211 protein-coding genes, 3 tRNA genes, 1 pseudogene and 1 riboswitch (2 of these 216 cut by a window edge) are annotated in these 230,686 nt (G+C 58.8%); of the genes and pseudogenes, 156 read left to right on the top strand and 59 right to left on the bottom strand.

Annotation, left to right across the window (positions count from 1 at the left end; genetic code table 11):
- Nucleotides 1-269: the 3' end of a class II fructose-bisphosphatase gene (glpX, locus tag FW756_RS01560; protein ID WP_446428422.1), read on the top strand. The gene continues 715 nt to the left of window position 1, outside the view; 269 of the gene's 984 nt are visible here — the last part of the coding sequence; the start codon falls outside the window, past its left edge; the stop codon is at nt 267-269.
- Nucleotides 270-784: 515 nt separating this feature from the next.
- On the opposite strand, the gene FW756_RS01555 is transcribed toward glpX, so the two are convergent.
- Both FW756_RS01555 and FW756_RS01550 read right to left on the bottom strand, forming a co-directional pair.
- A complete protein-coding gene (locus FW756_RS01555) occupies nt 785-2,083 on the bottom strand; it encodes a DNA recombination protein RmuC (RefSeq protein ID WP_446428421.1) in 1,299 nt (432 codons plus the stop codon).
- Nucleotides 2,084-2,196: 113 nt separating this feature from the next.
- On the bottom strand, nt 2,197-2,781 hold the full coding sequence (locus FW756_RS01550) for a 3'-5' exonuclease (protein ID WP_446428420.1): 585 nt from the start codon (nt 2,779-2,781) through the stop codon (nt 2,197-2,199).
- Nucleotides 2,782-2,840: 59 nt separating this feature from the next.
- Between FW756_RS01550 and FW756_RS01545 the strand changes: the two genes are divergently transcribed.
- From FW756_RS01545 to FW756_RS01530, 4 genes are all read left to right on the top strand, one after another.
- Nucleotides 2,841-3,659: a Cof-type HAD-IIB family hydrolase gene (locus FW756_RS01545; protein ID WP_446428419.1), complete on the top strand. Its 819-nt coding sequence runs from the start codon at nt 2,841-2,843 to the stop codon at nt 3,657-3,659.
- A gap of 11 nt (nt 3,660-3,670) precedes the next feature.
- Nucleotides 3,671-4,744: a redox-regulated ATPase YchF gene (gene ychF / locus FW756_RS01540; RefSeq protein ID WP_446428418.1), complete on the top strand. Its 1,074-nt coding sequence runs from the start codon at nt 3,671-3,673 to the stop codon at nt 4,742-4,744.
- Nucleotides 4,737-5,114, top strand: a complete 378-nt coding sequence (locus FW756_RS01535; RefSeq protein WP_446428417.1) for a zinc ribbon domain-containing protein YjdM — start codon at nt 4,737-4,739, stop codon at nt 5,112-5,114. Before ychF ends, FW756_RS01535 begins: the two co-directional genes overlap by 8 nt.
- A gap of 479 nt (nt 5,115-5,593) precedes the next feature.
- Complete coding sequence (locus FW756_RS01530; RefSeq protein WP_446428416.1) at nt 5,594-5,995, top strand: HU family DNA-binding protein; 402 nt, start codon at nt 5,594-5,596, stop codon at nt 5,993-5,995.
- Nucleotides 5,996-6,006: 11 nt separating this feature from the next.
- Here FW756_RS01530 and FW756_RS01525 read toward each other — a convergent pair whose 3' ends face one another.
- A complete protein-coding gene (locus tag FW756_RS01525; RefSeq protein ID WP_446428415.1) occupies nt 6,007-6,627 on the bottom strand; it encodes a hypothetical protein in 621 nt (206 codons plus the stop codon).
- Between the two features lie 165 nt (nt 6,628-6,792).
- Between FW756_RS01525 and FW756_RS01520 the strand changes: the two genes are divergently transcribed.
- The 3 genes from FW756_RS01520 to FW756_RS01510 all read left to right on the top strand — a co-directional run bounded on the left by FW756_RS01520 (nt 6,793) and on the right by FW756_RS01510 (nt 22,533).
- Complete coding sequence (locus FW756_RS01520; RefSeq protein ID WP_446428414.1) at nt 6,793-21,525, top strand: SdrD B-like domain-containing protein; 14,733 nt, start codon at nt 6,793-6,795, stop codon at nt 21,523-21,525.
- A 352-nt stretch (nt 21,526-21,877) separates the two neighbouring features.
- On the top strand, nt 21,878-22,300 hold the full coding sequence (locus FW756_RS01515) for a VOC family protein (RefSeq protein WP_446428413.1): 423 nt from the start codon (nt 21,878-21,880) through the stop codon (nt 22,298-22,300).
- 2 nt (nt 22,301-22,302) lie between these two features.
- Complete coding sequence (locus FW756_RS01510; RefSeq protein WP_446428412.1) at nt 22,303-22,533, top strand: DUF4287 domain-containing protein; 231 nt, start codon at nt 22,303-22,305, stop codon at nt 22,531-22,533.
- A gap of 123 nt (nt 22,534-22,656) precedes the next feature.
- Here FW756_RS01510 and FW756_RS01505 read toward each other — a convergent pair whose 3' ends face one another.
- The 5 genes from FW756_RS01505 to fepB are packed head-to-tail and all read right to left on the bottom strand — an operon-like array spanning nt 22,657 to nt 27,481.
- Nucleotides 22,657-23,502, bottom strand: coding sequence for a siderophore-interacting protein (locus tag FW756_RS01505; RefSeq protein WP_446428411.1), 846 nt, complete (start codon nt 23,500-23,502; stop codon nt 22,657-22,659).
- Nucleotides 23,503-23,544: 42 nt separating this feature from the next.
- The gene (locus FW756_RS01500; RefSeq protein ID WP_446428410.1) at nt 23,545-24,381 is read right to left on the bottom strand and encodes an ABC transporter ATP-binding protein; all 837 of its coding nucleotides are present in this window, start codon (nt 24,379-24,381) and stop codon (nt 23,545-23,547) included.
- Between the two features lie 15 nt (nt 24,382-24,396).
- On the bottom strand, nt 24,397-25,443 hold the full coding sequence (locus FW756_RS01495; protein WP_446428409.1) for a FecCD family ABC transporter permease: 1,047 nt from the start codon (nt 25,441-25,443) through the stop codon (nt 24,397-24,399).
- Nucleotides 25,440-26,480 (bottom strand): FecCD family ABC transporter permease, encoded by a 1,041-nt coding sequence (locus FW756_RS01490; RefSeq protein ID WP_446428408.1) that lies wholly within the window; start codon nt 26,478-26,480, stop codon nt 25,440-25,442. Before FW756_RS01490 ends, FW756_RS01495 begins: the two co-directional genes overlap by 4 nt.
- 2 nt (nt 26,481-26,482) lie before the next feature.
- Complete coding sequence (gene fepB, locus FW756_RS01485; protein WP_446428407.1) at nt 26,483-27,481, bottom strand: Fe2+-enterobactin ABC transporter substrate-binding protein; 999 nt, start codon at nt 27,479-27,481, stop codon at nt 26,483-26,485.
- 115 nt (nt 27,482-27,596) lie between these two features.
- Here fepB and FW756_RS01480 point away from each other — a divergent pair, with 115 nt between their 5' ends.
- The 16 genes from FW756_RS01480 (at nt 27,597) to FW756_RS01405 (ending at nt 46,209) form a co-directional block, all read left to right on the top strand.
- A complete protein-coding gene (locus FW756_RS01480; protein ID WP_446428406.1) occupies nt 27,597-29,096 on the top strand; it encodes a helix-turn-helix domain-containing protein in 1,500 nt (499 codons plus the stop codon).
- 76 nt (nt 29,097-29,172) lie between these two features.
- Nucleotides 29,173-30,318 carry an ABC transporter substrate-binding protein gene (locus tag FW756_RS01475; protein ID WP_446428405.1) on the top strand — a complete coding sequence of 382 codons (1,146 nt, stop codon included), beginning with the start codon at nt 29,173-29,175 and terminating at the stop codon, nt 30,316-30,318.
- Nucleotides 30,299-31,432, top strand: a complete 1,134-nt coding sequence (locus tag FW756_RS01470; RefSeq protein ID WP_446428404.1) for a FecCD family ABC transporter permease — start codon at nt 30,299-30,301, stop codon at nt 31,430-31,432. The genes FW756_RS01475 and FW756_RS01470 overlap by 20 nt, the downstream gene beginning before the upstream one ends.
- On the top strand, nt 31,425-32,234 hold the full coding sequence (locus FW756_RS01465; RefSeq protein WP_446428403.1) for an ABC transporter ATP-binding protein: 810 nt from the start codon (nt 31,425-31,427) through the stop codon (nt 32,232-32,234). The genes FW756_RS01470 and FW756_RS01465 overlap by 8 nt, the downstream gene beginning before the upstream one ends.
- Entirely contained in the window at nt 32,231-32,875 is a 645-nt protein-coding gene (locus tag FW756_RS01460; RefSeq protein ID WP_446428402.1) for a hypothetical protein, read from the top strand. The genes FW756_RS01465 and FW756_RS01460 overlap by 4 nt, the downstream gene beginning before the upstream one ends.
- Nucleotides 32,876-32,889: 14 nt before the next feature.
- Nucleotides 32,890-34,107: a hypothetical protein gene (locus tag FW756_RS01455; protein WP_446428401.1), complete on the top strand. Its 1,218-nt coding sequence runs from the start codon at nt 32,890-32,892 to the stop codon at nt 34,105-34,107.
- Between the two features lie 271 nt (nt 34,108-34,378).
- On the top strand, nt 34,379-35,215 hold the full coding sequence (locus FW756_RS01450; protein WP_446428400.1) for an alpha/beta fold hydrolase: 837 nt from the start codon (nt 34,379-34,381) through the stop codon (nt 35,213-35,215).
- Nucleotides 35,216-35,329: 114 nt separating this feature from the next.
- Nucleotides 35,330-36,085, top strand: a complete 756-nt coding sequence (locus FW756_RS01445) for a GTP pyrophosphokinase (RefSeq protein WP_446428399.1) — start codon at nt 35,330-35,332, stop codon at nt 36,083-36,085.
- A 5-nt stretch (nt 36,086-36,090) separates the two neighbouring features.
- Entirely contained in the window at nt 36,091-36,948 is an 858-nt protein-coding gene (locus FW756_RS01440) for an aminoglycoside phosphotransferase family protein (RefSeq protein WP_446428398.1), read from the top strand.
- Between the two features lie 9 nt (nt 36,949-36,957).
- Complete coding sequence (locus FW756_RS01435; RefSeq protein WP_446428397.1) at nt 36,958-38,013, top strand: hypothetical protein; 1,056 nt, start codon at nt 36,958-36,960, stop codon at nt 38,011-38,013.
- 400 nt (nt 38,014-38,413) lie between these two features.
- The gene (locus tag FW756_RS01430; RefSeq protein ID WP_446428396.1) at nt 38,414-40,021 is read left to right on the top strand and encodes a peptide ABC transporter substrate-binding protein; all 1,608 of its coding nucleotides are present in this window, start codon (nt 38,414-38,416) and stop codon (nt 40,019-40,021) included.
- A 182-nt stretch (nt 40,022-40,203) separates the two neighbouring features.
- Complete coding sequence (locus FW756_RS01425; protein WP_446428395.1) at nt 40,204-41,130, top strand: ABC transporter permease; 927 nt, start codon at nt 40,204-40,206, stop codon at nt 41,128-41,130.
- Nucleotides 41,123-42,076 (top strand): ABC transporter permease, encoded by a 954-nt coding sequence (locus FW756_RS01420; protein WP_446428394.1) that lies wholly within the window; start codon nt 41,123-41,125, stop codon nt 42,074-42,076. The genes FW756_RS01425 and FW756_RS01420 overlap by 8 nt, the downstream gene beginning before the upstream one ends.
- Nucleotides 42,073-43,791: a dipeptide ABC transporter ATP-binding protein gene (locus FW756_RS01415; RefSeq protein WP_446428393.1), complete on the top strand. Its 1,719-nt coding sequence runs from the start codon at nt 42,073-42,075 to the stop codon at nt 43,789-43,791. Before FW756_RS01420 ends, FW756_RS01415 begins: the two co-directional genes overlap by 4 nt.
- Before the next feature lie 237 nt (nt 43,792-44,028).
- Nucleotides 44,029-45,933, top strand: a complete 1,905-nt coding sequence (gene typA / locus FW756_RS01410; protein ID WP_446428392.1) for a translational GTPase TypA — start codon at nt 44,029-44,031, stop codon at nt 45,931-45,933.
- Nucleotides 45,934-46,132: 199 nt separating this feature from the next.
- Nucleotides 46,133-46,209: transfer RNA gene (locus tag FW756_RS01405), tRNA-Pro, on the top strand.
- A 172-nt stretch (nt 46,210-46,381) separates the two neighbouring features.
- Here FW756_RS01405 and FW756_RS01400 read toward each other — a convergent pair.
- The gene (locus tag FW756_RS01400) at nt 46,382-46,711 is read right to left on the bottom strand and encodes a hypothetical protein (RefSeq protein ID WP_446428391.1); all 330 of its coding nucleotides are present in this window, start codon (nt 46,709-46,711) and stop codon (nt 46,382-46,384) included.
- Between the two features lie 307 nt (nt 46,712-47,018).
- Between FW756_RS01400 and FW756_RS01395 the strand changes: the two genes are divergently transcribed.
- Together FW756_RS01395 and FW756_RS01390 are read left to right on the top strand one after the other, a co-directional pair.
- The gene (locus FW756_RS01395; protein ID WP_446428390.1) at nt 47,019-47,405 is read left to right on the top strand and encodes a hypothetical protein; all 387 of its coding nucleotides are present in this window, start codon (nt 47,019-47,021) and stop codon (nt 47,403-47,405) included.
- The gene (locus FW756_RS01390; RefSeq protein ID WP_446428389.1) at nt 47,384-47,887 is read left to right on the top strand and encodes a hypothetical protein; all 504 of its coding nucleotides are present in this window, start codon (nt 47,384-47,386) and stop codon (nt 47,885-47,887) included. Before FW756_RS01395 ends, FW756_RS01390 begins: the two co-directional genes overlap by 22 nt.
- 175 nt (nt 47,888-48,062) lie before the next feature.
- Here the strand turns inward: FW756_RS01390 and FW756_RS01385 are convergent, their stop codons facing one another.
- Both FW756_RS01385 and FW756_RS01380 read right to left on the bottom strand, forming a co-directional pair.
- Nucleotides 48,063-48,353, bottom strand: a complete 291-nt coding sequence (locus FW756_RS01385; RefSeq protein ID WP_446428388.1) for a hypothetical protein — start codon at nt 48,351-48,353, stop codon at nt 48,063-48,065.
- 1,009 nt (nt 48,354-49,362) lie between these two features.
- Nucleotides 49,363-49,548: a hypothetical protein gene (locus tag FW756_RS01380; RefSeq protein ID WP_446428387.1), complete on the bottom strand. Its 186-nt coding sequence runs from the start codon at nt 49,546-49,548 to the stop codon at nt 49,363-49,365.
- Nucleotides 49,549-49,617: 69 nt separating this feature from the next.
- Between FW756_RS01380 and FW756_RS01375 the strand changes: the two genes are divergently transcribed.
- The gene (locus FW756_RS01375) at nt 49,618-49,956 is read left to right on the top strand and encodes a hypothetical protein (RefSeq protein ID WP_446428386.1); all 339 of its coding nucleotides are present in this window, start codon (nt 49,618-49,620) and stop codon (nt 49,954-49,956) included.
- A gap of 414 nt (nt 49,957-50,370) precedes the next feature.
- Here the strand turns inward: FW756_RS01375 and FW756_RS01370 are convergent, their stop codons facing one another.
- Nucleotides 50,371-50,850 carry a hypothetical protein gene (locus FW756_RS01370; RefSeq protein WP_446428385.1) on the bottom strand — a complete coding sequence of 160 codons (480 nt, stop codon included), beginning with the start codon at nt 50,848-50,850 and terminating at the stop codon, nt 50,371-50,373.
- A 292-nt stretch (nt 50,851-51,142) separates the two neighbouring features.
- Between FW756_RS01370 and FW756_RS01365 the strand changes: the two genes are divergently transcribed.
- Together FW756_RS01365 and FW756_RS01360 are read left to right on the top strand one after the other, a co-directional pair.
- A complete protein-coding gene (locus FW756_RS01365; RefSeq protein WP_446428384.1) occupies nt 51,143-51,655 on the top strand; it encodes a hypothetical protein in 513 nt (170 codons plus the stop codon).
- 21 nt (nt 51,656-51,676) lie between these two features.
- Nucleotides 51,677-51,886 carry a hypothetical protein gene (locus FW756_RS01360; protein ID WP_446428383.1) on the top strand — a complete coding sequence of 70 codons (210 nt, stop codon included), beginning with the start codon at nt 51,677-51,679 and terminating at the stop codon, nt 51,884-51,886.
- Between the two features lie 325 nt (nt 51,887-52,211).
- On the opposite strand, the gene FW756_RS01355 is transcribed toward FW756_RS01360, so the two are convergent.
- The 3 genes from FW756_RS01355 to FW756_RS01345 all read right to left on the bottom strand — a co-directional run bounded on the left by FW756_RS01355 (nt 52,212) and on the right by FW756_RS01345 (nt 55,051).
- Entirely contained in the window at nt 52,212-52,784 is a 573-nt protein-coding gene (locus FW756_RS01355; RefSeq protein ID WP_446428334.1) for a hypothetical protein, read from the bottom strand.
- Nucleotides 52,785-53,091: 307 nt separating this feature from the next.
- On the bottom strand, nt 53,092-53,304 hold the full coding sequence (locus FW756_RS01350; RefSeq protein ID WP_446428382.1) for an XRE family transcriptional regulator: 213 nt from the start codon (nt 53,302-53,304) through the stop codon (nt 53,092-53,094).
- A 310-nt stretch (nt 53,305-53,614) separates the two neighbouring features.
- On the bottom strand, nt 53,615-55,051 hold the full coding sequence (locus tag FW756_RS01345) for a 2-isopropylmalate synthase (protein WP_446428381.1): 1,437 nt from the start codon (nt 55,049-55,051) through the stop codon (nt 53,615-53,617).
- 189 nt (nt 55,052-55,240) lie between these two features.
- Here FW756_RS01345 and FW756_RS01340 point away from each other — a divergent pair, with 189 nt between their 5' ends.
- Both FW756_RS01340 and FW756_RS01335 read left to right on the top strand, forming a co-directional pair.
- On the top strand, nt 55,241-55,993 hold the full coding sequence (locus FW756_RS01340; protein ID WP_446428380.1) for a FadR/GntR family transcriptional regulator: 753 nt from the start codon (nt 55,241-55,243) through the stop codon (nt 55,991-55,993).
- Between the two features lie 420 nt (nt 55,994-56,413).
- Nucleotides 56,414-56,542: a hypothetical protein gene (locus FW756_RS01335; protein ID WP_446428379.1), complete on the top strand. Its 129-nt coding sequence runs from the start codon at nt 56,414-56,416 to the stop codon at nt 56,540-56,542.
- 533 nt (nt 56,543-57,075) lie between these two features.
- Here the strand turns inward: FW756_RS01335 and FW756_RS01330 are convergent.
- From FW756_RS01330 to FW756_RS01315, 4 genes are read right to left on the bottom strand one after another with little or no spacing between them, the layout of a single operon-like run.
- On the bottom strand, nt 57,076-58,581 hold the full coding sequence (locus tag FW756_RS01330; RefSeq protein ID WP_446428378.1) for an ABC transporter ATP-binding protein: 1,506 nt from the start codon (nt 58,579-58,581) through the stop codon (nt 57,076-57,078).
- The gene (locus FW756_RS01325; protein ID WP_446428377.1) at nt 58,578-59,408 is read right to left on the bottom strand and encodes an ABC transporter permease; all 831 of its coding nucleotides are present in this window, start codon (nt 59,406-59,408) and stop codon (nt 58,578-58,580) included. The genes FW756_RS01330 and FW756_RS01325 overlap by 4 nt, the downstream gene beginning before the upstream one ends.
- The gene (locus FW756_RS01320; RefSeq protein ID WP_446428376.1) at nt 59,405-60,376 is read right to left on the bottom strand and encodes an ABC transporter permease; all 972 of its coding nucleotides are present in this window, start codon (nt 60,374-60,376) and stop codon (nt 59,405-59,407) included. The genes FW756_RS01325 and FW756_RS01320 overlap by 4 nt, the downstream gene beginning before the upstream one ends.
- Before the next feature lies 1 nt (nt 60,377).
- Complete coding sequence (locus FW756_RS01315; RefSeq protein WP_446428375.1) at nt 60,378-62,039, bottom strand: ABC transporter substrate-binding protein; 1,662 nt, start codon at nt 62,037-62,039, stop codon at nt 60,378-60,380.
- A gap of 113 nt (nt 62,040-62,152) precedes the next feature.
- Between FW756_RS01315 and FW756_RS01310 the strand changes: the two genes are divergently transcribed.
- Both FW756_RS01310 and FW756_RS01305 read left to right on the top strand, forming a co-directional pair.
- Nucleotides 62,153-62,728, top strand: a complete 576-nt coding sequence (locus FW756_RS01310; protein WP_446428374.1) for a TetR/AcrR family transcriptional regulator — start codon at nt 62,153-62,155, stop codon at nt 62,726-62,728.
- Between the two features lie 62 nt (nt 62,729-62,790).
- Entirely contained in the window at nt 62,791-63,576 is a 786-nt protein-coding gene (locus tag FW756_RS01305) for an aspartate dehydrogenase domain-containing protein (protein ID WP_446428373.1), read from the top strand.
- Between the two features lie 42 nt (nt 63,577-63,618).
- Here FW756_RS01305 and FW756_RS01300 read toward each other — a convergent pair whose 3' ends face one another.
- The 4 genes from FW756_RS01300 to FW756_RS01285 form a co-directional block, all read right to left on the bottom strand.
- Entirely contained in the window at nt 63,619-64,929 is a 1,311-nt protein-coding gene (locus FW756_RS01300) for a DUF4192 family protein (RefSeq protein WP_446428372.1), read from the bottom strand.
- 122 nt (nt 64,930-65,051) lie between these two features.
- The gene (sufU, locus tag FW756_RS01295) at nt 65,052-65,525 is read right to left on the bottom strand and encodes a Fe-S cluster assembly sulfur transfer protein SufU (protein WP_446428371.1); all 474 of its coding nucleotides are present in this window, start codon (nt 65,523-65,525) and stop codon (nt 65,052-65,054) included.
- Nucleotides 65,522-66,838, bottom strand: a complete 1,317-nt coding sequence (locus FW756_RS01290) for an aminotransferase class V-fold PLP-dependent enzyme (RefSeq protein WP_446428370.1) — start codon at nt 66,836-66,838, stop codon at nt 65,522-65,524. Before FW756_RS01290 ends, sufU begins: the two co-directional genes overlap by 4 nt.
- A gap of 53 nt (nt 66,839-66,891) precedes the next feature.
- The gene (locus FW756_RS01285; RefSeq protein ID WP_446428369.1) at nt 66,892-68,172 is read right to left on the bottom strand and encodes an MFS transporter; all 1,281 of its coding nucleotides are present in this window, start codon (nt 68,170-68,172) and stop codon (nt 66,892-66,894) included.
- A gap of 33 nt (nt 68,173-68,205) precedes the next feature.
- On the opposite strand from FW756_RS01285, the gene rsmI reads away from it, so the two are divergent.
- The 7 genes from rsmI to FW756_RS01250 all read left to right on the top strand — a co-directional run bounded on the left by rsmI (nt 68,206) and on the right by FW756_RS01250 (nt 75,659).
- A complete protein-coding gene (gene rsmI / locus FW756_RS01280) occupies nt 68,206-69,048 on the top strand; it encodes a 16S rRNA (cytidine(1402)-2'-O)-methyltransferase (protein ID WP_446428368.1) in 843 nt (280 codons plus the stop codon).
- A gap of 33 nt (nt 69,049-69,081) precedes the next feature.
- Nucleotides 69,082-69,597, top strand: coding sequence for a hypothetical protein (locus FW756_RS01275; RefSeq protein ID WP_446428367.1), 516 nt, complete (start codon nt 69,082-69,084; stop codon nt 69,595-69,597).
- A gap of 92 nt (nt 69,598-69,689) precedes the next feature.
- Nucleotides 69,690-70,715 (top strand): FKBP-type peptidyl-prolyl cis-trans isomerase, encoded by a 1,026-nt coding sequence (locus FW756_RS01270; protein ID WP_446428366.1) that lies wholly within the window; start codon nt 69,690-69,692, stop codon nt 70,713-70,715.
- Nucleotides 70,716-70,779: 64 nt separating this feature from the next.
- Nucleotides 70,780-71,868: a 1-deoxy-D-xylulose-5-phosphate reductoisomerase gene (gene dxr / locus FW756_RS01265; RefSeq protein WP_446428365.1), complete on the top strand. Its 1,089-nt coding sequence runs from the start codon at nt 70,780-70,782 to the stop codon at nt 71,866-71,868.
- Between the two features lie 78 nt (nt 71,869-71,946).
- On the top strand, nt 71,947-73,320 hold the full coding sequence (locus tag FW756_RS01260; protein WP_446428729.1) for a M50 family metallopeptidase: 1,374 nt from the start codon (nt 71,947-71,949) through the stop codon (nt 73,318-73,320).
- A 57-nt stretch (nt 73,321-73,377) separates the two neighbouring features.
- Entirely contained in the window at nt 73,378-74,508 is a 1,131-nt protein-coding gene (gene ispG / locus FW756_RS01255) for a flavodoxin-dependent (E)-4-hydroxy-3-methylbut-2-enyl-diphosphate synthase (protein WP_446428728.1), read from the top strand.
- A 101-nt stretch (nt 74,509-74,609) separates the two neighbouring features.
- A complete protein-coding gene (locus FW756_RS01250) occupies nt 74,610-75,659 on the top strand; it encodes an LOG family protein (RefSeq protein ID WP_446428364.1) in 1,050 nt (349 codons plus the stop codon).
- A 66-nt stretch (nt 75,660-75,725) separates the two neighbouring features.
- Here FW756_RS01250 and FW756_RS01245 read toward each other — a convergent pair whose 3' ends face one another.
- Entirely contained in the window at nt 75,726-78,092 is a 2,367-nt protein-coding gene (locus FW756_RS01245) for an ATP-binding cassette domain-containing protein (RefSeq protein ID WP_446428363.1), read from the bottom strand.
- A gap of 99 nt (nt 78,093-78,191) precedes the next feature.
- Between FW756_RS01245 and FW756_RS01240 the strand changes: the two genes are divergently transcribed.
- Nucleotides 78,192-79,094 (top strand): CPBP family glutamic-type intramembrane protease, encoded by a 903-nt coding sequence (locus FW756_RS01240; protein WP_446428727.1) that lies wholly within the window; start codon nt 78,192-78,194, stop codon nt 79,092-79,094.
- Between the two features lie 89 nt (nt 79,095-79,183).
- Here FW756_RS01240 and aroQ read toward each other — a convergent pair whose 3' ends face one another.
- A complete protein-coding gene (gene aroQ / locus FW756_RS01235; RefSeq protein WP_446428362.1) occupies nt 79,184-79,624 on the bottom strand; it encodes a type II 3-dehydroquinate dehydratase in 441 nt (146 codons plus the stop codon).
- Nucleotides 79,625-79,710: 86 nt separating this feature from the next.
- Between aroQ and trmB the strand changes: the two genes are divergently transcribed.
- Nucleotides 79,711-80,457, top strand: coding sequence for a tRNA (guanosine(46)-N7)-methyltransferase TrmB (gene trmB / locus FW756_RS01230; RefSeq protein ID WP_446428726.1), 747 nt, complete (start codon nt 79,711-79,713; stop codon nt 80,455-80,457).
- Between the two features lie 196 nt (nt 80,458-80,653).
- A complete protein-coding gene (locus tag FW756_RS01225; protein ID WP_446428361.1) occupies nt 80,654-82,015 on the top strand; it encodes an MFS transporter in 1,362 nt (453 codons plus the stop codon).
- Between the two features lie 223 nt (nt 82,016-82,238).
- On the opposite strand, the gene trxA is transcribed toward FW756_RS01225, so the two are convergent.
- Together trxA and FW756_RS01215 are read right to left on the bottom strand one after the other, a co-directional pair.
- The gene (gene trxA, locus FW756_RS01220) at nt 82,239-82,622 is read right to left on the bottom strand and encodes a thioredoxin (protein WP_446428360.1); all 384 of its coding nucleotides are present in this window, start codon (nt 82,620-82,622) and stop codon (nt 82,239-82,241) included.
- A gap of 78 nt (nt 82,623-82,700) precedes the next feature.
- On the bottom strand, nt 82,701-82,886 hold the full coding sequence (locus FW756_RS01215; RefSeq protein ID WP_446428359.1) for a hypothetical protein: 186 nt from the start codon (nt 82,884-82,886) through the stop codon (nt 82,701-82,703).
- Nucleotides 82,887-83,058: 172 nt separating this feature from the next.
- Between FW756_RS01215 and FW756_RS01210 the strand changes: the two genes are divergently transcribed.
- Nucleotides 83,059-83,131, top strand: a tRNA-Arg gene (locus FW756_RS01210).
- Between the two features lie 148 nt (nt 83,132-83,279).
- On the opposite strand, the gene FW756_RS01205 is transcribed toward FW756_RS01210, so the two are convergent.
- From FW756_RS01205 to FW756_RS01195, 3 genes are all read right to left on the bottom strand, one after another.
- Nucleotides 83,280-84,590 carry a tyrosine-type recombinase/integrase gene (locus tag FW756_RS01205; protein ID WP_446428358.1) on the bottom strand — a complete coding sequence of 437 codons (1,311 nt, stop codon included), beginning with the start codon at nt 84,588-84,590 and terminating at the stop codon, nt 83,280-83,282.
- Entirely contained in the window at nt 84,590-84,970 is a 381-nt protein-coding gene (locus FW756_RS01200) for a hypothetical protein (RefSeq protein WP_446428357.1), read from the bottom strand. The genes FW756_RS01205 and FW756_RS01200 overlap by 1 nt, the downstream gene beginning before the upstream one ends.
- Before the next feature lie 83 nt (nt 84,971-85,053).
- Nucleotides 85,054-85,527 (bottom strand): hypothetical protein, encoded by a 474-nt coding sequence (locus FW756_RS01195; protein ID WP_446428356.1) that lies wholly within the window; start codon nt 85,525-85,527, stop codon nt 85,054-85,056.
- A 164-nt stretch (nt 85,528-85,691) separates the two neighbouring features.
- Between FW756_RS01195 and FW756_RS01190 the strand changes: the two genes are divergently transcribed.
- The 12 genes from FW756_RS01190 to FW756_RS01135 all read left to right on the top strand — a co-directional run bounded on the left by FW756_RS01190 (nt 85,692) and on the right by FW756_RS01135 (nt 92,036).
- Complete coding sequence (locus FW756_RS01190; protein ID WP_446428355.1) at nt 85,692-85,937, top strand: helix-turn-helix domain-containing protein; 246 nt, start codon at nt 85,692-85,694, stop codon at nt 85,935-85,937.
- Nucleotides 85,937-86,242 (top strand): hypothetical protein, encoded by a 306-nt coding sequence (locus FW756_RS01185; RefSeq protein WP_446428354.1) that lies wholly within the window; start codon nt 85,937-85,939, stop codon nt 86,240-86,242. Before FW756_RS01190 ends, FW756_RS01185 begins: the two co-directional genes overlap by 1 nt.
- Nucleotides 86,243-86,253: 11 nt before the next feature.
- Nucleotides 86,254-87,009: a Rha family transcriptional regulator gene (locus FW756_RS01180; protein WP_446428353.1), complete on the top strand. Its 756-nt coding sequence runs from the start codon at nt 86,254-86,256 to the stop codon at nt 87,007-87,009.
- Nucleotides 87,010-87,563: 554 nt separating this feature from the next.
- The gene (locus tag FW756_RS01175; protein WP_446428352.1) at nt 87,564-87,851 is read left to right on the top strand and encodes a hypothetical protein; all 288 of its coding nucleotides are present in this window, start codon (nt 87,564-87,566) and stop codon (nt 87,849-87,851) included.
- Between the two features lie 212 nt (nt 87,852-88,063).
- Nucleotides 88,064-88,219, top strand: coding sequence for a hypothetical protein (locus tag FW756_RS01170; protein ID WP_446428351.1), 156 nt, complete (start codon nt 88,064-88,066; stop codon nt 88,217-88,219).
- Nucleotides 88,200-88,616: a hypothetical protein gene (locus tag FW756_RS01165; protein WP_446428350.1), complete on the top strand. Its 417-nt coding sequence runs from the start codon at nt 88,200-88,202 to the stop codon at nt 88,614-88,616. Before FW756_RS01170 ends, FW756_RS01165 begins: the two co-directional genes overlap by 20 nt.
- A gap of 310 nt (nt 88,617-88,926) precedes the next feature.
- On the top strand, nt 88,927-89,484 hold the full coding sequence (locus FW756_RS01160) for an SAM-dependent methyltransferase (protein ID WP_446428349.1): 558 nt from the start codon (nt 88,927-88,929) through the stop codon (nt 89,482-89,484).
- Entirely contained in the window at nt 89,435-90,208 is a 774-nt protein-coding gene (locus FW756_RS01155; protein ID WP_446428348.1) for a hypothetical protein, read from the top strand. Before FW756_RS01160 ends, FW756_RS01155 begins: the two co-directional genes overlap by 50 nt.
- A complete protein-coding gene (locus FW756_RS01150) occupies nt 90,208-90,558 on the top strand; it encodes a hypothetical protein (RefSeq protein WP_446428347.1) in 351 nt (116 codons plus the stop codon). The genes FW756_RS01155 and FW756_RS01150 overlap by 1 nt, the downstream gene beginning before the upstream one ends.
- Before the next feature lie 56 nt (nt 90,559-90,614).
- On the top strand, nt 90,615-90,986 hold the full coding sequence (locus tag FW756_RS01145) for a hypothetical protein (protein ID WP_446428346.1): 372 nt from the start codon (nt 90,615-90,617) through the stop codon (nt 90,984-90,986).
- Complete coding sequence (locus tag FW756_RS01140; RefSeq protein WP_446428345.1) at nt 90,983-91,471, top strand: single-stranded DNA-binding protein; 489 nt, start codon at nt 90,983-90,985, stop codon at nt 91,469-91,471. Before FW756_RS01145 ends, FW756_RS01140 begins: the two co-directional genes overlap by 4 nt.
- A 133-nt stretch (nt 91,472-91,604) precedes the next feature.
- Nucleotides 91,605-92,036: an Hsp20/alpha crystallin family protein gene (locus FW756_RS01135; protein ID WP_188022728.1), complete on the top strand. Its 432-nt coding sequence runs from the start codon at nt 91,605-91,607 to the stop codon at nt 92,034-92,036.
- Nucleotides 92,037-92,216: 180 nt separating this feature from the next.
- Here FW756_RS01135 and FW756_RS01130 read toward each other — a convergent pair whose 3' ends face one another.
- Nucleotides 92,217-92,759 (bottom strand): hypothetical protein, encoded by a 543-nt coding sequence (locus tag FW756_RS01130; protein ID WP_446428344.1) that lies wholly within the window; start codon nt 92,757-92,759, stop codon nt 92,217-92,219.
- A 205-nt stretch (nt 92,760-92,964) separates the two neighbouring features.
- Between FW756_RS01130 and FW756_RS01125 the strand changes: the two genes are divergently transcribed.
- The 6 genes from FW756_RS01125 to FW756_RS01100 all read left to right on the top strand — a co-directional run bounded on the left by FW756_RS01125 (nt 92,965) and on the right by FW756_RS01100 (nt 95,171).
- Nucleotides 92,965-93,300, top strand: a complete 336-nt coding sequence (locus tag FW756_RS01125; protein WP_446428343.1) for a hypothetical protein — start codon at nt 92,965-92,967, stop codon at nt 93,298-93,300.
- Entirely contained in the window at nt 93,297-93,680 is a 384-nt protein-coding gene (locus FW756_RS01120; RefSeq protein ID WP_446428342.1) for a hypothetical protein, read from the top strand. The genes FW756_RS01125 and FW756_RS01120 overlap by 4 nt, the downstream gene beginning before the upstream one ends.
- 124 nt (nt 93,681-93,804) lie before the next feature.
- The gene (locus tag FW756_RS01115) at nt 93,805-94,065 is read left to right on the top strand and encodes a hypothetical protein (RefSeq protein WP_446428341.1); all 261 of its coding nucleotides are present in this window, start codon (nt 93,805-93,807) and stop codon (nt 94,063-94,065) included.
- Between the two features lie 69 nt (nt 94,066-94,134).
- Entirely contained in the window at nt 94,135-94,359 is a 225-nt protein-coding gene (locus FW756_RS01110; protein ID WP_446428340.1) for a hypothetical protein, read from the top strand.
- Nucleotides 94,356-94,694, top strand: coding sequence for a hypothetical protein (locus tag FW756_RS01105; RefSeq protein ID WP_446428339.1), 339 nt, complete (start codon nt 94,356-94,358; stop codon nt 94,692-94,694). The genes FW756_RS01110 and FW756_RS01105 overlap by 4 nt, the downstream gene beginning before the upstream one ends.
- 138 nt (nt 94,695-94,832) lie before the next feature.
- Nucleotides 94,833-95,171 carry a hypothetical protein gene (locus FW756_RS01100; protein WP_446428338.1) on the top strand — a complete coding sequence of 113 codons (339 nt, stop codon included), beginning with the start codon at nt 94,833-94,835 and terminating at the stop codon, nt 95,169-95,171.
- A gap of 409 nt (nt 95,172-95,580) precedes the next feature.
- On the opposite strand, the gene FW756_RS01095 is transcribed toward FW756_RS01100, so the two are convergent.
- Nucleotides 95,581-95,781 carry a hypothetical protein gene (locus FW756_RS01095; RefSeq protein ID WP_446428337.1) on the bottom strand — a complete coding sequence of 67 codons (201 nt, stop codon included), beginning with the start codon at nt 95,779-95,781 and terminating at the stop codon, nt 95,581-95,583.
- Nucleotides 95,782-95,813: 32 nt separating this feature from the next.
- Nucleotides 95,814-95,978 carry a hypothetical protein gene (locus FW756_RS01090; RefSeq protein WP_446428336.1) on the bottom strand — a complete coding sequence of 55 codons (165 nt, stop codon included), beginning with the start codon at nt 95,976-95,978 and terminating at the stop codon, nt 95,814-95,816.
- A 62-nt stretch (nt 95,979-96,040) separates the two neighbouring features.
- On the opposite strand from FW756_RS01090, the gene FW756_RS01085 reads away from it, so the two are divergent.
- On the top strand, nt 96,041-96,715 hold the full coding sequence (locus tag FW756_RS01085) for a DUF7341 domain-containing protein (RefSeq protein ID WP_446428335.1): 675 nt from the start codon (nt 96,041-96,043) through the stop codon (nt 96,713-96,715).
- A gap of 286 nt (nt 96,716-97,001) precedes the next feature.
- Here the strand turns inward: FW756_RS01085 and FW756_RS01080 are convergent, their stop codons facing one another.
- On the bottom strand, nt 97,002-97,574 hold the full coding sequence (locus tag FW756_RS01080) for a hypothetical protein (RefSeq protein ID WP_446428334.1): 573 nt from the start codon (nt 97,572-97,574) through the stop codon (nt 97,002-97,004).
- 290 nt (nt 97,575-97,864) lie between these two features.
- Here FW756_RS01080 and FW756_RS01075 point away from each other — a divergent pair, with 290 nt between their 5' ends.
- A complete protein-coding gene (locus FW756_RS01075) occupies nt 97,865-98,302 on the top strand; it encodes a hypothetical protein (RefSeq protein ID WP_446428333.1) in 438 nt (145 codons plus the stop codon).
- Nucleotides 98,303-98,458: 156 nt separating this feature from the next.
- On the opposite strand, the gene FW756_RS01070 is transcribed toward FW756_RS01075, so the two are convergent.
- The gene (locus FW756_RS01070) at nt 98,459-98,677 is read right to left on the bottom strand and encodes a hypothetical protein (RefSeq protein WP_446428332.1); all 219 of its coding nucleotides are present in this window, start codon (nt 98,675-98,677) and stop codon (nt 98,459-98,461) included.
- Nucleotides 98,678-99,234: 557 nt separating this feature from the next.
- On the opposite strand from FW756_RS01070, the gene FW756_RS01065 reads away from it, so the two are divergent.
- The gene (locus FW756_RS01065; protein WP_188022691.1) at nt 99,235-99,438 is read left to right on the top strand and encodes a cold-shock protein; all 204 of its coding nucleotides are present in this window, start codon (nt 99,235-99,237) and stop codon (nt 99,436-99,438) included.
- 163 nt (nt 99,439-99,601) lie between these two features.
- Complete coding sequence (locus tag FW756_RS01060; RefSeq protein ID WP_446428725.1) at nt 99,602-100,723, top strand: fatty acid desaturase family protein; 1,122 nt, start codon at nt 99,602-99,604, stop codon at nt 100,721-100,723.
- A gap of 372 nt (nt 100,724-101,095) precedes the next feature.
- Here FW756_RS01060 and FW756_RS01055 read toward each other — a convergent pair whose 3' ends face one another.
- On the bottom strand, nt 101,096-101,359 hold the full coding sequence (locus FW756_RS01055) for a GlsB/YeaQ/YmgE family stress response membrane protein (RefSeq protein ID WP_188022690.1): 264 nt from the start codon (nt 101,357-101,359) through the stop codon (nt 101,096-101,098).
- Nucleotides 101,360-102,810: 1,451 nt separating this feature from the next.
- On the opposite strand from FW756_RS01055, the gene FW756_RS01050 reads away from it, so the two are divergent.
- The 3 genes from FW756_RS01050 to FW756_RS01040 all read left to right on the top strand — a co-directional run bounded on the left by FW756_RS01050 (nt 102,811) and on the right by FW756_RS01040 (nt 107,102).
- Nucleotides 102,811-104,136 (top strand): cryptochrome/photolyase family protein, encoded by a 1,326-nt coding sequence (locus FW756_RS01050; protein ID WP_446428331.1) that lies wholly within the window; start codon nt 102,811-102,813, stop codon nt 104,134-104,136.
- A gap of 131 nt (nt 104,137-104,267) precedes the next feature.
- Entirely contained in the window at nt 104,268-106,154 is a 1,887-nt protein-coding gene (locus tag FW756_RS01045; RefSeq protein WP_446428330.1) for an AMP-dependent synthetase/ligase, read from the top strand.
- A 39-nt stretch (nt 106,155-106,193) separates the two neighbouring features.
- Nucleotides 106,194-107,102, top strand: a complete 909-nt coding sequence (locus tag FW756_RS01040) for a DUF1295 domain-containing protein (protein ID WP_446428329.1) — start codon at nt 106,194-106,196, stop codon at nt 107,100-107,102.
- Between the two features lie 170 nt (nt 107,103-107,272).
- Here the strand turns inward: FW756_RS01040 and FW756_RS01035 are convergent, their stop codons facing one another.
- Nucleotides 107,273-107,470, bottom strand: coding sequence for a hypothetical protein (locus FW756_RS01035; RefSeq protein ID WP_446428328.1), 198 nt, complete (start codon nt 107,468-107,470; stop codon nt 107,273-107,275).
- A gap of 1,296 nt (nt 107,471-108,766) precedes the next feature.
- On the opposite strand from FW756_RS01035, the gene FW756_RS01030 reads away from it, so the two are divergent.
- On the top strand, nt 108,767-110,125 hold the full coding sequence (locus FW756_RS01030; protein ID WP_446428327.1) for a hypothetical protein: 1,359 nt from the start codon (nt 108,767-108,769) through the stop codon (nt 110,123-110,125).
- Entirely contained in the window at nt 110,122-110,994 is an 873-nt protein-coding gene (locus tag FW756_RS01025; protein WP_446428326.1) for a GlcNAc-transferase family protein, read from the top strand. Before FW756_RS01030 ends, FW756_RS01025 begins: the two co-directional genes overlap by 4 nt.
- Before the next feature lie 554 nt (nt 110,995-111,548).
- On the opposite strand, the gene FW756_RS01020 is transcribed toward FW756_RS01025, so the two are convergent.
- Nucleotides 111,549-112,871 carry a M20 family metallopeptidase gene (locus FW756_RS01020; RefSeq protein WP_446428325.1) on the bottom strand — a complete coding sequence of 441 codons (1,323 nt, stop codon included), beginning with the start codon at nt 112,869-112,871 and terminating at the stop codon, nt 111,549-111,551.
- Between the two features lie 38 nt (nt 112,872-112,909).
- The gene (locus FW756_RS01015; RefSeq protein ID WP_446428324.1) at nt 112,910-114,325 is read right to left on the bottom strand and encodes a purine-cytosine permease family protein; all 1,416 of its coding nucleotides are present in this window, start codon (nt 114,323-114,325) and stop codon (nt 112,910-112,912) included.
- A gap of 514 nt (nt 114,326-114,839) precedes the next feature.
- Between FW756_RS01015 and FW756_RS01010 the strand changes: the two genes are divergently transcribed.
- From FW756_RS01010 to FW756_RS00985, 6 genes are all read left to right on the top strand, one after another.
- A complete protein-coding gene (locus tag FW756_RS01010; RefSeq protein WP_446428323.1) occupies nt 114,840-116,162 on the top strand; it encodes a quaternary amine ABC transporter ATP-binding protein in 1,323 nt (440 codons plus the stop codon).
- On the top strand, nt 116,159-117,076 hold the full coding sequence (locus FW756_RS01005) for an ABC transporter permease (RefSeq protein WP_446428322.1): 918 nt from the start codon (nt 116,159-116,161) through the stop codon (nt 117,074-117,076). The genes FW756_RS01010 and FW756_RS01005 overlap by 4 nt, the downstream gene beginning before the upstream one ends.
- 73 nt (nt 117,077-117,149) lie before the next feature.
- Nucleotides 117,150-118,055, top strand: coding sequence for a glycine betaine ABC transporter substrate-binding protein (locus FW756_RS01000; RefSeq protein WP_446428321.1), 906 nt, complete (start codon nt 117,150-117,152; stop codon nt 118,053-118,055).
- A 202-nt stretch (nt 118,056-118,257) separates the two neighbouring features.
- Nucleotides 118,258-118,539, top strand: coding sequence for a hypothetical protein (locus tag FW756_RS00995; RefSeq protein WP_446428320.1), 282 nt, complete (start codon nt 118,258-118,260; stop codon nt 118,537-118,539).
- Between the two features lie 32 nt (nt 118,540-118,571).
- Entirely contained in the window at nt 118,572-119,357 is a 786-nt protein-coding gene (locus FW756_RS00990) for a hypothetical protein (protein WP_446428319.1), read from the top strand.
- A 347-nt stretch (nt 119,358-119,704) separates the two neighbouring features.
- Nucleotides 119,705-120,109: a hypothetical protein gene (locus tag FW756_RS00985; RefSeq protein ID WP_446428318.1), complete on the top strand. Its 405-nt coding sequence runs from the start codon at nt 119,705-119,707 to the stop codon at nt 120,107-120,109.
- Between the two features lie 12 nt (nt 120,110-120,121).
- Here the strand turns inward: FW756_RS00985 and soxR are convergent, their stop codons facing one another.
- Nucleotides 120,122-120,577, bottom strand: a complete 456-nt coding sequence (soxR, locus tag FW756_RS00980) for a redox-sensitive transcriptional activator SoxR (protein WP_446428317.1) — start codon at nt 120,575-120,577, stop codon at nt 120,122-120,124.
- A gap of 103 nt (nt 120,578-120,680) precedes the next feature.
- Between soxR and fdxA the strand changes: the two genes are divergently transcribed.
- The 10 genes from fdxA (at nt 120,681) to FW756_RS00930 (ending at nt 128,361) form a co-directional block, all read left to right on the top strand.
- Nucleotides 120,681-121,001, top strand: a complete 321-nt coding sequence (gene fdxA, locus FW756_RS00975; protein WP_446428316.1) for a ferredoxin — start codon at nt 120,681-120,683, stop codon at nt 120,999-121,001.
- Between the two features lie 12 nt (nt 121,002-121,013).
- Nucleotides 121,014-122,390: an FAD-dependent oxidoreductase gene (locus FW756_RS00970; protein ID WP_446428315.1), complete on the top strand. Its 1,377-nt coding sequence runs from the start codon at nt 121,014-121,016 to the stop codon at nt 122,388-122,390.
- The gene (locus tag FW756_RS00965) at nt 122,387-122,890 is read left to right on the top strand and encodes a flavin reductase family protein (protein WP_446428314.1); all 504 of its coding nucleotides are present in this window, start codon (nt 122,387-122,389) and stop codon (nt 122,888-122,890) included. Before FW756_RS00970 ends, FW756_RS00965 begins: the two co-directional genes overlap by 4 nt.
- A 38-nt stretch (nt 122,891-122,928) precedes the next feature.
- Nucleotides 122,929-123,531 carry a superoxide dismutase gene (locus FW756_RS00960; RefSeq protein ID WP_446428313.1) on the top strand — a complete coding sequence of 201 codons (603 nt, stop codon included), beginning with the start codon at nt 122,929-122,931 and terminating at the stop codon, nt 123,529-123,531.
- A 195-nt stretch (nt 123,532-123,726) separates the two neighbouring features.
- A complete protein-coding gene (locus FW756_RS00955; protein WP_446428312.1) occupies nt 123,727-124,668 on the top strand; it encodes a DUF1214 domain-containing protein in 942 nt (313 codons plus the stop codon).
- 127 nt (nt 124,669-124,795) lie between these two features.
- Complete coding sequence (locus tag FW756_RS00950; RefSeq protein ID WP_446428311.1) at nt 124,796-125,326, top strand: RNA polymerase sigma factor; 531 nt, start codon at nt 124,796-124,798, stop codon at nt 125,324-125,326.
- Nucleotides 125,323-126,312, top strand: coding sequence for a hypothetical protein (locus FW756_RS00945; RefSeq protein WP_446428310.1), 990 nt, complete (start codon nt 125,323-125,325; stop codon nt 126,310-126,312). Before FW756_RS00950 ends, FW756_RS00945 begins: the two co-directional genes overlap by 4 nt.
- Nucleotides 126,313-126,349: 37 nt before the next feature.
- A complete protein-coding gene (locus FW756_RS00940) occupies nt 126,350-126,787 on the top strand; it encodes a peptidase inhibitor family I36 protein (RefSeq protein WP_446428309.1) in 438 nt (145 codons plus the stop codon).
- Nucleotides 126,788-126,979: 192 nt separating this feature from the next.
- Nucleotides 126,980-127,978 (top strand): hypothetical protein, encoded by a 999-nt coding sequence (locus tag FW756_RS00935; RefSeq protein WP_446428308.1) that lies wholly within the window; start codon nt 126,980-126,982, stop codon nt 127,976-127,978.
- Nucleotides 127,975-128,361: a GntR family transcriptional regulator gene (locus FW756_RS00930; RefSeq protein ID WP_446428307.1), complete on the top strand. Its 387-nt coding sequence runs from the start codon at nt 127,975-127,977 to the stop codon at nt 128,359-128,361. Before FW756_RS00935 ends, FW756_RS00930 begins: the two co-directional genes overlap by 4 nt.
- Nucleotides 128,362-128,364: 3 nt before the next feature.
- Here FW756_RS00930 and FW756_RS00925 read toward each other — a convergent pair.
- Nucleotides 128,365-129,465: pseudogene (locus FW756_RS00925) on the bottom strand (fatty acid desaturase family protein).
- Between the two features lie 263 nt (nt 129,466-129,728).
- Between FW756_RS00925 and FW756_RS00920 the strand changes: the two are divergent.
- The 3 genes from FW756_RS00920 to FW756_RS00910 all read left to right on the top strand — a co-directional run bounded on the left by FW756_RS00920 (nt 129,729) and on the right by FW756_RS00910 (nt 135,050).
- Nucleotides 129,729-131,534 carry an HSP90 family protein gene (locus tag FW756_RS00920; protein ID WP_446428306.1) on the top strand — a complete coding sequence of 602 codons (1,806 nt, stop codon included), beginning with the start codon at nt 129,729-129,731 and terminating at the stop codon, nt 131,532-131,534.
- Complete coding sequence (locus FW756_RS00915) at nt 131,534-133,177, top strand: YbjN domain-containing protein (RefSeq protein ID WP_446428305.1); 1,644 nt, start codon at nt 131,534-131,536, stop codon at nt 133,175-133,177. The genes FW756_RS00920 and FW756_RS00915 overlap by 1 nt, the downstream gene beginning before the upstream one ends.
- 493 nt (nt 133,178-133,670) lie before the next feature.
- A complete protein-coding gene (locus FW756_RS00910; RefSeq protein WP_446428304.1) occupies nt 133,671-135,050 on the top strand; it encodes an NAD(P)-binding domain-containing protein in 1,380 nt (459 codons plus the stop codon).
- Nucleotides 135,051-135,124: 74 nt separating this feature from the next.
- On the opposite strand, the gene FW756_RS00905 is transcribed toward FW756_RS00910, so the two are convergent.
- Together FW756_RS00905 and FW756_RS00900 are read right to left on the bottom strand one after the other, a co-directional pair.
- The gene (locus FW756_RS00905) at nt 135,125-137,290 is read right to left on the bottom strand and encodes a BspA family leucine-rich repeat surface protein (protein WP_446428303.1); all 2,166 of its coding nucleotides are present in this window, start codon (nt 137,288-137,290) and stop codon (nt 135,125-135,127) included.
- Between the two features lie 417 nt (nt 137,291-137,707).
- Nucleotides 137,708-138,181, bottom strand: a complete 474-nt coding sequence (locus FW756_RS00900; RefSeq protein ID WP_446428302.1) for a DUF3817 domain-containing protein — start codon at nt 138,179-138,181, stop codon at nt 137,708-137,710.
- A gap of 95 nt (nt 138,182-138,276) precedes the next feature.
- Between FW756_RS00900 and argS the strand changes: the two genes are divergently transcribed.
- The 8 genes from argS (at nt 138,277) to FW756_RS00860 (ending at nt 149,454) form a co-directional block, all read left to right on the top strand.
- Complete coding sequence (gene argS, locus FW756_RS00895) at nt 138,277-139,938, top strand: arginine--tRNA ligase (RefSeq protein ID WP_446428301.1); 1,662 nt, start codon at nt 138,277-138,279, stop codon at nt 139,936-139,938.
- Entirely contained in the window at nt 139,935-140,702 is a 768-nt protein-coding gene (locus tag FW756_RS00890) for an LmeA family phospholipid-binding protein (RefSeq protein WP_446428300.1), read from the top strand. Before argS ends, FW756_RS00890 begins: the two co-directional genes overlap by 4 nt.
- 222 nt (nt 140,703-140,924) lie before the next feature.
- On the top strand, nt 140,925-142,370 hold the full coding sequence (locus FW756_RS00885) for a diaminopimelate decarboxylase family protein (protein ID WP_446428299.1): 1,446 nt from the start codon (nt 140,925-140,927) through the stop codon (nt 142,368-142,370).
- A gap of 30 nt (nt 142,371-142,400) precedes the next feature.
- Nucleotides 142,401-143,711, top strand: coding sequence for a homoserine dehydrogenase (locus FW756_RS00880; RefSeq protein WP_446428298.1), 1,311 nt, complete (start codon nt 142,401-142,403; stop codon nt 143,709-143,711).
- Nucleotides 143,708-144,679, top strand: a complete 972-nt coding sequence (gene thrB / locus FW756_RS00875; RefSeq protein WP_446428297.1) for a homoserine kinase — start codon at nt 143,708-143,710, stop codon at nt 144,677-144,679. The genes FW756_RS00880 and thrB overlap by 4 nt, the downstream gene beginning before the upstream one ends.
- A gap of 132 nt (nt 144,680-144,811) precedes the next feature.
- A complete protein-coding gene (locus FW756_RS00870; RefSeq protein WP_446428296.1) occupies nt 144,812-146,878 on the top strand; it encodes a hypothetical protein in 2,067 nt (688 codons plus the stop codon).
- Nucleotides 146,879-146,927: 49 nt separating this feature from the next.
- Nucleotides 146,928-147,995, top strand: coding sequence for a peptide chain release factor 1 (gene prfA, locus FW756_RS00865; protein WP_446428295.1), 1,068 nt, complete (start codon nt 146,928-146,930; stop codon nt 147,993-147,995).
- 70 nt (nt 147,996-148,065) lie between these two features.
- Entirely contained in the window at nt 148,066-149,454 is a 1,389-nt protein-coding gene (locus FW756_RS00860) for an MFS transporter (RefSeq protein WP_446428294.1), read from the top strand.
- On the opposite strand, the gene FW756_RS00855 is transcribed toward FW756_RS00860, so the two are convergent.
- On the bottom strand, nt 149,451-149,903 hold the full coding sequence (locus FW756_RS00855) for a MarR family winged helix-turn-helix transcriptional regulator (RefSeq protein ID WP_446428293.1): 453 nt from the start codon (nt 149,901-149,903) through the stop codon (nt 149,451-149,453). The genes FW756_RS00860 and FW756_RS00855 overlap by 4 nt on opposite strands.
- 101 nt (nt 149,904-150,004) lie before the next feature.
- Between FW756_RS00855 and FW756_RS00850 the strand changes: the two genes are divergently transcribed.
- The gene (locus FW756_RS00850; RefSeq protein WP_446428292.1) at nt 150,005-151,420 is read left to right on the top strand and encodes an MFS transporter; all 1,416 of its coding nucleotides are present in this window, start codon (nt 150,005-150,007) and stop codon (nt 151,418-151,420) included.
- Between the two features lie 70 nt (nt 151,421-151,490).
- Here the strand turns inward: FW756_RS00850 and epsC are convergent, their stop codons facing one another.
- Entirely contained in the window at nt 151,491-152,060 is a 570-nt protein-coding gene (gene epsC, locus FW756_RS00845) for a serine O-acetyltransferase EpsC (protein ID WP_446428291.1), read from the bottom strand.
- Between the two features lie 127 nt (nt 152,061-152,187).
- A complete protein-coding gene (cysK, locus tag FW756_RS00840) occupies nt 152,188-153,123 on the bottom strand; it encodes a cysteine synthase A (protein WP_446428290.1) in 936 nt (311 codons plus the stop codon).
- Between the two features lie 134 nt (nt 153,124-153,257).
- On the opposite strand from cysK, the gene prmC reads away from it, so the two are divergent.
- The 14 genes from prmC to FW756_RS00770 all read left to right on the top strand — a co-directional run bounded on the left by prmC (nt 153,258) and on the right by FW756_RS00770 (nt 165,516).
- Nucleotides 153,258-154,163, top strand: coding sequence for a peptide chain release factor N(5)-glutamine methyltransferase (prmC, locus tag FW756_RS00835; protein WP_446428289.1), 906 nt, complete (start codon nt 153,258-153,260; stop codon nt 154,161-154,163).
- 83 nt (nt 154,164-154,246) lie between these two features.
- Nucleotides 154,247-155,044, top strand: a complete 798-nt coding sequence (locus tag FW756_RS00830; RefSeq protein ID WP_446428288.1) for an L-threonylcarbamoyladenylate synthase — start codon at nt 154,247-154,249, stop codon at nt 155,042-155,044.
- Between the two features lies 1 nt (nt 155,045).
- Nucleotides 155,046-156,260, top strand: a complete 1,215-nt coding sequence (locus FW756_RS00825) for an MraY family glycosyltransferase (RefSeq protein ID WP_446428287.1) — start codon at nt 155,046-155,048, stop codon at nt 156,258-156,260.
- A complete protein-coding gene (locus FW756_RS00820; protein ID WP_446428286.1) occupies nt 156,257-156,736 on the top strand; it encodes a 3-oxoacyl-ACP reductase in 480 nt (159 codons plus the stop codon). The genes FW756_RS00825 and FW756_RS00820 overlap by 4 nt, the downstream gene beginning before the upstream one ends.
- Before the next feature lie 191 nt (nt 156,737-156,927).
- Nucleotides 156,928-157,752, top strand: a complete 825-nt coding sequence (gene atpB, locus FW756_RS00815; protein ID WP_446428285.1) for a F0F1 ATP synthase subunit A — start codon at nt 156,928-156,930, stop codon at nt 157,750-157,752.
- 53 nt (nt 157,753-157,805) lie between these two features.
- Complete coding sequence (atpE, locus tag FW756_RS00810; RefSeq protein WP_025133963.1) at nt 157,806-158,030, top strand: ATP synthase F0 subunit C; 225 nt, start codon at nt 157,806-157,808, stop codon at nt 158,028-158,030.
- A gap of 37 nt (nt 158,031-158,067) precedes the next feature.
- Nucleotides 158,068-158,616 carry a F0F1 ATP synthase subunit B gene (locus tag FW756_RS00805; RefSeq protein ID WP_446428284.1) on the top strand — a complete coding sequence of 183 codons (549 nt, stop codon included), beginning with the start codon at nt 158,068-158,070 and terminating at the stop codon, nt 158,614-158,616.
- Complete coding sequence (gene atpH / locus FW756_RS00800; protein WP_446428283.1) at nt 158,616-159,392, top strand: ATP synthase F1 subunit delta; 777 nt, start codon at nt 158,616-158,618, stop codon at nt 159,390-159,392. Before FW756_RS00805 ends, atpH begins: the two co-directional genes overlap by 1 nt.
- Nucleotides 159,393-159,447: 55 nt before the next feature.
- Nucleotides 159,448-161,073 (top strand): F0F1 ATP synthase subunit alpha, encoded by a 1,626-nt coding sequence (gene atpA, locus FW756_RS00795; RefSeq protein ID WP_446428282.1) that lies wholly within the window; start codon nt 159,448-159,450, stop codon nt 161,071-161,073.
- 78 nt (nt 161,074-161,151) lie between these two features.
- The gene (locus tag FW756_RS00790; protein ID WP_446428281.1) at nt 161,152-162,039 is read left to right on the top strand and encodes a F0F1 ATP synthase subunit gamma; all 888 of its coding nucleotides are present in this window, start codon (nt 161,152-161,154) and stop codon (nt 162,037-162,039) included.
- Between the two features lie 24 nt (nt 162,040-162,063).
- Nucleotides 162,064-163,521 (top strand): F0F1 ATP synthase subunit beta, encoded by a 1,458-nt coding sequence (gene atpD, locus FW756_RS00785; protein ID WP_446428280.1) that lies wholly within the window; start codon nt 162,064-162,066, stop codon nt 163,519-163,521.
- A 3-nt stretch (nt 163,522-163,524) separates the two neighbouring features.
- A complete protein-coding gene (locus tag FW756_RS00780) occupies nt 163,525-163,785 on the top strand; it encodes a F0F1 ATP synthase subunit epsilon (RefSeq protein ID WP_188022648.1) in 261 nt (86 codons plus the stop codon).
- A 68-nt stretch (nt 163,786-163,853) separates the two neighbouring features.
- Nucleotides 163,854-164,627 (top strand): YaaA family protein, encoded by a 774-nt coding sequence (locus FW756_RS00775; RefSeq protein WP_446428279.1) that lies wholly within the window; start codon nt 163,854-163,856, stop codon nt 164,625-164,627.
- Between the two features lie 22 nt (nt 164,628-164,649).
- On the top strand, nt 164,650-165,516 hold the full coding sequence (locus FW756_RS00770) for a PP2C family protein-serine/threonine phosphatase (protein ID WP_446428278.1): 867 nt from the start codon (nt 164,650-164,652) through the stop codon (nt 165,514-165,516).
- 94 nt (nt 165,517-165,610) lie between these two features.
- Here the strand turns inward: FW756_RS00770 and FW756_RS00765 are convergent, their stop codons facing one another.
- A complete protein-coding gene (locus FW756_RS00765; RefSeq protein ID WP_446428277.1) occupies nt 165,611-166,951 on the bottom strand; it encodes an aminotransferase class III-fold pyridoxal phosphate-dependent enzyme in 1,341 nt (446 codons plus the stop codon).
- Between the two features lie 110 nt (nt 166,952-167,061).
- On the opposite strand from FW756_RS00765, the gene metG reads away from it, so the two are divergent.
- The 7 genes from metG to FW756_RS00730 all read left to right on the top strand — a co-directional run bounded on the left by metG (nt 167,062) and on the right by FW756_RS00730 (nt 174,239).
- Nucleotides 167,062-168,648, top strand: coding sequence for a methionine--tRNA ligase (metG, locus tag FW756_RS00760; protein WP_446428276.1), 1,587 nt, complete (start codon nt 167,062-167,064; stop codon nt 168,646-168,648).
- Nucleotides 168,645-169,514 (top strand): TatD family hydrolase, encoded by an 870-nt coding sequence (locus tag FW756_RS00755; RefSeq protein WP_446428275.1) that lies wholly within the window; start codon nt 168,645-168,647, stop codon nt 169,512-169,514. The genes metG and FW756_RS00755 overlap by 4 nt, the downstream gene beginning before the upstream one ends.
- Nucleotides 169,507-170,388 (top strand): 16S rRNA (adenine(1518)-N(6)/adenine(1519)-N(6))-dimethyltransferase RsmA, encoded by an 882-nt coding sequence (rsmA, locus tag FW756_RS00750; protein WP_446428274.1) that lies wholly within the window; start codon nt 169,507-169,509, stop codon nt 170,386-170,388. The genes FW756_RS00755 and rsmA overlap by 8 nt, the downstream gene beginning before the upstream one ends.
- 30 nt (nt 170,389-170,418) lie before the next feature.
- On the top strand, nt 170,419-171,348 hold the full coding sequence (locus tag FW756_RS00745; protein ID WP_446428273.1) for a 4-(cytidine 5'-diphospho)-2-C-methyl-D-erythritol kinase: 930 nt from the start codon (nt 170,419-170,421) through the stop codon (nt 171,346-171,348).
- A gap of 78 nt (nt 171,349-171,426) precedes the next feature.
- Nucleotides 171,427-172,095 carry a DsbA family oxidoreductase gene (locus FW756_RS00740; protein ID WP_446428272.1) on the top strand — a complete coding sequence of 223 codons (669 nt, stop codon included), beginning with the start codon at nt 171,427-171,429 and terminating at the stop codon, nt 172,093-172,095.
- Between the two features lie 33 nt (nt 172,096-172,128).
- Nucleotides 172,129-172,308, top strand: a complete 180-nt coding sequence (locus tag FW756_RS00735) for a hypothetical protein (protein ID WP_446428271.1) — start codon at nt 172,129-172,131, stop codon at nt 172,306-172,308.
- A gap of 86 nt (nt 172,309-172,394) precedes the next feature.
- Nucleotides 172,395-174,239 (top strand): ABC-F family ATP-binding cassette domain-containing protein, encoded by a 1,845-nt coding sequence (locus tag FW756_RS00730; RefSeq protein ID WP_446428270.1) that lies wholly within the window; start codon nt 172,395-172,397, stop codon nt 174,237-174,239.
- 156 nt (nt 174,240-174,395) lie between these two features.
- Here FW756_RS00730 and FW756_RS00725 read toward each other — a convergent pair whose 3' ends face one another.
- From FW756_RS00725 to FW756_RS00715, 3 genes are all read right to left on the bottom strand, one after another.
- Complete coding sequence (locus FW756_RS00725) at nt 174,396-176,465, bottom strand: collagen-binding domain-containing protein (RefSeq protein ID WP_446428269.1); 2,070 nt, start codon at nt 176,463-176,465, stop codon at nt 174,396-174,398.
- Nucleotides 176,466-176,744: 279 nt separating this feature from the next.
- A complete protein-coding gene (locus tag FW756_RS00720; protein WP_446428268.1) occupies nt 176,745-178,244 on the bottom strand; it encodes an amino acid permease in 1,500 nt (499 codons plus the stop codon).
- Between the two features lie 77 nt (nt 178,245-178,321).
- Nucleotides 178,322-179,836 carry an aminotransferase class I/II-fold pyridoxal phosphate-dependent enzyme gene (locus FW756_RS00715; protein ID WP_446428267.1) on the bottom strand — a complete coding sequence of 505 codons (1,515 nt, stop codon included), beginning with the start codon at nt 179,834-179,836 and terminating at the stop codon, nt 178,322-178,324.
- Nucleotides 179,837-179,926: 90 nt separating this feature from the next.
- Between FW756_RS00715 and FW756_RS00710 the strand changes: the two genes are divergently transcribed.
- Nucleotides 179,927-180,889: a LysR family transcriptional regulator gene (locus FW756_RS00710; RefSeq protein ID WP_446428724.1), complete on the top strand. Its 963-nt coding sequence runs from the start codon at nt 179,927-179,929 to the stop codon at nt 180,887-180,889.
- Between the two features lie 110 nt (nt 180,890-180,999).
- Entirely contained in the window at nt 181,000-182,667 is a 1,668-nt protein-coding gene (locus FW756_RS00705) for an amidase (protein WP_446428266.1), read from the top strand.
- Between the two features lie 112 nt (nt 182,668-182,779).
- Here FW756_RS00705 and FW756_RS00700 read toward each other — a convergent pair whose 3' ends face one another.
- The gene (locus FW756_RS00700; protein ID WP_446428265.1) at nt 182,780-183,316 is read right to left on the bottom strand and encodes a MarR family winged helix-turn-helix transcriptional regulator; all 537 of its coding nucleotides are present in this window, start codon (nt 183,314-183,316) and stop codon (nt 182,780-182,782) included.
- Nucleotides 183,317-183,393: 77 nt separating this feature from the next.
- Here FW756_RS00700 and FW756_RS00695 point away from each other — a divergent pair.
- The 8 genes from FW756_RS00695 (at nt 183,394) to mfd (ending at nt 192,535) form a co-directional block, all read left to right on the top strand.
- Nucleotides 183,394-183,465: transfer RNA gene (locus FW756_RS00695), tRNA-Gln, on the top strand.
- Nucleotides 183,466-183,566: 101 nt separating this feature from the next.
- The gene (gene glmU, locus FW756_RS00690; RefSeq protein ID WP_446428264.1) at nt 183,567-185,009 is read left to right on the top strand and encodes a bifunctional UDP-N-acetylglucosamine diphosphorylase/glucosamine-1-phosphate N-acetyltransferase GlmU; all 1,443 of its coding nucleotides are present in this window, start codon (nt 183,567-183,569) and stop codon (nt 185,007-185,009) included.
- Between the two features lie 5 nt (nt 185,010-185,014).
- Nucleotides 185,015-185,992, top strand: a complete 978-nt coding sequence (locus FW756_RS00685) for a ribose-phosphate diphosphokinase (protein WP_446428263.1) — start codon at nt 185,015-185,017, stop codon at nt 185,990-185,992.
- A 127-nt stretch (nt 185,993-186,119) separates the two neighbouring features.
- A complete protein-coding gene (locus tag FW756_RS00680) occupies nt 186,120-186,575 on the top strand; it encodes a MarR family winged helix-turn-helix transcriptional regulator (protein ID WP_446428262.1) in 456 nt (151 codons plus the stop codon).
- Between the two features lie 72 nt (nt 186,576-186,647).
- Nucleotides 186,648-187,442, top strand: a complete 795-nt coding sequence (locus tag FW756_RS00675; RefSeq protein ID WP_446428261.1) for an SDR family oxidoreductase — start codon at nt 186,648-186,650, stop codon at nt 187,440-187,442.
- A 158-nt stretch (nt 187,443-187,600) separates the two neighbouring features.
- Nucleotides 187,601-188,173 (top strand): 50S ribosomal protein L25/general stress protein Ctc, encoded by a 573-nt coding sequence (locus tag FW756_RS00670; protein ID WP_446428260.1) that lies wholly within the window; start codon nt 187,601-187,603, stop codon nt 188,171-188,173.
- A 100-nt stretch (nt 188,174-188,273) separates the two neighbouring features.
- The gene (gene pth / locus FW756_RS00665) at nt 188,274-188,903 is read left to right on the top strand and encodes an aminoacyl-tRNA hydrolase (protein WP_446428259.1); all 630 of its coding nucleotides are present in this window, start codon (nt 188,274-188,276) and stop codon (nt 188,901-188,903) included.
- Nucleotides 188,900-192,535 (top strand): transcription-repair coupling factor, encoded by a 3,636-nt coding sequence (mfd, locus tag FW756_RS00660; protein WP_446428258.1) that lies wholly within the window; start codon nt 188,900-188,902, stop codon nt 192,533-192,535. The genes pth and mfd overlap by 4 nt, the downstream gene beginning before the upstream one ends.
- A gap of 102 nt (nt 192,536-192,637) precedes the next feature.
- Here the strand turns inward: mfd and FW756_RS00655 are convergent, their stop codons facing one another.
- Nucleotides 192,638-193,156 (bottom strand): hypothetical protein, encoded by a 519-nt coding sequence (locus tag FW756_RS00655; protein WP_446428257.1) that lies wholly within the window; start codon nt 193,154-193,156, stop codon nt 192,638-192,640.
- 134 nt (nt 193,157-193,290) lie between these two features.
- Here FW756_RS00655 and FW756_RS00650 point away from each other — a divergent pair, with 134 nt between their 5' ends.
- Nucleotides 193,291-193,986, top strand: coding sequence for a MazG nucleotide pyrophosphohydrolase domain-containing protein (locus FW756_RS00650; RefSeq protein ID WP_446428256.1), 696 nt, complete (start codon nt 193,291-193,293; stop codon nt 193,984-193,986).
- Nucleotides 193,987-193,991: 5 nt separating this feature from the next.
- On the opposite strand, the gene FW756_RS00645 is transcribed toward FW756_RS00650, so the two are convergent.
- Nucleotides 193,992-194,843, bottom strand: coding sequence for a response regulator transcription factor (locus FW756_RS00645; RefSeq protein WP_446428255.1), 852 nt, complete (start codon nt 194,841-194,843; stop codon nt 193,992-193,994).
- 105 nt (nt 194,844-194,948) lie between these two features.
- Here FW756_RS00645 and hisS point away from each other — a divergent pair, with 105 nt between their 5' ends.
- From hisS to FW756_RS00615, 6 genes are all read left to right on the top strand, one after another.
- Nucleotides 194,949-196,259, top strand: coding sequence for a histidine--tRNA ligase (gene hisS / locus FW756_RS00640; RefSeq protein ID WP_446428254.1), 1,311 nt, complete (start codon nt 194,949-194,951; stop codon nt 196,257-196,259).
- Between the two features lie 179 nt (nt 196,260-196,438).
- Entirely contained in the window at nt 196,439-197,719 is a 1,281-nt protein-coding gene (gene eno / locus FW756_RS00635) for a phosphopyruvate hydratase (RefSeq protein WP_446428253.1), read from the top strand.
- Between the two features lie 25 nt (nt 197,720-197,744).
- Nucleotides 197,745-198,239 (top strand): FtsB family cell division protein, encoded by a 495-nt coding sequence (locus FW756_RS00630; protein ID WP_446428252.1) that lies wholly within the window; start codon nt 197,745-197,747, stop codon nt 198,237-198,239.
- Between the two features lie 91 nt (nt 198,240-198,330).
- Entirely contained in the window at nt 198,331-198,813 is a 483-nt protein-coding gene (locus FW756_RS00625; RefSeq protein WP_188033281.1) for a DUF501 domain-containing protein, read from the top strand.
- A 228-nt stretch (nt 198,814-199,041) separates the two neighbouring features.
- Nucleotides 199,042-200,385 carry an NAD(P)/FAD-dependent oxidoreductase gene (locus FW756_RS00620; protein WP_446428251.1) on the top strand — a complete coding sequence of 448 codons (1,344 nt, stop codon included), beginning with the start codon at nt 199,042-199,044 and terminating at the stop codon, nt 200,383-200,385.
- A gap of 10 nt (nt 200,386-200,395) precedes the next feature.
- On the top strand, nt 200,396-201,397 hold the full coding sequence (locus FW756_RS00615; protein ID WP_446428250.1) for a glycerophosphodiester phosphodiesterase family protein: 1,002 nt from the start codon (nt 200,396-200,398) through the stop codon (nt 201,395-201,397).
- Here FW756_RS00615 and FW756_RS00610 read toward each other — a convergent pair.
- Complete coding sequence (locus FW756_RS00610) at nt 201,387-202,391, bottom strand: asparaginase (RefSeq protein WP_446428249.1); 1,005 nt, start codon at nt 202,389-202,391, stop codon at nt 201,387-201,389. The two genes, FW756_RS00615 and FW756_RS00610, sit on opposite strands and share 11 nt — an antisense overlap.
- 95 nt (nt 202,392-202,486) lie before the next feature.
- Between FW756_RS00610 and FW756_RS00605 the strand changes: the two genes are divergently transcribed.
- The 11 genes from FW756_RS00605 to FW756_RS00555 all read left to right on the top strand — a co-directional run bounded on the left by FW756_RS00605 (nt 202,487) and on the right by FW756_RS00555 (nt 216,415).
- Nucleotides 202,487-205,057 carry an ATP-dependent helicase gene (locus tag FW756_RS00605; RefSeq protein ID WP_446428248.1) on the top strand — a complete coding sequence of 857 codons (2,571 nt, stop codon included), beginning with the start codon at nt 202,487-202,489 and terminating at the stop codon, nt 205,055-205,057.
- Between the two features lie 121 nt (nt 205,058-205,178).
- Nucleotides 205,179-206,345, top strand: a complete 1,167-nt coding sequence (gene sucC / locus FW756_RS00600) for an ADP-forming succinate--CoA ligase subunit beta (RefSeq protein WP_446428247.1) — start codon at nt 205,179-205,181, stop codon at nt 206,343-206,345.
- A gap of 33 nt (nt 206,346-206,378) precedes the next feature.
- A complete protein-coding gene (sucD, locus tag FW756_RS00595) occupies nt 206,379-207,287 on the top strand; it encodes a succinate--CoA ligase subunit alpha (RefSeq protein ID WP_446428246.1) in 909 nt (302 codons plus the stop codon).
- A 109-nt stretch (nt 207,288-207,396) separates the two neighbouring features.
- The gene (locus tag FW756_RS00590) at nt 207,397-209,409 is read left to right on the top strand and encodes a cell division protein PerM (protein WP_446428245.1); all 2,013 of its coding nucleotides are present in this window, start codon (nt 207,397-207,399) and stop codon (nt 209,407-209,409) included.
- Nucleotides 209,410-209,416: 7 nt separating this feature from the next.
- Nucleotides 209,417-209,526: riboswitch (TPP riboswitch) on the top strand.
- Nucleotides 209,523-210,614 carry a thiamine ABC transporter substrate-binding protein gene (locus FW756_RS00585; RefSeq protein ID WP_446428244.1) on the top strand — a complete coding sequence of 364 codons (1,092 nt, stop codon included), beginning with the start codon at nt 209,523-209,525 and terminating at the stop codon, nt 210,612-210,614. It overlaps the preceding riboswitch by 4 nt.
- A complete protein-coding gene (locus tag FW756_RS00580; protein WP_446428243.1) occupies nt 210,611-212,308 on the top strand; it encodes an ABC transporter permease in 1,698 nt (565 codons plus the stop codon). Before FW756_RS00585 ends, FW756_RS00580 begins: the two co-directional genes overlap by 4 nt.
- Nucleotides 212,305-212,997, top strand: a complete 693-nt coding sequence (locus tag FW756_RS00575) for an ABC transporter ATP-binding protein (protein ID WP_446428242.1) — start codon at nt 212,305-212,307, stop codon at nt 212,995-212,997. The genes FW756_RS00580 and FW756_RS00575 overlap by 4 nt, the downstream gene beginning before the upstream one ends.
- Entirely contained in the window at nt 212,997-213,569 is a 573-nt protein-coding gene (locus FW756_RS00570; RefSeq protein ID WP_446428241.1) for a hypothetical protein, read from the top strand. The genes FW756_RS00575 and FW756_RS00570 overlap by 1 nt, the downstream gene beginning before the upstream one ends.
- A gap of 53 nt (nt 213,570-213,622) precedes the next feature.
- A complete protein-coding gene (gene purN / locus FW756_RS00565; RefSeq protein WP_446428240.1) occupies nt 213,623-214,219 on the top strand; it encodes a phosphoribosylglycinamide formyltransferase in 597 nt (198 codons plus the stop codon).
- Between the two features lie 28 nt (nt 214,220-214,247).
- Nucleotides 214,248-215,927 (top strand): bifunctional phosphoribosylaminoimidazolecarboxamide formyltransferase/IMP cyclohydrolase, encoded by a 1,680-nt coding sequence (purH, locus tag FW756_RS00560; protein ID WP_446428239.1) that lies wholly within the window; start codon nt 214,248-214,250, stop codon nt 215,925-215,927.
- 137 nt (nt 215,928-216,064) lie between these two features.
- Complete coding sequence (locus FW756_RS00555) at nt 216,065-216,415, top strand: hypothetical protein (protein ID WP_446428238.1); 351 nt, start codon at nt 216,065-216,067, stop codon at nt 216,413-216,415.
- A gap of 108 nt (nt 216,416-216,523) precedes the next feature.
- On the opposite strand, the gene FW756_RS00550 is transcribed toward FW756_RS00555, so the two are convergent.
- Together FW756_RS00550 and FW756_RS00545 are read right to left on the bottom strand one after the other, a co-directional pair.
- Nucleotides 216,524-216,916 carry an META domain-containing protein gene (locus FW756_RS00550; RefSeq protein WP_446428237.1) on the bottom strand — a complete coding sequence of 131 codons (393 nt, stop codon included), beginning with the start codon at nt 216,914-216,916 and terminating at the stop codon, nt 216,524-216,526.
- A 79-nt stretch (nt 216,917-216,995) separates the two neighbouring features.
- Complete coding sequence (locus tag FW756_RS00545; protein WP_446428236.1) at nt 216,996-218,027, bottom strand: agmatine deiminase family protein; 1,032 nt, start codon at nt 218,025-218,027, stop codon at nt 216,996-216,998.
- 203 nt (nt 218,028-218,230) lie between these two features.
- Here FW756_RS00545 and FW756_RS00540 point away from each other — a divergent pair, with 203 nt between their 5' ends.
- From FW756_RS00540 to FW756_RS00530, 3 genes are all read left to right on the top strand, one after another.
- Nucleotides 218,231-218,587: a cupin domain-containing protein gene (locus tag FW756_RS00540; protein ID WP_446428235.1), complete on the top strand. Its 357-nt coding sequence runs from the start codon at nt 218,231-218,233 to the stop codon at nt 218,585-218,587.
- A 233-nt stretch (nt 218,588-218,820) separates the two neighbouring features.
- Complete coding sequence (locus tag FW756_RS00535) at nt 218,821-220,323, top strand: APC family permease (protein ID WP_446428234.1); 1,503 nt, start codon at nt 218,821-218,823, stop codon at nt 220,321-220,323.
- An 82-nt stretch (nt 220,324-220,405) separates the two neighbouring features.
- Nucleotides 220,406-221,185 (top strand): gamma-glutamyl-gamma-aminobutyrate hydrolase family protein, encoded by a 780-nt coding sequence (locus FW756_RS00530; RefSeq protein ID WP_446428233.1) that lies wholly within the window; start codon nt 220,406-220,408, stop codon nt 221,183-221,185.
- Here FW756_RS00530 and FW756_RS00525 read toward each other — a convergent pair.
- Nucleotides 221,182-222,948 carry a helix-turn-helix domain-containing protein gene (locus tag FW756_RS00525; protein WP_446428232.1) on the bottom strand — a complete coding sequence of 589 codons (1,767 nt, stop codon included), beginning with the start codon at nt 222,946-222,948 and terminating at the stop codon, nt 221,182-221,184. The two genes, FW756_RS00530 and FW756_RS00525, sit on opposite strands and share 4 nt — an antisense overlap.
- Before the next feature lie 147 nt (nt 222,949-223,095).
- Between FW756_RS00525 and FW756_RS00520 the strand changes: the two genes are divergently transcribed.
- Genes FW756_RS00520 through FW756_RS00510 form a run of 3 tightly spaced genes read left to right on the top strand, consistent with a single transcriptional unit; the run spans nt 223,096 to nt 226,743 of the window.
- On the top strand, nt 223,096-224,235 hold the full coding sequence (locus tag FW756_RS00520) for an alcohol dehydrogenase catalytic domain-containing protein (RefSeq protein WP_446428231.1): 1,140 nt from the start codon (nt 223,096-223,098) through the stop codon (nt 224,233-224,235).
- Nucleotides 224,236-224,281: 46 nt separating this feature from the next.
- The gene (locus FW756_RS00515) at nt 224,282-225,766 is read left to right on the top strand and encodes a flavin-containing monooxygenase (RefSeq protein ID WP_446428230.1); all 1,485 of its coding nucleotides are present in this window, start codon (nt 224,282-224,284) and stop codon (nt 225,764-225,766) included.
- Nucleotides 225,766-226,743, top strand: coding sequence for an alpha/beta hydrolase (locus tag FW756_RS00510; RefSeq protein ID WP_446428229.1), 978 nt, complete (start codon nt 225,766-225,768; stop codon nt 226,741-226,743). Before FW756_RS00515 ends, FW756_RS00510 begins: the two co-directional genes overlap by 1 nt.
- An 82-nt stretch (nt 226,744-226,825) precedes the next feature.
- Here FW756_RS00510 and FW756_RS00505 read toward each other — a convergent pair whose 3' ends face one another.
- Complete coding sequence (locus FW756_RS00505; RefSeq protein WP_446428228.1) at nt 226,826-227,293, bottom strand: flavodoxin domain-containing protein; 468 nt, start codon at nt 227,291-227,293, stop codon at nt 226,826-226,828.
- A gap of 41 nt (nt 227,294-227,334) precedes the next feature.
- On the bottom strand, nt 227,335-228,597 hold the full coding sequence (locus FW756_RS00500; RefSeq protein WP_446428227.1) for an FAD-dependent oxidoreductase: 1,263 nt from the start codon (nt 228,595-228,597) through the stop codon (nt 227,335-227,337).
- A 215-nt stretch (nt 228,598-228,812) separates the two neighbouring features.
- Between FW756_RS00500 and FW756_RS00495 the strand changes: the two genes are divergently transcribed.
- Entirely contained in the window at nt 228,813-230,036 is a 1,224-nt protein-coding gene (locus tag FW756_RS00495) for a cytochrome P450 (RefSeq protein WP_446428226.1), read from the top strand.
- A gap of 43 nt (nt 230,037-230,079) precedes the next feature.
- Nucleotides 230,080-230,686: the 5' end (the start) of a glutamine synthetase family protein gene (locus FW756_RS00490; RefSeq protein WP_446428225.1), read on the top strand. It continues 830 nt past the right edge of the window; the window shows 607 of its 1,437 coding nt (coding positions 1-607); it begins with the start codon at nt 230,080-230,082; its stop codon lies off the right edge, out of view.

Here is a 230,686-nt window from a genome sequence, read left to right as displayed (position 1 = left end):
TGATCCAGGGTCGCCTCGCTCCGAAGGACGAGGAAGAGCGCCAGGCAGCTATTGCTGCAGGTCACGATCTCGATCGCGTGCTTGAGGCAAACGACCTCGTCGCAAGCGACAACTGCTACTTCGTCGCAACCGGCATCACCAACGCTGAGTTCATCGGTGGCGTAAAGCGTGTTGGCCCGTTCGTTCGTGCGGAGAGCATTGTGATGCGCGCGCACTCGGGCACCATCCGCCACATCACCAGCGACATGGATCCCACCCGCTGGGATTAATCACTCGCGGGCGCGTTAGCGTCCCCTTCCTTGGTTTTGCGGGCGCGTTAGCGTCCGTCGCCCTGGTGCTTGCGGGTTCATCCCCTTGAAAACTAGGGTTTGTGGGTTTGGCTTGGGCTTGGGCTAACCCCTCGAAAACCAGGGTTTCCGCCGAGAAGGCCCCTTTCATGCGCATGAAAGGGGCCTTCTCGCATGAAAGCACCAGTTTCGGCGGGGTTGCCCTGCGAGACACACGCAAGCTCGCTCCCGCGTACGACAGCTTGGCTCACGTGGTCGCCACATTCCCTCAAGTTGTGTGGCATTGGTGCGGCCGCTGGCCGCGCCCTCTTTACAAGAAAGCGGCGCAGTATGCGCCACATTTCTCTATCTCTTGAGTAGCCAGTGGGTCGTTGAGCCGCGCCCCAGCGTGCCCGAGCCAGGTGCGCGCTTGCGCTCTGGCTCGGGCATGAGCGCGCGTTGGGCCGAGGTTGGGAGCCTCAGTTTGAGGTGAGGTGAGGGTCGCAATCCCGCCAGCACTACGAGTCTGCGTTGACCTCAACGTCGAGGTCAACGCGCAGTTCGGGGGCGACGAGCGGGCGCACCGCGTCCTCGAGCTGGGCTGGCTCGGTGCCAATCTTGTCGCCATTGAGTGCACCGATCTTGCGTGCAGTGGGGAAGACCTGGCGTTCGAGTGAGCCAACGTAGGCGTTGTAGTCTTGCACCCCGCGTGAGAGCGTTCGGCCCAACTTGTCGAGATGGGTTGCAGTGCGGCCAAGGCGGGTGTGCAGTTCGCGGCTGAGGTCGAAGAGTGTGCGCGCCTCTGCGGTGAGTGACTCCTGACGCCAGCTGTGCGCGACCGACTTGAGAATCGCCCAGAGGCTGACAGGCGAGGCAAGCGCAACCCGTCGTTCGAAGGCGAACTCCAGCAACATGGGATCAGTGTCAAGTGCGCTTGAGAGCAGTGATTCGCTCGGGACAAACGCGATGACAAACTCAGGGGAGTCTGGCAACGCGGCTGCATAGTCACGCGCGCTCAGCGCGATGATGTGTTCACGGAGCGCCTTCGAATGCTTTGCGAGCAGCGCAGTGCGACGAGCCTCGGCAGCTGCGTCGTCTGTGATGCCAGACACCGAGATCTGCTGCGCTTCAAGGTACGCGTCGAATGGCACCTTCGAATCGATCGCGATCGCCTTGCCGCCAGGCAAGTGCACGACCATGTCTGGGCGAAGCTCACCGCGCTCGGTGGGAAGCCGGTGCTGCACATCAAAGTCAACGCGTTCAAGCATGCCAGCTGCTTCAATGATGCGGCGAAGCTGCGTCTCGCCCCACACGCCTCGGGTGTTGTTCGAACGAAGCGCTGCAGCAAGGGTCTCAGCCGTGCCGCGCAGTTTCTCTTCTGCCCGTGCGGCCTGACGCAGCTGCTCTGCGAGCTCACCGTGCTGTTCTGCACGTTGCTGCTCCATGGTTGTCACCGTCGACTCAAGTTTGCCGACGGATTCACGTAGGGGAGCGAGCTGCTGCAAGACACGCTGCTCCTCCTGATCGAGGATGGCGCGACGACGAGCGTCTTCTTGCATATCGCGCACTCGTTCTTCAAGGCTCACCACGCGCGTCTCTGCTGCGGCAAGTTCTTCGCGCAGTATGCGGGTGCCGGCTTCAGCCTCCAATCGTGCCTGCTGCACAGCAACCGCGGTGTCACGCTCGATGGAATCATGCTGCGCCGCAAGGGCCGCTGCAGCGGATCGCCCGCGCAGCACAGAACCCACGACGAACCCAGCGCCGCCGCCAATGGCAAGGGCGAGGAAGACGAGCAGCGTGATGGTGAGACCTGTCATGCAAGCATGTTCCCATGAGCCACCGACATTTCAAGATTGAGGCTCGCATGCAGAGGTGATCCGCGCCCAGAAAAGACGCCGACGACCGTGCAAACGGCGCGATGCCGAGCCAACTACAGCTTGAGCGGAATCGCCTTCAAAGGCGTCAGCCGGAGCCCGACCTTTTTTGCAAGCGCTGCAACATCGGTGACCTCGTGGCGCACCGCGGCATCGGAAATGATTGCGGCGCAGGCCTCCGCGTCAGCGAGCGCCTCGTGGTGGGCGAACTCTGCAAACCCAGCAGCCGCAGCAGCAAGCGGAAGGCGATGCGAGGGAATGTCGTAGGTGCGGCGCGAGACCTGCACGCTGCAGAGGTATTTCAAACGCGGAGTCGGAGTGACGGTCTCAGCACACGCACTCTTGATCACTCCCATGTCGAAGCTCGCATTGTGCGCGACGACGACGTCGTCCCCGATAAACTCACGCAACTCCTCGAGCTGTTCTGCCCAACCGCGTGCCTCGGCAACCATCGCCGGGGTGATGCCGTGAATCTTGATATTGAACGGCAAAAACTCCCCGTGCGCCGCAGGCGGAGCAATCAGCCAGCTCGCCCGATCAACGACCTTGCCGTCTCGAACACGCACCATTCCGACGGCACACGCCGACGAAGGGTGGCTATTTGCAGTCTCAAAATCGATCGCTGTGAAATCTACGGGCACGCGAAAAGTCTGGCACAGCCCCCTGACATTTGGAATCGTGCCCCCGCTAGGCTGGAGCCGTGACCACACTGCCGAAGCTCATTGCCACCGACCTCGATCACACGCTCCTCAACAGTGAGGGCCATGTCTCGCAACGCACGCGCGAGGCGCTTGATGCGGCCCGAGATGCGGGAATTACGGTTGTTCCGGTGACCGCACGGCAGCCGATCGGTCTTGTCGACATTGCACGCGAAGCAGGATTTGAAGAGTGGGCACTGTGCTCCAACGGCGCATTCGGCATTCACCTGCAGACTCGCGAGTTGCTCTTCGCGAATGAGATTCCCGCTGAGACCGTGGCTGAAATCGTGAAGGAGATCCGCGCCCGTGTGCCGTCGGTCGCACTCGCGGTCGTGCGCGATGCTGGCGAAGGATTCATCGCGCAGCCAGAGTATGCCGCGCTCGCTGACTTCAGCGACCACAAGCGAAAGCCGGCAGAGATGGAAACTGGCAGCATCGCGACCATCACGAGTGCGCCTGCGTTGAAGCTTGTGCTTCGGGACGCGCAACTTGCCGTCGATGAGATCTTCGATGAGATCGCGGATCTCGACCTGCCGAACTGCGAACTCACGCTCTCAGGCGCCCCGTTCGTTGATGTGATGGCCGCAGGAATTACCAAGGCAGCAGGCCTTGCTCAGCTGTGTGCGCACTTGGGAATCGGGCAGCACGAGGTGTACGCATTCGGTGACGAACTCAACGATGCCGAGATGATCGCCTGGGCTGGTCACGGCGTCGCGATGGGCAACGCGATCGATGCTGTGAAGGCTGTCGCAGACGAAATCACGCGCACGAACGACGAAGACGGACTCGCACAGGTCGTAGAACGGCTGCTCGCCAGGTAGAATCGTTTCTCGTGGCTCTTACAATCGGCATCGTGGGACTTCCCAATGTGGGCAAGTCGACCCTGTTCAACGCTCTTACGCACAACGACGCACTCGCTGCGAACTATCCGTTCGCGACGATCGAACCGAACGTAGGTGTTGTGAACCTGCCGGATCCGCGCCTCGACAAGCTCGCAGAGATCTTCGGCAGTGAGCGGATCCTCCCCGCTCCCGTCAGCTTCGTTGACATCGCAGGTATCGTCCGCGGTGCGAGTGAGGGCGAAGGCCTTGGCAACCAGTTCCTCGCGAACATTCGTGAGGCAGACGCCATTGCGCAGGTCGTACGCGGCTTCTCTGACCCCGACGTCGTGCACGTCGATGGCTCAGTCAACCCCGCAAGCGACATGGAGACGATCAACACTGAGCTGATCATCGCCGATATGCAGACCGTTGATAAGGCCCTCCTGCGTCTTGAGAAGGAACTCAAGAACAAGAAGGTCGAAGCTTCAGTCGTTGAGACCGCAAAGGCCGCGCAGGCTGCGCTGAACGACGGCAAGCTGCTGTCGCAGACCGATATTGATCTCGCTGAGATCCGCGAGCTTGGTCTGCTCACCGCAAAGCCCTTCCTCTACGTATTCAACGTTGATGAGGGCGTGCTGCAGGACCAGGCAAAGCTCGATGAGCTTGCTGCGCTGGTGGCTCCTGCGAAGGCAATCTTCCTCGACGCAAAGATCGAGAGCGAGCTCATGGAGCTCGACCCCGAGGACGCAGCCGAGCTGCTCGCCTCGACCGGCCAGACCGAGAGCGGCCTTGACCAGCTCGCACGCGTTGGCTTCGATACGCTCGGCCTCCAGACCTACCTCACCGCAGGTCCCAAGGAGGCACGCGCATGGACCGTCCCCAAGGGCGCAACCGCACCTCAGGCAGCTGGCGTGATCCACGGCGACTTCGAAAAGGGCTTCATTAAGGGCGAGATCATCTCGTTCGAAGACCTCGTTGAGACCGGCTCGATCGCCGAGGCGCGTGCCAAGGGCAAGGCTCGCATGGAGGGCAAGGACTACATCATGCAGGACGGCGATGTCTGCGAGTGGCGCTTTAATGTCTGACACTTTGCCTCCGTGCCCGGAATGCTCTGAGCCGTACGCGTACGAGCAGGGAGCGTTGCTTGTCTGCCCGATGTGCGGGCACGAATGGTCTGCTGCAGGCGGTGACGCTGACGAGTCTGACGCTGCAAATGGATCTGCAGGCGACGAGATTCGCGACGCTGTTGGCAATGTGCTCTCAGACGGCGACACCGTGACGCTCGTGAAGACCGTTAAGGTCTCAGGTGGCGGCGGTGGCACCATCAAGGTCGGCACCAAGGTGACGGGCATCCGCCTGAATCCAGGCGGTGCGGGCGGACACGACATCGACGCGCGCGTGCCAGGCTTCGGCAACATGCAGCTCAAGTCGAGCGTTGTGAAGCGCGCAAACTAGGTCGCCCCGCGGCGGTGCTGTTTTGGCCTCGGCCTGCACCCAGTACCGCGAAACAGACTGCTTCCTGCGAAAAGCCCGCTTTCATGCGCATGAAAGGGGGCTTTTCGCAGGTTTGGGCCCTTCTCGAGCGCCTGCACCCGCACTGGCGTCAACCCAAAGCAGATCACGCCCACAAGAACCGCCCACAAGAGCCACCCCGATATCCGCTCCACCCCGACACCCGCTCCAACACGCACAATCCGACCCTCGCCAACCACTTTCGCCAGAAATCATCGAATATGCAAAGAATTTGCTCAGATGAATGAAATTTTCTCGTTTCTCAGCTAGCGTGATTGGACTGCAGCGCGCGGGAAATACCGTGCGGTGCACCCGGAGTAGTGCTGAATGAAGTTTCTCTGGTGGCATTCCTGGTGACCGCAATCAACGAGTCCGGTCTGGCCAGCGATGTCCCGGTGAATCACGATGGAGTGCGGAACGAAATGACCAAGAGCGAAGGCGAAGGTTCGCGAGTGAATCGCAGTGAATTTCTGCGTGATGTTGCTCGTCGTGCCGACACGGACGTGCGTCTCACCACTGAAGTGGTGAACGCGGCACTTGCAGAAATTCTTGAGGTCGTCAGCCGTGGCGACCATCTCACCATCACCGGGTTTGGCAAGTTCTACCCGCAGCAACATAAGGGCCACCGTGTCCAGCAGGTGTCTGAAAGTGGCAAGCTCGCGAGTAATGGAGCAGTCGCTCACGTAGATGACTACACGGTGTTGAAATTCTCGGCTACGCGCACGGTGAACCGAAGCCTCGCCGCCGAGTCTCCCGCGTCACAGGGACGCGGATCAACCAACGACTCGCGCCACAAGCCGAGTTTCGCCGCACGCCGAAAGTGAAGACCTGAGAATCAGCGCACGTTGAAGGTTTGCCGTCCCACCTCGGTGAGCCCCGAGTCCGTGACGATGAGTTCAACGTCTGCTTCGGCATCTGCGAGCGTGTAGGCGACAGCGTTCGAAACTGTCTCACCGACAGGAATGGGGTCGGTCTGCCCACCCATGAGCGCTTCATCTGGCGATACTGCGAGCCCGAGCTCAGTCGGGTATTCAGCTCCCGTCTGCTGTACCGCACGGAAGTGCGTGAGCCACGCACCGAGCGGATCACTTGCCGTGCTGTCGATTCCGCCAGCCCCAGCCCCAGCCCCCGTGCCATCGCCAGACTCGGCCCCGGTCGCAACACCGATGTTGGTCGTCTCGTACCAGATCGCGAGAACTGGTCCGACGCCATGTTCGTTGCCCGTTTCGCCGAGGGGAATCACGCGGGATTCGGTAATAGCGATTCTGGTGGACCCAGAGATAAACGTGTTGTCGCCGAATGTTGCGGGCACTTTCTCGCGGGGCACTTCAGCCTCGGCGACAGTTGATTCGCCGTCTCGCGACGCGGCAGAAGAGTCAGCACAGCCAGTGAGCGCGAGGGATGTAGCGCTCAACCCAATGATGATCGCGGTCAAGAGACGTCGCTGAATTCGCACATGTACTCCGCTCGATTGGACACTCAGGCCACCCAAACGTTACCGGACTGAATGCATTTTCACTCATATACGAGAAAGTTTGCACCCAAACATTCGTTACGCTTGTTGTGTAACCAGAATGATGTGCGAGCCACCATGCTCGTGCACTGAAAGATGGGGTGTTTGGTGAAGCTGGGGCAGATCCTGACGGGTGTTCTCGCGAGCTTGTTGGTCGCATCGTTAGTGTTCACCGACGTCGCAACTTCGGCAAACGCGGCGGCGGCGCTCTCACCGCAGCAAGATCCAGCTACCCCCTCGATCACCCTCAACGGTACCGTGACCGAGGGCGACCCTGGTGCGCTCACGTCGAAATCGATCATTCTTGCCTCGGGTAACGAGGTGAAGGTGAATTACCGCCTCGTTCCGAACTATTCGGCTGGGCAGGCGAGTGGTGTGCGCGTGACACTGTTCATGCCGTCCCTTGAGCACGTCAATGGTGAGTACAAGGTGGTTGCCCGCGATGCGGCACCGACCCCGCTCGGCGTGCAGGGGCGAGTCAGCTCAGGCGGCGAGTGGAACATCATCTCTGACACCACGGTCAAAGGTGGCCCGCTCGTCTTGGAATACGACGGTGACCTGCGTGGCGGTGCAAACCCCGCATTCGACATCTTCCTGACGACCTACAACGACGGCTCGAACGGTGTGTACGGTGGCATTCCCGAGGGAACGCCGTTCGAAATCAACGGCTTCGTCTCGTACGAGATGTTTGATCGAGTCGAGGGAAGCACCTGGGAGTCGCCAGGTCAGTTGGACGATGAGTCCCGAGTCTCGGTCATTTCCTCTGACCTGAAGTGGGAAACTTCGGTCACGCCATACGCCTACGGGAATGGTGATACGTCGGTTCCGATGTGGGACCGCTACCAGTACTTCGATTACGTCTACACGGTCGATAACGTCTCGACGAACCCTGCCTCCTTCATCGAGGGTTATTCTGCGACCTTCGATATCGATACGACCGACAACATCAACGGCATCATCCCGTTCGATATCAACAGATTCGCGTATACCGACGACGGCAAGACCGTTCCGAACGACGACCCAGACAAGACCGAGGGCCAGTTCATCGGTGTGCCTGGTGAGGGCGGCGTGCTCATCTACGACATCACCGACTGGGATGGCGAGAGCGAGCTGACGGAGGAGATCCCCTACACGTATTCCGGTGCTGGCATGATCGTCATCAACCGTGAACACGGGGCGAGTAAGCAGGCAGTGAACCCTGGCGAGAGTCGGAAGTTCATGGTCTCATTGCCAATGAGTCGACAGGGATTCCCCAACCTCCCGACGAACTTCAAACTCACCGCGATCACGAACGTGCTTTTCGCGAAGACTGCGAACTGGACCAAGACGCACACCGCGGTACGCGAAGTCGATATTCCGAAGTATGGCCTGACGTTTACACACAAGCCCGAGCTCGCAACGGTTGAAGAAGGACAGCGCACCTACACCGAGATCTCGGCAATTAAGAGCACGTCGAATGCGCCGATCTTTGACACGAGCCTGAAGTACACAGTTGACAAGGGATTTGAAGCCGACAGTGTCGTCTATGAATTCCCTGCCGAGCTCGCTGACAAGCTGCGTGACGCGACGATCACCTACACGCACACGCTGAAGAACGGTGAAGAGAAGACTGTGTCGCTCACCGGCACCCTGAGCGATGCTGGCGAGGGCGCGGATCGTGCCAAGCTCACCTTCGACGTCGCGAAGCTGCACGCGCTCGACTGGAATCGCGAACTCTCATTCTCAGTGCTGAGTGGTCGTCTGAACCCGGGGAAGACACTGCCGGTGACGATCCGCGTCTATGGCACCGCGCCGACGGCTGGCACGATTACTGACCCAGCAGTTGTGACGTACAACGAGCGTTACGCGAGCAACGACGACTACGCCGCAGACACCGAATACACCGATGTGCCGCGAACGGTCACCCAGGACGCAGCATTCACTGTGGTGAAGCCAAAGCCGCAGGAAGTGCTGAAGCCTGTCGTCGATGTGCTTGGTGTCTACGGCAATGCGCGCACGAAGAACACGACGCAGGTGCCGTATGAGGCGCCGTTCCAGGCTGAGTATCAGCTCTCGACAGGTGGGGTTCCCGCTGCATCATTCGAGTACTCGATGGACCTCAGCGCGCCTACGGTGGCTCCCGGATCCGCGACGCCAACGCGGATCGCACTGACTGACGCGCTGCTGGGATCCGCCACCGACATCGAACTCACGTTTGTCGATGCGACAGGGAAGCAGGTCACGACGACAGACACGACCGTGGTGCTCAGTGACCTTGCACTCACCGACATTGCGAAGATTACGATCTCTGGCACCCAGCTCACGCTGACATCAGCGGAGACCATCGCCGTCGTTGATTACGATTCCGCGCTCGCGATGGGTGGATCACAGACGCTTCAGGCGTCATTTACTGGTACGCAGGTTCCGCCTGATACCGCGACACGCAAGGCGTCGAAGACGCACGTAGTGACGGTTCCTGACACGAAGACCCAGGTGAAGATCGAGGGCCTCAACCAGGTCACCAAGCCTGCAGGTGCAGGAAACTCGTACGATCAGTGGGTTGATCGCCAGTGGTACTGCTCGACGAGCGGATGCGGATCAAAGACCGACTACACCCTCGACCAGGGGTACAAGTCGCTAGGCGGGTTCGCGGCGACGATAACGCGCCCAACGACCGCGGCGACAAACAACGATCAGACCACGGTCATCAGTACCAAGCTTCCTGCTGAGCAGTTCGACATGTACTACTTGAAGGTTCGGAGCGATTTGCAACCGTACCTGCGTTCGGTAGATATCTATCGTGATGTCGATGGCGTCGAGAAGCTGTGGAAGACCGTCGATGCTGCCGACTGGGTCGCAAATACGACCGAGGGTAATTTCTGGCGGATCGCCACAGCTGATCCCGCTGCAACAGACCTGTACGAGACGTTTGCGTCGGTCGATGCCGAAGGGCACACCTATTACAAGGACGCATTTGCGGCCGATGTCGTGCCAGACCAGCCTGTGAGCCGGGTGGCTCTGACACTTGATTTCTCGCGCGCGGACGCGAATGCGCTTCCTGAACTCAAGGGCACAACCAGCCGCGTTGTTGAGTTCATGGGTCGCTTCACCACCACAACAACGGAGGCGAAGAAGCCAACCACTGTGACTGCCGCTGACACGTTTGGCAAGCAGGGGACGACGCTGCGCACCCACGTCGCGAACCCGGTGTACTCGATTGTGCACCACCCATTCGCGCAGACAAGCACGGGAGCGCAAGACTCCACGTCGACCGCGCGCAAGACCGTCACGATGGGCACCGAAGCGAGCTATCTCGCGAGCGTCTGGAACGTCAACAATGCGTCCTGGTACGTCTACAACGGACATGGCCCCGATGTGTATTCGCCAGTCGCGACGGAGTTTGACGAATGGCTGTATCACTACGATCCGCCTTCGTTCCACGACAAGCTGACGTACCAGTTCACGTACCCGGCGACTCCGAAGGCAGACAAAGAATACAATTTTGCGGCGACCAAGGTCGTGCTCCCCAAGACGGACCTCCTCAAGTACCTCACCGAGCTCCGGGTGACGTTCGACACCAAACAGACAGCGACGCTCAAAGTCGACGCTGAACTGCGCGCGCAAATTATCGCGCAGTCTCAGCTTGAACTCATCTATGACAACTCGCAGCCTGCAGGTATTCACCGTGTTGACGACTCGACGTTTGCGATTTCTGCTGGCACCGCCAAGGCATACCCCACGACCTTCGAGGCAAGCTTTGCTGAGATTGACGGTTTCGGCGACAGAACTGCTGAGCTTCAGGGTGTGACCGGGGATACCCTCGGCAAGAATCTCGCCGAGATTGACGTGAAGCTTTCTGGCGTTGTCAACGGCAACAAGGATCTTGTCGGCACGACCACGCTGTACCGTGAGTCGAACGGCACTGCTCGGACGAAGATGCACGAGACGAAGGCGACACTTGTCGGGGCGACACCAACACTTGGTGGCACGACCGACATGAATTTCGATGCGATGTCTGCATATGACTACGAGATCGATGGTGTGACCCCGACGACAAGCATGGTGCGTTCGGGCATGACGAACTCTGCGCAGGCTGACATCACGAGTTTTACGATGAATGTGGTGCCCGACACGTCGTTCCGTTCGCAGAAGCTCGAGATCCCCGCATCGGTATTCGATGCAGACTGGCGCACGACGGGCGTGAAGGTGACGCAGCCAGGTGGCAAGCCTATTGAGGTCCCTCTCGACCGGTTCATTTTGAATACTGAGACGGATCGTTACGAGCTTGACCTCGTTGCACTTTTCTCAGCAGATGGAGATGAGCCTGCGCCGCTTTCTCGTGCGACTCAGCAAGTGAGCTTTGGTGGCAAGTCGACGCTGACGCAGCTCGCGATCAGCAATTTCAGCATCAGTTTTGCTGCGGCTACTGATGCGACTGGCGACCCTGTCACTCGCATGTGGGGTGCCTTTGCACGTGAGAGCGATCCCACACTGCCAGCACGCATGATCGACGGTAGCTATGCCTTTGTTACCGGTGTCTGGGTTGATGAGACTGAGAGCGGTCACGGCTGGGATTCCAAGCCGTCGTTCCGCAACGAGGGGACGAAGGTTGCGACTTCCTCGCTGCTTTACAGCTCATTCCGTGTACACGCGAGCGACATGGTGAGTGCGCAACGCTTTACGGCAAACGCTGGCGGTGGCAACTCCGGTATGACTCCGTCGCTCACAAAATCAAACGGCAACGCTCCGACGATCTCGCATCGCCTCACGCAGATGCAGCTCCTCGGCATGCACCTGAACGACGACCTGTCGAAGGCATCGGGATCCGCCTCATACCTCTTTGACGCCGATACGAGCGGCCCGATCGCAGCGAACAATATGGTCGTGGGTGACACCGCGAAGGTGCTGTACGAGTTGCGCAATGCGGCGACGCCTGGCGGACCCTACCTCCCGATCGCTGATCCAGCGGCGCACTTTACGGCTCCGGCTGGCATCGACATTGCGCAGGTCACCGTTGTACAGCCAGGCAAGTCGGCAGCGCTAGACGCGGTCATTGCTGAAGCTGGCCGCACGGCGGTTGCTCCCACCGATGCGCAGTTCAGCGTCGGCGGCAAGAACCAGAAGAAGCTCACCGATGTGGTGTTTACCGACACCACTTTGCAGGCTCAGGAATCAGTATTCGTGCTCGTGGAGTACGTTGCGGTGAACGACTATGGCACAGCGCTTGGGCTGACGCAGGGCAAAACCGTGTATCCGTACGCATACAGCCGCCCGGGGTATCAGCATCACCTGCAGAATTATGTGGTCTCAGGGGTGAGCGGCAACGGCATTACCGGGTACGACTCTGTCACCGGCGACTATGACGTCGACAAGACCGCTGAGCATCTGGCGCGTGTGTATGGCACCACCACCTATGCGAACCCATCCGGACCGACAGTCACGAGCAAGTTCACTGAGGAGAGCCTGTCTGGCACCGGTATGACGCTCACGCTGTCTCAGATCAGCAACAAGATCGTGCACAGCAACACCAACGCAACGCTCGACATTACGCTCGACACGAATGCTCGTGGCTTCACGCTCACTGAGCTTCCGACGCCGTCCTACCCGGCAGGGTTTGTCGGTGAGTTTGCTGCACCGAAGGTGCTGATCCGCGTCAATGGCCAGTGGGTGAAGTACGACGCGAAGGTGCACTCGCTTGCTGGCGTGAACGAGCTTCGCGTTGACTACGGTCTCCTTCCCGGTCGTGACACCGCGGGGGCCGAACTGACACTTCCTGACTTCACGATTACCGGTACTGGGCACTGGCAAGCAACTGGTGGTGCCGGCACGAAGAGCTCGGTCATCGCGACGCAGGCGGTGCTCACCCTGACGCATCACGACGGCGCGCAAGACGAGAACCCTGCCGTTGCGTCTTACACCGTGACTGCGAAAGACCAGAAGACCATTTACAAGGCGATTCCGGTCGTCGAGCTGAACCTCCAGTCCTTTGAAACTGCGAGTGAAGCTGCGACGGAATACAGCGACGTGACGGCTGCGCAGACAGGTAAAACCTCGTACCTGCCAGGTGACGCCGTGCACATGAAGCTCACGGCTCGCAACGCGGACGCGGCTGCGGCAACCAACACCGGCTATGGCAAGGCTCCGCTGCTTGAGCCGGTCATGTACGACAAGGTTCCGGAGTACCTCACGACAGATCTGGAAGCATTCGTCTCAGGCGGTGTCCTGGACACTTCCGCAGCGATCGCTGCAGGCAAACTCACCATCAACCGGTACGACCGAACGGGAAAGCTCGTCGCAAACGCTGCGCTCCCGAAGGTCACGGTTGAATCGGTGAAGGGTCTCGACGTCGGTGGCTCACAGCAATTTGCGAACGACCGTCAGAACGACACGTTTGGACTGCTCTCGTCAGCGGAGCCGCTCAAGACCGCAACGAACCCGGCACAGAAGATCGAGTTCCAGTTGTTCACTTACGAGTTCCCCACTGAACTCGGCCGTGGTGAGCGGATCGAGATCATGTATGCGGGCAAGATCCGCACCGACGATCTCCCGACCGCTACCTACAAGGACGGTCATGCGGTGTTCGCACCGCTCATGGGGTGGTACTCGGGCAACAACCCTGTTGCAAGCAACATGCACCAGACGAACATGGACATGGCGGCGCTCCTGCACGACGCTGGCATCTCGGGTGCGCGCGGTACGGAGATGACCGCGACCGAGTTTCTCGCAACCTCGTTCGCGTGGCAACCTGGCAGTAACACCGAACGCCGTCACCCGTCTGGCAGCAGCGGAACGCTCGACACCTACTACGATTCCTCAGCGAACAGCTCAATGAGTCATAAAGCCTTCATGCAGGAACGTGTTGATACTCAATACACGAACCCGCTCTTTGAACTCTCGAGTGGGGGCGAAGTTGACGACAACTTCGCCTATGTCGGCGCCGCGCGTGTGAATGACGGCAGCGTGCGCCACTCAGAACGAGTGCTGTGGACGCAAGACAACATGCAGCTCAACCGTGCATGGCTCTATGGGGCGAGCGAGATGCTGCCAGATACGCAGCGTCAAGCAAGCGGCGTCGATGCAGCAAACTTCTATGAGTACGACGGTTCGCTTCGTGCTCCAGACAACGGACTAAGCCCGTACGCGGTTGACGATTACAGCTATGCGGTTGAACTGCATGAAGAGCTCACCGTGCGACTCCACGCAGTAAACCTTGGCGATCGCAGCATTGACAGTGGCATCGAGTATCTTGAGGTGCTTCCCAATGGCATCTCGCCTTACGACGGACACGGCAATCTGCTCGGCGTGCATGCCTTCGATGGCACCGGTGCAGCTATTGCTGATGACCGCGTATCGGTCGAGGTCGTGCAGAGTCCGCGCCGGGACCACGGGTATCGTGCCCCTGCCCAGCAGCAGGAAGCGGGGTCGTACGCCGAAGCTGAGCTGGACGATGCCGTGCCATATGTGATCCGCGTGCAGGTCTCCGGAGAACTCGGTGGAATGTTCAATTCGAGTGCGTCGACGTTGCGTTCGAAGTACCAGTATGTCGACGTTCGTGTGCGCGTCGCCGAAGAGTCAGCACATCTCGTGAACGACACGTTTGTGTGGTACGACGAGCTCACCGTGACAACGATCGCTGATGAACCGTACCTTGAGATCTTCGACAACTCATACGGCGCATTCCATCGCGCCCCACATGTCTGGAACCCATACAAGTTCCCGAACGACGGCATGCAGCAAGGCTTCGATGTGCTTGATCTGAGCTACGCCTACAGCTCGTTTACCTCTTACTTCGCGCTTGAACCGTGGGGCATGTACATCAGCGGTATCAACTCCCAGGGCACCACAACAGAGATCGCTGGCAAGCCTGCCATCGTCAACGGCGATCGCCTTGCGATGCGAGCTCCGACCCTGCGCGTCTGGAACGACATCGAGAAGGACTCATACACGAGCGCCTTTGACCATTCACTGCAGAACTTCACTGCTGAACTGTATGAAGAGTTCACGGTGCACTCAACTGTTGAGAACCAACAGGTTGAGACGCAGGACGCATACTTCACCAGCGGCTATACCGAAGACCGTTGGAAGCACCAGCCGCAGACGACGGGCGGCGCCCGCGGTACCTGGTTTGACCCAACCGTGACGGTCTCGCTCCCATATGGCATTGTGCCTGTGCTCAGCGATGGTGAACCAGCTCGCTACTCTGGCAAGGTCACTGACCAGCAGACGGTGAAGTTCACCGCAGCGATCAACGACGTCACGTACAAGTCCTCCACGCAGATCGTCGACGTCACCGAATTCTTGAATGTGAAGGTCGAGCGCATCACGAGTGAGCAGGGGGAGCGGTTCGTTCTCCATTTCACTGCGAAGGCTTCTGACGAAGCGCAGGCCGCACTTCATGCGGTGAAGTTCGGCCAGTCACTCACGGTGTCGCCGCGTGTGCGCGTCATCGATACACCAGTTTCCCCGGCTACTGCGGCCGGTGCGGACGTTACTGACGCGACCAAATACCAACAGATCATCACGCTTGCGAACAGTGAGCGTCCATCATTCAAGGCGGTCGTTGTCAGTGCGAAGCCAACGGGCTCGGTGCCAACTGGTGCGCCAGCTGACCGCGAGCGGCGTGACTCGACGAGCGAGTGGCTGCATACTCCGACGAACAACAAATCGAACAACCTCGGTGTGATTCGAATCACCGAGCGACTGATCTCTGGGACGAAATCGTTCCTCCAGAATGACAAGATTTCGCTCCACTCGGGCGGCGAATGGAGCGTCGATGCATCGTCACTCATGCCCAACGAGGTACCCGCTTCAGAGGTAAATAGCGGCGCGTACGGCGGCACTCGGATGGTACTGCGTCGTCCGACCATTGTGAACCAGACGAAGACGGGTCTCACCGTTGACGGTCAGTTCGCTGAAACCCAGCTCGTCGATGCAGCAGGTGATTTCTGGCTTTCACAAGAGGTCACAAACCGCGCCGCCAAGAACGAGAACCCGTACGAAACAATTACCGGCGCGGGCGACATTCACAACTCTCGTCTGGTCTTCAGCGCCTACGTTACGGCGTTCGCCGAGCGGATCGGTGACCCGATGCTGGTGGTCGACGGCACGGCACTCGCACCTGCGGAATATACCAAGCTTGGCTACACCGTGAAGCTCCTGACGAGCGATGAGCGTGCCACTGCTGGTGCCAACGATCGTCAGCTCATCCAGTGGTTGGTAACGACACCTGCTGGAGCGAACGGAACCAGAGGCAAGCTTGCAACGGGTGAGACGATCACGCTTCGCCACAAGTTGCGACTTGTGGATGGGTTCGAAGACACCACGCCGAACGAAGAGCCAACCTGGCATGGTGAGGCCCTGAAGATCGACACGTATGTGTCACTCATTACGGACGATACCTCGCTTGTTCGTGGGGAGCAGCGCCCAGGTGACTTCATTGTGCAAGACGCGTCAGCGATGTACTACGAAACGCGGGTGTCCGAGGCAGAAGGTCTTGTCGATTACGACAACGACGGAAAGCTTGTGACGACCTTCGCGCACAATCCAGCGAGCATTGAGATCATCAAGCCTCGTGGTGAGGTACGCGTCAACACGACCCGTCCACGTCTCGAATACTCGAACGGCCGTACGGGCGACCCATACTTCAACTCGTCTGACACGATTGAGTACCTGGTGAGCCACGCAAAGAACACCGGCTCCGGTTTGAAGGAAATGGTGTTTGAGCACACGCTGCCAACCGACGAATCCAACGATCCGACGAACTCGGTCAGTACTGAACGGGTGAACAACACTCTGTTGTACGTGACGACCGGTGTTTGGGAGTTGCCGCAGACGACGCTTGACCTCCTCGCAGCTGCAGGGAAGTCTGTCGACGACGTCTTCGAAGCGGAAGCCATGATGTCAAACGACATCGCAGAAGCTGGCTACGAAGCAGGAAACTGGAAGTCGCTCGGTACGAGCTCGATTCTCACGAATACCGAGTTCAAGGTTCCAGCAGGAGAACGACTCGGAAAGAAGAAGATCCGCGTCATCGTGCGGTCGCTCGACCCGGACTTCCTCGTGCCAAAGGGCACGCGTCTCGCCGTGGATGCGGATCCCGACACCGACGGTGTCCAGGAGGTCATCGAAACCGATCCTGAGAACCACAACATCACGGAGTTCCCAACGAGCGTGACAGACAACGCGATGCGGATCGGTCTGCGCGCTGCCTCGGAGCGCAAAGCGACGGTCTTCATCTATGACACCGTGCAGATGTGGGGAAACTACGTCGCAAATGCGCGCTTGCAGCTCGACAACAGTGAGGCACGCGCCTACCTCACGCCCTCGCGTCCGGTCGTCAACGTGTTCCACGACGCAACCTACTACCGTTCAGATTCGACGAAGCCGATCGAACAGCGGTATGGCTGGTCGGAAAATACCGCGATTAAGCCTGATGTCTCCCCACACCTGAAGTTCCGTGGTGAGATTGTGAACGCAGACGAGTCGATGTGGGATCCCGACACTGAATCGAATACCTACTCTGAAGACACCCTCATTAATCCGACGGTCTCGTTCGAGCTGCCCTCGGTGATGACCGTGGGGGATGACTTCACGTACGTTCCAAACGAGCAGGTGAACGCCTCACATCCGCTGAGTGATGAGCATCGCACGCGATACTCGCTCACTGACGACGATGCATATCTCTGGACGTGGAAGCTCGTGCACGCTGACGGCACAGAAGCAAACGCTGACTCGCACCTCAAGCACACGAAGATCCACACCGGTTCCTGGCCAGGCATGGATCGCAACGTCGTCACCGTGTGGTTTGACGGCACGATTTTCCCCGGCGATAAGGTCGTCATCGATTTCATCGGCAAGATCGATGCCTACACTCCGGGTGCGGCATCAGATGACCTGAAGTCAAAGGTCTACGTGACGAATAGCACCGGCCTCGTGCAACCGTTGAACTCTGCGCAAAACAGCGGAAATCGCCTGGGGTATATGACCGACCGGTATGACCTTGACGAGAACAAGCTCTTCAACGAGCGTCTCGTCTTCGCTGAGCGATCGCTGTTTGAGTACGAGACGTACGACAACTTTGGGAAACGTAAGGTTTCGTACTCAGATCTCAACCGTGCAGGAACGGTCTGGCCGCAAAGCACTCCGGTTCGTGAGGGCGGTACCTTCACGTATGAACTCGCGATGGACAATACGAAAGAACCGGGCGGATACACCGCGTATCCGTACCCCATCATGTACGACGTGCTTCCGTTCGCGGGAGATACCTCGATCATGAACGCTGCGACGCCACGAGAGTCGATGGGCTCTTCGGTGCTTGATCTCGACAGCATCGAATTGCGTCGCGAGGGTGAAGACGGCGGGGTCTACCCGAAGAAGGACTACACCGTTTTTGTTGGTCCCTTCACGATGCAAGGCGGTACGGTCGTCTCTGCGCCGATGCTTGACAGCACGCTCGTCGGCACCGAGGCCTTCTACGATTCACTCGGTGTACCAGGGACTGCCGCTGCCGTGCGTGACGCTCACTTTGTCACGCTTGCGCAGTTCAAGGCAGCTGTCGCGGCTGACCCAGAGCTGCTCGGCGAAGCTCAGACGTTGCTCACCCTGTTTAACAACAAGGACGCGTCGTTGCCCGGTCAAAGCAAGCTCAAGCTGCGCTACGACATGAGCTCGCCGCTCAATGCTCCTGCGTACATCGAAACCTGGCAGCCAGAAGCGAAGCCTGCCGACGTTGGACAGTGGAACTCTTTTGTTGGCACGCAGCGAAAGAACGGCTTCAAGCCGCAAGAATCCAACAAAGCGGGCACCTATGTCACCGAGCGCAAGTCTTCGGTGTCGATTGGTAACTACGTCTGGCATGACGCAAATTACAATGCGCAGCAAGACGAAGGCACCATCATCACTGATGAAAACGGCCGCGAACTCTTGCAGCCGTCACGGGACATTGACTTCGACGGCACCATCGACGATCCCGGCATCAATGGGGTGAAGGTGACGCTACTCACCCCACACGGTCGTTATGTCGACTACGCGGGCAATGCGGTTGCTAAGCATGGCGGAGCGTGGACAGTCATTGATGACGAGACAGGCAAGGTCATCACTGACGATCTTGGCCAGACAACCTCGTCAACGGGCCCACTCGTGACAACGACCCGTTCCGATATTCACGGCAACGCCGGCTACTACGTGTTCTCGAACATTGCGCCGGGTACGTACCGTGTGATGTTCGAATTCCCACAAGCGTACGACCGCTTCTCAGTCACCACGCTGAAGCTCCTTTCTGGCGCTCAAGTAGACGTGTACGAACCCGGTGTTCCTGCACAGATTCCCGCAGCTGGATCACCCGACGCCCTCGTCGCAATCACGTCGGCAGAGGAAATCACGGTCTCGACCGGTGACAAGATTCGCATGGGCTTCGATCTCGGAGTCGGCCAGCTCATCGACCTCGGTGGTGTTGTCTGGAACGACGAAAATCGAAACGGACTTCGGGACGCTGGTGAACCAGGATTGGCTGGCTACCACGTCGCGCTGAAGGACGGTAAGGGCAAGCCGGTGCTCGACGCACGTGGCAAGGCGCTCGAGACTGTCTCGGCCGCCGATGGCAGCTACCTCTTCACTGTCCTCCCGCGCAGCGGAGATTACACCGTCCAGGTGACTCATCCAGGCGGCACGTATGACGTCGAGATGCCGGTGACCCCGATTCTGTTGTCGCACGACCCGCTTGCACAGGTTGATGACAACGATGGGTACCTCCGAAAGACTGATGCAGGCGCGCGTCAGGTGGTGACGAACAAGTTCGGTTTGAACCTTCAGCACCTGTTCGAACGTGACTTCGCCGCGGTGCGCGCGATCAACGTCGGTTTCACCGAGCGGCAAGATACCGCCGTCATCGGCAACCGGGTATGGAACGATCTCAACCGCGACGGTATTCAGGATGCTGATGAACCAGGCCTTGCAGGTCAACGACTCGAACTCGAGCAGTATGTTCGTGTCAATGACGCGTGGGTGAAGCAGGACGACTTCAGCCGAACCACAACTTCGGGTGCAGATGGCTACTACTACTTCGTCGACGTTCCTGCGTTCAGCGGTGAAGACAACGATCCGATCGAGTACCGATACCAGGTTGTTGTTCCTGAGCTCGTGTCTGGCTTCACCTTCTCACCGGCGCTTGCAGGTGACGATCGCGAGGCCGACTCGAACTTCTTCATGAACGGCACCATGCACGAAGGCGAAGTCGGTGAACACCTCATTTCCCTCGTCGATATGACTGGCGGATCAGCGCTCGCCGTTGATGACAGCTCGGTGGATCTGGGCCTCATGACGCACGACACCGGCACCATCGCTGGCGAAGTGTTCATCGATGCTGACGCCGACGGAACGAAGACCGGCGATGACCGCGCATCCGAGCGCTACACCGCCACCCTGCAGGTGAGTACTGACGGTCAGAACTGGCGTGATCTTGCATCGCAGAGCGGTATCAATGCATACCGGTTTACGGGGCTGGCGATCCACGATGAAGCCGCTGGAGTGCTCAACCAGTACCGTGTCGTGATGACAGAGATCCCGCTGTGGCTGCAGCTCACCGAGCAGAATGTTGGCACCGGTAAGGGCGCCGAAGCGATCGACAGCGACTTCGCTGAGACTGCGCGTGAGGGGCGTGCCACGGTGACGGCAGTTTCCGACGTGTATGTGCTTGGTGAGGTGGCCGACGGTCACCTGCTGCCAGTCGACACGCGACATGCGCTCAACCACGAAAACGTTGACCTGGGTCTCATTGAACCTGCGGTCACTATTGGTGGTCGTGCATGGGACGACGCAAATGCGAACGGTCTGCAGGATGAGGGCGAAGCTGATCAGGGCGGCAACACTGTCACGCTGTGGGAGCGGATCGACGGTGAGTGGACGCCGGCAATCGACCGCACCGGTGTGCAAAATGTGACCGTTGGAAAGGACGGCCGCTACAGCTTCACGGTGAGTCCCACCGTGTATGACGAAGCCGATCCGCGATTCTTGCAGCCGCGCGAGTATCGGGTCAGCACCGAGCGCCTTGGGTACCAGGAATGGTCACCGATCCATGTTGGCGACGACCGCACGCTTGACAGCGATATTGCGTTCGACGAGGACGTGGAGGGTCCGTTGCACCGCGGCTACACCGAGGTGTTCAGCATCGTCGATGCGCAGGCAGGCCAGATTGTGGCGAACTCCGTTCGCGACGATCTCGCGATGGACCTCGGAATCGTCACGAACACGCACCTTTCCACCATTGGTGGCATTGTGTGGAACGACGCAAACGAAGACGGGATCAAGCAGGCAAACGAGCCTGGAATCGCGGATCGCGAGCTCACGCTCTGGGAACGCATCGATGATGAGTGGGTGATCGTCGAAGACAAGCTCGGACACGCAACCCAGCTGAGTGCCGACGACGGCTCATACGAGTTCGTTGTGGCTCCCACCGAGTATGAGGAAACACGTGCAGGGTACTTGCTGCCTCGTGAGTACCGGGTCACCACAACGGTTCCGCAATTGCACAAGCTCAGCGGTGGAACAGTGATCGATGGGGAACCGACGGTGAACGCGAGCCTTGCAGGTGAGAAGGTCGTCTCGCTGACTGCTCAGATTGTTGTAGTTGACGAGGATGGCAAGATCATCGTGCGTGAGGTCCGGGATGATCACACGCTCGACTTCCCGTTCACGCCCGTACCCGTCGTCACGCCGCCAACTGGGCCACTTGGTGGCCTGGTGAACACCGGCAGCGGACCGGTCGTGCTGTGGGCGGCTGCAGCGGCGATGCTGCTCATCGGGGGTGGCGCTCTGGTGCTGCTCACGAGGCGGAAGCAGCGGCGGCCGCGGCACGCAGCACGGTAGGGTGTGGCGCGTCTGGCCGAGCGCCCCTAACCAGGCCTGATCTGGCTTGGCCTGGCTTGACCTGACCTGGCTTGACCTGGCCTGGCCTGGCCTGAACCCCTCGAAAGGGGCCGTTTCTCCCGAAGCGGCCCCTTTCTTGCGCATGTAACGCAGGTTTTCGCAGACAAGGCCCAATCTCGCGCTGGTGCCAATGCTTTGGCGACTAGTTGACTCCTGAGAACCGTCGACCAACCAACCGCCCACCACCCGACCAGGCAACCAGGCCACAAAAGCTGTGTGTCGTTCAGCAGGTTGCTGCATACTGTTTCCACACGGCTCAGCGCAGCCACAACACTACGTCGAAGGAGACGTCATGGCGCACTCAATTGCAACCTATATTTCGCTCGATGGTGTGACCGGTGAGGCAATGCAGCACTGGCACGACGTCTTTGGCGGCGAGCTCAACATTCTTCGCTACGGCGATATGCAGCTTGAGGGCATGCCCTTCGAGCCACCAGCAGACGCTGTTGCGCACGCGACACTCACCATGCCAGGAGGGGTGATCGCAGGCGGTGACTCAATGGACCCCGGGACTGAGTACCCAGTACGCGGCACCGCATATTCAATGCTGTATACGACAGACACGCCAGATGAGGCTCGCTCATTCATTGCGGCGTTGCTCGAGGGAGGCGGCGAAGCTGGCATGCCGTTTGAGAAGGCCCCGTGGGGCGGCTGGTTCGGTCAGGTCTTCGACCGCTACGGCGTCATGTGGTCGTTCTCATGCGATGAGGCATAACCGTGGCAGCGAACGACACCGCCGCGGCGCAAAAGGGACCGAAGTCGTATTTCCCGTCTATTGAAGCGAAGTACGGGAAGCCAATGTCTGAGTGGTTTGCGTTTCTCGTTCCCCACACGGGCGAGAAACACATGGAACAGGTCGCTGCGCTGAAGGCCCAGGGCATGGGGCACGGACACGCAAATGCTGTCGTCCACGTATTTCGTGCAGAGCACGGTGGTGCTGGCGAGTGACGAAATGAGTGTGGCTGGGTATCTATACCCAGCCACACTCACCGACCGTCGTGAGTGCAGTCGGTCGTTCTCGCCGACGGTCGATCTTGCAGGTTGCCGCACTCAACGACGGCAGTCGACCAATTAGATCGCGAGAGCGAGATCGTCGAGGTCGCCGACGCTGCCTCCTGCCGCGAGGGTTTCCTCGTAGGCGGCAAGGCGGTATTCATCGATCTGAGTATTTGTCGTGCCACGCTTCCAGTAGCCAAAGACTGCGACGTCACTCTTTGCGAGGCCACGGTCCTTTCTGAAGTGTGACCGGATGGCCTTCATTTCATCTCGTTCGCCCGCGGCCCAGACCGCGACTGGTTCGGCTTCAGAAATGCTGCCAAAGTGAGCGGTGAATCCGTTCCCTGGGGCGACTCGGGTGAGCGTGATTCCAGGCACCTGAGGGAGCTCGGCAAACGCCACTTCATCGTCTGTAGCGACCCAACCCTGGCCTCGCAGCGGTATGGCGTTCTCCTCGTCTTGCTTCGCAGCAAGAATCGCGTACAAGGCGGGAAGCGAGGTTGCGTCGGCAAAGATCGCGAGTTCGCTCCCTGGCGCATCTGGGAAGACGAAGTGGGGGCGTGGGCCACCAAATTCAACGGTGTCGCCGACGTTGAGGCTGTCGAGCCACCGCATCATCGGGCTTGCGCTGCCATGACGCACAACATCAACGTCAACCGTGCCGTCCGCGGTGTTGAACGAGCGGACCGTGTACACCCTGGTTTCTGAGTCGAAGCGTTCGTCGAAGTAGAAACGGAGGGCAGCATTCGGTCGCTGCCAGAGCGGTTCAGCATCGAAGTTTGGCACTGCAAGCACGACACGTGCCAGCTGCGGGCTAACGTTGATGATTGCTCGGACCGTCGCGGTGTCGAGCTGCAGTCCGCGGTTGTGATCGTCTGACTGGATAGCTGATGACTTCTGCAGTGGTGCGGTGGGTTTCATTGCATGCTCCTGATATGTGGGGTGTGAAATACGTGAGGGTGGTCAGCAGGCTGCGCCGCTGACCGCACCCGTTGTGACCGCGTGAGAACGTCGATCACGGGGAATGACGAGTGGTCTGCCGGTCTCGGGATCGGGAATTACTCGGGCTTCAAGGTCAAAGACCTCGCGCAGGAGTTCCGGCGTAATGGTGTCCTCCGGCGACCCAGTTGCGACGATCCGCCCATCGCGCATGGCGATCACGTGTGTGGCATACCGTGCGGCGAGATTGAGATCGTGAAGTACAGCGACGAGCGTGCGCCCGCCAGCGTGCAGTTGCGAACAGAGGTCCAACACGTCGAGCTGGTGTGCAATATCGAGGTAGGTCGTTGGCTCGTCAAGCAGGAGTACCGGGGTGTCCTGGGCAAGCGCCATGGCGATCCATGCCCGCTGCTTTTGCCCGCCACTGAGCTCGTCGACGAGTCGATGGGCGTATTCGAGCATGTTGACCTCTGCCAGCGCGGCGGTGACAGCTTCCTCATCGGAAACACTCCACTGGCGAAGCAGCGTTTGGTGTGGGTTTCGTCCACGGGCGACCAGGTCGCCAACGGTGAGCCCAGCCGGGGTCGTTGGCGACTGGGTGAGCATCCCGATACGACGAGCAAGTTCTTTTGGGCGTACAGACGCAATATCTTCACCGTGCAATGACACCTGGCCCTGAAAGGGGCGGATCATTCGGGCGAGAGACCTCAGCAGCGTCGACTTCCCACACCCATTGGAACCGATGATGACCGTGAAACTCTGGTCGGGAATTGTAACGTCAAGGTCAACAATGATGGGTTGGCCAGCGTAGCCGAGCGAGAGTGAGTCGGCAGCGAGCGCGACGGAATCGAGAGCATTCATAAGCGTGTTTCTGGGTTAGATGCGGCGGGCGAGTAGCCAGAGCAGGTAGAGGCCACCGAGCACGCTGGTGACCAGACCGACCGGTGTGCGCATGCCGAGGTTGAGGTTCTGCGTGAGAAGATCCGCTGCGACAAGCAACAGCGAACCGATCAGCGCCGAGAGGCCGATGAAGACGCCGGGTGCGTTGACCAATCTGCGTGCGATCTGCCCCGCAGCGAACGCAATAAATGCGATTGGTCCGGCCGCCGCGGTCGCCAGTGCAGCAGCGATGACCGCGATGAGCATGGCAATGAAGCGCGTTCGTTCGACACGCAGGCCGAGTCCTGCTGCGGCGTCATCGCCCATCTCAATGAGCGTGAGTCCGCGGGCGCACACGCTGAGCAGCGGGAGGCATGCACACACGGCGAGCACCGTGACGATGGCGTGCGGCCAGCCGCGTCCGATGAGTGAACCGGCACCCCAGAGCTGCGCGAGGGTTGCGTCGCTGATGTCAGCGCGGGCAATGAGGAGTGACGAGATGGCGCTGACAACGGCGCCAACACCGATTCCGACGAGCACGAGTCTGTAGCCGCCGGTGACGCCGTTACGCCGAGACAGGAAGTAGACGATGAGGGCGGTCACAATTCCACCGAGTACCGATGCGACTGCGGTCGCGAGTAGACCCCCGCGGAGTACGACAATCTGGAAGACCGCTGCGGTAGCTGCGCCAGCGGTGAAGCCGATGATGTCGGGTGAGCCGAGCGCGTTTTTCGAGATGGACTGGAATGTCGCTCCGCTCATACCCAGCAGCGCACCGACCGCCGCCGCGGTGATCACTCGTGGAAGCCGGCGGCCAAAAACGGAACGCGTGAGCGAGGGCTTTGCCTCACCAGAGAAGAGTGTCGCAAGTTCACCAGCAGAGAGCGGCTTGGTGCCGATGATGAGCGTCGCCGCAATGAGCGCGAAGAGTATGGCGAGTGCGAAAGCACCCACACAGACCGTGCGCGGGTGCATGCGAATGGAATATCCATTGCGACGGAAGAACGACCCGGTGATGGGGATCATTGCGGTGTTCGCGGTCACAGTGCTGACACCTTTCGAGAACGAACGAGCGCGATGAATACCGGGCCGCCAAACAGCGCGGCGGCGATTCCGGTCTGTAGCTCGGCGGGGGAGACGAGCCAGCGACCGAGTGTGTCGGCGACGACGAGGAGTGTCGCCCCGACGAGGGTCGCGAGCGGGAGCAGTAGGCGGTGCTCATTCCCCGTCGCGAATCGAGCAATGTGGGCTGCTCCGAGGCCGATGAATCCGATGGGCCCGGCTGCTGCGGTAGCTGCGCCAGCGAGAATGACCACTGCGATGGCTGCTGCGATCCGCGTCACTGCAACCCGAGTGCCGAGGGACGCTGCCACATCATCGCCAAGCGCGATGGCATTGAGTGGAGCGGCGAGCAACATCGTGCACGCAATTGCGACAACGATGAACGGCAGCACGGTAGCGAGGACGTCAAAGCCGCGACCTTGGAGGGATCCGACCGCCCAGAACCGGAAAGCATTGAATGCTGCTTCGTCGCTGAGTATGACGACCTGGGTGAGCGAACCGATCACGATGCTGACTGCCGTTCCGGCAAGTGCAATGCGAACCGGGGTCGCGGCGCTTCCGCGTGCGGATCCGAGGGCGTACACAACGACGGCTGCGAGGGCGGCGCCAAGGAATGCGAACCACAGATACCCCGAGGGAGCGGTCACGCCGAAGACACTGATCGCGATGACGACAGTGAGTGACGCCCCCGCGTTAATGCCGAGCACACCTGGGTCAGCAAGGGGATTTCGCGTGACTGACTGCATGAGTACACCCGCGAGACCGAGCGCGGCACCGACGACGACACCCATGAGGATCCGTGGCAGACGCGACTGCACGACGATGAGGTGCTCGTTGCTGTTCGGATCATACGAGACGAGAGCTGACAGCACGGTGTTGGCAGGGAGTGGGTGCGACCCCACACCAATGCCGACGATCGCGGCAACGACGAGCAGCGCGAGCGTGAGAGCGAACACGGCCGAAGCCCGTCGGGCAGTGAATGTCTGCCCGACGGGAGCGGTCGCGGTTGAAGGCTTCATTCCTACTTCGCGAAGGTGTCGACGACGAGTTCGACGGTCTGCTTTGCGCTGTAGTAGTCGAGACGGAATGACTGCGAGCCGAGGCTGAAGACACGATCCTGTGCGACAGCCGGCTGGTTTGCGAGCAACGGTTCGCCAGTGAAGTCAGCGACGGGGTCGCCGCCACCCATAGCAACCAAGAAGATGGTCTGCGCCTGCTCGAGGCCGGCTGCCATGTTTTCGCTCGAGAATACGTCAACATCTCGGCCATCCTGGCCAGCAGATGCGAACTTCTCATTCGCCCGTTCGTATGTGAATCCCAGTGAAGAGAGGAGCTGTGCCTGGGGGCTTTCTGGCATGAACGTCCAGGCGCCCTCTGCGCCCATGTACACGAGCGCAGTCGCCGGCTGTTCGGGGAGCTTGATCTTTGCTGCCTCACCAGCGACCCAGCTGTCATACTCAGCCAGTCGCTTGGTCGCATTTGCCTCAAGACCGGTGATCTCACCGAGCTCGGTCGTGAGGTCCTGCCAGGTGACGCCACTGTAGTCGAGCAGCACGGTGGGGGCGATCTCTGAGAGCTGTTCGTAGGCATCGCTTGTGGCGTCGCCACCGTTTGCCGATCCAATGATGAGATCTGGTTCGAACTGATCGATCGCGTCGATGTCGAGCGTGAGGTTTGCGTAGGCGACCTCGACACCGCGCTCATCAGCGACATCTGCCCACTGGGTGAAGAAGCCCTTGTCATCAGTGAGTGGTGTGACCGTTGCAGCGCCCGTCGCAACGAGCGGTGCGTCAATCGCGAGGAGGCTACCCGTGAGCGACGGCGAGGTCGACACGATGCGCAGCGGAGCTTCGTCAATGGTCGTGCTTCCCGCAGCGTGCTCGATCGTTCGCGGCCATTCACCGCTCGCAGCACCCGCAGAAGACGCCGTGTCGGAAGTATCAGTCGGGGCGCCCGAACAACCAGCGAGGAGCAGTACGGCTCCCATCGCAGCGAGAATAGTGGGCAGTCTTCTGGCCATGCGGAGTGCAGCCTTTCAGGGAAATAACAGTTCGTAATTGTGCGCGGTTGTGTGGCCCGCGATACCATCAAAGTTAGCCTTACCTAACCTAGATCTGTTGATAGGAAACGACATCGTGTTACCCGCCCCGCAGGGAGATTCCGTTCGAATACGTGAATCAGTTCTTTTTGCCGTGCTGGCTGGAAGCGCGCGATTCCGCACGACTGCTGGGGAAGTTGTCGTTGAAACCGGGCAAGGAATCTGGATAGCTGCTGGTGAACTCCTTGCCATCTGGGTCGAAGATGGCGACGTTGTGCTGCCAGTTCCTGCCACCGGGGTTGGGGTGGTGTCTGGCGCCAGAGTTGCCGTGGAGGACCGCTTGCTTCCAGACCTTGCGCAAGCGTTTGGCGGATCCCTTGGCTACCTTGATGGCGCGCCGTTCCCGGTGGAGGTGCACGGCCTCGGTGGCCCGGCCGTGCCAGAGCTTGTGTGGCCCGCATCGAGGGACCTGCGAGCGTGTGCTGAGGTGCTTGCGCAGCAGCCCGAGATGGATGTTGCGCAGTGGCTTGAGCGATCCGCGCTCGGATGGAGCCAGCGAACAGTGCAGCGAAACTTCCTCGCCGAGACCGGGCTGACGCTCACTGGGTGGTTGCGGCGCTGTCGGGTAGTGAGTGCCGCCAAGCTCATCGCGCAGGGACGGTCTCTTGAGTGGGTTGCGCACAAGGTGGGGTATCAGAGCCTGGGTGGATTCATTCGCGCGTTCAGTCGTGAGGTTGGCGTGACGCCTGGCCAGTGGCGCGAGCGGATCCAGATTGGCGAAGGTGACGCTTTTGAAGCGCGAATCGTGATTCCGCGCGATGTGTACGTGAACTCGAGCGGGACGTGGGTACGGGCAAATGGTGCGCACGTTGCGGTGTGGGCGGCAGTGGGTGGATCGCGGCTGGTGCTGCGCGATCGTGTCGTGGATATGGCGGAGGGTGAGGCTATTGTCATCCCGGCTGGGACGCCAAATTCCTTGGAAATTCCAGCTGGGTCAGTCCTGCTTCCTATTGGCTTTTTGTCTGGCGCGGAGGGTGGGGTTGGAGCGCCGCTGTGCCCAGCTCATCTCGGTGCGATTACCGATGTGCGGTTGCTGTCGATGATGCTTGCCGCATACACCGCCATCGGTGCGGTCGGTCAAGATTCGGGTGCCGGATTTCAAGAAGTGCTCACCCGTGCAACTTATGCCGAGGTGTCGGCGGGAGATGCAGTGCTTGCGAAATTTGCAAGCATGAGTGCGCGCTCGCCGCATCTCTCGAATGCGGAATTGTCGCGCCAGTTGGGGATGGATGAGCGCATGCTGCAGCGCGCAATGAACCAGCGTGCTGGAGTCTCGCTCGCGGTGTTGCGTCGCCTGCTTCGCATGACGGGCGCTCGTCACATGCTTGGGTCGGGAGCGAAGCCATCTGAGGTGTCGCGTGAGGTGGGGTATGCGCACCTGCCAGCTTTCACGCGCGCGTTTCGAGCAGTGCATGGCGCCCCGCCTGCGGAGCTTCATGTGCAAGACCTGCGATTCGCGCGAGCTGCGTGGGGGCAGCGAACGCTAGAGCGGCCGGTTGTTGGTGTTGGTGGTTATGGTGCGCTGCATGCTAGCTAATCTGATGTTAGTTAGGCAAACCTAAGTTAGATCAGATATGGTTGCGACGTTCCCATTTCGCCACTGAAAGGCCCGAATGTCCTCCCTGCCCAGAACCCACTCGTTCTCTGCCAAGCTCCGCCGCACTGGAATTGGCGCGCTCGCTACCGTGAGTGCCGTCACGCTGTTGCTCACTGGCTGCACCTCAGAATCTGCGAGTGAGGCGAAGCCGAAGTCTGATGCGAGCAGCATCGTGATTACCGACCAGCGAGGGGAAACCGTCGAGCTGCCTACGAACGTCGAAAAGGTGGCATTCACCGTCATGCCAGCGCCGTCGATTTTCGCAGCTGTGGACCGGTCATACGATCGCATCGTTGGTATTAATGAGTCGACACTGCAGGCGAACAAGGGTGGCATGTTCGCAACAATGTTCCCCGAGTCGTCGACAACAACAACGGTTGCTGGCGCAGATTTCGTGCCGAACGTCGAGACGCTGCTTACGCTTGAGCCTGATGTTGTTGTGCAGTGGGGCGACCGTGGCGACGATGTCATTGCCCCGATTGAAAATGCAGGTATCCCGGTCGTTGGCTTGAAGTACGGCACGCAGGAAGACCTCGAGGCCTGGCTCACGCTGTTCTCGGAAATCGCAGGCAAGCCTGAGCGCGGCGAAGAACTCGTTGCTTGGCAGCATGAGCAGATCGCTGAGATGCAGAAGCAGGTTGCCGCACAGAAGACTGAACGCCCGCGCGCGATCATGCTGTCTGCCGCTGCAGACAGCTACTCCGCGACCACCGGCAGCGGTTACGACGGTTTCCAGTTTGACCTCGTCGGCGCAGACCTGGTTTCGCAGGACTTTGTCTCAGACACTGGCCAGGTAAGCCCTGAGCAGATCCTCGAGTGGAACCCCGAGGTGATCTTCCTCAGCGCATTCGATGAGTCGACCCCTGAGCAGATCATGTCGGACTCTCGCCTCGCATCTGTCCAGGCGGTCAAGGATGGCCGCGTGTACAAGACCCCGCTTGGCGGGTACCGCTGGCAGGTGCCCGGCTCGGAGTCGCCGCTGATGTGGGAGTGGATGTTCCACCTGCTCTACCCTGAGGCAGGAAACGTTGATCTCCGCGAAGACACCATCGACGCGTTCGATGACCTCTTTGCGTACGACCTCTCTGAGGACGAGCTCGACGGCGTTCTGCGCTTCGAAGACAACGTGTCTGGCGCAAACTATGACCAGTTCCGCCGCTAACTCTGTAGGTGTGACGGGTGGTGCCGATTCGATCGGCGCCACCGCTGTCGCGGCCAGCGGATCCGCTGCGACACCAACGCAGACTGCCCGCCGCGCGATCCGACCAGGCACCGTCATTACAGCACTGACGGTGCTCCTCGTCGCTTCGGTACTCATTTCGCTCTCGGTTGGCCGATTTGCGGTTCCTGTGACTGACACCGCGCAGATTCTGCTCGGTAGCTTCCTCCCAATCGACCAGACCTGGACTGACCAGCAGGGAACCGTCGTCCTCGACGTGCGTTTGCCACGCGTGTTGCTGGGTGCGCTCGTTGGCGCTGGCCTCGCCCTCAGTGGCGCTGCGATGCAGGCGGTGTTCCGTAACCCGCTCGCGAGCGCGCAGGTACTTGGGGTTTCCTCAGGCGCTTCACTCGGCGGAGTGCTCATGATTCTCGCTGGCTTGGGCGGGGCATTCCTCGTTGGTGGTGCATTTGCCGGAGGCCTCCTGGCACTCGTGCTCGTGTTGCTGATCGCTCGCGTGACACCCGGGTCGCCACTGTTGATGGTGATTCTTGCTGGCACTGTCATTGGCGCGATGTTTAATGCGTTTGTGTCGATGCTCACATACGTGGCTGACCCGAACGGTGAGCTGCCGTCGATTGTGTTTTGGCTCATGGGGTCGCTCGCGACGGCGAGCTACGCGAAGCTCCTCCTCGCTGCCTTCCCGATTGTGATCGCAGGTGCGGTGATTGTTGCGTTGCGCTGGCGCGTGAATCTGCTCTCGATGGGCGATGAGGACGCAAAGGCGCTAGGCGCGGATCCAGCTCGCACTCGCATGGCGCTGCTCATCGCGGTTGCGCTCATCACCGCGGGTGCTGTGGCGGTGACGGGCGTGATTGGTTGGGTCGGCCTCGTGGTGCCGCACCTCGTCCGCATGCTGATTGGCGTTGACAACCGATATGTGCTGCCAGCGAGTGCGCTGCTCGGCGCGAGCTACCTCGTGCTGATCGACACGCTTTCGCGCACGATTACTACGGCCGAGATTCCGATCGGCATTCTCACGGCCATCATTGGGGCTCCGTTCTTCGTGGGCCTCCTGATCAAAAATGGAAAGCGAATGTGGGGCGGAAATGATTAGGGCAACCGGGCTCGGACACAAGTACGGGCGCGCTGCAGACTGGACGTTCCGTGACGTCAACGTCACCATCCCAGCCGGTGAAATCCTTGCGGTGCTCGGCCCGAACGCACGCGGCAAGACAACGCTCGTTTCCACACTCGCTGGGTTGCGGATCCCAGCCTCAGGCGAGGTCGAGCGCGTGGGGCATGTCGGCTTTGTGCCGCAGAGCCATGCCAGTGCATTCGCATTCCCGGTGCGTGAGGTGGCGCTCATGGGGCGCGCCCGCCATGTGCGCGCAATGTCGATGCCGGGTAAGCGGGACCGGGAAATTGCAGATGCAGCGCTTGAGCGTATTGGTATCTCGCACCTCGCGGATCGCAGCTACCCACGCCTGAGCGGCGGCGAACGGCAGCTCGTGTTGATCGCACGTGCGCTTGCGTCGGAGTGCAACAGCATGGTGCTTGACGAGCCCGCGTCTGCGCTTGATCTGCGCAATCAGGCGCGCGTGCTTCGCGTGCTCCGCTCGCTTGCTGATGAGGGCATGGCCATTGTTATGACCACACACCATCCCGATCATGCGTTCCACATTGCTGAGCGCTCGCTTCTCATCGTTGGCCCTGACGACGTTCGAGTCGGGCCGACAGGCGAGCTACTCACCGAGGAGCTGCTTTCTGAGCTCTATGGGCTCGGCATGCAGACCACCGACGTGACTACGCCCAGCGCGCTGCGGCGTCTCATCGTTCCAGATTTCGGCCCGGCGGTGCCAGCTGCCTGGTCTGATGCGGCTCGATCCGCGCACACAGAAGACGGAGTGCGAGTGTGATTATTCGTGCAGTCATGCAAGAGACCCCTGAACTTGCCGCCGCGGCGTCGGCGGTGACCGGGGAAACGCAGCCGGTCTTGCTCGATGTCTACCGACTGCCAGAGACAGATCTCAGCCAGGTCACAGGAATGATGATCTCGGGTGACGCAGACCAGGTGTTTCTTGCCGAACAGCAGCCCCTGCTCGACGCCTTTGTTGCTGGCGGTGGGCGCGTGCTCGTGAATGGTCACGTCCAGCGACCATTCTTGAGCGGGCTGGCCCCGTGGCGCAAACTTGCCTTTTCGGGACCTCGTGATCTGCGTCTCACCAGACTGCACGATCACCCGGTGTGGGCGGGCGCTGACCCCGACCTCTTCCTCTTCAGCACTGGAGAATCTGGACCACAGACGCTTGAACGACTCCGCGAGATCGGTGTGGCCGGTTTCTACGGACGCGGGTATCCGGCCTGGCTGCCAGACGAGGCAACCGTGATCCACGGCCTCGGTGATCTGCTTGCCCCCATCGATTATGAATACCCGCTGGGCAACGGCCGCGTGCTCGTGCACTGCGGCAACGATCTCACCCACTTCATTTCGGCGGATCGCGGCACAGCTCACATGGGTGCGCAGCTTGCCGCATGGCTCCGCGCTGAAGACGAGTAGAAAGCAGACACAGCATGACCCGGCGTATCGCCTTTGTCCACTGCGGATCGCACGCACAGCTCGCAACGATCGCCGATCCTGCGCTCGGTATCTACAACCTCGTTCCGGTACACATTCGAGATCTGGCGTTCGAGCTTCGTGACGAGCTGTTGCAGGCCCGAAAGCTCAAGGCGGGAACAAGCGCCCTCGCGGCGTTGGCTGAGGTTGACGCGATTCTTGTGAGCGACCGCTTGCGGCATGACCTGTTGCGTGTAGTCGGCCCTGAGCTCCTCTCGCGGTTCGGCGCTGGGGTGCCAGGCGTCGTGCTCGGTGAGAACCGGGTCGACACGTGGTTCCCGCAGTTTGTCGAACACGAGCGCCCGACCATATTTTGGTGGTGGCGGACTGGGGAGCCACACTGCAAACGTCGTGTTGCGCTCGACCATCCTGCGCAGCGCTACTTCTCAGATCGATCAGTGATCTGGCATTCACATGGCGTTCTTGAGTTGCCACATGATGCCACGAGCCTCGTCGATCTCGACCACGCAGACGGCAATCTTGATGGCTCGATCCTTGCGGTGTGGGAACCTGCCGAAGGTGCGCGCGTGCTGGTGAGCACTATGGACCCGGTGTATCACCACGGCTCAGGCTTTATGCCAGGTGCGACGCAGCTGCTGTACCGCTCGTTGGCATGGCTGGCAGCTGAAGCAGAGAGTGATGCAGCACCGAGTGACGCTGACCGCAGTGTCACCTTCTGGGAAAACGGCGTTGCGCACTCCTTCACGTTTGCCGATTGCATGCGTTACCACGGGCCAGAGTTCCCAGGCGGCGTCGCGCACGCGTTTGCTGCGCTTGGACGCGCAATTCCCGCGCTTGAAGCTCGCCTCGAATCCGGTCGCGTGGATCGGCGGGAGCTGCGGATCCGTACCCCGTTCGGCGGCCCCGGAGCACGTGACGCATTCGAGCTCATGACGCGCGCGGTGACGGGGGAGCGGTATGAGATTGTGCCGGAACTCGCACGCCCAGAACGCGGAACAACGTTGCAACGATACGTGTTTGAGTTCAGCGTTGGCGACGTCACCGTCACAAGCGTGATTCGAGATCGCGACATCGTCGTGCCTGAGTTCATCGAACTCACTGCCCGACCAGGCAAGGGCGAGGCAGAACTCGCGCGACTCGAAGTCTTGAAACGTGAGATGCGCGACAGGATTCTGGGAGGTCTACCTGAAGAGGTATACGACCTCGAAGCGTAGCGCGATGCCAGCTCGCTGACAGATGTCGTATGCTTATCTGCGGGTGGGGCCGTTTCGGCTCCGGGTCATGGCTGGGGAGCCACGACCTTTTGCGAAGGTGAATCCTATGTTGCGTCTTGTACGCGTGCGTTGCGCGAGAATCTCGCGCTGATGCAGAGTTATCCGTAGGTTCACCTTCGCAGCTGATGCCCATGCCGTTGCTTGGCTGATTGTTGAAAAATCGAGATGTCCAGCATTTATCTTTTTCAGGATCACCGGGTAGCGTGGAACGGTGATCGAGAAGCTCTCAGGCCCCATTCGTTCCACCCTCATCTCTGGCGATCAGGACTCCTCGTCTGCCACTGACTCGCCGGGTGGACAGCGCCATCGCATCGTCTTCCTGCACGGGCTCTTCGGCCGCGGCAAGAACTTCACGAAGGTCGCACAGGCACTTGCTCCGCAGGCAGACAGCCTGCTTATTGACCTGCCGAATCACGGCGCTTCCGGCTGGACCGAGCACTTCGTCTTCGAAGAGATGGCCGACCTCGTCGCTGCGCATATCCTCGAGACCTTCCCTGGTGAGGGGCCAGTCGATCTCATTGGCCATTCGATGGGCGGCAAGGTGGCGATGGTGCTTGCGCTTCGCCACCCGGAACTCATTCGACGCCTGGTCATCATCGATATTTCGCCGGTTGGGCGGGGCGCGGATCGCGGCAACTTCCGCCACCTCTTTGATTCGCTCCTGAAGATCGACCTCGCAACGCTGCCTGACCGCCGTCACGCAGAACAGATGCTTGAAGAATCGATCGAGTCTGCCTCGGTGCGCTCATTCCTGCTGCAGAACCTCAAGCGCACGGATGACGGCTTTGCGTGGCAGCCCAATCTTGAGCTGTTGAGTCGTGAACTGCCGACCATTATGGACTTCCCAGATATGTCGGGGCGCCAGTTCCGTGGTCCCGTGCTGTGGATGCGTGGTGAGAAGTCCAGCTACGTCACCGATGAAGATCTGCCCGCGATGCGCGAGTTCTTCCCGCGTGTGCTGCGCGTGACGGTTCGCGACGCGGGCCACTGGGTGCATTCTGAGCAGCCAGACGCGGTGATTGCTTCGCTCACCCGCTTCTTGCTGTGAGAGAGCTGCCCAACTACGCGGTCTGACACTCTGCGTATGGATGTTCTTTTCGCTCGCAGCTAATTCTTCGTAACTTCACGTTGCGATGTCAGGGCTCGGTTGTAGCCTGACAACATGAACGAACACGCGCCCAACGACGGTAACGGAAAGCTCGCGCTTTCCTCCGACCTGGTCGGTGACGAGATTTCGATCTCGCCGAGTGAGCTGCGAAATCTTGGTGATCGCTTTCAGAAGTTCCATCTTGAGTATCGCTTTGCCCTGCAAGAGGTTGAGACAAAGCTCGATATCTTGCGGGAAGAATTTCTGCACATGCACGAGTACCACCCCATCGAGCATGTTTCGAGTCGTGTAAAAAGCATCGATAGTCTGCTCGCAAAGGTTGAGCGTCGTGGCATTAGCCCTGACATCGACTCGATTCGGCGTGAAGTGCGAGACATCGCAGGTGTGCGTGTGACGTGCGCTTTCAGACGTGATGTGTACAAGCTCTTTAACTTGTTCACGCAACAGGACGACGTGACGGTGCTCGAAGTCGAGGACTACATTGTTGATCCCAAGCCCAACGGGTATAAGAGTCTGCACGCGATCATCTCGGTGCCAGTGTTTCTCTCAAGTGGTCGCGTTGACGTGCCTGTGGAGGTGCAGTTCCGAACGATCGCGATGGATTTCTGGGCAAGTCTCGAACATAAGATTTACTACAAATACGATCGCCACGTTCCAGACAGCCTTATCGATGAGCTGCGCAGTGCGGCTGTGACAGCATCTGAGCTTGACGAACGGATGGAGCGGCTACACACCTCGCTGCATGGCGTTCCAACAGAAACCACCCCCATTCGTATTCCGGATCCTGACCAGCGAGAGTACCTGGCGTAAGCACTATGACTGCAGTATCTGAAACACCAGCACCGGTTGTATCCGGCGCGACAGATGAGAACATCGGTGTGCATCTTCCAGGCGGATCAGGCGGTGTCTGGAAAAAGACCTCTGAAACCGGTGAGGTGCGAGTGCATCGGCCAACGGGTGCGTGGACTCCTGCAGTGCATGAGCTGCTGGAACATTTGCACGCCCGCAGCGTCGGGGGAGTTCCGAAACTGTACGGCATCGACGCCGAGGGGTGCGAGGTTCTTGAGTTTCTTCAGGGCGAATCGATTGATCCAGAAGGCGAGCCCGTTTCTGACAGGGTGCTTGGCGAAGCCGCGGCCTGGCTGCGTTCGTTTCACGAAGCAGTCGCAGACTTTCGACCAGAACACCAGGTGTGGCGGCCGGGGGAGCGAGCGCTCGAAGACGGAGAAATCATTTGCCACAATGATCCCGGAGTGACGAACTGGGTGGTTCGTGACGACACTTTCGTTGGCATGATCGACTGGGACCGGGCGGCGCCTGGGCGCCCCATTGACGACGTCGCGTTTCTCTGCTGGAGCGGTGTCCCACTCATGCGAGAGATTTCCCTCACAGAAGTTTCGAGGCGGTTAGCGGTTGTGGCCGACTCATATGGTGGTCTCGATCCACTCGAACTCCTTGACGCGGTAACCGCACGGATGCAGCTCATCAGCGAGCGTTGGCAGCGCGGAATTGCTGCGGGGGACCCTGGCACAATTGCACTCCGCGACTCGGGAATCATGGCGCGTCATGAAGAACGTGTCGCCCAATTTGATGCACGAAAACCAGCAATTCGTGATGCTGTTTTTCAGTCTTTACGAGACAGATCGTCAGCGTTTATTCAGCAGTATGAGTAGTCTTGAAGAGTGAGTAAGGATCCGCTCGAAGAACTATTCGGCCTGTTAGATGACGCTAACGAGGCCGAAACTGAGGCTATTCAGCCGGTATCGGCGCGCGCTCGACTTTCGCAAGAACAGTCGGTGCGTACGCATGAACGGCAGCCCGATATTCCCCGTACCGATCAGCCGGCGAAGCAAAAGCGCCGCGCAAAGCGTGGCGCTGCATCGCTGATTGCTCAGGCTCAGACTGAGGCAGCCACTGCTGCGATACCTGCCCCCGAGGCTGTGCCGACGACGCCGATTGCGCGTACTACGGCTATGCCAGCGGCAGCGTCGACGGTGCCTGCTCCCGCTCCTGCTGTACCAGCGTCAGAAGCTGCGCCGACAGCTCCACTGGTCACTCCGACGGCGGCGACCCGACAGGCACCCCGTCCAGCCGCTGCGCCGAGAATTGCAGCAACGCCCGCAGCGCCCACGCCTGGTTATGCCCGCAACGGTGGCAATGCCGATGGTGTGAGCGCCATGGTCATTGACGATGAGCCGCAAGATGCACGCGCAAGGTTTATGCCGTGGGTCGTTGTTGGTGTCGTCGCCCTTGTCGCGATCATTGGCGCAACGTTCCTTATCGGTGGAATCCGTGGCGGCGGCAATGAAGCAACACCAGCGCCGGTCGAAAAGGTCGAGCCAGTCGCTCCAAAGCCATCGCCGAGCACCACAGACACCGACAAGACCAAAGAAGAGGTCGTCGAGGAGCCAAAGGATGACGTCGCCCCGACCGTTGAAGTCGGCGCAACCTATCCGATTCCGGTCCCACAGTGGGACGCGACATTTGATCTGTCCGATCGCCTGGGGGCCTCGTGTGGGTACAACATTGAAGGTGACAACCTGGTGATGTGTACCGACCTTGTCGAATCGTTCCCAGAGAGCTGCTCTGCGCTTCGCACTGGCTGGGGCATCACGAAGGCAGCCGACGGCAAGTTCGAGTTGCTGCGTCCTGAAGGCACCTGTGAAGAGTCGAAGGCGTTGTATGACAACGTCTGGGGTCTCATGCAGGCCGCAGCAGACAGCATGAAGGCTGCGTAACCCGACAGAACACTTGGCACAGAAGGCCGGATCTCACAGGAGATCCGGCCTTCTGTCGTTTCTAGTGTCACGTGCTTGGCAATCGGGAGACCAAGAAACGAGACTCGCGGGCGAGAAATTACGTAACCAATAAAATTCGAGAATTGCAGCTCATTTTGTATAACTCTGCATGAAAACACGGAATTTCGCTCCGAAGATTCATGGATTCAACAGTTTCTGTTACGACACGATCACGCTTGGAACTTCACCTGTCGTCGAAATTTTTCTATTCGATACGATGAAGGAGTCAACGACTATTGACCGCATCGAAGCGGTGAGCCTGTGAGAACAGTCAACGGCTTGGCCAGTTGGTGTTTCGTCACATTGCCGATAGTCATCCAAAACAGAAAGAGAGAAGACTGTGAAGCGATCTCGAATTGGCCTGAGCTTCATCGCTCTGGCTGCAGCAGGCGCGCTTGCGCTGTCGGGCTGCTCGTCGAACAGCGGCAGCGGAGCTGCTGGCGACGGTATCATCATTGCGAACGGCACCGAGCCCCAGAACGCACTGATCCCGACCAACATCAACGAGGTTGGCGGCGGCAAGATCGCCGATAACATCTTCTCGGGTCTCATCCACTACACCGAGACCGGTGCGGCTGAGAACGATATGGCTGAGTCGATCGAGACGACTGACTCGAAGACCTTCACCATCAAGATCAAGCCCGACGCTAAGTTCAGCGACGGCACTCAGGTGAAGGCTGAGAACTTTGTCAAGGCGTGGAACTACGGTGCTGCACTCGACAACGCTCAGCTCAACAGCTACTTCTTCGAAGACATCGAAGGCTTCAGCTGGGACGAAAACGTTGAAGAGCTCTCGGGCCTGAAGGTTGTTGACGACACCACCTTCACCGTGACCCTCAACCAGCCCGCAGCTGACTTCCCGATCCGCCTGGGCTACACCGCCTTCTCGCCGCTTCCTGACGTAGCGTTCGAGGACATGGAGGCATTCGGCCAGGCTCCCATCGGCAACGGCCCCTACAAGCTTGCTTCTGACAAGGCTTGGGCTCACGACGAGCAGATCGAGCTCGTGAAGAACGAGGACTACTCGGGTACCCGCGAGGTCCAGAACAACGGTCTGACGATCAAGTTCTACTCGACCCTCGACGCAGCGTACGCTGACCTGCTCGCTGGTAACCTCGACGTTCTCGACGAGATCCCCGATACCCAGTACGCAAACTACGAGAGCGATCTCGGCGACCGTGCTGTGAGCCAGCCTGCTGCGCTCAACCAGACCTTCACCATCCCCGCATCGCTCGAGCACTTCTCGGGTGAAGAGGGCAAGCTCCGTCGCCAGGCCATCTCGATGGCTATCGACCGCGAGCAGATCACCGAAAAGATCTTCGACGGTACTCGTACCCCTGCAGTTGACTTCACTTCACCCGTCATCGATGGCTGGAACGATGAACTCGCAGGCGAAGAGGTACTCGAGTTCAACCCCGAAGAGGCAAAGAAGCTCTGGGCTGAGGCAGACAAGATCTCGCCTTGGAGCGGCACCTTTGAGATTGCATACAACGGCGACGCAAACCACCAGGCTTGGGTTGACGCTGTGACCAACGGCATCAAGAACAACCTCGGTATCGAAGCAGCTGGCAAGGTATACCCCAAGTTCGACGTGCTTCGTGAAGAGGTCACCAACCGCACCATCGGCGCGGCATTCCGTACCGGTTGGCAGGCAGATTACCCCGGTCTGTTCAACTTCCTCGGCCCGATCTTCGGTACCAACGCTGGTGCAAACGACGGCGACTACTCGAACCCCGAGTTCGACGCGCTGCTGAAGAAGGGCTCGACTGCTGCAGATGTTGAAGACGCAAACGCGGCCTTCAACTCGGCACAGGAGATCCTCCTGCAGGACCTCCCCGCGATTCCGCTCTGGTACCAGAACGTGAACGGTGGTTACAGCGAGAAGGTTGACAACGTGAACTTCGGCTGGAACTCGGTTCCCCTCTACTACGAAATCACTAAGAAGTAGCTAAGAGACAAGGAGAGGCCCTGAATCTTCGGATTCAGGGCCTCTCTCTGATAACAGCCCCAGCCGAGGTCGACTCTCGGTTTATTAGGGTATTAATCTGTTGTAATACTGAACTTACGCATCAAAATTCTTGAGAGGATGCGCATTTTGGCTTTTCCAGTCATGCCGGAGAGGAGTAGCTCGTGCTGAGATACATCCTTTTCCGGCTTCTCCAGGTGATTCCAGTTCTGCTGGGCACCACATTCCTGATCTACTTCATGGTCTTCGCTATGCCGGGCGACCCGATCCTTGCGATGTTTGGCGACAAGACGCCAAACCCAGCAGTGGTCGCGCAGCTCAAAGAGCAGTACCACCTAGATCAGCCCTTCATTGTCCAGTACTTCCTGTACCTCAAGGGAGTGCTCGTCGGCGACTTCGGCATGAGCTTCTCAGGCCAGCCGATCTCAGAGGTGCTCGCACGCACCTTCCCGGTCACCGTGAAGCTTGCTCTGATCGCAATTGTCGTTGAACTGTTTGTTGCCATTGCAGTGGGTCTCTTCTCGGGCCTTCGCAAGGGTGGCATCTTCGACAACGTGAACCTCATTATCGGTCTGCTCCTCATGAGCGTGCCGATCTTCGTGATCGCGTTCGCAGCGCAGTTCTTCTTCGGTGTGAAGCTCGGTTGGTTCAGCCCCACTGTCGGTGCTGGCGCCCCGCTACAGGACCTCTTGCTGCCTGGCCTCGTCCTTGGTATCAGCCTGTACGCGACGAGCATGCGTCTGACGCGTTCTTCGGTGATCGACACGCTCAACCAGGACTTCGTGCGCACTGCCTATTCAAAGGGTTTGAGCCGTGGTCGTGTCATTCCCGTGCACGTGCTGCGTAACTCGATGATTCCTACCGTGACGAATACGGCAACCGACTTCGGAATTCTGATTGTCGGCGCAACGGTCACCGAGGGTATCTTCAACGTTCCCGGCGTCGGTAACGCGCTGTTCCAAGCAATCATCAAGGGCGAGAACGCGACCGTCGTGTCGTTCGTGACCGTCATGGTGCTTGTGTACCTCGGCGTGAACTTGCTTGTTGACCTCCTGTACGCAGTACTTGATCCGAGGATCCGATATGCCTGAGTCCCAGAAACCTACTACTGAGCACTATGTAGCTCCGTTCGAAGAGACCCCGGTAGCTGCCGTTGATGCGGTACGCATCGACGCGAAGCGTTCGAACCTGTGGCTGGATGCGTGGCGCGACATGCGTCGTCGTCCCATGTTCTGGATCTCGGCTGTTGTCATTCTCGTCATCGCGCTTGTCGCGATGTTCCCGACCTGGTTCACGAGTGTTGATCCTCGTGCGTGCAGCCTCGACTTCTCGAAGAGCCCTGCATCACCTGGGCATCCACTTGGCTATGACGCGCAGGGATGCGACATCTACTCGCGCGTTGTTTGGGGTGCAGGCACCTCGGTCACCGTCGGTCTTATCGTGATCTTCATCACGTTCGTGATCGGTACAGTCATGGGCGCCCTCGCCGGCTTCTTCGGCGGCTGGGTCGACACCGTGCTGTCGCGTCTTGGAGATATCTTCTTCTCGATTCCTTACATCCTCGCTGCAGTCATCGTGATGACCGTCTTCGCTGACTACCGCAACGTGTGGGTCATTGCGCTCGCAATCGGTGGCTTCTCGTGGCCGGTTTCCGCGCGAATTCTGCGCGGTGAGATTCTGCGGGTGAAGAACTCTGACTTCGTCATGGCGTCTGAGTCGATTGGCTTGTCGCGGATCCGCACCCTCGTGAAGCACGTGCTCCCCAACGCGATCGCACCGCTTATCGTGGTGACGACGCTGTCGCTCTCGGCGGCGATCGTGGCTGAGGCAGTGCTGTCGTTCCTGGGTGTTGGTCTTCCCTCAGCAGAATTCATGAGCTGGGGCAATGACATCAGTGCGGCGCAGCGTGATCTGCGTAACTCGCCTGAGATTCTTATGTGGCCGTCTCTTGCTCTTGCGATTACCGTGCTCGGTTTCGTGATGATGGGCGAGGTCGTCCGCGACGCGCTTGATCCGAAGGCGAGGGCTCGTCGATGAACGAAAGGACCAAGTCGCAGATGGAACCGCTGCTGAGCGTACGTGATCTGCGTATCTCGTTTGGTGCAAAGAAGAAGCAGACCGAGGTCGTACACGGCGTCGACTTCGACGTCTACCCTGGCGAGACGGTTGCAATCGTTGGCGAGTCCGGCTCGGGCAAGTCAACGACCATGCACGCAGTCATCGACCTGCTTCCAGGCACGGGTGCAGTCACCGGCGGATCGATCAAGCTCAACGGGCGCGAGCTCGTTGGTCTGAGCCGTCGCGAGATGGAGTCGCTGCGTGGCCGTGAGATCGGCCACGTTCCGCAGGACCCGATGTCAAACCTCAACCCCGTGTGGTCGGTTGGCTTCCAGGTTGAAGAGGCGATCCGCGCCAATGGTGTTGCGAAGGGCCGTCAGGCTGTTCGTGCGCGTGCGGTCGAGGTACTCGAGCAGGCAGGCCTGAAGGATGCTGACAAGCGTATGCGTCAGTACCCGCACCAGTTCTCTGGCGGCATGAAGCAGCGCGCGCTCATCGGCATTGGTATGTCGGCGAACCCGAAGCTGCTCATTGCTGATGAGCCAACCTCGGCGCTCGATGTCACCGTGCAGCGTGTGGTGCTCGATCACCTTGCATCGCTCACGCAGAAGCAGGGCACCGCGGTGGTCTTCATTACGCACGATCTCGGCCTCGCGGCTGAGCGCGCTGAGAAGCTCATCGTGATGTACAAGGGCAACATTGTCGAGGCTGGCCCCAGCCGCGAGATTCTGCAGCGCCCGCAGCACCCGTACACCCAGCGTCTCGTCGCTGCGGCACCGAGCCTCGCTTCGCGTCGTATCGGCGAATCAGACGGTGCAGGTGTTGCCGCTGGCGATGCCGCATTCGACCTCGCTGCAATGGCGACTGCGCGAGCTGAACAGCTCGAGGTGACGAAGACTCCCGTGATCGAGGTGCGTGATCTCACCAAGATCTACAAGCTTCGTAAGGGCAACTTCGGAACCGAAGATCTCGCTGCGGTCAAGAACGCAAACTTCGTGGTGAACCGTGGTGAGACCATGGCACTCGTTGGTGAGTCGGGTTCTGGCAAGTCGACCATCGCGAAGATGGTGCTGCAGCTTGAGAAGCCGACGACTGGCGAGATCCTCATTGAGGGCAAGCCAACGAAGGATCTCAAGGGACGCGAGCTCTTCAAGCTCCGGAGCCGTTTGCAGCCGGTCTTCCAGGATCCGTACGGATCGCTTGATCCGCTGCACAACATCGGCAATACGATCCTTGAGCCCCTGAAGGTGCACGGCATCGGTGACGCTGCGAGCCGCAAGGCGCGTCTCAACGAGCTGCTTGACCAGGTTGCGCTTCCTCGCGAACTTGCGACGCGTTACCCGAACGAGCTCTCGGGCGGCCAGCGTCAGCGCGTTGCTGTTGCCCGTGGTCTCGCGCTCAAGCCTGAGATCCTCGTCCTTGACGAGGCGGTATCGGCGCTTGACGTGCTCGTGCAGGCGCAGATCCTGGAGCTCCTTGCAGAGCTGCAGCGCGATCTTGGCCTCACCTACCTGTTCATCACTCACGACCTCGCTGTGGTTCGCCTCATCGCGGATCGTGTGTGCGTGATGCAGCAGGGACAGATCATCGAGCAGGCAACTACCGCTGAGGTCTTCGAGAACCCGCAGCATGCCTACACGCAGAATCTGCTGAACGCGATTCCCGGTCGAAACATCGAACTGGGTATCCAGTAAGGCGGACTCTTCGTCACATAAGAGGCCGGTGGACACTCAGTGTTCACCGGCCTCTTGCGTATTGTTCGTCGGCCCTCGTGGCCCCCCCCGCACCAGAAACGCGAGCCATTCGGGTGAAAAGTTCAGAAATGCTTGTGTAGAATAGTGCGTCGGCTTCTTTCAGGCTGCTGCGATCCTTCGCACGGTCATAGGCACCCGCCGCCGACCTTCCGCATGTCTCGTTAGGATCCCACCTTTATGGCTCTCGCAACACGCGAAGACCTTCGCAATGTCGCTATCGTCGCACACGTCGATCACGGCAAGACCACCCTCGTCAACGCAATGCTCACGCAGACGAACTCGTTCGATGCGCACGAAGAAGTCGGCGACCGCGTCATGGACTCGAACGATCTCGAGCGCGAAAAGGGCATCACGATCCTCGCGAAGAACACCGCGATTACTTACGAGGGTGACCATGCTCAGAACGGCCCTGTCACGATTAACGTGATCGATACCCCGGGTCACGCTGACTTCGGTGGCGAGGTCGAGCGCGCGCTTTCGATGGTTGACGGCGTTGTACTGCTCGTTGACTCGGCTGAAGGCCCCATGCCCCAGACCCGCTTCGTGCTGCGCAAGGCACTTGAGGCTCGCCTGCCGGTGATCCTCGCAATCAACAAGACCGACCGTGGCGATGCACGTATCGAGGGCGTCGAGAGTGATGCTCAGGACCTCCTCCTCGGTCTCGCTTCGGACCTCGCTGAGGACCACCCAGACATCGACATCGACTCGGTGCTCGAGGTTCCCACGGTGTACCTCTCGGGCCGTGCAGGCGTTGCTTCACACAACCGTCCCGCAGACGGCACCCTGCCTGACAAGGAGAACCTTGAGGACCTGTTCCAGGTCATCCTCGAGCGCGTTCCTGCTCCCACCTACGATGACGAGCACGTTCTTCAGGCACACGTCACCAACCTTGACTCGTCGCCGTTCCTCGGCCGTATTGCACTGCTTCGCGTGCACCACGGTGAGATCCACAAGGGCGAGAACGTTGTGTGGATCAAGCACGACGGCACCACCCAGAACGTGCGCATCACTGAGCTCATGCTCACCAAGGCACTCACCCGTTACCCTGCTGAGAAGGCAGGCCCCGGTGACATCGTTGCGATCGCTGGTATCGAAGACATCACCATTGGTGAGACCATCGCTGACGCGAGCAACCCGATCGCCCTCCCGACGATTACGGTCGATGAGCCCGCGATCTCGATGACCATTGGTGCAAACACCTCGCCCCTCGTTGGCAAGGTCAAGGGCCACAAGCTCACCGCTCGTATGATCAAGGATCGCCTTGACCGTGAGCTCATCGGTAACGTGTCGCTGCGCGTTCTCGATACCGAGCGTCCCGACGCTTGGGAAGTTCAGGGTCGTGGCGAGCTCGCTCTCTCGATCCTCGTTGAGAACATGCGTCGTGAGGGCTTCGAGCTCACCGTTGGCAAGCCTCAGGTTGTGACCAAGCAGGTCGACGGTAAGACTCACGAGCCTTACGAGCACCTCACCATCGATACTCCTGAGGAATACCTCGGCGCAATCACCCAGCTCCTCGCTGCTCGTAAGGGCCGCATGGAGAACATGGTGAACAACGGCACCGGCTGGGTTCGCATGGAGTTCATCGTTCCTTCGCGTGGCCTCATTGGCTTCCGTTCGGAGTTCATGACTGAGACCCGCGGTACCGGTATCGCGAACGCGATCGCACACGGCTACGCCGAGTGGGCTGGCCAGATCGTCACCCGTCACAACGGTTCGATCGTTGCTGACCGTGCAGGCGTTGTGACTCCGTTCTCGATGATCAACCTGCAGGAGCGTATGTCGTTCTTCGTCGAGCCGACGCAGGAGGTCTACGAGGGCATGGTTATCGGTGAGAACTCACGTTCGGAAGACATGGATGTGAACATCACCAAGGAGAAGAAGCTGACGAACATGCGTTCGGCATCGGCTGACAACTTCGAGTCGATGACACCGCCCCGCAAGCTCACGCTTGAGGAATGCCTCGAGTTCGCTCGCGAAGACGAGTGCGTCGAGGTTACCCCCGAGCACGTTCGTATCCGCAAGCTCGTGCTTGACTCGACCATGCGTGCACGCACCGCTTCGCGCAACAAGAACCAGAAGTAATTCGCTTCTGCGTCTGAGCGCGCTGGCTGCTTACTGAGCAGCTGACACTGTGCCCGGTCTCCTGATGGGAGGCCGGGCACAGTGTGTTTCTGTGGGTGTCTCCCTGGTGTGAGGATCGCCCGGGTTTGCGCAAAACGCGTCGCCGTTTTCGTGTTTCTCGTGCGCGCCACTAAACTAAAACCTGCGTGCAAACGCAAATCGGGATGTGGCGCAGCTTGGTAGCGCACGTCGTTCGGGACGACGGGGTCGCAGGTTCAAATCCTGTCATCCCGACCAGAAGCCCCGGAACTACCGCAGAATGATGCGGAAGTTCCGGGGCTTTTTAGTGCGCAAAGCTGAATCGAACCCAAATCGCCGACATCGGGCTAACACGGCAAACTACGCAGCTGAAGCCCGCCTCCATCTGACAACCTCCTGCATTTGGCCGGGCTACGGGTGCGGGTAGATGTTAACCACCAAGGAACGCTGCGACTGCGTAGAAGTTTATGATCAGCGCGATGATTCCGAGCAGCGGCAAAAACCAGGCGCGAAGCCCGCGAGCGTAGAACATCCAGCCGAGAAGCAACACGCCCGCGAAGATCACGAACGGCCCGCCGACCACGAAACCCATCCCGGCATTGAACTTGCTCGCCGAACGCGTGGTCACGGTTCCCGCATAACTGAGGAACCTGCCCATTGAGGAAGCGAAGACTGCGCCAAAGAGGAGTGCTACGGATAACAGGGTGAACGTCACATACTCGGATGCCGGGAACTTGCGAGGCTGCGCTGTATTACTCATTTCTCAATTCTGCAACAGGAAGAGTGGTGATTTGTAAGACGCACAGAGGCCCTCCCGAACTTTAATGAAGCACGGCTTCTGGTGATGATGTTCTCGCTTATACACCCAAACGGCTGGACCCCGTGCTTGAACGCCATCGGTGTACACCGATCACTCCGTCAGAATGGGCAACCTGATGGAAGGTGAACCACTCGTCACGGTCCTCGGCAACCTGGTGGCAGATCCCGCGCCGCGCATTTCGCAGACTGGTATCGCCCCGACCTTGTGGGCGCGCGACAAATGATCTGGTGACCGGTCAGATTGTGGATTGCTGTGGTTTGATTGCCGAGACTACAACTTCGGACGACGCGGAGCCGATCGCCTCGCACATGACATCGCGCCGCAACTCGTCTCCGCCCTCGAAAACGCGCCAGCGGAACCCGAATGGGAATGGGGATACGCGGGGGAGACGCTCGTCGGAGTCCACTCCGCAACCAGTCAAGAAGCTGCCCGCGAAGACGTCGCCAACCTACGCCGCTACTGGAAACGCGAACGAAACTTCTGGGTCGTCCGACGAAGGAAAGCAAGCGACTGGGAACCCGCAGACCCAGACGAGGCAAACAACCAAACCACTGCGGCGAGCGCTGTCTCACGAGCCGAAGTGTTGAACACCGACCAGAAGGGAACTAGACGATGGCTGCAATGCGAGTACTGACTGTACGGCAGCCGTGGGCGTGGGCGATCATGCATGGGTACAAGGACGTCGAGAACCGCGTCCGCAACATTGCAGGAGCCTACCGCGGCCCTGTCGCGATTCATGCTGCGAAGTCAGGAGACTACGGCGCACTGAACGACCCCGCGCTCGCCGCAGCGATTGAACACCACGTGCAGGCGACTGGGGAAGCGTGGCGGTACGTGGATCTCCCTCGAGGTGTGATCCTCGGCGTCGTCGACTTGACCGAGACGCACGCTTACACGCCTGGCGTCGGGTGCAATGACACCAACAGCAAGATCCAGATGCGCAAGGTGATGTGCTCGCCTTGGGCGCAGCCAGGAAACCACCATTTGCGCGTAGAACGCCCGCGACAGCTCGCAGAACCGATCCCATACGTGGGTGCGCTCGGGATGCGACGCCTCGACGAAGACACCATCCAAGCGATCGAAGAACAGCTCGCGCGAGAGGACACAGACAAGTGAGCCAGAAGACACTGAAGTGGTGCGCACGATGCCCGCAAACGCTCAAAACCTGGGAGAACCGGGCAAAGCAAACCATCTGCCCAGACTGCCGATTCGTACTCCACCTCGAATCGAAAGAAACACGAGAGGCATGGGCGGCATGACGAAAAAAATGACAGCACGCCAGCGAGAACACTTACTCAGCGATGCAGAAGCACAGTACCCACACTGCGGACACTGCGCAGAATCGTGCGACCACGACGGCGACAGCTTCATCTGCCAGCCATGCGGACTCGCGTACGACACGCACACCCTCACACCCGAGCTGATCGAAACCGAGGAACCCGCATGCGGCGCACCATGCGAACACCCAGAACACAAACGCATCATCACCACGCCAGACAGCTCCAGCACTTACGAGACAGTCTGCTACCCCTGCCTGCTCACCAAAGACCACCAAACCACGGAGCACGCACACGGATGTCACGTCCGGCTCATCACCACACCCAACACAACCAACGCGCTCGCCGCCGAACTGTGAAACGCAAGCATTGTGGCGTGAATGTTGCGCAGTGAATGCTCGTGAAGCAGCCCGCAGCCGTTCTGACCCGCACCTTGTAACACCGACCCCGCTCGACTAGGCGGGGTTTTCTTATACCCATGAGGGGCTGGACGAGAGGTTGGCCCCTCAGCTCAGGCCAATGGAGTGTTGTGAGTACCAGTTGGTTCGGTTACGAGACCATCAGGGACTGGAATGACGAATGTCTCAGACTTTTCCTTTTCCTGTTTACGGCCTTCTCGCCAGAATACCGTCACTGATAGATCATCTTTCCAAGGCGTGTAAGCAGAGCCATATTCTTGATTTACAGAAGCAGCGAACTGTGGGTCAACCTGCTTGAGATTGATCGACCACTAGAAGGTTTGTCCTGGCGACAGCATGGGGGTGATGACACGGGAGGGCTGATCAACATCGCTGTCGAACGTGACATATACGTTCTTGGCAACCTTTGTCCCAGAGTTTCCTATTTCAACCTGGATGCTGCGCCATGGCTCGAAACTTGAGTCTGAGTGGACGCTTGTTTTGCTAACAAATAGTGCTGTGCGATCTCGATATGTCTTTGCGACAGCAAATAGAGCTGCGCCTGAGGCGACTATTGCGCCAACAAAAGTTCCAACCGCGGTGCTTGTGACAGTAGTCCAATCAACGGCAGAAGCCACTGTTTGAGATATGGCCGATGTTTCCATAGCTCGCACTCTATCCAAGATTGGAGATTGCTTTGGCGACCCTAGAAATTTTCAGTCAGTCTCCAAATCGCAGTGAGCCTGAACTGGATGACCTGTCTCGTGAATTTGAACGTCAGGCCGAGATCATCGGTCTGGCTGACGACTTCGCGGCGATGATCCCTCCCGTGTGCGCGGCATGCGGGCAAACGATTGAAAGGAAAACGACATGATGTTTGATTCAATGCTTGAGCAGGGCGGAGCCGCTGGGAAAGCTAAGAGGCGTCGTCGCTTCGACGGATGTTCGAAGCTTCCGCCTGTTCGGCAGCGTGTTTACGCAAAGCGGAAAGGACGGCGCTTCTGATGACTCCCCACAAGACGTAGAAGAAGATCGCCGCGAGGACGATGGGCAGAACAATCGCAGAGATATCCAACGCGATACTCGCTCTTTCGTCGATCATGCCACTCAACTTATCTGAGTTTGGGTGGCCTTTCTATACCTGCATCCATAAAGCAAGGAAGAAGAAACCATGACTGAGATTGATGTTGCCAAGCTGCGAGCGCTGCCCGCAAACAGCTGCGACGAGCAGGCTCACGCCACCGTGAACCGAAATCTCAACCGAGTGGTTGAGATCAACGTAGGGCTGGTCAACGACTTAGCTGCTGTTCGAGAGGAGCGCGACGAAGCTATCGAGCGTGCTGAGCGTGCTGAGGCAGCGATAGAGCGAGCCAAGTCGAAGCATCGCAAGATGACTGACGATGACGAGCCGTACTGCCTGACCTGCTACCAATCACCGTACGGGCATGCGCCTTGGCCGTGTCCTACGGTCGCTGCTTTCGATACAGGGAAAGAAAAGAACGATGAGTGAGCCACAACAAATCACGATTCACGAGTTAAACAGCCAAGAGCCCCTGTTGCACCCGTGCCAGTACGGCAATCACCGGTGGGCTTGGCTCAACGCTGGCGGTCAGGCGTGCGGGAATTGTGGGGTGCCGCGATGATCGTTGATATTCGAGCCGCAGCGGAAGCGGAGGCTGCACAGCGTTACCCATTCATAGGGGTAGACCTGCCAGCGCTCAATAATAGCCGCCGACTGCGTCAGAAAGCGTTTGCCGCCGGTGCCGTGTGGGCGCAAGCACAGCTCGCTCGCACCCACACGAGAACAGATCGCGCAATGTCTCGCTTCAACACGAGAGCCCGAGTATCAGGGCATCGAGCAGAAAGACCTGGACGATGCTGACGCGATACTCGGGCTACTGAAAGAACTGATTCGAAGTGCGAACTAATAGGAATCCAAGATAGCGCTGCCAGTAAGCGAGATTCTAAAATCATCGTCTTGCTTGTTGCCATTCGCGTCAACCCACTCGAGAGTGACCTCAGGCTTACCGAACTCTCCAAATGGCCGCATGCCAACCATGAAAAACAGAGGTTCGTTTTGACCAATTTCACCAGGCCATTCCGTGTCTCCATAGAACCGGATCTCCGGACTCATAAATGACCGGGAAATCTTAAGGTCAGACACCACGGCTGAAGAAGTCTTCACGACACAGTAAAGGAGAATCCTTTTCTCGCGGTTCATCAGCAACGGTTCAACAACCCAATTAGGGTTGATCGCCAAAGTTGAGCGAACGATGGGGAGCGCAGGCGCAAGGACCTTATTTGCCGCAGCCTTTGCGTCCTTTCTAGCGAAGAAACCCTCCAACGCGCCGGACACTACGCCCTTTGCTGCGGATGCAATCGGATCAATCTCACTCTCATTCATGCCACTCAACCTATCCAAGTTCGGGTGGCTTTTCTATACCCACAGGAAGGGGAAACCCACACGGCCAAGAATCCTCGAACTCAGCGTTACTTCCCTCGCATGAAAGTGCGCGGCGCACGCCGGAAACGACAACGACACATTTACGCGATCCAAAGATTCGCCGATCCAAGTGAACAGGCAGCGCGTTCGCTAGAAGTGTTCTTCGTCACGCTCGGAAAGCACATTACGGAAGCGAAAGTCACCCGCATTACTGACTACGTCAGTACAGACGGAATCACCCTGAGAGGGGAACATGGAAACCACTGAACGAGCGTCTCTCGAACACGAGACGTTCGGTTGTCTGACAGAGCACGAGCTCGCGCGATTCAAATGGGCGTGGGCGGCAGCTGCTGGAATCATCATCTGGCTGAAGGCAGCGGGGGAGATCCGCGCACAAGCAGAAGACGTGCGAGTGAACTCTTCCACCGACCCGGCAACACCACTCGCAGCGACCTGGCTTGCCGCTGACGAGATCCAAAGCCACCTGACCGCACTCAACCGGTTCCGAGACGAACACGAAGCAGCAAACGACAAGATCGGCCAATACCACGCCATCGAGATCGGCCGACTCGTCGCCGCAGCAGACCGGAACTGGCCACAAGAAGACAAACCACGCAAGATCACCGTGATGACATGCGGCGGATGCAACAAGCTCACGCTCGCGTACCGGCCACCACGTTACCCAGGTGACCGGATCATTAACTCCTGTATTGCGGGTACGAGCTCACGCCAGCACAGTACGCGCTCGCAATGCACATCATCCTGACTGACGTAGAGGAAGGCGTTTATGCAAACACCAGCACAACGAGTGCCGCGAACAACGAAGCTTGACGACCACTTCGTGAAGCTAGAAGACGCGGGCGAACGGGCAGGGAAGTCCCAGCACACCATCTACCGGTGGATCCGTGACGAACGCGTGAAAGTCATGCGCATCAACGGTGTCAAGCGGCTCTCCGTGCCTGACCTGCTACAAGCCGAACTGGACACACGACGGTGAGTGTTTGACATCTCGTGCCACTCGTGCAAATCTATATACAGATGGTGGATCACTGTATCCGACCACCGCCCCGCGACAGCATCTGTTTCGGGGCTTTCGTCTTTCTAAGGGGCGGTTCTGCATGTTCGGCAGGCCGCCCCTGGTCATGTCTTCCATGATGCGTCATGCATTGTTCGTATCGGCCAGTCGTGCCGAAGGAAGAAAACGACACTCTCGCGGTGGATCGGAGAGACGTGGTGCGTTCGCAAGTCGTTGCGCGCAAACGAACGCACCACGCACTGCAGAAGAAGCTGGTAAATACCGAGGCAAAAAGGCGCCCAAGTACTTACTGAGCGCCGAGGATCATCTTTGCTACTTCCAGCGCTGCGGCGCCATCAAGCTCTGGAAGGTTCTCCCACCTGCCCCCAGAAACTGTGACCTCAACACCTGGAACCCAGATAGTCGTGCCAATGACAGCTGACAAGCCAATGTCGACAGTCATCGAGTAGGCCTGTCCGCCGTTCTCCTTGACCCAATCGTCACTGATGGCCTCGTAGCCGCTCATATTCTCAAGTGGGCTGTAATCGGGCCGCTCGGTAACCTTCGACAGGTTTACCTCGATGGAGCGTGCATTTTCTGGAGTGACTTCCTCGGGCGGAGTGTTCCAGCCGCATTGAACAGCATCTTCTGAAACGTTGTTCCAATCGTATGGAACGAACCCTTCGGTCCACGTCTCCACGAAAGGCTTAATGTCTTCGCATGACTTGATGTCAGCGAATGAGAATTCATCAGAAGAGTTGTTCTGGTTTGCTGAAGTCTGTTCTTTGGTTACTGAAGTTTCCTTGGCGTCAGTGGCGGAGCAGCCTGTCAGAAGGAGTCCAAACGCGCTTGCTGCAACAAGTATTGAAATTTTCCTCATGGCACAAGCATAGGATGCGGCATGCTGAACCCCAACTGTCTTGTGAATAAATCCAGTCGAACACCGAGACATAAACTTCCCGGCCATCGCGTCGGATCTTCTTCCCTGTGTCTGCATCAACGCCACACGGCAATGTCGGTGGCGCACTTCACACGCTGGATGCCAGTCACAGGGAACACCACCACCACGGAGGCACGCATGAGCGAGCACGTCTGCCCCGAATGCGGAAGCGAATACATGTCACTCCTCAGTGTAGAGGAAAGTGGCGAGATGGATAGCATCTGACGCGCTCCACGCCCGCCAGATGCTACGCGGACGCCGCCCCTGAATCTTTCGGCTTTCGCCCACCACCAGCACCACGACCAGGACGTCCAGCGTTCCAGGCGTCTACTGTTTCGGGCAGCCAACCGCGAGTGGTGCCGATCATCGCGTCAGGCTCAGGGAGCTTGTACTTCGACGCGGTGCGCTGTTCAACACCGATGCGTTCAGCGAGCTCCTTGAGAGACAGGTAGCGAATCACTCTGACTTTCCTTTCTTGCGAGTGAATGACGGGGCCAGGATGAACACGGCTGCTGCGAACGCGAAAGCCGTGGCTGCTGGTGCGGTGCGTACTGCGATGATCCCGGCAGTGATTGCGAGGATGAAAGCGATGACTTGCAGTGTTGATTTCATGATGGGCGCAATGAGAGAGTGAAAGTTGGGCTTGGAGGTAGTTGGGATATTTCGAAGCCCCGTTGTCGTTGCAGCTTGAGAACTGTGTTGGTTGACGATGCCTGTAGTGGCCTGCGGTTGCGTCACGGGCCACTACAAGACAATATCTAGTGCACTGGCTAGCCAGAAATGACGCCCGGCAACCCGCAGTAGATCTCCCAAATCTCCGCGCTTTCCAGTTCCCGCCCACTCGCGTCTGCGCGCTCCTGCACGGCACGCGCCAGCTGTACCTGCTCGTCGCGCGTCAGCGTGACGCCGTACTCCCGCTCAAGCAGAAAGGCGATACCGCCCTTGCCTGACTGCGAGTTTACGCGGATCACGGCGTCGTAGCTTCGCCCAATATCTGCTGGATCGATGGGCAGGTACGGAACGCGCCATTCGATCTCGCGCTCTGTCTTGCCGAGTGAAGCGGCGCGCGCACGGTGCTCTGCGAACCCCTTCTTGATGGCGTCCTGGTGTGTGCCGCTGAAGGCAGTGTGCACGAGCGAGCCCACGTAGGGATGCCTGGGGTGCACCTCCAGTTGGTTACAGTGTTCGACTGTGCGGCGGATCTCGTCGATGTCAGAGAAGTCAATCATCGGGTCGACGCCCTGCGCGTGCATATTCAGGGCGAGCACGGCGAGGTCGACGTTTCCTGTTCGTTCGCCGTTGCCGAAGATGCACCCCTCCACGCGCTGTGCACCGGCGAGGACCGCCAGCTCTGCGCAAGCGATGCCCGTTCCGCGATCGTTGTGTGGATGCACCGACAGGATGACGCTCTCGCGACGGGCGAGGTGCTTGTGCATGTATTCGATTTGATCCGCGTACACATTTGGCGTCGCGATTTCGACGGTCGCTGGCAGATTGAGAATGACGGGGCGCTCGGGGCGGGCATCCCACAGCTCGGTCATGGAGTTGCAGACATCAAGCACATATTCTGGCTCGGTGAGGTTGAAGACCTCTGGCGAAAACTCGAAACGTACGTTCGGCATATCCCCGGCGAGGTCGAGCACGTCGCGCCCGCCATTCAGGATGAGCTCGTGCAAGCTTTCGCGACTGTGTCCAAGCACATGCTCACGCCACGTCGGTGCGGTCGCGGTGTAGAGATGAATGACGACGTTATTGCGCACTCCGCGAATTGACGCGATCGTGCGTTCGATGAGGTCGCGCCGAGCGGCGGTGAAAACGACGATGGTGACATCCGGGGGAGCGATATCGGTGTCAGCAATCTGGCGCACAAAGTCGAAGTCTGTCTGTGATGCCGAGGGATAGCCAACCTCGATCTCCTTGTATCCCATGGTGACCATGAGGTCGAAGAACCGGCGCTTGCGCACGGGATCCATTGGCTCGGCCAGCGCCTGGTTGCCGTCGCGGAGGTCGACCGGTACCCACAAGGGCGCCTGAGTGAGGCGGCGGTTCGGCCAATCGCGCTCAATGAGTGGGATGTCAACGCGCGAGAATGCATCGGCGTATCGCTGCGAGGGCATCTGTGACTGGCGCTGCGGGTTCCAGCTGGGGGCGTTCGTTGGCACTGCGCCAGCAGGGGTGGAGATCGTGGGGAAAGTATTCGTATGCAATGTGAGTGTCCTGTCATGCGCGGATCAAATGACCGGCACATGGCTCAACCCCACGACGGGGAGCCGGTCTTGGCTACGCCCCGCCGTGGCGGCGAAGAAGGAGGAGGCCCGTGAACTGCATGGCATCACTCTAACACAACTCCTCAGACAAGTAGACAGGTCTGATTGCGAGCAAGTTATGCTGAACCTATGGCACAGGTAACGCGCGTCTCGCTCGCAGATCAGGCAGCGGAGTTACTCCTCGCCCGAATCCACAGCGGTGAGTGGGCAGTCGGCGCCAAGCTCCCAAGCGAGATGACCCTTGTTCCCGAGCTCGGCGTCGGACGTTCAACGGTGCGCGAAGCGATCCGCCAGCTCGCCGGACGCGGAATCCTCACCTCCCGCCAGGGGGCAGGCGTCTTCGTGACAGCCACCGAACCGCAAGAAGACCTCGGTGACGTGCTGCGCCGAGCTGATATCGTCTCGGTGATTGAAGCGCGGATCGCTATCGAAACTGAAGCAGCCGCGCTCGCCGCAGCGAGACGCACGGGCGCGGATCTCGACAGCCTCCGAGCTGCCCTCGTGAATCGCGAGCGCGATTTCCCGAGTGTGGTCGAACTTGTTGCCGCGGATACTGCATTTCACCGGGCCGTCGTCGTCGCGTCGCATAACCCTGTGCTCGTCGAGCTCTTCGACAGTTTTGTGCCGAGGCTGCAGGACGCGATGGTGGAGATGTTGTCGCTGCCGCTGCCGCGTGGTGGTGGGCGAGGTGAAAGTGGCGCTGGTGCTGGTGCTGGTGCTGGGGCTAGTGAGGCCACGCCAGCGGGCGGTTCTTTCCGCCAGGTCGAACCTGATGATGACGCACACGCCGCACTCGTCGGGGCAATAGCCTCAGGCGACGCCACAGCAGCGGCGCATGAAAGCCGTGCCCATCTTGAGATGCTGCGGGCGCGACTTCAGTAGGGCTCTCTGCCATTGGAATAGGTTTCTGTGCGGTGTCATTGGCGATATCGTGTAGCCGCCATTCATCTGGGCCCATTCCTGTGGTGTCACAATTATGTTGAGCCCTGACTTTGCGCGCCAGGAAGCCTCACCGCTTGAGAATGGAAACGATCCTTAGGGCATTCCTCCCGTCACGAGTCACGCCAAGCGCCATTCTCGAAATGTTCAGACCCGAACAAGCGAGACATTCTCGGCGGGTCACTCGGTCGCTCCCCATCGCATGCCAACGGGTCGAGAAGAAGCTGGGGGTCGCACGGCAAGCGCTGGTGAGGTAAAAGGGTTCGCATTCTGCTTCATCTGGCCGCTTGCCCCAGTGAGCTTGTTACTTTCGTCTTGCTTCTGGAGGGATCTGTGGAAGCAGAGGACTGAAGGAGGAAAGCGATGGTCGAGACAGTGGTGCGATTGCTGGAGCAATTGCTGGAGCAATTGCTGGTCTTCCAAGAGGTGCTCCTGGCGCGGGCGCGGGGCTTCTATTTGGTGGAGTCGCAGGCAGCGTCTCAGGAGCAGTGACATGTCGGTAGACGAACCACGCAAAACTGCACCTGTGCGAGAAGCCGGATGCCGTGATGTTAGGCATCACCATAGGCCATCATCAACCTGGTTTATTGTCTCGAGCGTGGTTGCCGGGCTGTTGAGCGGGCTGGTTTCCTCTGCGCTGACATTGTCAGCGGCTCCGTATCTGGGGTATGCCTTGAACGTTGCGATCGGACTTGCCTGTGCCGGTCTTGTTTTGCTGTTGCATCGTATGCGGAAACGTTAGGAGTGTTCTGCGCTGCAAGTGAAGCAGACGACTGCCTGCGTCTTTGCCTCAGGAAAGGACGAGAACTGGCGCATTGGTCAGGCAAACTGGCGGATCCGAGAGCTGGGCAGCAGGGCAACCACGTCGAAAAGCCCCGCTTTTCGCGAAGAAGGCCCTTATTCACGCAAATAAGGCACGCTTTCGGCAGAAAGCATCGATCTCGCGAGGTAAGGCACCGATTTCGCGGAGCTGAGCTTCGATCTCGCATGGTCGGACGTCGAGGCTCACACGAACCACCCCAACCTCAACCGCCAACGATCTCCCCGCCACGCACCTGAACCTCCCGGTCGCACAGCGCACGGACGGCCTCACGGTCGTGGGAGATAAAGATGATGCCATGGTCAGCGCGCAGCCCCGCGAGCAGCGCGAGCACGCTCGCCCGGTGATGCGGATCCAGCGCCGAAACAGGCTCATCGCAAACGAGCACGTCTGGCGAAGCTGCAAGCGCACGTGCGATGGCGACGCGTTGACGTTCGCCACCTGACAACGTTTTGGGGGAGCGCTTGAGCATGCCAGGCGCAAGCCCAACGCGGGCGAGCAGCGAGACGACCGTCTCGGAGGATCCAGGCCTTAACGACGTGCGGATGATCCGCGCAACACTCCAACGCGGGTCAAACGTCGCAAGCGGATCCTGCGGAATGAGCCGCACTCTGACGGGACCAGAGGGAGTCTCGACAGCACCGCTATCGATGGTCTCTGCGCCAGCAATAATTCGGCCGAGCGTGGTTTTGCCAGCGCCGGAGGGTCCGGTGAGCCCGATAATCTCGCCACGGTGAATGTCGAGCGAAGCACGGTGAATACCGGTGGGCTGATCGTCGCGCATTCCGAAGTCGCGCGTTACATCATGGAGGGACATGAGCGGCGGTTCCTGGGCGGTACCGCTCCCGGCACCCGCACTGCTGGAAACCGCACCGCCAGCGCCAGTACCCGCACCGCCAGCGCCAGCACCACCGGCACCGCCACCACCACCAAGCTCTGGCAACCGCAACCCGGTCATGAGCTTTGCGGTCTGACTCGAACGCGCATATGCGAGCACTTGGTCAGTCGGTCCGCTATCGACGATCCGCCCCCGTGCCAGCACGGCAACACGATCTGCGATGCGGGCGACCGCGGCAAGATCGTGGCTGACGATGATGAGCGCGGTACCAGCGTCACGCAGTCGCGCGAACTCATCAAGCACTTCTGCAGCGGTGTCGCTGTCGAGTGACGCCGTCGGCTCGTCGGCGATGAGGAGCGGCGGGTTGCCGATCATGGCCGAAGCGATGAGTGCACGTTGTCGCATGCCGCCCGAAAGCTGCGGTGACCGGAGTGGGAGCAAGCTTGTCGCATCGGGGAGGCCCGCTCGGGTCAGCGCATCAATGACGGCGGATCGGCGATCCGCGCCCCGTGGACCACCATGGATTGCGAGGGTTTCACCAATCTCTCGTTCGATGGTTCGCAGCGGGTCGAGCGACTGGAGTGCGTCCTGGAGCACGAGTCCGATGTGTTGTCCACGGAGACCGCGCCAGGTTCGTTCTGTGGCAGAAGAAACATCCTGGCCGTCGATGCGGAATGCTGTGGCGGTGTGGCGCCACCCACCCCGTTTGGGCGTGAACCCAAGCAGCGTGCGCGTCAGCAGGGACTTGCCCGCTCCAGATTCGCCAATGATTGCGAGACATTCACCCGGTGCGACTGCGAGTGACACATCGTCGACCAGCGGGACGCCGTGCAACCGGACTGACAGGTTCTCAACGTACAGGGCGTGGGTCATGATGGGTTCCGTTCCGCGAATCGGCGGCCGAGCACGGTGAGCGCTGTCGCGGTGCAGACGATGGCGAGGCCTGGGAACACGGTCATCCACCAGGCCGATCCGAGATAGACGCGTCCCGCATCGAGCATTGCTCCCCATTCCGGAGCTGGCGGCGCGGCACCAAGGCCGAGGAAGCCGAGTGCGGAAACCCACACGATGGCCTGCCCGACTCCGAGCGTCGCAGCTGAGGCGAGCGGCCAGAGCGAGTTTGGCGCGATGTGGCGCACGAAGACTGTGTGGCGAGGTACTTCATCGAGCAGAGCCCACTCAACGTAGCCGCTACCGGCGATTTCTCGCACGCGTGCACGAAGCATGCGTGCGTATCCGGGAATGGTTGCGATGCCGATGGCGATGATTGCGGGCGCGGATCCGCCTCCAAACACCGCAATAAACAGCAGTGCGAGGACGAGTGCTGGCAGGGCAAACATCACTTCGAAGAGGCGTGACAGCGCGCGGTCGAGCCATGCTGGACTGAGGGCAGCAACGAAGCCAAGGAACGCGCCGACGCCGACGCCGATGACGGTCGCTGCGACTCCGATGCCCACCGAATCACGTGCACCGTGCACCACGCGGGTGAATACGTCGCGCCCTGATTCATCGGTACCAAACGGATGCGCCAGTGACGGTGCTTGCATCGCCGCAGCAGGATCGATTGCGAGTGGATCTCCCGGTGCGACGATACCAGGCCAGGCCAGTACGAACGCGATGCATGCAAGTGCGGCGATGGCAAGCCAGTCTGCGACAGTAAGTTTTGGGGCGCCGGTAGCGCGGGGGAGCGCTGCGCTCATGCGCGCACCTCCTTCGGGCGGACGAGCCATTCGGCAACATCTGCGAGCACCATGACGGCGACATAAAACAGTGCAATGACCACGACGCCGCCGATGACGACGGGCAGGTCACGCACAGTGGCAGCTTCCTGCAGCAGGCGGCCAAGGCCGGGCCGGGCGAACAGCACCTCGACGACGACAGCTCCGCTGAGGAGTGATCCGTACGCCCAACCAGACAGCGCGATCGCGGGGAGCGCGGCATGGCGGAGCGTGTGTGAAAACAGCACCCTGGTCTCTGAGGCGCCGCGTGCGCGTGCGGTCATCGCATATGGAGCATGAGTTGCCTCAGCGAGTGGGCCGTACAGCACGTGCGCAAGATATCCCGCGATAGGGACTGCGAGTGTGACCGTTGGCAGGATCAGGCCGCCTGGTCCGGTACCGGTGGCTGGCAGGACCTTCCAGGTCATTGCGAAGCCCATAATGAGGAGCGCGCCAAGGAAGAACTGCGGTGTGACGCTCGCGATCGTTTCAATTGCGGTGAGTAGGGCGCGGATCATTCCGCCAAAACGGCCACGTGCGTTGACGGCGATGACCACGCTCACCAACGCCAGGGCCCAGGCCAACACGAAACTCAGTGAAGCGAGCAGGAGGGTTGGCGGAACATGGGCTGAAAGCAGGTCAATGACCGGTTGCTTGCGGGAGTAGGAGTCGCCAAAGTCAAGGGTGGCGATTCTCCAGAGCTGCGTGACGTACTGCACAAAGATCGACCGGTCGAGGCCATACTCGGCTCGTGCTTGTGCGGTAGCTTCGACCGAGGCTTGGGAGCCTGGCCCACCCATGATCGCTTCGATGGGGTCACCCGCAGCGCGCAGCGCAAAGAACACGATCGTGGCGGTCGCCCACACCACGAGGAATGCTGAGAGCAAACGCCGGATCACCGCGCGAACGATGCAGTGTTCGCGCGGTGATCCGGCCTGGTCGGTACTCAAATTAGTGTGTGAGTTCTGCGTTGATGAACGTCGGCGTGCTGATCGTGCCGAGCGTTGTCACGCCCTCGACTCCATTCGTGAGGAAGTGGTTCTGCTGATCATAGAGCGGCAGAACCGCATATGTCTCGAGTACGCGCTGCTGTGCGTCAGCGTAGACCGAGGCCCGCTTGGTTTCGTCCTGGGTCGCGGCGGCCTGTTCGAGGAGCGCGTCGACCTCAGGGTCCTTGAGTTCTGCAAGGTTGGAGAAGTAGCCAGAGGGGGCAGGAACAGTGTTGCTCGAATGGAAGATCGTGCGCAGCACGTCAGGGCCGACCTTGGTGTAGGGAGCGCTCACGGCCTCATACTCGTGAGCAGCAAGCTTGCCGTACCAAGTTGAGAGATCGACGGGTTCAAGGATGACCTTGAAGCCAACCTTGCCCGCGTTTGCCTGGATTTGCTCGAAGAGTGACTGCTCGGCCGCGGTCGACTGGTTGGTGCTGACCGGGAACCGGACGGTGAGCTCCTTGCCGTCTTTGGTGCGCACTCCATCAGTGCCGTTCGTCTTCCAGCCGGCCTCGTCGAGCAACATTGCGGCCTTTGCGGTGTCTGTCTTGAAGAGATCTGGCAATGGGACTCCGGCGGGCTCAATGCTTGACAGAGCAGAGTACGACCGGGTTGCAGTTCCCTGGAAGAGGGATTCGATACCGGGTGAGGGATCTGCAGCCCGCACAAATGCCTCACGCACGCGAATGTCGTCGAAGGGTGCCTGCGCCGTATTGAGTTCGATGCGGTTTGATGCCCCAGGGCGTGGCGCGTCAATGTGCTGCATGTCTGCTGTCTTGGCGGCAACGATGTCGGCCGGCAGCGGGTTATCAATGACCTGAACTTCGCCAGACGACAGCGCCGCATAGCGCGTGGCCGCGTCAGGGATGAATCGCCACACGATCTTCTCAAGCTTTGCGACACCCTCGTCTGTTGCCTCAGGAATTGTGGAGACGTAGGCGTCATTGCGCACGAGCGTCACGCTTTCCTGTGGCGCCCAGCTGGAGACCTTGAAAGGGCCGGTGCCAATCGGATCGGTGCAGTTTGCTTCCTTGCCGCGTTCGATACCGGCTGGTGATTGCATCGCAGTCCACTGCTGGCTGAGCGATTCGAGCAGAGCCGCGTCTGGTTCTGAGAGGGTAAACCGCACGTGGGTTGCGTCGATTGCTTCAGACTTCACGATCTTCTGGACAGCGAGATAACCGGTGGACGAGCCAGTGTCGGGGTCTTGCAGGTGCGCAATGTTTGCGATGACAGCTTCGGCATCGAAGGGAGTTCCATCGGTGAACGTGATGCCGCTGCGGAGAGTGAAGTCCCAGGTGAGTCCATCTTCGCTCGTCGTCCAAGACTCTGCGAGCCACGGAGTGATCTCGCCCTGTGCGGTGCGACCCGTCAGTGGCTCAAGGTACTGCGTGGAGATGAGTGCCTGCGGATAGTTGCCGCCGACGTGCGGGTCAAGGCACGTCGGCTCAGCATCACCGGTGGCGTAGGTGAGGGTGGTTCCCGCAGCTTCAAGTGCTGACGTGTTTCCGGAGCAGCCCGTGAGGAGGAGCGCGGGGGCTGCGATAAGCCCGATTGCGCTGAGCGTGCGGAGTGTGCGGCGCGATGATGGTGTCGCGAGGGGTGAATGAGTGTGTGACATGTTCGAAGCACGCTTTTCATTTTGTTGGACTGAGTGCAATTAAGTAGCTTACGTGGTTTGAGACGCGACGCAAATTGGTACGGAAATCTGTTTGCTCGCTAAGCTCAGTCACCATGAGCGCATCAGTTTCTCGGGGACGTCCGCAGGCCTCCACTCGTGAGGTGCTCGCGGAGGCTGCCTGCGAACTGTTTCTTGAGCGCGGCTACGACAACACTTCGGTGACTGACCTTGCAAAGCGCGTTGGCGTGAGTAGGTCGAGCTTCTTCAACTACTTCTCTGGCAAAGATGAGATTTTGTGGTTTGCGCTCGACGAGCGCATCACACACCTTCGTGACTCGTTGGCCCTTGATGATCGCTCGGTTGCGGACTCATTGATGGCGTTTGCACATGGGACAGCACCCGAGAGCTTGCTCGTTGCGATTGTGAACGCCGAGGCGATGGGCGTGCAGCACGAACTCGCACAAGGGCGCGCGGTTCGTCAGATGCGGATCGCCGAAGCCCTTGGTTCGAAGCTCGAGCGCCTCGGAACCGAGCGGCGCAAAGCGGAGATTGTCGGGGCGGGTATCGCTGGTGCCTTGCTTGCCGCCGTATGGGCGTGGGCGAGTGGCGGATCCGCGCTTCGTAGCCTCGATGACGTGCTGGCTGAGTCGTTTACAGTCGTACGTGAGGTGTTTGCGGACGCTCTCTGAGACTTTGCCATCAGGCGGCCGGATTCGGGCTAGCCTGAGGGGGAGACCTCAGGAGGAATCCCATGACTCTACGCGTTGCAGTACTCGGCCACGGTGCTATCGGTGCACGTGTGGCGGCCGAACTTGCCGCTGGAAACATTACCGGTGCTGAGCTTGTTGGTGTGATCGTGCGCCGGCCCGGTTCAGGAGGTGGTCACCCGGAAATCTCACTCGAAGCTGCGCTCGAGGCTGGCTGCCTCATCGCTGAGTGTGCGGGCATTCCTGCGGTCACAGAGTATGGTGAGCGGATTATCTCAGCTGGTGGCAGGCTCCTCCTTGTCTCTATTGGCGCGCTTGCTGATGCCGAACTGCGTACGGTGCTCTTTGCTGGGCCGGGGGAGCTGTACCTCAGTACCGGAGCTATTGGTGGCCTGGATCTGCTCGCCGCTGCGAGCCGTGATGGGGGCATCACAGCGGCAAATATTACTTCGACCAAGAAAGCTGGCACACTCGCGCAACCGTGGATGAGCAACATCGAACGCACGCGTCTCGCCACAGCAACAGAGGCGTTTACGCTGTTTGAAGGAAGTGTTGCCGAGGCGGTGCAGTTGTTCCCTGCTTCACTGAACGTCGCGTGCGCACTTGCTTCGGCTACCGGTCTCTGGGACTCAGCATCGGTGCAATTGATTGCTGACCCGCAGGCGAAGTTGACGCGTCACCGCATCGCGGCGAGTGGCCCCGCAGGCACGTATTCATTCGACATCGTGAATGAACCTTCGCCTGTGACGCCGACATCTAGCGGAGTCGTTGCAGAAGCAATACTGAGCGGAATCCGTCGTCTGGCCGGACAGAACGGCGTCTTCGTCTAAACGCTGTGCCACGCCAACTGCCTTGACCCGCTGTAAGGGCGCTCATGCCACGCGACAGTCGCTCGGTTCGCCAGCCGGCAGCGGACGCCGACCAAAGAGCGGCACGTCGACCAGCTCATTCACCATGCGGCACAGCTCGTTCGCCGGGTCGATTCGGAGGCCCTCGGCAATATGTGCGAGCGCGACGGTTTGTATACCTGAGGTCCACCATACCCAGCTACTCAGGGCGAGTAGGTGCGGACGATCAGCTTCAGCAGTAGATTCGAGCACCTCATTCATGCGTTTGCGGAGGCTGACGAATACACGTGGATGTTCACACTCAGCAGAGAAGTTTGCTAGGAGCGAGTAAATCGACCATGCGGGGCTGCCCTCTTCGTCGCCGTCATGGTCTTCGTCGCCCGCTGGCAGGTGTGGGCCGCCCAGCGGAACCTGCGTGAATGATGTTCGCTCACCACCGCGCACGATCTCCTCTGGTGCCTCGGCACGGGTGAGTATTGCAAGCGTGAGTGCAAACCAGAGGTCGGTGTCTGACGTAAGTCGGAGAAGTCTCGCGACCATGCGTGGTTGCAGCGCCGAGTCAAAGCGTAAGAGTGCACGAGTCACCGCGCCGACTTCACGCATGCGTCGCGGTGCATCTGGGTCGTGCCGCTTAGCGGCAGCGGCTCGTGGGAGAGGCGCGAGTTCTTTGCTTACTGCGGCGGCTAACGCGACCTTTGACGCGTTCGCATCGGGGATCGCTTCGAGCTCTGTGAGCGCTGGTACGCGCACCTTCTGGGTTGCAGAGGCAGGGGCAGATGCGCTGGCATCTTCACAACGGTTGTGACGCCCACTGACCGTGTGCTGCCCGGTGATACGACTTCGAGCGTTGCAACTGCTTGATGATTCGGTTGCAGCATGGAACGGGGCAATGAGCTCTAGCGCGCGCCCGGTAACGGGGAGATGTGCGTCGTCATACTCACCCCACCCGTCGGAAGCAACGACACAGAAATCTCGCAGAGTAATTCCGTCGCGTAACAGACAGCGCCGCATGCGCTGCGCAAAAGACCTATGTGGGGCGCCACCGTTCTGAGCGAATGACGCTGACGTCGTGATGACGAGAACGGGGTCGTCGGTTGCGCGAAAGCGTGTACTGAGGTCGCGGATCATGTCGCTCACGCCCTCAACATAGGCCTGCTCTGCTGGCCCGCCGAAAGGCTCTGGCAATGTCAGTCTTGCTGATCGCTGTGCACGCTTACCCGAGAAGAAGATGACGAACAAGCTGTTGGTCGCGGTGAACCCGAGCAGTTTGGGGAGTACCCGTAAGAACTCAGCAGTGTTGCGGCAGGTAACGAGGTCGGATGATGTCGATGTCATGCACTGATCCTCGCGAGTGTGAGGGAGCGTGGGACAGTTGTGCACAGGTAATGGCGCAGAAAGGACAAAATCGGCGCCCACAGAGAACTGTGAGCGCCGATAGTGAGAGCGGAGGGATCCGCCTACGCGGCCTGCTGCGCTTCAACCTTTGTCAGGTCAGCCTCGAGCGCAACCCAGCCGAGCATTGCGCACTTCACGCGCATCACAAACTTCGAGACGCCCTGCAGCGCGACAGCGTCGCCAAGCAGATCCTCGTCAGGCTCGCCCTCGCCACGCGCCTGGATCATCTCGCGGAACGCAGCGATTCGTGTGCGGGCCTCATCCATGGTGAGCTTCTCGTCGCGCACGAGCTGCGCAAGAATCGACACCGAGGCCATCGAGATTGAACACCCCTGGCCCTCCCAAGACAGCTGTGAAATCTGACCGGTCTCGGGATCAACCGAAATTGCAAGATCAAGTTCGTCGCCACAGCTGGGGTTGAACTCATGGTGCGACGCGGTGAGTGCGCCTGCAACCGGTGTCAGCTCGCCCTTACCGATGGGTCGCTTCGAATGATCGAGAATGACCTCTTGGTACAGTCCGTCGAGCGAATTCATGCGGACACCTCCACTCCAAAGTACCGCTGAGCGCCGCGGAGCGCGTCAAGGAAACGATCAACCTCGTCCTTGGTAGTTGTCATGTGCACGCTTGCACGGGTCGAAGACGCCATGCCAAGCGCTCGGTGGAGCGGTTGCGCGCAGTGATGACCCACGCGAACGACCACGCCCTCCTGATCGAGGAACTGACCGACATCGTGTGCGTGCAGGCCGTCGACAGAAACTGCCGCGAGCGAGGTGCGCTGTGCCGCCGAGTGTGACGCTGGGCCGAGCAGGCGTACGCCAGGCATCGCTTCAATACCAGCTACAAGGTGCTCAACAAGCAGGTCTTCGGTCGCCGCGATCCGCTGCATATCTGCGGCGACAAGGTAGTCAACGGCTGCGCCGAGCGCAACGATCTGCGAGACGGGCTGGGTGCCGGGCTCGAAACGCAGGGGCGGCGGCATGAACTCTGCACGCTCCATGGTGACTCGCGTGATGGCGGATCCGCCGGTGCGCGACGGCGGAAGCGCCGCAAGCATTTCAGGGCGGCCGTACAAGACACCGATGCCGTTGGGGCCGAGCATCTTGTGGCCGGAGAACGCAGCGAAGTCTACGCCGAGCTCTTCGAAATTCACGGGAATGTGCGGCACAGCCTGGCACGCATCGAGCACGGTGATCGCGCCGACCGCGCGTGCGAGTTCAACGAGTTCGGCAACGGGAGCAATGTAGCCGGTGACGTTCGAGACATGGCCGAACGCGAAGACTCGTGTGCGCTCGTTGAGCGCCTCGCGTGCGTCGTCGACAGTCCAGGTGCCGTCTTCGCGGATCGGGATGTACTTGAGGGTAGCTCCGGTCTTGAGTGCAAGCCGCTGCCAAGGAATGAGGTTCGCGTGGTGCTCCGCCTCGGTAATGAGGATCTCGTCACCTGCGCCGAGTGCGAAGCGCTCGCTGCCCTCGGTGAGCGCGCCGAGCGCGGTGCTTGCTTCGCCCATGCCCATTGCCACGGTGTTGAGCGCGCCGGTGGCGTTACCCGTCCACACGATCTGCTCGGGAGTCGAAGCGTCGACAAACGCGGCAACCTTGGCACGTGCTCCCTCGAACGCCTCAGTAGCAGCGCCAACCGCGCCGCTTGTACCGCGGTGTACGGCCGCATTCAGGTTTTCAAGGAAGTAGCGCTCGGTATCGAGAACCTGCTTCGGGCGATGCGAGGTCGCTACGGAATCAAGGTAGGCGGCACCACCCTCACGGTCTTGCGTAACGAAGTACGGGAAATCAGCGCGGAAGCCCGCGACCTCTGCTGGCGAAAAAGGCTCTCTGGACATGTTCTCCATTCTTCCACTGAACCCAACAACGGGGAAACGGTTTGTATTCCGTCGCTCAGCGTTTACTCATTGGGGCTTGTCGCGATTCGCGGCGTTGTTTTCGGCGTCAGGAACCAGTTCGCAGCGCCAAGCAGGAGACCAATCGCGCCGGCAATGAGCGGGAGCATGAGCGAGAGACGCACCTCGCCGGTTGCCTGGAGTTCCTGTTCCGAGAGGGTACCGGTGAAAGCAGCCGCGAGTGACTGGCCGAGAATGATGCCTGAACCGAGCATCGTCATGACCGTTGCCGAGCGGCCCTGTGGGCTGCGGGCAGTGCCGAGCGTGTAGAGCGTCACGAGCAGCGGACCAACACCGATGCCCATAATCGCAAGCGCGAGGATGATCCGTGGCATTCCCGCATCATGCGAGGTCGCGAGGATGACTCCGCCAACGGTTACGAAGACCGAGAAGACGACCCAGCGCGCACGGAGCGTGAACCGTGGCGAGAAGAGCGAGACTGCGAGGGCAAGAATGGCGGATCCGACACCCATTGCGCCATAGACGAGGCCAGCTGCCTCGGGATCGCCATGCTCCTGCATATAGGCGGTAAGCGAGGTCAGCGTGGTACCGAAGACGAGGCCGACACTGGCGATGCCAAAGACAATAACGAGCAAACGCGCGCGGAAGAGCTCGCGGACTGGAGCGGCGGCTTCCTCCTCAGCGCTTGCGGTGGGGGACAGCTTCGCTGACGGATGAAGCGCGAACGCGATGACGAAGAGCAACGTCAGGGCCGCCGCTGCAATGATCGGTGCACCGGCGTTGAACGTTGTCGCGAGCAGGCCAACGATGACGGGTCCAAACACGAATACGATCTCGTCAGCTGCCGACTCGTACGCCAGTGTGGTTGAGGTGACCTTGCCCTGCCGTTCAACCGGCAGGAATCGGCGAATGATTGCAACCAGGCGTGCGCGAGACATCGGCGAGGTCTGTGGGCTCGTTGCACCGACAGCGAATGCCACTGCGAACACCGCGAAGTTGGGCAGCGAACTATATGCGACCCATACCAGCGAAACCAGAGCAGCACTGTGGAGCACCGCAGTGACTAGAAGAACGATGCGCTGACCATAGCGATCTGCTGCCGCGCCAATGAGCGGACCGATTGCTGCTGATCCGATTCCCACCATCGCTGAGCCGAGGCCGCCGAGCTGCATCGATCCGCGCGCCGATACGACAATCGTCAGCACGCCGATCACCATCATGGCGAACGGCAGACGTGCGATCAGCGCGAGCGGGAAGTAGGTGAAGCCTGTCTTGGCGATCAGGCTGGTACCTGTGGACGACGAATCAGAGGAGGTATGCGGCATAGCCTGCCCAGACTAACAGCGTACGATGGAGGCATGATCGTCCTTGCTGCGACCCCTATCGGAAATCTCGGGGACGTCTCACTCCGTTTGCGTGAAACCCTGTCGAACGCGCGGGTGGTGGCTGCTGAAGACACACGGAAGACGATTCAGCTCATGCGTCTGCTCGAAATTGAGAACAGACCCGAGCTCATTGCGCTGCACGACCATAACGAGCACGAGCGCGCCGCTTCGCTCGTGGAGCGTGCACGCACGGAAGACATCGTGCTGGTCAGCGACGCAGGGATGCCGACGGTCTCTGACCCTGGGTTCCGCGTCGTGCAGCTCGCTGCAGAACAGGGCGTCGACGTCACCGTGATTCCTGGCCCATCGGCAGTGGTCTCAGCACTCGCGATCGCCGGGCTGCCAACTGACCGCTTCGCCTTCGAAGGGTTCCTGCCGCGCAAAGCTGGCGAGCGTGAACGCATGATCAACGCACTCGCAAGTGAGCGGCGCACGCTCGTCTTCTTCGAATCACCGAACCGCATCGCGAAGTCTCTTGCTGACCTCGCAACGGGCTTTGGCGCGGATCGACCAGCGGCTGTCTGCCGTGAACTCACGAAGATGCACGAAGAAGTCCGCCGCGGAGGACTCGCAGAGCTCGCCACATGGGCAGAAGACGGTGTACGAGGTGAAATTGTGCTGGTCGTCGGTGGCGCCCCAGAGACGGTGATCGATGAGGCATCCGCGCTCGACGCCGTACTGGAGCGAGCAGCAGCAGGCATACGGCTGAAAGATGCGACGCGTGAAGTTGCGGCAGCAACCGGCCGGTCAGCACGAGAACTCTACGAGGCTGCGCTCGCGGCCAAGCCGAGCACATCAACGAAGTCAAGCAAGTAACTCAACTCTCGCGGTTCGAAGGAGCACGATCACATGGGACGCAGCGCAAAGCAGCAGACGCATAAGGTACCGGCCGTACCCGTGGGCCTCATTCGCACAGAACTGTGGCGCTTCGCTATTCCTGTGCTGTGGCTCGGCATGATTCTTGCGATCTCGTTCATCGAAGCACCGTTGAAGTTCCAGGCAGAGGGCATCACAATCCCACTCGGTCTCGGCATCGGACGTTTGGTGTTTGCCGCATTGAACACTGCTGAAGGCATCCTGCTCCTTGCCTATACGGCGCTGGCATTCTGGCCAGCGGCCTATCGAGCAGTCGGAGTTCGCGTGTGGGTCTGGCTCGCGCTCGCCGCAGTGTTCGTGTTCAAGGTGTCGGTAATTCGTCCGCCGCTCAACGCAAGAACTGATGCGGTCATTGCAGGGGCCGAACCAGGGCAGTCACCATGGCACTACATCTACATCGGCGCAGACATCATCACGATGCTGCTCCTCATGCTGTTGATTGCCCTCTCTGGTAAGGCAATCTTGCAGCGGGTTGCACGCAGCTCATAGAGCTCACCCAGGTTTCTCAGCCACTTCGCTACTCAACTACGAGAGAATAGCGACGGCGCCCAATTCTCTACAGAGTAAGGACACTCAAAACTGTGAAGCGCAAACACGTCATCGTTCCCGCTGTGGTTGCGGCCGCAGCACTCATCCTGACCGGCTGCTCGTCGTCGAGCGGCCCGAGCAAGGACGCACGTGGCGAAGCCTGCATCGCGTCAGGCTCCGTCAGCGACTCGATCAAGGTGAAGACGGGTGAAGATACACCGTCGCTTGAAACCAAGACCCCGATCACGGTCGATAAGGCTGAGCGCACGGTCCTGAAGCAGGGCAAGGGCGACGTCGTTGCAGCAGACGGTTCGATCAACATCTCGTTCTTGGTCTACAACGGCCTTGACGGGACAGCGATTAACGGCGCGAGCGAAACGCTCGTGCAGAACACACCCAACCTGTACACCGGCACCGAGTGGGTGGAAGATCTTATCCGCTGTGCAGTTCCCGGTCAGCAGGCAGCTCTCGCAATGCCTGCATCAGACTTCTTCGGCGAAGACCTCACCGCTGCTGGCGCACCCGAGGGTGTGAAGAAGAACACCGCAATCGTTGTCGTTGCAGACTTCACCGAGGCGAAGGACGCTGAAGCAGATAACCGCGGCAGCTCAGACTCGCTGAGCCCAGACGAGCTGCTCAAGAAGGCAGAAGGCACTGCAAAGGAAGCCCCCGCTGGCTTCCCGAAGGTCGAACTCGCTGAGAACGGTGAGCCCACGATCACCATGCCCGAAGGTGCAGCGGCACCCACCGAACTGAAGATCGCAACGATCATCGAAGGTGAGGGTGACGTCGTGAACCCCGGCGACACCGTGTACGTGAATTACAAGGGCGTTATCTGGAGCACCGGCAAAGAGTTCGACTCAAGCTGGAGCCGTGGCGAGCCCACCCCGTTCCCGACCACCGGCGTCATCCCCGGGTTCCAGAAGGCACTCGAAGGCCAGAAGGTCGGCTCGCAGATCATCTCGATCGTGCCGCCAGCAGAAGGCTACGGTGCAGACGGCCTGCAGCAGATGGGCCAGGAGCCTGACGCGGTCATGGTCTTCGTTCTCGACATCGTCGGAGTGCTCCCCGCGAAGTAGTCACGCGTAGCCCGTCCAACACGGGCATCACGCAGACGAGAGACGCGCCTCATACAATTGCTGTATGAGGCGCGTCGTTATTTTGGGGTCAACTGGTTCAATCGGTGTGCAGGGGCTCGACGTCATTCGAGCGAACCCTGACAAGTTTGAGGTGGTCGGTCTCGCTGTCGGGAACAATGTTGCACGGATGACTGAGCAGGCCGCAGAGTTCAACGTGCGCCACACAGCGGTGGGCGCAGATGAAGCTGCGCAGCTCGTACGCGATGTCGAGGCTGACGTCGTGCTGAACGGCATCACCGGTTCGGTGGGCCTCGGCCCGACCCTCGCTGCGCTCGAGAGCGGCCGCACGCTCGCCCTCGCAAACAAGGAATCCCTCATCGTCGGCGGTGACCTCGTGACGAAGCTCGCAAAGCCAGGGCAGATTGTGCCGGTCGACTCCGAGCACTCAGCTATCGCGCAGGCGCTCCGGTCCGGTGAAAAGAACGAAGTCCGTCGACTTGTTTTGACGGCGTCAGGCGGCCCCTTCCGCGGTCGCAGTCGTGCCGAGCTCGCAGATGTGACACCGGCACAGGCACTCAATCACCCGACTTGGGACATGGGTCGCGTGGTCACGACAAATTCGGCCACACTCGTGAACAAGGGCCTCGAAGTCATCGAAGCGCACCTGCTTTTTGACGTCCCATTTGCCGATATTGATGTCGTTGTGCACCCACAGTCCATCGTCCACTCGATGGTTGAGTTCGTTGACGGATCCACGATTGCGCAGGCTTCGCCTCCTGACATGCGCTTGCCCATTGCGCTTGGTCTTGAATGGCCTCGCCGCGTGTCTGGCGTCGGTGCACCGCTTGACTGGACGAAGGTTGCGTCATGGGATTTCCAGCCGCTCGATTCCGCCGCCTTCCCCGCGGTGAACCTCGCAAAACAGGTCGGTCAAGCGCGACTGACCTATCCGGCAGTGTTTAATGCCGCAAACGAAGAAGCCGTCGACGCGTTTCATGATGGGCGGATCGGGTTCCTTGACATCGTCGATACCGTGCGGGAAGTCGTTGAGCAGCATGAAGCCCCGTCAACGCTCACTATTGAGACGCTCACGGAGGCTGAGCGCTGGGCACGTCAGCGTGCGCAGCAGGTCATTGTCTCGCGAGCGAACTGAATCCTCGCCACTGAATCCTTGCCACTGATCCGCGCCACTCGGCGCAGCCACAGCGTTGCGCGGTAGCCTGACACGGTGATGGACATTCTGCTGTACGTGCTCGGCATCCTCATTTTGGTGGTTGGCCTTGCCCTTTCTATTGGGCTGCACGAAATTGGGCACCTGCTGCCCGCGAAGCTGTTTGGCGTACGTGTTTCGCAGTACATGCTTGGTTTCGGCAAGACGATTTGGTCGAAACGCAAGGGCGAGACGGAGTACGGCGTAAAAATGATCCCGCTTGGCGGGTACGTCGCGATGAGCGGAATGTATCCACCGAAAAAGCCTGGCGAGGCACCCCGCGATTCAACCACCGGGTTTATGAACTCGGTGGCCGAAGAAGGCGCAACCGCTGTCCGAACCAAGGGCATCGGTGCGCTCGTTGATGACGCGCGTGAGGCGAGTGCCGAGACGATCGTCGCAGGCGAAGACCACCGCAGCTTCTACCAGCTCCCCGCCTGGAAAAAGATCATCATCATGCTCGGCGGTCCGCTCATGAACCTCGTGATTGCGTTCCTCTGCTTCACCGTGTTCCTCACGGCTTTCGGTTTGCCGCAGAACACGACAACCCTGGGAAGCGTCAGCGCTTGCCTGGTGCCTGCGAACTCCGCTGCGACAGAATGCACCGACGACATGCCAGCAGCACCGGCAGCCGCAGCCGGGCTGCAGCCAGGGGACAAGGTGCTATCACTCAACGGAGTCGAGATCACCGAGTGGACCCAGTTCCGCGATGCCGTGGGTGAGTCACCGAACCAGGCGATGGACGTTGTCGTCGAGCGTGACGGCCAAGAGCAGGCGTTCACACTCGTGCCTGCAGCGAATGAGCGCACCATGACCGATGCCGAGGGTAAGGTGCTCACAGGTGCAGACGGCAAGGCGCAGACCGAACTCGTTGGTATGGTCGGGGTGACGCCAGCGAGTGAGATGGTGCGTCAGAGCATCGCTGAGGTTCCGTCTTACGTTGGTGACAACATCGCGCAGGTGGCGAACGTGATCGTTCGCATGCCTGAGCGCATGGTCGCTGTGTGGAACGCCGCATTCGGGCCTGATGAACGTGAAGTCGATGGACCGATCAGCGTCGTGGGTGTCGGCCGACTTGCTGGTGAGGTCGCCTCACTTGACGCTCCGGTGGCTGCGCGTGTGCAGACGATGGTAGGGTTGCTCGGCTCACTCAACATCGCGCTCTTCGTCTTCAACCTCGTGCCGCTCATGCCTCTCGATGGCGGGCACATCATTGGTGCCATGTATGAGGGTGTGAAACGCCGACTCGCGAAGCTCTTTGGGAAGCCCGATCCCGGGCCGATTGATACCGCCAAAATGGTGCCAATCACTTTGGTAGTGGTTGTTGCGTTGGGTGCGATGACCGCGCTGCTCATCTACGCAGACCTCGTCAAGCCAGTCTCACTCTTCGGCTAACACCAGAAGCCCAGGCCTGCTCGCTAGACTAGAGGTGTGGCAGCAGTAAATTTGGGAATGCCGAAGGTCCCCGAGGTGCTCGCACCCCGGCGAAAGTCGCGCGAGATTAAGGTCGGTTCGGTCAAGGTCGGCGGCAACGCACCGATCTCGGTGCAGTCGATGACTACGACGCCGACGACCGACATTAATGCAACGCTTCAGCAAATCGCTGAGCTCACCGCAGCGGGTTGTGACATCGTTCGTGTCGCGTGCCCGTCGCGCGATGACGCAGACGTGTTGCACATCATTGCGGCGAAGAGCCAGATTCCGGTGATCGCTGATATTCACTTCCAGCCGAACTACGTATACGCGGCAATTGATGCGGGCTGCGCAGCAGTTCGTGTGAATCCTGGCAACATCCGTAAGTTCGATGACCAGGTTGGTGAGATTGCACGCCGCGCACAGGCAGCGGGAACCTCGCTGCGAATTGGCGTGAACGCTGGCTCGCTCGACCGTCGCCTGCTCGAGAAGTACGGTAAGCCCACGGCTGAGGCACTTGTTGAGAGTGCTGTCTGGGAAGCGTCGCTGTTCGAGGAGCACGGCTTCCACGACTTCAAGATTTCGGTCAAGCACAATGACCCGATCGTGATGGTCAAGGCGTACCGCATGCTCGCAGAGCGTGGCGACTGGCCGCTCCACCTCGGCGTCACCGAGGCAGGCCCCGCGTTCCAGGGCACCATCAAGAGCGCAACGGCGTTTGGTGCACTGCTTGCTGAAGGCATTGGCGATACGATCCGCGTCTCGCTTTCTGCTCCTCCGGTTGAGGAGATCAAGGTTGGTCTGCAGATCTTGCAGTCGCTGAACCTGCGTGAGCGCAAGCTCGAGATCGTTTCCTGCCCGTCATGTGGTCGTGCTCAGGTAGACGTGTACACGCTCGCTGAAGAGGTCACGAAGGGCCTTGAAGGCATGACCGTCCCGTTGCGTGTTGCCGTCATGGGTTGCGTCGTGAATGGTCCGGGTGAAGCACGTGAGGCAGATCTCGGTGTGGCCTCGGGCAATGGCAAGGGCCAGATCTTCGTGAAGGGTGAGGTTATTAAGACCGTTCCCGAGTCCGAGATCGTCGCGACCCTGATCGAAGAAGCAAACCGCATCGCGGCAGAAATCGGACACAAGTCCGAGTCTGGCGCCCCGGACGTCTTCCTCGGCTAATGTCGTTGTGCTGAGCTGACTCAGTACGAGTACCTGGGCCCCTTCGCGCACACGCTGCGAGGGGGCCCAGGTCGTTTTCGCCAAGCTGCTATGGTGCGAGCATGAACAATCGACGATTTGCGGATCCACAGCTCCACGCCATGCTCGGAAAAGAAATCGATCGAATCTTGACCGGTGCTGGCATCTCTGCCGATCAAGACCTCGTCGCACGGATCATCGCATCCGGACTCGGACTTGGGCAGGACGAAGCGACGCGCCTGAACCTGAAAATCTCGGCCGCAGCGCTTGAAGAAATGCGTGAGGCGTTTCACCTGTTCTCGCCATATGCTGACAAGCCGAAAGCGACGATCTTTGGCTCTGCCCGCACGAGTCCGAGTGATCCGCTTTCTCAGCAAGCTGAGTCGGTCGCGCGCAAGCTGTCAGAGGCCGGCTGGATGCTGGTGACCGGAGCCGGACCGGGCATCATGGAGGCCGCAGCTACTGGCGCGGGTGCCGAGAACTCACTCGGAGTCTCCATCAGCCTGCCGTTTGAGGCGCCGGCCGAGACCGAACAAGAAGACCGTCGAGTGACGATGAAGTACTTCTTCACACGCAAGCTCATGCTCGTGAAGGAGTCGAGCGCGTTCGTCTGCCTGCCCGGTGGTTTCGGCACGATGGACGAAGTGTTTGAACTGCTCACATTGCAACAGACGGGCAAAGCTGAGCCAGCCCCGATTGTGCTCCTCGATAGCTTCGGCGGATCGTACTGGGAACGCTTCCGCACGTTTATCATCGGTGAGCTGGAGGGCGGCGGGTATACGTCGCCCGGCGATCTTGATCGCGTACTCATCACGCACTCGGTCGACGACGCTGTCGCGGAGATCCTGCGATTCTGGCGTAACTATGATTCCCAGCGCTGGGTGGGTGACGAACTTGTTTTGCGTCTGCGAGCTGTTCCCACAGCAGCAGAACTCGAATCAATCAATGCACGCTTTGGGGGCCTGTGTGCCTCTGGCGTGATCGAACGAACAGCACCACTGGCTCCGGAGCTTCGGGACGCGGATCAGCTCGACCTGCCACGCATCAAGCTCACGCTCAAACCGCGAAAGGTGGGGGAGTTGCACCGCCTGATTCGAATGCTGAACGACCTGCCTTCAGCAAACGCTGTCTAGGGTCTGGTGATGGTGGAGCGCGATCCCGTAAAAAGAATCGCGCTCCACATCGTTTCTCCCGTCTGACTACCGCACGTACTCGGCGAGATGCTGCGCGGTGAGTGTCGTACCGTCAGCAATAAGGTCGGCAGGCGTTCCCGTGAAGGCGATGGTGCCACCTTGCGTGCCCGCGCCCGGGCCAAGATCGATGATCCAGTCTGCGTGTGCCATGACAGCTTGATGGTGCTCGATGACGATGACGCTCTTGCCCGCATCAACCAAACGGTCGAGGAGCCCAAGCAGGTTTTCAACATCGGCAAGATGCAGGCCGGTCGTTGGCTCGTCGAGCACATAGAGGTCTGCGTCTTCGAGCATATGGATTGCAAGCTTGAGGCGCTGACGCTCACCGCCAGAAAGCGTGGAGAGCGGCTGGCCGAGCGAGAGGTAGCCGAGCCCAACATCGACGAGACGGTCGAGAATTTTCACAGCCTTGGGCACTTTGCTTTCGGGGGCAGCGAAGAAATCACGTGCATCGCTCATCGAAAGCGCGAATACCTCGGCAATGTTTTTGTCACCGAGCTGGTATTCGAGTACGTCGGCTTGGAACCGTTTGCCCTCGCAGACCTGACACACATTTTCGACGGTTGCCATCATGCCGAGGTCAGTTACGGTCGTGCCAGTGCCCTTGCACTCGGGGCATGCGCCCTCTGAGTTAGCGCTGAAGAGCGCTGGCTTCACCCCGTTTGCCTTGGCAAATGCCGTACGTACGGGATCGAGCAGGCCGGTGTATGTCGCTGGGTTGGAGCGTTTGGAACCCTTGATTGCGCTTTGGTCTACTGCGACGACGCCGTCACGGTTTGCGACGTAGCCATTGATGAGGGTGCTCTTGCCCGAACCGGCAACACCGGTCACGACGCAGAGCACACCGAGCGGGATATCGACGTCGACAGATCGCAGATTGTGGCGGTCTGCACCGCGAACTTCAAGCGCACCTGTTGCCGATCGCACGGTGGCTTTCACCTCTGCACGGTCATCGAAGTGGTGCCCGGTGAGCGTGCCAGAGCTGCGGAGCTCATCGACGGTGCCCTCGAAGCAAATCTCACCGCCGTGTGAACCTGCCCCCGGCCCAAGATCAACGACGTGGTCAGCAATCGCGATCATCTCAGGCTTGTGTTCGACGACGAGCACGGTGTTGCCCTTGTCGCGCAGTTTCACAAGGAGCCCGTTCATGCGCTGAATGTCGTGCGGGTGCAGACCGATTGATGGTTCATCAAACACGTAGGTTGCGTCGGTTATTGGCGACCCGAGGTGGCGGATCATCTTGGTGCGTTGCGATTCACCGCCAGACAGCGTGCCAGCAGCACGGTCAAGGCTGAGGTAGCCGAGGCCGATTTGCACGAACGCATCGAGCGTATCGAGGAGCTTTTCAAGGAGCGGAGCGAGGCCAGGCTCATTGATGTTTCGCACCCACGCTGCAAGGTCAGAGATCTGCATGGCACACGCGTCTGCGATGCTTTTACCGTCAATCTTTGAGGAGCGAGCGCCCTCGTTCAGGCGGGTTCCGTCACATTCTGGGCATGCGCGGAAGACGATGGCTCGGTCAACGAAGGCGCGCACGTGAGGCTGCATCGCCTCACGATCTTTCGACAGCATCGACTTCTTAATGCGGGGAATCATGCCCTCATAGGTGAGATTGGTGCCATCAACTTTGATCTTCGTCGGCTCCTTATAGAGCAGGTCATCAAGTTGCTCTGGTGTGAACTCGCGAATCGGGGTGTCCATGGGAAGCACCCCGCCAAAGACGCGGCCATACCACCCGTCCATACTGAAACCGGGCACTTTGAGGGCGCCATCATTGAGTGACTTGGAGTCGTCATAGACCTCTGTGAGGTCGAAATCACTCACGGTGCCGCGACCCTCGCAGTTGGCGCACATGCCGCCGAGCACCTCAAAGCTGCGGCGCTCCTTCACCTTCTTGCCGCCCTTTTCAAAGGTCACCGCCCCCGCGCCAGAAATTGAGGCCACGTTAAAGGAGAAGGCGTTGGGGGAGCCAAGATGCGGGGTGCCGAGACGAGAGAAGATGATGCGAAGCATCGCGTTGACGTCGGTGGCAGTACCAACGGTTGAACGAGGGTTTGCCCCCATGCGTTCCTGGTCAACAATGATCGCCGTGGTGAGCCCCTCCAACACATCAACGTCAGGCCGGTCTTGGCTTGGCATGAACCCCTGCACGAATGCGCTGTAGGTCTCATTCATGAGGCGCTGCGACTCTGCAGCGATGGTGGCAAACACGAGCGAGCTCTTGCCCGAGCCTGAAACACCAGTGAACGCGGTGAGCCGACGCTTGGGGAGCTCAACGCTCACGTTCTTCAAGTTGTTCTCGCGTGCGCCGTTCACGATGATGCGTGTGTGGCTATCAGCAGGGTGGAGCTGGGATTCGGTGCGATCGGTCATGGAATTAGGGTACTTCGGACGACTGACATCGCAGAGCGAATTTTTCATGTTCTCGCCAGACCATTCGACTACGCTCAAATCGTGACGAACTCCCTTGACCTGGCTGCGGCACAACGGTTCGCCCCGAGTATCAAACCGTGGCATCTCATTGCCGCGGCGCTCACAGTGCTCGCAGCCCCCGCGTTCTTCGTCTTCGAAGACATCTGGGCAGGCGTCATTCTGTTGTGTCTCGGGCTGGCAGCTGCGTGGTATGCCGACCGAGGTGGGTGCGTCGACGTCGCCACGGGAGCGAGCTGTTCGGTGCCGCTGCCGAGATCCGCGCCAGGCGAAGCCCGCCCACCGAGCCTGCTTCGTGACTTGTCACTTATCGCAATGGGACTCGGCATTATTCGACTCATCCCGCTCGCCGCGGAGCTCGACAACTGGTCGATGGTGAGGTTCACCCTCGCCCTCGGGGGCGCAGTGGCGGTGCCATACCTTGTGTCGCGATTCATCTACCGGGATCGCGCGACGGGATTCCCGTGGCGACCAGGCCTACCTTGGGGGTGGCTGCACTGGAGCTGGCTCGCTGCGGTTGTCGTGCTCGCCTGGCTGATTCTGCCGTGGTATTTCATCACCTCTGGCGTGTTCATGAACTGGCCGGTCGTCGACAATGACGATCTCGTGACGCGTTTGTTCGTCGGTGTGGGGGCGGTTGGGATCTGGGACGAGCTCTTCTTCATCTGCACGGTCTTCCACGTGCTGCTACGACACTTCCCGGTGTGGCTCGCGAATGTGCTTCAGACGGTCGTGTTCGTGTCATTCCTGTGGGAGCTCGGCTACCAGTCCTGGGGGCCGTTGCTCACCATTCCTTTTGCACTCGTCCAAGGAATGATCTTTGTGCGCACCAAGTCACTTGGTTACGTGGTGACGGTGCATCTGATCTTCGATGCGGTCGTGTTCGCCGTGCTCGTTCACGCGCACAACCCAGGGATGCTCAACATCTTCCCGTTCGTTGGCTAGATACCTCGTCAAATCCCCGGCTCGCCGGTCACTGAATGGCCCGCGTAGTGGGGGCGATGAGGTGGGGCGCGGATCGGCCCCAGACGGCGTTAGCCTGCCAGCAGGGTGGCGATCCGCCGCACAGCGAACTCGTAGCCCTGTACGCCGCAACCCACGATCACACACTGGGCGACGGGGGAGACATACGAGTGATGGCGGAATGCCTCGCGTGAGTGGACGTTCGAGATATGCACCTCTGCGACGGGGAGCTCTACGGCAGTGAGCGCGTCGAGAATAGCGACCGAAGTGTGTGTGAACGCGGCCGGATTGATGATGACCGCATCGCAGTCCGCGCGCGCGGCATGAATCGCGTCGATGATCTCGCCCTCATGGTTGGACTGCATCGCGCGCACCTCGATGCCGAATTCGGACGCGGTGCGAGTGACGAGATCTACAACGTCGGCAAGCGTTTCGTGGCCGTAAATGGCAGGCTCGCGAGTGCCGAGCATGTTGAGGTTCGGACCATTCACGAGCAGGATGCGGCGAGTCATGATCCCCATGTTACTGCGCTCGCTTTGCAGTGTCTCAGCCAGCCCGACTACCGTTGTTCTTTGTGACTGAAGATCAGAACCAGAACGTGGCCGCCGAGGGTGAACATTCGAGCCGCCACAACAACCCCGAAACGTTCCGCGATGCTCCGGTATCGTTCGTGCGTCGCAACGGCCGGACGACCGATTCGCAGGAGCGTGCATGGGAGGAACTGAGCCCCCGCTTCCTGCTCGATATTCCCCACGGTCCTGCCACCGCAAGCCTTGCTGAAGGAGTCACGGGCGACCCAGAAGAGCTGTATGGCCGGAAGGCACCGCTCGTCGTAGAGGTTGGCTCGGGGCAGGGTCACGCCATCCTGAATGCCGCAGAGCACAACCCTGATACGAACTTCCTTGCCGTTGAGGTGTACACGGGTGGCCTCGCGCGCACGATGATCCGCGCAGAGCGTCTGGATCTCGACAACCTGCGTCTTGCAGAAGTCAATGCGCCTGAGCTGCTTGAGCGTTACCTCCCCGAGTCGTCCGTCGACGAAGTATGGGTGTTCTTCCCAGATCCGTGGCCCAAGACAAAGCATCACAAGCGCCGCCTCATCAGCCCAGAGTTCGCTGCGATTGTGCACCGTGCCCTCAAGCCGGGCGGTATTCTGCGTACCGCGACCGACTGGCAGGAGTACGCGGATCACATGCGCGAGGTCCTCGACGCTGTCCCGCAGTTTGAGCGCGCATTTGAGGGGGAGTGGGCGGATCGCTTCGATGGACGCATCCTCACCGCCTTCGAACAGAAGGGTCTTGACAAGGGTCGAGATATTCGCGATCTCACTTATCGCGCGGTCTAATCGGCCTTGATGTTGTGGTGTGAAAAGCGCCTCAACGGATGACATCCCGCCCGGTTCCAGCATGGTGACCGGGCGGGATGTTGTGTGTTTTCCGGGTGTTCACCTGGGGGCTGAGTTCGCAATGGCGCCACCATGTAACTATGAATGTCATAAATATCTCGGACGTCCAAGTGAAATCTGGCTTATGTTTCCATGTATGTCCGAACCACAGTTGACGACTCCTGAGTCTGTCTCGCAGCGCCTCGATGCGCTGCCATTTACCCGTAAGCACCGCAAGATCCTTGTCGGCTCCGGCATTGGCTGGGCACTCGATGCGATGGATGTTGGTCTCATATCATTCATCGTTGCCGCACTCATCGCGCAGTGGGAAATCACCAAGGGTGAGGCTGGCCTCATCGCATCGATCGGCTTCGCTGGCATGGCCATTGGTGCAAGCTTTGGTGGGCTGCTCGCCGACAAGATTGGTCGCCGTCAGGTGTTCGCAATCACGCTGCTCATCTACGGTCTTGCGACCGGTGCGAGTGCGCTCGTCGGCGGCATTGGCATGCTGCTGGTGTTCCGCTTCTTCGTTGGTCTTGGCCTCGGTGCTGAGCTTCCGGTGGCATCGACCTATGTGAGCGAGTTTGCACCTGCACGAATTCGTGGACGCATCATTGTGATCCTCGAAGCCTTCTGGGCTGTCGGTTGGACCGCTTCGGCGATCATCGGATACTTCGTGGTTCCTGCCTCTGAGAGTGGCTGGCGTTGGGCGTTCGCAATCGGTGCGATCCCCGCGATTTATGCGCTCGTAGTACGTTGGGCGCTCCCCGAGTCGCCCCGCTGGCTTGCTGGTCGCGGCCGACTTGATGAAGCAGAAAAGATCGTTGCAGACTTCGAGAAGTCGGCCGGCACTGCTCGTATCGTCGCTGATGCACCCGAGGTTGAAGAGGACCCGGCAGAGCAGCTTGGCGCTCCTGGTAAGTCGCGAGTTGGTGCGCTCTGGTCACAAGAATTCCGCGGTCGCACGGCCGCGATCTGGACGGTCTGGTTCTGCGTGAACTTCGCCTACTATGGTGCATTTATCTGGATCCCGAGCATCCTCGTTGATGCGGGCTTCCCACTCGTGAAGTCGTTCGGCTTTACGCTCATCATTACCCTTGCGCAGCTGCCTGGCTATGCCGTCGCTGCCTGGCTTATCGAGAAGTGGGGCCGTCGCCTCACGCTGTCAGTGTTCCTCGTTGGGTCTGCCGCATCGGCGGTTGCCTTCGGCACCCTGCACACTGAGTTCGCGATCATTGCATCGGGTATGGCGCTCTCGTTCTTCAACCTTGGCGCCTGGGGCGCGCTCTACGCGGTGACCCCGGAACTGTACCCAACATCACTGCGCGGAACTGGTGCAGGCTGGGCCGCAGGCGTGGGGCGTATCGCTTCGATCGCAGCGCCGCTGCTCGTGCCAGTGCTGCTCGTGGCTGGGGGATCGGGCGTCACGTTCGGTGTCTTTGCGGTCTTCTTCTTTATCGCTGCTGCGGCGGCTTGGGGGCTTGTGGAGCGCGGTGGTCGCGCACTCGATGCTCGTTAGCGGATCCACCCCATAGAACAGCGAGGGGCAAGCACCAGATGGTGCTTGCCCCTCGCTGTCATTTCTGCAACGTCATCTAGGCGTTGCAGCTGCAGCGATCTGCCTCAGCAACGCCTGCGAGCGCTTCTTCGATGTGGCTTCCACAGCCTGCCCAGGTCGGCTTATTGCAGTTTTCGCAGGTAACTCGTGCGCACATGATGTGATTCCTTAAATATTGTGGCGGTTAGTTGGCGGTGTCGGCGTTTGCCGATTCCTGCTCCGCGATCTGGCGGCGAACATCATCCATGTCGAGATCACGAGCGCTCTGAATAAGCTGCTCGAGCTGCGGGCCGGGCAGCGCGCCTGGCTGCGCGAACACCAAGATTCCATCACGGAAAATCATCAGTGTCGGGATCGAAGTGATCTGGAACTGAGCTGCGAGCTGCTGCTCAGCCTCGGTGTCGACCTTGCCAAAGACAATGTCGGGATGAGTCTCGGCAGCCTTCTCGTAGGTGGGTGCAAAACTGCGGCACGGGCCGCACCATGCTGCCCAGAAGTCGATGAAGAGGATGCCCTCTGCGTCGACAGCTGCCTGGAAATTCTCGGTGGTGAGGGTTTTCGTAGCCATGGTGATGATCCTTGCAGAAAGAGATAGGAAAAGTCAGAGTGTGTGGGCGGGCCGCGTGACTACGCCCGCGGGCGTGGCTTAACGGCCAAACAGTCGCGCGAAGAATCCGGGACGATTCTCCTTGGCCGCGATGATTTCGGCCTCGGTGTGTTTGCCGTTGCACCATTGCCCAGCTGGGACGCCGCGCTTGACTGACGCGATGTGCTGGCCGCAACCAGCCCAGGTGGTCTTGTTGCACGTGCGGCAGGTGGTTGCTCTGCACATAGGTGGTGGATCCTTTCGAGTGACTCCCATGTCGTCAAGGGAGAAGACGATGACCCAATAATACCCCTGGGGGTATTTATTTTGTCAAATATGTGCGTATCAAATGGGTGAGATTGCGTGCGGGTGGCGTGGCGGCTTCTTGAAATGCGCTAAGCTCATTTTGCAAGTGTCCGCCTCCGTAGCTCAGGGGATAGAGCATCAGTTTCCGGTACTGAGGGTCGGGGGTTCGAATCCCTCCGGGGGCACTGCAAGCAAGAGAGAAACCCCCTCAACTTCGTTGATATTCAGCGAAAGTTGAGGGGGTTTTCTTGTTTTTGGAGCAAACGTATTCTGGCGCCGAGTAGTGCTGGGACACGATTGGGACACGATGGCAAAGTTCGCCAGGCTCCCAAGTCATCCTGTTAGTTCGAGTGGGGCCTTCACTTCGATGGCTCGTTGTCGCCCTACAAGATCCAGGACTTGGTCTAACTTGTCAGGCCACATGTGCCCGTAGATGTTGAGGGTCTCGGTAGCGTCCTTGTGTCCAAGCATGAGTTGCACAATCTTCACATCGGCTCCGGCAGCGATTGAATGTGATGCGGCAGTATGCCTTAGATCGTGGATCCTAAAGCCTTCCGGGTACTCGCGAAGTGCCATTAGCTTTCGCCAAGTGTGGAAGTACCAGCGCTTCCGGTCAATGACGACGCCCCGTTTGGACAGGAAGACCCAGTCCTTGCTATCGCGTCCTGCCGTAATGCTGCCGATAAGAGCCATGATGAAGTCGGGGACAGGAACTGCTCGAGCTTGCTTACCCTTGGGGCTGCCGATGACCTTCGTGTCGTTCTCGTCTTCTGTCCAAGTGCGCACGATGTTTGCGCGCAGCCTTTCCGGTTCCAGGTCGTGGATCTGTAAGGCGAGCGCTTCGCTGATCCGTGCTCCCGTGTATGCAAGGAATAGAACTAGGACAGCATCGGTTGGCCATTTTCGGAGATCATAGGCATCCCTGGCGAGCTGCTCAACCTGAGCGAAAGTTAGAACTGGAAGTTTTTCGGGCTTCATCTCAGGCTGGGGGAGTTCAACATTTGCAAGTGGGTTCGTCGTGATCCAGTGCTCCTTCAATGCGTAGCGAATAACGCTGCCGAATGTGGCCCGAACGATGTGGTCGATATATGTTGCTGAAGCTGGCTTAGGGGTGCGGATCGTGGCTTTGATGTGTTTGTTCTTGTCGAATGAGAACGGTGCTGTTCCTTTTTCGAGCTGTGTTACCCATTTGTCGATTTTGACGCGTGTGATGGCTCCGATCGGCAACTCCCCCACTTTGGGGATTACGTAGTTGTCGAGCTCGCGGCGATAGCGGCCACGTGTCGAACCTTTGATTCGGCGCTTGGATTCGTACCAGAGTTCGGCAACCTCCGAGAACGGGCGCTCTTTATCTGCAGGGTCAATGTAGCGACCCATGCGAATGTCGTCCTCCAACTCGGCGCGGTAGGCATCGGCCTCGCTTTTGGTTGCAAAAAGGCGCGCCTTGGTCTTCTGCTCCATTGCGTCTTCCCAGGTGACGCGCCAGCGCTTACCGCGACCGAATCGGCCAGAGCGAAACTGTTCGGGCAAGGTCTTGATTGCCTTTAGTTGAGCGGCGGATGGTGGCACTTTCATTGAGCTGCCATCTGGCAGTTCGACAACTGCATCTTTTACCCACAGGTCGGTCACCCATGCTTTAGCCATTATGCTGCCTTCTTGAGTTGGTCTTGGTAATACGCCATAAATTGCCCTCGTGTGATGCCGATTTCGAGGCAGATGTGGTCGTAGTCGCCGTGGATCTTGGTTAAGTCTGCCCATTGGTTTGGGTCGGTTAGTATGCGTGCTGAAATGAGATCTGCACGGCTCTCAAAGCGCGGGTAGTGTCCGCCTGGGTCGCTGTGAATGACATGTACCCATTCATGGGTGAGCGTTGGGCGCAGCATCATCGGGTGAAGTGTCTCATCGACGATGATGAGGTTTCTGCGGGGTATCCAGATTGCGTCGTTCTCGTGGAGCTGGTGCTGGATAATTTGGACGCCTCGATCCGCGAGACGTTCTAGCGGGTCAAATGCGGGGTCGTACATGTGGTCTCCAATCTGAAATTGGGTGCACTGAGTCACCCCCGGGCGCTTAGAGGGTGCGCACGGGGCCGCGGGTGGCTCGTCAGTTACGGGGTGTGTTCTTCGGGCTCTACGCCCTTTTTCTGGGCGGCATAAAGGCCGGCCCATTCTTCTTCTACGTTCTCGGGTATTTCTTCGGTGCTCGCATTCTGCCCGAAGCCACCGACAATGACGTTTGACGTGTCTGGTAGGGGTTCCGTTAGTACGCTGCTTGCACTGCCGTCGGACGCTCGCCTGAGGATTTCTTGGGCGAGTTCAATGTCGGTCGCATTTCTGAGACTGACCGACGTGGAGTGCCCTGAAGCGTCGTCCTCCGTGATGAATCCAGCTGCCACAAGAGCATCAATTACATCTGCGTTATAGGTGCGAGCAAGTTGGATTACAACTGGTGCTGTCATCTCGCCCTCGCCCAGCAGCTGGCGGCGAATTGTTGAGTGGTTAATGCCGCTTGCGCGGCCCATCTCGCGGAAGCTGGCTTCGCCCGAGGCGGCTGCCAGGAACTCCTGGATTGTCTTCGTCATGCTTCCATTCTGATGCATTTGTGCATCATGTGCAACTGTCAAGTTGTTGATATTGCTTGATCTGTCGAGAATCTTCGCAGCATTGATGATTTGAGCTTGCATCACCCCTAACCCTGATGCATGCTTTAATCACAACGATGTAATTATGAATCAGAAGGGTTGAAATGGCAGTCAAACTTCAAATGCGGCCTGGTCTAATTGACCGCCTCCGAGTCGCACGGGATATTCCGTCTGAGGAGATTATGGCTCGAATGGTTGGCGTCGATCGCGGAACGTTGCGTCAGGTAAAGAACGGTGATCAGCCGTCTGGAACATGCATCGCAGAGTTTGTCACGGTCTTCGGAATGGGGATCGGAGAAGCCTTCATTGTGGTTGACACCAATGGAAAGCAAGTATTGGCGGCAGCCTGATGGAAGTGAACCATGAGCTTGAAGACACGTGCGTAACGGAAGAAGCGCTGGATGGGTTCGAAGACCTTCCGCCGATCATGTCTGCACCAAGGTTGGCCGAATGTCTCGAGCTTGACCCAAAGACGCTTGAACGGTGGCGCAAGACATGGCTCACCGGGGAGTGCACGGGGCCGCGGTTCTTGAAAGCACCAGGGACGAAGCTGTACCGGTACTACCGACGCGACGTTCTCGCCTGGCTAGACGCAGGTCTTGTAGAAGAAGAAAAGCCCGTAGCTGGAACTACGGGCCAGAACATAAACGCCTAGGAGGGCAATCAATGTCTGAGGTACAGACTATCAACATCATCGAACACGCGGATGGTGAACTTCGAGTTTCATCGCTGATCATTGCAGGTCGCACCGATACGCAGCACGCTTCAGTGCTTCGAGTCATCCGCGACAACCTGGGCGACTTCGAGGCATTCGGCTTGGTCGGATTTGAAATCGCACCAAGAATGCCTGGCCAGCATGGCGGCGGCGACACCACTTATGCACTTCTGAACGAACAGCAGGCAACCTTGCTCGTCACGTTTATGCGCAACAGCGATGTCGTACGCGCGTTCAAGGTTGAACTGGTGAAGCAGTTCTACGCGATGCGTCAGGCGCTCGCCGCACCGGCAGTCCCGACATCTTTCGCGGAAGCGTTGGCGCTCGCCGCGAATCAGGCACGCGCTCTGGAGATCGCTCAGCCAAAGGCTGACGCATGGGATGACCTCGTGTCTGCATCAGGCAGCTACGCGGTTGCAGATGCTGCGAAGATGCTCTGCCAGGTCGGGATTAAGACTGGTCGAGATCGTTTGTTTGCCTACCTGCACAGTATCGGTTGGATTTACCGCAGACGCGACAACTGGCACGCGTTGCAGTCCGCTGTAGATGCTGGCCGACTAAATCATAAGCCGCAGTATCACGATCACCCAGACTCGGGGAAGCATGTAATCGATGCGCCTCAAGTGCGGGTCACGATCAAGGGTTTGAACGAGCTGAGAATACTGATGCTGCCAGCGATCGTTACCCCGCAGGCGGTCACGACATGAGCGGCATCACCGTATCCCGAGTCGATGTGGTGCAGGCGTGTGCTGGGTGTGAAGACCCGGAGAACAGCCAACACGCTCCCGACTGCGTGATCTAGACCGTCTCTTTCTTAGCCCTTGCGACACAGGGCTAGCTGCAGCATTGCCATTTTCAGGTGATCTGCCCGTTCGAGTCGGGCGCAATGCACTGCCTTACGGCTTCTGGGATACCCCGACGCGGCACGACTCGCAGACGGATTCACCACCAGAACTTTGAGAACTCAATAGCGATACCCAGCCACACATGCTGCTCGATGTGTCATGACGCGTTCACGCTGAATCGCCTGGCGGTGAGAGCGTCGCGGCGTGTGTGGTGAGCCTGAACCTGAGAAGGGGAGAAAGGCGTGGGGTGCACCGGTTTTGGTGCGTGATTCTGCCCCGTGGTGGGGTGACAAATTTTGGCCGTCTTTGTGCGGTCGGTGGTGCGTGGTGCTACGGCGTGACTGGGATACCCGGCGTCGTACAGGGTTCGAATCCCGGCCACCAACGACAGCAGTAACGAGAGAAAGAAGGTTGTCATGGAGTCGTTTTATCGGAGCCGCGCAAAGCAAGCTCGCAAGAGTGCGAAGACGAACACAATGCTCTCCTGGGTGTATGTGGCGATTGCAGCTGTGAACGTTGTCGCAATGGTGTCAGCGCTCATCGCAGGGAAGAACTCTTGGTGGATGAACCTGATCGCTGCCGGGTTGATGGTCTACTGCGTTATTGCTTCGCGCCGGACAAGCGCGGAATTCCGAAAGGCCGCCAAGTCTTGGGATGAAGCTGCTGAGTCTCAGTCGCAGATCGACGCGCTTCTCAAGCCGTAGCGCACGGCTGCTGGTGAGTCTGAGAGGGGTTGTCGGGGTTCGAATCCCCGCATCGGCACGAAAGTCCCACTTCTAGGCGTGGGCGAGCGGGGGAGGCCGCTGACAGGGACGGCCTGAGTATTCGGGCGCACCTAATACAAGCCACGGCAGGGATGGAACGACCCCGCCTGGCACCTCCCACACAAACGTTTCGACACCGGAAGGAGTCGCTGATGACTCACGAACAAGAGTTCGCACACGCTGCGCTCGCCGCCGTGTTGTGGCTCGGCGTCGCATGGAAGTCACGTCGATGGATTTACGAGAAGTGCTGCGCTGGGTTGGCGTGGCTCGGGTTTAAGGAGGAAGTACATGAGTATGACGCGCGATGAATGGGACGAGCAATGCTCACGGTGGCGCTGGCCTGAGGGTGAGAACCTCGTCGTCTACCCGCTCGGTGAAGGCCGTGTTCGTGTGCTTGATGAACGGACTGGCGTCACCTGGCAGGTACTGAAAGAAGAAGTGGACATCGACTCTGGTGTCCCTCAGCTGTTCAGGTCAGCAGCGCGCGACTACTTCAAGGCGCATGAGCCGAAGCCGTGGCATGGGGCGAAGCCAGGAGCGGTGTGGCTCGTTAAGCCTGAAGGGTACCGGGATCCGATGGCGCTGACTGTAATTGAGCGAGATGAGGGACTGTTCTTCCTCGATCCTGTTGATGAGATGTATCAGATCGTGACTGGAGCAATCGATAGCGCTCGTCGTATCTGGCCGGAGGCTGCTGATGCGTAGCGACGTTTGCAATAGCAACAAAGCGATCGTGCCGAAGCGGAGCAAGAAGCACATGTGTGGGAGACGCTTCACGCCATATTCAACCGAGGGCAGCAAAGACTGCCCCAACCGGAAGAAACGGCAGCCTCTTTCGAAAGTGATCGTAGAAATGCAAAACGAAGAGTCTGAGCCCGATCATGACTAGCTGCCGTTGTAAGTCAAGAGCTGGAATCCGAAAGCAGGGCTTCAACTCCCGTAAGGCCGCGTTCAACCATGCACTACGCACCGGACGTGGCCTTTCGCGTACCTACAGGTGCAAACAGTCAGGCAAGTGGCATATCACCAGAACGAGGAGGAATCGATGAAGCCGGTGTTGGACCCAGCGTCAGGAAGTCGAATGTTCTATTTCGATCGCGATGACAGTCGGGTGTTGTTTGGTGACATCCGCTCTGAAGAACACGTTCTGCGCGACGGGCGAGCGCTCTCAATAACCCCTGATGTAGTCATGGATTTTCGTCAACTTCCATTCGAGGACGAGACATTTAAAGTCGTGGTTTTCGACCCGCCGCATTTGTCGAACGTGGGAGGGAAAGCCTGGATCGGGAAGAAGTACGGGCGCCTGGGGCTGAACTGGGGAGACGATCTACGCGCAGGCTTCGCGGAGTGCTTCAGAGTACTCGAACCGTTCGGGATCTTGATCTTCAAGTGGAACGAAACACAGATTCCCGTGTCAAAGATCCTTGCCCTGACTGATGAAAGGCCGTTGATCGGGCACAAATCAGGGAAGCAGATGAATACGCACTGGATCACATTTATGAAAGCGGGAGAGGAGGACAAGAATGGCGAACCCGGAGAAGGACTTGCGCCTGTACTTCAAAGTGCCGAATGATTTTCACCGGCATCCAAAGGTGCGCAGACTCTCAGACGCGGCCTTTCGAACATTCATCGAGATGATCGGCGAATCACGCATCGAAGACAACGATGGCGTATTCACGGCAGAGGACGCCGAGTTCAACTGGGATCCAGAAGTGCTCAACGAGCTCGCAACCTCACACCCGTCCCGGCCACTGATCGTGCACGACGGCGAGCGCTATGTGAATCGTGAGTATGCGAAGCATCAGCAGACGCGTGGTGAGCGTGAGGAGGCTGCTGTGGTTGCTCGGCGGAATGGCGCGAAGGGTGGTCGGCCTCGTAAATCGAAATCGGAAACCCAGGGGGTTTTGGGTGGTAACCCAGATCCTAAGCTGGGTGAACCCAGCGGAACCCAGACGAAACCAGAGTCAGAGTCAGAGTCAGAGTTACATGACTTGTTACTTACTGAGTCAGTCTCTTTAGGTAGTAATGGGCGCGAAAATTTGACTCGACTGACTCAAGAAGAGATCACACGGGCAAAGAACACCGCTTCGGGTCTCAGCGTCGATCTTGAAAAAGTCATCCAGTCGGCTGCGCTGCTCGATCGTTCGTTGAACCATCAGGAGGCTCTGAAGCTGCCGGTGATCATTTTGGCGAAAGCGAAGAATGACCCGAAGCGACCTGCAGCGTATGTTGCGTCCGTGATGAAGAACTCAGAGTTCGAAGTCCAACAGTGGATCGATGAGGAGGTGCTCACCTGATGAACCTTCCAAAGATCGAAGCTGACGCGAGCTCGCACGCCGAGACGATCCTCACCCTGCTCGAATCCAGAGACGGCATCGCCCTCAACAACTTCACCGAAACACTCTCCCGAGACCAAACCAAATACGTTCTTTACGCGATCGGGCTCGGATACATCCGTGAGGTCAGGGCCAATGCGCTCGCCGCAGATCAGCTTGAGGCTGTTGAGCGGGTGTGTGAGGGGTTGAAAGCGGGGAATGTGGAGCTTTTGGATCGGGTGCGGTCGTTGATTGAGGATCGCACGAATCAGGCGGCGCGGGTGGCTGGTTTGCGTTCGGAGTTGTTGCGTTTTGGTGTGAGGGCTGCGTGAGGATCTATGAGCGCACGTTCGAGTGGGTGAAGCTTCCGCTGTCGTTGAATGGGCGCATGCATTTTCAGCAGGCGGGGAAGCTTGCTCGGGAGATCCGGGCGGCTGCCGCTGAGTGGGCGTCCACGCTGCCTCGCATGAGTCGCTGCATCGTGGAGATGGAGTGGTTGGTGAATACCAAGACCAGGCGCGATGACGAGAACCCTGTCGCATCGATGAAGCCGTTCTGTGACGGACTCGTCGACGGCGGACTCGTAGAAGACGATACGGCGCTGTTCATGGTGAAGCTGATGCCACGCATCACCTACCGACCAAAAAAGGAAGGTGCGGCGTGCGTGGTGTTCCGTGTCACTGAGATACCGCCCGCGTTCCGGCCTGACACCGTGCAGGCCATTTTTGATCGATTAACACAGGAAGAAGAAAACAAATGAGCAAAGCAAACTTTGTGATCGAAGGGTTCGCTGCAGAACCGAAGCAGCGAGTCTCACAGTCAGGAAAGCAAATGCTCGACATCTCGGTCGCGCATTCGCCACGAAAGTTCAACAAGCAGACGAACCAGTGGGAAGACGCGACCGATCGTGACGGGAACAAGGTCACGCTGTGGGCGCGCGCCACGTTCTTCGACGACATGGCAGCGTTCCTTGCAACCCAAGTCACGAAGGGAACACTGGTGCGGTTGGAAGGCGAACCACGCTTGAACGTTTACGAGGACGGCGGCGGACGCCCAGCCGCAAACATCGAGATCCAGTTCGCATCACTCGCGGTCGTGCCTTTGAAGCCTCGCCAGGACGCAGGCCACGGTGGATTTAACGCTGGATCAGGTGCCGGAATGAATGGTTGGGCGCAACCAGGCGCGAACGGCACTCAAAACGGATTCCAGGACAGCAGCGGATTCGACGATCAGCAGCCGTTTTAGGGGTGAAGTAGACGCTGGAAATTTAAGCGATTTTTCAGCCATCTTTATTAGCACTCTCAGGTTCAGAGTGCTAATCTGAACTTACTTGAGTCACCGAAGCTCAAGTTTCATATCGGAAGGAGATTGATTCATTATGTCCATGTCTTTTGATCCTTTTGCCGAGATGGAACGCATCGCCAACGGCATGCTCCAGCGCTCCTCAACCCGCGTAATGCCGGTTGACCTATACCGAGACAGCAACCGGTACGTGCTCAACGCCGATCTGCCCGGTATGGATCCAGGCTCCATCGATGTTGATGTAGACGGCCAGGTGCTCACAATCCGAGCGAACCGAACCACCGCGAATGTCGATGGCGTCAAATGGCTCTCCCAAGAGCGGCCATCCGGTGGTTACGTGCGCCAGTTCAGTATTGGCGAGGGGGTCGACTCCAGCGCGATCTCTGCCTCTTACGACAACGGCGTACTCAGCCTCATCATTCCAATGAGTGAGAAGGCGAAGCCCCGCAAGATCGAGGTCCAGTCAAATGCGAAAGCTGATGCCGGACGAAAGGAGCTTGTATCCTAAGTAACCATTTGAATCCATATCGAACGCTCTCCTAAGTAAGTAAAGGTGGGGTCCCTGCTCGGGGCCCCACCTTTGTTTTAGCCGGTCAATCAGAAGTGAACCGATCTTTACTGACTGTCAACCCCGCTCGATTAGGCGGGGTTTTCTTATACCCAGAGGGGCTGGCTGCTAGCTGGCGCCTCAAGCGGTAGGCGGCGCTTGTTTTGCTAGTCCAGTCGCTGAAATCTTTTCAGCGCCCCACTCCTTGACATGGCCCCGCACCTGGGAAATGTGGGTTTCAAGAGTTTCTTTAGAGTACCTGCTGGCGTTAATGTCTTTGTAAACCCGCTCGAATGATCTTTTGAACCAGTCGCGCGGGTCATCTCCGGGCCGCAACGCTGCATGTAGATCCAGCTGAACCAACGCGCTATCAAAGCTTGAGCGAACCTCACGCCAGGCCCTGCCGGTGTGGGTCGCGTCATTGTGTAGCTGTAGATAGTTATCGAGTTCAGTTAGCGCTCGGAACATTGCGAGTGAAGCAGCCCCCCGATCTTCTTTGGCTGCGCGCACTTCTGCCGCTTTAGTTTGTCCAAGGGCAATCTCTGTTGCACTCTTCCCGTTGCGGTATGCCAGCACGCCGAGCCATACCGTCACAAGGATCGAACCTAATGTCAGTGCAAGTCCAACGTATTCGGTCCAGTTCGGATCGAATTTGACGGGGATTTCTTCTACCAGCTCAAGCATGTCTCGCACTATATCCAAGATTGGAGGTTGCTTTGGCGACCCTAGAAAGTTTCAGTCAGTCTCCAAGTCGCAGTGAGCCTGGGCTACATGGCCTGTCTCGTGAGTTTGAACGTCAGGCCGAGCCGATCGGTTTGGCTGACGAGCTCGCGGCGATGATCCCGCCCGTGTGTGAAGCATGCGGGCAAACAATCGAAAGGAAGAATCCATGACCGATAAACTGCCGAGCGAGTTTGAAGGGATCTTGATTGACAACAGCGGTTCACGTCCGTTGATGTCGAAGCCGCCCGAGTTCAAGGCGGCACGCATCTTTGTCGACCGGATCATGCACGAGTTCGAGATCTCTGACCGCGAGCAGGCCGAGCGGATGGCCGACTGGATCGTGAACTTTACCGAACGGTTCGGCGCCCGCGCCGCGCAGCCAATGTTCGACCTCGAAGGCAACGGGCCACAGTGCTCATGGTGCGGGGCGATCTGGCCAATGTGTGGACACCACCACATGAGCGAAGAACTCAAAGACGACGATGAGGAGGAAACCCCATGACGTTTAACCCAACCCAAGCGGATCTCGCTGTGCAACCGACGGAACCCGGACTGTATCTAGACAGGCTGGGAAATGTGTGGCGCCTTCACACGGATGGTGTGTTTGCGATGTCTGGTCGGATCAGAGAGGGAGCTGCCAGCTACGCACCTTTCCAACGGCTGGGTGTTGTGGCTGCTGCTGGTGCCGCACCACAGAAGCCAACGGAAACAAAAACATCCCAAGATTTTGTTTTCACCTCGGTGCAGGTGGATGAAGCGAAGCTCGCAGACATCGCCTACTTTGCTCTCCGCGACGTAGGAGAAGGACGAACTGCATCCGAAAAGCTGTCGCGCAAGATCGCACGAGCACAGGCAAGAGAACTGCGAGGTGGTGCGCAGTGAGTGAGTACAGCAGAAAGTGCCTTAAATGTGGCAGGTTCATGAAACTCGTCGGCGGCTACACGAACGATCATCTTGATAGCTGGGAACCGTCATGGGCTTGCGGAAACAAGCATGGGGGTGAGTCGTGATCAAGTACACACCAACAACTGAGCAGATGCGTGAGTGGTTCTCAGAACCACAGACCGAGGCTGAGGCTATGTCCATTGATGCACACTACGAGAATGCAGAGGCGTTCGATCGTTGGCTTGCTGAGGTTGAGCGTGCAGCCGCAGAGAAAGCGCTCACCGAGATTCGCGGCATTATTGCCGGGCAAGGCTGGCAGCCACTCTGGTTCTTCGACAAGGCGGTCGAGTCGTATCGACGTAACGAAGGAGAGAAAGCATAAGCAGTAAAGAAAAGTGCCGCCTCCTCTGAGAGGGGCGGCACCTGAGACTACTTGTTGATTCTCAGCGCTGTGGCTGCAGTTTCATTCTTACTGCGCTTCGCCTGCTTCTTTTCTTTAGCAGTCATTGCTGCAGGCTTTTTGACAGCCTTCTGGCCTTTGTCTTTGGACATATCGTTGTCCTCTTTTCCGGGCGTGTGCGCCCTGTACGTGACACTAGCCCATCGTCGTGTGAACGCCGCACAAAAGTTACAGCCAACAAAAACAATCGATACTGAACCGAAGGAGAAAGCATGACTGAGGTTGATGTTGCCAAGCTGCGACCGCTGCTCGCAAACAGCTGCGACGAGCAGGCTCACGCCACCATGAACCGAAACCTCAACCGAGTGGTTGAGATCAACGTAGGGCTGGTCAACGACTTAGTGGCTGTGCGAGACGAGCGCGACGAAGTTATCGCGCGGGCTGAGTGTGCTGAGGCAGCGATAGAACGAGCCAAGTCGAAACATCGCAAGATGACTGACGATGACGAGCCGTACTGCCTGACCTGCTACCAATCACCGTACGGGCATGCGCCTTGGCCGTGCCCCACGGTCGCTGCTCTCGATACAGGGAGGGAGAAGAGCGATGAGTGAGCCACAGCAAATTCAGCAAATCGCGATCCACGAGTTCAACAGCCAGGCGCCAGCACTACACCCGTGCCAGTACGGCAATCACCGGCGGGCTTGGCTCAACGCTGGCGGTCAGGCGTGTGGGATTTGTGGGGTGCCGCGATGACCGTTGATATTCGAGCCGCAGCGGAAGCGGAAGCAGCACAGCGTTACCCACCCATAGGTGTAGACCTGCCAGCGATTAATAAGAGCCGCCGATTGCGTCAGAAAGCGTTTGCCGCTGGTGCCGTGTGGGCGCAAGCACAGCTCACACCCACACGAGAACAGATCGCAATGGCACTGTGCTCCATCAGATTCCCTGAGGAGGCTTGTCGTGGCGAACTCGACTGCGAGGAATCCATCGGCAGTCACGCTTTAGAGATCGCTGAGGCGCTACTCGCGCTCTCCGAAGCAACGAATTTGACTACCGAATCCCAACCGCTTCAGGACGCTGCCCGCTAGGCATATTGCTCCAAATTTCGCCGCAAGTTGTGCAATACGAATCAGTGAAATCCTTCATGATCCGACTACGGTCGCGCCTGAACTCAGGATGTTCGCAATATGGCGAACCGCTTTTGACCCATTCTGCTTTTGTCTCGTCGCTGATGAAAAAGTGACTCATGCCACTCAACCTATCCAGGTTCGGGCGGCTTTTCTAGGTTCAAGAATGAGGAGACTGTAAGTGACTGTTGAACTTTAAGCCTCAGCGGAAGAGTATCCAGGTCAGCGGGAAGACGAACTCACTGAATCCGGGTTTGAAGCGCAGCGTCTCGCATCAACGCGAGAGCCCGAGTATCGATGCGTTGAACGGGAAAACCTGGACGATGCTGACGCGATACTCGGGCTGCTGAAAGAACATGCTAGGTAGTGACTAGATCAACCTGAGAGGGTAACCGCCAAGGCCTTCTGAGCTCTGGACGGTCTTCTTATTGTGGTACTCGATCAGTCCGTTGCTGTTCATGATTCCCAGGGCAACGATTCCTGATGGGAGTGGACGGTAATCCACGACAACGCCGCGGATCCCACCGATGACGTGAACATCAGCACCCAGTTCGAACTTCTTTTCATCCATGCCACTCAACTTACCGGGTTCGGGCGGCTTTTCTATACCGTTCGTCGACCTTGCTGATCTGTCATCTCTTCAGCATGTTTACGGAGTGCTGATAACACTGCACCTCGGATGATCGCCCAAAGAATCCAAAGGCCGACGATCACGCCGAAGAGCCAAAATGCGATCCGCCCGATGATAGCAATTGTGAAGTAATCCATAGCAACACCATATCTAGCCCCGGAACTCAACCGGGGCTTTTCTGTACCCATGAGAGGGGAACATGGAAACCACTGAACGAGCCGTAACCCGGCTCACCGAAACACACACTGTGCCAGTGCATGACACGTTCGGGGAATGCCCGCCACTGCTCGAGATGCTGCGAGAAGCACGCTACCCGAACCTTGGGCGTACGCGTGGCGGCGGATCCGGCACCGGTGACATGTTCGACGTGAAAGCCGTCGAAATGTACGAAACCATCGACGCCGGGGTGCGCGCATGGCTCAACCATTACCGACAAGACAGCACCGGTGATCTGCTCGACGCAACCAAACACCTGCACTCAACGTTGAAAGCAGAGGAAGCTGGCGGCCGCCTCAACGAGGCCGAGCGCATGTTCGCCATGTTCCACACGTGGGTGCATCGCATTGAGGATCATTTCGATCCGCCAGGGGAGTACGAGCTCACCGGTGCATGCCCTGAGTGTGGCGCTGAGAAGATCCCAGAAGGGGAAGAACCAGAACCTGGCCAGCCTGACGAGCGCCCGATGAAGTGGGCTGTGCGTATCCAGGTGAAGCCAGGACGTGCGGTGATCCCTGAATGCCATGCGTGCGGGAAGATGTGGGTGACCAGGGCTGATCTCACCGCGCTTGCGGAAGGCATAAAGGCCGAAGTTGAATGGGTTGCGTTGCAGGAACTCACCGGGGAGGTTGTTGACATTCCAGTAGATTCGCACTAACTTTTTTAGTGCGCGGAATACTTGTCGCAAAAATCAGCCACTCTCTTGCAGGGTGGCTTTCGTGTTTCTAGGTGCGTTCTTCTTGTCCGTAAGAACGCACCTAGTCATGTCTTCCATGATGCGTCATGCACTGTTCGTATCGGCCAGTCGTGCCGAAGGAAGAAAACGACACTCTCGCGGTGGATCGGAGAGACGTGGTGCGTTCGCAAGTCGTTGCGCGCAAACGAACGCACCACGCACTGCAGAAGAAGCTGGTAAATACCGAGGCAAAAAGGCGCCCAAGTGCTTACTGAGCGCCGAGGATCATCTTTGCTACTTCCAGCGCTGCGGCGCCATCAAGCTCTGGAAGGTTCTCCCACCTGCCCCCAGAAACTGTGACCTCAACACCTGGAACCCAGATAGTCGTGCCAATGACAGCTGACAAGCCAATGTCGACAGTCATCGAGTAGGCCTGTCCGCCGTTCTCCTTGACCCAATCGTCACTGATGGCCTCGTAGCCGCTCATATTCTCAAGTGGGCTGTAATCGGGCCGCTCGGTAACCTTCGACAGGTTTACCTCGATGGAGCGTGCATTTTCTGGAGTGACTTCCTCGGGCGGAGTGTTCCAGCCGCATTGAACAGCATCTTCTGAAACGTTGTTCCAATCGTATGGAACGAACCCTTCGGTCCATGTCTCAACGAAAGGCTTAATGTCTTCGCATGACTTGATGTCAGCGAATGAGAATTCATCAGAAGAGTTGTTCTGGTTTGCTGAGGTCTGTTCTTTGGTTACTGAAGTTTCCTTGGCGTCAGTGGCGGAGCAGCCTGTCAGAAGGAGTCCAAACGCGCTTGCTGCAACAAGTATTGAAATTTTCCTCATGGCACAAGCATAGGATGCGGCATGCTGAACCCCAACTGCCTTGTGAATAAATCCAGTCGAACACCGAGACATAAACTTCCCGGCCATCGCGTCGGATCTTCTTCCCTATGTCTGCATCATCACCAGCATCAACGCCACACGGCAATGTCGGTGGCGCACTTCACACACTGGATGCCAGGCACAGGGAACCCCACCACTACAAAGGTATGCGAACGTCAATGCGTCCCAGTTGCAATGACAGTGAGACCTGTTGTGAGCAAATCGCGGCACGGCCAGTCATAATGAGAACTATGAAGAAAATCATAGCTGGCGCATTTATTACCGTCATTGCGCTCACAGGATGCTCGACCACCACACCTGAAGGTGCTTCGGCGCAAAACGAGGCGCCTGCAGAAGAAACAGCGCCGCTCAACCTCACTGGAAAATGGATCGACGAAGAAGCTGATGGGGGCACGCAGGTTGCAACTATTACCGCTGACACCATCTCGATCGACTGGGTAAACGAAGCAGAAGGAACCACCGCGGTCTACTGGGTAGGAACTTTCCCTGCACCAGACACCACCGATGACAAATACGACTTCACGTCGACACGAGACGCTGAAGCCACTGCCGCAGCAATGATGGCCTCAACGTCTGACAGCAAGGACTTCAGCTATGAAGACGGAGTTCTGTCATACACCGTCGAAGCAGTAGGCGTCACAAAGACGTTCAAGCTAACGCGAGAGTGACCATCGTTTAAAGAAACCCCCTCAGCCACACGAGGGGGTTTCTTGTTTCCTGAGTTAAAGCGTCAGAAAGAGGCAGTGAAAACGCAAGAACCGTTATGAACGCGAAGATTCGACAGCCTGACGCCTCATCGAGTGATGGTGGGCGTTGCTTCCTAGTTAATCGCCGTCGAAGTTTTCTTCGCGGTGTTTGCGCCTCGGGTTTGTTGTGGCTTTTATGAATAGTTGGACGAGGGAGCGTTTCTTCTCAAAATACGTGCGGCGTTCCAGCTCTCCGTTTGCGTACTGTTCGTCGAGCTCCCGGAGCGTTTCCTTTGCCGCATTCGCGTCGAAACGTGATTGCAGCTCGCCGAAGCAGTTGTCGGATCTGATTTTCATTGTTCCTCCGGTTCGTGGCAATCGGCATGCTTTTAGCGGCAAAGCGCATAGAAGGTGCAGTTTCTCTCGGCGGTGGTGTATAGTTTTAGATTGTAATGTCGTGTTTCTGCTGAACATCTAGTTCAGGCCGACATTCTTACAACCTCTGCATATTTGCGAGGAAGCAAGCACTTGATTGAAGTGATGATGAATCTCACTTCTAGATGTGGTTGCTCGAATTTGATTGGTCTTTTATTTTTTCCCTGCTACCACCGTGGCTTACTCAGACGTATCCTGGACCCAAGTTGATCATGACGTCTACGTTGCAAATAACAGCGGAGAATTTGCTGGCTTTGTCGCGATCGACGACGAAGACAACTTCACTGTCTATGATTCGCACAGCACTGAGCTGGCCCAAATGAGCTCCATGGTAGGGGCATTCGCATTGGTGGAATCTCTAGTCACACATCGTCTACCCGGTGCGGCAAGTTCTAAAAGCCATGCCACTCGTTTTCCCCGGCGGAACTGCCGAGGCATAACTGACCGTCTAGGTCTTCAAACAACGTAAGGAAACAATAATGGCAACAGGAACAGTGAAATGGTTCAACGCTGACAAGGGCTTCGGCTTCATTGCCCCCGATGACGGGTCCGCCGATCTCTTCGCTCATTTCAAAGCAATTAACGGTGCTGGATACCGCAGCCTTGAGGAAAACCAGAAGGTTTCCTTCGAGTCTGAGATGGGTCCGAAAGGTCCCCAGGCAGCCAACATCCAGGTTATCTAAAAGTTTCTTCGAGGCAGCGAAGTGTCAATTCCTGGTACTTCGCTGTCAGGCAAGAACATATGGGTGACCTTGCATGTGATGTGACTTACATTTGACTAAACGGTACTTGCTGAAGCTTGAAACGCTGACTCTGCGTGAAACGCTCAGTGGCCGCCCTTAGGAAATAGGTTCATACATCTCTGACATTCTCGCTGACGCTGTCAGCACACTGGGTCCTCTCCGTAAGACTTTTGCCCGAAAAGAGGATTTTCCGCATATTGCGCGCGCATATACGCGACTCTCTCAGGAGATACGGCAGCTAGGTCTGTTGTCTCGGAGCCCCTGGTTTTACATACTTACGGGATTCTCGATCTTTCTCGGTTTTCTGCTCGTGTTGGCGGCATCAATTATTCTCGGCGAGAGCTGGCTGCAACTCATTGTTGCAGCTTGTTTGGGACTGCTGTTTACTCAGGTCGCATTTTTAGCACATGAAGCGGGACATCGACAGATTCTCACTGCCGGTCCTTCCAATGATGCACTTGCCCGGGTACTCACGGCGTTTGTTGGTATTAGTTACTCGTGGTGGGACTCGAAACATAGTCGACACCACGCTAACCCAAACATGGAAGGTAGAGACCCCGACATTGAAGTCGATACCATTTCCTTCCTGCAACAAGACGCAGCCTCGGCTACCGGACTTCGCAAGTTCATAACCAAACGTCAGGGGTGGCTATTTTTCCCCCTGCTCACGCTGGAAGGTTTGAACCTCTACGGACATAGTTTCCGATATCTATTAACGGAGAAGTCGGTAAAATCTCGCTGGAGCGAGTTGAGCATGATTTTCATCCGAACCATTTTGGTTTTCGTGCCCATTTTTGTTTTTCTGCCACTCGGAATGGCGTTCGCGTTTTCTGGCATCATGCTTGCGGTGTTTGGCATCTATATGGGCGCATCTTTTGCGCCCAACCACAAGGGCATGCCCGTTATTGCGGCGGGAGAGCGTATTGACTTCTTTACAAAGCAAGTCCGCACCTCTCGTAATATCCGTGGTGGCTGGTGGGCGACAATCTTTATGGGTGGCCTGAATTATCAAATCGAGCATCATCTGTTTCCCAGTATGGCTCGGCCAAAGCTTGCGAAGGCACGGCTAATTGTTCAGCGATTCTGCTTGGAGCATGATGTGCCGTACGTGGAGACTTCACTCATCGGCTCATATGCGATTGTCATTCGATATTTGAACGAAGTTGGACTTGCTGCGCGAGACCCGTTTGAATGTCCGATGGTTGCGGAGTTTCGACGCGCTTAGAGGGTTAGAGTCCCAAATTTATAGTGTTGCTACCCCATCTGCGGACATGGCCAGAACAGTTGATTTAGGCGGTCTTACCCATCGGTCTAGCGCTGTGGGGATGTAAAGAATCGTCCTTCGCTCTTGCGTGAGTGAAGGACGATTCTTTCTAGACGACAACATTTCCTGCCAAAGGATTCCTGGATTAGGCAGCGGTTGCAGAATGCTGCTCGCTGTGATTCGGAACGCGTTCGTAATGCATCGTTACCTAACTGCTCGAACGCTTTTCGATCTCGGAGCTACATTCAAAGTCAGCTACCTTCTTGTAGATGCCCTAACAGTCGGATGCGCGTCTTACCTAGAACATCGCGTCACTCATATTCAAATCGGCGTTCAGTTCTTTTTGCGACCCGTGATGAGGCCCCAAATTAGTAGAACGATTATCGATCCGGCAATTGCAAGCGCCCAGGAAGACAGAGACCAGAACTTGTCTATGTCTGCGTTAAAGAGCAACGATCCTAGCCAGCCGCCAACCATTGCGCCTATGACTCCAAGAATGAGTGTTGCGAACCATCCACCGCCTTGTTTTCCTGGGAGAATCGCTTTCGCGATCGCTCCGGCGATCAAACCCAGTAGAACGAATGCCAAGAATCCCATGATCAATCCTTTCGTTTGTTGCACAATTTCACTCCGACGGCTGGGGAATGTCAAGGCATTTTTCGACTGGCTACAAAACTTAGTACTATTGATTGCTTTTGTAAGGAATCGATCATTGCACCCGGCTGAATATCGAGATGGATGCATTTGCTACCGGACTTCACGGATGTTGAAGCTCGGAGCTGTCAGCATTGCCACGTCGCCGCTTGGGTGCTGCAGGTTCAAGAACGAGTAACGCAACTGCGCCCCGCGCTCACCCTTGTTTGGGTAGGTGCGGGGAATTTTGTGCTGATACGTTCAGCGCGATGCGCCGGTGCCACCAGTCCGCACGTCTTCAAAGACACGGGCCATACAAGCCTACTTTTGCGGTGATCTGTTCATACGTGATCCTCTGAGAACGCAACCCAACGCATAAGGACACCCTCAATGGGTGACGTGATGATTTTGGTGATGTGGTGCCGTCTCGGCGCCAAGGAAGAATGTCCACCCGCTACCTTGGCGCTGGCCCTGCCAAAGTCAACTTGAACAATGCTTGCTCCAAGTACTGTGCTTGATTGCTAAAGCCAGGCTTGGAAGCAAAAGATTTATTCATCGTGGCGGAAAGACCAAGCTGATCTGACTATGCATGATTAGTCTCTCTGTTTCAGAGTGACTACAGAGTGTGGCCGTCGCAGCAGCTATAAACAGTTGAGACGGCCACACTGAGTCCAAGAGAGATTCATGAGCTACCGATGTTTTGATGCAGCAAGAAAGGAATGGAATTTGCTTTCGCTCGCTGTAGTTAGGGAAGAAGTGTCCTACTTGCATCGATCGGATACTTGGTCATCTGAGAAGACGGGTCGTTGTTATCGTGGCTCGGGCCAATCCCCTGATCCTGCGCTAGAAACGTTCTTTAGCCCAAAGCCTTGCTAACTTTCTCAGCTTTACTCCTCGCCAACGCCACATACCCTGGAGGAACACGAAGAACAGCGGCGCAAAAAACCCGCCAACTGTGAGTTCGTCCTTCCAAATACTCGTGTATGAACTCGCCGGCTTGATGCTAATTTCGTGGTGCCAATAACGCAAAAGTGCCAAAGGTCCAGACAAAGGTTTCCCGACATCCTGCATCGTTCTTGGCGCTGAAGCGCATGTCGCCTGACAGGAATCCTCGATCGCGATCCGCTGAGAACCGACACAGAACCTGCCCAAAAAATATATTCCGACATCTATTTGTGAGCCAGAGACAAACTCTCGTGGAAACTGCCGCCCTGCTTTGGGACGCATTTGGAGCATCGGCCTGTACAACTGCGCTGCAACAGCCGGATCATGAACTGCACCCCACGCGATATCCGCCGAGCAATCCAATAACACCACAGTACGAATACGCGTGACAAACATTCGTTCTACTCCTGACTTGTTCTGCCGCGTTGGTGCGTGGATAGGCGCCGCAGCGAGGACCGTACAATCGTGTGATGACAACCCTAGTGTGGCTCCGCGATGATCTGCGGCTGACTGACAATGCGGCTCTCAGCGCAGCTGCGGAAGATCCAGATGGAATTGTGGTGCTCTACCTTCTCGATGAGGTGTCGGAACACATTCGGCCACTCGGTGGCGCCGCAAAGTGGTGGTTGCACCATTCCCTTCATTCCCTGCAGCAATCGCTGACTCATTTTGGGATCCCACTTGTTTTGCGAAGCGGGGCTGCAGAAGAAGTTATCCCCGCTGTAGTAACTGAATGTGCAGCAGATCGAGTGTTCTGGAATCGCCGCTATGGGCCGGCCCGTGAGCATGATGCGAAACTCAAGGCTGTGCTACGACAGTCTGGAGTCGCGGCCCACTCCTACCCTGGTGACGTGCTCTTCGAGCCCTGGACAGTCACGAGCCAGTCAGGTGAACCGTACCAGGTGTACTCAGCATTCTGGAGGACTTGTACATCGGGACGCGACCCCGCAGTACCGCTTTCAGTGCCCAAACATTTGAAAAGCTCGCAAAACCTTGCCAAGAGTGAATCTTTGGATGAATGGAGGTTAACCCCCTCAGCTCCTGACTGGGCGACCGGAATTGCCAGCCGGTGGCAACCAGGCGAATCTGCAGCTCAACAAAAGCTCGAGGAGTTCCTCGAGACCCGGGCGCAACGCTACTCTCGAAGAGACTTTCCCTCAGAAGACACGGGATCTGAGCTTTCCCCCTATTTGCGCTGGGGAGAGATAAGTCCCCGCCAGGTTTGGCACAGGACGCTACGAACTGGAGGAGATGTCGGTTTGTTCCTGGGCGAAATTGGTTGGCGTGAATTCGCGAAGCACACCGAATTTCACCTTGGTCCGTTGCACAAGCGCAACCTCAACAGCCGCTTTGACGCGTTCCCTTGGCGTCTCAAAACCGACGAAGCATTCGTGGCGTGGAAGTCAGGACGCACAGGCTTTGGAATCGTTGATGCCGGAATGCAGGAACTCTGGCAAACAGGCTTCATGCACAATCGTGTGCGCATGATTACTGCTTCGTTGCTCACAAAGAACCTGGGCTTCGACTGGAGATTAGGTGAAGCGTGGTTCTGGGAAACCCTCGTTGACGCAGATGAAGCAAGCAACCCATTCAACTGGCAGTGGGTGGCTGGGTGCGGTGCAGACGCGGCCCCGTACTTTCGCATTTTTAACCCCGATCTGCAACAAAAGAAGTTTGACGCAGACGGTGCGTATGTCGGTAAATGGGCGCCATATAGTTTAACCTTGCCGAAAATTATCGACTTGAAATCCACCAGAACACACGCGCTCCAGGCGTATCACGGTCTAGCTCGCTGATTGAGGAGCGCATTTTCTAGGCTGGGTTATGTTGAATTCAAACAGGGCTTGTTAGCTAGCTCGTGATGCGCTGATACTTAGCCCTGTATATATCTAACCAGGCTAACTAAAATTGCACTAAGTTGGTTACTGTGACTCACAAGAAGCCCGTTGCGCACACGTCCACAATCGTCCGGGAAAACTTTGCCTCGACCCCAGCGGCAGTGGATATCGAGCAGCTTCGCAATGTCACCGATCTCCTCACACAGCGAAACCTCGTGGCTCCTCACCACATTGCTTTCGAAATACGCGAACCAGGCGCCAATATGGATGTTCCTTGGACTCCAGTGAGCACGAGCGAGTTTCTTGAGCAGGTTCAGAGTGTCGCCAAGGGGCTACTCGCAAGCGGCGTCCAGCCTGGCGAAGCCGTTCTTATCCTGGCGCCAACGCAGTACCTTTGGGCTGTCGTGGACCAGGCCGCACTGTTTGCAGGTGCGCTCGTTGTGCCTGTGTACGATACCGCACCCATCGGGCAGCTCGCGAGTATTCTTTCGGACGCAAAACCAGTCGCGGCTTTTACAGGCACACAGGAGCATCGTAAGTTGCTATTTGACGCAGCACTTGCGGCCAACATTCAGGTTCCGACAAATTGGCTCCTCGAACCCGGTAGCCCAAACTCACTCGAAGCTCTCTGCGCGCTCGGGCACTCAGTGACCGACTCAGAGCTAGAAGTCCGCCGAACCGGCGCCAACTTGGACGACGTTGCGACGATCGTGTATACCTCAGGAACCACAGGAACCCCTAAAGCAGCACTCATCTCTCACCGAAACCTCGTTGGGCAAGTACTCAATACCGCCGCCGCTTACCAGGACGTGGTGAACGAGCAAGGAAATACCGTTCTATTTCTCCCACTCACTCATGTACTGGGACGCGCGCTTCAACTGATCTGCATTGCAAACGGCATGCGTATCGCTCACTTAGCCAACCCCAAAGAGGCAGTCCAGGCGCTATCAGTACTCAGGCCGACATTCCTGGTCGTCGTGCCGCGAGTGCTCGAAAAAATCGAGTCCGCAGTGGCTCTTGCTGCGGAGAAGAAGCATCTCCTTCCTCTTTGGCGCTGGGCTCGAAACGCGGCAATTGTCCGCGCGCAGTACATCGAATCTGGGAAGGCAGCGCCTGTCACGCTCCGTGTCCGATGGGCAATCTTTGACCGACTATTCTTCTCGCGGCTCAGAGCAGTGATGGGCGGAAGAATGGAGTTTCTACTCTCAGGCGCTGCAACGTTACGACCGGAACTTGCCCAGCTGTTCTCCGGCATTGGAGTTTCGGTCATTGAGGGATACGGGCTCACTGAAACCACAGCACCCCTCACCGGCACACGGCCGGGTTCGCTCACTGCCGGTTCTGTTGGCACACCACTTCCTGGGAATGAGGTACGAATCGCGCCAAACGGCGAAATTCTCGCTCGAGGGATCGGCGTCTTTCCCGGGTATCGAAACCCTGAAGACACTGCCTCCGCGTTCATTGATGGCTACTTTCGCACTGGTGACCTCGGCCATCTCAACGAATACGGATCACTAACGCTCACAGGCAGACTCAAAAATGTACTCGTCACCTCAACGGGTCGGACTATTTCACCCGAAGGATGGGAACAAGTAGTCGAGCTGCATCCCCTCGTCGCTCACGCAGTACTCATCGGAAATGATCGCCCCTACCTCACGGCACTTGTTGTGATAGACCCAGAAGCCGTTCAGGCCTGGCTTCAAGCACGAAATGAGGCCCCACTCGAGGATCTCAACTCACCTACATTCACCGCCATCGTCGACGAACGTTTACACCACGAAATCGCTACAGCCATTTCCAATGCCAACGCCGAAATGCAACCTGGTGCACGAGCTCAATCTTGGTCGTTGGTAGCGCTCGGTACAGAAAACCCAGGGGCCTTCATCACCCCGACTATGAAGCTAAAACGGCAAGCACTACTCGAAGCGAGCGGTCCCTACATTGCACGTTTGTACTCACCCGACCGCACCACATAGTCCGCATTTCTCCCCACAACGTCTACAGGAAGAACCACCATGACCAAGCCTCATCCGATCGCACTGACCGTAATCATTGGCGCCGTCATCGCTCTTGGCGTGCTACTTGCACTAGCCGGAAGTCAAGGCGGATGGACCCTCAGCAGCTCTGGTCCACTACCAACGATTCCTGGATTCGCGTTTGCAGTACTGCTGACCTTCCTCGTGCAGTGGTTCGCCTTCATCCCGTCAGCATTCGCACAAACAGACCGCTATTTTGATGCGACCGGTAGCATCACGTATATTGTGGTGACAACCGTGCTCATCGTCTTGTCACCATCAGTTGACGTGCGGGACCTTCTCCTTGCGTGCGTTGTGATCGTGTGGGCAGCTCGACTCGGAAGCTTCCTGTTTGCTCGCAATATTCGCTCAGGCGGGGACGACCGTTTTGATGACATCAAGACATCAAAACTTCGCTTCTTTTTGGTCTGGACATTGCAGGCGCTATGGGTGAGTCTGACCGCCGCGGCCGCTTGGATTTCGCTTACATCATCAAGCACCGCGCCGCTTGACTGGACGACTTGGGTCGGACTGTCGCTGTGGCTGATCGGCTTCACAATTGAAGTAGTCGCAGACGTGCAAAAGAACCGTTTCAAGACTGACCCGCGTAACCATGGCCGCTTCATCAGTACGGGACTTTGGTCAGTCTCCCAACACCCAAATTACTTCGGTGAAATCATCTTGTGGATCGGAGTACTCCTTATCGCCGCTCCAGCCCTCCACGGGTGGCAGTGGGTTGCACTCTTCTCCCCTGTGTTTGTGATCTTGTTGCTCACCAAAGTGAGTGGAATCCCCACGCTTGAGAAAAAGGCAGCGGAGAAGTGGGGTGATGACCCCGAGTATCAGCGGTATCAGGCACGCACGTCAAAACTCATCATCATGCCCAGCAAAAACACACCAGCTCAGTGACGGCTCTGTTAGCATCATCCCCTTCACATGCATTTAGACAACTGATTTTCTGCGGAGAAGATCGTTCTTCGCGGTGATGCCTGACCGTCGTACGAGCCACTCTACGCGCAGTAATAGAATCAGCCCCTCATTCCTTCGGGAATGAGGGGCTGATTTTCGTGTTTCACGAGCTAGTTGTCGCGGAGGTCTTCTTTGGCTTCGTTGCGAGCCTTGGTTGCGTCACGTTCAGCTTCTGCCTTTTTTACGTTGGCTTCAGCCTTCACCTCGTCGATCTTGTCCTTGGCGCGATCGATGGTGTCTTCAACTGATCGGCTTACCTTCTTAGCGGCAGCCTCGGCGGTCTCTTTTGCGTCTTCCAGAAATCCCATGAGTTTTCCTTTCGTCGTGAGGTTTCCCAATATTCCGCAACGGACTGCGAGAATCAACCAAAAGACGCATGGTCACAGGAATCTCTGAGCCGTAGGAGAGATCCCGCCCTCGTCGACGTTGAACAAGGCAAGCGTGGTGAGTAAAAGAAGCGCCCTTCGTTCACCCTTGTATGGGCGGGCGCGGGGCGTTTTCCGCATGAGCAAAACAAATGTGCAAATACCGCAGTGAGTTCGCTATGATCTTGTTGTCTCCTGCCCCTTGGAAGAGTACCCCCGCATTTTTGTACGGTATTACTCAAGAACAGGAGACGTGTATGGCAGTTACTTGTCATCATTGTGGACGAAGACAGAAGAAAGCCCCACCTGACTGGTGGAGGATTCTCTACCGAGTTGGTGGGGCGACCTTTTGTTTGTTCAGGTTCCTGCAAGAACAGGGCTTGATCTAGTTTATGGAGCCGGGTTCATTGGCGTGGACCCGGCTCAATCTTTGCGCCTGGTGCAGACGGTTAATTCTATCACTTTGTTTTGCATTTGTTGCATTTAGATCCTGTGCGTTTGCTAAGCAAGTCCAGGTCAGGGTGCTAATTACCTTCTGTCTGCGTGTGGTGCGTGGCGCTTTTAGTATTTGGAATCATCGCCCAATCGCAGCGCACGCACTCTCACCAGCCAGCTGGCCACCAAGCTATGTACGCTGCAGTGCAGTACGGGCACGTGGGAGCGCCGAGAGGAATCAGGTAGCCGTCTGGTCGTATCGGTGATTGCATGCGCCCAGTTTCAGCCTGCTCACGTTCACGTGGAAGGGCGTGACGTGATCTGTGGGCTACTTCACCGATCGAACGTTTCCCACGGTGTGTGAGCAACGTAGTGCGATTACACGAGACGGTCTTGAAGATCCCAGGTGCGCCAAGTCACGTATGCTGCCATCTCGAGTGATGGGAAGAATCCGAGCAGCATGCGCCGTTCTGGTTTGGGATCGTATGTGACTGATCGGTATAGCCAAGAGTCGCCAGGGTGACCTTATATATACGTGGCAGATGATCGCGACGCACTCGCGGTCGTACATGCGCCATTCACGCTCGGGAGTGCGTTGCACGGCTTGCATTGGACTCCCACGGCATTCCTGTGCGTACGAGAGTGGGCGCGACTGTCGACACACAAATGCGTTGGGAAAGTCGGAATGTTGGGCATGTATTTGAGTTCAAGGTCATTTAATGAACAGTTGTGGTTTATTAAATGAGTCGGTTATGCTCGCTGAGGCGCAATGGGGAATATTGAGGGAGCCGAGGAAAAAATAAGATGAACGCACGTGATTTCGCAGCAGTTGCATCGAGGTCCGAGAATCGCGATTCTAAAGCCATTGCAAAGGGTGGCGTTGGCAATGCTCTGCGTGTCTGTGCTGCGGTGGCTGCTGTCGGAACTGCATTTCTGCCGGCAGCCGCGGCGCATGCTGCGCCCATCGCTGAGTATGAATACAATTTCCGGGACGTGTTTACTGGCGCATACCAGCAGACCATCCCATTTGAAGCAAACGTGTCTACCACCAGTGTGGCTGGTGCTGGCGAAACTGTGAACTTCCGGTTCAGCCTGCGCACGGACCAGTGGAAGCCAGGATGGTTGTATCCGATGGACGCATTCAAGCTGAGGGTGGACCTCAGTAGCATCGCTGATGACGTGCTGGAAATCGATGACGTTCTGGACACGCTTGAGGCAACTCCAATGCATGGCCTGACGATGGAAATGGTCGGGAACACGGTCGAGTTCTATGGTGAGTTTGATGAGGATGCCCCTCGCGAGTTCGAAGTGAAATTCTCAGTTGATGTGGCCCCTGGCGGAGACGGGGTCTTGGGAGTACCTGCTTCGTTTGAAACTCGTGGCACCGATGATTTCAATGGCGAGCGTTGGGATTACGCTCCTGCAGGGGGAACCACTCTGCCTGTTGTGGTTGCGCACCCCGCGCCACTCGTCACTAAGGACGTTGACCGGTTGCTGGTGCTTCAATCAGCTCCAGATGTAAAATACACCATCACAGTCAAGCGTCCGGAAGGCGCAGAGGTTCCAGAGTACTTCTCGGTTGCAGAAGACCTGACGGACGTCATCCAGGAGGCGGGCGGACTCGTGCCAGACGAGTTTGTTCTGGAGCAGGGCCGTGGTGACTTTGAAGTTGTCGGCAACAAGCTCGTAGGTTCTGGTTTTTACGATCAGAATGGCGAATGGGTGCTGAGCTTTGTTGCGCCACATCTCGGGCTCGGTGACGCTGTGCTGACGAACACAGTCTGCGTGCAGTCTCCCGAACGAACGACCACGGCGCAGAAAGATCCGAATACTCCTGTGACGGGCATACCCGGCGACCCAAACGTGGTTCAGTTGGCCGTGCCGGGTGGTAGCGCGTGTGCAGAGGCTCCTGAAGTGGAAATTATTCACGCACCTGACAAGCCTGTGGAGCCCGACATTGAAGACCCAGAGGCGGCGATTCCCCCGAAGGTGCCCGAGACGGTTCCAGGAACGCCTCTGCCGGGGACCTCGGCGGAACAGCTTGCGGTGACTGGCTCGCAGTCTTTGGGTCTCGCCACGATGCTCGGATCATTGATTGCAGCTACCGGCGCAGTATTTGTCAGCGCTGCGGTCTTCGTACGCTGCGCTCGGCAGAAGCAATGAGTGACCGTTCAATACTTGTTCGTATCGCAAGCTACAGGGACCCTGAGCTGGCCCGAACGATCGCGTCTGCGTGGGAAACAGCGTCAAACCCGAAACGAGTGAAGTTCGCGATCGTCCAGCAAGCTGGCCCGGAGACCGTCGATCAACTCTCGATCGTGTCAAAAGACTCACGCGTATCGAGTTTCCAAGTTGACTGGACGCTGGCACGCGGTATCGGATGGGCGCGAAGGCTTACGGATCGCATGTGGCAAGGCGAAGACTTCACCTTGCAGATAGATGCACACACCCGATTTGCGCAAGGTTGGGATGATGCGTTGATCGGTGATTTTGAGTCGCTTGCTGATGATCGGGCAGTGCTTTCGTGCTACCCAGGACGATTTGTCATCAACGATGAATCGACAGCGACTTTGTATCAGGCGTCGCCCCACAAGATCGTTGCGGCAGGTGAGGACGAAGCTGGAGTTCCCAGGCAGACTGGAGGTGAGCCCTGCCCAGGGGGAACCCCTGCGCTGCTCGTAGCTGGTGGCTTCCAGTTCTCTGCTGGAACCATCTGTTCTGAAGTCGAGCAGATACGAGATGCTTCACTAGGTGACGAGTTCATTCGAGCGATGCAGCTTTTCACACATGGATGGAATGTCTACGTCCCGAACGCGGTTCCGATTTTTCACCTGTACCAACAGGATGCGCCAGTACGCGCGCACTCCTACTCTGCAGACTTCCGTTCGGACCCAAAACTGGTCCGTGTGATGCAAAAGTTGCGCATGCGGAGCATGGAAGCGCTCAACCAGACTCGTGAGGGGACGCAACACGCGGCCATTGGCCCAGTGCGCAGCCGAGAGAACTTCTATTCTCGTCTCCAACTCATATAGCGATGCGAAGCCTGCATTGCACGGTCAGTAAACTCTTGTGCATTGCGTGCACAGTGTTCAAATGACCTAACGCGTGCTTCTCGCCCTTGGATAGGCATGTCCTCGGTGATGCCGTTGAGACGAACCAGGACCCGCGCAGTAATCATGATTTGGAGTCTACGCTCACCAAAATCGGGACACGATTGGGACACGATGGCTAAATACGATGGCCTCCCGACGCCTCCCGACGCCTCCCGCGCGGTTCCAGTCGGTGCCACACAAACCCAAGGTCAGAGCAGGTAAAGTGCCATTGCATCCCGCTGCCTCCCGCTCGGGCAAAATAACCCTGCTCAACTGAGGGTCGGGGGTTCGAATCCCTCCGGGGGCACAAGTGGGTAAGTGAAACACCCCTCAACTTCACCGATTTTCAGGTGAAGTTGAGGGGTGTTTTTGTGTCCCGACGCGCATGCTGGCGATTATTGTGTGACGCACTACTCCCGAGGGATATTCATACGTATGGCTCTCCCCTTTTTACTGGGGTGAGTAGTCCCAGCAAAAAGGGGAGAGCGGGGCAGTTACGTTAGGGAGTCACCAGAGAGATAGCGGACAGCCGTGAGCGCGAGCGAGCGTGATACGTTCCTGAGTGATCGAATGCTGACCCATTCGTCAGGACCGTGGAGCCCTGCCCCTGTTGGTCCATAGATGAGCGATGCCGCTCCTGCATGGCTGTAGAAAGCTGCGTCCGCCACGGCTGGAAAGCCCGATATTGTGGCGGGACGGTTCTGGCTCGTCACAGCTTGTGACAGTGCCTGAACGATGGGGTCGTCAGCTGGGGTATCCATGGAAGGGAACCAGACACCCTTGAGTTCCCATTCAAAGGTTGGTGTATGCGTTCTGAGCCAAGGGTGGCGAGCCGCCCAGCGCAATACGCATGACTCAAATTCTTGTCGGACAGTCGACTCTTCACCAGGGAAGAATTTGATGTCAAAGTCGATCACTGCCGTGTCGGGAATCATCGCGGGGTTGTCGTAGAGCAGCGGGAGTCCATCCGCTCCTATCCCGCTTCCTGCACGGAGGACTCCCGGGGAAATGGTGGTAAACCCTGGCGGCAAAAGCGGGTGGCGTCGGGTCATTGCCCAATCCCACTCAAGCTGTCGAATCTCGCGGGTGAGGTCAGAGACCAGGTCAATCACGTTGACATTCATTTCCTCAAGTGGATCTCCGATGCGTTGCGGGTAGAGATCGGCGTACCGCCATGCGGAATGCCCATTCTGCCCGCGTAGTGTGACTCGAACCCATTCAAGGCCGCCCTCTGTCGTTTGAATTTCCTCGTCTGTCGGTTCGCTGACGATGACTGCCGTGGGAGCTGAGAATTGTGATAGCAATGCACGAGTGCCAGCGCCACCTGCCTCCTCATCGACAACTGAATGGAAAGCGAGCGCGTGTTGCTGCGCGAATCCGCACTCCTGGAGGGCTCGGATGGCTGTGAGGGCGCTTGCTACGCCACCTTTCATGTCGACGGCCCCCCGGCCAAAGAGCCTGTCGCCGGCAATCTCTCCGCCGAACGGATCTGTGTGCCATGTAGCGGTATCCCCAACCGGAACAACATCGATGTGTCCGTTAAAGACGAGTGTTCGAGGTGCCTCGGGATCGACGGCAGTGTGGAGGTTGGGACGTCCAGGGAGTCCTTCGGTGACTGAAGACTCGATGCCACTCTCTGCAAGCCTCGACGAAATGTACTCTTGTACGTTCGCCTCGCCTCCTGGGCTCGCCTCTGGGTCAAACTTTGGATTCACTGACGGAATTTTGATGAGGTCTTGCGCTGTACGAACAACTTCATCGGCATGGGAATCAAACCAAGCGTTGACGGTGTTCAGCATGTTTTTCATATCTGACATAAGGCTTCTGTCCTGACTGTGTTGTGTGCGTGATTTAGCTACTCGGAGAAGTGCGAGCTTGTAGCTGGCATGAGTGACGGGCCGTGAAGTATCCGTGCCGTGGCGAGGTATCCCAGTCCAGAAACGAGGATGGTGAGTACAGCTGGAATCCACCAATCTGGAATAACGACGTACGCAACTCCGCCGACCGCCGTCCAGAACAAGGCACTGATGTTGAAGCCGCCCTGGTACCAGTAGGCACCACCCACACGGAAGACCTGTGAGAGGTCGATGTTTCCTCGACGGATGAAGAGATAGTCGGCGACGAGCACACCAGCGAGCGGTGCAAAGATTAGGCCGGCGTTCGCAATCACGTCAGTAAATCTGTTTGCAAGTTGAGGGAGGAGCGCAAGCCCGATGCCGACCATGCCGACAATAAGCGTGCTCCAGAGTCTGCCTACATTTGGAAGCAGGTTGTTGAGGGCAAGGCCTCCGGTGTAGAGGTTCATGACGTTCACAGTCCAGTTTTCGAGCACGAGCACAATCAGGATGACAACGAGCGTGATCGTGCCGACTCCTGCGGCGCCCGCCACTTCGAAGGTGTTTCCGCTTGTGCCCTTGCTCCATGCTGCACCGAATGCACCGAAGGCTGCAGAGGCGCCTGCGCCGATCAGCGCGGCGGCGCTCGTGGCAATCCACATGGATCTGCGTGAAGCGGTGTAGCGGCAGTAATCTGCAGCATCAGTCACTTGACTTAGCCAGGTGACCGCAACGGTATTTGCGAAGATTGCGAAAGTGATGAGCTGCCCAGCGCCTCCTGCGTTGTAGCCGAGCACCTCGGACAGGCTCTGATCTCCCACCATGAGCAAGGCGATGACGATCCAGGGCAGACCAATCATCTTGGCGGGGAATGCGAGTCGTGAAAGCCAGGTGAGGCTGCTGTACCCCTTGACCGCGACGAGAAGCTGCAGAATGCCAAACACGAGGCAGACAGCAATGAAATTTAGGGAGAGGCCGGTGAGCCCCTTGATAGCAGACACAATGCCGTAGGCGCCCGCTGTGGTTTGCACCGCAAACCAAAATGCTGAACTGAGGGCTCGAAGAGTTGAGACTATCCAGCGAGAGGCCACGATGCCGAGCGTTGCACGGGTGGCGACGATGCCGGGAAGTCCGAAGTCCACTCCCAAGGTTGCGAGCACAATGTAAACCGCAAACGCCACTACGATTCCGGCGAGTACGGCACCTACTGCCTGGAACGGAGTGAGCCCAGAGATGACGGCCAATCCTCCGATGAGCATGAGGCCCGGGTTGAGGAGCGTGTTGACGAGGATCTGGAATAAGTGCCAGCCTCCTACTGTGCGTTCCTCGAGTGGAACTGGGTCGAGGCCACGCGTTTCTATTGAACTCTTGGTTGGGGTTGAGGTGGCTGGCGGTGCTGTCGTTGTGCCTATTGGGGGAGGTGTGGGGGTATTCATCTCGAGAGTTCTCCTTTGATATCTCGCTATGCAACCGGTCGAATCCACTGCGTTGGGGGCGACCGGGACGGATGTAACAAACATTCCGCCGAGGTCAATATTTACTCAATATTTACAAAATGAAACATGTAAGTTATGCAAACGTTACTTTTTGTCGACTGGGGGATGGGTTTTTTGCTCGTGCGCCCTGGGTGTCGATCTGGGTGCGTTTGAGGTGCCCGACGGTGGGGTTTCTGGGTGAATGCGAGGCGCTTGGGGCTGCAGTCCCAAGCGCCTCCGGCGTTTGACTTTCGGTAAAAAGTGCGGCTTGGGTAACGAAGCAATAACAACCGAAATTTCTTGAAACCCCAGCTCGGAGCGATAAAGGGCACATTTTCTGTGCGTTTGCTAGGTGCGCGCTGTGGGGCGTGGCGGATAGGGTCGAATGAGGGCATCTTCTTGCTTCGGCCGCCCGGTCGAGGCTCAAATTGGAGTACCCAAAAACCGCGGAAACCCCGCACAGGAGGACAATAATTTGGAAACGACAGCAGAACGCACAGCGCTCTCAGTCGACCACGCCTACAAGGTCTTCGGACGACGCCCCAAGGAGGCCGTGAAGCGGCTTCGAGCAGGCGCCACCCGCGATGATGTGCGCCAGTTTGGCACCGCCGCGGTGATCGACGCCTCGTTCGACGTACGCGTCGGCGAGATTTTCGTCGTCATGGGTCTGTCTGGGTCTGGCAAGTCCACGCTTATCCGCATGCTGAACGGGCTCGGTGAGACCACCGACGGCTCGATCACCGTGTTTGGCAACGAGATCGCAGGTGCGTCAAGCACTGATCTTCGTCGTATTCGACGTGAACGTATGTCGATGGTCTTTCAGCACTTCGCCTTGCTGCCACACCGAACGGTGCTTGATAACGCGGCATACGCGCTTGAAGTTAAAGGTGTGCCGCTTGCTGAGCGGCGCAGCAAGGCCCAAGAGTGGCTCGTCCGAGTTGGCCTTGCCGGCTGGGAGCAGTCTCTCCCCGGTGAGCTTTCTGGAGGCATGCAGCAGCGAGTTGGTTTGGCGCGAGCGTTTGCGGCAGACACCGACATCCTGCTGATGGATGAAGCCTTTTCGGCTCTCGATCCGCTCATTCGACGTGAAATGCAAGAGCTGCTCGTCGAACTCCAACAGGAGCTTGGCAAAACGATTGTGTTTATTACCCACGACTTGAACGAGGCAATGTTTCTCGGTGATCGCATTGCTGTGATGCGTGACGGTCGCATCGTACAGACAGGCACGCCGAACGACATTCTCACTGACCCGGCGAATGACTACGTAGCGCAATTTGTGCAAGACGTAGATCGAGCACGCGTACTGACCGCGGGTGATGTCATGGAGCATCCGCGCGCAGTCGTACCGGCAAGCGCGGGGCCACGTGCGGCGCTGCGCACCATGCGTGACCTCCAGACGTCAGCGTGCTTCGTGACGTCCAATGGGCGCAAGCTCCTTGGCGTCGTTCGAGATAAAGACATGTTGCGACTCGTGCGCGACGGTGGAAGTGACCTGCAGTCTGCGTTGAAGCCAACGCTGTCGGTCGTGTCACCAGATCAACTCATCGCTGAACTCTTTGAGCTCTCGGTTGAAAGCCCGCTGCCAGTCGCCGTTGTGGATTCAGAGGGACGACTTATTGGTGTCGTGCCCCGAGTGACGCTGTTGGCCTCACTTGCGAATCTGCCGACGCTCACGACAGAGATTCCCATCATCGAACCGACGCCTGACGTACCGCGCGCAACCATCACTGAGGCGCTCGAAATTTCGGAGGGTGGATCCGCGCCCAAGGTCGACAATGCTGAAGGGAGGAACGCATGAATTTCGACATTCGTATTCCTCTGGGTGAGTGGATCGCCGCAGCACTCGATTGGATCAAACTCACGTTCGATGACGGGCTCGGCGCAATCGCGACCGTGCTTCGCGCTGTCGTCGCCGGACTCGGTGACGCACTCATCGCAGTACCCGCTCCGCTGCTCATCCTCGTATTTGCGCTGCTGGCCTGGCTTGTACGTTCATGGCAGCTAGCGGTTGGCACCGCGGTCACGATGGTGCTGATTGTGACCCTTGATCAGTGGGACAACGCAATGCTCACCCTTTCGCTGGTGCTTGTCGCTGCTGTGATTGCTGTGATTATCGCAGTTCCGCTCGGCATTCTCGCGGCACGGTCTGACGGCTTTAGTGCCACGATTCGCCCGGTGCTCGACTTCTTGCAGACCATGCCAGCGCTGGTGTATCTCATTCCCGCGGTGACGTTCTTCTCCGTTGGCTTCGTGCCAGGTGTGTTCGCGACCGTCCTGTTTGCTCTGCCACCCGGTGTTCGATTCACCGAACTCGGTATCCGCGGTGTTGATGCAGAGACGGTTGAGGCTGGCCACGCGTTTGGCTCGACACCCGGCAAAATTCTGCGTGGTATTCAGTTGCCGCTCGCTGCACCGACGATTATGGCCGGTGTGAATCAGGTCATTATGTTGTCGCTTTCAATGGCCGTGATGGCGGGTATGGCAGGCGCGAATGGCCTGGGCAAGGAAGTCGTGTCTGCGCTCGCGACACTCGATACCGGAAAGGGTGTTGAAGCTGGGTTGAGCGTTGTCATCCTCGCCGTGTTCCTGGACCGCGTCACCGCGGCGCTCGGTACCCCGGCCGCATTCCCGCACTCACTCCTCGGCGCCACGCGCAAGCGACGAGACCGCCGTCGGACTGCTCAGGCGCAGACGGCCAATACCGCGGGCTAGCACACGTTTTGCCGGGTGTGTGTCGTCCGGCGTATGAGACCCCCAACGCGCATCTGCGCGAGGAAAGGAAAAAATGAAGAAGCGAAACCTGATCCGAGTCCTAGCTGTCGCTGCTGCGGCGAGCCTGACGCTCGCGGGCTGCTCCTCGAACACCGATGCTGGCGATTCGGGCGACGCAGGTGACGCCCAGACGATCACGCTCGGATACTTGCCGAGTTGGACCGATGGGCTGAGCACCGCGTACCTGCTCGAGAACCAGCTCGGAAAGCTGGGCTACGACGTCAAGATGGAAGAATTCACTGAGCCTGGTGTGATCTACGCCGGCCTCGCCAATGGTGACTTCGATATGTACCCATCGGCCTGGTCTGAAGCGACGCATAAGAGCTACATGGACGAATTTGGCAGCAAGATTGAAGATGTGGGTGCCTACTACGATGGCGCCGCACTGACGATCGCGGTGCCTGACTACATGACCGATGTGAATTCAATCGAGGATCTCAAAGGCAAAGCGGACCGCTTTGGTGGTGAGATTATCGGTATTGAGCCGGGCGCAGGCCTGACCAAGCAGACGCAAGAGGTCATGATGCCCGAGTACGAGCTTGATGGCGAATATGACCTGGTCACGTCGTCGACTGGTGCCATGCTTGCCACACTCAAGGGCAAGATCGATGCGAAGGAAGACGTCGTCGTCACGCTCTGGAAGCCGTTCTGGGCGAATGCCGCATTCCCGGTAAAGACCCTCACCGACCCGAAGGGGGGCATGGGTGAGACCGAGGCGCTGCACTTCCTCGGCACCAAGGGCTTCAGCGAGAAGTACCCTGAAGCCGCAAAGTACATTGAGCAGATCAAACTTGATGACGATGCGTATGGTGCGCTTGAAGAGCTCGTAACTGGTGATGAATACAAGAACAATCCAGAAGGTGCTGTTGAGGCGTGGGTGAAGGATCACGCTGACGCGTACCCAGGCATTATTCAGTAAGTAAGTGAGGCGAGAGTGGCCCGCATGTGATGTAACGTGCGGGCCACTCCCGTGTTTCGTCGACGGGGCTTCGTCTCTCTTGATACCAAGAGCTCGCGTATGCCGGGGTGGAGTGTGGCCCGCAATGTGTATGCAGAATCCTTGGACGCACGCTGTTACCCTGCTGTGAGATTGGCGAGCAAACGCAAAGGTGAGTGTGCACATGAGGCGCAGTGTTGAAGTGCTGACGGTCGCTTGTCTGGCTGGTGCGCTTGCCGCGTGCTCATCCAGTCCTACGCCATATGAGCCGAGCCCGAGTGATGAAGAGCGCATCGCCATTGAGTCCGCAGTCGGTGGTCCGGAGTATGGAACGGTGCTGCAGAAGAGCCGAGCGGGCGGATCGCACCCGCTGAATTCCTACAGTAGCTGCGACGGATATGACATCACCCTCACTGAGAAAGCAACGCCTGAGAAATATTGGCCGACGTGCTCATGGAGCTGGTGACGCAGCGTTCATGTTTTGGTTATGGATCCACGGTGAAATTTGCGGATCGTGACACTGTAGTGCTCACATGGTTGTCTGGCATGCGGGAAGCTCCCGACAACTTCGATAACGTCGCTGACTTGGTCTACGGAGACTGGCCGTCTGAAGTGCTCATTCAAGAGGATGAAACTGGGTCTGTCGAACTGCTCAGTAGGGTGAAGTTTGTTCCAGCTCAGATGTCATCGCTCATGACTGCGTTTGAGGCTATCCCCGCATACGACATTCCAGAAGCGAGTGAAAGTCAGCTGCCGGTGAGGGTGGCGTTGCTTGCGGATATTGGAGATGATGCTGAGCTCTTGGCGCCTCGCTCGCACTTGGTGTTTGATCCTGAGTTCCGCTCTGTGACGGAAGAACTGATTTCCGAGATCACCGCCATCGACGTTGCTGCGGAGCGCCCCGACTCGCCAATCGGTGTGCAGTTGGAAATCCGTGATGGCGCAGTTCAGGGCAAGGTGATGCTCGCGGTGACGCCTGAAGTGCATGTGACTGATACCACGGTGCTGTGGGGTGAGTTCGATGACCAGCTCGTGGGACCTCCGAAGATACGTGACGATACCCCGCAGTGGAGTCCGGCGTGGGCTGTCCCAACTGATCGTGCGTTCGATGTTGCGGCTGATGTGCATGAGCTTGTCGCGGGGACGGGGCTGCGTGACGAGGTAGAGGTCCTGCTGGTTGAGCCTGGACGGTTCGGGTATGTGCGGGCTGGGTACTTTGATACGGCCGCGGCGAGGGGCGAAGCGGGTCTGGCATCTTCGCACCCTGACAGAGTTCAAGAGTGAGTGTCGCGATGTTGTGAATTTGTAATGTCGCGGGCTCTGTAAGTCCTAGTGTTTGCTGGGACGCGCCTGTAACTTTGACTTTCCAATGTGCATTTCATGACTGCGATGCTTGTGAGTGTCGTTGGGTGGAAGGTGAATGCTACATGGCTCGTAAATCGCTGATGTTGTGCCTGTCGGTCTCGCTCTTGTGCGTGTTGTCGGCCTGAGCAAAGGTTGAGGCAGCGAGTGGGCCGCTTTCTGGTGACGCCTCAGTTGGGCAAGATCTCGACTCGACCCAGCAGACCGAATCTGACGGACTCGTCTCGGCGGGTGAGTGCACGGAGCGCCCACGGGTAACGATCACAGACTTGTACGTTGAAGAACCGACCGAGATTCTTGACGAAACCACCCTGCGTCGGGACGAAACGGCTAGCGGTGATGCGGCACAGGTAGTCTTCGAGCGCAGGTATCCATTGTTTCTCGAAGGTGTCGAAGAGATGGGTGTCGGGGGCACCTCGGTCAAGTTGTATGGACGCCCCGTAGATACCGGTGCGCGCGAGCAGGCGGCGGGGGCGGTTGAAATTGACTCGAGTAGTGACGTCCCTTCTGGGTATGTGCTGGAGGTTGGCGATACGCGTGAGGCGATCGCGCGCAGATTCTGCCTGCCGTTGCCATACATGGATGAGCTGAACTATTTCCAAAGTGCTGACCACCCGGGCGATAAAGTGCTGCTGCTGCCACCGCGGGCGATTATCGTCGAAGGAGCGCAATGAGGTGTGTGCAGGTTACACGGGAATTCGGCGTGCACCTTGGCCGGTGTCTGCGAGCGTGTCACCTGGGTTGAGGAGGCCGCAGGCTTTCATTGAGAGGCAGCCACAGCCGATGCAGCCGGTGAGTTCCTTTTCAAGCTGCTCGATTCCCTGACGCCTGAGCTCCAGCGTCTTTTTCCAGCGCCGTGAGGCACGCTGCCAATCCTCGTGTGTTGGTGTGCTGGTGAGCGGCACATCAGCGAAGGCGTCGGTAACGTCTTCGAGTGGGATGCCAAGCCGTTTGGCGACCGAAATGAGTGCGACGCGACGCAGCATGTGGCGTGGGTATCTACGCTGATTTCCCGCAGTGCGGTGTGAAGCGATGAGTCCGAGGCGCTCGTAGTAATGGAGGGCTGAAACGGCGACGCCGGTGCGATCGCTCATCTCGCCGACACTGAGAGGTTCTTCTGGCGTGTGCAGCTGTTCTGTCATGGGTTTCCCTCCGACTTGACCTCAACCTAACTTGAGGTTTTAGTCTAGCGTGCATGAAGCATTTCAACCGCTCCTGTGACGTGACGAACTCGGGAGTTCGCTCATGACCTATGTGATCGCTCTTCCGTGCGTTGATGTGAAGGACCGCGCATGCGTCGACGAATGTCCTGTCGACTGCATTTACGAAGGCGAGCGGATGCTCTACATCCACCCCGACGAATGCGTCGACTGTGGGGCGTGTGAACCGGTGTGCCCGGTAGAAGCGATCTACTACGAAGACGACCTCCCAGGCGAATGGCAAGACTATTACCACGCAAACGTGGAGTTCTTCGCAGAGGTCGGTTCGCCAGGTGGAGCAGGTCGCACTGGAATGTTGAACTTTGATCATCCCTTCGTCGCGGCCTTGCCGCCGCAGGACAACTAGGAATCCATAAATATGCACAACACGTCTCCACGAAACGTGGCGATCATTGGCGCAGGACCGGCCGGGATTTATGCCGCCGATCTCCTGCTCGCGCAAGCACCTGAGGTGCAGATTGATCTCTTTGAAAAGCTTCCTGCGCCATACGGGTTGGTGAGGTACGGGGTCTCGCCAGATCATCCACGCATTAAGAAGATTCAAGAGACCCTGCATGAGGTGCTTGATAATCCTCGCATCCGACTGCGTTGCAATGTTGAAGTTGGCGTAGACGTGACCATTGAGCAGTTACGCGGTGCGTATGATGCTGTGATCCTCTCAACTGGTGCAGACCGAGATGCAGATCTCGGGATCCCCGGTGAACAACTCCAAGGATCCTTCGGTGGCGCAGACTTCGTTGCTTGGTACGACGGACACCCTGACGCTCCAGTGGAGTGGCCGTTGCAGGCACAGTCCGTCGCTGTCATCGGTGCAGGCAATGTTGCGCTTGACGTCGCGAGAATGCTGATCAAGCACGCGGATCAGCTCGAACACACTGATATTCCGCCACATGTGGCCCGCGGCCTAGCTGAAAATCCGATCACCGATTTGCACATGTTTGTCAGGCGTGGTCCAGCTGACGTGCGATTCTCTCCAATGGAATTGCGTGAGCTTGGCGCCCAGCACGACGTTGACGTCATCGTGGACCCGGTAGATATGGAACTGGATGACCACGCACAACGCATGGTGAAACAGTTTTCACAGCGTCGTCTACTAGTGCGCACGATGACGGAGTGGTCTGAGCAGGATCAAGCCTCGTTGACGGGGTCGCGTCGCGTGCACTTCCACTTCTATCAGCAACCCGCCCGTGTGCATGGCGACCATCAGGTGACCACACTCGAAGTGGAACGGATGACGCCAGACGAACACGGGAGAGTGACCGGGTCTGGCGAATTTGAGCAGTACGACGTCGGTGCGGTCTATCGAACCATTGGGTATCGATCTTCACCGGTGCCGGGTGTTCCCTTCAATGCAGCCACCGGCACCATCCCTGAGAAGCACGGTCGGGTGCTCGACGAAACTGGCGATCCCATTGCTGGCGTGTATGTCACTGGGTGGATCCGCCGCGGCGCCATTGGACTTATCGGCTCAACAAAGTCCGATGCTGCGCAAACCGTTGCGAGCGTGCTTGAAGACCTGAGTGTGACTCCGGTCCAGCCTGGCGACGCAGCGCAGAAACTGTGTGAGCAGCTGACTGACTCTGTTGATTGGGAAGGTTGGCTGCAGATTGACGCAGCAGAGCGTGCGCTCGGCGCGGCCAGCGGACGTGAGCGCACGAAGATCGTGAGCCGCACAGCATTGCTTTCGCACGCTCGTGCAAAAGCTCACACACTTGATGAAGGAGAGAATGCATGACCAGCGACGAACTCGCGAACGAATTTAAGGCAGCCTTTCGAGAGCATCCTGCAGGAGTTGCCCTCATCACCGCCGAGGGCAGCGACGGTCCGGTTGGTCTGACTGCGTCGAGTGTCGCCTCCGTTGCAACCTCGCCTGCGGCCCTCGTATTCTCTGTGACACGGGCCACAGGTAGTGCGGGACAGATTCTGCACGCTGACACATTCCTCGTGCACCTCCTCGATGCTCGGCATGCGAGTGTTGCACAGGCTTTTGCCGTCTCTGGCAGTGAACGTTTTACTGCGGGGCAGGGCTGGTCGACGCTTCCGACAGGTGAGCCGCATCTCACCAACGTTCGCGCTGCACTGCGGTGCCGGAGCATGCAGACCGTCCCCGTTGGCGATTCCACCCTTGTCGTCGCCGAGGTGCTTGACATCGTGACGAGCGATAGCGGCGAGCCCATGATTTACCATGACCGCGCATTCCGTGAGACCGGTGCTGCGCTTGAGACCCGTTCGTAACGAATCCCCGCTACGAAAACCATTGAAAGGAATCCACTATGTCTGTGTACACACTGCCTGATCTTCCCTATGACTACTCCGCGCTCGCACCCCACGTGTCGGGACGCATCATGGAACTCCACCACTCGAAGCATCACCAGGCCTATGTGACGGGCGCAAATACCGCGCTCGAACAGCTTGCTGAGGCGCGCGAAACCGGCAACCTTGCGAACATCAACAAACTCGAGAAGGATCTTGCGTTCAACCTAGGTGGACACATCAACCACAGCGTCTTCTGGCAGAACCTCTCACCAAACGGTGGGGGAGAGCCTGAAGGCGATCTCGCGGAAGCGCTTGGTGCGCATTTCGGTTCGCTTGAGCGATTCAAGGCTCACTTCACAGCGACTGCCATGGGCGTGCAAGGTTCGGGTTGGTCAGTACTGGCTTGGGATGACCTTGGCAAGAAGCCTGTCATCTTCCAGCTCTTTGACCAGCAGGGCAATGCGCCGCTTGGCGTGACCCCGCTGTTGCAGCTCGACGTCTGGGAGCATGCGTACTACCTCGACTACCAGAACCTGCGTGCGGACTATGTAAAGGCATTCTGGAACATCGTGAACTGGGAAGACGTCGCGCGTCGCTTCGCGAAGGCGAACCAGGCATAACGCGCTACCAGCGCGAAGTGAGGGGTGGCGCGGATCCGAGGCCAGGATCCGCGCCACCCCTCTGGTTTTACTCCCTACTCAACCGACAGGCAACCGTCGTCGCGTTCATTCGGGCCAGAACGCACGAGCGCAGGCCGATTCAGGTTCCGATCAAGAATGCTGGCCAAATCTCTCGGCTGATGAGATGATGGCGCCATGACGAGCACAGTCAATGTTGACAACTTCGCCACTGCCGAAACGCATCGCATGATGCACGACCTGCAGCGTGAAGCCGGTGGAATCAATAGCTTCCTGCACAATCGCGCGCCCGCAGCGATTGACAATCAAACGGTGATTCGACTCAACCGAGATACGTTGTACAGCTTTGCTGTGGTCGATCTTGCGTCCGACGCCGTGCTGGTCATACCCGAGCACGGTGACCGCTACCTTTCGGCGATGGTGGTGAACGAACAGCACTACGTCACCGCGATTTTCCATGACGCGGGTGAATATCCGTTGCGTGCGGCTGACCTTGGTTCGCGCTATGTCGTGGTTGCGATACGTACCCTCGCGGATCCGCAAGACCAGAACGACCTTGCGCAAGTTGCACAGATTCAAGATCAGCTCGCACTGCGCGCAGAGTCGAATGAGGCCTTTGAAATGCCTGATTACGACGGCGTGAGTTTCGACGAGACGCGCGAAGCGCTGCTCATGCTTGCCCGAAACCTCACCGGATTTGAACACACCTTCGGCACGCGTGCCGACGTGGATCCGGTTCGGCACCTCATCGGTACTGCTGCGGGGTGGGGCGGTCTGCCATCGGATGAGGCGAGTTACATCGGCGTTGATCCACGGGTCCCTGAAGGGCAGTACGAACTCACCGTGAGCAACGTTCCCGTCGACGGATTCTGGTCGATCTCTGTGTACAACGCAGAAGGATTCTTTGAGCCGAATGAGCATGATGCATACACCGTGAATAACATCACAGCTCAACCCAATGCTGACGGCTCGGTCACGGTTCGCTTCGGTGACTACCCGGCTGGTGTCGCAAATGTGATCCCGACTCCGCCGCACTGGAACTACCTCATTCGCCTCTACCGTCCGCGACCGGAGATTGCTTCGGGCGAATGGAAGTTCCCTGATCTTGTAGCAGTGTAGGGCTGAACGGCACTGGCTTCAGCTCATTGTCGTTGCGACTTGAGATCGTGGCGAAAAGTTTTCTGGAACGACCTGTAACACTTGAGCGTGATCCGGAAATAATGAAGGTGTGAGCCATCCTTTGCCTGTGTCTGCAGTAGCGGAGACTGAAGCGACCGCGCGGTTTGGAGAACTTTTCCGCGCGTATCACTCGGTCATTCTCGCCGCCGCGTACAACCGACTGAGCGATGTCGGCGACGCTGAAGATATCACCGCAGAGGTGTTTTCAGCTGCCTGGGACAAGCGTGACCAAGCGGCACAAGTGTTCTCATTGCCGTGGCTATACAACACGTTGCGCAACAAGGTGGGTAATGAGTACCGCCGACGCGAGCGCGTGCTTCGGCGTGAAGAAAAGGCGCGCAACACTTCGCCGACCCCTGAGTTGGATGCTCAGCTGAGTGCCGAGCGCATTGAGCTGAGGCGCGTGGTCTCGATGCTGCAGGAGTCAGATCGCGAACTGATTTGGATGGCGTTCTGGGAAGAGCTCACAGGTGAGGAGATGGCCGCTGTGCTCGGCTGTTCCCACACCACGCTTCGCGTACGACTCTCGCGTGCAAAGAAGCGGCTGAAAATCCTGATTGACCAATCTGATGCTCCGGAGGGCGGTGACCTCACATGATCACTGACGACGAACTTTTTAAGCGAATGAGCGATGCTCGCCCGCCGACTCCGTATCGGGGGAGCGCGCTGACTCCCGAGCGCGAGGCCTTGCTTTCGGAGATTACTGGGGCGCCAAGGCAGCCTGCTGTTGCGCCAACCACTTGCGTGCCCAAAGGGCGACCGACGGCGCTCGCGCGAACCACACTGATCACGCTGTCGATGGTGTTGCTTGTGGTGTTTGGCAGCATCGGAGTGCTCTCAAGCTTGAGCTCGTCGACCGCGGTTGCGACCACTCCTGAGCCTTTGAAAATTCGTACCCTTGATGGAAAGATGAGTGCACTCCTTATGAGTTACAGCAAGTCGATTGCTGCGCATCAACGCAGCGCAGAACGGCCGGTCAAATTCCAGACCTGGGCTATGGCGTTTGATCCTGTCGATCCGCCATCGTTCATGCAGCCGGAGGTCGCTGAACTGACGTTCAATGCGGATGGTTCGAGTGTGTACCGCGTTACGGCGGCAGCGCCAGTTGATGGCGCTGGCAGGCCGATTGCGGCAGCTGATGCGCTGCCAGCGGGTGCCGTAATTTCTGAGGACAGATTTGCGGCAGGCAGCTTCCCAAACCTCTTCCCTGAGATTCCTCCAGCGGTGAACTGGAAGACCTATCTTGCAAGTGCGCTTGACGCCTCAACTGACTTGAACGCGGGGGAAGTGTTTGGGGCAGTTCGCCTGCTCTTGTCTGAGCGCTCGCTGTCGAGCGCTCAGCATGCCTCGCTCGTGCAGTATGTTGCCACCCTGCCTGACGTGCGATTGCACGGTGAAGTCACTGACCGTCTTGGTCGGACAGGCGCGTACATCAGTACGGACGCTATGGCCCCTGGCGAATATCAGGACGTGCTGATCATCAGTGCTGATCTCGGCATCATTGCGCACGAGGTGATGTACATCGGTACTGATAGAGAAGACCTGGCGTCGCTCACTGTAACTGAATATACGGGTTGGTACTAAGAGAAAGAGTTTTCCGTTGCGCAAAATGTTGTTTTCGGTGGCTGCAGCCGCACTGTTGGTCTTCGCTCCCGGCGTGGGTGCAGCTCAGGCTGCGACATCACCACTGCAGCTGGAGATTGATGAAATTCTCGCCGCGTATCCCGGAGGTACGCAAGTGGGCGAGCGCGAGATTAGCTGGGACGGCGGTGAGGTGATTCTCACGCTCGAGCCGGAGTTCACTACGTTTGCCGTCGGGAACTGTGCAACCGGCTCGTTCTGTGCGTATACCGGCGCAAACCGATCGGGCACAAAGGTCTCGTTCACTAACTGCAGCGCGACGAATTCGACCTCCGTGCTGGGTAAACCGGTTCGTTCGGTAGCAAATGCTCGCTCCTCGGGTTCGGTGCGCGCGTACAACGGTTCGTCAACAGTGCTCACCGTTGCAGCCGGGGGCACCTCAAACACGACTTCGACGGTGACCCGCCTGGGTTGCTAGGAGGTGGCGGATCGTTTGATCCGGTGGCCCCGGTGGTGCTCGGTGCGAGCGGCACCGGGGCCTTCTGCTTGGCGGACGGCTGACCGCGGATCGCTTGTGCTATTAATGTAGAACAACTTGTGCTAGGTTTGTGGCACAAGCTCAATCTGAGAGAGGTGCTTCATGGACTGGCTAATTTCGATGTGGTACGAAATGAAACAAGCGTTTCCCCTGGAAAATGCGGCAACTTTTGGGGTCGTGCTGTTCGCGCTGAGCTGGTTGGTTCCCCGGCGCATCATCACTTTGCCATCAGAAGGCATCCGTCGAACGCTGGTCTTGTGGGGTGGCCTTGTCGGCGGCATACTTGTCGCGGTAACGGCCACGGTGATGAGTGCGATCCGCATTTCGTCGACAGACCTCTCGGGATTTGACGGCTGGTGGCGTCGCCCGGCGCCGCTCATCGTTGCGACCGTGGTCGTCATTATCATGTGGGGTGTGCTGCGGCGCGAGCAGGTTCCCCCGCCAGGTACGCGAGCGATTGCTCCTCGCCGGTCCTGGTACGTATTTGCGTCAGTGTCACTCTTGGGTGCTGCTGGGATCGTGAGTGCGGTGCTCCTGCTAACTGCAACGTGGCACAGCATGATTGGTACAACTGCGCCTCGAGAAGGATTCTTCTTGGGCGAGGTGCCTGAACACTCAGAACAGGCAATCTATATGTCGTTCAACAACGGTTTTGGCTTTGTTGCTGGCGCCGGTTGGCTCAACCACTGGGGCACCATTTTCGCGGTTCTTGTTGCGGCGATTGTTCTGATTCTGGTGTTGCGCGCAGACGCAAATGTCCCGGCGTATGCCGTGAACTCGGCATCGAGCGTAAAACACAACCGATCTGCGGTTGCAATCTGCATGCAGCTGTTGTTGTTTGCTGGTGCGCTCGCGACGCTCGGCGCAGTGTGGATGCACGTTGGAACCGTTGGCGGTGCAATGGTTGGACTCGAAGACCCTACGATGTCACCGCAGGTACCGCTTTTCATTACTGGTTCATATCATGCAGTGGCGCAGCCGCTGAATCTCGCTGGGTACCTCTTGCAGGCTGCTGGTTTGGCGCTCGCGCTCCGGATTGCCGTCGATGCGGTACGTGCTGCGAGGGACTCTCGCGCAACTGGTACTCAGACTTCGGTGAACGAGCCCTCGCGTGAGCAGGTGCAGGTATGACGTCACAGGTTTCTCAGCCGGCGCTCTCCGCCGATGACATTACGGAACTCTTTCGTGGGGCAATTCGCTCCGGTCAACTTGGCGATGACGAGCGACTTCCGACGGTGCGTCAGACTGCCCGCGACTTTGGTGTTGCTCAGGCGACAGCTGCGAAAGTTTACAAGACGCTTGAATCTGAAGGTTTGGTCATTGCTCGTACCGCTGCTGGTACGCGGGTCGCACCGGGTGCGTCGCGCGCGCCGAAGCGGGTTGTTGAGCACGCACGTGTGCTGATCGAGACCGCGTGTGAACTCGACGTTCCACTTGAAGAGGTACTTGCGATTGTACGTGCACTTGGGGCCGCCCGAAATGATGACAAGACAACGGCAGAGCAACAGGCCTGAAGACTATGCCTTTCGGTACTGCGCGGTGATGGGGCATGCGAACGGATATCGGGCGGCGAGCCCAACCTTGTTCAAATAATCGATCACGATTGCGTACGAACGAAGGAGTGATGTCTCGGTGTAGGGGACCTCGAGAGCTTCACAATGTTCGCGAACGAATCGTCTTGCCTGCGCAAGGTGCGGGCGAGACATGCTTGGGAACAAGTGATGTTCAATCTGATAGTTGAGTCCGCCCATGAGCGCCGTCGCCCACCAGCCGCCTCGGATATTGCGTGAGGTGCGAACCTGCTTGGAAAAGAAATCAAGTTTCGCGTCGCGAGCGATTACAGGCATTCCCTTGTGATTAGGTGCGAACGTCGCACCCATATACAAGCCAAATGTCGCCAGTTGTACTCCGAGAAACGCAAAAGCCATGCCTGCAGGGATGAAAAGAAATAGCGGGAGGAGCAGCGCAACGAATCGTGCGAAGATGATGCTGAGTTCCACCCAGCGCCCCTTGACCGGAGCACGCCCGAGCAGGTGTCGCAAGCTTTGTGCATGGAGGTTAATTCCCTCAAGCGTCAGCAACGGGAAGAACAGCCAGCCTTGTCTGCGAGTGATGGCACGGCGTAGACCAGTTGCCTGCACAGCGTCCTCCTCGATGAACGAGATGGTATCGACCTCGATGTCTGGATCCTTGCCGACCCGATTGGGGTTTGAATGGTGGCGGGTGTGCTTCGAATCCCACCAGGCATAGCTCAAGCCAATTCATGCTGCGAGGACGCGGGCAAGCCGGTCATTGGCAGGCCCGCGGGCAAGTATCTGTCGATGAGCTGCCTCGTGCGTGAGGAACGCTATCTGAGTGAAGATCACTCCAAGTGCAGCCGCAATAAGCAGCTGGAACCAACTAGACCCCAGCAAAATGAACCCGGTGACGGCACCACCAAACGCAACTGCAATCGCGCTTGCCGTGAGCGCGTAGAAGACATATGTGCGTCGCAGCAGCCCAGCGTCTCGGACGCGTTGAGACACCATGGTGTACGCACGTGCAATCGGTGGAAAGTCTTGAGCGCTGGCTCGTGTCGGGCGGAGTGCGCCCTGCACCGTAGCGGAACTGAATTGCATAGCCGACAACAGCGGCACCTGCTTCCATAACGGCTCGGCAAATACCGACCCTGGTAAAGCCACTGGCAGCTGCCGATCGCTAGAACCACAGGCTAACCCACCCAGCATGCGCCAGCCGGCATGTGATGGATGGTGCACCCCTATGATCAGCGACAACTGTTTCAGCGAGATGTCTGAGGTGACAAGTAAAGTGTGTTGCGTTACCCGCTGACCCGGCTGGAGCAGGAGCGCCTCGGCCACGCGACACTGAGGAGTGCCACGTCTTGCAACGATTCCAAGTCGAGCTTTCTGGGCTCGTAAACCTGCTGTCACGTCATCTGTATTCAGGCCCGCAGGTGTTCGTGCGTGAGCTTATGCAGAACGGCGTTGACGCAATTACCGCGCGCAGAGCTTTTGCGCCGGGGTGTCCTGCGCGGATCACGTTTACTGTGCGCGATGAATTGCTTGAAGTGCGTGATACTGGCGTTGGCCTTGACGAGGCAGAAGCCGAGGAACTGCTTGCGACGATTGGGCGCTCATCAAAAAGAGACGCCGAACTCGGTGGCGGTCGCGAAGAATTCCTCGGCCAGTTTGGCGTCGGGATGCTCGCAGCCTTTATGGTGGCGACACGCATCGAAGTGTTCTCGCACTCGGCAAAGCAAGCTGATGCGGCTACGGTGCACTGGGTAGGGCAGGACGACGGCACCTTCACCGTCTCGACGCTTCCCGCGGGACATCCAGATGCGCTCGACGAGCCTGGCTCGTTGGTGCGGCTCCGAGCACGCGCAGACATGCGCTCATGGCTTGAGCCTGAGACGGTGCGAAACCTTGCTGAAGAATATGGCGGCCTGCTCGACATCCCCATCACCGTTGCTGACCACAGCACGACGTCGGTTGATTCGGGTCCTGTTCGTGTCAACGAGCCGACCCTGCCGTGGCTGAACGAGTATCCGTCAGCAACCGCGCGGCGTCAGGCATTGCACCAGTACTGCGAGACGACGTTCGGTTTCACTCCGATTGGGATGATTGACTTCTCGGTTCCGGTATCGGGGGTGAGCGGTGTCGCCTTTGTGCTGCCGCAAGCAGTGGCCTCGGGCGCGCACGGCCACCGGGTGTATCTCAAACGTATGCTCGTGAGCGCCCATAGTCCTGAACTGTTGCCAGATTGGGCATTCTTTGTTCGCGCCGTCGCCGACACCGGGCTGAGTCCCACGGCTTCACGTGAGGCATTGCACGAAGACGAGCTTCTTGAAGCAACGCGCGAAGCCATCGGTGGTCAGCTGAAGGCGTGGATCCGCCGCAATCTACGAAGTGGCCTGCCCGCTGCAACCCAGTTCATCCGTACCCACTCGCTCGCGCTTCGTTCCCTCGCGCTTGAAGACGACGAGATGCTTGAACTGGTCAGCGAGGTATTGCCATACGAGACGAGCGATGGGCTCATGTCGCTGGCAGCTGCGGTGCGCGGGGGAGAGCTTCGCTACGCCGCCACAACTGAGACTTTCCGAACCATTGCGCCCATTGCTCGTGCGCAGGGAATCGTCTTGGTAAACGCGGGCTACGTGTATGACGGTGACATTATGCACCGGCTCGCACGTCATGGGTGGGTCGTGAACGCACTCGGGCCGAACGATCTTGTGCAAGAGCTTTCCGAACCAGCAGATGAGCGCAAAGCGGTGGTCGCTGGGGCGCTCGCTCGAGCACGCCAGGTGCTTGACGCTGACGATTGCGACGTTGTGCTGCGCGAATTTGAACCAGCGCACACTCCTGCGCTCATGCTCCGCAATCGCGAGCAGGAGTTTCAGCGGGAGCTTCGTGAGGAACAGACGCTGCAAGATGATGCGTGGGGGTCATTGCTCGGTGCATTCACCACGAACGATTCCACGCCGACACGGACGCTTGTGCTCAACGATGCGACCCCGGTCGTGAGGCAGCTCCTCGACGCCGATGGCATCGTGTTCGATGCGGGCGTACGGAGTCTCTATTTGTCTGCACTCATGCTCGCGGGCGAGGGCCTGCGCAGCTCAGAAATTGAAACCCTCAACACTTCTCTGAGCACTTTGCTCGGGGCCAGCCTGGGAGGCACACACTAATGCGTTTTGAAGAGGCTCAACAAGAACTGTTTGAGATCTACCGGATGCCGCATGGCACTCCACGGATCGAGCGTGCCGAACAGATCGCCAGGCGGATCGAGCTCGAAGGTCCACAAGAGAAGCTCGCTGAAGCATTGCTTGACCTGGTCGAAGCTTATGTTTTCGGTGACGAAGGGCATAAAGGTTTCTCAGGGCTTGCGCGAACTCTGCGCTGGTTCGATGAGCGGCCAGAACTGTTTGATGATGCCGATAGGCGAAACCTCTTCTGGGAATTCAAATGGGTTGCCGGTGATCTCGCAGACTGGGCACAAATCGAGCGATCTGGAGCAGAAAGTGTCCTCGCCGATATGGAGCGGCGGTATGCGCTCGCTGGATACGGTGCGTCGGGACCGCTCGCTGCCAAGTTCCGGTACGCATACTCAACCGGAGACATCACTGGTGCCGAGCAGCTGCGCGGCGCATGGCTCGCGGCGCCTCGTGACGAGATGTCACAGTGTGAGGCATGCGAGCCCGGTGAACTTGCTGAGTACTACACCGAGCAGGAACGGTATGGCGAAGCACTCGATCTCGCCCCTCGCATGCACGGGAACTGCAATATCGAACCCAGCCGGGGGCTTTCAGCACTCGCACTGTCGCAGCTGTTGAGCGGCAACCTCGCAGACGCAGAGCAGTCGGTCCGGACCTCGCAACGACGATTGCAAATCGACACACCAACAGACCTCGTCGTCGTGCGAGCACGTTTGCTTGAGGTCTTGCTTCGAGCAGGCGAACATGAAGAAGCCCTGAAGATGCTCCGTACTCGAGACCTGGTCTTGCTCGAGTCTTGTGCGTCACCACTTGACTGGCTGCGCGTGCTGCTTTCGTTGCTTGCTGGGTTCTCAGCTGCCGCACATGTCGCGCCAGAGACCCCTACGGGCCTTGCTCCGGGGTTGCCACAGACCATCGCTGAAGCGCGTGATTGGGCGGCCGCCGAGTCTATGCCGCTGGTTGCACAGTTCGACGCCCGCAACGGCAACGCGTACTTTTCACAGTTGCGTGAGCGGGCAAGCGCAGCGACACCAAGTAACGAGACCTTTGCCGAGGTGCGTGAGTCGAATACCACGTTGGCACCCACATCAGCTGTCACCAGCAGCATCCCTGAGGAGCACCCCATGAGCAACACCAACCTTGATTTCACGACCCTTGCTCCTCTCTCGAAGGAGCGGATGCAGGCCGTACTTGATGCGATGGACATCAACCACGGCACTGATGATGACGGCGATATCGTCGCAGCGTTTGACGACCACATGTTCTGGTTCTTTACCGGTGGCGAAAGTGGCGAGATTTTTCTCGCTCGCGCACACTGGCGGGCTTGGCTGCCGAACGCTCGTCTGCAGGAAGCGCTCGAGACGGTGAACGAATGGAACGGTTCACGTTTCTTCCCTGCAGTGAGCTTGATTGTTGACAACGACGGCGACGTTATTCTGCGCGCGATGCGTGCCGCAGACTGCGAGTTCGGAATCACCGATGCGCAGCTGAGCCAGGAGTTGCGCACGATCATCGGCACAGCCTTGCAGTTCTTTGAACTATTGGAGGAACGTTTCCCAACTGCAGTTGCAGATGCAGAAGCGCAGCGTGAGGAACGCCGCCGAGCCCAAGGCTGAGCCTGAGACACGTCAACGGGGTGGGTGCGCTGAGGCGCCCCACCCCGTTTTTCGTGCGAGCGTGCCCTCGCACCAGCGTGGATAGTGTCGGCGTGTCGGATAGATCACGATGTAAGAAGCGCAGGAACGTGAGTACGGCAGGCAGAAATTCGCACTGGGAAGCAAAGTATTGGGAGAAAAATCCCTGCCCCTGTTGATATTTCAATGCTGCGAACCCCTCGTTAGCAGAGAAACAGGCGTAGATGCCACTTCGTGTCAGTAATTGTTACTTTGAAAAGTTGCTGATCACGGGCTTAATTGCGATTCCAGAGGCACCTGATACGGTGGAGAGGTTGCTAGCGCGCGGATGGTTGAGACTTGGCAGTCTCCCTATACGCCGTAGGCTTCCCGTCGCGAATCCTCGATTCGCTTGTCTCGCTGGTTGTGCAGGTCGGGAAGTACTGCGTGCTGCCCTGAGCAACGAGCTACGAGTGAATGTGAGTGAGGAAGATATATGGAACGTAAGAAAAAAGTAGCGATCATTGGTGCTGGCCCTAGCGGCATGGCACAAATGCGTGCGTTTGAATCTGCAATGAAGCAGGGCGAAGACGTGCCTGAATTTGTCTGCTTTGAAAAGCAGAGCGATTGGGGTGGCCAGTGGAACTACACCTGGCGCACCGGTGTCGACGAATTTGGTGAGCCCGTTCATTCGAGCATGTACCGCAACCTGTGGTCGAACGGGCCCAAGGAAGGGCTCGAATTCGCAGACTACTCGTTTGATGAGCACTTCGGGCGTCCGATTTCTTCATACCCACCCCGTACCGTGCTCTGGGAGTACATCGCAGGCCGACTCAAGCAGAGCGATCTCCGCCAGCATGTGCGCTTCGAAACGGTGGTTCGGTTCGTAAACTGGGACGAAGACACTCAACTGTTTACCGTCTTGAGCGAGCACCTACCGTCTCAGGAGACTCGAACTGAGACGTTTGACAACATCATCGTGGCAAGTGGCCACTTCTCCTTCCCGAATGCCCCAGAGGTGTCGGGTATCGAGAGCTTCCCTGGCATTGTTCACCACGCACATGACTTCCGCGGCGCAGAAGGGTTCGCGGATCTTGACGTGCTCGTTGTCGGTGCGAGTTACTCTGCAGAAGACATCGGCAGCCAGGCATTCAAAATGGGGGCCAAGTCGGTGACGGCAAGCTACCGATCACGGCCCATGGGATATGACTGGCCGAAGGGCTTTGAAGAGCGTCCCTTGGTTGAGCGATTTGACGGAGACATTGCGCACTTTGCAGATGGCTCCACTAAGCGCTTCGACGTCGTGATCTTGTGCACGGGGTACGTACACAAGTACCCATTCTTGCCGACGGAGCTTGCGCTTTCAGGGCCCAACACCGTCTACCCGGAAGGGCTCTACCTTGGTGTCGCGTGGGATGCGAATCCCAACCTCTTCTACGTCGGCGCCCAGGATCAGTGGTTCACGTTCAACATGTTTGATGCGCAGGCTTGGACCGTCCGCGATTTCATCATGGGAAAGACTCCGATTCCAGTCGCCGCGGAACGGGCAGCCTCAATTGCTGAATGGTCAGCAAAGTTTGATGCGATCAGTTCTGAAGCCGAGAGCATATTATTCCAGGGCGAATACGTGCGTGACCTCATTGATCGCTCTGATTACCCTGACTTCAGCGTCGAGGAAGCCGCGCAGATCTTCATTCAGTGGAAGAGCGACAAAGCGAAAGACATCATGGGCTATCGCGACCTCACCTACCGCTCGGTGATCACCGGTACGCGTGCCGCAAAGCATCACACGCCATGGCTTGAAGAACTCGATGACAGCGTCGAACGGTACCTCGCTACAGATGTTGAACCGGAGCGCGAGGCACGAAGCGCCTAAGGCTCTCAGAACAGGGGCGGCGGATCGCGGTGAAGTTGAAAAGTCACCGCGATCCGCCGCCCCCGTCAGCTCAACTAGTCGCCCTGCGTCCTTCTGCGGCGAAGGAATGCGAGGCCACCCGCGATGAGTGCGAGCGCTGAGGCTCCGAGTGCCCAGATGCCGGTGGCTGAGGCGCCGGTGTTCGGAAGCGTAGTACCTGTGGGCGGAGTCGTGACTCCCGGAGGTTCGATGATGACCGGCGGCACGACGATGCCAGAGTCAGACCACTGGGCATAGAGTGTCGTTTCGCCCGCTGGGAACTCGTAGTTTTTCTCGGCGAGGTATGCCGTTCCGGTTCCATCTGCCTTGTCGTTCCATCCGACGAAGGTGCGGCCTGCGCTGGCGTACTTGTCACCACTGATCGTCACGCTCCGACCGGTCACGCTCTGACCGTCTACAACTTCGCCGGTCGCGTCAGCAAGGTTTTTGTCGTAGGTGACGGAGACTGTCTGTTGCCAGACGTACGTTCCTGCGCCTGATCCTTCGCGCGAAAGCCCGTAGAATACGGTGTTGTTATCGTCCCACTTCGTGAATCGGGGCCGCTCTGGTGTGCCGGTTCCGATCTCCACCCACAAACCATTGGCGAGTCGTTCGATGGCGGCGCTCGGTACCCAGAGGGCGATGTCATTAGTGAAGGCCGTATTGTTGCCGATAGTGATGACGCGAAGCGGAGTGTCTGAAACGAGGTACGCCATGGAACCTACGCCGCGCGTATCCCAGCCGCTGACGTCGATGCGGGTTAAGGATGACATCTCTGCAAAGGTCGCGGTGAGGTCTCGGACCTTCGTCACGTCCCAATCAGCTACTGAGAGTGACGGGATGGCAGAAGCGCCGTAGAACATGTAGCTCATGTCCTCGACGTTGGAGGTATTCCAGACGTGCGTATCGAGTTCTCGGAGAGAGGACGTGCCCAGGAACATTTGTGTCATGGTTTGGGCGCTGCTGGTGTCCCAGTTGTCGACGGCAAGTGTAGTGACGGCAGTAGCTTCACTAAACGTGCCACTGAAGTCCTGCACAGCACCCGTTTTCCAGCGAGACACATCAATCACTGGGAGAGAGGTGGTCCCGGCAAATGTCGCGTACATGATCGTGACTTTGCTGGTGTTCCAATTACGCACGTCGAGTTGTGCCAGCGAGGCTGCGCCTTGAAATGTGTTGGACATTGTGGTGACTTCGCCGGTATTCCAGTTGGAAACGTTCAACTTCGGCAAAGACTTGGCGTTGTAAAAGGTACCCTCGAGCGTCGTGACCCTGCTGGTGTCCCAACGTGTAACGTCGAGGTTGTTCAGAGCCTCTGCGCCGTAGAACGTGTTGTGCAAGGTCGTTACTGAGCTCGTGTCCCACCCAGATACGTTGAGTGACTGCAGTGCGTTTGCGTTCTGGAACATCATCGCCATGTTGGTGGCGCTTCTCGTGTTCCACTTCGACGTGTCTATCGTGGTGAGGGAGGTAGCACCTGCGAAGGCGCCTTCGAAGGTGGTGACCTTGCTCGTGTCCCAATTAGAAGTGTCAAGCGATGCGAGCGACTTGGCACCGTTGAATGTGCCATACATGTTCGTGACAGACTTGATACTCCAACCCGAGGTGTCGAGGGATGCCAGCGCTGAAGCACCCTTGAACATGACGCTCAATGTGGTTGCAGCGCTCATATCCCAGGCGGAGACATCAAGCTCGGCAAGAGAAGTTGCATTGAGGAACATGCCTTCGGCATCCTGCAGGCTGGTGAATTCCCAGCGTGAGGTATCAAGCGTCGTGAGGCTCGTCGCATTTGCGAACATCTGATTCGTGCTCTCAACGCCGCTCATCTCCCACCCCGCGACGTCAACGGTGGTGAGCGAGGTTGCTCCAAAGAACATGCCGTACATCGACGTGACATGGGATGTGTTCCAGCCTGAAGCGTCCAGCGAAGTCAGACTCGAAGCGCCCTGGAACATGTTGCTCATCGTCGTGACGTTGCTGGTATCCAGTTCGCCGGAACCCACGATGTCTGTGAGGTTCACCAAGCCGTAGAAGAGCATGTCTGAGTTTGCCGGGAGAGACGTTTTTGCGGGGTTACTGAACACGATCTTGGTAACAGAGGTGCGGTCGGTGAGCCACGGGACATACGCGCCAGAGCCCAGCGCACCCTCGCCGACAGTCATAACACCGTCGCCGTCGATGCTCCAATCTGCTTCCCCCCATTTTCCGGAGCTGGGAGACATGGTCCTGGCCGTCGAGTCAGTAGTGGTAAATGGGAGTTCGGGCGCTGGTGCTGAAATATGCGGTTCACCGCTGGATCCCGGCGGTGTGAGTGCTGGTGCGGAAACCAGGGATTCGCTCGTGGCCTGCCCAAAAGTGGTGGTCGACAGCCCAGGAGTGACTGTTACAGCTCCTGCAACGGTCGTGCCGCAGGACAGCATGATAGAAGCCGCAAGGATGATTCCCGCCAAAGGTGTGTACACACGCACGTTTTCTCCCCGAGGTCGCTGGTGTGACTCTCGTGAAATCACACTCCTATGTGTTCAAAGCCTAACCATAGGATGTGGCGTTGTCACTCCTTCTCAGCGGGGAAAACAGCAGACGGTGGATCTGCGCTGACGGGTGAAACGTCAGCGCAGATCCACCGCCCAAGATCTTGGTTAGCTGAGCTGTACGGGAGGCCCGAGGATCAGCAGAACGCTGAAGACGACCGCGAGGAGGACGACCACCAAGCAGATAGCGAGAATCGGTCGTCTCAGGACCCACGCCTGGATGTGCTCAAAGAAACCAACAGGCTCATCGCCACCCTTTGCAAGGCGCCAGCCACCCGCGAGCTTGCCCTGCTTGTCGATGGTGAGTTCGAGGGGCAGCGTTGCAAAAGGAATGATCGAGAGCGCGAGCGCCAAGATACCGAGGCCAGCAGACCACTTCTGGTTGATCCACACGAAGACGGTCACTGCGCAGTACGACAGAAATACGAAGCCGTGAATTCCGCCAGCGATAGAAACGGCCTCAGCTGTGACACCTGTGGCCCGCAAGATCAGCGCGGCAATGAGCCCGGCCCAGGTAACCACCTCAGCCGTGGCGAAAATACGAAAAAGAACGCGGGGAGTCACAGCGACGCGAAGAGACATGTGCACAAAGTTACTTCAATAAATCTGTAAGCGTTTTCAGATCGATTTGATCATGCGGAAAGAATGGTAGGTGAGTGGCGGTAGACTGTCTGCTTGTGACGCCACAAGAACTCTCTGCAGCAATCGCCCGTATCCTCGCCGACATCGTCTCTGCTGGCGATACCGGAATCGAGGTGACGGAAGCAGACACCCAGGTCGAGCGTCCGAAGAACCGAGATCATGGTGACTGGGCCTCGAACGCGGCAATGAAGTTTGCCAAGCGTATTGGCCAGAAACCGCGCGAACTTGCTGAGCAGATCGTGGCTCGTGTTTCTGAAGTTGATGGTGTTGCGAAGGCTGAGGTTGCTGGCCCCGGCTTCATCAACATCACGCTTGACGCTGCCAGCGCTGGCGAGACCGCGCGTCGTGTGGTTGAGCAGGGTGCGGCGTACGGTACGAGTGACACGCTCGCTGGTGAGCGGATCAACCTCGAGTACGTCAGTGCGAACCCCACGGGCCCCCTCCATATGGGGCACACCCGTTGGGCAGCTCTCGGCGACTCGACAGCTCGTGTGCTTCGTGCTGCAGGCGCAGAAGTGACGACCGAGTATTACATCAATGATGCTGGTTCGCAGATGGACAAGTTTGCCCGCTCGGTGCTCGCCGCTGCGCTCGGTGAAGAGGCTCCTGAAGATGCGTACCCAGGTGAGTACATTCAGGCACTCGGCAAGAAGGTAGCCGAGCAAGTTCCAAACCTTGCAGAGCTTCCCCGTGAAGAGGCGCAGCATCTTGCACAGGAGCTGGGCTACGAGCAGCAGCTTGCTGAGATCAAGGATTCGCTCGAACGCTTCAACGTGCACTTCGACGTCTTCTTCTCGGAGCGTACGCTGCACGCCAAGGGTGACAACGGTGAGCCCAGCCCGATTGAGCTCGCAATTGACCGCCTGCGCGAGCAGGGTCACGTGTACGAAGATGATGGCGCGATCTGGGTTCGCACCACGACGTTCGGTGATGACAAGGACCGCGTGTTCACGCGTGGCAACGGAATCTACACCTACTTTGCAGCAGACGCTGCGTACTACCTGTCGAAGAAGGATCGCGGCTTCGGCGAGAAGATCTATCTCCTCGGTGCAGATCACCACGGCTACATCGGCCGCCTCACCGCAATCGCTGGTGCAGCTGGTGACGATACCGAGACTGACGTCACCGTACTTATCGGTCAGCTCGTCAACCTGAATGGTGCACGCCTCTCGAAGCGCGCGGGCAACATTATCGAGCTTGATGACCTGCTCGAATGGCTTGGCAGCGACGCGCTTCGCTACTGGCTTGCGCGCTACCCAGCAGATTCGCCGCTCGCGCTGGAAGGCGAGAAGCTCCGCAGCCGCACGAACGACAACCCGGTCTTCTATGTGCAGTACGCTCACGCTCGCACCTGTGCGGTGGATCGCAATGCTGCCGCAGCTGGTGTCGACCGCAGCGCGTTCGCGCCTGAGTTGCTCACCCACGAAACAGAGACTGATCTGCTCGGCAAGCTCCAGCAGTACCCTGGAATCGTTGCTGGCGCAGCTGAACTTCGCGAGCCACACCGTATTGCCCGTTTCCTTGAGGAATTTGCTGCGGCGTACCACCGCTGGTACGACCAGTGCCGTGTGCTTCCCATGGGTGAGGAGCCAGTGGAAGACTTGCACCGGACCCGTCTGTGGCTCAACGACGCCGCTGGCCAGGTGCTGCGCAATGGTCTCGATTTGCTCGGCGTCACCGCTCCCGAACGCCTGTGAACGAGCGCAAGAAGCTGAAGCACGGCACCAAGGTAGCCATTGGCGCCGCGGTCGGCGTCGTGCTTCTTGCAGGCATCGGCGAGGTCGCACTTCGCATGATTATTCCGGGGGTGCTGAGCGGTATCGTCCGCGATGAGCTCTCACTCCCGCAAGATCATGAGGTTTCGGTTGAGCTTGGCGGCTCGACTCTTTGGAATGCGCTGCACGGTGGCGTGGGCGATGTCACCGTCGCAATTGACGATGCCCCGCTGTTTGACGGCACTCCGATGAGCGCTGTCGCACACGCCGACTTCGCACCGTTCAACCCTGAGAAGGGGCGCATTGAAGGTGGCAGCGCACAGCTCACCGTGAAGCGTGAGTATCTCGGCGACATTATTAGCTTGGCCACATCTGGACTCGTCGATGATGGTCGTGTCGAAGACGGTGTGCTTGAGCTCAGCAAATCTGCTCCAGTGTTCGGGCAGGACGTGACGGTCTCTGCCTCGATCCGCCTGTCAATCGATGGCGGTGACCTGCATGTCGAGCCAGTGAGCGTGCAGGCTGCCGGGTTCGATTTCAACGCGGCAGAACTGAAACTCGCGACCGGTTCGCTATTCGAGCCAGTGCTTGAACCGCAAACCGTGTGCGTACGCGACCAGCTTCCAGCGGGTATTTCGCTGACTGATCTCGACTTCGCAAACTCTGGTGATGTGACGCTGAGCACGCGTTTTTCACCTGAAATATTGGCGGATCCCGCACAGCTCGAACCTGGTACCTGCGCATAGTGTCAGGTGGCTCGACTATCTGTGTCGAGACATATTTCAACACCATGCGATATCGGTATCCCTCATCCCGCTAAACTAAGAAAGTTCGTTCTGAGCATCCGCTCCGTTCGCACGGCTTCAGGGGCCAATCCGGGTCCGCTCGCCAACCACCGAAGATGGTGGTGTGTGAGCGCTGGAACGAAGAAAAACCCCTACTGCCTTCCGAATACAAAGGAGCGAACGATGACAGAGACCGCGGGCACCCAGACCTCAGCCTTCGATGCCAACGCAATTGATGCGCGAGTGTTCCCTCCTTCTGCACGTCGAGGTTCGCAGTGCGAACAGTTGAAGATCGGCGAGATCCGCGCAACCGAACTCACTGAGCAGTTTGGTTCACCGCTCTACGTCATGGATGAGCAGGCGGCACGTTCGAAGGCCCGTGCAGTGCGCGAAGCACTGCAGCGTGAGGCGCGGCGTGTTGGGACCGAGGCAACCGTGTACTACGCAACGAAGGCCTTCCTGTGCGTCGAGGTTGCGAAGTGGATGATCGAAGAGGGTCTCGCTCTTGACGTCGCATCTGGCGGTGAGCTGCTCGTTGCCCTTGCAGCCGGTGCAGATCCCGCACAGATTGGCTTCCACGGCAACAACAAGTCGGTTGCTGAAATCGAACGTGCAGTCGAGGTTGGCGTCGGCACCATCATTCTCGATAGCGAAATCGAAATCGAACGTGTGGCAGCTGCTGCGAAGGCCGCAAATAAGGTGCAGCGCGTTCGACTCCGCGTCAACAGTGGGGTGCACGCATCCACACATGACTTCCTTGCGACCTCACACGAAGACCAGAAGTTTGGTCAGCCGCTCGCTGAGGCGACACGTATCGTTGGCCAGATTCTGACACACGACAGCTTGGACTTTGTCGGCCTGCACTGCCACATCGGCTCGCAGATCTTTGCGACAGATGGTTTCCGCGAATCAGCGCGCCGCCTACTCGGCGTGTATGCCGAGCTCGCTGCGCTTGCGGGCCGCCCCATTCCTGAGCTGAATCTCGGTGGCGGTTTTGGCATCGCCTACACCAGCGAAGACGCAGACGCTGCGCCGGATGTCGCGAAGATCGCAGCTGAGCTCGCTGACATTGTTGCAGCGGGTGCGCGCGAATATGACCTGCAGATCCCGAAGCTTGCCTTCGAACCAGGCCGTTCGGTCATTGGGCAGGCTGGCGTGACGCTGTACACCGTTGGCACGACCAAGACAGTCCAGCTCGGTGGTTCAGACGCAGAAGCAAACCCAGCCGACGTGGCCCTCGCGCCTCAGCTCGGCCTCACAGGTGCACCATCAGAGCGCCTGTACGTGAGCGTTGATGGTGGCATGAGTGACAACGCTCGCCCCGCGCTCTACGGCTCGGATTATCACGTGCGAATCGCTAACCGCGTCAGCACTGCAGCCCCCGCGCTTGTGCGCGTTGTGGGGAAGCACTGTGAATCCGGCGACATCGTGGTCCAGCGCGACGTGCTGCCCGGTGATGTACAGCCGGGGGACACCCTGGCAGTTGCTGTGACTGGTGCCTACTGCTGGGCACTTTCGAGTAACTACAACTATGTTCCACGGCCCCCGGTCGTTGCAGTACGCGACGGTGAGGCGCGAATGATCGTGCGCGGGGAGACCGAAGAAGAATTGCTCGCCAAGAGCGTGTAACACCCTTTTACGAATACACAGGAGTAATAAGTGAACGAGTACCGTGACCTTCGCGTTGCACTTTTGGGCTGCGGCTCAGTTGGTGCGCAGGTGGCCAGGCTTCTTCTCGAACACGGCGACGAGCTGACGGCTCGCGTTGGCGCACGATTGACGCTCGCGGGAATTGCTGTTCGCGACGTGAATTCAAAGCGTGACGTTGATCTTCCGATTGAGCTGTTCACTACAGACGCAGAGCGTCTGGTGCAGGGCGCGGATATCGTTGTCGAACTTATGGGTGGAATCGAGCCGGCGAAGTCCCTCATTACGCTGGCGCTTCAGGGCGGGGCTGACGTGGTTACCGCGAACAAGGCCCTCATTGCAGCCCACGGTAAGGAGCTGTCTGCGACCGCCGAGCAGGTTGGTGCGCAGCTGCTGTTTGAAGCATCAGTGGCAGCAGCTATTCCCATCCTCCGCCCGCTCAGCGAAAGCCTTGTGGGAGATCACATCACCCGAGTGATGGGCATTGTCAACGGCTCGACCAACTACATTCTCGATCGTATGGACCGCTTCGGTGACTCGGCTGAAGACGCAGCAAAGGTCGCGAGCGATCTTGGTTTCCTCGAGGCTGACCCCACGCTCGATGTTGAAGGCTTTGACGCCGCTCAGAAGGCGACAATCCTCGCACGAATTGCTTTCCACACCGAGGTGCCCGAAGCAGCTGTGCACCGTGAGGGTATTACGAAGATCACTGCAGAGCAGATTGAAGCGGCAAAGCATGCCGGACTGGTGATCAAGTTGCTCGCGATTGCAGAACGGGTGACCGGCAGTGACGATACTGAGGGAGTCTCGGTACGTGTGTACCCTGCTCTGCTGCGTCGCGATCACCCCCTCGCAACCGTCTACGAAGGCAAGAATGCGGTCTTCGTTGAGGCTGAAGCAGCTGGTGAACTCATGTTCTATGGCGCGGGCGCAGGTGGTGCAGAGACAGCTTCCGCGGTACTCGGAGACCTGGTCTCGGCAGCTCGTCGGCATATCGTCGGCGGCCCTGGCATTATCGGTTCGTTGCACGCAGACCTGCCTGTGCTTCCGGTCGGTGAGATCATCACCTCGTACCAGATCATGCTTGAGGTCCGAGATGAGCCGGGCGTCCTCGCGAAGGTTGCGACGATTCTTGCCGAGCATGGCGTTTCAGCGGCAAGTGTTGAACAAAACACCAGCAAGGGCGCGGCAGGCCATGCCGCCCTCATTATTGGCACACACGCAGCACGCGAAGCCGACCTCGCTTCGACGGTTGCTGCACTCGCAAATGATTCAGCAGTCACCGAGGTACTGAGCGTGCTTCGTATGGAGGGCGCAGCATGACCGAAACCGTAGCTTCGAACCAGCAGCTCTCGCTTCGCGTTCGTGTGCCCGCAACCAGTGCAAACCTTGGCCCAGGCTTCGACACGCTCGGGCTTGGCCTCGCATATGGCGACGAACTCCTCGTGACGACCCGTGCGACTCCCGGCGCAACGGTCGAGGTACACGGCGTTGGCGAAGGTGAAGTCGCGACGGACGAAACGAATCTCGTCGTGCGCTCAGCTGCGTATGTCTTCGAGCAGGTCGGACGCGAGATGCCCGGCCTGAACATCGTGGCGAACAACCGTATCCCGCACGGCCGCGGAATGGGTTCCTCTGGCTCGGCAATTGTTGCAGGCGTCATGATTGCAGCTGGCATCCTTGAAAATGACGCGGCTGCTCCGCTCGTGCTGACTGAAGACCAGCTTCTGAGTTTCGCGACGGCGCTTGAAGGGCACCCAGACAACGTCGCACCCGCACTCTTCGGAGGTCTCACGATTGCATGGACCAACGAAGAGGGTCCCCGCTTTAAACGCCTGCTCGTGCACCGCGGTGTCGCGCCACTCGTTCTCGTGCCGTCATTCAAGATGTCCACAGAGGAAGCCCGTAGCCTGCAGCCGAAGCATGTGCCTCACGAAGACGCGGTGTTCAATGTTTCGCGATCCGCACTCTTGATCGCGGCTCTGACGCAAAGCCCCGAGCTGCTGTTTGAAGCAACTGAGGATCGACTGCATCAGAATTACCGTGGTCCGGCAATGCCTGCGACCCGTGACTTGATCAGTGCGCTGCGCGAGGCAGGCCATCCCGCAGTTGTTTCGGGAGCGGGCCCGTCTGTGCTTGTGCTTGCGAATGGTCCAGCAGAGCGACTTGCGGCGGCGGATCTCGTTGCGAAAGTTGCACCAAACTGGCAGGTTCTCACGCTCGCTGTCGACATTAAGGGTGCTACAGTTGAGGTGATCCCGGCAGATCTCGCGCAGTCTGCGCTTGTGTAATACGGTTCTCCCGTCAGCCCGTGGGTCGTTCATACCAGAGCGATCTCTTGCTCTGAGTTTTCCTCGCATGTATGTGCACATCGGGGGCAGAGCCATGGGCCGCCTCCGCGATAACGTTCCGAAAGGAAGAACGTGGAAGAGAACACCGTAGACACCGCTGTCACTCCCGAAGCGACAGCAAATGAAACCACTGAACCTGCTGAGAAGCCGGTTCGTCGTCGTGCGTCGCGTCGCGTCTCTGCAGCTGCTGGTGCAGCTGCAGAGGTCGCGCCAGCGACGGACGAGGCCCCTGCGGCTGAAGCACAGACGCCTGCCGCTGATGAGGCTCCTGCTGAGCCGAAGAAGCGTGTGAGCCGTGCTCGCAAGAAGGTAGACCCCGAGGCTGAGGCGGCTCCGACTGAGGCCGCTCCGCAGGCCGACGCTGCAAAGGCCGAGGCCACAGCGACTGCTTCGGCACCTGCAGATGCAGATGCAGAGGCGCCTGCAGAGCCGAAGAAGCGCGTGAGCCGTGCTCGCAAGAAGGTCGAGCCGGCGGCTGACGAAGCCGGGGCAGATGCTTCGAGCACTGCAACCGCTGACGAGAGCGTCAAGACTGAGTCGCCCGCTGCCAAGAAGGCAGCAAGCACTGAAGAAGCTGCAGCTGAGGCTGAAACCCCCGCCGCCGATGAGAAGCCGAAGCGCACTCGTCGCCGCGCCACGAAGAGTGATGCGGCTGCGGAAGCGCCTGCAGCTGAGAGCCAGGAGCCCGCTGAACAGTCAGCGACCACCGAGAAGGCAACAAAGGGTCGTGCCAAGCAAACGGCGACTCAGGCTGAATCAGCACCCGTAGCAGAGACCACTGAGCAGGCAACCCCTGAGCAGGACGAGAAGCCTGCTGAAGAGGGTAATGGCCGTAACCGTCAGCGTCGTGGTCGCAACCGTGACAACAGCGAGCAGGCGACAAACGATTCGAACGAGAACGCTGACGACGCGAAGCAGCGTCAGAACAAGAACTCGAAGAACGACAACTCGAAGAACGACAAGAACGACAACTCGCGTTCGAGCCGCACCCGACAGCGCGACCGCAAGCGTCGTGGTCAGGATGACCTCGAACTTGAGATCGCAGAGGACGATGTCCTGCTGCCGATTGCAGGAATCCTCGACATTCTTGATAACTACGCGTTTGTGCGCACCAGCGGCTACCTGCCCGGTGTGAGCGATGTGTACGTTTCACTTGGCCAGGTCAAGAAGTACGGTCTGCGCCGCGGTGATGCGGTTGTTGGCGCGATCCGCCAGCCCCGCGAGGGCGACAATGGCAGCCGTCAGAAGTACAACGCAATTGTGAAGATTGACTCGATCAACGGTCAGGCAATCGATGAGCAGGCGAAGCGTGCAGACATCACTGAGATGACTCCGATCTTCCCCGCTCAGCGCATTGCGCTTGAGGTAGGCGCGGATCGTTACCTGAGCCGCATGATCGACGCCGTTGCACCGATCGGCCTTGGCCAGCGTGCCATCGTGACCGTCCCGAAGAAGCAGTCCGGTGTCCAGGTCGTGTCTGAACTCGCGGCTGACATTGCGATTGCGGCACCCGAGGCACACCTCATGGTGGTGCTTGCCGACGCCCAGCCTGAAGCAGCGACTGCGCTGCAGCGTTCGATTCGTGGCGAAGTTGTTGCGGCAACATTCGATCGCGGCGCAGAGGATCAGGCAACCGTTGCTGAGCTCACGATTGATCGAGCACGCCGCTTGGTCGAGCTCGGCCATGATGTTGTTGTGCTCGTTGACTCGCTCAACCGTTTGGCACGCGGCTATGCGCAGGCACAGCCAGCGAACCACCGTCCTGCGCTCGACACGATTGACGAGCAGACTCTTGCACAGCTCAAGAAGCTGCTCGCTGCAGCACGCAACCTTGAGAACGCTGGCTCGTTGACGATCATCGCGACGATTCAGGCGAAGCCTGAAACTGAGATGGATGCGACGCTTCTTCGCGAGCTTGCTCCGCTCGCGAACTCGGTGATTGCCCTCGCAAAGGACGCTCCGTACGGTGTGCCGCTCGTGAACGCAAAGAAGACGCATACCCAGAATGCGGCATCGCTGCTTTCGGCTGATGAGCTTCGCGTTCGTGATGCGATCCGCGCAAAGCTCGCTGGTGCAGACGCAGATGATGTGCTTGCACGCCTGCGCAAGGCAAAGACGAACTCGGCACTGACCGCATAATTCCGCGCACGCGGCGATTATTGACGGTAACTCATTACGGAGAGGCAACATGTTTGAACAGGTTGCGGGGCTGCTCGTAGAACACGAGGAACTCCAGGAACAGCTCGCTGACCCAGCGCTGCACGCAGATGCTGTGCGCGCAAAGCGAGTAAACCGACGCTACGCAGAGCTGAGCAAGATCAAGACTGCTCACGAACAGTGGATGCAGACAGCCGAGGACCTCGAAGCAGCACGAGAGCTCGCAAAGGAAGACGACGCGTTCGCTGAGGAAGTGCCTGCACTTGAGGAGGCACTCGCAGCTGGTCAAGAGAAGGTTCGCCGTCTCTTGATTCCGCGTGATCCTGATGATGCTCGCGACGTCATTCTTGAGATCAAGGGTGGTGAAGGTGGCGCAGAGTCTGCGCTCTTCGGCGCTGATTTGCTTCGCATGTACATGCACTACGCAGAATCCAAGGGTTGGAAGACCGAGATTATTGAAGCTGACGAGAGCGATCTCGGTGGTTACAAGAACGTCCAGGTCGCGATCAAGGCGAACCCCTCCGACCCGTCACAGGGCGCGTGGGCTCACCTGAAGTACGAGGGTGGCGTGCACCGCGTGCAGCGCGTGCCGGTGACCGAGTCGCAGGGACGCATTCACACCTCAACGACTGGTGTGCTTGTCTATCCCGAGGCTGACGCGCCTGAAGAGGTCGAGATGCACCAAAACGATCTGAAGATCGATGTGTATCGTTCATCTGGCCCCGGCGGTCAGTCGGTGAACACGACTGACTCCGCTGTGCGAATCACGCACCTTCCTACGGGAATCGTGGTTGCGATGCAGAACGAAAAGTCGCAGCTGCAGAACCGTGAGGCCGCGATGCGCGTCCTGCGCGCTCGACTGCTTGCGCGTCAGCAGGAAGAGGCTGCGGCTGAGGCCTCTGCACACCGTTCAACGCAGATCCGCACCATGGATCGTTCTGAGCGCATTCGCACCTACAACTACCCGGAGAACCGAATCGCGGACCACCGCACTGGCTTCAAGGCCTACAACCTTGACCAGGTGATGGACGGCGCTCTCGAGCCGATTATTGAGTCCTGCATTCGCATGGACGAGGAGCAGCGGCTCGCCGATCTCTAACGAGATCCACCCCATTCACGGCGCATGACCAGTCGTGGCGTTTCTCAGACGTTCAGTTCTGAGGAGTACCATGAAGGTCATGCGCCGTTCGAATACCCTCTTACCTTGGGTGGTGTGGGGCGTAGCAGTATTCAGTTATGTCGTCGCCGTCGTAAACCGTTCGTCACTGGCCGCACTGGGGCCGCAGGCACAGTCTCACTTCGAGATCGATGCGACGACCCTGGCGATGTTCCCGGTGATTCAGCTCGCTGTCTACGCCGGTATGCAAATCCCGGTCGGAATGCTCCTCGATCGCTTCGGTTCGAGCCTCATGGTGCTAGCCGGTGGCGCCTTCATGCTCATTGGTCAAACGCTCATGGCAACAGTGACCGACCTTCCCCTCGTTATCCTGGCGCGAATCCTCGTGGGTGCCGGCGACGCATGCGTCTTTGTCAGCGTCATGAAGATCCTTCCTGAGTGGTTCCCGGTTCGACAGATTCCGACGGTGAGTCAGCTCACTGGCCTGCTGGGACAGGCCGGTCAGCTCGTATCGGTCATTCCCCTGGCAATTGCGGTGGATCGATTTGGGTGGCGCTCAGGTTTTCTCGGAATCGCGGCGGTCGCCCTCATTGCAATGATTCTGGTGATCGTGGTGATGCGTGATTCCCCCCGCGACCGCACGATTGCTGAGCGCATGTTGGGGAAAGAACTCAAAGTCTCAGAGGCCGAGCAACGATACACCGCGGTCACTGGGGTGGTTGCTGCGCCGCCGGCAACATCGATGCTTCCTGTCGTTAAGCAGCGCTTTGACCTGTTTCAGATGGTGCAGCGGTCGCGACAGATCGTTGCTATGCCAGGCGTTCGACTCGCGTTCTGGATGCATTTCACCTCACCCTTTGCGATGAACGTGTTTGTCCTACTGTGGGGCACCCCATTCCTTGTGGGTGGTCTCGGCGTGGAGCCTGCTACGGCAAAGGGCATGCTGAGTCTCACGATTATCGCGTCGTCATTTGCATCACTCGTGCTTGGCCCGGTGAGTTCACGGTTCATGGAACGCCGTGTAGCGATCTACACCTGCATCACCATCGCGATTGCGAGTGTGTGGATCGCCATCATGCTGTGGCCTGGCAACCCGCCAGTGTGGCTCGTTTTCGCCCTGCTCATCATCATGCCGATTGGTGGACCGGCGTCGATGCTTGCGTTCGAGGTGCAGCGCTCACATACTCCGAAGAGCTATGTCGGATTCGGCACGGGACTTGTGAACACTGGAGGCTTCATCGCGAGCCTCATTGTCATCTACCTCATTGGCCTCGTGCTCGATTGGGAGGGCGCTGGTACGCCAGAGACCTATTCGCTCGCTGCGTTCAAGCTGGCGTTCGCGGTGCAAGTGCCGGTCTGGATTCTGGGGCTCAGCATGGTTCTCATTGAGACTCGACGCACCAAAGGTTGGATGCGTCGTCACGACCGGAAGCTGCGCTAGTTACGGCGCGCGGCTGCGTGAGCATCGACAAACTCTTCCAGGAGTTCGACGAGAAGCTGAGCGCGATCCGCGCCCATGAGCCGAAAAGCCTCGTGATATTCCCGGTAGAAGTAGCCGAGACTCTCATCAAATTTTGCTCGTCCGAGTTGTGAAACGGAAAAGACGTATGCTGGCCCGTCGTCTCCTCTGCTGCGTGTGAGGTATTCATGCTGAAGTGCAGCATTGGTCTGTCGGTTGATCGTTGACTGCTCAAGGTGGAGCTCCTCGGCGATTTGCTTGAGCGTGCGCGGAACTCCGTCAATGAGTAGCGCAATAATGCGGAGATCTGCGGCGCCGAGGGGGAGGAAGCCTGCGGCAACGCGGCGCTCCCGTTCGTAACGAGTAGTTGCTGCGGCAAAACGCTCTGCAATTTCTTGCAGATGCTGCAGGTCTTTTGGCGTGTCAGGCATGCGGGCACTCCCTCCGATGAAGCTTGCTGCCTTCAATGGTGTGTAGACTACACATCCTAGCCGTTATGTATCGTACATATGGCGCGAGATTGAAGGGGTGTATGTCTTCCACGCACAACATCGACACTGAGGAAGCTGTGTCGCTCGCACGCTCGCGCGTCGTCATCCTCGTGTTGGGATTCTCGAGCTTGTGTGCATCCCTGATGCAGTCGCTCGTTATCCCGGTCCAGAGTCAACTCCCTGAGCTCCTGCATACCTCGGCAGCAAATGCCTCATGGGTGGTCACCGCAACGTTGCTTGGTGGGGCAGTGGTCATGCCTGTGGCTGGTCGGCTCGCGGATCTCGTCGGCAAACGGCCGGTACTCATCGCGACCGCCTCGCTCATGTTGCTTGGTTCGGTGCTCTGTGCCATCAGTGACGTGTTTGGCATCGTCATCGTGGGACGCGTGCTGCAAGGGTTCGCCATGGGATACATTCCAGTGGCGATTAGCCTGGTCAGGGACGTGACGCCGCCCCGACTGGTGAATGGAGCGATTGCAGGGATCTCAGCAACACTGGGTGTCGGTGGCGCACTCGGCCTCCCGCTTGCAGCCTGGATGGTGCAGTACTTCAGTTGGAACATGCTGTTCTGGCTTGCTGCGACACTAGCCGGAATCATGGTGGTTCTCGCGGCAACGCTTATTCCGAGCATTCAGCCTGCACGGCAGGGAAGATTTGACTATGTCGGGGCAATCGGACTCGCCTCGTCGCTCGTGGCAATACTGGTAGGCATCACCAAGGGGAACGAATGGGGGTGGGCTTCGGCAGGCACGCTTGGTCTCATTGGATGTGGTGTCTTGCTGCTGCTCGCTTGGGGATTCTACGAGTTGCGGCAACGAGAACCGCTCGTGGATCTTCACACCACGGCAAAGCTGCCTGTGCTCTTCACGAACCTCGCGGCGCTGCTCGTCGGCTTCGGAATGATGGCGCAAACGATCGTGATGCCGCAGCTCCTGCAGCTTCCCTCGGAGACCGGCTACGGGCTTGGTCAAACCATGCTGCAAACAGGACTGTGGATGGCACCGTCGGGCGTGATGATGTTGATTTTCTCGCCGGTTTCAAGCCGAATGCTCACCAGGCTCGGTGGGCGAGTGACACTGATCATCGGCGCCATCGTGCTCGCTGCAGGCTATGTTTTCGGATTCTTCTTCCTGAGTCAACCGTGGCAATTGATGCTGGCAGGGTGCATCGCATGCGCGGGAGTCGGAATCGCCTACGCCTCGATGCCGACGTTGATTCTCGCGAATGTGCCTCGCCAGGATGCCGGCTCGAGCGTCGGTGTGAACTCCCTTATGCGTTCAATGGGCAGTGCCGTCGCTGGTGCGGTGATGGCTGTTGTGTTGACAAGTCAACTCAGTGACCTTGGCGTGCCAACGGAGTGGGGCTTCCGCCTGTGCTTCCTTATCGGTGCAGGTTCAGCGCTTGGTGGGGCAGTGTTGACTGCGTTCGTTCCGCGGGGAAATGCGCGGCAAAACTAGCGTCGCGTCTGTGTAAGCGCAGTGCGCTCCCGACAAGAAGCCGACAGGGGTGCACTGCGCTTACGCGTCGTTAGATGATGTAGAAGTCTGCTTCATCTGGACGAGGAATAAGAGGTGATCCGCGCCGCGGGCGAGGCTGCGCTGGAATGCCAGTCAGGGTAGTCCAAGGTGCAGCGGAACGCACAACGACTGCATTCGATCCGATCGCGGAATCGTGGCCAATCTCGATGTTTCCGAGGAGCTTGGCCCCTGCTCCGATGACGACCCTGTCGCCAACGGTCGGATGCCGCTTGCCTCTGTCGTGCCCGGTGCCACCGAGCGTGACGGCGTGGTAGATGATGACGTCGTCACCAATGACTGCGGTCTCGCCGATGACAACGCCCATGCCGTGGTCGATGAAGAGGCGACGGCCGATGGTGGCACCGGGGTGGATCTCGACGCCCGTGAAGAAGCGAGCGAGCTGGGAAATGGTGCGGGGGAGCGTGCGTCCGCCACGACGCCACAGGCTGTGGGCAACGCGGTGCCACCACACGGCGTGCAGAGTGGAATATAGGAAGAAGATGGATGCCGACCCGCGCGCTGCTGGGTCGCCGGCCTTGGCAGCATGAATGTCTTCGCGGATGCGAGAGAAGAAAGCCATCGTGAGCTCCTGAGGTGCTGTGCTGTGCTGACGAACGCACGAAATCGCAAGGCCCGGTAACCAAGCGGTGTGGGCCTTGCGATTCGTCGTGGAGTGCGGTGCGTGTGGGCGCGGATCGCCCGAAAGGTTACGCGTTCAGGTGCTCGTAGAGCGGAGTCGAGAAGTAGCGCTCACCGAAGTCAGGAATGATGACGACGATCTTTTTTCCTGCGTTCTCGGGACGCTTTGCGACCTCAACAGCAGCCCAAACGGCTGCGCCTCCGGAAATGCCAGCGAGGATGCCCTCGCTGGTGCCGAGCGCGCGCCCCTTGGCGATGGCGTCTGCAAGTTCAACGTCAATGACCTCGTCGTAGATCTCGCGGTCAAGGATGCCGGGGACAAAGTTCGCGCCGAGGCCCTGGATCTTGTGTGGGCCAGCAGTGCCCTTGCTGAGCAGGGGTGAGTCGATGGGTTCGACTGCGACGACCTGAATGTTTGGGTTCTGCTCCTTGAGGTACCCGCCGGTGCCCGAAATGGTGCCGCCTGTTCCGATGCCAGCGACAAAAATATCAACCTTGCCATCGGTGTCATTCCAGATCTCGGGGCCAGTGGTAGCCCGGTGAATGGCTGGGTTGGCGGGGTTGTCGAACTGTCGCGCAAGTACTGCACCCGGTGTCTCGGCAGCGATTTCTTCTGCCTTTGCCACTGCGCCCTTCATGCCGAGCGGGCCTTCAGTGAGAACAATCTCTGCGCCGTATGCTGCGAGCATCTTGCGGCGCTCGATGCTCATGGTCTCAGGCATGGTGAGAATGACGCGGTAGCCGCGAGCAGCACCCACAAATGCAAGCGCGATGCCGGTGTTGCCGCTCGTTGCCTCGACGATCGTTCCGCCAGCGGGAAGCTCACCCGATGCTTCCGCCGCATCGATGATTGCGATGCCGATGCGGTCCTTGACCGAGCCTGCAGGGTTGTAAAACTCTAGCTTTGCGAACACCTCTGCGCCCGCGTCTTCCGTGACACGATTCAGGCGAACGAGGGGGGTGTTGCCGAACGCTTGGGTGATGTTCTCATATGTGCGGGACATGCTGGTCAAACCTCTTCTGATCGATAACTCGAAGCTCACTTAACTATATCCATACCTAATGTGAGTGTGTGCATTCCGTTATGGATGCGACGAAAAGTTACAGGCCACACAAAGGGTGTGGGAAAGTTATACCTATGACTGACGCCACCTCTCCCACGGTTGACCAACTCCTGCGCGAGGTGACCGACCAGCTCTCGGGAGCTGGGATAGAACAGGCGCGCATCGACGCAGAAGTATTGCTTGCCCATGTGCTCGGCGAGTCACGCGGTCGCATCCAAGCGCTCGCGATCATGGGGAAACGGCCCACGTCGACAGAAGTTGCTCGGTTGTGCGCGATGGCAGATGAGCGTGCGGATCGCGTCCCGCTCCAACACCTCACCGGACGTGCGCCGTTTCGCCGCATCGAGCTTTCGGTGGGCCCAGGGGTGTTCGTGCCGCGGCCAGAAACGGAAACGGTTGTCGACTGTGCACTCACAGAGCTCGAACGCACGCTCGCTCTGCCAGGACGATTGGGGGCCGGGACGCCAAAGGTTGTGGACTTTTGCACCGGCAGCGGCACTATTGCGCTTGCGATCGCAAACGAGGTTCCTGATGCGCGTATTTGGGCAGTAGAGAAGAGCGTCGAAGCTCACGCTTGGGCGGCACGGAATGTCGCTGAGTGGGGAGACGAACGAGTCACGCTTGTTCGTGGGGACATCTCTGCACTCGATCCGCAGATTTTCTCGCCGCTGGGCGGCCAAGTGGACCTGCTGGTATCGAATCCGCCATATGTGCCCTCCGGCATGATTCCCAAGGACCCCGAGGTACGTGACCACGACCCTGAGCTTGCGCTCTACAGTGGCGAGGACGGCCTTGACCTCATCCGCCTCATCGCGCGAATTGGCCGTGGGCTTGTGCGTGAGGGTGGCGCGCTCGTACTCGAACATGCTGAACATCAGGGAGAGGCGATCCGCGCTCTTTTGACGACAGCGGGTTGGCATGAAGCGGTGACCTATCAAGACCTCACCGGTCGAGACCGTACCACGCTCGCACGAAGGTAGCCGGGAGCATTCCAACACAGGCCCGGAAGTCAGAACTGCCTACGTAGCCCGCGGTCAGGCGCACGCGGGTAGAATGACTAGCTATGGCTGACCTCTTTGACTGCTCCGATCCCTCACAGCTCCTGAGTGGCGTGCGTGCTGCACGTCAGGCGGTTGGGCGAGGCGAGCTCGTGGTTCTGCCGACCGACACCGTCTACGGTGTTGGCGCAGACGCGTTTTCGCCAGAAGCTGTCGAGCGACTGCTCGCAGCAAAGGGCCGTGACCGACAGTCTCCGCCGCCAGTGTTGATTCCCAACACTGACACTCTTGCTGCGCTCGCTCGCGAGGTAACCGAACCCCTCACCGCGCTTGCCAATGCCTTCTGGCCAGGGGCACTCACGATCATTACGCACGCGAACCCTGCCCTCGACTGGGACCTCGGCGACACTGGTGGTACCGTCGCGCTGCGAATTCCCGCAAATGACCTCACGGTTGAACTCTTGCGTGAAACCGGGCCGTTGGCTGTCTCTTCAGCGAACCTCACGGGCGAGCCAGCCGCGACACATGCGGCTGAGGCGCAGGCTATGCTCGGCGACTCGGTTGCGGTCTACCTTGAAGAGGGAGTGGCCGATGGCCTCTCCTCAACAATCGTCGATGCGACGGGTCTCAATGCAGACGGCACGGGCGCGGTTCGTGTGCTCCGCGTCGGTGGCATTTCACCCGAAGAGATCAGTGATGTCCTCGAGCTTGCAGACGTGCAGGTCGTTATTGCGAAGAAGGCGAAGCGTGTTCCTGCTGAGCTTGCATCTGAGTCTGCGACCGAGAGTGCCAATGATGTGTCTGAGGGTGCTCCGGCAGTAATCGACGAAGCTGACACCGTCGGACATTCGACCGAAAGTTAATATGACCCCGTATCTAGTCGTCGCAGGCGTCGCGGTTTCCGTGACGTTTGTGATGTCGTACGTGGTGCTGCAGCTCAGTCGGCGGTTCAATCTTGCGCCTGAGGTCCGCGCCCGCGACGTACATGCGACCCCGACGCCGAGACTCGGCGGCATCGCAATGTACGTCGGACTACTTGCGGCATTTGGGGCAGCGTATTTTCAGCCAGAGTTCTCGCCGTTGTTCACGCAGACGTCCCTGGTATATGCGCTCATTGGCGCATGCACGCTTATCGCTGCGGTTGGCGTGCTTGATGACCTTCTGGAACTTGACTGGATGGTCAAGCTGGGCGCGCAGTTCGTGGCGACGGGCTTGCTCGCTTGGAGCGGCGTCCAGATTGTGTCACTTCCACTCGGAGACACGCTCATTGTTGGCTCGCCGACCATGAACTTCGTGATCACCGTCGTCCTGATGACGCTCGTCATGAACGCGGTCAACTTTATTGATGGCCTCGACGGACTCGTCGCCGGGGTTGCATTGATCGCGAGTGCCGCATTCTTCATCTATACGCGACTTCTGAATGCCCAGCAGGGGCATGTGGACTCGATCATTTTCGCTGGACTCATCGCCCTAGTGATTATGGGGATTTGTGCAGGTTTTCTTCCATACAACTGGAACGGCGCCAAGATGTTCATGGGTGACACTGGAGCGCTGCTTGTCGGACTGCTGATGGCAAGCTCGACCGTCGCAGTTACTGGCCAGGTAAACCCGGCAGCGTTGGACCTGAAGCTTGTTATCGCAAGCTACATCCCAATCATTCTTCCGGTCGCTGTACTTGCGCTGCCGCTTGCGGACTTCACTATGGCGGTCCTCCGCAGGCTTCGTGCGGGGAAAAGCCCGTTTGAGGCGGATCGAAAGCACCTGCACCATCGATTGCTTGACATGGGACACTCTCCGGTCCAGGCGGTCCTGATCTTCTACCTTGGTACGGCCGTGATTTCTGTCGCCGTGCTCCTGGTATTTACCTTGCAGAGCTACGTGGTCCCGGGCATCGTCGTGGTGCTTGGTGCGGTTGCGTGTTTGCTGCTGTTGATGTTCCCTGCCCAGCGACTACGGGACGGCGCAGTGCGCCGAGGCTTGATACCTTGGAAACCTAGCGCGAAAAGAGCGCCCGATCACACTTCCGTCGTGTCCGCGAATGCCGTGGTGACAGCGACGAACGAAAGGACTCCAGAGTGAGCTCATCATTGCAGCCAGATGCCGCAGGAAAGGGTGCAACCGAGTACCCAATGCCGACATCACAGCCGATGCTGCTGCGCGGTATTCGCTGGGGAATCATCGCCACGGTCGTTTCGATGATCGTGTTCGCTGGCATCGGCTTCTTCGTGTCTGACACGCGCGGGCTGTATGCGGGCCTCATTGGCGCAGCTATTGGTGGCGTGATGTTGCTCATGACCGTAGGAAGTATCGCGTTCGGCAATCGATTCGTTGCGAGCCCGATGTACCTGCAGATTTTCTTCATGATTGTGCTTGGCGCGTGGATCGTGAAGCTCATTGGCTTTGTCGTCGCCGCATTGCTGCTGAAGAACCAGCCGTGGCTTGACCCAAAGATGCTGTTCATCTCGCTCGTGGTGACCGTGCTCGTGTCGATCGTCATTGACGCAATTATTGTTGCTCGTGCGCGTGTTCCATACGGCGCATCGTTGCCTGAATAAGGTAAATCCTCAGTTTTTCGCGATTTGTCGATACAAAACGCGGTAAGTCCAGGCCTCGAGTTTCACCCGAGGCGAAATATTGCTAAGATATGTTCGTTCCCTGCCGGGCTTTTGTGCTGCAAGCGCGAGTCGCAGGCCGGGGCACGATCATCGTTCGAAGCCGTGCGGCCACGCCGCACCGAATCAGGAGAATGGCGCTGTTCGCTAAGGCTATGCACCTCGTTGCCCCCGGTCCTTTCAGTCTCGAAGAGGGTGGGTTCCACGGACCATCACTCGATGACTTCTTCCCCGCAGCGGTACTCTTCGAAGGCACTCCCTTCGAGATGAACCGAATCATGATCATTCGAATGATCATGGTTGTTGTGCTGCTGGTACTTTTCTGGCTGGGAACCCGTAACCTTCGAGTCATCCCGGGCCGCGGCCAGGGTGTACTCGAGTTCGCTCTCGACTTCGTTCGCAAGAACGTCATTGAGGAGCAGCTTGGCATTAAGGAGGGTCGCCGTTTCGCGCCCCTGCTGATGTCGATCTTCTTCCTGACGTTCGCGTTCAACGTCACGGGCATTATCCCGGGCTTCAACATCGCCGCATCGTCGGTTGTTGGTTTCCCCATCTTCATGGCACTCGTCGCGTACGTTGCCTTCATTTACGCGGGTCTTAAGAAGCACCCGGGTAAGTTCCTCAAGAACTCGCTCTTCCCTGCTGGCGTTCCCAAGGTGATGTACATCCTGGTTACCCCGGTTGAGTTCCTGTCGACGTTCATCATGCGTCCAGTCACTCTCGCACTGCGACTGCTCATGAACATGCTCGTCGGCCACATGATCTTGGTTCTGCTTTTCGCGGCTACCAACTTCTTCATCCTGCAGGCTGGCGGTCTCTTCCCGCTGCTGGGTGTTGGCACCTTCGCCTTCGGTTTCGCGTTCACGCTCTTCGAGCTGTTCGTTGCTGGCCTCCAGGCGTACGTCTTTACTCTGCTCACCGCTCTTTACATCCAGCTCGCGCTGGCTGACGAGCACTAATAAACCCCTGAGTTCGGCTCCCGCCGCACTCATAACGGAAGGAAACACTTAACGTGTCTGTTCTCGCTGAAATCTCGGGCAACATCGCAACCGTCGGCTACGGCCTCGCAGCAATCGGCCCCGCAATTGGTGTGGCAATCGTTGTTGGCAAGACCATCGAAAGCACCGCTCGCCAGCCCGAGCTCGCAGGCAAGCTCCAGGGCATGATGTGGATCGGTATCGCATTCACCGAGATGCTCGCGCTCATCGGTGTTGCAACCTACTTCATCTTCGCTTAATAACCCCACCTTTCCCTAGTCTCGAAAGGGAGGCAAGATGAATCAGGCAGTGCAGTTTGCTGCAGAGGGCGCGGCTCAGAACCCCCTTCTGCCAGCAACGTACGACATCGTCTGGTCGGCGATTGCGTTCATCATCATCCTCGTCGCTTTCTGGAAGGTCTTCCTCCCGAAGGTGCAGGTCATGCTTGACGCACGCGCTGAGGCTATTGAGGGCAACATCGCGAAGGCTGATGAAGCTCAGGCCCAGGCTGAGGCGGCTCTTCAGGAGTACACCGCTCAGCTTGCAAGCGCTCGACAGGAGGCCGGCGACATTCGCGAGGCAGCCCGCGTCGACGCAACCAAGATCGTTGCAAAGGCCAAGGATGACGCAGTTGTTGAGGCAACTCGCGTAACCCAGGCAGCTCAGGTTCAGATCGAAGCAGAGCGCCAGAGCGCAGTCGTCTCGCTCCGTAAGGACGTTGGCTCGCTCGCAATCGACCTCGCTTCTGGCGTGGTTGGTGAGTCGCTCACCGATGACCAGAAGGCTTCGGCTCTGGTTGATCGCTTCCTCGCTGAGCTCGAGGCTTCTGAGAAGGCGGCGAACTAATGGGAAGCGCGTCACGCGAAAGCCTCGCGGCTCTGCGCGCGAACCTTGGTTCGGCAGCCGATCAGGGCGTCGGAACTTCGCTGCTCGCCGCAGCAGGTGAGCTCGTTCAGGCTCCCAGTCTCGTTGCGGCACTCGTCGATGCTTCTGCTTCAGCAGATGCGAAGTCAGCGCTGGTAGCTCGCGTTTTCGCGAAGCTCCCCGCTGGCTCGCAGTCGATCCTCAGTGCTGCTTCAGCACTGAGCTGGTCGAGCACCGACGAGTTCGTAGCAGGAATTGAAGAGCTCGGCATTCGTGCCGCGGCTCAGTCCTCGAACGAGATCGTCGATGAGCTGCTCGCAATTGCGGGCCTCATTGACAGTGATCACGAGCTCGAGCTCAACCTCGGTAGCAAGCTCGCCCCTGCTGCTGACAAGGTAGCGCTTCTGCGCCGCCTCGTCGCTGGCAAGGTGAGCGACACTGCTACCGCAGTTGCAACGCATCTCGCAGCATTCCCTCGCGGTCGTCGCCTTGGTGCGGCTCTCCGTGAGGCAGCGCGCACCTCGGCAGACCAGGCAGGCTTCGAGCTTGCGACGGTCACTGTCGCTGGAGCGCTCAGCTCAGCACAGCAGTCGCGACTTGCTTCGATTCTCGAGGCAACCGCGGGTCGTCCGGTCAAGGTGACTACCGTCACCGATGCTTCCATCCTTGGTGGCATTCGCATCCAGATGGCAGACGACGTTATCGACGGCAGCGTTCAGGCACGCCTGGACGACCTTCGTCAGCGTCTCGCAGCGTAGAGCACAACATACCTAACCCGGGGGCGGCGCTTCCGGACCAGACAGAGGAAACGAAATGGCAGAACTCTCAATCAGCCCGGATGAAATCCGCGACGCGCTGAAGGATTTCGCAGCGTCGTACGAGCCGGCTCAGGCGGGTAAGACCGAGGTCGGAACGGTCATCGACGCCGCCGACGGTATTGCTCACGTCGAGGGCCTCCCCGGCGTTATGGCAAACGAGCTCATCCGCTTCGCGGATGGCACCCTGGGCCTCGCTCAGAACCTTGAAGAGAACGAGATCGGCGTTGTCGTTCTCGGCGAGTTCGGCGGTATCGAAGAGGGCCAGCAGGTCACTCGCACCGGTGAAGTTCTCTCGGTACCCGTAGGTGAGGGCTACCTCGGCCGCGTGGTTAACCCACTGGGCGAGCCCATCGATGGCCTCGGCGAAATCGCTGGCATCGAGGGTCGTCGTGCGCTTGAGCTTCAGGCTCCCGGCGTTATGCAGCGTAAGTCGGTTCACGAGCCGCTGCAGACCGGTATCAAGGCAATTGACGCGATGATTCCCGTTGGCCGTGGCCAGCGTCAGCTCATCATTGGCGACCGCCAGACCGGTAAGACCGCAATTGCGATCGACACCATCATTAACCAGAAGGCTAACTGGGAGACCGGCGACAAGTCGAAGCAGGTTCGCTGCATCTACGTCGCTATCGGCCAGAAGGGCTCGACCATTGCTTCGGTAAAGGGCGCGCTCGAGGACGCCGGCGCAATGGAGTACACCACCATTGTTGCTTCGCCCGCATCTGATCCCGCAGGCTTCAAGTACCTCGCACCGTACACCGGCTCGGCGATCGGCCAGCACTGGATGTACGACGGCAAGCACGTTCTCATCATCTTCGATGATCTGTCGAAGCAGGCTGAGGCGTACCGTGCAGTTTCGCTGCTCCTTCGCCGTCCGCCAGGGCGCGAGGCATACCCCGGTGACGTCTTCTACTTGCACTCACGTCTCCTCGAGCGTTGTGCAAAGCTTTCGGACGAGCTCGGCGCAGGTTCGATGACCGGTCTTCCGATCATCGAGACCAAGGCAAACGATGTCTCGGCATACATCCCGACCAACGTGATTTCGATCACCGATGGCCAGATCTTCCTCCAGTCGGACCTCTTCAACGCAAACCAGCGTCCCGCAGTAGACGTGGGCATCTCGGTTTCGCGTGTTGGCGGCGACGCACAGGTGAAGTCGATCAAGAAGGTCTCGGGTACCTTGAAGCTTGAGCTTGCTCAGTACCGTGCACTCGAGGCGTTCGCAATGTTCGCTTCGGATCTCGATGCAGCAAGCCGCAAGCAGCTCGAGCGTGGCGCACGCCTCACCGAGCTCCTCAAGCAGCCCCAGTACTCGCCGTACGCGGTCGAGGACCAGACTGTTTCGATCTGGGCTGGTACCAAGGGCTTCCTTGATGACGTCCCCGTTGAGGACATCCTCCGCTTCGAGCGCGAGTTCCTCGACTTCCTTGGCCGCAACTCGGACGCGCTCTCGAACCTCGCTTCGACGAACGTGCTCTCTGACGAGATCGTTGCAGAGCTCACCTCGCAGATCGAGAAGTTCAAGAGCGAGTTCCGCACTGCAGAGGGCAAGAGCCTTGCAGAGCAGTTCAACGCCCTTGACGAGTCCGAGATCAAGCAGGAGCAGCTGGTCGTCAAGAAGTAGTTGCTGACAGGGTGGGGGCAGAAGCCCCCACCCGTCACCTCAACTTTCAGACACTAGCCGCAAGCAAACAGGAGAGACATGGGAGCGCAACTTCGGGTCTACCGGCAGCGAATTAAGTCTGCCCAGACGACCAAGAAGATCACCCGTGCGATGGAGTTGATCGCGGCTTCGCGCATTCAAAAGGCACGAGCCCGCGTCGACGCATCGAACCCCTACACCGACGCGATCACTCGCGCAGTGTCGGCGGTCGCCACGCACGCGAAGACCGATCACCCGCTGCTCACGGAGGCCGACAAGGTCACCCGCGCCGCTGTGGTGATTTTCACCTCCGACCGCGGACTCGCTGGCGCGTTCAACTCGCAGGTTCTCCGGGAAGCCGAAGAGCTCAGCGAGCTGCTTCGCTCAGAGGGCAAGGAAGTGAGTTACTACCTCGTTGGCAACAAGGCCAAGGGTTACTTCAACTTCCGCCGTCGTTCTTCGGAGCGCATCTGGGCCGGCGACACCGAGAACCCAACATTCGAGACTGCTCAGGAGATCTCTGAAGCTGTCATCGAGGCGTTCCTTCGCCCCGCAGAAGAGGGTGGCGTCCAGGAGATTCACCTGGTCTTCAACCGCTTCATCAGCATGGTGACTCAGGCCCCGCAGGTTACCCGCCTGCTCCCGCTGCAGATTGTTGACGGCGTCGACGAGACCGTTGAGGCACAGCCTCTTTACTCGTTCGAGCCCGAGGCAGACGTCGTTCTTGACAAGCTGCTCCCTGACTACATCGAGTCGCGTATCTTCAACGCACTCCTTGAGTCGGCAGCTTCGAAGCACGCTGCAACGCAGAAGGCGATGAAGGCGGCAAGTGATAACGCGGATTCACTTATCCGTGATTACACCCGCCTCGCGAATAACGCTCGCCAGGCTGAGATCACCCAGCAGATTTCTGAGATTGTGGGCGGCGCTGACGCGCTGTCCAACTAAGACACGCACGAAGAGAGAAGAGACATGACCGAAACCGCCGCAGTGGCGAATGAGGCCAAGGTTGTCGGGCGCATTGCTCGCGTAACCGGCCCCGTCGTCGACATCGAGTTCCCACACGACGCGATCCCCGCCGTGTACAACGCGCTCGAGACGACCGTCGACATGGGCGAAGGCGCAAAGCCTTTCACGCTCGTGCTCGAGGTTGCTCAGCACCTCGGTGACAATCTCGTTCGCGCGATTGCACTGAAGCCGACTGACGGCCTGGTCCGTGGCCAGGAAGTCGCTGACACCGGTGCACCGATCTCGGTTCCCGTTGGCGACATCACCAAGGGCAAGGTCTTTGACGTTGCAGGTAACGTCCTCAACCTTCCTGATGGCGAGTCCATCGAGGTTACCGAGCGTTGGGGTATCCACCGCACTCCGCCCGCATTCGATCAGCTTGAGTCGAAGACTCAGCTCTTCGAGACCGGCATCAAGTCGATTGACCTTCTGACTCCTTACGTACAGGGCGGTAAGATCGGTCTGTTCGGTGGTGCAGGCGTTGGTAAGACCGTCCTCATCCAGGAGATGATCCAGCGTGTGGCTCAGGACCACGGTGGTGTTTCGGTCTTCGCTGGTGTTGGCGAGCGTACCCGTGAGGGTAACGACCTGATCCACGAGATGGAAGAAGCAGGCGTCTTCGACAAGACTGCTCTCGTCTTCGGCCAGATGGATGAGCCCCCCGGGACTCGTCTCCGTGTTGCACTCTCGGCACTCACCATGGCTGAGTACTTCCGTGACGTGCAGAAGCAGGACGTGCTCCTCTTCATCGATAACATCTTCCGCTTCACGCAGGCTGGCTCGGAGGTTTCGACCCTTCTCGGCCGTATGCCTTCGGCAGTGGGCTACCAGCCTAACCTTGCGGACGAGATGGGTATCCTTCAGGAGCGCATCACCTCGACCCGTGGCCACTCGATTACGTCGCTTCAGGCAATTTACGTGCCTGCGGATGACTACACCGACCCGGCTCCGGCAACGACGTTTGCGCACCTCGACGCAACCACCGAGCTCTCGCGTGAGATCGCTTCGAAGGGTCTGTACCCCGCGATCGATCCGCTGACCTCGTCGTCACGCATCATGGATCCCCGTTACTTGGGCGAGGATCACTACCGCGTGGCAACCACCGTCAAGCAGATCCTCCAGAAGAACAAGGAACTGCAGGAGATCATCGCCATCCTCGGTGTCGATGAGCTCTCTGAAGAAGACAAGATCACGGTTGCACGCGCACGCCGTATCCAGCAGTTCCTCTCGCAGAACACCTACATGGCGAAGAAGTTCACCGGTGTTGAGGGCTCGACTGTTCCCCTCAAGGAGACCATCGAGTCGTTCGATGCGATCGCAAAGGGCGAGTTCGATCACGTTGCAGAGCAGGCGTTCTTCAACGTTGGTGGTATCTCGGACGTCGAGGAAAACTGGGCACGCATGCAGAAGGAAATGGCTTAGTCCATGGCTGCACTCAACGTCAGCGTGGTCTCCGCAACCAGCAAGCTCTGGTCGGGAGAAGCCACCCAGGTGGTCGCGCGGACCGTCGAAGGCGAGATCGGCATTCTTGCTGGTCACGAGCCCTTCCTCGCGTTGCTCGCTCAGGGCGAGGTGCGTGTGAAGACCGTTGCAGGCGAGACCATTACGGTCAACGCCGAAGACGGGTTCTTCTCGGTCGATAACGACAACGTGACCGTGGTCGCGGGTACGGCAGTTCTCGCCTAACCCACGCGGTTACCGCAGGGCCGGTTCGCTTCAAGCGACCGGCCCTGCGCCATTTCTAAGGAATTAATATGCGAGTTCTTCTGCCACCGTCTGAGACAAAGCGTCCAGGCGGTACACGTCTGTCAGAGGCGTTGTCGTTCGCAGGTGAACTCTCTGATGCGCGAGCCGCTGTTCGGCAGGCTCTCGTTGCGTTGAGCGCCGATGAAGATGCTGCGGTTCGCGCCCTGAAGCTCGGCGTCAAGAATCGTGGCGAGGCTGCTTTGAACCTCGCACTGGATTCCGGTGAGCTGTTGCCCGCCATCGAGCGTTACACGGGAGTCCTGTATGACGCGCTTGCCGTCGATTCCCTCTCCGCGGGTGCTCGTGAATGGGTTGACTCCCACGTGTTTGTTCAGTCAGCGCTCTTTGGACTCATCGCCGCGACTGACACGGTACCCGGCTATCGGCTTTCTGCTTCGACCCGGTTGCCTGACCTCGGGACGCCCCTGAAGCGCGTCTGGCAGCACGCTCACGCAGAGATTTGGAGCGCGTGGGACTACGTCCTCGATTTGCGCGCAAAAGACTACGCAGCACTCGCACCGCTACCTGTTGGCGCAGGCGACCCGATCGAAGTACTCAGTCGCGCTGAGGACGGCACCGTTCGTTCACTCAATCATTTCAATAAGGCTGGCAAGGGTGCACTCGTTCGCGCGCTTGCTGAGTCACATGCTGATATTCATTCGCGTGCTGATCTATTGAACTGGGCAGAGGCCCACGAAATCGAGCTCAGCGAAGCAGATGAGGATCCGCAATCTTCACCGCTACGACTCGTCACGAATGTTGGCGTGCCAGGTGTCAAGTAATCTCAGATTCGCGGAGAATAGAATGTCAGTCCATAACTCAGGAGGAACGCCGGTGATCGGACGTGGTGAGAACGCTGTAAGGCGGAGACTTCGTGTCTCTGCAGAGAGCGAACTCGAAGTCGAACTGTCATGGTTCGCGCTCACCGACGTTGGTCGCCGCCGTGAGACGAATCAGGACAGCTTTGTCGTGACGCCACCTGTCTTTGCGGTTGCTGACGGCATGGGAGGTCACTCGGCTGGTGAGGTCGCCTCTGCCGCCGTCGTGAACCGGCTTGCTGAAATCAAGGATGACTTTGGCGCTGGCGAGCAACGGATTGAAGACCTTCTCACTCAGGCCGTCAGCGACATTCAGGTTGACGCTGGCGATACCGACCTCGGTGCTGGCACGACGGTGACCGGTGCACTCCTGTCAAGTGAAGAAGAAACGCCTGTCTGGCGAATCTTTAACATTGGTGATTCTCGTGTCTATCAGTACTTCAAGGGCGCACTGAGCCAGATCACCGTCGATCACTCAGTGGTGCAGCACCTTATTGATACTGGTGCGATCACTGAAGAAGAAGCTGAGACGCATCCGCACGCGAATGTGATTACGCGTGCGGTTGGTTTTAATGAGCCGCCAGTTCCTGACTACACGACTCTTGCGACCATTGCGGGGCAGCGTCTCCTGCTGTGCTCGGATGGTCTCGTAAAAGAACTCACCGACCTCGGGATTCAATACTTCCTTGCAAACACGTCTTCTGCAGAAGAAGCGGCGGAGGCACTCGTGAAGGAAGCCCTTGATAATTCGGGTCGCGACAATGTCACGGTCGTGATCATCGATGTCCATTCGGTTGGCGATGTCATCGACACTGGCAGCTTCATTCTCGAGGATGAGGCCGACCAAGTATAATTTCGTGCGCGGATCGATCCGCCCAGCTTCGCAGATAGAGTTCAGCGCCCCAGTTTCTTTCGGAACTGGGGCGCTGAACTCTATCTTGGGTGGCTTACGCTGCTGCGAGTGCCTCATCCATGACGGTGATGACCTCTGCAATGAGTTCGTCAGTCATCTTGAGCGATGGCAGCAAACGGATTGCCTGGTTGTACACACCGGTCGAGAGCAGGAGAACGCCGTTCTTCGCTGCGTAATCAACGACGTGTGCGACGAGATCAGCATCAGGAGTCGTCGTGCCAGGCTTCGAGAACTCGATAGCGAGCATTGCGCCGTGACCGCGAACGTCTGAAACAGCCTCGTACTTCTCCTGCAGGCCGCGGAGGCCAGCCATGAAGGAAGCCTCAATGCGCTGGGCCTCTGCGAGAAGGTTCTGCGCCTCAATCTGCTCGAAGACAGCGACGGCTGCTGCACAGGAAACCGGGTTGCCACCGAAGGTGCCACCCAGGCCACCTGGCTGCGACTTGTCCATGATTTCTGCGCGACCGGTAACACCTGCGAGGGGGAGACCACCCGCAATTCCCTTAGCGGTCAGGATCAGGTCAGGCTGCACACCGAAGTGCTGGAACGAGAACATCTTGCCCGAACGCGCGATACCGGCCTGGACCTCATCTGCAATGAAGACAATGCCGTTCTCGCGGCACCATTCAGCAAGCGCCGGGAGGTAGCCGTCTGCTGGAACCACGAAACCGCCCTCGCCCTGAATCGGCTCGAACACGAGGCAAGCGAGATCTTCGGCGCCAGCCGACTTCTCAAGGAACGCGATGGTACGTGCAGCGGCTTCAGCACCGGTCAGGCCATCGTGCAGCGGGTACGAGTTGGGTGCCTTGTAGATGTTGCCTGCGCGGGGACCGTAGCCCTGCGCGTAGGGAGCACCCTTGTGGTTCATGCTTGATGTGAGAAGCGTGCGGCCGTGGAAGGCGTGCTCGAGAACAGCAACGCCGGGACGACCGGTGTGCTTGCGTGCAATCTTGACACCGTTCTCGACTGCCTCAGAACCGGAGTTCACGAGAACTGTCTTGTACTTCTCATCTGCTGATGCATACTTCGCGAGGTACTCAGCGACCTGCACATACTGCTCGTATGGGGTCATGGTGAACAGCGTGTGGGTCACCTTACCCATCTGTTCACGAGCCGCAGCGACGACAGCATCGTCGGTGTGACCAATGGTGGTGACGCCGATGCCGCCACACACGTCGATGATGCTATTGCCATCAACGTCGATGATGATCGAGTCGTGTGCACGCTCGATGTAGACGGGGAGGAGGCTGTGAACGCCGGGCGGAACGACTTCCTGGCGACGTGCGTGCAGCTCCTGCGAACGGGGGCCGGGGATATCGGTCACGACGTTGCGCTTTTGGGGGATGGTGTTTTCCGTAACGATGGCTTCGCTCATGCACGCAATCTTACTCCCGAGACCTATGTATTGGCGTTGGTTCGGTGCGCGAGCGTAAAGAAGCGGTTCGAAAATGTGAGGTGTTGGGTGCAGGCGGTAGAATGGAAAGTATGTCCAACGCATCCTCGTTCTTCTTGACGACTCCCATTTTCTACGTGAACGACGCCCCTCATATCGGGCACGCCTACACGGAGGTCGCTGCGGACGTCCTCGCGCGCTGGCACCGTCAGGCAGGTGACGACACCTGGTTCCTGACCGGCACTGACGAGCACGGCCAGAAGATTCTGCGCACGGCGACAGCAAATGGCGTTGAACCGAAGGAATGGGCGGATCGCCTGGTCGAGTCGGCATGGAAGCCGCTGCTCGACACGATCAACATCTCAAATGATGATTTCATCCGCACAACGGACAAGCGACACGAAGAGGGTGTCGCGAGGTTCCTGCAGAAACTCTATGACGACGGTCACGTGTACGCTGGCGAGTTCGAGGCGCTGTACTGCGTTGGCTGTGAGGAGTTCAAGCCAAAGAGTGAGATCGTCGACGGCGAAGGCGCATTCGAGGGTGAGAAGGTGTGTGCGATTCACTCCAAGCCTCTCGAGCTTCTGCAAGAGAAGAACTACTTCTTTAAGATGAGCGCGTTCCAGGATCGACTGCTCGCACTCTACGAGGAGCGCCCCGATTTCGTTCAGCCAGCGAGCGCACGTAACGAGGTCATTGCATTTGTGCAGCAGGGGCTCGAGGATCTTTCAATTTCGCGCACCTCATTCGACTGGGGAATTCCCATTCCGTGGGACTCCTCGCACGTCACCTATGTCTGGTTTGACGCGTTGCTGAACTATGTAACGGCAACCGGATATGGCGTGGACGAGGCTGAGTTCAGCCGTCGTTGGCCTGCAACCCACATCGTCGGTAAAGATATCCTTCGATTCCACGCGGTGATCTGGCCTGCGATGCTCATGGCAGCAGGTCTTGAGGTGCCTGCGAACGTGTTCGCGCACGGCTGGCTCCTTGTCGGTGGTGAAAAGATGTCGAAGTCGAAGCTCACCGGTATCGCGCCGAACGAGATCACCGATACCTTCGGCGCAGACGCGTTCCGTTACTACTTCATGCGCGCGATTTCCTTCGGACACGATGGTTCGTTTAGCTGGGAAGATCTCGACGCTCGCTACCATGCAGAGCTCGCAAACGGCTTTGGTAATCTTGCGAGCCGCACGCTCGCGATGACCCGCAAGTACTTCGGTGGGGTGGTACCTGAGCCAGGCGTGGAAGAAGACGCAGACATTGCGATCCGTGAGCTGGCAGCGCGCGTGGCCACTGAGGCTGATGCATCAATTGAGAAGTTCATGATCCACGATGCGCTCGCATCGGTTTGGCAGTTGGTTGACGAACTCAATGGGTACATCACCCTGCAGGAGCCCTGGGTGCTTGCAAAGGATGACGCGAAGCGTGATCGTCTTGCGCGCGTGCTCTACACGGTGAACGAGGGACTGCGCGCGCTCGCAGTGCTGCTTTCGCCGGTCATTCCAGCTGCAACAGAGAAGCTCTGGCACGCACTGGGCGCCGAAGAGGCCCTGGGGGCACTCGTTGACCAGCCGCTGCGTGAAGCCGGCAACTGGGGCCTCATCGCCCCAGGCACCGAGCAGCACCCGCTCGCTGTGTTGTTCCCGCGTATCGAAACGGATGCAGCGAGCGAGTGAGTCAAGCGAAAACCGGTTCACGGGGCGAGCTGCCAGCGATTCCTGAATCGTTGCCGCTCCCGGTGTACGACAACCACACTCACCTTGAATTTGAGTATGGCTTTACCGTTCTTGAACCAGATGACGCCCTCGCACGCGCAGCTCAGGCTGGCGTGCGGGGTATCGTCCAGGTTGGCACTGACCTGGAGTCGAGCCGGTGGAGTGCCGCCTTGGCCGCGCGCGACAAGCGGGTGCTCGCAGCGGTAGCTCTGCATCCGAACGAGGCGCCGGAACTTGCCGAACAGGGGCAGCTGTGCACGCAGCTCTCCGAGATCTCGCGACTCGCTGCGGAGCCTCGCGTTCGAGCAGTTGGTGAGACAGGCCTTGACTTCTTCCGAACAGGAGAAGACGGACGGGCTGCTCAGTACGAGTCGTTTGAAGCGCACATTGATATTGCCAAAGCGAACAACATCGCGATGCAAATTCACGATCGCGACGCGCATGATAAGGTCGTGGCAACACTCAAACGCGTCGGCGCTCCAGCGGGGACTGTTTTCCACTGTTTCTCTGGTGGAACCGAGCTTGCGAAGATCTGCAACGATAATGGATGGTACATGTCGTTCTCTGGAACGATGACATTTAAGAATGCCCCGGCCTTGCGCGATGCACTCGCGATCGCGGATCCCAAGCTCGTGCTTGTTGAGACGGATGCACCGTTTCTCACGCCAGAGCCCTTCCGCGGGCGACAGAACGCACCGTACCTCATGCCGTACACGGTGCGTCGCATGGCAGAGGTGCTGGCCCAGCCCCTCGATGAACTGTGCGCACTACTTGTAGCGAATACCGAGCGAGTGTATGGCTCGTGGGAAGAGACTGAAGATGAGTGAGCGACTGCTCGGCCCCGCTGAGGTGCGTGAACTGGCTGAACGGCTCGACGTTTCGCCAACGAAAAAGCTTGGCCAGAATTTTGTCATTGACCCGAACACTGTGCGAAAGATCGTTCGTCTCGCTGGCGTCGAGGCAGGGGACCGGGTTATCGAGGTCGGTCCTGGGCTCGGCTCGCTGACGCTTGGCATTACCGAGGCTGGCGCAGATGTCACTGCGGTTGAGATCGATCCGCGACTTGCAGCAGAGCTTGGCGCGACGATCCGCACTATGCAGCCCGAAGTCTTCGCTAACGAAGGGGCGCCACGTTTTCGCGTCATTCGCAGTGATGCGCTTGACGTGACAGCTGAGACGTTTGCTGATCTGCCAGCACTTGAGCGTCTCGTCGCGAACTTGCCGTACAACGTCTCAGTCCCGATCCTCATGCATCTGCTTGAACTGCTGCCGAGCCTGCGTTCGGGGCTCGTCATGGTGCAGGCGGAGGTCGGCTACCGTATCGCGGCGAAGCCCGGCTCGAAGGAATACGGTGCGCCGAGCGCAAAGGCCGCCTGGTACGGCGACTGGAGCATCGCCGGCACCGTGAGCCGTCGTATCTTCTGGCCGGTACCCGGCGTAGATTCTGTACTTGTGGGCTACCAGAAGGCAGCCGAGCCAATGGGGAGTGAAGCTGAGCGCGAGCTCACCTTCGCCCTGATTAACGCGGCGTTCGGTCAGCGACGCAAAATGATCCGTCAGTCCTTGCAGGCCGTGCTTGGCAACATGGAAGCAACAACGGCAGTGATCGAACGTGCCGGAATCGCGCCGACGATTCGCGCCGAACAGCTCAGCACGGTTGATTTCCTCGCAATCGCACGCGCCGTTACGCGCGATGCGTAACTCTGGCCTCACGTGCGCTAGCGTTGGCTTATGTTGACCACTCAGCGACGGTCTATCACCGTACGAGCTCCCGGAAAGATCAATGTCTTCTTCCGGGTCGGCTGCTTGCAGAAGGACGGCTACCACGACGTAGCGTCGCTGTACCAGGCAGTCTCCCTGTTTGAAGAGGTTACTGCGACGTACGCAGACGACTTTTCGGTGAGCTTTGGTGGTCCGATCGATGTACAGGCGCTTGAAGTCGATGATTCGAATCTTGCGATCCGCGCCGCAAAACTGTTGGCAGAACGCACCGGTTATACCGGCGGCGTGAAGCTTGCCATCATCAAGCGTGTGCCCATCGCTGGTGGCATGGGAGGCGGATCCGCTGACGCGGCTGCAACGCTGCTTGCGTGCGACGAGCTTTGGGGGACTGGCCTTGGCCGCGCAGGTCTGCTTGAACTCGCAGCTGAGCTCGGGGCGGATGTACCCTTCGCGCTTGAAGGTGGCACCGCTGTTGGTACCGGTCGCGGCGATCAGCTGAGTCCCGCTCTTGCGCAGGGCAGTTTCCACTGGGTACTTGCGCTGTCTGATCTCGGATTGAGTACGCCAGAGGTGTACCGCATGCTTGATACGCATCGTGATGATCATCTGAGCACGCTGGGTCCGCAGCCGGAGTACGTCAAGGTTGAGACGGCAGTCTTGCAGGCTGTGCGGATCGGTGACCCAGAATCGCTCGCCGATTCCATGCACAACGACTTGCAGGCAGCCGCCCTCCGTTTGGCCCCCGAACTCACCGAACTTCTGGAACTTGGCGAATCGCACGGAGCGCTCGCAGGCATCGTGTCAGGTTCTGGCCCGACAATCGCGTTCTTGGCACACGATGCGCAGTCGGCCGCTGAACTCTGTGGTGTGTTGACGCGTCGGGGGATCCGGGCATTGACCGCAACGGGGCCAGTTCCCGGCGCTCGCGTCATCGAATAGGCGCCACCGCCACGCCCCACCCAAGGAATTCGTCACAAGACCGGGAATACCTCACCCCGAGCATGCGTTGCATCACGTGTGAGCGAAAAGATTCGTGTAGACATTTGGTCCGACATTGCATGCCCCTGGTGCTACATAGGGAAGCACAGGTTCGAGGCGGGTGTCGCGGCGTTCAAAGCCAACAATCCCGAGGTGGAGTTCGAAGTTGAGTCGCACAGCTTTGAGCTGGCTCCCGATACACCACTCGATTTCGTTGGCAACGAGATTGACTTCCTGGTGAAGCACAAGGGAATGCCTCGTGCGTCTGTCGAGAGCATGCTCGGACAGATGACTGGACTCGGCAACGACGAGGGCATCAGCTTCAACTTTGACAACATTCAGCACGTGAACACGGCGCGTGCGCACCGTGCACTGCACTTCGCAAAGGAAAACGGCCTGCAGCATGAGCTGCTTGAACGTCTCTTCCGTGCCTACTTCACCGATGGCGAGAACCTGTCAGATGTCGACGTTATCGCGCGTCTTGCGAGCGAGGTCGGGCTCGACGCAGACGGCGTGCGTGCGGCGTTGAACGATGAGGCGTACGCTGAAAAGGTACAGACAGACATCAACCGTGCACGTATGCTCGGCGCAAACGGTGTGCCGTTCTTCCTCATTAACCAGAAGTACGGCATCTCGGGCGCACAGGCAGCTGACGCCTTTGCCGGCGCGTTCGATCAAGTCATGCAGCTCGAACGCGAAGCCCAGTAACCGTTTCAGTTCTATTTTCACAAGGAGACACCAATGAGTGACACCAAGCAGAACTTCATCCCGGCGCCCGAAGCAGAGGCCGAGGCAACGACTGACGCCTCGAATTTCGGTGCTGCCGGGCTCGCTGACGCAGAGACTCGCGAGATTCTCAACCTTCTCGGCACGAACGTCGAGGGCGCTGGCTCGTGCTGTGGCGGATCCTGCTGCAGCTAGTCAATCGCGTTCGAATTTCGCCGCACGAGCCTGCATCGGCTCGTGCGGCGTTTTCATTGCCGCGACCGGCCTAAACTGGAGGAGCTATGGCACATCTTTTGGGGGCCGAGGCCCTACACCTCGAAGTACCGACCAAGGTCATTTTTGACTCGGTGACGCTCGGCGTTGCTGAAGGCGACCGAATCGGCATCGTTGGACGCAACGGTGACGGCAAATCATCGCTGCTCATGATGCTCGCAGGACGACGGAAGCCCGACTCTGGTCAGGTGACGATGCGTGGCGGCACGACGATCGGCGTGCTCGATCAGGCAGACAGCTTCGACGCGGGCGAGACCGTTGGTCATGCAATCGTTGGTGACCGTCCTGAATATGAGTGGGCTGGTGATCCGCGCGCCCGCGACGTGATCGCTGGCCTGGTTTCTGACTTGCCGTGGGAAGCTCCAATCTCCTCGCTGTCGGGTGGTCAGAGTCGTCGTGTCGCGCTCGCTCGTCTGCTCGTCGGCGACCATGAGATGTTGTTCCTTGATGAGCCAACAAACCACCTCGATGTCGAGGGCATCGCCTGGCTTGCTGAACACCTCAAGCGCCGCTGGCCGCGTGGCCAGGGTGCGTTGCTCGTCGTGACCCACGATCGGTGGTTCCTCGACGAGGTGTGCACGACCACCTGGGAAGTGCACGATCGTATTGTTGAGCCTTTCGAAGGTGGCTACGCAGCATATATTTTGCAGCGCGTTGAACGCGATCGCCAGGCGGCAGTTGTCGAGCAAAAGCGACAGAACCTTGCTCGCAAGGAACTGGCGTGGCTGCGACGAGGCGCACCGGCGCGCACAGCGAAGCCAAAGTTCCGCATCGATGCGGCGAACGAACTCATCGCTGACGTTCCGGAGATTCGCGACAAGGTGTCACTGCAGTCCATGGCGGTGAGTCGTCTTGGCAAGGAAGTGGTGAACCTCCTTGACGCTGGAGTGTCATACGACGACGTGATGACGGGCGATGAGCGTGTCATTCTCAAGGACGTCGAATGGCGCCTTGCTCCGGGGGAGCGCACCGGCATTCTCGGTGTGAACGGCGCGGGTAAGTCGACCCTCCTCGGCCTGATCTCGGGCACAGTAGAGCCGACCGCCGGCACTGTGAAGCGCGGAAAGACCGTGCAGGTCGCGACGCTCACGCAGCGTCTTGACGAGTTGGCGGATCACCAGAACGAACCCGTGCGTGAAGTCATTGGGCGGCTGCGCTCAAACTTCACCGTCGGAAGTGGTTCAAAAGCTCAGGAGCTTTCACCAGGCCAGCTACTCGAGCGCATGGGGTTCACGAATGCCCAGCTTTCGACGCCCGTCAAGGACCTCTCGGGAGGTCAGAAGCGTCGTCTACAGCTCCTCATCATTCTGTTGGAGCAGCCGAACGTACTGATCCTTGATGAACCGACGAACGACCTTGACACTGACATGCTTGCTGCGATGGAAGACCTGCTCGATTCGTGGCCCGGCACGCTGCTCGTGGTGTCGCACGACCGTTACTTCCTTGAGCGCGTGACGGATCAGCAGTATGCAATCTTTGACCAGACGTTGCGCCACCTCCCCGGTGGTGTGGAGCAGTACCTTGAACTGCGTGCTGCGGAAGACGCGGCAGCTGCAACGCCTGAGGGAGCTTCCACGAGCAGCACGAGCAGATCACAGGCTGCGGCCGCGCAAGCATCCACGTCGCAGCTGTCAGGCGCCGAGCGACGAACCGCTGAGAAAGAACTGTCTGCGATTGAGCGCAAGATGGAGCGGATGCAGGCAGATATTGCACGGTCACGTGATGGGCTTGCGACGCTTGACCAGACTGACTACTCACTGCTGAACGCTGAAATGGCGAAGATTACTGCCGTTGAAGCCGAGGTGGCTGCGCTCGAAGAGCGATGGCTGGAACTTTCAGAGCAGCTTGGATAGTAGGCGACTCCGTGCCTGCGGGTGTGGTTCGTCATCGATGTAGTCGCTCCCAAACTGCAATGGTAAACGTGTGTGGGGCCGGTGTCACTGAGTGAACACCGGCCCCACACACGTTTTCGAGGCAACCTCGAGGGCGCTGCCCTGCTGTTCTTCTTGTTAGTTCACACGACGTCGTCGGATAAGCACTGCTGCTCCACCGAGTAGGAGGACGCTCGCTGCGATAACCACTGCAATGCTGTCACCCCCGCCAGTGTTCGGAAGCGCAGGCTGGGTTGGACCAGTCGGTTTCGTCGGTTTCGTCGGTGTGGTTGGAGCTGTTGGCTTGGTCGGTTCCGTCGGGTCAACTGGGGTAACCGGCTTCTCCGGTTCCGGCGTGTAGGTGTTTGTCACGCGGACTGCCGTCGTCGTGTCTGCGCCAACGACCAGCCGTTCTGCGGTGAAGCTCGCATGGTCAAACGTGAATCCTTCGATGGTTGGGACGCGGATCTCTGAGAACGTCACGACGGTGCCACTGCGCAGGTTTTGTGCACCGGAAACGATCGTGCCGTCTGCGGGAACGGTGAATTCACGCATGTGTGGGACGCCGTCGGTGACCCAGGAAGCGACGACAGTGAAGCCCAAGCCCTTGGGTAGCTGGCGCTGCGAGACGCCTACGAGTTCCTTTTGCAGTGTGAATCCACCGGCACGTACAGCGGGGCTGTCTTCTTCGTAGGTATTGGTGACGTGCCAGGTGATGTTTGGTTCGTCGTTTTCGAGGATGGTGATGGTGTCGGCTGAGAGTTCGTGTGAGACGAAGGTGTACCCGGTGGGTGCTGTGGGGAGGTCGCCTTCGGTGAGGGTGACGACGGTTCCTGCTGGGAGTGTGACGCCTGCGGGTACGGTGGTGCCGTCGGCTGGGAGGTTATAGGTGCGAGTGCCGCCGTTCCAGGTTGCGGTGACGGGGAAGGTGGTGCCCGCGGGGAAGTCGTTGGCGGTGATGCCGGAGAGCTTCTTGGCAAGTGAGAAAGTGCCTTCGTCGACCGGGGTCGGAACATCCTCACAGGGGAAGCGGCCCTTGAACAGATTGGTGTGCAGTTCGTAGCTGCCCTGCAGCGCAGTGAAATCGTTAGCGATGACCTGGCCTTCAAACTGCTGGCCACCTGCATCCCGCGAAGGGAAGATCACGTGAGCGTTGGGTGCATAGATGGATCCGCGAACTGAGTCGGTTTTTGCGATCACCTCGACATCGCCTGTGACCGCACTGAAGTCATACAGAATGTGGCTGATACCAGCGTTGTGCGCGCTATCAATTCCCGAGTAGCCATAGGTGGGAACGGTGACTCTGCCGCCGATGACGTCGCTCTGCTTTACGGTGATGACGAGGAACGAGTCCTCTGAGTAGCCGTCGAGCGTGAACTTTTGCACGCCGTCGAAGTCAGCAAGTGTGAGCTTGCTCGGACCTCCGGGTTGAAGCGTTACCGGCTGATCGTTCCCCGCGGGCGGTGCGACAGGGATCCAATCGGTAAAGCCGGAGATCTGTTCTGCACCAGTGTCTGTCGGGAAATGCGAAAGTACGGTTCCATTCATTCCCCAGCTCTGCTGTGCAGTGGCAAGGTCATTCCACTGTTGGGACTGAGAGTCGATCTGGGGACTCTGGTTGCCGCCCGCACTGGGGAAGAACGTTGTTCCAGAATGGCCAAAGGCGGGCCCGAAAGTGTAGCCAGCCGGTGCCTGATGATTCTCAATCTTGACGCCGGCCGTTGCGTTCGTCCCGCTCGCACCCTGGGTCTTTACCTGTACGACTTTGCCAACAGAAGCAAACTCGCCAATGAGTACGCGGTTGGGTTCGCCGTCAATGGTAGGTACGTCGTAGTCTGCGCTGCCACCAGCGCCTCCGTGCAGAATGGGGTACATCGCCCCTTGCTCTCCGCGCGGGTCACCAAAGGTAGCTTTTCCGCCAACGGCAAGCGTTCCTTCGAGCTCGCTGTTTGCGAGTATTGCTGACGAGCGTACGAAGACCGTGTAGCCAGCGGTCGAGCCGATTGGGGTTGCGCCACCCATCGGGTTTGTCGGCTCGCACGCTGTCGCGTTCGGAGCCGCGATAGTCGGATCAGCCGCTGCTGGTGCTGTGATGCCGAGCATGCCTGCACCGGTAAGTGCAAGGGCAGTGATGCCGGCGAGAATACCTCGCCGTCGTCGGATAGCTGGTGGTGAAGTGCGTGCAGTGCCAAGAGCGGTGGCGGTCACGGACTCTCCCTCATATACGTGCTTTCCCCCAAAACGCGAGGTTCTGGCATGTGACGCACGTGGCACCTGGGTACCGTGCGCCTCGACCCACAGCCACGCTACCCAACAAGCATTGAAGAGGCAATGAATTTACAAAGTTATGTAAATGCTTGCGATGTGTTAGTGGTGAATGTCCCTAGAAGAGTGCAAGGGAAACACAACACCGGCCTGTCTGCGTGCGCCTTGCGCCCAGTGGGCGTGGCCGGCAGACAAGCCGGTGAAGTGTGAGGTGAGTGAGGACTACTTGGAGCTGGTGTGATCCACGTCTGCGTCGAGTTCCGCGTCATCATCCGCATCATCGTCGGCAAGGTCAAGCGGGTGTACCTGCGTCGGAATCGCGGCGGTCAGCGGACGGTTCTCCTTGATGAGCTTGCGCTTACGCAGCTGCCACAGCAGGGTGAGCAGCAGGAACCAGAATGGTGTCGCGAGGAACGGAGCGCGGGTGTCGTCGCCATACAGCAGTGTGCCAGCGATGAAGACGAAGAATGCGAGTACGAGCCATGGTGTGACGAGGCCAAAGGGCATCTTAAACTTCGAGGCCTCATGGCGCTCGGGGTACTTGCGGCGGTACACGATGTAGCTCACAACGATCGAACCCCACGTGAAGAGTACGAGGGTCGCACACATGGAAGACACGAAGGTGAAGGCCTGCACGACGTTGTCGCCAGCAAAGAGCAGGGGTACTGCAGAGAAGAGGAACACCGAGGTAAAGAACACTGCCTTTGACGGGACGCCGCGGTTGTTTACCCAAGCGAATCCGCGCGGTGCGTGGCCGTCCTTCGAGAGGCCAAAGAGCATTCGAGTGCCTGAATACAGGCCCGAGTTTGCGCTCGATGCGGCCGAAGTCAGTACGACGAGCTGAATGGCAAACGCAGCCATACCAAAGCCAGCAAGCGACAGCGTTGTAACGAACGGGCTCTTTTCTGGGTCGATCTGGTCCCACGGAGTGATGCTCATGATGACGCCGAGCGCCAAGACGTAGAAGAGCATGATTCGCACAACGATCGAGTTGATCGCCTTTGGCAAGTTCTTGCGGGGGTTCTCAGTTTCAGCAGCAGCAGTACCGACGAGTTCAACGCCGATGAAGGAGAAGATACCCATCTGGAAGCCGAGTACGAAGCCGCTCGCGCCCATGGGGAACATGCCGCCGTGCTCCCACAGGTTCGTGACTGATGCGGTGTTGCCTGACGGTGAGGTGAAGCCCATAACAATGAGTACGAGGCCAACCGCAATGAGGCCGAGGATCGCAACAATCTTGATAATCGCGAACCAGAACTCGGTCTCGCCGAAGAACTTTACGGGCTGCAGGTTGAGAAGCAACAGGACGCCGGCCGCGATGAGCGCCGGAAGCCAAGCTGGAATAGCCGCGTTGAACCACTGCACATACGCCGTGATGGCGATGATGTCTGCAACGCAGGCAATGACCCAAGAGAACCAGTAGTTCCAAGAGACGAAGAAGCCGGCCCAGGGGCCAAGGAGATCCTTCGCGATGTCACCAAAGGTGTGGTAGTGCAGATTCGACAGCAGCAGCTCGCCGAGGGCGCGCATGATGAAGAAGACGAAGAAGCCGATCACCATGTATACGAAGATGATCGAGGGGCCGCTGACGCTGATGAGCTTGCCTGATCCGAGGAAGAGGCCGGTACCGATCGCGCCGCCGATTGCGATGAGTTGGAGGTGGCGGTTTTTCAGGCCACGCTGCATCTCGGTGGATGGGGTGGCCGAGTGTGACGTATTCATGACACTCCTTTGTGTAATTCAGATAAAAGTTGAGGAGTCTGGGGTTGCCGCAGCCAGCGCAGGCAACCCCAGCTCAATCACACGACGACGCGGAACGTGTCGAGTGCGGGATCGTTTGCGCCTCGGACATAGCCTGAGGCTGCGGCGGCGGTGGCGCGCAGGAAGTTCACGGCATCCTGACTGAGAATCTCGCCCGGAAGCACGTTGGGGACTCCGGGAGGATACGCCGCGAGCGGATCAGCCGAAACTCGACCGACCGCGTCCTGGTAGGAAACGGTTTCTACGGTACCAAAGAATGCCTCGTCGAGTCCCATTGCGCGTTCGCAGCTTGGGGGCAAGCTGAAGGGGCGCTCGGGTTCGATATCAGCCTCGGGCAATGCCTGCAGTGAGTTCCAGAACCGGTCAACATCGAGCGGCGACGTTGCGCCGATGAGCAGCAGCAGCGCTGACGGAGTGGAGAGCTCGCAGTAGATGCGGTGATCGCTGAGCAACAGTGAGTGCGCTTCATCGCCGCGAATGCCAGCGCCACGGGTATCAATCGCGACCTTCAGCGGGTCAATTGCGATTGTGCCGGGGCTTGCCAGAATATCCGGGGTGGCGTCACGGTAGCGGCGATCGTTCTTGATCCGCGTCCGAATTTCGTTCGCAGATGCAATGGCGACTCCGACGCGCTCCTGGTTGAGGACAATGTTTCGGCGCGCCTCATCGATCGATGCAAGCAAGAGGGCACTCGTGCTTGTCGACTGATGCGAGCGAACAACGCGGTCAGTGAGTGACTCAAGCTGCTCGGCAAACGGGCCATGCCCGAGCTGCAGCATCGCGGACTGGGTCAATGAACCGACAGCCTTGTGCGTGCTCGAGACCACAAGATCGGCACCGAGTCGTGCTGCGTTGACCGGAAGCTCGGGGTGCAGACCGAAGTGGGAGCCCCAAGACTCATCAACGATGAGGGGAACACCGTGCTTGTGGGCGACCTCGGAAATTGCGGCGATGTCTGAGACTGCGCCGAAGTAGCTTGGCGACACAATAAAGACTGATGACGCCTGCGGGTTCTCGGTGAGCGCCTCTTCAACCTGCTCGGCGGTCACACCGTGGTTGGAGCCGAGGCCGGTGTCGACAAAGCCGTGTACGAAGTGCGGCGTAATACCAACGCGGGCGATACCGTCAATCACGCTAGAGTGCATGCTGCGCTGGACAACAATCTCGGTGCCGAGGCCACGTGCAACGCTTGTCGCAATGTGATTGCCGCCTGAAGCGCCAGTGGTGATGAACCAGGTACGTGATGCGCCCCACGCCTCTGCGGCAAGCTCCTGTGCCTGCGTGATCGGTGTGACGCGACCCGGGGTCATGAGGTGCCAGGTTTCCTGATCGATACTGCTGAAGAGCATCGGGAAGTCGAGTGTGAGTGCGTGCTCGCCGACGAGCGAAGCGACGCCGGGCACATTCTCTGCCTTGGCCTGGTGGCCAGGAACGTGAATGCGCTGCCAGTCCTGCTGCGCGAGCGAGCGCAGCGCGTCTGCATAAGGGGTGACTGAGTGGCGTTCGATGAACGCGGATCGGTCACCTGAGGTGTCTGAGTCTTGCATTGCCATGCAAGCAGATTCTCACCTTGCGGAGACGCACGGAATATCAGACACCCTGAGGTCGGTGTAATACTGTCTATGACATAGGCTTGTCTTGTGATGAATCTTCAACAATTTCGCGTGCTGATCGCAGTGCGCGACACCGGCAGCCTGACTCGGGCAGCTGAGGCACTGAACTATGGCGTGCCGACCGTGGCGCACCATTTGCGTGCGCTTGAGGCACACCTGCAGGCACCCCTCGTGGAACGCGGGCGTGCGGGAACGACGCTCACACCACTTGGCGAATTCTTTGCGGCAGAGATCGCGTCGGTACTTGCCCGCCTTGACGCGGCAGAACGAGCAGTGGCTGATCGACGTGACGCGGGTGTCGTCACGCTCCGGGTCGGCACGTTTGCATCGATCGGCTCACGACTGTTGCCGCCAGCCATGGCCGAGTTGCAACAGCGAACCTCGGTGCGGATCGAGATCACGGAGGGCGAGCCGACCGAGATCGTACGGCTGCTCCGGGCAGGTGATCTGCATGCCGGAATCATCTATGACACCTCTGATGAACCAGCCTTCGAAAGCCCAGACCTCAGCTCGCTGCCACTGCTCTCCGAGCCGTACCGTGTGCTTGTCGGCGAGGGGAGTGAATGGGCCAAGCGCGGCATGCTTGACCTCACCGAGCTGACTGACGTGGGCTGGATGCTGAGCCGTGCAAGCGACGAAGCGTCTGATCGAGTGCTGAAACGTGTATTCGGAGGCATCGGCAGTGAGGTCCGTGCGCTGGTGCGCACGGATGACGCGTACATGATCCACGGTCTTGTTGAATCGGGGCTCGGGCTCGCGTTGACCACACGAGCCGCGGTTGATCTTGACTTCGACGTAGACCTTCGCGCCACGGTCCAGCCGCTCGGCGATCGCCGCGTATCCTTTGTGACTCGCAGCGACGGAGCGCCACCAGCGACTGCATGGCTTGGCGAGATTATGCAGCGGATCGCGGCTGCTCGATCCGCGCCTCCCGCAATGCACCCATCACGCGGTGGTGAGTTGCCCGGCAACCTCGAACGTACCAACTTGTGACGCGGTGTTCGCAGGCAAATGTCGTGAACACGCGTAAATGAACGCGATTCGTCGCATTCGTTCCAACTGTGGAACACTTATCCCAATCTCACCGTCGAGTAGGAGGCGAAATGACCAAGTTCGAGATTGTCGAAGCGTCGATCGAGGATGTGCTGGGTGCGCTCAGTGCAGGAACTACCACCAGTGTGGAACTCGTTCGCGCATCGTTATCGCGAATTGAAGCGTATGACACGGGCGATGACGGCCTGCACGCGGTTGTCGTTATGAATCCCGATGCGCTTGCACAGGCAGAGGAATCGGATCGCCGTTGGGCCGCCGGAACTGCGCGTCCGCTCGAGGGAGTGCCGTTCACCGTTAAAGACTCGTACATGGTGAAGGGCCTGACGGTCGCGTCAGGTTCACCGGCGTTCGAGCACCTCACCGCGCAATGGAACGCGTTCTCGGTTGAGAAGTTGCTCGAAGCTGGCGCTGTGCTCATCGGCAAGACCAATATGCCGCCCATGGCCGATGGTGGCATGCAGCGTGGCGTCTACGGTCGCGCCGAAAACCCATATAACCGTGAGTACCTCGCAGCTGCGTACGCCTCCGGCTCGTCGAATGGATCCGGCGTTGCAACAACGACGAGCATGGGCGTGTTCGGCATGGGCGAGGAAACCGTGTCTTCGGGCCGTAGCCCTGCATCGAACACTGGGCTCTGTGCATACACGCCGTCCTGGGGCGTCCTGTCGATTCGCGGCAACTGGCCGTTGTTCCCCGCACGTGACGTCGTGGTGCCACACACCCGTTCCATGCCAGACATGCTCCGACTGCTCGACGTGCTCGTCCAAGACGACGAGAACACTCGCGGTGACTTCTGGCGCAACCAGTCTGCAGTAGCACTCCCCAAGCCGAGCGAGCACCGTCCCGAAAGTTATCTTGCGCTCGCCGCAGACGCTTCGCTTGCTGGAAAACGCTTCGCAATTCCGAAGATGTACCTCGGCAAGGACCCGAACTTCCCAATTGAGGTGCGACCTTCGGTGCTCGCACTTTGGGAGAACGCACGTCAGCGCTTTGAAGAGCTTGGTGCAACGGTCGTCGAGACAGATTTCCCGCTGATCGAACGCTACGAGGGAAACCGCCCAGGGCAAGAAAACGTCGGCGAGCTCGGTGTACTGCCCGACGGCTGGATGGACACCGAATTCACTGACTTCCTCGCCTTTGGCTGGGATGACTTCCTGCGTGCGAACGGCGATCCGACGATCCCGAATCTCGGTGAGGTCGACCCTGACACGATCTTCCCGCAGCCTCCTGGCACCCTGCCTGATCGCTACGAAGAAGTCGAAGACTATGCGAATCGTTACCGTGCGACCGTCGCTTACGCACGTGCGGGAATCCCTGATCCGCGCACACGTGAAGACTTCGCAAGCGGACTGCGTGCCCTCGTGCAGCTTCGTGAGGACCTCTTCGAAAAGTGGCTCACCGAGAACAACTTTGACGGTGTGGTGTTCCCTGCGAATGCAGATGTCGGTCGTGAGAACGCCGAGCGCGATATCGCTGCGGCTGACCACGCGTGGTCGAACGGTGTCTTCTTCTCGAACGGCAACTACGCGATCCGTCATCTCGGCGTGCCAACCGTGACGGTGGCAATGGGCGTCATGTCAGATATTGGCGTTCCCGTCGGACTGACGTTTGCGGGTCGTGCCTATTCTGATCCAGAGTTGCTCGCGTTTGCTGCGGCATTCGAGGCTGGCGGATCGGGATCACTCCGCCAGGCACCTGCTGCGACGCCAGCGCTGTAACGCAACACATCGCGCAACAACGGAGAGCGGGGCTGCACGAGGAAAACCTTCGTGCAGCCCCGCTCTGTGCTGTGGTGACGAGTGATCACCACGGTGCGTGCCCGATGGTTGGTTACACGCTTTCGCTGATCTTGATGGGCTCGGTGATCGGTTCGTAGCGGTCAATACTCTGCCCAAGCTTGCGCAGCAGCGCGGCGAGTCGTTCACGCTCCCCGCGCGACACGCCGCCGAGCATGCGTTCCTCTGCATCGGTGAGGCGCGTCATTGCGGCATCGACGAGCGCGAGGCCGTCAGTGGTCATCTCAACGAGAACACCGCGGCCATCGTTCGGGTCAGTGAGACGACGAACAAGACCGCGCTCGGCCATGCGATCAATTCGATTCGTCATCGTTCCGCTCGACACCATGGTCGCTCGCACAAGAAGCTTTGGACTTTGGCGGAACGGCGCGCCGCTTCGGCGCAACACCGAGAGCACGTCAAATTCCCAAGAGCTGAGACCTGATCGCTCAAACGCTTGTGCGCGAGCTCGATCGAGGTGCTTTGCAACGCGAGAAAGGCGAGAAAACACCGCGAGGGGACCGAAATCCAGGTCTGGACGAGCGTCCGTCCAGGCGCGAATGATCCCTGAAACTTCGTCCTGTGCGTGCATAATCTCTATTATCCCCGCAACACGGTGCACGCGCATGTTCGTTTTCTGGCAGACTATAACGCGTGCATTTCGCACGGTCCGCCTTAGTGTAATGGCAGCACGACAGCCTTTGGAGCTGTGAGGTTCAGGTTCGAATCCTGGAGGCGGAGCGACCAGGGTAAACTGGTGGGTGCAGTTTGGTGCTCGGTGGGCGCCAAGCGGCTGCAATAACACGTTGAACGGCATTCCGGTTAGGGAAGGACCAATCAGTATGGCAGAGCACTCGCTCGCGGTCATTATTCTTGCAGCGGGTCAGGGTACCCGCATGAAGTCGACGCTTCCGAAGGTGCTGCACCCGATTGGCGGTCGTTCACTGATCGCACACGTGCTCGACACCGCGGCCGGTCTGCAGCCTGAACAGGTGATTGCGGTCGTACGTCACGAACGTGAACGTGTTGCTGGCGCGATTCTTGAGCATGCTGGCGCGACCGTCATTGTTGACCAGGACGAGGTGCCTGGTACGGGTCGTGCGGTCGAGCAGGCGCTTGCCGCGCTTCCTGCAGAGTTTGACGGCACTGTCGTTGTGCTGTCGGGCGACGTGCCACTGATCGACGTGGCGACTCTTGAATCGCTGGTTTCTGGTCACCGTGAGCAGGGTCGTGAGATGACGATCCTTTCGGCAATCTTTGAGAACCCGACTGGCCTGGGTCGTATTCTTCGCGACGCAAGCGGTGCAATGACCGGCATCGTTGAAGAGAAAGACGCGACTGACACGCAGCGGAAGATCACGGAGATCAACGGCGGTATCTACGTCTTCGCTCGCCGGTCACTCGAGGCCGCTCTCGCGCAGATCGATACGAACAATGCCCAGGCCGAAAAGTACCTCACTGATGCTGCTGATCGCATTCTTGCTGGTGGCGGACGTGTTGACGCGGTATCAACGCGTGATCACTGGCTGATCGCTGGCGTCAATGACCGCGTGCAGCTGTCTGCGGTTGGCCGCGAGCTGAATGCGCGCACCGTTGAGGCGCATCAGCGTGCAGGTGTCACAATTCAAGACCCGACGACGACGTGGATTGACGCTGATGTTTCGATCGACGCTGACGTGGTGATTTTGCCGAATACCTATCTCAAGGGTGCAACGTCGATCGCGTCGGGTGCTGAGATTGGCCCTGACACCACGCTGGTTGACTGCGAGGTTCGTGAGGGCGCGCGGATCCGTCGCAGCGAAGTCACGCTTGCTGTCATCGGCGCCGGTGCTGAGGTCGGTCCCTTCAGCTTCATTCGTCCAGGTACTGAGCTCGGCAACAAGGGCAAGATTGGCGCGTTCGTTGAAGTGAAGAACTCGCAGGTCGGCGACGGCAGTAAGGTTCCTCACCTGAGCTACATTGGCGATACTGAAGTTGGAGACGGCAGCAATGTTGGTGCTGGAACTATCGTCGCGAACTATGACGGAGTGAACAAACACCGCACGGTCATCGGCGACGCAGTGCGTATCGGTTCCAAGAATGTACTTATTGCGCCCGTGACAGTCGAAGCAGGCGCATACACCGCCGCTGGCACTGTTGTACGGAAGGGAGTTCCTGCAGGTTCTCTCGCGATGAGTGTCGCCCCTCAGCGAAACATCGCTGGTTGGGTAGCCGAAAATAGGTCAGGTACAGCTTCCGCAGAAGCGGCAGAACGAGCAGAACATGCGAAGGGCAGCGTAGAGTAACTCACATGAGCAAAATCGAGATGGCGGGTCAGAAGAAGCTCGTCTTGATTACGGGTCGGGCATACCCCGAGCTCGCGGAGCAGGTAGCCGCAGAGTTGGGAGCAGAGCTTGTTCCCACCGACGCACGTACCTTTGCGAACGGCGAACTGTACGCACGTTTCGATGAGAGCGTTCGTGGTGCTGACGCGTTTGTTATCCAGTCGCACACGAACCCGATCAACGAATGGCTGATGGAACAGCTCATTATGGTTGACGCTCTGAAGCGTGCTTCTGCGAAGCGTATTACCGTAGTTGCTCCGTTCTACCCTTACTCACGCCAGGACAAGAAGGGTCGCGGTCGCGAGCCTATCTCGGCACGCCTCGTCGCTGACCTGTTCAAGGCCGCTGGCGCTGACCGCATTATGTCGGTCGACCTGCACGCATCGCAGATCCAGGGCTTCTTTGACGGCCCGGTTGACCACCTGTTTGCGATGCCGGTGCTGCTTGAGCACTTCAAGAAGACGATCGATCGCGATGATCTGTGCGTCGTCTCGCCTGACATGGGCCGTGTCCGTGTTGCCGATGTGTGGAGTGACAAGCTCGATGCGCCGCTCGCGATCATTCACAAGCGTCGTGACCCGCTGGTTCCGAACCAGGTCACCGTTCACGACATCGTTGGTGACGTGAAGGACAAGTGGTGCGTGGTTGTCGACGACATGATTGACACCGGTGGAACGATCGCGAAGGCTGCTGGCGCTCTCAAGGCAAACGGCGCTCGTGGCGTGACCATCGCTTGTACTCACGCAATCTTCTCGGGCAAGGCTACCGAGTACCTTTCGCAGGACTTTATTGATCAGGTTGTCGTCACTGACACCCTCCCAGTTCCTGAAGAGAAGCGTTTCGACAAGCTCACGGTGCTTCCGATTGCACCGCTGCTCGCAAAGGCAATTCACGAGGTCTTTGAGGACGGCTCAGTGACTTCGATGTTCGAGGGCGCTGCGTAAAGCGTCTCGAACACTTCACAACCCGGCACACCGCAAGGTGTGCCGGGTTTTTGTGTATTGGCGGAGAGTTCTTCTTGCACGCATGAAAATAGTTGCTTTTGGCAACTATCGGAGTAGTCTCGTAGATATGGAGACAACATCGCGTGACCAAGTAGTTCGAGAGCTTCTTGAAGCTGTCGTCACTTTGGTACGGCAGTGGAACTCAGACACCACCCAGCTGGCGTATGCGCGCGAGCTGGGTTTTGACGTTTCGGCGAATGATGTGCGGGCGTTGTATTCCATGGGGATTGCTGGGGGAGAACTGCGTCCTGCGGAGTGTGCAACGCACCTCGGGCTCACGCGGCCAACAACCAGCAAACTGCTTGCGCGTCTTGAAGCGGCCAGCCTGGTAGAGCGCACCCGCTCGTCCCTTGATGGGCGCTCCATTGTTGTCTCGCTGACCGAGGCCGGGGCGGCAATGTATGCAGCTCTTGTTGAAGCTGGCGTAGATCGAGTCGCGCAGGCGACGAAAGAAATGACTTCCGCTGAGATTGCACAGGTCTTGGCGGTTGCAAGCAATCTCGTACAGGGGTTGAGCGATTAGGCCAAACAGCTACGTGGCTGCTTGGTGGGCCCCAGGCGGGGCAGGCAAGCGTTATTTACTAAGGAGAAAATCATGGCACGTACATATGTTGTGACGGGTTCGGCTTCGGGTATCGGTGCGGCTACTGCGAAGACGCTTCGTGATCGAGGTGATCGCGTTATCGGTATTGATCTGCGTGATGCTGAGGTTGCAGCTGACCTCTCCACGTCCGCGGGTCGCGCAGACGCTGCTGCTCGCGCAATTGAGCTCTCGGGTGGCGTCATTGACGGTGTCATTGCGTGTGCCGGTATTTCGGCCCCGATCGCAAAGACGGTTTCAATCAACTACTTCGGCGTGACTGAGCTGCTTGAACAGTTGGTTCCTGCGTTGCAGAAGTCGGACGCTCCGCGCGCTGCCGTGGTATCTTCCATGGCCTCACTCCAGGCGAACTCTGCGGAGCTTGTTGCCGCGCAGCTCGCGGGTGACGAGGCGAAGGCGCTTGAGATCGCTGAGACCTTTGTCGTACAAGGCCCCGAGGTCGGATACATTACGTATCCGTCGTCAAAGCGTGCGCTCGCTCGTTGGGTACGTCGTGAGTCGATCACGCCGACCTGGGCCGGCAATGGCATCGCATTGAACGCGGTGGCTCCAGGTACCGTCATCACTCCGATGACCGAGCAGCTCCTTGCAACGCCCGAAGGGCGTGCGATGGTCGACGCGAATGTTCCTATGCCGCTGAACTATCACCAGCCCGCACAGTCAATCGTTGACGTACTCGTGTGGCTTACCAACGTGGAGAACACACACATGGCGGGCCAGGTCATTTACTGCGACGGCGGTGCTGACGCCACGCTCCGCGGTGACGACATCTGGTCTTGGAGCGACTAAAGCGCAAAGTCGTGTAAGATTGGTTGCTGTACTTCGGCGAGGGGCGTTCGCGCCCGTTATCGACGCGGTCACGGACCCTTCTGGGCCTGCTGCGTGTACACCACCGGCGGGTTACCGTCAGAGATACCGGGCACTTTGCCCGATAGGAAGGAAGTCCCATGACTGAGACCAACAAGCTCGTTGCAGAACTCCGCGAAAAGTTCGGTAAGGGTGCTGCTCGTCAGCTCCGCGCTGCAAAGCGTACCCCTGTCGTCGTTTACGGCCACGGCACCGACCCCGTTCACGCTTCGGTTGAGACTCACCCGCTGAGCCTCATCATCCGCCAGGCGAACTCGATCATCGACCTTGACGTCAATGGCAAGTCGACCCTCGTGCTCGTAAAGGACGTCCAGAAGGACGCAGTTACGCAGATCATCGAGCACGTTGACCTCCTCATCGTCAAGAAGGGCGAGACCGTCGAGGTTGAGGTTCCCCTGCACATGGTGGGCGAGCCGTTCTCGGGTAACAGCGCACTGCAGGATCTCAACACCATCCGCCTGAGCGTACCCGCAACCGCTATCCCCGACGCAGTCGAGGTCAGCGTTGAGGGCCTCGAGGGTGGCGCACAGGTGCTCGCAGGTGACGTTGCACTCCCCAAGGGCGCAACCCTCCTCGATCCCGCTGACCAGCTCGTTGCTCACGTCTCCGCACCTCGCGGTGGCGCAGCAGCTGAAGAAGAGGCTGCAGAGTAATTTCACACACTCCGGTGTGTGAGTGAACCCGTTGAGTGGGCCTAGGCCCACTCAACGGGTTCTTCTCGTATTTCAACCGACTCGATAGAAGCGATGCGACATGTGGTGGAGACGCCGGAAAGAGACTACAGACGTGACAACAGATAACTGGCTGGTCGTAGGACTCGGGAACCCGGGCGCGAAATATGAGGCAACGAGACACAACGTTGGGCAGATGGCGCTTGACGTGCTCGCGAATCGTATGGGCGCGAAGTTCTCACCACATAAAACGAACTCACGTGTGGCAGAGGGGCGACTCGTTCCTGGCGGGCCGAAGCTCATCCTTGCAAAGTCGAATGGCTACATGAACACCTCTGGTGGCCCGGTCTCTGCACTCGCAAAGTACTTCGACATTGCCCCAGATCGGCTGATCGTATTGCACGATGAACTCGACATTCCGTTCGACTCGATCAAGCTCAAGACCGGCGGTGGTCATGGCGGACACAACGGTCTGCGCGACATCGCGAAGGCACTTGGCACCCCTGAATTCACCAGGGTGCGGATCGGTATTGGGCGTCCTCCTGGGCAGCAGGATGTCGCTGACTTCGTGCTCAAACCGTTTGGAACTTCCGAGCGTTCGGCTCTTCCCGTATTGATTGAAGATGCCGCTGATGCGACTGAACGTGTCATCACTGATGGACTGCTCGCAGCACAACAGCGTTACCATGGTGCAACCGGGGGAGCACAGTGAGTCTGGCTGGAATCGAACGGCTTCTCGAAGCCTCACCATCATTCGCTCGTGCCCTCGAAGAGCACACGAGCGATGCAGAGTTTTCTGCACTCGAAGGGCTGCGCGCACCGTTGCTCGCTGGCCTGTTGCGTAAGCGTCGTGCTGCAGGTGATCGGGGGGCCTTGCTCGTCATCGCTGCGACGAGCCGCGAGGCTGACTCGCTACGGAGCGCCCTCGCGTCGCTTGTCCCGGAAGCGATCACCGCAGAGTTCCCCGCGTGGGAGACACTTCCGCATGAGCGTCTCAGCCCGTCAGCTGAAACGGTCGGCAAGCGCTCGGAGGCATTGCGCGTGCTGCAGTCAGCAGGGGCGGATCAGCCGGTCATCCTTGTCGCATCGGTGCGCGCTGCGCTCCAACCAATTTCGCCGCACCTGAGTAACTCACAGCCGATCGAGTTGCGCGCTGGCCAAGACTCGGTTGGGCTCGACCTCATTGCTGCTGAGCTTGTCCAGTATGCGTACACCCGTGTTGACATGGTCACGCGGCGTGGTGAGTTTGCTGTGCGCGGCGGCATTCTTGATGTATTCCCGCCGACTGCTGAGCATGCCGTCCGAGTGGATTTCTTTGGTGACGAGGTCGATCAGATCCACCGCTTTGCGGTGTCTGATCAGCGAAGTGCTGGCGATCCGCTGCCCGGAATCGATCTCTGGCCGGCCCGGGAGCTCCTCCTGACTGATGAGGTGCGTGAGCGCGCTGCGGAGCTCCTTCCGAAGTTCCCCGCGCTGTCAACGCTGCTTGAAAAGATGGCACAGGGCATCGCTGTCGAGGGTATGGAAAGCTTGCTTCCCAACCTCGTTCCCGGACTCATTCCGCTGACCGAACTGCTTCCTGCTGGCGGCGCGGTAGTCGTCGCTGCGCCCGAACGCGTCGCATTGCGTGCGGTGAGTCTGGCCGAAACAAATCGAGAGTTCCTCGAAGCTGCCTGGCACGCAGCAACGGCTGGCGGTGAGGCTCCGGTCGATACTGACAACTCTGGTCTCTTGACGATGCAGCAGTTGCGTGCAGCGTCATCGGGTCGCCCCTGGTGGAGCGTTTCGACATTCATGCAGGACGAGGCTGAAGACCTTGGCAGCGCGGTCGCGACGGATGCCGCAATCGCGGTGCACGGATCCGCCATCGCCCGACCTGCGCCTGGCGTCGAACCGACCGCAGCGATGATGCAACGTTTGAGCGAGCGTCTTGGTGAAGGCTGGGGCGCCGTTGTCGCAGCACAGGGCATTGGCTTGGTAGAGCGCGCACGAGACTTGCTGAGTGAAGCAGGTGCCGCGGCGCGGATCGTCGAGACGCTTCCTGAGGTGCTAGAAACCGGTGTCGTGCATCTCGTCACGGGTACTGCATGGCAGGGCTTTGAGAGCCCAGAGGCGAAGCTGCTGTTTGCGACAGAGGCTGAGTTCTTCGGTCGCGCGGCAGCTACGGCGGCGGTGAACAGCCAAAAGCTTCCGCGTCGTCGCGCGAAGAATGTCGTAGACCCGTTGAAGCTTGTTGCGGGCGATTTCGTTGTGCACGAGACCCACGGCATTGGTCAGTTTGTTGAACTTACCCAGCGTATGGTGCCGAGCGGTGTCGGTCGTGATGCGACGAAGGCGCTACGCGAGTACCTGGTGCTTGAGTATGCCTCGTCGAAGCGAGGGATGCCAAAGGACAAGCTGTACGTGCCGACCGATCAGCTCGATCAGTTGTCGCGGTATGTCGGCGGTGAAGCACCAGCCCTCTCAAAAATGGGTGGTAGCGATTGGTCAAACGCGAAGAAGAAGGCCCGCAAGGCCGTTCGTGATATCGCGGTGGAGCTTGTGAAGCTCTACTCCGCCCGTATGGCGGCTCCTGGGTTTGCGTTTTCGCCAGACACCCCCTGGCAGCGCGAACTCGAAGAAGCGTTCCCCTACGCCGAGACCCTTGATCAGCTCACCACCATTGACGAGGTGAAGCGTGACATGGAGCGGTCAACTCCAATGGACCGTTTGCTCGCGGGAGACGTTGGCTTCGGTAAGACGGAGGTCGCGATCCGCGCCGCGTTTAAGGCTGTGCAAGATGGCAAGCAGGTCGCAATGCTCGTGCCAACGACCCTGTTGGCGAACCAGCACTTTGAGACGTTCCAAGATCGTTTTGCTGGCTTCCCGGTCCAGCTGCGTGCTCTGAGCAGGTTCCAGACCGACGCTGAGGCGAAGGAAACGATTGAGGGACTCGCAGCAGGCACAGTTGACGTTGTCATTGGCACGCACCGACTTCTCTCCGACAAGGTCATGTATAAGGATCTTGGGCTCCTCATCATCGATGAGGAGCAGCGTTTCGGCGTCGAGCATAAAGACGCAATGAAAAAGTTGAAGACGAACGTCGATATTCTCGCGATGAGTGCGACGCCGATTCCACGAACGCTTGAGATGGCAGTGACCGGAATCCGCGAAATGTCGACCCTCGCGACGCCGCCTGAGGACCGACACCCGATTCTCACGTTTGTTGGACCCCGCAGTGACAAGCAGATTACGGCAGCCATCCGTCGTGAGCTGCTGCGCGAAGGCCAGGTGTTCTTCGTGCATAACCGTGTGTCGTCCATCGGGCGCACCGCGGCAAAGATCCAAGAACTCGTGCCGGAAGCACGCGTTGCGATCGCGCACGGCAAGCTGTCTGAGCACCAGCTTGAACAGGTGGTGCAGGACTTCTGGGAACGGAAGTTTGACGTGCTGGTTTCTACGACCATCGTTGAAACAGGTCTCGACATTGCAAATGCAAATACGATCATCATTGATCAGGCTGACAAGTACGGTCTGAGCCAGCTTCATCAGCTGCGCGGACGTGTTGGCCGCAGTCGCGAGCGTGCATACGCGTACTTCCTGTTTGATCCCGACAAGCCACTCACGGAGCATGCTCACGAACGTCTCGAGACCCTCGCGACAAACAATGAGCTTGGCTCTGGCATGCAAGTGGCGCTCAAGGATCTCGAGTTGCGTGGTGCGGGCAACCTGCTCGGCGGCGAACAGTCTGGCCACATTGCCGGGGTTGGCTTCGACCTCTACCTGCGTATGATCGGTGAAGCGGTCAACACGTTCAAGGGTGAGGACGTCACGGGTCCGACTGAACTCGTGCTTGAACTTCCCGTCGACGCGCATATTCCCGAAGATTATATTGAGAGTGAGCGCCTGCGCCTCGAGGCCTACCAGAAGTTCTCAGCGGCATCGCATCCGCAGGCACCGGAGGAGCATGTCAGCGTTGTCGTCGAAGAACTCATCGATCGATACGGCAAGCCGCCCGTCGAGGTAGAGCGCCTCGCAGCGGTTTCAGGTTTGCGCCGCCGTGCCGCACGCCTGGGGCTGTCGAAGGTCATCGCAGCGGGTACGACCCTGCGGATCGAGCCGGTCGAGCTGCCTGGCTCACGCCAGATGCGTATGCGCCGCATGTACCCAGACGGAAAGTACACCGAGTCAACGAAGCTGCTGCAGATCCCACTTCCCGGGGCTACTGCCTCGGCTCGAAGTCCGCTCGCAGGCGTCGGCCAGCGAAAGTTTGGTGACGAGCACGACATCGCGGCATGGACCGGTCGGGTGTTTGCGACATTGCTTGAGGCGGATCCGCCTGCGGCTGATACGCCGGGCACATAGGTCGCGCACCAAGGTTTCGGCGGCAGCAACACAACAGGGCCCTGGGGTGATCGATGAATCGATCACCCCAGGGCCCTGTTGATACGCGTTGGCGTGGTGAGATTAGCCTGCCGAGCAGACCGAGCCGAGAGCCTCGGCTGCCTTCATCAGCTTCTCTGAACGCTCCTGGAGATCGGCGGTAAGCTCTGCCGACTGCTCCTGCAGCTCAAGCGACTTCGCCTGGAGCTCCTCAACCTTTGCGGGGTCGCTCATGTCAGCGTTCTGCAGCGCTGCGAAGCCCGACATATCAACCGAGCCGATTGCGTCAGCCATCGAGCTGAACTCGGCGACGAAGTTATCGAGGGGCTCCTTTACCTTTTCATTGGTAACCTTCGACTGGGTCTCCTCAAGAGCGGTAATCATCGGCGCGAAAGCAGCCTTTGCGTCGACCTCCTTGCCGCTCATTGCATCGGTGAGGAATGCCTGTGCGTCGGCGTTGAAAGTCTCAGTTGCAGTAGTCATGGTGTCGTTTGCGACCTCGCACGCTGCAGCGACGCTCTGGCCGCCAGCACACGATACGAGACCGAGCGAGAGGCCTACTGCGGCGACTGCGAATGATGCGCGACGAATCGAAAAAGTCATGAAAATATATCCCTTCAGTGCACAGCATCTTCGAAGCTTGCGCTGTGCGTAAACAGTGTATTGGGCGCGCTTCGCCTGTAAATCCAACGCATGAATCACTCCAAATGTCTTTAGAGGGGAGATACAGTATTTGCATGGCCTCTGGAGCAGAACACCCGGGAAAATCAACTAATACGATGCAGGCTGTCCTCGAAACATATGAGACAGTGCGCACGATGGTGAACGAGGGTGGCTGTGCATGGCACGGAGTGCAGACCCATGAGACGTTGACACCGTATCTCATCGAAGAAACCGCTGAGTTTGTTGACGCCATCGAGCGGAAGCTCCCTGCAGCAGAGGTGAGCGCTGAGCTCGGTGACGTGCTGTATCAGGTCCTGTTTCACTCAGTTCTTGCCGAACGAGACGAGGAAGGGTACGACCTCGCATCGGTAGCCGCAGGGCTCAACGCAAAGCTCATCGCCCGTCATCCCCATGTCTTCGGTGAACGCGGCTTCATGTCTGTTGAGGAACTCAACGCTGAATGGGAGCGGCTCAAAGAAGACGCTGCCGGTGAAGCTAGAGGAAGTCGCGGTGCGCTCGACGGCATCCCCGTAGGCATGCCCACGCTTGCCCGCAGCGCAAAGGTCATCGAACGGCTCAAGCGCGCTGGTGCGCTGGAGGAGGCGCGATCCGTGGCCAACGAACGTAGTGAGGCCGAGATCGGTGCGGATCTTCTCGCGCTCGTGCTAGAGGCGAACCGTGCGGGGGTTGACCCAGACCGCGCGCTTCGCGTCGCAACCAATGCGTTTGCGGCGGAACGGCTCGCTGCCGCAGAAACAAACAATCTCTGAAGTCGCTACAGAATAAGGCCGAGGCGGCGTGCTTCAATGACCGCAGCATGCCTCGTTGACGCGTCAAGCTTCGACATCGCGGTGTTGAGATAGCTCTTCACTGTGCTCTCAGCGAGGTTCAGCGACTGCCCAATCTCTGCATTTGTCTGGCCGAGAGCTGCGTGCGCAACGACATCTGTCTCACGACGTGAAAGACGGACTGATTCCTCGTGGAACGCTGCGGGCCGTCCAATTGCTGAGATGCGATCTTCGAGCGCGATGAGTCGTTCACGAATGTGCGGATCCGCGATTTCAGAGGACAGCCCACGCAGGTCAGCGTGTACACGCCGAAGGTCTTCCTGTACGGTTCCGGGAAGCGGAAATGCTGAGCCGTTCCCGTCCTGTAGTTCTCCGAGTCGCTTCACTACGCGGTCCTGTACGCGTATCTCTGTTGCAAATTCGGTCGCGATAGCAGCCGCGGCCTGCACAAAAGAAGGAGACGGGGGAGCCTCGCCACGTGTACCCCCGTACAGCACCGCTCGCGCCGTCTCGCCGAGCACAACCGGCATCGCAAATAAAGTGACGATGCCTTCGCCAAGGATCTCAGAATCGTAGTCGTGTGTGATGTTTCGCGCGGCGGCATAGTTCACCGCAAAGCGTGGTCTGAGCTCACTCATTGCGCGACCACCAAGGCCGCGAAGCAATTGCACTCGGAGCCCGTGAATCTCGGAGGTGCGGTGACCGGTGGCGGCTGTAACTGTTGTTGCCCCGTCATGCTCATACCCGCCGAAGGCAATGGGGAATCGTGTGGCGTCGGCGAATGCCGCCACGGCGTCTTCGAGGGTGCGCTGTGCGGCGGGGTCTGTGAGTCGCGTCATCGGAACTCCCAACTTACGGAGGTATCTCATGCTAGCCGCACCCCGCGGGGTGATGGAAGGGCTGTGGTGCGCAGAATCAACGCAGAACATGAAAGAATGGCAGACATGGCATCACAGGTGAACCCACCGCGCGGCATGCGCGACTTCCTCCCCACCGATAAGGCCCGACGTGAGCATGCGCTCAGCGTTATTAAGGGTGTGTATCGCGCGCACGGTTTCGACGAGATCGAAACCCCCGTGATGGAGGACTGGGGACGACTGCATGCTGGCCTTGGCGGAGACAACGAGAAGCTCAGCTTCTCGATCATGAAGCGCGCAATCAAGCCAGAGGCGCTCGCGGCAGCAGCTGCCGCAGGCGACCCAGATCAGCTCGCTGACCTCGGTATGCGTTTTGATCTCACTGTCCCGCTCACTCGTTTCTATGCAAGCCACCGTGCGGAACTGCCGCCGGTTTTCCGCTCGATCCAGATCGCTCCAGTGTGGCGCGCAGAACGACCGCAGAAGGGTCGCTACCGCCAGTTTGTGCAGGCAGACATTGACATCATCGGCGAAGCTGGTCAGCTCGCAGAGATTGAACTCGTCACTGCGACCTCGCAGGCGCTTGCTGCGCTCGGGCTCGAAGGCTGCATCATTCGTATGAACGATCGGCGCATTCTCTTCGGCTTGCTCGAGTTCTGCGGTTTCGCAGCCGAGACGCACGACAGCGCACTCATTACGATCGACAAGCTCGACAAGATCGGTGCCTCTGGCGTTGTTGAAGAGCTGCGCGACATTGATGCAGCTGCTGCTGACCGGATTGGCGAAGTCCTCGCAGCTGTTGAGCCGGCGCTGGCTGGCGACGGCATCGTCCTGTCGCGATCCGCCATCGAAGCGGTGCTCCCAGGTGTAACGGCAAACGCGCGCGCAGCTGCGGGAATCGACAACCTCGCTGACCTCGGTGACGCGCTTGCTGACGGTCTTCCTGCTGGGGTTGAGGTGCGTTTCGACCCGACCCTTGTTCGCGGTATGGGGTACTACACCGGCACGATCTTTGAAGTCGCGCACCCTGGCTCTGGTAGCTCGGTTGGTGGCGGTGGTCGCTATGACGGCATGGTTGGACGGTTCCTCGGCCAGGACGTTCCTGCTGTGGGATTCTCGATCGGCTTCGAGCGTGTCGTTGATCTCATCACCCTGCCTGAACAGGTTGGGCCAGAAGCGATGGTGCTCGTCTATGACGCAGACGTCACTTTTGCAGACCTGGTGGAATTGAAGCGAGAGCTTGTCGCACGCGGCCATCGTGTTCGGCTGGAGAAGCGTCAAAAGAATATGAAGACGTTGCTGGCACGTGTCATTGACGAAGGCTTCGTCAGCATGGCAAACGTGCGGCCCGGCCTGACGCGTGTCGATGAACTCGAGATCCGCGCACTCGGAAAATAGTTCCGATCACCAGTGAAAACAGTGCTTGCGGGAAAGCCCCAGCCAACTTCAGCAGAGCTTTCCCGCCAGACACCGTAAACTGGTTCCCGTGGGCGACCGCCCGCACCTACTTTTCGCGCCATTCGACATCTACGAATGGCGCACCCCCACGCACTGGCACACATTACGAGGAGCACATGGTGGCATACATCGACGCAGTGATTGCGCGCGAGATTCTGGATTCGCGCGGCAACCCGACTGTTGAGGTTGAGGTTGGTCTCAGCGACGACTCGGTAGGCCGCGCAGCGGTCCCGTCGGGCGCATCGACCGGTGCATTCGAAGCATATGAGCTGCGCGATGGCGACAAGGATCGCTACCTCGGCAAGGGTGTGCTCAAGGCTGTAGACGCGGTCTTCGAGGAGCTCGCACCCGCAGTTGAGGGCATCCCTGCTGACGACCAGCGTCTCGTTGACGCTGCGCTCATGGAGGCAGACGGCACTGACAACAAGAGCCGCGTTGGCGCAAACGCCATTCTTGGTGTGAGCCTTGCTGTTGCACACGCTGCTGCTGACTCGGCTCAGCTTCCCCTGTACCGCTACCTCGGTGGCCCCACCGCATGCACGCTCCCCGTTCCGATGATGAACATCATCAACGGCGGCGCACACGCTGACACCGGTGTTGACATCCAGGAATTCATGGCAGTGCCCCTCGGCGCTGAAAGCTTCTCGGAGGGCCTCCGCTGGGGCGTCGAGGTGTACCACGCACTCAAGGCACTCCTGAAGGAAAAGGGTCTCAATACCGCGCTTGGTGACGAGGGTGGCTTCGCTCCTGACCTCCCCAGCAACGCGATTGCTCTTGACCTCATTGTCGAGGCAATCAAGCGTGCTGGCTTCGAGCCCGGCCGTGACATCGCGCTTGCGCTCGACGTTGCATCGACTGAATTCTTTGCTGACGGCGTGTACACCTTTGAAGGCAAGACCCGTACCGCTGCTGAGATGTCGGCGTACTACGCAGACCTCATGGCCAAGTACCCCCTCGTCTCGATCGAGGACCCCCTCGCAGAGGACGACTGGGAGGGCTGGAAGACCCTCACTGACGATCTCGGCGACAAGGTGCAGCTGGTCGGCGATGATCTCTTCGTCACCAACCCTGCACGTCTCGCAGACGGCATTGCACAGGGCACCGCAAACTCGATTCTTGTGAAGGTAAACCAGATCGGTACCCTCACTGAGACCTTCGACGCTGTGCAGATGGCTCAGCGTGCGGGATACACCGCAGTCATGTCGCACCGTTCAGGTGAGACTGAGGACGTCACGATTGCAGACCTCGCGGTTGCAACCGATTGCGGTCAGATCAAGACCGGTGCACCGGCACGTTCAGACCGTGTTGCAAAGTACAACCAGCTCCTTCGCATCGAAGAAGAGCTCGGCGATGCAGCTCGTTACGCGGGTCGCGCGGCATTCCCGCGCTTCCAGGCGTAAATAGCGCTAGATAAGGGCGAGCACAGTGAAGCGCTGGACCGCAGATTTTTCGGCATGGGTGTCGAGTCTGCGTGTCAGTGGTGTCACTGTGCTCGCCGTTGTCGTTTTGGTGCTCGGCGCGGTCATGCTGAGCCCAAATATCACGACGTTTGTGCAACAGCAGCGTGAGCTCGCGCAGCTTCGCGCGAGTGTTGAAGAGCATCGAACTGCCGTGGAAGAAATTGACGCAGAGCGTGCTCGTTGGAAGGACCCGGCGTACGTGAGGTCGCAGGCTCGCGACCGACTGCTCTACGTGATGCCGGGTGAGACCCAGCTCAGCGTGATCGATGACGTGCTCATTCCCGCAGAGTCTGATGAAGAAACTGAGTCGACACTTACGGAGACCAAAACAAACTGGGCGCGTGAGTTTGCGTCCACCTTCCTTATTGCTGGCATGGCAGAGGATCCAGAGCAAGCTGCCACTGCGGGTGGAGAAACTCCGCAGCAGGATGCGCCAGCCGAAGACACATCAGCCGAGTAGTGGCACGCACGGTAGCAGCACAGCTACGCCCGCTCCCGCATAGCCGCGAAAAGTTTTCGCGCACACTTAATGAGACAACAGGAGAAGCAACATGCCTCGCCCCCCTTACGAAGCTCCCACCGCTGAGGAAATCGCGATTGTGAGCGAACAGCTCGGCCGCGAGGCGCGAGGTGTTGTCGGCATCGCCGCACGAACCGCGGACGGAACCCCTGCGGTCGTAGCGACTTCGCCACGCCTGCCTGATGGATCACCGTTCCCAACGTTCTATTACCTATGCCATCCAGAGATCGTTGCCGCGGCATCGCGTCTCGAGGCTGCCGGCGTCATGAACGAATACAACGAAATGCTTGCAGAAGATGAAGAATTGCGTGCGGCATATCAGCGTGCACACGAGCAGTTCGTGGCGGATCGCGACAGCATCGGTGAGGTGCCAGAGATCGCAGGAATCAGTTCCGGCGGCATGCCGGTCCGCGTAAAGTGCCTGCATGCCCTGATGGGTCACGCACTCGCAGCTGGCCCCGGTGTCAACCCCATTGGTGACCTCGCACTCGAGCGTTCGGGGATCTCGCACTAATCTGCGCTTGGTCTGCGGTCGCAAAATCAGCGAAAAGCTCCGAAAGCGGGCATTAATTTCGCAGAATCGTCCGTTTTGCCCGGTATTTCTGAGGAATACGCTCCTCACTGCATTTTTCCGGGTACAGTTGGTGGTGTTGGGCGTATTATCGCGCCCGCTTCGTCTGAAAAATACACCCGCGTGAAAACGCGGGTTTGAACGTGCTCACAGCATCAAGGAGACTGCTTCGTGTCGAAGAAGATTCTGATCGTTGGCGGTGGCTACGCCGGTTTTTACACTGCATGGAAGCTCGAAGGGCTTCTGCGCGCCGGTGAGGCCGAGGTAACGATCGTCGATCCGCTGCCGTACATGGCATACCTGCCCTTCCTCCCCGAGGTAGCAGCTGGTTCGATCGAGCCGCGTCACGCGGTAGTGGCTCGCCGTCGTCACCTGAGCAAGACTCAGGAGATCGCTGGCAAGGTTACGGGCATCTCGCACGCAACCAAGACCGCTACGATCACCCCGAACAACGGTGAGGCGTACGACTTCGCGTACGACGAGATCGTCATCACCACTGGTTCGGTTTCGCGTACCTTCCCGATCCCGGGCATCGCAGACAACGCAATCGGCATGAAGACGATTGAAGAAGCTGTATACGTTCGCGACCGCATGGTTCGCAACTTCGGCCTCGCAGCTCAGCTCCCGAAGGACTCGGCAGAGCGCGCACGCCTGCTGACCGTCACCGTTGTTGGCGGCGGCTTCGCTGGCATCGAGAGCGTTTCTGAGCTTCGCTCGTTCGCGACTTCGCTGCTGCGTCGTTACCCTGAGATCTCGTTTGACGAGACCAAGTTCCACCTCGTTGAGGCAATGGGCCGCATCATGCCCGAGGTCACCGAGAAGCTTGCTGACTGGGTAGTCCAGGACCAGACCCGTCGCGGCGTTGACATCCACCTCAACACCCAGCTTCAGTCGGCTGAGGGCGGCCACATGCAGCTCTCGACCGGTGAGAACTACGAGTCGGACCTCATCGTCTGGACCGCAGGCGTTATGCCCCGTCCGTTCCTCCGCGGCACCGATCTCCCCATCGGCGCACGTGGCCACGTCATCGGCAGCCCCACTCTTCAGGTCACCACCGAAGAGGGCGAAGTTGTTGCAGGCGCTTGGACCGCGGGTGATACCTCGCAGACCCCTGACATCTCGTCGACCCCTGGCCCCGGCGGCTTCTGCGTTCCGAACGCACAGCACGCAGTTCGCCAGGGCCGCCTGCTCGCGAAGAACATTGTCGCTTCGCTCCGCGGCGAGGGTGTACGTGAGTACAACCACAAGAACGCTGGTGCAGTTGCAGGTCTCGGCATGAACACTGGTGTGTTCAAGTCGGGTGGCGGCTTCGCACTGAAGGGCTACTTCGCATGGCTCGCACACCGCTTCTACCACGGCCTCGCAATCCCGACTTGGGAGCGCAAGTGGCGTGTATTCGGTGGCTGGATCAGCCACTTCTTCCTCGGCCGCGACATCGTTTCGCTCGAGGCAACGCAGGAGCCGCGTGCGATCTTTGAAGAGTTCGCAAGCCGCCCCAAGCCGGCTGCAGAGTAAGTAGTCCGTCATGGTGACCCGTCCGATTGTGATCGGTCACCGTGGCGCACCCGGTTACCGCCCCGAGCACACGGAGTCGTCATATCGACTCGCATGTGAGCTCGGGGCGGACGCCGTTGAACCAGACGTCGTCGCTACGAGCGACGGCGTCTTGGTCGTTCGGCACGAGAACGAGATCTCTGGCACTACTGACGTCGCATCGCGTCCTGAGTTTGCTCATCGCCGTTGCACAAAGACAATTGACGGCGAGCGTCTGACCGGTTGGTTCACTGAAGATTTCACCTGGGCAGAGCTCAGCACGCTTCGTTGCGTCGAACGGTTACCAAAGACGCGCCCAGCCAACCGCGACTTCAACGGCTCTGAGCCAATGCTGAGGCTGCGTGATCTCTTGCGCATTGTTGATCAGGAGAGCTCGCGACGCGGCCGCTACGTTGACCTGGTCATTGAAATCAAGCACGCAGCGTATTTCTTGACGTGTGGGTATGACCTTGGCGCCCTCGTGCGTGCAGAACTTGCAGCAACGGGATGGGCGGATCGTATGAACCGCATAACGTTTGAATGCTTCGAACTCGGTGTCTTGCGAGGGCTGACTGACCTGCGGGGGTTCGGCGCAAAACTGGTATTCCTCACCGAGGATCGTGGCTTTCCAGCAGATGACCCGACAGGCCGGTCATTCCGTTGGTACTCCACTCGTCGCGGTTTGAAGTATCTCGGTACGCAGGTAGACGGCATCAGCCTTGATAAAAAGTCACTGCTGAAGCGAAAGATGTTCGGGGGAGTACGGGTGAGTTCCGTAGTTCGACGCGCGCATCGACGCAATCTGCTCGTATTCACGTGGACGCTGCGTCCTGAAAACGTTTTCCTGCACCCGCGTTTCAGCCGTCGAGGTGGCAAGGCCGCACACGGTCACTGGCGACGGGAATTCTCGTTGCTGATGCGTTCAGGCTTGGACGGCGTTTTTGCCGATCATCCGGACCTCGCACTCGCAGCGCGAGACGAGCTTAGGCGCTAGCGCTCATTTCACCAGCAAGGTTTACCGGCATGAGTGTCTTGACTTCGTCTGCTGCATAGCCCGCATCGAGTAGGTACCCGAGCTTTGCGATTGCGGCCTCAATCGTGAGGTCACCGCCGTCGATAACGCCAGCTGTCGCCAGCTCGGAGCCAACTGCATAGCGGCCGAGCTGTGCAGTTCCTTGCGCGCACTGGGTGATTGCAACGACGGGCATTCGATCAGCAATGGCGCGGATCGCGTCCCGCATGCCGTGCCTCGACGTTGGTGCGTTCCCCGCGCCATAGCATTCGAGTACGAGCGCGTCGGGATCCGCGCCAACCGCAGCGGTCAGGTCGGCAGGGGTGACGCCGGGCGTGAACCGGTAACTCAGTACGCGCGCGGGCTCACGCCCATCTGCTTCTGGACGGATCGGCGGAACGCCAGCAGTATTGGGATCAAGCGTGCGTTCTGCCCGGAATGCCTCGAACGCTTCGGCGTCAGACTTTGTGGCGCGTACCGCAGGCAGGATTGCGCCGCCGAACGCGACCGTGACTGGTGCTTGCCGACCGGCTTTTGCGGCGACGCGGATCGCAAGACGGAGATTGTCTGCCGCGTCAGTGTTCGCTGCGCCGTGCGCGAGCTGGCTGCCAGTGAGCACAACCGGTGTGCCGAGATCTGAGAGCTCGAATGCGAGACGCGAAGCCGTATATGCGAGTGTGTCGGTGCCGTGAGTGACAACGACCCCGCGTGGCCGCATTGCACCGACGCGGGCCCGGATCGCGCGAGCAATCTTTGGGGCTGTCTCAGCATCAGCGTTTGCGCTGTCGATCGCTGGCTGAAGATGATTGATGCGCACTTGAATGCCCAGTGGCGCGGCAATCGCACCTGCGAGTTCTTCAAGTACCTCTGGGAAGTCAGGATCTGGCGCAAGCCCTGAGGAAGTCTCCCGCATGCCGATCGTTCCGCCGGTGGCAAAGATCAGAATCGTGGGGAGTTCTTCGGGCGCGGTATGCATGCCCCCTATTCTCTCGTATCCGGAGGCAAACGCGAGCGGTGTGTTGACCGTTGCTCACCCGGATGTCGGTGGTGCCACCTAAACTGAGAACCACAATGAGTGAATTTGAGCTGCTTGATCCGTCTGGTGTTCCGTTCGCATCGTCTTCGCAGGGGGCGAGCGCTGGCGGTGACGCCTTGCTCGATGGGCTGAATCCCGAGCAGATGCGCGCTGTGGTCGCGCGTGGCCCGGCACTGCTCATCGTCGCGGGTGCGGGCTCAGGCAAGACTCGTGTGCTGACGCATCGTATTGCGCACCTGATTCGTGAGCGGGAAGCGTGGCCAAGCCAAATTCTTGCGATCACGTTCACGAACAAAGCAGCTGCTGAGATGCGCGAACGCATCGAGACACTCCTCGGTGAAGGCGCCCAGGGTATGTGGGTGTCAACGTTCCACTCTGCGTGCGTTCGTATTCTGCGTCGTGAGGCTGAGCACTTCGGGTATGTGTCTGGGTTCACCATCTACGACTCCGCTGATTCCAGAGCACTGCTGAAGCGCATCATTAAAGAGCTTGACGCAGATACCTATGGCTTTACGCCAGCGAATGCCGGTTCGAAAATCTCACGGCTGAAGAATGAGCTTACTGACGCGCGCACGTATGGCGCTTCAGCAAACATGAGCGACCCGCGAGACCGTATTTTTACTGAGATTTTCACTGCGTACGAAAATGAGTTGCGCCGCGCAAACGCGTTTGACTTCGATGATCTGATTGGCCAGACGGTACAGCTTTTCCGATCACATCCAGAGATCGCCGCGATATATCAGCGACGTTTCCGTCACATTCTTGTTGACGAGTACCAAGATACGAACCATGCGCAGTACTCTCTCATCCGCGAACTGACAAAACCGGTAGCGGCTGAACAGGTGCAACGACTTGCCCCTCCTGCGCGTGCAGCAGAAGTTGATGGGAGCGGCCAGATTCCGGCCGCGAGCTTGACGGTCGTTGGTGATTCCGACCAGTCGATCTACGCGTTCCGCGGTGCAGACATTCGAAACATCGTTGAGTTTGAACGCGACTATCTCGGTGCAGAGGTTGTCAAACTTGAGCAGAACTATCGTTCGACTCAAAACATCCTGTCTGCGGCAAACGCGGTCATTGGCAATAACTTCGACCGCCAAGAAAAGCGTCTGTGGACGGCAGAGGGCGACGGCCCGAAAATTATCGGGTTTACTGGGTATTCGCAGCATGACGAGGCCAGATTTGTCGCTGACGAGATCGAGACGCTTCGTGGCGATGGCCATGCATATGGCGACATTGCAGTGTTTTATCGCACGAACTCTCAGACTCGTGCGCTTGAGGAACTGTTCATCCGATCAGCGATTCCGTACCGCATTCTCGGCGGTACGAAGTTCTACGAGCGCGCAGAGATCAAGGACGCAATGGCGTACCTGACAACTGTTGCGAACCCGTATGACCCGATCTCGTGGTCACGTATGCTTGGGGCGCCCAAGCGGGGCATCGGGCCAATGGCAGAAGCGCACCTCGCGAACTTCCAGGAAGACAACGGACTGAACTTCCATGAGGCCATGTTGCACGCTGACGAAGTACCAGGACTCGGGCCAAAGCTGCGCGGGACGATTCTGGCTCTTGCAGAGCTCTTGCAACGTGCAACTCGAATGGCACTCGGCGGCGGCGCAACCGATAACCCTGAAGAAGAGGCGAAGCCTGCTCCAGTTGGCGACGTGCTGAAACTGATTCTTGATGAAACGCAGATGATCGAGAAGCTGCGTGCAAAGCGGGATCCGCAAGATGATGCACGCGCAGAGAACCTCGAAGAGCTCATTGCAGTTGCTCGGGAATTTGATGTGCAACAGCCGGGAGCAGGACTCCTTGCATTCCTCACCGAAGTGAGCCTTGTCGCAGCTGCCGACGACCTTGACGATCAGAGCGGCACAGTTTCACTCATGACGCTGCATACGGCGAAGGGGCTCGAGTACCCCGCTGTATTCATCACCGGTGTCGAGGAGGGGCTGCTGCCGCACCAAATGTCTGTCGACGAGGTCGGTGGCATCAATGAGGAGCGGCGACTGATGTACGTCGGCATCACTCGTGCTCGAAAGCAGCTGTACATTACGCTCGCGTCAACCCGCGCAACCTTTGGTGACGTTGCAGTTGCGATGCCTTCACGGTTCTTGCAAGAGATCCCAGAGGGGCTCATTGACTGGCGACAGTCGCCTGGCGAGGTGACTGGCCGTGGCGGCACCGAATCACGAGCACTCAATGCACCGCGCGCTGCTGGTGGGGCTGCAGGCTGGAGCCGGTCACGAAACGCTGACTCTGCAGTATCGTTCGGCAGCTCAGGCCGCGGTGGTGCTGGATCCGCTGCAATCTCAGAGCCAGCCAGCGGCAATATGCAGTCCGCACTTGATAAGTGGCGTGAACGAAAGGCGCAGGCAAAGGCTGCTCAAGAGGCGGGCGGCGGGTTCCCGAACATGATCGGCGGTAGTACCCACGATAACGGCGATCTTGAACTCGCTGTGGGAGACCGCGTCAAACACACGAAATACGGTGAAGGGCGCGTGGTGTCAATGAGCGGAAGCGGTTCCAAGCGGATCGCCCACGTTGATTTTCCAACGGTTGGCGAGAAAAAGCTGCTCGTCAAACTTGCACCTATCGAGAAGCTATAGGTTTCGTTTCTATAAGTGATCTGCGGGTGTATCGCTGCTAGGCTGGCCAAAGTCGAGCCTTTCGACGTCGGAGCAATGACGCCTCGAAAAGCTGTTTTTCGAACGACCTAAGGACAGTTACGTGGATCTGTATGAGTACCAGGCACGAGACCTCTTTGAGCGATATGGGGTGCCGGTACTTGCCGGTATTGTCGCTGATACTGCTGAAGAGGCCCGAGCGGCTGCTGAAAAGCTTGGCGGTGTTGTCGTCGTCAAAGCGCAGGTGAAGATCGGCGGACGTGGCAAAGCCGGCGGTGTCAAGGTCGCTCGCACTCCCGGTGAGGCGTTCGCAGCAGCGCAGGCAATCCTCGGCCTCGATATCAAAGGCCACCGTGTCGAACGCGTCATGGTTGCTGCCGGCGCAGACATCGTTGAAGAGTATTACTTCTCCGTGCTGCTTGATCGTGCGAACCGTTCGTATCTCGCGCTGTGTAGCGTCGAAGGCGGCATGGACATCGAGCAGCTCGCCGAGACCAAGCCTGAGGCTCTTGCGCGCGTAGAGGTGTGCCCGATCGAGGGCATCAACGAAGTCAAGGCGTTGGAGATCGCGCGTGCTGCCAACTTCCCAGAGGAACTTGTTCCACAGGTCGCCCAGGTCTTCGAGCGACTCTATGCGGTCTACTCAGGCGAAGACGCAACGCTTGTTGAAGTGAACCCTCTCGTGCGTACGAGTGCAGGCGACATCATCGCGCTTGACGGCAAGATCTCCATTGACGAGAACGCAGAGTTCCGTCAGCCAGATCACGCGGGGTATGTCGACAAAGCCGCTGAGAACCCGCTGGAGTGCAAGGCAAAAGAACTCGACCTCAACTATGTGAAGCTCGATGGCGAGGTCGGTGTCATTGGAAATGGCGCGGGCCTCGTCATGTCGACGCTCGATGTCGTGGCATATGCCGGTGAAGCTCACGGCAACGTGAAGCCAGCGAACTTCCTCGACATCGGGGGAGGCGCTTCAGCCGAGGTTATGGCGAACGGCCTGGACGTTATTCTCAGCGATCAACAGGTTCGATCGGTCTTCGTCAACGTCTTTGGCGGCATTACGGCGTGCGATGCGGTTGCGAACGGCATCGTCGGCGCGCTCGAAAAGCTCGGTGACTCGGCAAACAAGCCGCTTGTTGTGCGACTCGACGGAAACAATGTCGAAGAGGGGCGCCTAATTCTGAATGAGGCAAATCATCCTCTCGTGATTCAGGCAGCCACGATGGACGAGGGCGCAGCGAAGGCTGCCGAACTCGCGAACGCTCGCTGATCCGCCGCCGAAGACTCCGAAAGAGGCAAGAACATGTCGATTTTTCTGAATAAAGATTCAAAGGTCATCGTCCAAGGCATTACCGGTGGCGAAGGAACGAAGCACGCAGCGCGTATGTTGCAGGCAGGCACGAATATCGTCGGCGGTGTGAACGCCCGCAAGGCCGGGACAACGGTCACACACACGTATGCAGAAGGATGCGAGATCGAACTGCAGGTCTACGGCACTGTTGCCGAGGCGATGGCCGAAACCGGTGCAGATGTGTCAGTCGCGTTTGTGCCGCCGGAGTTCATGCGTGAGGCTGCGATCGAAGCCATTGACGCGGGCATTGGCATGCTCGTGATCATTACTGAGGGCGTACCTGTCAAAGATACGGCTGAACTGTGGGCCCATGCTCAGGCAACCGGAAGCAAGACGCGAATTATTGGCCCGAATTGTCCTGGCGTGATCACCCCGGGGGAATCGCTCGCTGGCATCATCCCCGCAACGATCACTGGCAAAGGTCCCATTGGTCTCGTCTCGAAGTCAGGCACACTGACCTACCAGATGATGTACGAGCTGCGCGACCTTGGCTTCTCAACGGCGATTGGCATCGGTGGTGATCCGATCATCGGTACGACGCACATTGATGCGCTTGCCGCGTTTGAGGCGGATCCCGAAACCGAGGCGATTGTCATGATCGGTGAGATCGGTGGCGACGCCGAAGAACGTGCAGCAGAGTTTATTCGGGCGAATGTGACGAAGCCAGTGGTCGGCTATGTCGCGGGCTTCACCGCCCCTGAAGGAAAGACGATGGGGCACGCCGGCGCAATTGTGTCGGGCTCGAGCGGCACTGCGCAGGCAAAGAAAGAAGCGCTTGAAGCCGCAGGAGTGAAGGTGGGCAAGACCCCCACTGAAGCCGCAACCCTGCTGCGTGAGGTGTATGCAGCGATGACTCGCTAACCCTCACCAGGGGATCGGGCTCGGCATATTCCGCACGGATGCCGGGCCCGATCCATTTTCGGCGCGTATGAACGGTGATGTCGGAGGCCGCGGATAGACTCAACGCACAATGATGAGAAGCATCCTGACGGCCGTGGTTTCGGCGATCGAGGCGTTTGCCGTAGGGCTCGCCGCGTTCGTCGTGATTGTTTTGGGCGCGCTCTTGGTCTGGTGGCAGGCGTTTGATCTTGCCGCAGACCCTGGCGTGGTGTTTGCGAGTGCAGCATCGCTTTGGTCGCTTGCTTTCTTTGTGCCACTCGGGTTCGAGATTCCCGTAGAAACGATGGCGGCGCTTGGCCTGCCACACGAAGCTCTGCAGCTCACGGTGTCACTCGCGCCGCTCGGCATTACATTTGGCGCTGTCGCGCTCGCGGTTCGTGCGGGGTGGCGATGGGCCACTCGTGGAGTGGAAGCTGGTATCGGCGGGATCATCGGCAGCGGGCTTGGCTTCGCAGCATTTGCCACCGTTATGGCGCAGTTTGCGGCGAACTCACATTGGCCCATGATCGGCAGCATCTTGATGCCGGTAGCCGTCTACATTGGCGGGGTGATGGTTGGCTCGTTTGCCTACGTGTGCGTGAACCGTCCAGCAACCTGGCAGTCACTCGTGCGTCGAAGCGAAAAGCAGCTTGCTGAGTTTGGTGTGCCCCAAGCAGCCTCCTTCGGTGCACGCCTCAACGAAACGTTGTACATCGCCGCGCTGCTTTTTGCTGGGTTCGCAGGGCTCGCAGCACTCGGCGTTGGACTGTCGCTTTTTGGTCAGTTTGCCGAGGCGATCGCAATTACGCAGGGCTTGCAGCTTGATGCTTGGGGTGCGATTTGCATCTGGATTGCAGAGCTCATGTATCTTCCCGTGGCCTGGATCTGGGGCGGAGCCTGGCTCACCGGTGCGAGCATCGATCTTGGCAGCGGTGGCGGGTTCTCCGCATTCGCTAGCCCTGAGGCGGTTTTGCCAGCCTTCCCGCTATTTGCTGCATTGCCCGAAGGGTGGGGAACTCTCGGGTTACTCGTCCCGCTCATTGTGGTCATCTTTGGCGTTGTCGTGGGCCATGCCGTGATGCGACGGTTCGCCGAGCGGACTCCGCTTTCACTCCTTGGCCCTGCACTCAGCGCTGCACTGCTGGTCGGGCTCACCTGGGCTTTGCTGTCAGCCATGGGGTCAGGCTCGATTGGGCCGGGAAGCCTGACTGAGGTAGGTCCCAACGCCTGGGCCGTCGGTGGGTTGCTCGCGCTTGAACTCGGCGTGGGAAGCGTGATTGGCCTCCTGACCGCGCAAGCGAGCGCTGGTCTGTTGGGTAAGACACATGAACCTGAGTTCGCTGGAAATCTTGCAAGTGATCCGCTCGAGGCTGGCGGCGCTGACTCGAAGCTGCGTGCCGCACGTGCCGCACGCAGTCATACGCCGTGGTGGACCCTCGGCGACCGTGCCGGCCAACCTGAGACCGGCCCAGTCACTACCGCATCTCCAGTCAACGACGTGCTCCCAGACGATGACGAATTCGCGGATCACGAGACGGCTGCAATCACTGCTGCAGTGGAGCCAGTAGGCACTGCTGTGACTGCAGGTGGCGCCGCTTCGGAAGCGGGAACACGTACTCCAGAACATCCGGAAACCGGTGAGCTGCCTGCGCCAATTTCGCTCAGTGAATACGCCGAGAAGCAGGCGGCAGAGCTTGCCGAAGTTGATGCAGCACTCGCTGAGGTTGAGTATTTCGATAGCGGGGCGACCGCACCCGGTGATTCCCTCTACGAGACAGAGTCTCTCGAGACCACAGATTTCGGCTCATCGTTCTTCTCACCCGAAATCGCGAGTGATGCTGGGGTATCTGAGACGGTAACAGGCGTCAGTCCTGATGACGACATGCCTGCACCGCGCGAGACACCGCTCTACGACCGTGAGGCAGAAGCTGCCGCTGAGGCTCAAGCTGCACTCGAAAGGCAACGTCCGGTCACAGGCCCTGCGCAACAGGAGGCAGAAGAGGCTGCAGCCCTTGCCGCGTATGCATGGGACACCGAGCCTGAAATGCCTGCAAATGAGGAGCATCCTCCCCGGGGTTGGCGAAGAGGCCCGAAGAAGCGCTAGGGTGAGAGGCGTTATCCACGGGAATCCTGACGCGCAGGGTTGAGAGGAAGCTCGCGAGCTTCGACCGTTCAACCTGATCTGGTTCATACCAGCGGAGGAAGGAAGCCATAGCTATGCGCGCCTACAATCCCATCGTTCGTCGCTCACTCGCCACGTCACTGGCGGCTCTTGCACTGTTTTCACTGAGCGCATGCTCGACTGCCCCAGAGGCGAAAAGCAACGACGTGACGATCATCGTCCACGATAGTTTCGTTGACGGCCCCGAATTTGAAGCTGCGGCGAGTGAAGCAACCGGTTATGACGTCAAGGTCGTCACCGCCGGTGACGGTGGGGAACTCACCAACAAGCTCGTGCTCACCAAGAATGCGCCGATTGCTGATGCGTTCTTCGGCGTTGACAATACCTTTGCCTCGCGCCTGATTGAGAACGACGTCGTTGACATCTACGAACCTCAGGACATGCCAGCCTCTGCCTACGAGTACGCGCTGAACGAGGCGGGAGCTCCTTCGTCGACAGGAGACCACCAGTTCGCGATGGTCGGCGTGGACCAAGGGGCAACGTGCATGAACATCGACCCGGCGTGGTTCGCTGAGCAGGGCATTGCAGAGCCGAAGTCGTACGCCGATCTTGCGAAGCAAGAATACAAAGGCTTGACTGTGCTCATCGATCCACTCTCGTCTTCGACCGGGGCATCGTTCCTTGCTGGCACTGTTGCCGCGTTTGGTGAAGACGGATACGCGGCGTACTGGCAAAGCCTTGTCGACAACGACGCACGTGTGGTGCAGGGCTGGGACGACGCGTACTACGGCCAGTTCACGCAGGGCGGTGATGGTACCTACCCGATTGTGCTTTCGTACAGCTCGTCTCCTGCGTGGACCCTGACCGATGACGGCAAGGCCACGACAACGAAGGCGCTGCTTGACACCTGCACGACCCAGGTTGAGTATGCTGGTGTGCTCGCTGGCGCACAGAACACCGAGGGCGCTGCCGCAGTCATTGATTACCTGCTCTCGCCAGAGTTCCAGCAGCAGATTCCTGACGCAATGTACATGTACCCCGTCGACGCTGAAGTTGAAATGCCTGCAGATTGGGCAGCGTTTGCCCCAATGCCGACTGCTGAGCAGTCAAACGACTTGCTCCCCGCAGAGATCGAAGCTGGCAGGGAAGCCTGGCTGAAGCAGATCAGCGCAACGCTGGGCCTGTGAGGCAGAGTCCCTGGCGAGTTGCGGGGTGGGCGATCGCGGTAGCAATACCGCTCGCCTTCCTCGCACTCTTCTTTGTCTGGCCGGTCGTCGCACTCGTTGCGACTGGCTTGGTTGATGACGGACAGGTCTCGCTTGCGGCTTTCGGTGACGCGGCAGCGGATCCACGCACATGGCGCGTCCTTGGCAACACCCTCGCCCAGGCCGGAACTGCGACGCTGATCGCTCTGGTGCTCGGGATGCCAGCGGCATATGTGCTGTATCGATTGGATTTCCGCGGACGCGGATTGCTGCGCGGCTTCCTCACTGTCCCATTCGTGCTCCCGACCGTCGTGGTGGGTATCGCATTCACCTCGCTGTTTGGCCCCGGGGGATCATTGCATTGGCTTGGCCTCGATGGCTCCTTCATCGCGATCGTCCTTGCGCTGGTGTTCTTCAACATCACCGTTGTGGCGCGCACGGTTGGAGGCTTCTGGTCGCAGCTGGACACGCGCACTGCTGAAGCGGCTCGAATGCTTGGCGCCACGCCAGCCAGAGCATTCTTCACCATCACGCTGCCGGCTCTCGCACCTGCGATTGCGTCGGCGGCCGCGCTCGTATTTCTGTTCTGTGCAACGTCCTTTGGCGTCGTGCTGATTCTCGGCGGTCGCGAGTTCGCGAACATTGAGACCGAAATCTATCGATTGACGGTGCAGTTCCTTGATTTGCGCAGTGCAGCGGTGCTGTCGATCACGCAGTTTGTCATTATCGTGCTCGTGCTCTGGGTCTCAGCCCGTTTGAAACGTGCAGGGAGCAGTTCGGGGGAGCAGTCTGCAGCGATCAGGCACGAGCGTGCGGCGGCGCGGCGGGTGCGGATCAGCGATCTGCCGGTTGTGCTCACCTTCGCAGTGACCGTGCTGCTGATTCATCTTGCTCCGCTGCTTTCGCTGTTCGTGCGCTCGCTCCGTGCCCCTGATGGGAGTTGGAGTTTCGCAGGGTATCGCTCGCTGGTGGTACCGCACGAGAGCTCCCCGCTGCGGGGGAGCGTGTTTGACGCAATGGGGCTCTCCATCGGCATCGCGATCATTGCGACTGCGATTGCGGTGCTGCTTGGATCCCTAGTTGCTCTGGTCCTCTCGCGGAAGCCGCGTTCGGCAGGGCTCAAGCGTGCAATCTCGCTCTATGACGGTGCGATGATGTTGCCGCTTGGCATCTCTGCCGTCACGCTCGGCTTCGGCCTGCTTCTCACCATGCATCGGCCGCTCGGCCTTGGCATTGATCTGCGTACTTCAACGGTGCTTATCCCCATTGCGCAGGCACTCGTCGCACTGCCGCTCGTCGTACGTACGATCTTGCCCGTGTTGAACAGCATTGATCAACGCACGCGGGAGGCAGCGATGATGCTCGGGGCGAGACCCATGCATGTGCTGCGCACGATTGATCTCCCGTTGCTTGGTCGATCCGCCGGCCTCGCTGTCGGGTTTGCGTTTGCGGCTTCACTCGGTGAGTTTGGTGCGACATCGTTCTTGGTGCGACCAGACGCGCAGACACTGCCGGTAGCGATTGCAGCACTCGCGTCGCACCCTGATCCTGCGAGTTATGCGTCAGCGCTCGCAGCAGCGGTCGTGCTTGGCATCGTCACCGCGACGATCATGCTCCTCGCGGAGCGAATGAGATTTGATACTGTCGCCGCAGGCGGAACAGGAGGCGAGTGGTGAACACCCAACCGCAGCACACCAGCGGACTGATGGCGAGAAACGTCACCGTGGGGTACACACGTGACGTCGACGTGGTGCGTAACGCCTCATTTACTGTGCCCCGAGGTGAGGTCGTTGCGTTGCTCGGCGCTTCAGGCAGCGGCAAGTCGACGCTTCTGCGAGCAGTTGCTGGGCTTGAACCCGTGCGCGCTGGCGGTATTTCTTGGAATGGTGTCGATCTTGTGGAGGTTGCTCCGCACAAGCGTGGCTTCGGACTGGTCTTTCAAGACGGTCAGCTCTTCACGCATCGCACGGTTGCTGAGAATGTTGCCTACGGGTTGCGTGTGCAACGACTTCCACGCGTGGAGCGCGAGGCACGGGTCACCGAGCTGCTTGAACTCGTCGGCCTTCCCGGCACACATGCGCGACGCGTCACTGAGTTGTCCGGCGGCGAACGTCAGCGCATCGCGCTCGCCCGGTCGCTCGCGCCACAGCCAAGCCTGCTGCTGCTCGATGAGCCCCTCTCGGCGCTTGATCGTGAACTTCGTGAGCGTCTGGCCGCAGACCTGGCCACTATGCTCCGAATCACGAAGACCACTGCAATCCTGGTGACGCACGACGAGGGTGAAGCTGAAGTTGTCGCGGATCGTGTGCTCCGCGTGCGTGCAGGCGCAGTCGAGAGCGACACAAGCGAAGGACTGCCCGCGTGATGCGAGGAATGACAATTGGTGAGTCGGTCGCGGATCGCGCGTTGCGATCCGCATCTTGTCACCCCATGCAACGCGCAGGTGCTGGCGTCATGTTCATCGACGGCCATTCCGGCGCAGGCAAGACAACGCTCGCAAGGGAACTGCAAGCTGCGATTGCGACGCGCACGGGTGACCTGCCACAGATCGTGAGTATGGACGAACTGTACCCGGGCTGGGACGGCCTCGCCGCAGGGAGCGCGAGCGTTGCTGAGGCCATCACGCGGGGCAGCTACGAACGCTACGACTGGCACGCTGAAGCCTTCACGGAGACCATAGTCATTGCGGCCGACTGTTTCCTCATCGTCGAAGGGTGCGGATCCATCTCACCAGCTGCGCTCGCCGCCGCGTCAGCCAAGAGCAGAGCCTATGCGCTCTGGCTCGCACTCCCAGAACAAACCCGCAAAGAGCGGGCGCTCGCACGTGACGGTGAGATGTTCGCACCACACTGGGATGAATGGGCAGCACAGGAAGATGCCCTCTTCGCGCGAACCGAACCCCTGGCGTCAGCCCATGAGATTGTTCACCCGACATGATCCAACTGCACCGTGCGCGGATCACCTGTGCTCACGCAAGGTAGACTGTCTAAGTGCTGAAAATCGCCGTGCTCATCTCCGGAAGTGGCAGTAACCTCAAGTCACTCATCGACGCTACCAATGATCCCGCGTACCCCGTGCAGATCGCCTGCGTTGGTGCAGACACCGATGCCGCTGGCCTTGCCTACGCCGAAGCCGCTGGAATCCCGAACTTCATCGTTCGGCCAGCTGACTTTGCGAGCCGTGCAGACTGGGGAACCGCATTTGCTGAGGCGATCCGCGCCCACGACGTTGAACTCGTTGTGAGTGCTGGCCTCATGCGAATCCTGCCTGCAAACTTCGTGAATGAGTTTTCACCTGCCCTCATCAATACTCACCCAGCGCTCCTGCCCCTGTACCCCGGAGCACACGCGGTCCGCGACGCGCTCGCCGCTGGCGCAACTGAGACTGGCGTGACCGTACACATCATCGACGAAGGCGTCGACACTGGCCCCGTGCTGCGTCAGGCAGCCGTGCAGATCGCTCCTGGCGAGATCGAAGCTGATCTCCACGAGCGCATCAAGCAGATCGAGCGACCACTGCTCGCAGCCACCATTCGTGCGATCGCGGAGGGCGAGATCCGCCTTGCCGAGGTCGCAGCAGCCCACTAGACGCCCGTCACCGACCGTAAGGAATCACATGGCAGTTCAGAGCCAGGACCCGAGCCTCTACGAACACCGCGACCGCATCGAGGTGCGCCGTGCGCTCATCTCGGTAAGCGATAAGACCCGCCTCACCGAGCTTGCAGCAGCACTCAACGACGCAGGCGTCGAGATCGTTTCGACCGGTTCGACCGCGTCGACGATTCGCGACACCGGAATTCCCGTCACCGATGTGAAGGACGTCACCGGCTTTGCTGAGGCCCTCGACGGCCGCGTGAAGACCCTGCACCCTGCGGTGCACTCGGGTCTGCTCGCTGACCTTCGTCTCGCGGATCACCGCCAGCAGATGGACGAGCTCGGCTTCAAGCCCTTCGAACTCGTCATCGTGAACCTGTACCCGTTCGAGCAGACTGTTGCGGCTGGCAAGCCCGCAGCAGACGTCATCGAGAACGTCGACATCGGTGGCCCTGCGATGGTTCGCGCAACCGCGAAGAACCACGCAAACGCTGCAATCGTTGTCTCACCGACTCGCTACGACGAGGTCATCGCCGCAGTACAGGAGGGTGGCACCACCCTCGAGCTGCGTCGTTCGCTCGCAACCGAGGCGTTCATTCACACTGCAAATTACGATGGAGCGGTAGCAAACTGGTTCATCGAGCAGGAGGAAATGGGCTGGAACGCTGAGGCTTCTGCAGCGGCTGCTGCTGATTTCATCGAAGACGAAGCAGATGAGTCGTTCGACGCAATCTTCGAGTTCGACGAAGAGACCGGCGCAAAGGGCACCGTTGGCTTCGAGGTCTTCGGCCTCCGTGAATCGGTGCTTCGCTACGGCGAGAACAGCCACCAGCGCGCTGCGCTCTTTGCAGAGCACGATGGCGTTGGTATCGCACAGGCGACGCAGCTGCACGGTAAGCCGATGTCGTACAACAACTACGTTGACGCAGACGCAGCGCTTCGTGCAGCGTACGATCACGAGCTGCCAGCTGTTGCGATCATCAAGCACGCGAACCCCTGCGGTATCGCAGTTGCTCCCGAGAGCATCGCCGAGGCGCACAAGCTTGCACACGAGTGCGATCCAGTGTCGGCATTTGGTGGCGTTATCGCTGCGAACCGTGTCGTGACGAAGGAAATGGCAGAGACCGTATCGGGCATCTTCACGGAGGTCGTCATCGCACCAGGCTTCGAGCCTGAGGCGCTTGCGATCCTCACGAAGAAGCCGAGCATTCGCTTGCTCGCACTTCCCGCTGATTTCTCGCAGAACCCACTCGAGATGCGCCAGGTTTCGGGCGGCTTCCTGCTGCAGGACGCTGACCGTGACTTCAAGCCTGCATCTGACTGGGAACTTGCGACTGGCGACGCTGTTGACGCGGCAACGCTCGCAGAACTCGAGTTCGCTTGGCGTGCATGCCGCGCAGTGAAGTCGAACGGCATCCTGCTTGCGCAGGCCGGCGCCTCAGTCGGCGTAGGCATGGGCCAGGTGAACCGCGTCGACTCGTGCCGCCTCGCGGTTGAGCGTGCGGGCGATCGTGCGAAGGGCTCGGTCGCAGCATCGGACGCGTTCTTCCCGTTCGCTGACGGTCTGCAGGTGCTGATCGACGCTGGCGTTCGCGCGGTTGTTCAGCCCGGTGGCTCAGTGCGCGATGAAGAGGTCATTGCGGCTGCGAAGGCTGCTGGCATCACCATGTACTTCACTGGTGAGCGTCACTTCTTCCACTAAGCAAGAGTGAGTGAGGCGGTCGTCGGGATTCCCGGCGGCCGCCTTTTTGTGTGGTGTATCACGTCGGTTTCTGACACCCGCTCAGCTATTCAGGAGTTCGGGAGGAACCCCGCGCAATTTGGACATACGATGTGAGTATGGAAATTATCAGGGACATTCTTCTCGTCCTGCACATCATTGCGTTCGCTGGCGTTGTCGCTGGCGCGGTTGGCCAGCTTCCCAAGGTCAAGGAAGGCACCGCTCGCATCAGCGGCGGCATCCTCCACAGCAGCCTGCTGCTGCTCATCACCGGCCTCGGTCTGGTTGGCATGTTCTACGCTCGTGATCTCGAGCCGAACAACATGAAGATTGGCGTGAAGACGCTCGTGCTTCTCGCGATCATTGTTGTCACTCTCGTGAACAAGAAGAAGGAAAAGGTGTCGGGTGCTGTCATCGGCACGATCCTTGGCCTTGCCGTCGTGAACGTTGCACTGGCGGTTGCCTGGTAAGCACGCTCCGCGTAACGTAAAGGGCCCGTTCTGGAATTCTCCAGAACGGGCCCTTTACGTTACGCGACTCAGTGAGATGCGGCGGGAAATCGATCCGCGCCCAGCATGCTATTTGCCGCGCGTGAGCGAACCGACCTCATTGAGCTGCTCGTCGAGGAAGACGAGCTTTCCGTCTCGTACCGCAGCAGAAAGATTGGGAGTGTCAGACAGCCAGGTGTCGACTCCGTCGCAGTACATGCGTGTCGACATCATGTCTTCAATGGTGATGGTGCCGTCTTCATGCAGCGTGTAGCCGCCGGATACGCGATTGCAACCGTCGGTGCCTTCGAACGTTCCGGTTCCACCTGAGGCGTTTCCGATCTCCAGGCCAGGTGTTCCTTGGCCGTCGGGCGTACCCCAGGAGCCGGCCACCTCTGAGGCACCTGCGGAGCACGCGGTGAGCGTGAGGAGCGCGGCAGCGCTTGCCGCGAGTGCGAGAGTGGTGAGCTTGCGGTTCATCATGAGACCGAGCCTAGCCCGCGCACCCGCGCACTCGCAGTAATGCTGAGAGGATTCGTTGGAAATCCTCAGTGAATCCGCATTAGGCGTTCGTTGACTTCGGCTGCTGCTGAGTGATGCAGTGGATACCGCCACCACGCTCGAACAGCGGACGAGCGTCAATGCCGATGATCTCGCGACCGGGGTAGACGTCCTGAAGTACGCCGAGGGCCTTATCGTCTGCGGGGTCTCCGAACGAGCAGGCGAGCACGGCCCCATTGATGACGACATGGTTGATGTAGCTGTAATCAACCCAGCCCTCAGCGTCCTTGAGTGTCGACGGTGCGGGGAGGTCGATGATCTCAAAGCCCGCAGAGGTGTCGTCTCGATACTTTTCGGCAGCAAGGCGATTGGCCTGTGCGATGACGTGGTCAGGATGGCTTGTCGAATCCTGGCGATGCATGAGGAGCACCTCAGGAGTCGTGAACGCCGCGAGAATATCTGAATGGCCACGCGTGCCAAACGTGTCGTGATCTCGGTGCAGACCACGAGGGAGCCAGAGCGCCGAAGTCGTGCCGATCGTGTGGGCGAGTTCTGCCTCGACCTGAGCCTTGGTGAAGCCCGGATTGCGGTGTGGATCGAGCTGGACCGTCTCGGTGAGCACGACACGGCCGGTGCCATCGACCTGAATGCCGCCGCCTTCGTTCACCATCTCCGAATTGATGAGCTCTGCACCAGCTGCCTCCGCAACGATGCGACCGATGTGCTGGTCCTTGTCCCACTCTGCCCAGTCCTGCGCGCCCCAGCCGTTGAACACGAAGTTCACTGCGCCGAGCTTGCCGTTTTCGTCGAGCACGAAGCTTGGGCCAATGTCACGCATCCACGCATCATTCAATGGTGCAGCGAGCAGAGTAATTTGCGACGAGAGGTGCTTCTTTGCGATTGCAGTGTCACTGGGGTCAACGACGACCGTGACATGCTGGAAGTCGCTCGCAGCATTTGCGACTGCTGCCCACGTTGCGCGGGCTTCGTCTGCCTCAGTTTCGGTCTCGCCGAGCGTGTACCCGCTCGAAGGCCAGGCCAACCACAGGCGTTCTTGTTCGTTCCCTTCAATGGGCATCTTCCACGTAGTCATGTGGGGTTCTCCTTGGAGTCTCGCGGCGCCACCTCAAAGTAGGCAAGCAGGCCGCTGAAAGCCAGTGTAGTCATCACCTGGGGTGCTCCAAGCAAAAGTTGCTCTGGATGAAAAAACATCTACGGGTTAATCTTTTATTCCACCCGGTTGGGTGGCGCCGTGTGGCGGATCAAAATGCTCTACCAATGACGATGGAGAAAAATATGACGAAGTTCGTTGCAGTCGATGAAGTGTTCCAGCGGATCCCCGAGTCCGGGGACCTGGGGGCGCCGCTCGGCACTTCGACGACCGGACCAACGCAGACTTGGCTTGAGGAGTTTACCTCTGATGCGAACAAGGGTGTTCATACGGGTTTTTGGCGCTGCGACCCGGGTATTTCTGAATGGAACTTCACTGATATGGGTGAGGTGATTCATGTGCTCGCTGGTGCAATGGTCGTGACGGAATATGGGGGAGAGCCTGTCGCTCTTGGTCCGGGCGATGTGGCCTCATTTCCCGTGGGATGGCGCGGGACGTGGGAGATTACCGAGCCGCTCGAGAAGTTCTACGTGATGTTGTAAAGAGGCGTGTGGCAAAGGCCGGGGTGGGTCGACGCGCTTCCCCGGCTTTTGGGCACAATATGATGACGTAATTCATGTGTATATGCATGATTGATAACAACCGTAATCGAATCGTTTCTCAAAATTCGTGTCAGTTACTAGCGAAATAAAACATCTAGATGTAGGTTGTACCTGTGATTCCAATGGAGGAATTGCGCCTAACTGACGAGCCGTACAAGGGAGTACCAAAGACTATGTCAGAGAAAAACACTGTGGTGGCGGAGCACCACGATGAGGACGCCGCACATCTCGCGTCCCTTGGCTATTCGTATGACGCGAAGTTTAAGCGAGACATGACCTTCTGGGGTAACGTCTCGCTCGGCTTTACGTACCTGTCGCCGATTGCTGGCGTCTACTCCATGTTTGCAATCTCGCTTGGCACGGCCGGTCCGCCGATGGCATGGGCAGTGGTGATCGCGCTCATCGGTCAGTTCTTTGTTGCTCTGGTCTTCGGTGAAGTGGTGTCGAACTATCCGGTCTCGGGCGGTGTCTACCCGTGGTCCCGCAGGCTCTGGGGCCGCAAGTGGGCGTGGATGAACGGCTGGATCTATGTTGTGGCACTCGTCGGCACGATCGCGGCGGTCTCCTATGGCGCAGCTCCATTTGTGAGTGCGGTATTTGGGGCCGAAGCAACGACGCCGGCCATGGTGCTCATCGCGCTCGGCACACTGGTGATCGCAACCCTCCTGAACTTCTCGGGAACGAAGGTCCTCAGCTGGGCTGCGCTCGTCGGTCTCATCGCTGAGATGATTGGTGCGCTCGTGATCGGCGGCTACCTCCTGATCTTCGGTCGCCAGTGGGACTTCTCGATTTTCTTCGACAACTTTGGCATCGGTCTTGATGCGCCAGGCGGGTACCTTGGTGCGTTTGCTGCAGCTGCGCTGATTGGTATGTACGCGTACTACGGCTTTGAGGCGAACGGTGATGTCGCTGAGGAGATTAAGAACCCAAGCTACGTCGTTCCCCGTGCGATGCGAGTAACGCTGTACATCGGCGGTTTTGCAACGATTCTGCTGACGTTCTCGCTCACAATGGCAGTACCGAACTTCCTCGCAGTTGCTGACGGCACGGTTGCGGATCCGATTGCGGTGCTGCTCAAGGAGGCCTTCGGCCCGGTCTACCCGGTCGCCATGATGGTGATTGTGATCGCGTTCATCTCGTGCCTCACGAGCCTGCAGGCTGCGGCAACGCGTCTCATTTACTCGATGAGCCGTGATCACTTCCTGCCCGCGTCGAACTTCCTCTCGAAGTTCAACGAAAAGCGAGCGGTTCCGACCCGTTCGCTGGCAATGGCCGCACTGTTCCCCGCGATCATTCTCGTGCTCTCGCTCTTCCTCGAGGACGCACTTACTGCGATGGTGAGCTTCGGCACGGTCGGTATCTACATCGGCTTCCAAATGGTGGTGTTTGCTGCTCTACGAGCACGAATCCTCGGCTGGAAGCCAGCTGGCAAATTCCGGCTTGGAGCCTGGGCATACCTGGTCAATATCATCGCGCTGATCTGGGGCGTTGCTGCGGTGACGAACATTCTCTGGCCACGTCCAACAGGCGGCGGCTGGGCCGAGGACTACCTCCTCATTATTACGACCGTGTGTGTGGTCGGCTTCGGCTGGATCTACATGCTTGTCTCTAAGGCTCACACCAAGGGTGATGCGCCTGCTGGTGACGCGAGCGGTCCGATCAAGGTCGTTGCATAGCGACCGTCTCACCTCATGATTGCGCCCGGCAGCCGAGAGTTGCTGGGCGCACTCATGCCTCCTGTGTATCTCGAAAGGCATCATGCAACAGCTCACTATCGATCCAAAGCAATTCGAAAAGCCGGACCAAGAAGACGCTGGCGGCCCGATCATTGCCATGATTGTGTCGCTCGGATTTCCGGGAATGAATGCGGCAGCGGCAAGCATTCAAACTGCCACGACTGCGCTCGCGTTTGATGCTGTGCGGATCGCAGGTGGCCGCCCGAGACTCGTGACGTATACGACGGGCGAACAGCTGCAGCAGGTCGCTGAAGTGTGCGACTGGGCTGACGCGCTCGTTTTCCTTGGTGGATCAGACGTTGACCCGTCTTGTTACGGCTACGAGGGAGAACTCCCTGGCAACCTGTACGGTATCGACGGGCGAGGCGATGAATACTGCCTGCGGCTGCTTCGTGAAGCGGCACACCGTGATCTCCCGACCCTTGCGATTTGCAAAGGGTCCCAGCTGATGAATGTTGCCTTTGGTGGCACGCTCTATCCTGATCTCCCGGAATGGCAGCTGCACAAGGGTGATGGCGATCCGCTGTTTATCAATGAGGAAGTGCTCTTTGAGTCTGACTCAGAGCTGGCGCGGATCTATGGCGCGGATCGATTGACCGTTCGCAATGGTCATCATCAGGCGGTCGCCGATGTGGCCCCTGATCTCGAAGTCATGGCGCGAGCGCACGATGGCATCGTGGAGGCCACCAGGCACCGGAATGCGACCTGGATGATTGGTGTGCAGTGGCACCCTGAAGAACCGGGTGGAAATGTCGCGGATCGCGACCGCATCTTCGCTGCGCTCGTCGAACAGGCGTGCTAGTCGCCAATGAGCCGGTTCGCAGCAAACATGATGTGTGAATCGAGTACGCGATGACCTGCTGCCCAATCATCACCGAGCAAGCTGCCGACACGATCGATGCGCTGGCGTACGGTGTTCTCGTGCACGTGCATTGTCCGAGCCGTCTCAGAGACTGAACGGCCGGAATCGAGGAAGACGGTTGCCGTGTTGACGAGGGCAGTGCCATGAGTTCTGTCGTACTCGATGACGGGACCGATGAAGTCTTGGATCGCAAGCCTCGTCGGCTCGATCGTGACCTTCGAGAGAAAGGCGCCGATCGCGCCGAAAGTGAGGAGTGACACAAGGGTGCGCGGGTGGTTTGACCTGCGAGCCGCTTCGAGCACGCGGTTCAGCAGTGCGAACTCGTCTGGCACAACCTCAAACATGTGTAGCGCGGGGGAGTGCCCAACGAGCATCGAGCCCCAGTGTCGTGCACCGCGGGATTCGAGCTCAGCCTGCACTCGCTCAAAGGCAGCTTCTGGCGCAAGTGCGACGATTTGCTCCCCAATTTGGGCGTGCAAAAGTGTCACGCCAAAGTTGAGTTCGAGACGATGCTGGAAGTCGCGTAACGATGACTCTGCGCCGTCTGCGATGAGGATCCGGTAGGGATGCCCGGGCATGATGCCGAGCTCACTGAGCTGCGTCACGGTCGTCACGTCGAGTCCGCCTGGCGGGGGCGAGAGGACCTGCTGAATGAGTTCCTTGCGGCGACGAGCAAGGTCACCACGCTCGCGGTCCTGCGCGCTGAGGAACACGCCAAGCACGTGGGCACAGCGACGCAGCACGAGTTCGTCGCTCGCAGAGATTGCACCCTCGACCATCACCGCGCCAACGAGCTCACCCCGTCGGGTCGCCGCCATAATGGTCTGCTCAAGACCTCCCTCGCGCATGACGCTCATGGGTTCGCCGGTCTTAGCGGAGAGGGCAAAGAGCGGGCGTTCGCTGTCGCCAATCTCAGCTGCGGCTTCGCGCATGTCGAATCGGACGGTCATGTCGACGAGCTGGGTCTCGCGACCAATCGCTCGCTCCATGCCGGAACGCAGCGAAGCAAGGCCGCCACCGCCAGCGATCGCGTCCATCAAAGATTCATCTGCGCTCGTGATTCGTCGTTGTGTCTCGAGTTCTCGTTCGCTTGCAGACGCGGATGTGCGGAGCTCCGTGAGTGAGGATGTTAGGGCATCTACGCGGTGCATGTTGTCGATTGCAACGGTGGCGATGTTTGCGAGAGTCTCCGTGATAAACACCTGCTCATCAGTGAAAGCCTTGGAAAAACGGTTCGCGACAAGTAGCGCTCCGATCACCCTGCCACGCGACTTCATCGGTGCGCCCAGAATGGATTTCACGCCTTCGGCGGCAACGATGCGGTCGACCTCGCTGTCATGTGTGAGGACGGCGTCGCCTGCGTAATTGCTCGTCTGCGCAGGGCTGCCGGATTCTGCCACGCGGCCGAGCACGCCAGCGCCGAGCGGCATGCGGAGTGTGCGGTACGCGTCGGTGCGAACGCCAGCGGTCTCAACGATGTGTGTGAAGCCGCTGCCATCAGTGCCATTCAAGCTGATGTACGCCATGTCAACGTCCAGGAGTGAACGCGTTCGGGCGACGAGCTGCTGAAGTGCGGCTGAATCATCGCGAATCGCAGTGATGGCGATAGCAAATTCAGAGATTGAACTTGTGAGGCGCTGTTGTCGCCGTGCCCACTCGACGAGCGAGTCGTAATCAGCGGGAGGCGTGTCGGCGGTCATCATGTAGAAAACTCTACATTCGATCAAAAAGAATAGATAGTTGTACACATGGTTTGTGAAAAGTGGGAGGCATTCTCGTAAGTGTTAACGGCGACGCGGTCGTCGTTCTCAACACGAAGCACAACACGAATCAACAATCAGGAGGCGACGATGAGCGGCACAACGACGACGCGCACCATCCGTGGCGCAGTGTTGAACCAGTTGGGCGCAGAGGCTCCGTACAGCGAGAGCCGTCCCATCACGATTGACACGGTAGAACTTTCAGGTCCCGCAGCTGGAGAGGTGCTCGTTCGCATTGAAGCAGCGAGCATCTGCCATTCCGACCTCTCCGTCGTGAACGGATCGCGACCACGTCCCGTACCCATGCTCCTCGGTCACGAGGCGGCTGGCATCGTTGAAGAAATCGGCGACGGCGTCACCGACCTCGAGCTCGGCCAGCGCGTGGTACTCACCTTCTTGCCTCGCTGTGGCGAGTGCGCAGAATGCCTCACTGACGGCCGCCTGCCATGCTCGGCTGGGTCGAAGACAAATGAGGTAGGCACGCTCCTCAGCGGCAGCGAGCACCTCACTCGGAATGGCGAAAGCGTGAAGCACCACCTCGGTTGCTCGGGCTTCGCTGAGTACGCGGTCGTTGACCGTCGTTCGATCGTTCCGGTGGGCAGCGACGTTCCTGCTGACATTGCAGCTGTACTCGGCTGTGCAGTACTCACCGGTGGCGGAGCGGTGCTCAACGCAGCAAAGCTCTCGTCCAATCAGTCCATCGCAATCGTCGGACTCGGTGGCGTCGGAATGGCGGCCCTGCTCACCGCACTCGCAGTGAAGCCGAGCAAGGTGATTGCTGTGGACGCAAACGAGCAGAAGCTCGAGCTGGCAAAGGAGTGGGGCGCTGACGAGGCGTACACCCCTCAGCAGGCCGCAGAGGCAGGCATTATTGCTGACGTCGTCATCGAAGCGGTCGGACACCCACGTGCGTTCGAAACCGCGTACAAGATGATCGGCTTCGGCGGAACGCTTGTGACCGTTGGTCTTCCCGCTCCAGGGGCAATGAGCGAGATCGAGCCATTGAAGCTCACCGCTCGTGCGCAGTCAGTCATCGGTTGCTACCTTGGCTCGGCTGTCCCGAGCCGCGACATTCCCAAGTTCGAAGAGCTCTGGCGTGCAGGCAATCTGCCGCTTGAGCGCCTCATTAGCGGCACCATCGAACTCGACGAAATGAACGAGGGCATGGACGCACTCGCTTCAGGCAACGTGCTGCGACAGATCATTCGCATGCCAGCTGCAGCCGCATAGTTTTTCAATCTTCTCTTCATCACGTAGTACCTCAAAGGAAATAATCATGAGCACTCCTCAGCACTTCCGCGTAGCAATCCTCGGCTCCGGTTTCGGCGGCCTCGGCATGGCAGCACAGCTCGTTCGCGCAGGCGAGAACGATTTCGCAGTCTTCGAGAAGGCAGGCGCAGTCGGCGGCGTATGGCGCGATAACACCTACCCCGGCGCAGCATGCGACACTCAGGCGCATGTCTACTGCTACACCTTCTTCCCGCACCTGCGCGTTTCGAAGATGTTCGCAGGCCAGGACGAGATGCTCTCGTACCAGGAGCAGCTCCGCGATGCATTCGGTATCGAGAAGCACATGAAGTACAACTCGGAGATCACCGAGGCACGCTGGATCGAAGAAGAGGCGCACTGGCTCATCTCGCTCGCAAACGGCGAGCAGTACACCTCTGACTTCTTCGTTCCCGCTTGGGGCCAGCTCAACGCACCCAAGATCCCGAACTGGGAGGGTCGCGAGAACTTCAAGGGCGAGCAGTTCCACTCGGCAAACTGGCGCCACGACATCGATCTGACCGGCAAGAAGGTCATCTCGATCGGTTCGGCAGCTTCGGCAGTGCAGTACGTTCCCTTCGTTGCTGAAGAAGCAGGCCACCTCGAGGTATTCGCTCGCTCGGCAAACTACATCCTGCCTCGCGATCAGATTGAATTCACTGACGAGCAGCTTGATGCATTCGAGAAGAACCCTGAGATCTTCGAAGAGTCACGTCGCGCGATCCACGATCTCCGTGAAGCTGGCTTCGAGCGCACCCGTCTGAACACCGGCGGCCAGGCTGAGGGTGCGAAGGAGTCGCTCGACTACCTCGCATCGGTCATCGAAGATCCCGAGCTTCGCGCGAAGCTTACCCCGACCTTCGAGTTCGGCTGCAAGCGCATCCTCCGCACCTCGGCGTTCTACCCGACCTTCCTCCGTGACAACGTCACGCTCGTCACCGAGGGCGTTGACCACTTCACTGAGAACGGCATCGTCACCACCGATGGTGTTGAGCACGAAGCAGACGTCATCATCTACGGCACCGGCTTCTACTCGCAGAACTTCCAGGGCAACATCCAGATCATCGGTCGTGACGGCGTGAGCCTGGCTGACCGCTGGGGCACCGAAGACGCCGAGGCATACGTTGGTCTCACCGTTGACGGCTTCCCGAACATGTTCCTCATGTACGGCCCGAACACCAACCTCAACCACAACTCGGTTGTCACCATGCTCGAGATCCAGCAGGCATACGTCAACGACGCGCTTGCAAAGACTGCAAACATCGAGAAGGTTTCGGTTGACGTTCGTCGCGAGCGCCTCGACCAGTTCAACGAGGCTATGCAGGAAGAGATGAGCGGTTCGGCATTCTCGAGTGACTGCTCGAGCTGGTACAAGAACTCGAAGGGCAAGGTCATCAACAACTGGTCTGGCACCGTTGAGGAGTACCGCTCGCTCGCAGGTGAGTTCAACATGGACGATTACCTCGTTCGCTCGGCAGTTCCGGCAGCGAACTAATGACGATCGTTCCGATCAACGTGGTGGCCGCGGACCAGCGAGAGCTGGTCGCGGCCTTCCGCGCTTCCGGGAGCAAGTCGTTCCAGGACGCGGAGTCGATGGCTGTCTCGCGACAGAACTATGAGGTCTCAAGCAAGGCCAACGGTTTGGCGCCAGACCCCATCGCGCATGTCGAGGACGTCACGATCGGGTCTGGCGACGAAGTGTTCAAGGTGCGGGTCTATGACCCGCGAGCTGAGCGCCTTGCCACTGACGGGGTCATCGTGTTTGCGCACGGCGGCGGTTGGGTCATTGGCTCGCTTGAGACACACGACGCGGTCTGCCGACGGCTCTCGACGCTCACTGGGCTCCCCGTCGTTGCAATCGACTATCGCCTGGGTCCCGAGTTCCCTTTCCCTGCTGCACACGTTGATTCGGCGCGTGCGGTTGAGTGGATCCGCGACTCGGCAACGGATCGTGGCTGGGACGCGCAGCGAATCGTCACGTGTGGCGATAGCGCTGGTGGTGGAATCGCCACGGCGCTCGCGTTTGAGCCTTCAATGCTGGTCGCAGGCACTGCGGTCGCTGCCCAGGTGCTGCTGTACCCGGTCCTCGACCTATCAGCAGAGTCGGCAGGGTACGCACGCATTACTGAGGGGTTCCCGCTGACAGCCAACACGATGCGTTGGTTCGCCCAGGAGTTCCTTGATCCTGCGACGGCAGAGGCGGACCGCGCGGATCACCGCGTCTCGCCATTGCTCGCTGCGCGTGAAGCAAATGCGAAGGCGCAGCCTCCAGCGTGGATTATCACGCTGGGGCTCGATCCGCTTGCGGATGAAGCCCTTGAGTACTCGCAGCTCATTGCAACTGCTGGTACTCATGTTGAGCTCACGCACCTACCAGGCAACGCGCATGGCATCTTCACCTCTGCTGGAAAGATCCAGGCGGGCGAGGATCAACTCGCTCGGGCTGCTGAGTTCATCACTCGGATGGTCTAGTACCTACGACGAGCGGTTATGCACGAGCGAGGGGCTCGGGCGCCAAATTGGCACCCGAGCCCCTCGCTCGTGCAGCTACTGCCTACGCGGCAGCTCGAAGACTCGCAAGCGCTTCGAGGACGCCTGGGATCCACGCGATTGCGACGTCACTTCCCATGTCCCAAGATGAGGCATCGTGGCGGCCGTATTCGCCAACTCGTGTGCCACCCTGCGCCGTGAACCGACGATCAATGTGCTCGCTGCCTTGGCTGTAGGTTTCTTCGTAGAAAGTATCGCCAAGGCCGAACATGGCGTACTGAAGTCCAGTGAGGTCTGGCAGTACTTCGTCAAAGGCCTCTGCGAACGGAATCGCCGTGTTCGGGAGGTCGCCCTCACCGTGGGTTGAGCAGATGACAATCGTGAAGCGATCTGGGGTCAGATTTGCCGGATCAAAATTCTGCAGATCGTGGACTTCAACGTCATCGTTGGAGTCACGCAGGTGGGTGCCGAGGTCTTCAGCGATGAGTTCTGAGTTACCGGACTCGGTGCCATAGAGAACAGTGAATTTCATTGTTGGATGGTTCCTTTCGAGGAGGCGTGAGAATGTCTGAATTACCCGCGGGCAATGTTGACCATGTGGGTGTGATCAGAAGTTTTGGTGCGCACCCTGCCTGTCTGTGCGCTGCTTCGTTCGTGGGCGTCGAGGCGAAGCCAGTCGTCATAGCTAATTGCGCGGTCACGGACTGCGGCTGGGAGTCCAGCGAATCCGGGTTTGTTCCCTGCAGTGAGTGCTCCGTCTGCGATGTCGCTAAAGATCTCTTCGGACACGCTTTTCGCGCAGGCCCGGTTTTCGGGGATCGCGCCGCTTGGGCCACGTTTCGCCCACCCCGTTCGGTACAGACCTTCGCCAAGGCGACCGCTGCCCGCTGGCGTCGCGGTGAGCTGAGAAAACGTGTCATCGGTAGCGGAGGTGAAGCCAACCGCGGTGATTACCGACGTTGCCGGGACAACAGTGCTCTCGCCGCCAACGGCAAACTCAACGCCGGTGACGCGATCCGCCCCCAGAATACGTGTGGGCGTTGCGCCAAAGATGATCTCCACAGCTGGCCCTTGGGCAGCTGCGCGCTCGGGCGAGAGTAATTCATGAAAGGCCGCGGATCGGGCAGCTGCAGGACGCTCCGCGTCGGATGCAGGAGTGCTCAGCGTGGTCGACGTATAGCTCGCTCGGGGGAGCGCCGCGATCTCCTTGATCATTTGCGGATCTCCCTTGGACTCCGGGGCGAGGGATCTGCTCGCGAGCGTCACACGCTGTGCTGGAGAGGAAAGGTATGCCGCGAGGAATTCGTCGTTCACGTCGCTCTCCTCATAGCCGGAGGCGTCTTTCACCAGGAAGCGGAGAATATCGAGGGCCACATTGCCCGCGCCGACGACGACAACGTCGGATCCGAAACCGGGGCGAAGCGCAGCCGACTCGGGGTGGGAATTCAGTGCACGTGTGATCTCGCCGGCTCCAAACACGCCTGGGAGTTCGGAGCCAGGAATATCCAGCGGACGGTCAACGCTGAGTCCCGAAGCGAGAACGACCGCATCAAAGTGCTCGCGCAGATCCGCGAGTGTGAGGTCTCTGCCCACCTCAATGTTCCCGGCAAATCGTGCAGCACCGCTCGTAAAGAGGCGTTCAAACTGGCGCGTAATCGCTTTTGTGTGCTGATGATCGGCGGCAACACCGTAGCGAATGAGTCCGAACGGCGAGGCGAGGCGGTCGAAGATCGTGATGCTGCTCTCTGGCAGGCCGCGTGCAAGGGCCTGGGCAAGATAGCAGCCGGAAGGGCCTGCCCCGATGATCGCGATGTGCAGGTTCGCGGGTGACGACATCTCTAGCTCCTTTGCTTGAGTGGATCGCGGTGCAATGAGCACTAGTGTACCCATAAAGATTCATTGAATGAATGTTTTATTCATTAAAAATCCTCACATCTAAAAAATTCCTTGCAGTTGCTTGCAATCTAAAACATTCATGTATAGCTTATTGCTGACCGGTCGCAACGTTGCGACAGCGGCCGACGCATGATTTATTCGACAAAGGAGTACGAATGACTGCCCAGGACACTCACACAGACGTGCCGTATTTGGACATTGCTTCGCCGGCATTTGCCATGAACTCTGAAGAGGTCCGCGATGCGCGAGAGCAGAGTTGGTACGCAAAGACCAACTACGGGTACGGCATTCTTCGGTATCAGGAAGTGACCGAGCTGCTGAAGCACCCAAGCCTGAATCAGGGCAGTGCTAAGTGGCCGGAGCATCACGGGGTGCACACCGGAATCTTCTACGAGTGGTGGGCTAAGAACCTCCTCGTGCTCGAAGGTGACGAGCACCATCGCATTCGCCGTCTGTTGAACCCCGCATTTTCGCCAGCAGTGGCGCGTCGACTCGAGCCAGAGTTCGCAGACATCGCAAACGAACTCATTGCTGACATGAAGGCACTGCATGCCGCGGGCGAAGAGGTAGATTTCGTCGCGGCGTTCTCAGAACCATTTGCGACGCGGGCACTCTGCGCGATGATGGGTCTCGACCACAAGCACTGGAAGTTCATTGCCTCGAGGGCGAATACCGTTGGGTACGCACTCAGTGTCTCCATTAAAGAAGACATCGAAGCGATCGACGCGGCGGTGAAAGAACTCTACGACTTCGTTGACGAGCTCATCGAGGAACGACGGGCAAACCCCGGTGAAGATGTCGTGTCGCGACTGGTACAGTTCTCGCAGGCAGACGACAAGCTCACGACGGAAGAACTCCGTAACGCGCTCGTCCTCATGCTGTTTGGTGGAATGGATACGACGCGAAACCAAATCGGTCTGTTGCTGCAGACGTTCATGCGCAATCCCGAGCAGTGGGAATTGCTCGCGGCGGATCCTGCCAAGTATGCCAAGCCCGCGCTCGAAGAGGGCCTTCGCGTGAATCCAACGACTCGCTGGGTAACGCGCGAGGCGAACGAGGACTTCGAGTTTAAAGGGCTGCAGATCGCAAACGGCACCACCGTGCACCTGTTTACGATGTCGAGCGGTACAGATCCAGAGGCATACCCTGACCCTGAAATCGATCTCAATGCGACTGACCGAAAGCAGCACCACACCTTTGGTGGTGGCGTGCATCACTGCCTTGGCCACTACATTGCGCGTGCAGACATGAGCATTGCGCTCCCGCTCCTTGCGCAGGCCTTTACCGACATCTCCTGCCCAGGCGGGGACGAGTGGCTCCCAGACTCGGGAAACCACGGACCCGTCAAGCTTCCCATCACATTCTCCGTACGCTCATAACGCGAAACGGCATTACGAACCTTCCAAAGACGAAAGGGACCTCATGTCTGATTTGAAAACGGGTGGCAGCTTCGGCGCTGCCATGCGTGAAATTCTCGCGGATGACACCGCGTTTGCGCGGCATCAAGCTGCCAACCTGCGACCGGAGGTTGTACAAGCGCTCAGCGATAAGATCCGCGAAACCGGAGTGAAGTACATCTACTACATGCTGCCGACGCTCGGCGCACGCACGGTTGCGAAGGTCGTTCCCGCAGAACTCTATGAACGCATGCTCAAGAAGGGCATCGCCTTCCACCGCACCGCCCTCACCGACCTGCAGACGAGCCGTGAAGGCGAGCTCATCGGCGGTGGAGTTGACGCACATGAGTTCTGGGGACTTCCCGAACCTGAGACGTTCCAGGTATTGCCCTGGGATCCTGAAGTGGCACGAATCTTCTGCACCGCATACGATCCGCCACACCTCGGTGCAGGCGGCGGACGGTTGGTTGCGCTCGATACCCGCGCGCTCCTTAAAGCTGCAATGCGTGGTTTCACCGAACGTACGGGACTCGAACTTCGGTCTGGTCTCGAACCAGAGATGACGTGGATCGGTCCAGGCATTGAACCAGTCTCAAAGCAAGACCAAAGCCCCGCCTATCAGGTTGAGAACC

Source organism: Leucobacter sp. 1207-22 (assembly GCF_052850455.1).
Note: the sequence above shows the minus strand (reverse complement) of the source record. Positions and strands in the feature narration are given on the sequence as shown.

What these genes read in the sequence shown, in the direction of transcription:
- FW756_RS00615 (WP_446428250.1), top strand. Translation starts at nt 200,396, where the DNA reads ATGGTGACCCGTCCGATTGTGATCGGTCACCGTGGCGCACCCGGTTAC.
- soxR (WP_446428317.1), bottom strand. Translation starts at nt 120,577, where the DNA reads ATGACAGAACAGCTGCACACGCCAGAAGAACCTCTCAGTGTCGGCGAG.
- FW756_RS01165 (WP_446428350.1), top strand. Translation starts at nt 88,200, where the DNA reads ATGAGTATGACGCGCGATGAATGGGACGAGCAATGCTCACGGTGGCGC.
- FW756_RS00710 (WP_446428724.1), top strand. Translation starts at nt 179,927, where the DNA reads ATGAATCTTCAACAATTTCGCGTGCTGATCGCAGTGCGCGACACCGGC.
- FW756_RS00530 (WP_446428233.1), top strand. Translation starts at nt 220,406, where the DNA reads ATGCAACAGCTCACTATCGATCCAAAGCAATTCGAAAAGCCGGACCAA.
- FW756_RS00915 (WP_446428305.1), top strand. Translation starts at nt 131,534, where the DNA reads ATGCGTTTTGAAGAGGCTCAACAAGAACTGTTTGAGATCTACCGGATG.
- FW756_RS01105 (WP_446428339.1), top strand. Translation starts at nt 94,356, where the DNA reads ATGACTGAGGTTGATGTTGCCAAGCTGCGACCGCTGCTCGCAAACAGC.
- FW756_RS01260 (WP_446428729.1), top strand. Translation starts at nt 71,947, where the DNA reads ATGGACATTCTGCTGTACGTGCTCGGCATCCTCATTTTGGTGGTTGGC.
- FW756_RS01420 (WP_446428394.1), top strand. Translation starts at nt 41,123, where the DNA reads ATGCCTGAGTCCCAGAAACCTACTACTGAGCACTATGTAGCTCCGTTC.
- FW756_RS01445 (WP_446428399.1), top strand. Translation starts at nt 35,330, where the DNA reads ATGAACGAACACGCGCCCAACGACGGTAACGGAAAGCTCGCGCTTTCC.
- FW756_RS00715 (WP_446428267.1), bottom strand. Translation starts at nt 179,836, where the DNA reads ATGGCAATGCAAGACTCAGACACCTCAGGTGACCGATCCGCGTTCATC.
- FW756_RS00650 (WP_446428256.1), top strand. Translation starts at nt 193,291, where the DNA reads ATGGCCTCTGGAGCAGAACACCCGGGAAAATCAACTAATACGATGCAG.
- FW756_RS00970 (WP_446428315.1), top strand. Translation starts at nt 121,014, where the DNA reads ATGCACAACACGTCTCCACGAAACGTGGCGATCATTGGCGCAGGACCG.
- FW756_RS01170 (WP_446428351.1), top strand. Translation starts at nt 88,064, where the DNA reads ATGACTCACGAACAAGAGTTCGCACACGCTGCGCTCGCCGCCGTGTTG.
- FW756_RS01180 (WP_446428353.1), top strand. Translation starts at nt 86,254, where the DNA reads ATGTCTGAGGTACAGACTATCAACATCATCGAACACGCGGATGGTGAA.
- FW756_RS00570 (WP_446428241.1), top strand. Translation starts at nt 212,997, where the DNA reads ATGCGAGGAATGACAATTGGTGAGTCGGTCGCGGATCGCGCGTTGCGA.
- FW756_RS00670 (WP_446428260.1), top strand. Translation starts at nt 187,601, where the DNA reads ATGACTGAGACCAACAAGCTCGTTGCAGAACTCCGCGAAAAGTTCGGT.
- FW756_RS01215 (WP_446428359.1), bottom strand. Translation starts at nt 82,886, where the DNA reads ATGTGCAGAGCAACCACCTGCCGCACGTGCAACAAGACCACCTGGGCT.
- FW756_RS01100 (WP_446428338.1), top strand. Translation starts at nt 94,833, where the DNA reads ATGACCGTTGATATTCGAGCCGCAGCGGAAGCGGAAGCAGCACAGCGT.
- FW756_RS00745 (WP_446428273.1), top strand. Translation starts at nt 170,419, where the DNA reads ATGTTGACCACTCAGCGACGGTCTATCACCGTACGAGCTCCCGGAAAG.
- FW756_RS01120 (WP_446428342.1), top strand. Translation starts at nt 93,297, where the DNA reads ATGACGTTTAACCCAACCCAAGCGGATCTCGCTGTGCAACCGACGGAA.
- FW756_RS00610 (WP_446428249.1), bottom strand. Translation starts at nt 202,391, where the DNA reads ATGCATACCGCGCCCGAAGAACTCCCCACGATTCTGATCTTTGCCACC.
- FW756_RS01090 (WP_446428336.1), bottom strand. Translation starts at nt 95,978, where the DNA reads ATGGATTACTTCACAATTGCTATCATCGGGCGGATCGCATTTTGGCTC.
- FW756_RS01085 (WP_446428335.1), top strand. Translation starts at nt 96,041, where the DNA reads ATGGAAACCACTGAACGAGCCGTAACCCGGCTCACCGAAACACACACT.
- FW756_RS00525 (WP_446428232.1), bottom strand. Translation starts at nt 222,948, where the DNA reads ATGATGACCGCCGACACGCCTCCCGCTGATTACGACTCGCTCGTCGAG.
- hisS (WP_446428254.1), top strand. Translation starts at nt 194,949, where the DNA reads ATGGCATCACAGGTGAACCCACCGCGCGGCATGCGCGACTTCCTCCCC.
- FW756_RS00645 (WP_446428255.1), bottom strand. Translation starts at nt 194,843, where the DNA reads ATGACGCGACTCACAGACCCCGCCGCACAGCGCACCCTCGAAGACGCC.
- FW756_RS01035 (WP_446428328.1), bottom strand. Translation starts at nt 107,470, where the DNA reads ATGGGATTTCTGGAAGACGCAAAAGAGACCGCCGAGGCTGCCGCTAAG.
- aroQ (WP_446428362.1), bottom strand. Translation starts at nt 79,624, where the DNA reads ATGACTCGCCGCATCCTGCTCGTGAATGGTCCGAACCTCAACATGCTC.
- FW756_RS01555 (WP_446428421.1), bottom strand. Translation starts at nt 2,083, where the DNA reads ATGACAGGTCTCACCATCACGCTGCTCGTCTTCCTCGCCCTTGCCATT.
- cysK (WP_446428290.1), bottom strand. Translation starts at nt 153,123, where the DNA reads ATGTCCCGCACATATGAGAACATCACCCAAGCGTTCGGCAACACCCCC.
- FW756_RS01020 (WP_446428325.1), bottom strand. Translation starts at nt 112,871, where the DNA reads ATGTCAGATATGAAAAACATGCTGAACACCGTCAACGCTTGGTTTGAT.
- FW756_RS01530 (WP_446428416.1), top strand. Translation starts at nt 5,594, where the DNA reads ATGACCAAGAGCGAAGGCGAAGGTTCGCGAGTGAATCGCAGTGAATTT.
- FW756_RS01310 (WP_446428374.1), top strand. Translation starts at nt 62,153, where the DNA reads ATGAGCGCATCAGTTTCTCGGGGACGTCCGCAGGCCTCCACTCGTGAG.
- FW756_RS01500 (WP_446428410.1), bottom strand. Translation starts at nt 24,381, where the DNA reads ATGAATGCTCTCGATTCCGTCGCGCTCGCTGCCGACTCACTCTCGCTC.
- FW756_RS01080 (WP_446428334.1), bottom strand. Translation starts at nt 97,574, where the DNA reads ATGAGGAAAATTTCAATACTTGTTGCAGCAAGCGCGTTTGGACTCCTT.
- FW756_RS01000 (WP_446428321.1), top strand. Translation starts at nt 117,150, where the DNA reads ATGAAGAAGCGAAACCTGATCCGAGTCCTAGCTGTCGCTGCTGCGGCG.
- FW756_RS01375 (WP_446428386.1), top strand. Translation starts at nt 49,618, where the DNA reads ATGACTGAGATTGATGTTGCCAAGCTGCGAGCGCTGCCCGCAAACAGC.
- FW756_RS01155 (WP_446428348.1), top strand. Translation starts at nt 89,435, where the DNA reads ATGGCGAACCCGGAGAAGGACTTGCGCCTGTACTTCAAAGTGCCGAAT.
- FW756_RS01140 (WP_446428345.1), top strand. Translation starts at nt 90,983, where the DNA reads ATGAGCAAAGCAAACTTTGTGATCGAAGGGTTCGCTGCAGAACCGAAG.
- FW756_RS01185 (WP_446428354.1), top strand. Translation starts at nt 85,937, where the DNA reads ATGGAAGTGAACCATGAGCTTGAAGACACGTGCGTAACGGAAGAAGCG.
- FW756_RS01440 (WP_446428398.1), top strand. Translation starts at nt 36,091, where the DNA reads ATGACTGCAGTATCTGAAACACCAGCACCGGTTGTATCCGGCGCGACA.
- FW756_RS00655 (WP_446428257.1), bottom strand. Translation starts at nt 193,156, where the DNA reads ATGACTTTTTCGATTCGTCGCGCATCATTCGCAGTCGCCGCAGTAGGC.
- FW756_RS01515 (WP_446428413.1), top strand. Translation starts at nt 21,878, where the DNA reads ATGGCGCACTCAATTGCAACCTATATTTCGCTCGATGGTGTGACCGGT.
- FW756_RS00910 (WP_446428304.1), top strand. Translation starts at nt 133,671, where the DNA reads ATGGAACGTAAGAAAAAAGTAGCGATCATTGGTGCTGGCCCTAGCGGC.
- FW756_RS01315 (WP_446428375.1), bottom strand. Translation starts at nt 62,039, where the DNA reads ATGTCACACACTCATTCACCCCTCGCGACACCATCATCGCGCCGCACA.
- FW756_RS00830 (WP_446428288.1), top strand. Translation starts at nt 154,247, where the DNA reads ATGGCTGACCTCTTTGACTGCTCCGATCCCTCACAGCTCCTGAGTGGC.
- atpB (WP_446428285.1), top strand. Translation starts at nt 156,928, where the DNA reads ATGGCGCTGTTCGCTAAGGCTATGCACCTCGTTGCCCCCGGTCCTTTC.
- trxA (WP_446428360.1), bottom strand. Translation starts at nt 82,622, where the DNA reads ATGGCTACGAAAACCCTCACCACCGAGAATTTCCAGGCAGCTGTCGAC.
- FW756_RS00955 (WP_446428312.1), top strand. Translation starts at nt 123,727, where the DNA reads ATGACGAGCACAGTCAATGTTGACAACTTCGCCACTGCCGAAACGCAT.
- FW756_RS01030 (WP_446428327.1), top strand. Translation starts at nt 108,767, where the DNA reads ATGAACGCACGTGATTTCGCAGCAGTTGCATCGAGGTCCGAGAATCGC.
- FW756_RS01465 (WP_446428403.1), top strand. Translation starts at nt 31,425, where the DNA reads ATGATTAGGGCAACCGGGCTCGGACACAAGTACGGGCGCGCTGCAGAC.
- FW756_RS01415 (WP_446428393.1), top strand. Translation starts at nt 42,073, where the DNA reads ATGAACGAAAGGACCAAGTCGCAGATGGAACCGCTGCTGAGCGTACGT.
- FW756_RS00995 (WP_446428320.1), top strand. Translation starts at nt 118,258, where the DNA reads ATGAGGCGCAGTGTTGAAGTGCTGACGGTCGCTTGTCTGGCTGGTGCG.
- FW756_RS00585 (WP_446428244.1), top strand. Translation starts at nt 209,523, where the DNA reads ATGCGCGCCTACAATCCCATCGTTCGTCGCTCACTCGCCACGTCACTG.
- FW756_RS01365 (WP_446428384.1), top strand. Translation starts at nt 51,143, where the DNA reads ATGGAAACCACTGAACGAGCGTCTCTCGAACACGAGACGTTCGGTTGT.
- FW756_RS01300 (WP_446428372.1), bottom strand. Translation starts at nt 64,929, where the DNA reads ATGACATCGACATCATCCGACCTCGTTACCTGCCGCAACACTGCTGAG.
- FW756_RS00555 (WP_446428238.1), top strand. Translation starts at nt 216,065, where the DNA reads ATGGAAATTATCAGGGACATTCTTCTCGTCCTGCACATCATTGCGTTC.
- prfA (WP_446428295.1), top strand. Translation starts at nt 146,928, where the DNA reads ATGTTTGAACAGGTTGCGGGGCTGCTCGTAGAACACGAGGAACTCCAG.
- fdxA (WP_446428316.1), top strand. Translation starts at nt 120,681, where the DNA reads ATGACCTATGTGATCGCTCTTCCGTGCGTTGATGTGAAGGACCGCGCA.
- FW756_RS01025 (WP_446428326.1), top strand. Translation starts at nt 110,122, where the DNA reads ATGAGTGACCGTTCAATACTTGTTCGTATCGCAAGCTACAGGGACCCT.
- FW756_RS01290 (WP_446428370.1), bottom strand. Translation starts at nt 66,838, where the DNA reads ATGGAGAACATGTCCAGAGAGCCTTTTTCGCCAGCAGAGGTCGCGGGC.
- FW756_RS01325 (WP_446428377.1), bottom strand. Translation starts at nt 59,408, where the DNA reads ATGAGCGCAGCGCTCCCCCGCGCTACCGGCGCCCCAAAACTTACTGTC.
- FW756_RS01005 (WP_446428322.1), top strand. Translation starts at nt 116,159, where the DNA reads ATGAATTTCGACATTCGTATTCCTCTGGGTGAGTGGATCGCCGCAGCA.
- FW756_RS01200 (WP_446428357.1), bottom strand. Translation starts at nt 84,970, where the DNA reads ATGTACGACCCCGCATTTGACCCGCTAGAACGTCTCGCGGATCGAGGC.
- FW756_RS01050 (WP_446428331.1), top strand. Translation starts at nt 102,811, where the DNA reads ATGACAACCCTAGTGTGGCTCCGCGATGATCTGCGGCTGACTGACAAT.
- FW756_RS00780 (WP_188022648.1), top strand. Translation starts at nt 163,525, where the DNA reads ATGGCTGCACTCAACGTCAGCGTGGTCTCCGCAACCAGCAAGCTCTGG.
- FW756_RS00675 (WP_446428261.1), top strand. Translation starts at nt 186,648, where the DNA reads ATGGCACGTACATATGTTGTGACGGGTTCGGCTTCGGGTATCGGTGCG.
- pth (WP_446428259.1), top strand. Translation starts at nt 188,274, where the DNA reads ATGTGGTGGAGACGCCGGAAAGAGACTACAGACGTGACAACAGATAAC.
- FW756_RS01490 (WP_446428408.1), bottom strand. Translation starts at nt 26,480, where the DNA reads ATGAAGCCTTCAACCGCGACCGCTCCCGTCGGGCAGACATTCACTGCC.
- FW756_RS00540 (WP_446428235.1), top strand. Translation starts at nt 218,231, where the DNA reads ATGACGAAGTTCGTTGCAGTCGATGAAGTGTTCCAGCGGATCCCCGAG.
- FW756_RS00505 (WP_446428228.1), bottom strand. Translation starts at nt 227,293, where the DNA reads ATGAAATTCACTGTTCTCTATGGCACCGAGTCCGGTAACTCAGAACTC.
- FW756_RS01355 (WP_446428334.1), bottom strand. Translation starts at nt 52,784, where the DNA reads ATGAGGAAAATTTCAATACTTGTTGCAGCAAGCGCGTTTGGACTCCTT.
- FW756_RS00545 (WP_446428236.1), bottom strand. Translation starts at nt 218,027, where the DNA reads ATGACTACGTGGAAGATGCCCATTGAAGGGAACGAACAAGAACGCCTG.
- FW756_RS00590 (WP_446428245.1), top strand. Translation starts at nt 207,397, where the DNA reads ATGATGAGAAGCATCCTGACGGCCGTGGTTTCGGCGATCGAGGCGTTT.
- FW756_RS00790 (WP_446428281.1), top strand. Translation starts at nt 161,152, where the DNA reads ATGGGAGCGCAACTTCGGGTCTACCGGCAGCGAATTAAGTCTGCCCAG.
- FW756_RS01150 (WP_446428347.1), top strand. Translation starts at nt 90,208, where the DNA reads ATGAACCTTCCAAAGATCGAAGCTGACGCGAGCTCGCACGCCGAGACG.
- FW756_RS01195 (WP_446428356.1), bottom strand. Translation starts at nt 85,527, where the DNA reads ATGACGAAGACAATCCAGGAGTTCCTGGCAGCCGCCTCGGGCGAAGCC.
- FW756_RS00805 (WP_446428284.1), top strand. Translation starts at nt 158,068, where the DNA reads ATGAATCAGGCAGTGCAGTTTGCTGCAGAGGGCGCGGCTCAGAACCCC.
- atpA (WP_446428282.1), top strand. Translation starts at nt 159,448, where the DNA reads ATGGCAGAACTCTCAATCAGCCCGGATGAAATCCGCGACGCGCTGAAG.
- glmU (WP_446428264.1), top strand. Translation starts at nt 183,567, where the DNA reads ATGGCAGAGCACTCGCTCGCGGTCATTATTCTTGCAGCGGGTCAGGGT.
- FW756_RS00850 (WP_446428292.1), top strand. Translation starts at nt 150,005, where the DNA reads ATGTCTTCCACGCACAACATCGACACTGAGGAAGCTGTGTCGCTCGCA.
- FW756_RS01250 (WP_446428364.1), top strand. Translation starts at nt 74,610, where the DNA reads ATGAACAATCGACGATTTGCGGATCCACAGCTCCACGCCATGCTCGGA.
- FW756_RS01340 (WP_446428380.1), top strand. Translation starts at nt 55,241, where the DNA reads ATGGCACAGGTAACGCGCGTCTCGCTCGCAGATCAGGCAGCGGAGTTA.
- FW756_RS01330 (WP_446428378.1), bottom strand. Translation starts at nt 58,581, where the DNA reads ATGACCCACGCCCTGTACGTTGAGAACCTGTCAGTCCGGTTGCACGGC.
- FW756_RS00935 (WP_446428308.1), top strand. Translation starts at nt 126,980, where the DNA reads ATGAAACAAGCGTTTCCCCTGGAAAATGCGGCAACTTTTGGGGTCGTG.
- FW756_RS00735 (WP_446428271.1), top strand. Translation starts at nt 172,129, where the DNA reads ATGAGTGACACCAAGCAGAACTTCATCCCGGCGCCCGAAGCAGAGGCC.
- FW756_RS01535 (WP_446428417.1), top strand. Translation starts at nt 4,737, where the DNA reads ATGTCTGACACTTTGCCTCCGTGCCCGGAATGCTCTGAGCCGTACGCG.
- rsmA (WP_446428274.1), top strand. Translation starts at nt 169,507, where the DNA reads ATGAGTGAGCGACTGCTCGGCCCCGCTGAGGTGCGTGAACTGGCTGAA.
- FW756_RS00960 (WP_446428313.1), top strand. Translation starts at nt 122,929, where the DNA reads ATGTCTGTGTACACACTGCCTGATCTTCCCTATGACTACTCCGCGCTC.
- FW756_RS00500 (WP_446428227.1), bottom strand. Translation starts at nt 228,597, where the DNA reads ATGTCGTCACCCGCGAACCTGCACATCGCGATCATCGGGGCAGGCCCT.
- FW756_RS01305 (WP_446428373.1), top strand. Translation starts at nt 62,791, where the DNA reads ATGACTCTACGCGTTGCAGTACTCGGCCACGGTGCTATCGGTGCACGT.
- sucD (WP_446428246.1), top strand. Translation starts at nt 206,379, where the DNA reads ATGTCGATTTTTCTGAATAAAGATTCAAAGGTCATCGTCCAAGGCATT.
- FW756_RS00930 (WP_446428307.1), top strand. Translation starts at nt 127,975, where the DNA reads ATGACGTCACAGGTTTCTCAGCCGGCGCTCTCCGCCGATGACATTACG.
- FW756_RS01205 (WP_446428358.1), bottom strand. Translation starts at nt 84,590, where the DNA reads ATGGCTAAAGCATGGGTGACCGACCTGTGGGTAAAAGATGCAGTTGTC.
- FW756_RS01505 (WP_446428411.1), bottom strand. Translation starts at nt 23,502, where the DNA reads ATGAAACCCACCGCACCACTGCAGAAGTCATCAGCTATCCAGTCAGAC.
- FW756_RS01135 (WP_188022728.1), top strand. Translation starts at nt 91,605, where the DNA reads ATGTCCATGTCTTTTGATCCTTTTGCCGAGATGGAACGCATCGCCAAC.
- FW756_RS00720 (WP_446428268.1), bottom strand. Translation starts at nt 178,244, where the DNA reads ATGAATACGTCACACTCGGCCACCCCATCCACCGAGATGCAGCGTGGC.
- purH (WP_446428239.1), top strand. Translation starts at nt 214,248, where the DNA reads ATGGCAGTTCAGAGCCAGGACCCGAGCCTCTACGAACACCGCGACCGC.
- sufU (WP_446428371.1), bottom strand. Translation starts at nt 65,525, where the DNA reads ATGAATTCGCTCGACGGACTGTACCAAGAGGTCATTCTCGATCATTCG.
- FW756_RS00770 (WP_446428278.1), top strand. Translation starts at nt 164,650, where the DNA reads ATGTCAGTCCATAACTCAGGAGGAACGCCGGTGATCGGACGTGGTGAG.
- FW756_RS00825 (WP_446428287.1), top strand. Translation starts at nt 155,046, where the DNA reads ATGACCCCGTATCTAGTCGTCGCAGGCGTCGCGGTTTCCGTGACGTTT.
- FW756_RS00730 (WP_446428270.1), top strand. Translation starts at nt 172,395, where the DNA reads ATGGCACATCTTTTGGGGGCCGAGGCCCTACACCTCGAAGTACCGACC.
- FW756_RS01475 (WP_446428405.1), top strand. Translation starts at nt 29,173, where the DNA reads ATGTCCTCCCTGCCCAGAACCCACTCGTTCTCTGCCAAGCTCCGCCGC.
- dxr (WP_446428365.1), top strand. Translation starts at nt 70,780, where the DNA reads ATGAGGCGCGTCGTTATTTTGGGGTCAACTGGTTCAATCGGTGTGCAG.
- FW756_RS01285 (WP_446428369.1), bottom strand. Translation starts at nt 68,172, where the DNA reads ATGCCGCATACCTCCTCTGATTCGTCGTCCACAGGTACCAGCCTGATC.
- FW756_RS01470 (WP_446428404.1), top strand. Translation starts at nt 30,299, where the DNA reads ATGACCAGTTCCGCCGCTAACTCTGTAGGTGTGACGGGTGGTGCCGAT.
- FW756_RS01055 (WP_188022690.1), bottom strand. Translation starts at nt 101,359, where the DNA reads ATGGGATTCTTGGCATTCGTTCTACTGGGTTTGATCGCCGGAGCGATC.
- FW756_RS00860 (WP_446428294.1), top strand. Translation starts at nt 148,066, where the DNA reads ATGAAGGTCATGCGCCGTTCGAATACCCTCTTACCTTGGGTGGTGTGG.
- FW756_RS01335 (WP_446428379.1), top strand. Translation starts at nt 56,414, where the DNA reads ATGGTCGAGACAGTGGTGCGATTGCTGGAGCAATTGCTGGAGCAATTG.
- FW756_RS00510 (WP_446428229.1), top strand. Translation starts at nt 225,766, where the DNA reads ATGACGATCGTTCCGATCAACGTGGTGGCCGCGGACCAGCGAGAGCTG.
- FW756_RS01275 (WP_446428367.1), top strand. Translation starts at nt 69,082, where the DNA reads ATGGGACGCAGCGCAAAGCAGCAGACGCATAAGGTACCGGCCGTACCC.
- FW756_RS00535 (WP_446428234.1), top strand. Translation starts at nt 218,821, where the DNA reads ATGTCAGAGAAAAACACTGTGGTGGCGGAGCACCACGATGAGGACGCC.
- FW756_RS01245 (WP_446428363.1), bottom strand. Translation starts at nt 78,092, where the DNA reads ATGACCGATCGCACCGAATCCCAGCTCCACCCTGCTGATAGCCACACA.
- FW756_RS01390 (WP_446428389.1), top strand. Translation starts at nt 47,384, where the DNA reads ATGGCTGCAATGCGAGTACTGACTGTACGGCAGCCGTGGGCGTGGGCG.
- FW756_RS00625 (WP_188033281.1), top strand. Translation starts at nt 198,331, where the DNA reads ATGCCTCGCCCCCCTTACGAAGCTCCCACCGCTGAGGAAATCGCGATT.
- FW756_RS00775 (WP_446428279.1), top strand. Translation starts at nt 163,854, where the DNA reads ATGCGAGTTCTTCTGCCACCGTCTGAGACAAAGCGTCCAGGCGGTACA.
- FW756_RS01190 (WP_446428355.1), top strand. Translation starts at nt 85,692, where the DNA reads ATGGCAGTCAAACTTCAAATGCGGCCTGGTCTAATTGACCGCCTCCGA.
- FW756_RS01380 (WP_446428387.1), bottom strand. Translation starts at nt 49,548, where the DNA reads ATGATCGACGAAAGAGCGAGTATCGCGTTGGATATCTCTGCGATTGTT.
- FW756_RS01125 (WP_446428343.1), top strand. Translation starts at nt 92,965, where the DNA reads ATGACCGATAAACTGCCGAGCGAGTTTGAAGGGATCTTGATTGACAAC.
- ispG (WP_446428728.1), top strand. Translation starts at nt 73,378, where the DNA reads ATGCCGAAGGTCCCCGAGGTGCTCGCACCCCGGCGAAAGTCGCGCGAG.
- FW756_RS01075 (WP_446428333.1), top strand. Translation starts at nt 97,865, where the DNA reads ATGAAGAAAATCATAGCTGGCGCATTTATTACCGTCATTGCGCTCACA.
- FW756_RS00900 (WP_446428302.1), bottom strand. Translation starts at nt 138,181, where the DNA reads ATGTCTCTTCGCGTCGCTGTGACTCCCCGCGTTCTTTTTCGTATTTTC.
- typA (WP_446428392.1), top strand. Translation starts at nt 44,029, where the DNA reads ATGGCTCTCGCAACACGCGAAGACCTTCGCAATGTCGCTATCGTCGCA.
- rsmI (WP_446428368.1), top strand. Translation starts at nt 68,206, where the DNA reads ATGATCGTCCTTGCTGCGACCCCTATCGGAAATCTCGGGGACGTCTCA.
- FW756_RS01070 (WP_446428332.1), bottom strand. Translation starts at nt 98,677, where the DNA reads ATGAAAATCAGATCCGACAACTGCTTCGGCGAGCTGCAATCACGTTTC.
- FW756_RS01065 (WP_188022691.1), top strand. Translation starts at nt 99,235, where the DNA reads ATGGCAACAGGAACAGTGAAATGGTTCAACGCTGACAAGGGCTTCGGC.
- FW756_RS00705 (WP_446428266.1), top strand. Translation starts at nt 181,000, where the DNA reads ATGACCAAGTTCGAGATTGTCGAAGCGTCGATCGAGGATGTGCTGGGT.
- FW756_RS01400 (WP_446428391.1), bottom strand. Translation starts at nt 46,711, where the DNA reads ATGAGTAATACAGCGCAGCCTCGCAAGTTCCCGGCATCCGAGTATGTG.
- FW756_RS01225 (WP_446428361.1), top strand. Translation starts at nt 80,654, where the DNA reads ATGTCCGAACCACAGTTGACGACTCCTGAGTCTGTCTCGCAGCGCCTC.
- fepB (WP_446428407.1), bottom strand. Translation starts at nt 27,481, where the DNA reads ATGGCCAGAAGACTGCCCACTATTCTCGCTGCGATGGGAGCCGTACTG.
- FW756_RS00680 (WP_446428262.1), top strand. Translation starts at nt 186,120, where the DNA reads ATGGAGACAACATCGCGTGACCAAGTAGTTCGAGAGCTTCTTGAAGCT.
- FW756_RS01455 (WP_446428401.1), top strand. Translation starts at nt 32,890, where the DNA reads ATGACCCGGCGTATCGCCTTTGTCCACTGCGGATCGCACGCACAGCTC.
- FW756_RS00965 (WP_446428314.1), top strand. Translation starts at nt 122,387, where the DNA reads ATGACCAGCGACGAACTCGCGAACGAATTTAAGGCAGCCTTTCGAGAG.
- FW756_RS00855 (WP_446428293.1), bottom strand. Translation starts at nt 149,903, where the DNA reads ATGCCTGACACGCCAAAAGACCTGCAGCATCTGCAAGAAATTGCAGAG.
- FW756_RS00945 (WP_446428310.1), top strand. Translation starts at nt 125,323, where the DNA reads ATGATCACTGACGACGAACTTTTTAAGCGAATGAGCGATGCTCGCCCG.
- FW756_RS01040 (WP_446428329.1), top strand. Translation starts at nt 106,194, where the DNA reads ATGACCAAGCCTCATCCGATCGCACTGACCGTAATCATTGGCGCCGTC.
- FW756_RS00765 (WP_446428277.1), bottom strand. Translation starts at nt 166,951, where the DNA reads ATGAGCGAAGCCATCGTTACGGAAAACACCATCCCCCAAAAGCGCAAC.
- atpD (WP_446428280.1), top strand. Translation starts at nt 162,064, where the DNA reads ATGACCGAAACCGCCGCAGTGGCGAATGAGGCCAAGGTTGTCGGGCGC.
- FW756_RS00550 (WP_446428237.1), bottom strand. Translation starts at nt 216,916, where the DNA reads ATGATGAACCGCAAGCTCACCACTCTCGCACTCGCGGCAAGCGCTGCC.
- FW756_RS01015 (WP_446428324.1), bottom strand. Translation starts at nt 114,325, where the DNA reads ATGAATACCCCCACACCTCCCCCAATAGGCACAACGACAGCACCGCCA.
- FW756_RS01360 (WP_446428383.1), top strand. Translation starts at nt 51,677, where the DNA reads ATGCAAACACCAGCACAACGAGTGCCGCGAACAACGAAGCTTGACGAC.
- FW756_RS01095 (WP_446428337.1), bottom strand. Translation starts at nt 95,781, where the DNA reads ATGGATGAAAAGAAGTTCGAACTGGGTGCTGATGTTCACGTCATCGGT.
- FW756_RS00520 (WP_446428231.1), top strand. Translation starts at nt 223,096, where the DNA reads ATGAGCGGCACAACGACGACGCGCACCATCCGTGGCGCAGTGTTGAAC.
- FW756_RS01145 (WP_446428346.1), top strand. Translation starts at nt 90,615, where the DNA reads ATGCATTTTCAGCAGGCGGGGAAGCTTGCTCGGGAGATCCGGGCGGCT.
- FW756_RS00495 (WP_446428226.1), top strand. Translation starts at nt 228,813, where the DNA reads ATGACTGCCCAGGACACTCACACAGACGTGCCGTATTTGGACATTGCT.
- FW756_RS00885 (WP_446428299.1), top strand. Translation starts at nt 140,925, where the DNA reads ATGACAGAGACCGCGGGCACCCAGACCTCAGCCTTCGATGCCAACGCA.
- FW756_RS00685 (WP_446428263.1), top strand. Translation starts at nt 185,015, where the DNA reads ATGAGCAAAATCGAGATGGCGGGTCAGAAGAAGCTCGTCTTGATTACG.
- metG (WP_446428276.1), top strand. Translation starts at nt 167,062, where the DNA reads ATGTCCAACGCATCCTCGTTCTTCTTGACGACTCCCATTTTCTACGTG.
- FW756_RS00905 (WP_446428303.1), bottom strand. Translation starts at nt 137,290, where the DNA reads ATGTCTCCCAGCTCCGGAAAATGGGGGGAAGCAGATTGGAGCATCGAC.
- FW756_RS01370 (WP_446428385.1), bottom strand. Translation starts at nt 50,850, where the DNA reads ATGAATGAGAGTGAGATTGATCCGATTGCATCCGCAGCAAAGGGCGTA.
- FW756_RS01175 (WP_446428352.1), top strand. Translation starts at nt 87,564, where the DNA reads ATGGAGTCGTTTTATCGGAGCCGCGCAAAGCAAGCTCGCAAGAGTGCG.
- prmC (WP_446428289.1), top strand. Translation starts at nt 153,258, where the DNA reads ATGACTGACGCCACCTCTCCCACGGTTGACCAACTCCTGCGCGAGGTG.
- FW756_RS00700 (WP_446428265.1), bottom strand. Translation starts at nt 183,316, where the DNA reads ATGCACGCACAGGACGAAGTTTCAGGGATCATTCGCGCCTGGACGGAC.
- epsC (WP_446428291.1), bottom strand. Translation starts at nt 152,060, where the DNA reads ATGGCTTTCTTCTCTCGCATCCGCGAAGACATTCATGCTGCCAAGGCC.
- FW756_RS00515 (WP_446428230.1), top strand. Translation starts at nt 224,282, where the DNA reads ATGAGCACTCCTCAGCACTTCCGCGTAGCAATCCTCGGCTCCGGTTTC.
- FW756_RS01130 (WP_446428344.1), bottom strand. Translation starts at nt 92,759, where the DNA reads ATGCTTGAGCTGGTAGAAGAAATCCCCGTCAAATTCGATCCGAACTGG.
- FW756_RS00605 (WP_446428248.1), top strand. Translation starts at nt 202,487, where the DNA reads ATGAGTGAATTTGAGCTGCTTGATCCGTCTGGTGTTCCGTTCGCATCG.
- atpH (WP_446428283.1), top strand. Translation starts at nt 158,616, where the DNA reads ATGGGAAGCGCGTCACGCGAAAGCCTCGCGGCTCTGCGCGCGAACCTT.
- thrB (WP_446428297.1), top strand. Translation starts at nt 143,708, where the DNA reads ATGACCGAAACCGTAGCTTCGAACCAGCAGCTCTCGCTTCGCGTTCGT.